Origin of the sequence: Cryobacterium roopkundense (assembly GCF_014200405.1) — a bacterium.
Taxonomy (GTDB): domain Bacteria; phylum Actinomycetota; class Actinomycetes; order Actinomycetales; family Microbacteriaceae; genus Cryobacterium; species Cryobacterium roopkundense.
Genome location: NZ_JACHBQ010000001.1, coordinates 625,989 through 855,874 on the forward strand (window position 1 = coordinate 625,989; position 229,886 = coordinate 855,874).

The 229,886-nt window shown below is 64.9% G+C and carries 210 protein-coding genes, 1 tRNA gene, 4 pseudogenes and 1 riboswitch (2 of these 216 cut by a window edge); of the genes and pseudogenes, 125 read left to right on the plus strand and 90 right to left on the minus strand.

All coding sequences use genetic code 11. The annotated features are described in order from the left end of the window. The 3 genes from BJ997_RS02950 to BJ997_RS02960 form a co-directional block, all read left to right on the plus strand. Positions 1–550: the 3' end of an ABC transporter substrate-binding protein gene (locus tag BJ997_RS02950; protein ID WP_035836645.1), read on the plus strand. It extends 776 nt beyond the left edge of the window; 550 of the gene's 1,326 nt are visible here — the last part of the coding sequence; its start codon lies beyond the left edge, outside the window; the stop codon is at positions 548–550. Between the two features lie 103 nt (positions 551–653). After that, entirely contained in the window at positions 654–2,756 is a 2,103-nt protein-coding gene (locus BJ997_RS02955) for an alpha-galactosidase (RefSeq protein ID WP_035836646.1), read from the plus strand. Between the two features lie 139 nt (positions 2,757–2,895). Beyond that, positions 2,896–3,933 (plus strand): Gfo/Idh/MocA family protein, encoded by a 1,038-nt coding sequence (locus BJ997_RS02960; RefSeq protein WP_035836647.1) that lies wholly within the window; start codon positions 2,896–2,898, stop codon positions 3,931–3,933. Positions 3,934–4,038: 105 nt separating this feature from the next. Here BJ997_RS02960 and BJ997_RS02965 read toward each other — a convergent pair whose 3' ends face one another. The 10 genes from BJ997_RS02965 to BJ997_RS03010 all read right to left on the minus strand — a co-directional run bounded on the left by BJ997_RS02965 (position 4,039) and on the right by BJ997_RS03010 (position 15,948). Beyond that, positions 4,039–4,536: a LysM peptidoglycan-binding domain-containing protein gene (locus tag BJ997_RS02965; RefSeq protein ID WP_152602182.1), complete on the minus strand. Its 498-nt coding sequence runs from the start codon at positions 4,534–4,536 to the stop codon at positions 4,039–4,041. 111 nt (positions 4,537–4,647) lie between these two features. Then, complete coding sequence (locus BJ997_RS02970) at positions 4,648–6,024, minus strand: L-serine ammonia-lyase (protein ID WP_035836649.1); 1,377 nt, start codon at positions 6,022–6,024, stop codon at positions 4,648–4,650. 106 nt (positions 6,025–6,130) lie between these two features. Next, entirely contained in the window at positions 6,131–6,718 is a 588-nt protein-coding gene (locus tag BJ997_RS02975; RefSeq protein WP_052542247.1) for a WxL domain-containing protein, read from the minus strand. Positions 6,719–7,013: 295 nt separating this feature from the next. Further along, positions 7,014–8,408: an IS1380 family transposase gene (locus BJ997_RS02980; RefSeq protein ID WP_035841044.1), complete on the minus strand. Its 1,395-nt coding sequence runs from the start codon at positions 8,406–8,408 to the stop codon at positions 7,014–7,016. Positions 8,409–8,529: 121 nt separating this feature from the next. After that, complete coding sequence (locus BJ997_RS02985; RefSeq protein ID WP_052542353.1) at positions 8,530–10,935, minus strand: ice-binding family protein; 2,406 nt, start codon at positions 10,933–10,935, stop codon at positions 8,530–8,532. Beyond that, positions 10,935–11,975, minus strand: coding sequence for a COG1470 family protein (locus BJ997_RS02990; RefSeq protein WP_236629022.1), 1,041 nt, complete (start codon positions 11,973–11,975; stop codon positions 10,935–10,937). Before BJ997_RS02990 ends, BJ997_RS02985 begins: the two co-directional genes overlap by 1 nt. A 72-nt stretch (positions 11,976–12,047) precedes the next feature. Next, entirely contained in the window at positions 12,048–13,220 is a 1,173-nt protein-coding gene (locus tag BJ997_RS02995; RefSeq protein ID WP_052542352.1) for an ice-binding family protein, read from the minus strand. 131 nt (positions 13,221–13,351) lie between these two features. Then, on the minus strand, positions 13,352–13,933 hold the full coding sequence (locus BJ997_RS03000) for a WxL domain-containing protein (RefSeq protein WP_152602226.1): 582 nt from the start codon (positions 13,931–13,933) through the stop codon (positions 13,352–13,354). Positions 13,934–14,074: 141 nt separating this feature from the next. Continuing rightward, on the minus strand, positions 14,075–14,656 hold the full coding sequence (locus tag BJ997_RS03005; protein ID WP_236629020.1) for a CoA-binding protein: 582 nt from the start codon (positions 14,654–14,656) through the stop codon (positions 14,075–14,077). Continuing rightward, positions 14,653–15,948, minus strand: a complete 1,296-nt coding sequence (locus tag BJ997_RS03010; RefSeq protein ID WP_035837158.1) for an O-acetylhomoserine aminocarboxypropyltransferase/cysteine synthase family protein — start codon at positions 15,946–15,948, stop codon at positions 14,653–14,655. Before BJ997_RS03010 ends, BJ997_RS03005 begins: the two co-directional genes overlap by 4 nt. A 96-nt stretch (positions 15,949–16,044) precedes the next feature. Further along, positions 16,045–16,109, plus strand: a riboswitch (guanidine-III (ykkC-III) riboswitch). Positions 16,110–16,121: 12 nt separating this feature from the next. Between BJ997_RS03010 and BJ997_RS03015 the strand changes: the two genes are divergently transcribed. Beyond that, positions 16,122–16,445, plus strand: a complete 324-nt coding sequence (locus BJ997_RS03015; protein ID WP_035837157.1) for a DMT family transporter — start codon at positions 16,122–16,124, stop codon at positions 16,443–16,445. A 13-nt stretch (positions 16,446–16,458) separates the two neighbouring features. Here the strand turns inward: BJ997_RS03015 and BJ997_RS03020 are convergent, their stop codons facing one another. The 3 genes from BJ997_RS03020 to BJ997_RS03030 form a co-directional block, all read right to left on the minus strand. Next, positions 16,459–17,439: a YeiH family protein gene (locus BJ997_RS03020; RefSeq protein ID WP_035837156.1), complete on the minus strand. Its 981-nt coding sequence runs from the start codon at positions 17,437–17,439 to the stop codon at positions 16,459–16,461. Positions 17,440–17,533: 94 nt separating this feature from the next. Further along, the gene (locus BJ997_RS03025; RefSeq protein ID WP_052542350.1) at positions 17,534–18,634 is read right to left on the minus strand and encodes a fatty acid desaturase family protein; all 1,101 of its coding nucleotides are present in this window, start codon (positions 18,632–18,634) and stop codon (positions 17,534–17,536) included. A 157-nt stretch (positions 18,635–18,791) separates the two neighbouring features. Beyond that, positions 18,792–20,387, minus strand: coding sequence for a dolichyl-phosphate-mannose--protein mannosyltransferase (locus tag BJ997_RS03030; protein ID WP_244962569.1), 1,596 nt, complete (start codon positions 20,385–20,387; stop codon positions 18,792–18,794). Between BJ997_RS03030 and rsmI the strand changes: the two genes are divergently transcribed. The 13 genes from rsmI to BJ997_RS03095 all read left to right on the plus strand — a co-directional run bounded on the left by rsmI (position 20,386) and on the right by BJ997_RS03095 (position 36,785). Beyond that, the gene (rsmI, locus tag BJ997_RS03035) at positions 20,386–21,249 is read left to right on the plus strand and encodes a 16S rRNA (cytidine(1402)-2'-O)-methyltransferase (protein ID WP_035837154.1); all 864 of its coding nucleotides are present in this window, start codon (positions 20,386–20,388) and stop codon (positions 21,247–21,249) included. The two genes, BJ997_RS03030 and rsmI, sit on opposite strands and share 2 nt — an antisense overlap. A 96-nt stretch (positions 21,250–21,345) precedes the next feature. After that, positions 21,346–22,332 carry an NADP-dependent oxidoreductase gene (locus tag BJ997_RS03040; protein ID WP_052542349.1) on the plus strand — a complete coding sequence of 329 codons (987 nt, stop codon included), beginning with the start codon at positions 21,346–21,348 and terminating at the stop codon, positions 22,330–22,332. 66 nt (positions 22,333–22,398) lie between these two features. Next, positions 22,399–23,961, plus strand: coding sequence for a methionine--tRNA ligase (metG, locus tag BJ997_RS03045; RefSeq protein ID WP_035837153.1), 1,563 nt, complete (start codon positions 22,399–22,401; stop codon positions 23,959–23,961). Next, positions 23,954–24,901 (plus strand): TatD family hydrolase, encoded by a 948-nt coding sequence (locus BJ997_RS03050; protein ID WP_052542348.1) that lies wholly within the window; start codon positions 23,954–23,956, stop codon positions 24,899–24,901. The genes metG and BJ997_RS03050 overlap by 8 nt, the downstream gene beginning before the upstream one ends. Further along, the gene (rsmA, locus tag BJ997_RS03055) at positions 24,898–25,776 is read left to right on the plus strand and encodes a 16S rRNA (adenine(1518)-N(6)/adenine(1519)-N(6))-dimethyltransferase RsmA (RefSeq protein ID WP_052542347.1); all 879 of its coding nucleotides are present in this window, start codon (positions 24,898–24,900) and stop codon (positions 25,774–25,776) included. The genes BJ997_RS03050 and rsmA overlap by 4 nt, the downstream gene beginning before the upstream one ends. A gap of 114 nt (positions 25,777–25,890) precedes the next feature. Then, complete coding sequence (locus BJ997_RS03060; protein ID WP_052542346.1) at positions 25,891–26,457, plus strand: hypothetical protein; 567 nt, start codon at positions 25,891–25,893, stop codon at positions 26,455–26,457. A gap of 9 nt (positions 26,458–26,466) precedes the next feature. Further along, on the plus strand, positions 26,467–27,402 hold the full coding sequence (locus BJ997_RS03065; RefSeq protein ID WP_035837152.1) for a 4-(cytidine 5'-diphospho)-2-C-methyl-D-erythritol kinase: 936 nt from the start codon (positions 26,467–26,469) through the stop codon (positions 27,400–27,402). 58 nt (positions 27,403–27,460) lie between these two features. Continuing rightward, on the plus strand, positions 27,461–29,254 hold the full coding sequence (locus BJ997_RS03070) for an ABC-F family ATP-binding cassette domain-containing protein (RefSeq protein WP_035837151.1): 1,794 nt from the start codon (positions 27,461–27,463) through the stop codon (positions 29,252–29,254). A gap of 213 nt (positions 29,255–29,467) precedes the next feature. After that, complete coding sequence (locus BJ997_RS03075; RefSeq protein ID WP_236629018.1) at positions 29,468–30,358, plus strand: MetQ/NlpA family ABC transporter substrate-binding protein; 891 nt, start codon at positions 29,468–29,470, stop codon at positions 30,356–30,358. A 54-nt stretch (positions 30,359–30,412) separates the two neighbouring features. Continuing rightward, positions 30,413–31,441, plus strand: a complete 1,029-nt coding sequence (locus BJ997_RS03080; protein ID WP_035837150.1) for a methionine ABC transporter ATP-binding protein — start codon at positions 30,413–30,415, stop codon at positions 31,439–31,441. A 2-nt stretch (positions 31,442–31,443) separates the two neighbouring features. Continuing rightward, positions 31,444–32,103: a methionine ABC transporter permease gene (locus tag BJ997_RS03085; protein WP_035837149.1), complete on the plus strand. Its 660-nt coding sequence runs from the start codon at positions 31,444–31,446 to the stop codon at positions 32,101–32,103. Positions 32,104–32,183: 80 nt separating this feature from the next. Next, the gene (locus BJ997_RS21880) at positions 32,184–34,478 is read left to right on the plus strand and encodes a putative bifunctional diguanylate cyclase/phosphodiesterase (RefSeq protein WP_152602225.1); all 2,295 of its coding nucleotides are present in this window, start codon (positions 32,184–32,186) and stop codon (positions 34,476–34,478) included. A 15-nt stretch (positions 34,479–34,493) separates the two neighbouring features. Beyond that, positions 34,494–36,785 carry a putative bifunctional diguanylate cyclase/phosphodiesterase gene (locus BJ997_RS03095; protein WP_052542344.1) on the plus strand — a complete coding sequence of 764 codons (2,292 nt, stop codon included), beginning with the start codon at positions 34,494–34,496 and terminating at the stop codon, positions 36,783–36,785. 406 nt (positions 36,786–37,191) lie between these two features. Here the strand turns inward: BJ997_RS03095 and BJ997_RS03100 are convergent, their stop codons facing one another. Continuing rightward, complete coding sequence (locus BJ997_RS03100) at positions 37,192–37,392, minus strand: hypothetical protein (RefSeq protein ID WP_221243922.1); 201 nt, start codon at positions 37,390–37,392, stop codon at positions 37,192–37,194. Positions 37,393–37,517: 125 nt separating this feature from the next. On the opposite strand from BJ997_RS03100, the gene BJ997_RS03105 reads away from it, so the two are divergent. Continuing rightward, positions 37,518–37,778 (plus strand): hypothetical protein, encoded by a 261-nt coding sequence (locus BJ997_RS03105; RefSeq protein ID WP_152602223.1) that lies wholly within the window; start codon positions 37,518–37,520, stop codon positions 37,776–37,778. Positions 37,779–37,933: 155 nt separating this feature from the next. On the opposite strand, the gene BJ997_RS03110 is transcribed toward BJ997_RS03105, so the two are convergent. Next, a complete protein-coding gene (locus tag BJ997_RS03110) occupies positions 37,934–38,632 on the minus strand; it encodes a hypothetical protein (protein ID WP_183323241.1) in 699 nt (232 codons plus the stop codon). Between the two features lie 106 nt (positions 38,633–38,738). On the opposite strand from BJ997_RS03110, the gene arr reads away from it, so the two are divergent. Further along, positions 38,739–39,167, plus strand: a complete 429-nt coding sequence (gene arr, locus BJ997_RS03115) for an NAD(+)--rifampin ADP-ribosyltransferase (RefSeq protein WP_035838358.1) — start codon at positions 38,739–38,741, stop codon at positions 39,165–39,167. A 27-nt stretch (positions 39,168–39,194) separates the two neighbouring features. Here arr and BJ997_RS03120 read toward each other — a convergent pair whose 3' ends face one another. Next, positions 39,195–39,986 carry a hypothetical protein gene (locus BJ997_RS03120; protein ID WP_035838356.1) on the minus strand — a complete coding sequence of 264 codons (792 nt, stop codon included), beginning with the start codon at positions 39,984–39,986 and terminating at the stop codon, positions 39,195–39,197. A 90-nt stretch (positions 39,987–40,076) separates the two neighbouring features. On the opposite strand from BJ997_RS03120, the gene BJ997_RS03125 reads away from it, so the two are divergent. Next, positions 40,077–41,354 carry an MFS transporter gene (locus tag BJ997_RS03125; RefSeq protein WP_035838354.1) on the plus strand — a complete coding sequence of 426 codons (1,278 nt, stop codon included), beginning with the start codon at positions 40,077–40,079 and terminating at the stop codon, positions 41,352–41,354. Positions 41,355–41,424: 70 nt separating this feature from the next. Here the strand turns inward: BJ997_RS03125 and BJ997_RS03130 are convergent, their stop codons facing one another. The 6 genes from BJ997_RS03130 to BJ997_RS03155 form a co-directional block, all read right to left on the minus strand. Further along, entirely contained in the window at positions 41,425–42,081 is a 657-nt protein-coding gene (locus tag BJ997_RS03130; protein ID WP_035838352.1) for a response regulator transcription factor, read from the minus strand. Positions 42,082–42,126: 45 nt separating this feature from the next. Next, entirely contained in the window at positions 42,127–43,392 is a 1,266-nt protein-coding gene (locus tag BJ997_RS03135) for a hypothetical protein (RefSeq protein WP_052542520.1), read from the minus strand. Next, complete coding sequence (locus tag BJ997_RS03140; protein ID WP_035838350.1) at positions 43,389–44,558, minus strand: sensor histidine kinase; 1,170 nt, start codon at positions 44,556–44,558, stop codon at positions 43,389–43,391. The genes BJ997_RS03135 and BJ997_RS03140 overlap by 4 nt, the downstream gene beginning before the upstream one ends. Positions 44,559–44,648: 90 nt before the next feature. After that, positions 44,649–45,851, minus strand: a complete 1,203-nt coding sequence (metX, locus tag BJ997_RS03145; protein ID WP_035838347.1) for a homoserine O-acetyltransferase MetX — start codon at positions 45,849–45,851, stop codon at positions 44,649–44,651. A 106-nt stretch (positions 45,852–45,957) separates the two neighbouring features. Beyond that, positions 45,958–47,289 (minus strand): bifunctional o-acetylhomoserine/o-acetylserine sulfhydrylase, encoded by a 1,332-nt coding sequence (locus BJ997_RS03150; protein WP_035838368.1) that lies wholly within the window; start codon positions 47,287–47,289, stop codon positions 45,958–45,960. A 132-nt stretch (positions 47,290–47,421) separates the two neighbouring features. After that, positions 47,422–48,522: an acyltransferase family protein gene (locus tag BJ997_RS03155; RefSeq protein WP_236629081.1), complete on the minus strand. Its 1,101-nt coding sequence runs from the start codon at positions 48,520–48,522 to the stop codon at positions 47,422–47,424. A gap of 29 nt (positions 48,523–48,551) precedes the next feature. Between BJ997_RS03155 and BJ997_RS03160 the strand changes: the two genes are divergently transcribed. Further along, positions 48,552–49,328 carry an SDR family NAD(P)-dependent oxidoreductase gene (locus tag BJ997_RS03160; protein ID WP_035838345.1) on the plus strand — a complete coding sequence of 259 codons (777 nt, stop codon included), beginning with the start codon at positions 48,552–48,554 and terminating at the stop codon, positions 49,326–49,328. Positions 49,329–49,427: 99 nt separating this feature from the next. Here the strand turns inward: BJ997_RS03160 and BJ997_RS03165 are convergent, their stop codons facing one another. The 3 genes from BJ997_RS03165 to BJ997_RS03175 form a co-directional block, all read right to left on the minus strand. Further along, positions 49,428–51,056 carry a solute symporter family protein gene (locus tag BJ997_RS03165; protein WP_052542518.1) on the minus strand — a complete coding sequence of 543 codons (1,629 nt, stop codon included), beginning with the start codon at positions 51,054–51,056 and terminating at the stop codon, positions 49,428–49,430. Beyond that, complete coding sequence (locus tag BJ997_RS03170) at positions 51,053–51,400, minus strand: DUF485 domain-containing protein (RefSeq protein WP_035838342.1); 348 nt, start codon at positions 51,398–51,400, stop codon at positions 51,053–51,055. The genes BJ997_RS03165 and BJ997_RS03170 overlap by 4 nt, the downstream gene beginning before the upstream one ends. 102 nt (positions 51,401–51,502) lie before the next feature. Continuing rightward, positions 51,503–53,479, minus strand: a complete 1,977-nt coding sequence (locus tag BJ997_RS03175; RefSeq protein ID WP_183323242.1) for an AMP-binding protein — start codon at positions 53,477–53,479, stop codon at positions 51,503–51,505. A 105-nt stretch (positions 53,480–53,584) separates the two neighbouring features. Here BJ997_RS03175 and BJ997_RS03180 point away from each other — a divergent pair, with 105 nt between their 5' ends. The 7 genes from BJ997_RS03180 (at position 53,585) to BJ997_RS03210 (ending at position 60,043) form a co-directional block, all read left to right on the plus strand. Further along, positions 53,585–54,280: a GntR family transcriptional regulator gene (locus BJ997_RS03180; protein WP_052542517.1), complete on the plus strand. Its 696-nt coding sequence runs from the start codon at positions 53,585–53,587 to the stop codon at positions 54,278–54,280. Between the two features lie 11 nt (positions 54,281–54,291). Next, a complete protein-coding gene (locus BJ997_RS03185) occupies positions 54,292–55,830 on the plus strand; it encodes an MmgE/PrpD family protein (RefSeq protein WP_152602297.1) in 1,539 nt (512 codons plus the stop codon). Beyond that, positions 55,830–56,747 carry a methylisocitrate lyase gene (gene prpB, locus BJ997_RS03190; RefSeq protein WP_183323243.1) on the plus strand — a complete coding sequence of 306 codons (918 nt, stop codon included), beginning with the start codon at positions 55,830–55,832 and terminating at the stop codon, positions 56,745–56,747. Before BJ997_RS03185 ends, prpB begins: the two co-directional genes overlap by 1 nt. A gap of 9 nt (positions 56,748–56,756) precedes the next feature. Further along, positions 56,757–57,935 (plus strand): bifunctional 2-methylcitrate synthase/citrate synthase, encoded by a 1,179-nt coding sequence (locus tag BJ997_RS03195; RefSeq protein ID WP_236629170.1) that lies wholly within the window; start codon positions 56,757–56,759, stop codon positions 57,933–57,935. Between the two features lie 113 nt (positions 57,936–58,048). Beyond that, complete coding sequence (locus tag BJ997_RS03200; protein WP_035840544.1) at positions 58,049–58,768, plus strand: Type 1 glutamine amidotransferase-like domain-containing protein; 720 nt, start codon at positions 58,049–58,051, stop codon at positions 58,766–58,768. After that, positions 58,758–59,432 carry a uracil-DNA glycosylase gene (locus BJ997_RS03205; protein ID WP_035840546.1) on the plus strand — a complete coding sequence of 225 codons (675 nt, stop codon included), beginning with the start codon at positions 58,758–58,760 and terminating at the stop codon, positions 59,430–59,432. The genes BJ997_RS03200 and BJ997_RS03205 overlap by 11 nt, the downstream gene beginning before the upstream one ends. A gap of 32 nt (positions 59,433–59,464) precedes the next feature. Next, a complete protein-coding gene (locus tag BJ997_RS03210; protein ID WP_035840549.1) occupies positions 59,465–60,043 on the plus strand; it encodes a GNAT family N-acetyltransferase in 579 nt (192 codons plus the stop codon). A 37-nt stretch (positions 60,044–60,080) separates the two neighbouring features. Here BJ997_RS03210 and BJ997_RS03215 read toward each other — a convergent pair whose 3' ends face one another. After that, positions 60,081–60,884 carry an SDR family NAD(P)-dependent oxidoreductase gene (locus tag BJ997_RS03215; RefSeq protein WP_035840551.1) on the minus strand — a complete coding sequence of 268 codons (804 nt, stop codon included), beginning with the start codon at positions 60,882–60,884 and terminating at the stop codon, positions 60,081–60,083. 34 nt (positions 60,885–60,918) lie between these two features. Here BJ997_RS03215 and BJ997_RS03220 point away from each other — a divergent pair, with 34 nt between their 5' ends. Next, positions 60,919–62,358: an amidase gene (locus BJ997_RS03220; RefSeq protein WP_183323245.1), complete on the plus strand. Its 1,440-nt coding sequence runs from the start codon at positions 60,919–60,921 to the stop codon at positions 62,356–62,358. Positions 62,359–62,546: 188 nt separating this feature from the next. Here BJ997_RS03220 and BJ997_RS03225 read toward each other — a convergent pair whose 3' ends face one another. Beyond that, positions 62,547–63,848 carry an ISL3 family transposase gene (locus BJ997_RS03225; RefSeq protein ID WP_183323247.1) on the minus strand — a complete coding sequence of 434 codons (1,302 nt, stop codon included), beginning with the start codon at positions 63,846–63,848 and terminating at the stop codon, positions 62,547–62,549. 61 nt (positions 63,849–63,909) lie between these two features. Between BJ997_RS03225 and putP the strand changes: the two genes are divergently transcribed. Continuing rightward, positions 63,910–65,436 (plus strand): sodium/proline symporter PutP, encoded by a 1,527-nt coding sequence (gene putP / locus BJ997_RS03230; RefSeq protein WP_338080917.1) that lies wholly within the window; start codon positions 63,910–63,912, stop codon positions 65,434–65,436. Positions 65,437–65,515: 79 nt separating this feature from the next. On the opposite strand, the gene BJ997_RS03235 is transcribed toward putP, so the two are convergent. Beyond that, the gene (locus BJ997_RS03235) at positions 65,516–67,582 is read right to left on the minus strand and encodes an MMPL family transporter (RefSeq protein ID WP_035836868.1); all 2,067 of its coding nucleotides are present in this window, start codon (positions 67,580–67,582) and stop codon (positions 65,516–65,518) included. A 114-nt stretch (positions 67,583–67,696) separates the two neighbouring features. On the opposite strand from BJ997_RS03235, the gene BJ997_RS03240 reads away from it, so the two are divergent. After that, the gene (locus BJ997_RS03240; protein ID WP_052542282.1) at positions 67,697–68,176 is read left to right on the plus strand and encodes a Fur family transcriptional regulator; all 480 of its coding nucleotides are present in this window, start codon (positions 67,697–67,699) and stop codon (positions 68,174–68,176) included. A gap of 65 nt (positions 68,177–68,241) precedes the next feature. Next, positions 68,242–69,717 (plus strand): catalase, encoded by a 1,476-nt coding sequence (locus tag BJ997_RS03245; protein ID WP_035836870.1) that lies wholly within the window; start codon positions 68,242–68,244, stop codon positions 69,715–69,717. A 69-nt stretch (positions 69,718–69,786) separates the two neighbouring features. On the opposite strand, the gene BJ997_RS03250 is transcribed toward BJ997_RS03245, so the two are convergent. From BJ997_RS03250 to BJ997_RS03275, 6 genes are all read right to left on the minus strand, one after another. Next, on the minus strand, positions 69,787–70,146 hold the full coding sequence (locus BJ997_RS03250) for a Fe-S oxidoreductase (RefSeq protein WP_420827172.1): 360 nt from the start codon (positions 70,144–70,146) through the stop codon (positions 69,787–69,789). A gap of 5 nt (positions 70,147–70,151) precedes the next feature. Next, the gene (locus tag BJ997_RS03255) at positions 70,152–71,657 is read right to left on the minus strand and encodes a dihydrolipoyl dehydrogenase family protein (RefSeq protein WP_236628984.1); all 1,506 of its coding nucleotides are present in this window, start codon (positions 71,655–71,657) and stop codon (positions 70,152–70,154) included. Between the two features lie 44 nt (positions 71,658–71,701). Beyond that, positions 71,702–72,496: a crotonase/enoyl-CoA hydratase family protein gene (locus BJ997_RS03260; protein ID WP_035836872.1), complete on the minus strand. Its 795-nt coding sequence runs from the start codon at positions 72,494–72,496 to the stop codon at positions 71,702–71,704. Next, on the minus strand, positions 72,493–73,272 hold the full coding sequence (locus BJ997_RS03265) for an arginase family protein (RefSeq protein WP_236628986.1): 780 nt from the start codon (positions 73,270–73,272) through the stop codon (positions 72,493–72,495). Before BJ997_RS03265 ends, BJ997_RS03260 begins: the two co-directional genes overlap by 4 nt. A gap of 107 nt (positions 73,273–73,379) precedes the next feature. After that, positions 73,380–74,027, minus strand: coding sequence for an NADPH-dependent F420 reductase (locus tag BJ997_RS03270; protein ID WP_035836874.1), 648 nt, complete (start codon positions 74,025–74,027; stop codon positions 73,380–73,382). A 38-nt stretch (positions 74,028–74,065) separates the two neighbouring features. Further along, a complete protein-coding gene (locus BJ997_RS03275) occupies positions 74,066–74,797 on the minus strand; it encodes a PspA/IM30 family protein (protein WP_035836875.1) in 732 nt (243 codons plus the stop codon). A 236-nt stretch (positions 74,798–75,033) separates the two neighbouring features. Here BJ997_RS03275 and BJ997_RS03280 point away from each other — a divergent pair, with 236 nt between their 5' ends. After that, a complete protein-coding gene (locus tag BJ997_RS03280) occupies positions 75,034–75,810 on the plus strand; it encodes a gamma-glutamyl-gamma-aminobutyrate hydrolase family protein (protein WP_236628989.1) in 777 nt (258 codons plus the stop codon). Positions 75,811–75,839: 29 nt separating this feature from the next. Here the strand turns inward: BJ997_RS03280 and BJ997_RS03285 are convergent, their stop codons facing one another. The 6 genes from BJ997_RS03285 to BJ997_RS03310 all read right to left on the minus strand — a co-directional run bounded on the left by BJ997_RS03285 (position 75,840) and on the right by BJ997_RS03310 (position 84,552). Beyond that, a complete protein-coding gene (locus BJ997_RS03285) occupies positions 75,840–77,069 on the minus strand; it encodes a trans-sulfuration enzyme family protein (RefSeq protein ID WP_035836877.1) in 1,230 nt (409 codons plus the stop codon). Between the two features lie 87 nt (positions 77,070–77,156). Beyond that, positions 77,157–78,662: an alanine/glycine:cation symporter family protein gene (locus BJ997_RS03290; RefSeq protein WP_035836878.1), complete on the minus strand. Its 1,506-nt coding sequence runs from the start codon at positions 78,660–78,662 to the stop codon at positions 77,157–77,159. Then, a complete protein-coding gene (locus BJ997_RS03295) occupies positions 78,659–79,090 on the minus strand; it encodes a universal stress protein (RefSeq protein WP_035836879.1) in 432 nt (143 codons plus the stop codon). The genes BJ997_RS03290 and BJ997_RS03295 overlap by 4 nt, the downstream gene beginning before the upstream one ends. A 118-nt stretch (positions 79,091–79,208) precedes the next feature. Continuing rightward, entirely contained in the window at positions 79,209–82,460 is a 3,252-nt protein-coding gene (locus BJ997_RS03300; protein WP_035836893.1) for a DUF4082 domain-containing protein, read from the minus strand. A 110-nt stretch (positions 82,461–82,570) separates the two neighbouring features. Then, positions 82,571–83,323 carry a PIG-L deacetylase family protein gene (locus BJ997_RS03305; RefSeq protein ID WP_035836880.1) on the minus strand — a complete coding sequence of 251 codons (753 nt, stop codon included), beginning with the start codon at positions 83,321–83,323 and terminating at the stop codon, positions 82,571–82,573. Beyond that, complete coding sequence (locus tag BJ997_RS03310) at positions 83,320–84,552, minus strand: glycosyltransferase (RefSeq protein ID WP_035836881.1); 1,233 nt, start codon at positions 84,550–84,552, stop codon at positions 83,320–83,322. The genes BJ997_RS03305 and BJ997_RS03310 overlap by 4 nt, the downstream gene beginning before the upstream one ends. A gap of 291 nt (positions 84,553–84,843) precedes the next feature. Here BJ997_RS03310 and BJ997_RS03315 point away from each other — a divergent pair, with 291 nt between their 5' ends. The 5 genes from BJ997_RS03315 to BJ997_RS03335 all read left to right on the plus strand — a co-directional run bounded on the left by BJ997_RS03315 (position 84,844) and on the right by BJ997_RS03335 (position 88,183). Then, positions 84,844–85,740, plus strand: a complete 897-nt coding sequence (locus BJ997_RS03315) for a trypsin-like serine peptidase (RefSeq protein WP_236628992.1) — start codon at positions 84,844–84,846, stop codon at positions 85,738–85,740. Next, entirely contained in the window at positions 85,721–85,897 is a 177-nt protein-coding gene (locus tag BJ997_RS03320) for a hypothetical protein (RefSeq protein WP_160175881.1), read from the plus strand. Before BJ997_RS03315 ends, BJ997_RS03320 begins: the two co-directional genes overlap by 20 nt. Positions 85,898–86,044: 147 nt before the next feature. After that, the gene (locus tag BJ997_RS03325; protein WP_338042563.1) at positions 86,045–86,587 is read left to right on the plus strand and encodes a GNAT family N-acetyltransferase; all 543 of its coding nucleotides are present in this window, start codon (positions 86,045–86,047) and stop codon (positions 86,585–86,587) included. Positions 86,588–86,634: 47 nt separating this feature from the next. Then, positions 86,635–87,153, plus strand: a complete 519-nt coding sequence (locus tag BJ997_RS03330; protein WP_052542284.1) for a GNAT family N-acetyltransferase — start codon at positions 86,635–86,637, stop codon at positions 87,151–87,153. 1 nt (position 87,154) lies between these two features. Continuing rightward, positions 87,155–88,183 (plus strand): S66 family peptidase, encoded by a 1,029-nt coding sequence (locus BJ997_RS03335; RefSeq protein WP_035836883.1) that lies wholly within the window; start codon positions 87,155–87,157, stop codon positions 88,181–88,183. A gap of 211 nt (positions 88,184–88,394) precedes the next feature. Here the strand turns inward: BJ997_RS03335 and BJ997_RS03340 are convergent, their stop codons facing one another. After that, the gene (locus BJ997_RS03340; protein ID WP_035836884.1) at positions 88,395–88,835 is read right to left on the minus strand and encodes a hypothetical protein; all 441 of its coding nucleotides are present in this window, start codon (positions 88,833–88,835) and stop codon (positions 88,395–88,397) included. A 96-nt stretch (positions 88,836–88,931) separates the two neighbouring features. On the opposite strand from BJ997_RS03340, the gene BJ997_RS03345 reads away from it, so the two are divergent. Together BJ997_RS03345 and BJ997_RS03350 are read left to right on the plus strand one after the other, a co-directional pair. Next, positions 88,932–89,540: a DinB family protein gene (locus tag BJ997_RS03345; RefSeq protein WP_035836885.1), complete on the plus strand. Its 609-nt coding sequence runs from the start codon at positions 88,932–88,934 to the stop codon at positions 89,538–89,540. Positions 89,541–89,655: 115 nt separating this feature from the next. Continuing rightward, entirely contained in the window at positions 89,656–91,083 is a 1,428-nt protein-coding gene (locus BJ997_RS03350; protein WP_052542285.1) for an HNH endonuclease signature motif containing protein, read from the plus strand. A gap of 46 nt (positions 91,084–91,129) precedes the next feature. Here the strand turns inward: BJ997_RS03350 and BJ997_RS03355 are convergent, their stop codons facing one another. The 5 genes from BJ997_RS03355 to BJ997_RS03375 form a co-directional block, all read right to left on the minus strand. Continuing rightward, positions 91,130–91,798 (minus strand): DUF4166 domain-containing protein, encoded by a 669-nt coding sequence (locus BJ997_RS03355; protein ID WP_035836886.1) that lies wholly within the window; start codon positions 91,796–91,798, stop codon positions 91,130–91,132. Further along, on the minus strand, positions 91,795–92,400 hold the full coding sequence (locus BJ997_RS03360; RefSeq protein WP_236628993.1) for an SRPBCC family protein: 606 nt from the start codon (positions 92,398–92,400) through the stop codon (positions 91,795–91,797). Before BJ997_RS03360 ends, BJ997_RS03355 begins: the two co-directional genes overlap by 4 nt. Positions 92,401–92,528: 128 nt before the next feature. Next, positions 92,529–92,969, minus strand: coding sequence for an OsmC family peroxiredoxin (locus BJ997_RS03365; protein ID WP_035836888.1), 441 nt, complete (start codon positions 92,967–92,969; stop codon positions 92,529–92,531). Between the two features lie 61 nt (positions 92,970–93,030). Continuing rightward, the gene (locus BJ997_RS03370; RefSeq protein WP_420827190.1) at positions 93,031–93,471 is read right to left on the minus strand and encodes a MarR family winged helix-turn-helix transcriptional regulator; all 441 of its coding nucleotides are present in this window, start codon (positions 93,469–93,471) and stop codon (positions 93,031–93,033) included. Positions 93,472–93,520: 49 nt separating this feature from the next. Next, positions 93,521–95,422: a putative bifunctional diguanylate cyclase/phosphodiesterase gene (locus tag BJ997_RS03375; RefSeq protein ID WP_084141236.1), complete on the minus strand. Its 1,902-nt coding sequence runs from the start codon at positions 95,420–95,422 to the stop codon at positions 93,521–93,523. Positions 95,423–95,516: 94 nt separating this feature from the next. On the opposite strand from BJ997_RS03375, the gene BJ997_RS03380 reads away from it, so the two are divergent. Next, the gene (locus BJ997_RS03380; RefSeq protein ID WP_420827191.1) at positions 95,517–96,338 is read left to right on the plus strand and encodes a Fic family protein; all 822 of its coding nucleotides are present in this window, start codon (positions 95,517–95,519) and stop codon (positions 96,336–96,338) included. Positions 96,339–96,414: 76 nt separating this feature from the next. Here the strand turns inward: BJ997_RS03380 and BJ997_RS03385 are convergent, their stop codons facing one another. After that, positions 96,415–96,885, minus strand: coding sequence for a GNAT family N-acetyltransferase (locus BJ997_RS03385; protein ID WP_183323249.1), 471 nt, complete (start codon positions 96,883–96,885; stop codon positions 96,415–96,417). A 40-nt stretch (positions 96,886–96,925) separates the two neighbouring features. Here BJ997_RS03385 and BJ997_RS03390 point away from each other — a divergent pair. From BJ997_RS03390 to BJ997_RS03405, 4 genes are all read left to right on the plus strand, one after another. Continuing rightward, positions 96,926–98,325 (plus strand): IS3 family transposase gene (locus tag BJ997_RS03390; protein ID WP_183323751.1). Its coding sequence is split into 2 segments (ribosomal slippage): positions 96,926–97,247 and positions 97,247–98,325, totalling 1,401 coding nucleotides; the frame shifts between segments, so codons are not numbered across the junction. A gap of 319 nt (positions 98,326–98,644) precedes the next feature. Further along, on the plus strand, positions 98,645–100,036 hold the full coding sequence (locus BJ997_RS03395; RefSeq protein ID WP_035841060.1) for an IS1380 family transposase: 1,392 nt from the start codon (positions 98,645–98,647) through the stop codon (positions 100,034–100,036). A gap of 398 nt (positions 100,037–100,434) precedes the next feature. Next, positions 100,435–100,677, plus strand: a complete 243-nt coding sequence (locus BJ997_RS03400; protein WP_476695897.1) for a type II toxin-antitoxin system Phd/YefM family antitoxin — start codon at positions 100,435–100,437, stop codon at positions 100,675–100,677. Then, positions 100,674–100,934 (plus strand): Txe/YoeB family addiction module toxin, encoded by a 261-nt coding sequence (locus BJ997_RS03405; protein ID WP_035840184.1) that lies wholly within the window; start codon positions 100,674–100,676, stop codon positions 100,932–100,934. Before BJ997_RS03400 ends, BJ997_RS03405 begins: the two co-directional genes overlap by 4 nt. 66 nt (positions 100,935–101,000) lie before the next feature. Here the strand turns inward: BJ997_RS03405 and soxR are convergent, their stop codons facing one another. Beyond that, positions 101,001–101,474 (minus strand): redox-sensitive transcriptional activator SoxR, encoded by a 474-nt coding sequence (gene soxR, locus BJ997_RS03410; RefSeq protein ID WP_035840183.1) that lies wholly within the window; start codon positions 101,472–101,474, stop codon positions 101,001–101,003. Between the two features lie 62 nt (positions 101,475–101,536). On the opposite strand from soxR, the gene BJ997_RS03415 reads away from it, so the two are divergent. Next, positions 101,537–102,226, plus strand: a complete 690-nt coding sequence (locus BJ997_RS03415; protein ID WP_052542744.1) for a VOC family protein — start codon at positions 101,537–101,539, stop codon at positions 102,224–102,226. Between the two features lie 278 nt (positions 102,227–102,504). Here BJ997_RS03415 and BJ997_RS03420 read toward each other — a convergent pair whose 3' ends face one another. Together BJ997_RS03420 and BJ997_RS03425 are read right to left on the minus strand one after the other, a co-directional pair. Then, the gene (locus tag BJ997_RS03420; protein WP_052542742.1) at positions 102,505–102,954 is read right to left on the minus strand and encodes a hypothetical protein; all 450 of its coding nucleotides are present in this window, start codon (positions 102,952–102,954) and stop codon (positions 102,505–102,507) included. Next, a complete protein-coding gene (locus BJ997_RS03425) occupies positions 102,947–103,366 on the minus strand; it encodes a hypothetical protein (protein ID WP_035840182.1) in 420 nt (139 codons plus the stop codon). Before BJ997_RS03425 ends, BJ997_RS03420 begins: the two co-directional genes overlap by 8 nt. A 298-nt stretch (positions 103,367–103,664) precedes the next feature. Here BJ997_RS03425 and BJ997_RS03430 point away from each other — a divergent pair, with 298 nt between their 5' ends. From BJ997_RS03430 to BJ997_RS03455, 6 genes and pseudogenes are all read left to right on the plus strand, one after another. Continuing rightward, entirely contained in the window at positions 103,665–104,114 is a 450-nt protein-coding gene (locus tag BJ997_RS03430) for an RES family NAD+ phosphorylase (RefSeq protein ID WP_201771756.1), read from the plus strand. A gap of 354 nt (positions 104,115–104,468) precedes the next feature. Beyond that, the gene (locus tag BJ997_RS03435; protein WP_035840179.1) at positions 104,469–104,873 is read left to right on the plus strand and encodes an NUDIX hydrolase; all 405 of its coding nucleotides are present in this window, start codon (positions 104,469–104,471) and stop codon (positions 104,871–104,873) included. Then, positions 104,873–105,465, plus strand: a pseudogene (locus BJ997_RS03440) (LOG family protein). The gene BJ997_RS03435 and the pseudogene BJ997_RS03440 overlap by 1 nt, the downstream one beginning before the upstream one ends. A 203-nt stretch (positions 105,466–105,668) precedes the next feature. Next, positions 105,669–106,007: an SdpI family protein gene (locus tag BJ997_RS03445; protein WP_052542740.1), complete on the plus strand. Its 339-nt coding sequence runs from the start codon at positions 105,669–105,671 to the stop codon at positions 106,005–106,007. 255 nt (positions 106,008–106,262) lie between these two features. Continuing rightward, positions 106,263–106,538, plus strand: coding sequence for a type II toxin-antitoxin system Phd/YefM family antitoxin (locus tag BJ997_RS03450; protein ID WP_035840177.1), 276 nt, complete (start codon positions 106,263–106,265; stop codon positions 106,536–106,538). Further along, entirely contained in the window at positions 106,535–106,798 is a 264-nt protein-coding gene (locus BJ997_RS03455) for a type II toxin-antitoxin system RelE family toxin (RefSeq protein WP_035840175.1), read from the plus strand. Before BJ997_RS03450 ends, BJ997_RS03455 begins: the two co-directional genes overlap by 4 nt. A gap of 33 nt (positions 106,799–106,831) precedes the next feature. Here BJ997_RS03455 and BJ997_RS03460 read toward each other — a convergent pair whose 3' ends face one another. After that, positions 106,832–107,218: a hypothetical protein gene (locus tag BJ997_RS03460; RefSeq protein WP_035840173.1), complete on the minus strand. Its 387-nt coding sequence runs from the start codon at positions 107,216–107,218 to the stop codon at positions 106,832–106,834. A gap of 543 nt (positions 107,219–107,761) precedes the next feature. On the opposite strand from BJ997_RS03460, the gene BJ997_RS03465 reads away from it, so the two are divergent. Both BJ997_RS03465 and BJ997_RS03470 read left to right on the plus strand, forming a co-directional pair. Beyond that, positions 107,762–109,161, plus strand: a protein-coding gene (locus BJ997_RS03465) for an IS3 family transposase (RefSeq protein WP_183323753.1) whose coding sequence is annotated in 2 segments (ribosomal slippage) — positions 107,762–108,083 and positions 108,083–109,161 — 1,401 coding nt in all. Because the reading frame shifts where the segments join, the coding sequence is not laid out codon by codon here. A gap of 22 nt (positions 109,162–109,183) precedes the next feature. Next, entirely contained in the window at positions 109,184–109,528 is a 345-nt protein-coding gene (locus tag BJ997_RS03470) for a hypothetical protein (RefSeq protein WP_183323251.1), read from the plus strand. Positions 109,529–109,703: 175 nt separating this feature from the next. Here the strand turns inward: BJ997_RS03470 and BJ997_RS03475 are convergent, their stop codons facing one another. The 3 genes from BJ997_RS03475 to BJ997_RS03485 all read right to left on the minus strand — a co-directional run bounded on the left by BJ997_RS03475 (position 109,704) and on the right by BJ997_RS03485 (position 112,863). Then, a complete protein-coding gene (locus BJ997_RS03475) occupies positions 109,704–110,066 on the minus strand; it encodes a GntR family transcriptional regulator (RefSeq protein ID WP_035840952.1) in 363 nt (120 codons plus the stop codon). Then, positions 110,063–111,100, minus strand: a complete 1,038-nt coding sequence (locus tag BJ997_RS03480) for a hypothetical protein (protein WP_035840955.1) — start codon at positions 111,098–111,100, stop codon at positions 110,063–110,065. The genes BJ997_RS03475 and BJ997_RS03480 overlap by 4 nt, the downstream gene beginning before the upstream one ends. 368 nt (positions 111,101–111,468) lie before the next feature. Further along, on the minus strand, positions 111,469–112,863 hold the full coding sequence (locus BJ997_RS03485) for an IS1380 family transposase (protein WP_035841044.1): 1,395 nt from the start codon (positions 112,861–112,863) through the stop codon (positions 111,469–111,471). Positions 112,864–113,063: 200 nt separating this feature from the next. Here BJ997_RS03485 and BJ997_RS03490 point away from each other — a divergent pair, with 200 nt between their 5' ends. After that, a complete protein-coding gene (locus BJ997_RS03490) occupies positions 113,064–113,384 on the plus strand; it encodes a putative quinol monooxygenase (RefSeq protein ID WP_035841025.1) in 321 nt (106 codons plus the stop codon). 93 nt (positions 113,385–113,477) lie between these two features. After that, positions 113,478–114,116, plus strand: a complete 639-nt coding sequence (locus BJ997_RS03495) for an MBL fold metallo-hydrolase (RefSeq protein WP_035841022.1) — start codon at positions 113,478–113,480, stop codon at positions 114,114–114,116. Positions 114,117–114,251: 135 nt separating this feature from the next. Here the strand turns inward: BJ997_RS03495 and BJ997_RS03500 are convergent. From BJ997_RS03500 to BJ997_RS03515, 4 genes and pseudogenes are all read right to left on the minus strand, one after another. Continuing rightward, a pseudogene (locus BJ997_RS03500) lies at positions 114,252–114,683 on the minus strand (catalase/peroxidase HPI); the annotation flags it as partial. Between the two features lie 20 nt (positions 114,684–114,703). Then, positions 114,704–115,672, minus strand: a complete 969-nt coding sequence (locus tag BJ997_RS03505) for an IS481 family transposase (protein WP_183323253.1) — start codon at positions 115,670–115,672, stop codon at positions 114,704–114,706. Positions 115,673–115,774: 102 nt separating this feature from the next. Beyond that, positions 115,775–115,942 (minus strand): hypothetical protein, encoded by a 168-nt coding sequence (locus BJ997_RS03510; RefSeq protein ID WP_160175925.1) that lies wholly within the window; start codon positions 115,940–115,942, stop codon positions 115,775–115,777. Between the two features lie 88 nt (positions 115,943–116,030). Further along, complete coding sequence (locus BJ997_RS03515) at positions 116,031–116,834, minus strand: hypothetical protein (protein WP_152602358.1); 804 nt, start codon at positions 116,832–116,834, stop codon at positions 116,031–116,033. A 462-nt stretch (positions 116,835–117,296) separates the two neighbouring features. On the opposite strand from BJ997_RS03515, the gene BJ997_RS03520 reads away from it, so the two are divergent. The 4 genes and pseudogenes from BJ997_RS03520 to BJ997_RS03535 all read left to right on the plus strand — a co-directional run bounded on the left by BJ997_RS03520 (position 117,297) and on the right by BJ997_RS03535 (position 120,643). Then, entirely contained in the window at positions 117,297–117,701 is a 405-nt protein-coding gene (locus BJ997_RS03520) for an NUDIX hydrolase (protein ID WP_035840302.1), read from the plus strand. After that, positions 117,701–118,294 (plus strand): LOG family protein, encoded by a 594-nt coding sequence (locus tag BJ997_RS03525; RefSeq protein WP_035840301.1) that lies wholly within the window; start codon positions 117,701–117,703, stop codon positions 118,292–118,294. Before BJ997_RS03520 ends, BJ997_RS03525 begins: the two co-directional genes overlap by 1 nt. 131 nt (positions 118,295–118,425) lie before the next feature. Continuing rightward, a complete protein-coding gene (locus tag BJ997_RS03530; RefSeq protein ID WP_152602357.1) occupies positions 118,426–118,827 on the plus strand; it encodes an RES domain-containing protein in 402 nt (133 codons plus the stop codon). A 94-nt stretch (positions 118,828–118,921) separates the two neighbouring features. Continuing rightward, positions 118,922–120,643 (plus strand): annotated as a pseudogene (locus BJ997_RS03535) (IS1634 family transposase). A 499-nt stretch (positions 120,644–121,142) separates the two neighbouring features. On the opposite strand, the gene BJ997_RS03540 reads toward BJ997_RS03535, so the two are convergent. The 6 genes and pseudogenes from BJ997_RS03540 to BJ997_RS03560 all read right to left on the minus strand — a co-directional run bounded on the left by BJ997_RS03540 (position 121,143) and on the right by BJ997_RS03560 (position 125,713). Next, complete coding sequence (locus BJ997_RS03540) at positions 121,143–121,991, minus strand: hypothetical protein (protein ID WP_152602356.1); 849 nt, start codon at positions 121,989–121,991, stop codon at positions 121,143–121,145. 98 nt (positions 121,992–122,089) lie between these two features. Next, positions 122,090–122,452: a PadR family transcriptional regulator gene (locus BJ997_RS03545; RefSeq protein ID WP_035840297.1), complete on the minus strand. Its 363-nt coding sequence runs from the start codon at positions 122,450–122,452 to the stop codon at positions 122,090–122,092. A 410-nt stretch (positions 122,453–122,862) separates the two neighbouring features. After that, positions 122,863–124,257 (minus strand): IS1380 family transposase, encoded by a 1,395-nt coding sequence (locus BJ997_RS03550; RefSeq protein WP_035841044.1) that lies wholly within the window; start codon positions 124,255–124,257, stop codon positions 122,863–122,865. 179 nt (positions 124,258–124,436) lie between these two features. Beyond that, positions 124,437–124,574, minus strand: a complete 138-nt coding sequence (locus BJ997_RS21885; protein WP_338042590.1) for a hypothetical protein — start codon at positions 124,572–124,574, stop codon at positions 124,437–124,439. 6 nt (positions 124,575–124,580) lie between these two features. After that, a pseudogene (locus BJ997_RS21890) lies at positions 124,581–124,889 on the minus strand (GntR family transcriptional regulator); the annotation flags it as partial. Next, positions 124,790–125,713, minus strand: a complete 924-nt coding sequence (locus BJ997_RS03560) for a hypothetical protein (RefSeq protein ID WP_035838331.1) — start codon at positions 125,711–125,713, stop codon at positions 124,790–124,792. The gene BJ997_RS03560 and the pseudogene BJ997_RS21890, both read right to left, overlap by 100 nt. Before the next feature lie 337 nt (positions 125,714–126,050). On the opposite strand from BJ997_RS03560, the gene BJ997_RS03565 reads away from it, so the two are divergent. Beyond that, on the plus strand, positions 126,051–126,602 hold the full coding sequence (locus tag BJ997_RS03565) for a recombinase family protein (protein ID WP_035838330.1): 552 nt from the start codon (positions 126,051–126,053) through the stop codon (positions 126,600–126,602). Between the two features lie 100 nt (positions 126,603–126,702). Here BJ997_RS03565 and BJ997_RS03570 read toward each other — a convergent pair whose 3' ends face one another. Further along, positions 126,703–127,137, minus strand: coding sequence for a GNAT family N-acetyltransferase (locus BJ997_RS03570; RefSeq protein WP_035838328.1), 435 nt, complete (start codon positions 127,135–127,137; stop codon positions 126,703–126,705). A gap of 158 nt (positions 127,138–127,295) precedes the next feature. Between BJ997_RS03570 and BJ997_RS03575 the strand changes: the two genes are divergently transcribed. After that, positions 127,296–127,901, plus strand: a complete 606-nt coding sequence (locus BJ997_RS03575) for a GNAT family N-acetyltransferase (protein ID WP_035838326.1) — start codon at positions 127,296–127,298, stop codon at positions 127,899–127,901. Positions 127,902–128,169: 268 nt separating this feature from the next. Here BJ997_RS03575 and BJ997_RS03580 read toward each other — a convergent pair whose 3' ends face one another. The 3 genes from BJ997_RS03580 to BJ997_RS03590 form a co-directional block, all read right to left on the minus strand. Further along, entirely contained in the window at positions 128,170–128,955 is a 786-nt protein-coding gene (locus BJ997_RS03580) for a DUF4386 family protein (RefSeq protein WP_160175902.1), read from the minus strand. A gap of 607 nt (positions 128,956–129,562) precedes the next feature. Continuing rightward, positions 129,563–129,634, minus strand: a tRNA-Arg gene (locus tag BJ997_RS03585). A 37-nt stretch (positions 129,635–129,671) separates the two neighbouring features. Continuing rightward, positions 129,672–130,310: a hypothetical protein gene (locus tag BJ997_RS03590; RefSeq protein WP_035838322.1), complete on the minus strand. Its 639-nt coding sequence runs from the start codon at positions 130,308–130,310 to the stop codon at positions 129,672–129,674. Between the two features lie 42 nt (positions 130,311–130,352). Here BJ997_RS03590 and argS point away from each other — a divergent pair, with 42 nt between their 5' ends. The 9 genes from argS to BJ997_RS03635 all read left to right on the plus strand — a co-directional run bounded on the left by argS (position 130,353) and on the right by BJ997_RS03635 (position 142,626). Next, a complete protein-coding gene (argS, locus tag BJ997_RS03595) occupies positions 130,353–132,029 on the plus strand; it encodes an arginine--tRNA ligase (protein WP_035838320.1) in 1,677 nt (558 codons plus the stop codon). Positions 132,030–132,031: 2 nt separating this feature from the next. Continuing rightward, complete coding sequence (locus BJ997_RS03600; RefSeq protein WP_035838318.1) at positions 132,032–132,784, plus strand: LmeA family phospholipid-binding protein; 753 nt, start codon at positions 132,032–132,034, stop codon at positions 132,782–132,784. A gap of 183 nt (positions 132,785–132,967) precedes the next feature. Then, positions 132,968–134,407, plus strand: a complete 1,440-nt coding sequence (lysA, locus tag BJ997_RS03605) for a diaminopimelate decarboxylase (RefSeq protein ID WP_035838316.1) — start codon at positions 132,968–132,970, stop codon at positions 134,405–134,407. Then, positions 134,404–135,738, plus strand: coding sequence for a homoserine dehydrogenase (locus tag BJ997_RS03610; RefSeq protein WP_035838314.1), 1,335 nt, complete (start codon positions 134,404–134,406; stop codon positions 135,736–135,738). Before lysA ends, BJ997_RS03610 begins: the two co-directional genes overlap by 4 nt. After that, positions 135,738–136,868: a threonine synthase gene (gene thrC, locus BJ997_RS03615; RefSeq protein WP_052542516.1), complete on the plus strand. Its 1,131-nt coding sequence runs from the start codon at positions 135,738–135,740 to the stop codon at positions 136,866–136,868. Before BJ997_RS03610 ends, thrC begins: the two co-directional genes overlap by 1 nt. Next, positions 136,865–137,815 (plus strand): homoserine kinase, encoded by a 951-nt coding sequence (thrB, locus tag BJ997_RS03620; protein ID WP_035838312.1) that lies wholly within the window; start codon positions 136,865–136,867, stop codon positions 137,813–137,815. The genes thrC and thrB overlap by 4 nt, the downstream gene beginning before the upstream one ends. Before the next feature lie 319 nt (positions 137,816–138,134). Further along, positions 138,135–140,468, plus strand: a complete 2,334-nt coding sequence (rho, locus tag BJ997_RS03625) for a transcription termination factor Rho (protein WP_035838310.1) — start codon at positions 138,135–138,137, stop codon at positions 140,466–140,468. Then, positions 140,468–141,547, plus strand: a complete 1,080-nt coding sequence (gene prfA, locus BJ997_RS03630) for a peptide chain release factor 1 (RefSeq protein WP_035838308.1) — start codon at positions 140,468–140,470, stop codon at positions 141,545–141,547. The genes rho and prfA overlap by 1 nt, the downstream gene beginning before the upstream one ends. A gap of 152 nt (positions 141,548–141,699) precedes the next feature. Further along, positions 141,700–142,626, plus strand: coding sequence for an NADP-dependent oxidoreductase (locus BJ997_RS03635; RefSeq protein ID WP_052542515.1), 927 nt, complete (start codon positions 141,700–141,702; stop codon positions 142,624–142,626). 204 nt (positions 142,627–142,830) lie between these two features. Here the strand turns inward: BJ997_RS03635 and BJ997_RS21715 are convergent, their stop codons facing one another. Beyond that, positions 142,831–142,959 carry a hypothetical protein gene (locus BJ997_RS21715; RefSeq protein ID WP_276512144.1) on the minus strand — a complete coding sequence of 43 codons (129 nt, stop codon included), beginning with the start codon at positions 142,957–142,959 and terminating at the stop codon, positions 142,831–142,833. Between the two features lie 138 nt (positions 142,960–143,097). Here BJ997_RS21715 and BJ997_RS03640 point away from each other — a divergent pair. Continuing rightward, a protein-coding gene (locus BJ997_RS03640; protein WP_183323757.1) for an IS3 family transposase occupies positions 143,098–144,497 on the plus strand; the annotation gives its coding sequence in 2 pieces (ribosomal slippage) (positions 143,098–143,419 and positions 143,419–144,497; 1,401 coding nt in all). A gap of 44 nt (positions 144,498–144,541) precedes the next feature. Then, a complete protein-coding gene (locus tag BJ997_RS03645; RefSeq protein ID WP_221243923.1) occupies positions 144,542–144,811 on the plus strand; it encodes a hypothetical protein in 270 nt (89 codons plus the stop codon). Between the two features lie 53 nt (positions 144,812–144,864). Here BJ997_RS03645 and epsC read toward each other — a convergent pair whose 3' ends face one another. Both epsC and cysK read right to left on the minus strand, forming a co-directional pair. Then, on the minus strand, positions 144,865–145,455 hold the full coding sequence (gene epsC / locus BJ997_RS03650) for a serine O-acetyltransferase EpsC (protein ID WP_035837590.1): 591 nt from the start codon (positions 145,453–145,455) through the stop codon (positions 144,865–144,867). A 44-nt stretch (positions 145,456–145,499) separates the two neighbouring features. Then, positions 145,500–146,438, minus strand: a complete 939-nt coding sequence (cysK, locus tag BJ997_RS03655; protein WP_035837592.1) for a cysteine synthase A — start codon at positions 146,436–146,438, stop codon at positions 145,500–145,502. Positions 146,439–146,567: 129 nt separating this feature from the next. Here cysK and prmC point away from each other — a divergent pair, with 129 nt between their 5' ends. From prmC to BJ997_RS03725, 14 genes are all read left to right on the plus strand, one after another. Further along, positions 146,568–147,434, plus strand: coding sequence for a peptide chain release factor N(5)-glutamine methyltransferase (gene prmC / locus BJ997_RS03660; protein WP_035837619.1), 867 nt, complete (start codon positions 146,568–146,570; stop codon positions 147,432–147,434). Positions 147,435–147,494: 60 nt separating this feature from the next. Next, entirely contained in the window at positions 147,495–148,250 is a 756-nt protein-coding gene (locus tag BJ997_RS03665; protein WP_035837594.1) for an L-threonylcarbamoyladenylate synthase, read from the plus strand. 3 nt (positions 148,251–148,253) lie between these two features. Continuing rightward, the gene (locus BJ997_RS03670; protein WP_035837621.1) at positions 148,254–149,498 is read left to right on the plus strand and encodes an MraY family glycosyltransferase; all 1,245 of its coding nucleotides are present in this window, start codon (positions 148,254–148,256) and stop codon (positions 149,496–149,498) included. Continuing rightward, positions 149,495–149,992, plus strand: coding sequence for a Cg1360 family ATP-synthase-associated protein (locus BJ997_RS03675; RefSeq protein ID WP_084141338.1), 498 nt, complete (start codon positions 149,495–149,497; stop codon positions 149,990–149,992). Before BJ997_RS03670 ends, BJ997_RS03675 begins: the two co-directional genes overlap by 4 nt. Positions 149,993–150,161: 169 nt before the next feature. Next, positions 150,162–150,953, plus strand: coding sequence for a F0F1 ATP synthase subunit A (atpB, locus tag BJ997_RS03680; RefSeq protein ID WP_420827192.1), 792 nt, complete (start codon positions 150,162–150,164; stop codon positions 150,951–150,953). 49 nt (positions 150,954–151,002) lie between these two features. Beyond that, positions 151,003–151,236: an ATP synthase F0 subunit C gene (gene atpE / locus BJ997_RS03685; RefSeq protein ID WP_035837596.1), complete on the plus strand. Its 234-nt coding sequence runs from the start codon at positions 151,003–151,005 to the stop codon at positions 151,234–151,236. 30 nt (positions 151,237–151,266) lie between these two features. Then, positions 151,267–151,833, plus strand: coding sequence for a F0F1 ATP synthase subunit B (locus BJ997_RS03690; protein ID WP_035837625.1), 567 nt, complete (start codon positions 151,267–151,269; stop codon positions 151,831–151,833). Positions 151,834–151,836: 3 nt separating this feature from the next. Continuing rightward, positions 151,837–152,634, plus strand: a complete 798-nt coding sequence (locus BJ997_RS03695) for a F0F1 ATP synthase subunit delta (RefSeq protein WP_035837598.1) — start codon at positions 151,837–151,839, stop codon at positions 152,632–152,634. Positions 152,635–152,720: 86 nt separating this feature from the next. After that, entirely contained in the window at positions 152,721–154,358 is a 1,638-nt protein-coding gene (gene atpA, locus BJ997_RS03700) for a F0F1 ATP synthase subunit alpha (RefSeq protein ID WP_035837627.1), read from the plus strand. A gap of 83 nt (positions 154,359–154,441) precedes the next feature. After that, positions 154,442–155,344, plus strand: a complete 903-nt coding sequence (locus BJ997_RS03705) for a F0F1 ATP synthase subunit gamma (protein WP_035837599.1) — start codon at positions 154,442–154,444, stop codon at positions 155,342–155,344. Positions 155,345–155,361: 17 nt separating this feature from the next. Beyond that, positions 155,362–156,825 carry a F0F1 ATP synthase subunit beta gene (gene atpD, locus BJ997_RS03710; RefSeq protein WP_035837600.1) on the plus strand — a complete coding sequence of 488 codons (1,464 nt, stop codon included), beginning with the start codon at positions 155,362–155,364 and terminating at the stop codon, positions 156,823–156,825. Positions 156,826–156,827: 2 nt separating this feature from the next. Beyond that, complete coding sequence (locus BJ997_RS03715) at positions 156,828–157,091, plus strand: F0F1 ATP synthase subunit epsilon (protein WP_035837603.1); 264 nt, start codon at positions 156,828–156,830, stop codon at positions 157,089–157,091. A gap of 5 nt (positions 157,092–157,096) precedes the next feature. Further along, the gene (locus BJ997_RS03720; protein WP_035837605.1) at positions 157,097–157,876 is read left to right on the plus strand and encodes a YaaA family protein; all 780 of its coding nucleotides are present in this window, start codon (positions 157,097–157,099) and stop codon (positions 157,874–157,876) included. A gap of 35 nt (positions 157,877–157,911) precedes the next feature. Further along, positions 157,912–158,910, plus strand: coding sequence for a malate dehydrogenase (locus BJ997_RS03725; RefSeq protein WP_152602257.1), 999 nt, complete (start codon positions 157,912–157,914; stop codon positions 158,908–158,910). Positions 158,911–158,921: 11 nt separating this feature from the next. Here BJ997_RS03725 and BJ997_RS03730 read toward each other — a convergent pair whose 3' ends face one another. The 3 genes from BJ997_RS03730 to BJ997_RS03740 all read right to left on the minus strand — a co-directional run bounded on the left by BJ997_RS03730 (position 158,922) and on the right by BJ997_RS03740 (position 161,267). Then, positions 158,922–159,527 carry a DNA-3-methyladenine glycosylase I gene (locus tag BJ997_RS03730; protein ID WP_052542410.1) on the minus strand — a complete coding sequence of 202 codons (606 nt, stop codon included), beginning with the start codon at positions 159,525–159,527 and terminating at the stop codon, positions 158,922–158,924. Beyond that, positions 159,524–160,024: a methylated-DNA--[protein]-cysteine S-methyltransferase gene (locus tag BJ997_RS03735; RefSeq protein WP_035837607.1), complete on the minus strand. Its 501-nt coding sequence runs from the start codon at positions 160,022–160,024 to the stop codon at positions 159,524–159,526. Before BJ997_RS03735 ends, BJ997_RS03730 begins: the two co-directional genes overlap by 4 nt. 94 nt (positions 160,025–160,118) lie before the next feature. Continuing rightward, a complete protein-coding gene (locus BJ997_RS03740; protein WP_152602258.1) occupies positions 160,119–161,267 on the minus strand; it encodes a N(5)-(carboxyethyl)ornithine synthase in 1,149 nt (382 codons plus the stop codon). A gap of 100 nt (positions 161,268–161,367) precedes the next feature. On the opposite strand from BJ997_RS03740, the gene BJ997_RS03745 reads away from it, so the two are divergent. From BJ997_RS03745 to BJ997_RS03765, 5 genes are all read left to right on the plus strand, one after another. Beyond that, the gene (locus BJ997_RS03745) at positions 161,368–162,333 is read left to right on the plus strand and encodes an aldo/keto reductase (protein ID WP_035837611.1); all 966 of its coding nucleotides are present in this window, start codon (positions 161,368–161,370) and stop codon (positions 162,331–162,333) included. Positions 162,334–162,396: 63 nt separating this feature from the next. Further along, positions 162,397–163,008 carry a TetR/AcrR family transcriptional regulator gene (locus BJ997_RS03750; RefSeq protein WP_052542411.1) on the plus strand — a complete coding sequence of 204 codons (612 nt, stop codon included), beginning with the start codon at positions 162,397–162,399 and terminating at the stop codon, positions 163,006–163,008. Between the two features lie 8 nt (positions 163,009–163,016). Beyond that, positions 163,017–164,750 (plus strand): ABC transporter ATP-binding protein, encoded by a 1,734-nt coding sequence (locus tag BJ997_RS03755; RefSeq protein ID WP_035837613.1) that lies wholly within the window; start codon positions 163,017–163,019, stop codon positions 164,748–164,750. Further along, positions 164,747–166,711, plus strand: coding sequence for an ABC transporter ATP-binding protein (locus BJ997_RS03760; protein ID WP_035837614.1), 1,965 nt, complete (start codon positions 164,747–164,749; stop codon positions 166,709–166,711). The genes BJ997_RS03755 and BJ997_RS03760 overlap by 4 nt, the downstream gene beginning before the upstream one ends. Positions 166,712–166,821: 110 nt before the next feature. Beyond that, positions 166,822–168,057 (plus strand): DUF4192 domain-containing protein, encoded by a 1,236-nt coding sequence (locus BJ997_RS03765; protein WP_052542412.1) that lies wholly within the window; start codon positions 166,822–166,824, stop codon positions 168,055–168,057. Here the strand turns inward: BJ997_RS03765 and BJ997_RS03770 are convergent, their stop codons facing one another. Further along, positions 168,058–168,546 carry an Lrp/AsnC family transcriptional regulator gene (locus BJ997_RS03770; RefSeq protein ID WP_035837615.1) on the minus strand — a complete coding sequence of 163 codons (489 nt, stop codon included), beginning with the start codon at positions 168,544–168,546 and terminating at the stop codon, positions 168,058–168,060. Between the two features lie 99 nt (positions 168,547–168,645). Here BJ997_RS03770 and BJ997_RS21895 point away from each other — a divergent pair, with 99 nt between their 5' ends. The 10 genes from BJ997_RS21895 to BJ997_RS03820 all read left to right on the plus strand — a co-directional run bounded on the left by BJ997_RS21895 (position 168,646) and on the right by BJ997_RS03820 (position 187,950). Beyond that, entirely contained in the window at positions 168,646–169,788 is a 1,143-nt protein-coding gene (locus tag BJ997_RS21895) for an FHA domain-containing protein (protein ID WP_052542413.1), read from the plus strand. A 51-nt stretch (positions 169,789–169,839) separates the two neighbouring features. Then, positions 169,840–170,673: a PP2C family protein-serine/threonine phosphatase gene (locus BJ997_RS03780; protein ID WP_035837617.1), complete on the plus strand. Its 834-nt coding sequence runs from the start codon at positions 169,840–169,842 to the stop codon at positions 170,671–170,673. A gap of 120 nt (positions 170,674–170,793) precedes the next feature. Beyond that, the gene (locus BJ997_RS03785; protein WP_183323255.1) at positions 170,794–172,095 is read left to right on the plus strand and encodes an ISL3 family transposase; all 1,302 of its coding nucleotides are present in this window, start codon (positions 170,794–170,796) and stop codon (positions 172,093–172,095) included. Between the two features lie 141 nt (positions 172,096–172,236). Continuing rightward, a complete protein-coding gene (locus tag BJ997_RS03790; RefSeq protein WP_035836412.1) occupies positions 172,237–173,724 on the plus strand; it encodes a serine/threonine-protein kinase in 1,488 nt (495 codons plus the stop codon). Next, positions 173,721–179,657 (plus strand): Ig-like domain-containing protein, encoded by a 5,937-nt coding sequence (locus BJ997_RS03795; RefSeq protein ID WP_035836411.1) that lies wholly within the window; start codon positions 173,721–173,723, stop codon positions 179,655–179,657. Before BJ997_RS03790 ends, BJ997_RS03795 begins: the two co-directional genes overlap by 4 nt. A gap of 16 nt (positions 179,658–179,673) precedes the next feature. Further along, the gene (locus BJ997_RS03800) at positions 179,674–180,663 is read left to right on the plus strand and encodes an AAA family ATPase (RefSeq protein ID WP_035836410.1); all 990 of its coding nucleotides are present in this window, start codon (positions 179,674–179,676) and stop codon (positions 180,661–180,663) included. Then, complete coding sequence (locus BJ997_RS03805; protein WP_035836418.1) at positions 180,656–181,981, plus strand: DUF58 domain-containing protein; 1,326 nt, start codon at positions 180,656–180,658, stop codon at positions 181,979–181,981. Before BJ997_RS03800 ends, BJ997_RS03805 begins: the two co-directional genes overlap by 8 nt. Beyond that, on the plus strand, positions 181,978–184,347 hold the full coding sequence (locus BJ997_RS03810; RefSeq protein ID WP_052542187.1) for a transglutaminase TgpA family protein: 2,370 nt from the start codon (positions 181,978–181,980) through the stop codon (positions 184,345–184,347). The genes BJ997_RS03805 and BJ997_RS03810 overlap by 4 nt, the downstream gene beginning before the upstream one ends. Next, positions 184,344–184,931: a hypothetical protein gene (locus BJ997_RS21335; RefSeq protein WP_236628929.1), complete on the plus strand. Its 588-nt coding sequence runs from the start codon at positions 184,344–184,346 to the stop codon at positions 184,929–184,931. Before BJ997_RS03810 ends, BJ997_RS21335 begins: the two co-directional genes overlap by 4 nt. A 166-nt stretch (positions 184,932–185,097) precedes the next feature. Next, a complete protein-coding gene (locus BJ997_RS03820) occupies positions 185,098–187,950 on the plus strand; it encodes an FtsK/SpoIIIE domain-containing protein (RefSeq protein ID WP_152602159.1) in 2,853 nt (950 codons plus the stop codon). A 1-nt stretch (position 187,951) separates the two neighbouring features. Here the strand turns inward: BJ997_RS03820 and ald are convergent, their stop codons facing one another. Beyond that, a complete protein-coding gene (ald, locus tag BJ997_RS03825) occupies positions 187,952–189,067 on the minus strand; it encodes an alanine dehydrogenase (RefSeq protein WP_035836408.1) in 1,116 nt (371 codons plus the stop codon). Positions 189,068–189,154: 87 nt separating this feature from the next. On the opposite strand from ald, the gene BJ997_RS03830 reads away from it, so the two are divergent. Then, positions 189,155–190,099: a diacylglycerol/lipid kinase family protein gene (locus BJ997_RS03830; protein WP_084141181.1), complete on the plus strand. Its 945-nt coding sequence runs from the start codon at positions 189,155–189,157 to the stop codon at positions 190,097–190,099. Here BJ997_RS03830 and BJ997_RS03835 read toward each other — a convergent pair. Then, complete coding sequence (locus tag BJ997_RS03835; protein WP_035836407.1) at positions 190,050–191,042, minus strand: asparaginase; 993 nt, start codon at positions 191,040–191,042, stop codon at positions 190,050–190,052. The genes BJ997_RS03830 and BJ997_RS03835 overlap by 50 nt on opposite strands. 82 nt (positions 191,043–191,124) lie before the next feature. Continuing rightward, the gene (gene gabT / locus BJ997_RS03840) at positions 191,125–192,492 is read right to left on the minus strand and encodes a 4-aminobutyrate--2-oxoglutarate transaminase (RefSeq protein ID WP_035836406.1); all 1,368 of its coding nucleotides are present in this window, start codon (positions 192,490–192,492) and stop codon (positions 191,125–191,127) included. A 78-nt stretch (positions 192,493–192,570) separates the two neighbouring features. On the opposite strand from gabT, the gene BJ997_RS03845 reads away from it, so the two are divergent. After that, complete coding sequence (locus BJ997_RS03845; RefSeq protein WP_035836405.1) at positions 192,571–193,056, plus strand: OsmC family protein; 486 nt, start codon at positions 192,571–192,573, stop codon at positions 193,054–193,056. Positions 193,057–193,382: 326 nt separating this feature from the next. Here the strand turns inward: BJ997_RS03845 and BJ997_RS03850 are convergent, their stop codons facing one another. The 3 genes from BJ997_RS03850 to BJ997_RS03860 all read right to left on the minus strand — a co-directional run bounded on the left by BJ997_RS03850 (position 193,383) and on the right by BJ997_RS03860 (position 196,132). Continuing rightward, the gene (locus tag BJ997_RS03850; RefSeq protein ID WP_035836404.1) at positions 193,383–193,850 is read right to left on the minus strand and encodes an SRPBCC family protein; all 468 of its coding nucleotides are present in this window, start codon (positions 193,848–193,850) and stop codon (positions 193,383–193,385) included. 107 nt (positions 193,851–193,957) lie between these two features. Continuing rightward, positions 193,958–195,307, minus strand: a complete 1,350-nt coding sequence (locus BJ997_RS03855) for an aminotransferase class III-fold pyridoxal phosphate-dependent enzyme (protein ID WP_035836402.1) — start codon at positions 195,305–195,307, stop codon at positions 193,958–193,960. 42 nt (positions 195,308–195,349) lie between these two features. After that, positions 195,350–196,132, minus strand: a complete 783-nt coding sequence (locus BJ997_RS03860; protein ID WP_035836401.1) for a lysophospholipid acyltransferase family protein — start codon at positions 196,130–196,132, stop codon at positions 195,350–195,352. A gap of 44 nt (positions 196,133–196,176) precedes the next feature. On the opposite strand from BJ997_RS03860, the gene dxr reads away from it, so the two are divergent. After that, positions 196,177–197,256, plus strand: coding sequence for a 1-deoxy-D-xylulose-5-phosphate reductoisomerase (gene dxr, locus BJ997_RS03865; RefSeq protein ID WP_035836400.1), 1,080 nt, complete (start codon positions 196,177–196,179; stop codon positions 197,254–197,256). Positions 197,257–197,264: 8 nt separating this feature from the next. On the opposite strand, the gene BJ997_RS03870 is transcribed toward dxr, so the two are convergent. From BJ997_RS03870 to BJ997_RS03880, 3 genes are all read right to left on the minus strand, one after another. Then, on the minus strand, positions 197,265–198,179 hold the full coding sequence (locus tag BJ997_RS03870; RefSeq protein ID WP_035836399.1) for an NAD(P)-binding domain-containing protein: 915 nt from the start codon (positions 198,177–198,179) through the stop codon (positions 197,265–197,267). 61 nt (positions 198,180–198,240) lie between these two features. After that, on the minus strand, positions 198,241–198,714 hold the full coding sequence (locus BJ997_RS03875; protein WP_052542184.1) for a hypothetical protein: 474 nt from the start codon (positions 198,712–198,714) through the stop codon (positions 198,241–198,243). Continuing rightward, the gene (locus BJ997_RS03880; RefSeq protein WP_338080937.1) at positions 198,711–199,985 is read right to left on the minus strand and encodes a serine/threonine-protein kinase; all 1,275 of its coding nucleotides are present in this window, start codon (positions 199,983–199,985) and stop codon (positions 198,711–198,713) included. The genes BJ997_RS03875 and BJ997_RS03880 overlap by 4 nt, the downstream gene beginning before the upstream one ends. A gap of 95 nt (positions 199,986–200,080) precedes the next feature. Between BJ997_RS03880 and BJ997_RS03885 the strand changes: the two genes are divergently transcribed. Beyond that, positions 200,081–201,454: a M50 family metallopeptidase gene (locus tag BJ997_RS03885; protein ID WP_035836396.1), complete on the plus strand. Its 1,374-nt coding sequence runs from the start codon at positions 200,081–200,083 to the stop codon at positions 201,452–201,454. Positions 201,455–201,737: 283 nt separating this feature from the next. Here BJ997_RS03885 and BJ997_RS03890 read toward each other — a convergent pair whose 3' ends face one another. Continuing rightward, positions 201,738–202,922 (minus strand): acetyl-CoA C-acetyltransferase, encoded by a 1,185-nt coding sequence (locus BJ997_RS03890; protein WP_035836395.1) that lies wholly within the window; start codon positions 202,920–202,922, stop codon positions 201,738–201,740. A gap of 136 nt (positions 202,923–203,058) precedes the next feature. Here BJ997_RS03890 and ispG point away from each other — a divergent pair, with 136 nt between their 5' ends. The 6 genes from ispG to rbfA all read left to right on the plus strand — a co-directional run bounded on the left by ispG (position 203,059) and on the right by rbfA (position 210,931). Next, entirely contained in the window at positions 203,059–204,219 is a 1,161-nt protein-coding gene (ispG, locus tag BJ997_RS03895) for a flavodoxin-dependent (E)-4-hydroxy-3-methylbut-2-enyl-diphosphate synthase (RefSeq protein ID WP_183323257.1), read from the plus strand. 47 nt (positions 204,220–204,266) lie between these two features. After that, positions 204,267–206,030 (plus strand): proline--tRNA ligase, encoded by a 1,764-nt coding sequence (locus BJ997_RS03900; protein ID WP_183323259.1) that lies wholly within the window; start codon positions 204,267–204,269, stop codon positions 206,028–206,030. Between the two features lie 71 nt (positions 206,031–206,101). Then, the gene (gene nusA / locus BJ997_RS03905; protein WP_035836392.1) at positions 206,102–207,112 is read left to right on the plus strand and encodes a transcription termination factor NusA; all 1,011 of its coding nucleotides are present in this window, start codon (positions 206,102–206,104) and stop codon (positions 207,110–207,112) included. 8 nt (positions 207,113–207,120) lie between these two features. Next, positions 207,121–207,378, plus strand: coding sequence for a YlxR family protein (locus BJ997_RS03910; RefSeq protein WP_052542182.1), 258 nt, complete (start codon positions 207,121–207,123; stop codon positions 207,376–207,378). A 76-nt stretch (positions 207,379–207,454) separates the two neighbouring features. Then, the gene (gene infB, locus BJ997_RS03915; RefSeq protein ID WP_035836390.1) at positions 207,455–210,340 is read left to right on the plus strand and encodes a translation initiation factor IF-2; all 2,886 of its coding nucleotides are present in this window, start codon (positions 207,455–207,457) and stop codon (positions 210,338–210,340) included. 123 nt (positions 210,341–210,463) lie between these two features. Continuing rightward, the gene (rbfA, locus tag BJ997_RS03920) at positions 210,464–210,931 is read left to right on the plus strand and encodes a 30S ribosome-binding factor RbfA (protein ID WP_035836389.1); all 468 of its coding nucleotides are present in this window, start codon (positions 210,464–210,466) and stop codon (positions 210,929–210,931) included. 90 nt (positions 210,932–211,021) lie between these two features. Here rbfA and BJ997_RS03925 read toward each other — a convergent pair whose 3' ends face one another. Next, the gene (locus BJ997_RS03925) at positions 211,022–211,906 is read right to left on the minus strand and encodes an HhH-GPD family protein (protein WP_035836413.1); all 885 of its coding nucleotides are present in this window, start codon (positions 211,904–211,906) and stop codon (positions 211,022–211,024) included. Positions 211,907–211,998: 92 nt separating this feature from the next. On the opposite strand from BJ997_RS03925, the gene BJ997_RS03930 reads away from it, so the two are divergent. After that, the gene (locus tag BJ997_RS03930; RefSeq protein ID WP_035836388.1) at positions 211,999–212,619 is read left to right on the plus strand and encodes a nucleoside/nucleotide kinase family protein; all 621 of its coding nucleotides are present in this window, start codon (positions 211,999–212,001) and stop codon (positions 212,617–212,619) included. A 173-nt stretch (positions 212,620–212,792) separates the two neighbouring features. On the opposite strand, the gene BJ997_RS03935 is transcribed toward BJ997_RS03930, so the two are convergent. Together BJ997_RS03935 and BJ997_RS03940 are read right to left on the minus strand one after the other, a co-directional pair. Continuing rightward, the gene (locus BJ997_RS03935; RefSeq protein WP_035841060.1) at positions 212,793–214,184 is read right to left on the minus strand and encodes an IS1380 family transposase; all 1,392 of its coding nucleotides are present in this window, start codon (positions 214,182–214,184) and stop codon (positions 212,793–212,795) included. A 121-nt stretch (positions 214,185–214,305) separates the two neighbouring features. Further along, positions 214,306–215,304 carry a ketopantoate reductase family protein gene (locus tag BJ997_RS03940; RefSeq protein ID WP_035835285.1) on the minus strand — a complete coding sequence of 333 codons (999 nt, stop codon included), beginning with the start codon at positions 215,302–215,304 and terminating at the stop codon, positions 214,306–214,308. A 65-nt stretch (positions 215,305–215,369) separates the two neighbouring features. Between BJ997_RS03940 and truB the strand changes: the two genes are divergently transcribed. The 7 genes from truB to BJ997_RS03975 all read left to right on the plus strand — a co-directional run bounded on the left by truB (position 215,370) and on the right by BJ997_RS03975 (position 222,724). After that, positions 215,370–216,314: a tRNA pseudouridine(55) synthase TruB gene (truB, locus tag BJ997_RS03945; protein WP_035835286.1), complete on the plus strand. Its 945-nt coding sequence runs from the start codon at positions 215,370–215,372 to the stop codon at positions 216,312–216,314. After that, positions 216,311–216,679 (plus strand): hypothetical protein, encoded by a 369-nt coding sequence (locus BJ997_RS03950; protein ID WP_035835287.1) that lies wholly within the window; start codon positions 216,311–216,313, stop codon positions 216,677–216,679. The genes truB and BJ997_RS03950 overlap by 4 nt, the downstream gene beginning before the upstream one ends. 67 nt (positions 216,680–216,746) lie before the next feature. After that, positions 216,747–217,190, plus strand: coding sequence for a hypothetical protein (locus BJ997_RS03955; RefSeq protein WP_035835288.1), 444 nt, complete (start codon positions 216,747–216,749; stop codon positions 217,188–217,190). After that, entirely contained in the window at positions 217,187–218,137 is a 951-nt protein-coding gene (locus BJ997_RS03960; RefSeq protein ID WP_035835289.1) for a bifunctional riboflavin kinase/FAD synthetase, read from the plus strand. Before BJ997_RS03955 ends, BJ997_RS03960 begins: the two co-directional genes overlap by 4 nt. Positions 218,138–218,315: 178 nt before the next feature. Further along, positions 218,316–220,778 carry a transglycosylase domain-containing protein gene (locus tag BJ997_RS03965; RefSeq protein WP_236628803.1) on the plus strand — a complete coding sequence of 821 codons (2,463 nt, stop codon included), beginning with the start codon at positions 218,316–218,318 and terminating at the stop codon, positions 220,776–220,778. 55 nt (positions 220,779–220,833) lie between these two features. Continuing rightward, the gene (locus tag BJ997_RS03970) at positions 220,834–221,481 is read left to right on the plus strand and encodes a ScbR family autoregulator-binding transcription factor (protein ID WP_035835290.1); all 648 of its coding nucleotides are present in this window, start codon (positions 220,834–220,836) and stop codon (positions 221,479–221,481) included. Between the two features lie 25 nt (positions 221,482–221,506). Continuing rightward, on the plus strand, positions 221,507–222,724 hold the full coding sequence (locus BJ997_RS03975) for an MFS transporter (RefSeq protein WP_035835291.1): 1,218 nt from the start codon (positions 221,507–221,509) through the stop codon (positions 222,722–222,724). Positions 222,725–222,737: 13 nt separating this feature from the next. On the opposite strand, the gene BJ997_RS03980 is transcribed toward BJ997_RS03975, so the two are convergent. Continuing rightward, positions 222,738–223,685 carry an ROK family protein gene (locus BJ997_RS03980; RefSeq protein WP_035835292.1) on the minus strand — a complete coding sequence of 316 codons (948 nt, stop codon included), beginning with the start codon at positions 223,683–223,685 and terminating at the stop codon, positions 222,738–222,740. A gap of 129 nt (positions 223,686–223,814) precedes the next feature. Here BJ997_RS03980 and BJ997_RS03985 point away from each other — a divergent pair, with 129 nt between their 5' ends. Genes BJ997_RS03985 through BJ997_RS04000 form a run of 4 tightly spaced genes read left to right on the plus strand, consistent with a single transcriptional unit; the run spans position 223,815 to position 228,232 of the window. Then, the gene (locus BJ997_RS03985; protein WP_035835293.1) at positions 223,815–224,765 is read left to right on the plus strand and encodes a sugar-binding transcriptional regulator; all 951 of its coding nucleotides are present in this window, start codon (positions 223,815–223,817) and stop codon (positions 224,763–224,765) included. Positions 224,766–224,818: 53 nt separating this feature from the next. After that, positions 224,819–225,832 (plus strand): deoxyribose-phosphate aldolase, encoded by a 1,014-nt coding sequence (gene deoC, locus BJ997_RS03990; RefSeq protein ID WP_035835294.1) that lies wholly within the window; start codon positions 224,819–224,821, stop codon positions 225,830–225,832. 10 nt (positions 225,833–225,842) lie between these two features. Continuing rightward, positions 225,843–227,372: an aldehyde dehydrogenase family protein gene (locus BJ997_RS03995; RefSeq protein ID WP_052541944.1), complete on the plus strand. Its 1,530-nt coding sequence runs from the start codon at positions 225,843–225,845 to the stop codon at positions 227,370–227,372. Beyond that, positions 227,369–228,232 (plus strand): aldehyde dehydrogenase family protein, encoded by an 864-nt coding sequence (locus BJ997_RS04000; protein ID WP_035835295.1) that lies wholly within the window; start codon positions 227,369–227,371, stop codon positions 228,230–228,232. Before BJ997_RS03995 ends, BJ997_RS04000 begins: the two co-directional genes overlap by 4 nt. A gap of 107 nt (positions 228,233–228,339) precedes the next feature. Here the strand turns inward: BJ997_RS04000 and BJ997_RS04005 are convergent, their stop codons facing one another. Next, the gene (locus BJ997_RS04005) at positions 228,340–228,756 is read right to left on the minus strand and encodes an SHOCT domain-containing protein (protein WP_035835296.1); all 417 of its coding nucleotides are present in this window, start codon (positions 228,754–228,756) and stop codon (positions 228,340–228,342) included. A gap of 149 nt (positions 228,757–228,905) precedes the next feature. On the opposite strand from BJ997_RS04005, the gene BJ997_RS04010 reads away from it, so the two are divergent. Continuing rightward, on the plus strand, positions 228,906–229,886 hold the 5' portion of the coding sequence (locus tag BJ997_RS04010) for an SDR family oxidoreductase (protein WP_035835298.1). Its footprint extends 513 nt past the window's final position; 981 of the gene's 1,494 nt are visible here — the first part of the coding sequence; it begins with the start codon at positions 228,906–228,908; the stop codon falls past the right edge of the window.

The window sequence follows — 229,886 nt, forward strand, 5'->3', positions numbered from 1 at the left end:
GGACAACGCTTACAACACCGGTGCCGCCTGGACGTGGAACTCGGCGGCCTGGGGTGCGAACTCCATCGCCAGTGGAGCCCCCGACACCGCCGGAAACTGGGCCGTGGCTCCGTCCCCACAGTGGGTCGCTGGTGACGCCGCTAGCGGCAACTGGGGCGGCTCGTCCACCGCAGTCTTCACAGGTTCGGAACACCCGTACGAGGCCGCGAAGTTCGCCCTGTGGCTCAACACCTCCAGCGAATCCCTCACGCTCCTCAACGAGTCAGCAAACCTGTACCCGGCCGCCAAGTCCGGTCTCGAACTGCCCGTGCTCAAAGAGGGTGTGGAGTTCTACGGTGACCAGGCGATTTATGACGTCTTTGCGACGGCATCCAGCCAGGTCTCGCCCGACTTTGTCTGGGGTCCCACGATGACCCAGACGTACAACGACGTGTCCGACGGTTTCAAGGCCGCGGTGAGCGGTAACGGTACCCTCGCAGAGGCTCTAGCGTCCGGCCAGACCGCGACCATCGATGCGCTGAAGGCACAGTCGATCCCCGTGAAGGAATAACCGTTCCTGATCCGCTGACCTGACGATACGGCCCGGTGCGCCTGCACGGGGCCGTATCGTCAGGTCACCCCTGCATCACCGCGTCCCGATTGGAAGCACACCCATGATTCACTATCTCCGGGCCGCCGGCGCTGCCCTCGTTCTGGACGCGTCGGGCCCGGGTGTGCCCGTGCTCGTGCACTGGGGAAGTGATCTCGGCCTGCTCGATCCGGCCGACCTTGGCACCCTCGCCGCCTCGAGCATGCCGCCCGTCGGCCCCAGTTCCCTCGACGTGCCCGTGCGTTTGTCCCTCCTGCCCACTGCCGCAGAGGGGTGGAGCGGTCGGCCCGGCGTCGGGGGGTTTCGCACCGGCGTCGGCCAGAACGATCTTTCATTTGAGCTTATGTGCGTGCGCGAGAGCGGTGAGAACACGCTGGCAATCGAACTCGTGGACCGCAACGCTGCCGTCTCAATTCTCATCGACCTCGAACTGAGCAGGGAAGGCGTGCTCCGGCTGCGGAACACACTCACGAATACTGGCACCGGCTCATTCGAGCTGGCAGCGCTCGACGTCATCCTGCCCGTGCCCGACCGGGCGAGAGAGATCCTCGACTTCACCGGTTTGTGGAGCCATGAACGGCGGCCGCAGAGGAGTCTGCTCGGTCAGGGCCTGTGGAGCCGTGAATCCCGACACGGTCGTCCGGGGCACGATGACTCGTTTCTCACGGTGGTCGGCACCCCCGGTTTTGGTTTCCGGCAGGGCGAGGTGTGGGCCGTCCACGAAGCGTGGAGCGGCGATAAGCGGGTCTGGGGTGAGCGCAGCGCACTCGGCTACGCCGCGCTCGGAGCGGGCGAACTGCTCGATCCCGGCGAGATCAGCCTCGCCGGAGGAGAGAGTTACAGCGGTCCGTGGACAATCGCCGTGTATTCCGATGCCGGTCTCGATGGCCTGAGCGCACGGCTTCATCCGTGGATTCGGTCTTGGTCTACGCTCTCAGGACCGCGCAAGGTCGTGCTCAACACTTGGGAGGCCGTGTACTTCGATCACGACCTCGATACGCTCGGCCGCCTCATCGACGCTGCCGCCACGGTGGGTGTGGAGCGGTTCGTGCTCGACGACGGCTGGTTCTCCGGGCGCACCGACGATCAACGTGCCCTCGGCGACTGGTTCGTCGATGCCGCCAAATGGCCGTCCGGACTGCACCCGCTCATCGAACGGGTGCACGGGGCAGGCCTGGACTTCGGCCTGTGGGTGGAACCCGAGATGGTGAGCCCTGAGTCTGACCTCGCCAGGGCTCACCCGGATTGGCTGCTGGGGTCGGCCGCAGCTCCCACTTGGCGCGGCCAGCGGGTGCTCGACCTGGCCAATCCCGATGCCTTCGCTTACATGCTCGAAAGACTTACCGCGTTGCTGCGGGAGTACCCCATTGCCTATCTGAAATGGGACCACAATCGCGACTTGCTCGGCGGATCCGTGCACCGGCAGACGGTCGCCCTCTACGCTCTTATGGACGCCGTGCGCGCCGCACAACCTGGACTCGAGATCGAGTCCTGCGCGTCCGGCGGCGGTCGGATCGACCTCGGCATTCTGTCGCGGGTGGACAGGGTGTGGCCGAGCGATACCAACGACCCTCTTGAACGTCAGCAGATCCAGCGGTATACCGGTGTGTTGATTCCGCCGGAGTATCTCGGCGGGCACCTCGGTGCGGCTCTTGCCCACACGACGGGGCGCACTTCAGCGCTCGGTTTTCGACTCGCGACGGCCCTGTTCGGCAGCGCGGGAATCGAGTGGGACCTCACCGTGGCAACTTCGGCCGAGATGAGCCAGGTTCGGGACTGGATCACGGTGTACAAGCAGCGGCGGGCGTCGCTGCACAGCGGCGTGGTCGTCCACGCTGATGCGTCCGACCCCGCACTCGAACTCCATGGCGTCGTAGCCCAGGATCGTTCCACCGCAATCTACGCGCAGGTTGCCGTGGGAGCGCCGCGTGCCGCGCTGCCGGCACCGTTGCGGTTTCCCGGGCTGGCGCCCGAACGCCGCTACAGGGTCCGACAGTTGGCCGTCGGACCCGCGGCCCAGACCGTTCAGACCTCCCCGCCGGCGTGGCTGGACTCCGCAGCACGTGAGCTGATTCTCACCGGCGCGGTGTTGGGCCGCGTCGGACTGCCGGCGCCCCTGATCACGCCAGAACAGGCTGCCGTGTTCATTCTCGAAGCGGTTTTCTAGGGGCACAAGCGCGGCCGCTCTCCACGAAATCGACGGAGATTCGTGTCCCTGCATCCCCGTTTCGGGCAAAACCGGACCACTTCGCGCGAAATCTCCGTCGATTTCGCACGACAACGTGGTGGACGGATAACGTGACCGTATGGCATCCCACTCAGCACCCATCCGCACGGCCGTGATCGGGTTCGGGCTCTCCGGCCGCACCTTCCACAGCCCGTTCATCGCGGCGAACCCAGAATTCTCGCTCGATGTGATCGTCACCGGTAACCGCGCGAGGCGAGCGGATGCGGCCAGGCTCTACCCTAAGGCCCGGATCGTGGCCACGACGGCCGAGTTGTTCGAGCATGCGGCCGAACTCGATCTCGTGGTGATCGGTTCACCGCCGGCCACCCACGCCGACCTCGCCGACCAGGCCTTGGATGCCGGGCTCGCGGTCGTGGTCGACAAGCCCTTCGCAGTCACCAGCGACGAGGGGCGCGCCCTCGTGGAGAAGGCCGACCGGCTCGGCGCCACCCTCACCGTGTTCCACAACCGTCGCTGGGACGGTGACTTTCTCACTCTGCAGGCGCTCGTCGAGGCCGGCAGTCTCGGCGAGGTGCGGCGCTTTGAGTCGAGGTTCGAGTTCTGGAAGCCCGTACCACGCCCCTCGTGGAAGCTCGAGGCCACTCCCGACGACGGCGGGGGACTGCTTTACGACCTTGGCCCGCACCTGATCGACCAGGCGCTGGTGCTCTTCGGCTCGGTCGCCGACGTGTACGCTGAGGTCCTCACCCGCCGGGAGGGTGCCCTCGCCGATGACGACGTTTTCGTGGCGCTCACCCACGAATCCGGCACCACATCGCACCTGTGGTTGAACGGGCTCGCCGCCCAGCGTGCCCCGCGCTTTCACGTGCTCGGGTCGGAATCGGCCTACACGGTCTGGGGGCTCGACGGCCAGGAGGCCGCACTCAAGCAGGGCGCCGAACCCACGGATGCCGACTTCGGCGTGGCTGACGAGGCGGACTGGGGCCTTGTCGGCATCGACGGTGACCTCACGTCGTATCCCACAGAGCGCGGACGTTACGACCTGTTCTACGCCGACCTCGCGGACGCCATCCTGCGCGACGGCCCGGTTCCCGTCGACCCCCGAGACGCCCTGCGCGTGATCGAGATCATCGAGCGCATCCACGCCGCGCGGTAAGAGCGCATAACTCCTGCAAATCGGCACGGCCGAAACTGACTTCGGCGTGATTCCGCGGCCGAGGTCTGGCCGGCCCAGAATCTGCAGGAGTTACGTCAGGGGACCCTAGCGGGTGGTGGTCCAGTCGAGGTTGATGATCTGCTGCAGGTAGATTCGCTCACCGAGGCCCGGCACTGACGGGTTCATCGTGAGCATCATCTGCACCGGGATATTGAACCGCTGGGCGATGTCGAAAAAGGCGTCACCTTCGACGACGGTATACGTCACGAGCGCGCCGGCGGCGTTCGCGACGGCGGGGCCGCGGGCACCCGGCGCGGAGCCGAGGTCAACGGCCGGTCCCTGCGGCAGGGGCACCGGTTCGGCGTTCGGCACGAGGTCGGGTACCTCGGGGTTGGGGATGAGGGCAGGCTCCTCGGTGATCACTGGCTCGGGAGTTGGCGTGGGTGTCGGCGTCGGGGACGGCGAGGGAGTGGCCGTCGGCGTGAAAGTGACCGTTACGGCCGGTGTCGGCGTTCCGGCACAGCCCGCGAGCACGACGAGCAGCACCATCGCGGCAGACGTGACGCCGGCCCGATGTGCCCAGCGGTGTGACAGTGTGCGCAAAATAGTGACCCCCCAATTACCGTCTCGAGAATCGCCGTGCGCGACAAACGTGACGTGTTCCCACCCTAGAGGGTGCTGTTCTCCCGCGAATGACCCCTGTTCGGGGGTAGTTCAGCATTCGATCACGTTGACCGCGAGGCCGCCCTCGCTGGTCTCCTTGTACTTGGTCATCATATCGAGCCCGGTCTGGCGCATCGTCTCGATCACGGTGTCGAGCGACACGAGGTGCGTCCCGTCGCCGTGCAGCGCCAGCCGTGCGGCCGAGACGGCCGTCGACGAGGCGATGGCGTTACGTTCAATGCACGGCACCTGCACGAGGCCGCCGACGGGGTCGCACGTGAGCCCGAGATGGTGTTCCATCGCGATCTCGGCCGCGTTCTCCACCTGGCGGGGCGTTCCGCCGAGCACGGCGCAGAGCGCCCCAGCGGCCATGGCGCACGCCGAGCCGACCTCGGCCTGGCAGCCGCCCTCTGCTCCCGAGATCGAGGCATTGGCCTTCACGAGGGAGCCGATGGCCACAGCAGTCAGCAGGTATCGACGGATGCCCGCTGCATCCGCACCCGGCACGAAACGCAGGTAGTAGTGTCCGACGGCGGGGATGATGCCGGCTGCGCCATTCGTGGGGGCCGTCACAACCCGGCCACCCGAGGCATTCTCCTCGTTCACGGCGAGGGCGAACGCGTGCAGCCACTCGGTCGAGGTATCGCGGTCTCGCTGCGACTGGCCGTCATATTCCTCCAGGCGCATACGAACGGACGCCGCGCGGCGCTTGACCTTGAGACCGCCCGGCAGAGTTCCGGTGGCCTGCAAACCTGCCTCGACGCACACGTGCATTGCGTCCCAAATGGCGTCGAGCCCGGCGTTGAGCGCTTCCTCGCCGTGGATGGCTTCCTCGTTGCGTCGGGCCACCTCGCAGATGCCGATGCCGTGCTCGTCGCACCGGGCGAGCAGCTCCGCGCTCGACACGTAGGGGAACGGCTGGGCGGCGGCCGGGCGGGTCGCCACCTGGTCGTCGTCCTGGCGAATGAACCCGCCACCGATCGAGTAGAAGGTGTGCTCGAACACGGGAGCGGCATCCGCTTCACCCCAGGCCGAGATCGTGAGCGCGTTCGGGTGGCCGGGGAGGCGGGTGCGTGGTTCGAACCTGACGTCTGCGCGGCTGATCGGAATGGTGTGCCCGCCGAGGAGGGTGAGAGTCGCGCCCTCCTCGAGCCCGGCCCAGGCGTTGCGCACATCGTCGGGGTCGCAGGCCTCTGGCCTGAAACCGGCCAGACCCGCGAGCACGGCGTCGGGAGTGCCGTGGCCGAGGCCGGTGGAACCGAGGGACCCGAACAGGGAGCAGCGGATGCGCGTCACCTCAGGTAACCGGCCCGAATCGCGGAGGCGTTCGGCGAAGACGAGGGCGGCCCGCATGGGTCCGACCGTATGGGAGCTGGATGGACCGATCCCAATGGAGAAGAGGTCGAGAGCCGAGACGTACGCTGTCACCCCTCCATGTTACGGGGAAAGACGGGCCGGCTTGACAGGTGCCCACATGACTCAAGCCCCCCGCGACGAATCAGCGGGGGGCTCGAGAGCGCGAGGGACTGCTTGATTACGCGATGGTGAAGGTGATCGTGGACACGTAGGGGTTGACGTCGCTTGATCCGACCGTTCCGGAAAAGTTGGAGCGGAAGGCGTTCGCCGGCACCTCGAGGCTGTACTCGGGGGACAGAGTGTAGCTGCCCTTGCCGAGACTCGGAGAGGTGACGAGCGCCTGGGCACTCGTGCTCATGGTGACGGCGGAAGTGGAGGGGGCGGCGTCTGAGCCGCTGCCGGCGGTGACCGTGCCGGGAGTGATCACGAGGTTGCCGATGGGCAGGGTGCGCACCGTGGTGTCCGCGGTGCCGGCGGCGCTCGTGAAGTTCGTCGCGCTGGCGGAGAGGCTCCAGGCGGCGTTCGTGCCGCGGGCGTTCGTGACCGTCCAGCCGGTGGCCGTGCCGGTGGAGTACTGGCTGGTGGAGCCGTTGAGCGTGACACCGGTCATGGTGTCGGGGGCCGTAGCGAAGGCGGTGAGGAATCCGGCGGAAACCGTGGAGTTGATGTCGTCGGTGTTGGGCGTGGCCTGCGCGGGGGAGAGGGCGACGCTGAGCAGAATGCCGGTCGCTGCAATGATGCCGGCGGTCTTGATGAAAGCGTGCATTGTGATGTCCTCTTGCTTGGGTGCCGAAGCGGGCTGGTTGGCCCGGTTGGGCTGCCTGGTGGCGATAAATCAATAGTCACAGCCCTATCTCAAGGGCACCCGCTTGCTGGCGCAGGGTTCGATCAGGGTTTACGCAAGACTGTGCAGGGTTTAGCCTGAATCCACCGGTTGGCCTCTGATGAATTCTTGATTTGGGCGCGATCCTTTTTCGGGGTTTTGGGCTCGGTCGAGCTGTGGGCCTTGATGCCTGGGTGTTCCACTGGGGTTCCTGGTTGCGCCCGGTCGGGCTCGATGGTTAGGTGGCGGCGCGGCCGGGCGGGTTGCAAACGCTGGTGAACAGCGCCGACCAGCCTTCTTCCCAGGGCCAGCTTTCGGGCAGGTGCAATGTGACGCGTCGTGCCGACGTGGATACTCTGGCGGCGACGTTGATGAGTTTGCGGCGAACGGTCGCGGTGACGGCTTTTCCGAGGGCGGGATTGGCGAGGGTGCCGGCGGCGCGGGTGAGATTGAACGTGATGCAGGCCAGCACCAGCCAGGCGGCGTTGGCCGTGAATACGCCGGACGGGAAGTGCGCCATCGCCGACGCTTTCATGTCGGCGTTCAAATTTTCGATGATCGCATGGTGGCGGTGGGTTTTGTCGGCGTCAACGGTGTTCAGGGTGCTGGTGGTGAAGAACGCGTGAAAGCGGAACAGGTCGAAAAGGGTGCCTTGCCCGGCGGCGACGGTCTTGTTCAGTTCCGGGATGCGGCGCACGACGAGGCGTCCAGGGATTTGTTCGCTCTTCTTCTTGGAGCCGAACGCGGTGAAGGGGATTTCGGCGACTTCCGCGTCGGAGATCCACCGCCCGGTGGCGTCGTCGAAGATCGCATTGGTGTATTTGATCGGGGTCCACGCGGTATCGGGGATGGTGCTGATACCCGCTTTCACCAATGAATTCAGGCGTGCCGTGATCGAAACCATCGCCCCGGCACGGAGGGCAGCTTGGATGACGGCGCTGACGTAGTAGGCGCTGTCGGCTCGGAGGAGAAGCATTCCTTTTGCGGTTGGGCTGCGCAGTCGTTTCACGGTCGCGAGGGTGTCGGAGACGAATTTCTTTGCGCCGCGGGCGGAGTTGGTGGGGCCTTTGCGTAGCCGGGAGCTGACGATGATCGGAGCGGCCGATCCGGTGCTGACGATGGCGAGCAGGGCGTTGAGGCCGCGAACACCGGAGTAGCCAAACCCGGCGCCTTGCTTCTTATATCCGTGCACTTCCCTGATGGTGTCGTCAATATCGACCAGGGCGAGGTCGTCGATACCGGTCACGATCGGCGTGACGGCGCCGAGGTTCTGCAGCCACCGGGACGCGGCGGCGTCGAGCTGGCGGACATGGCCAAAAGCGAACGCGCGCAGGAACGATCCCAGGGTCGAGGGCGCATAGGTTCCGGTGAACAATTTCCGGAGAGCGCCGTGCCGGAGCACGGCCATATCGTCGATGGAGTCGGCGCCGGTGAGCATTCCTGCGACCAGTGCCAGCGCTTTCAGGCCGGCATTCGCGCCGAAGTAACCGGGCAGTTTCACCCACTCATCGACCAGCGCGCCGAGGCCTGTTTTCTCGGCCAGAGCCATCGTGGGCACCAGTCCGGCCGACGACACGAGATTGGGGTCGTCGAAGGATGCAGAAAAGGACCGGTGAGTGTGAGAAAGTTGCATCTACGAGATGCCTCCTTGATCGTTGAATAGTTTGTCTAAGTAACAACTATTTTAGCTGATCAGAGGGGTATTCTCGGTTTAACGCGCCGTCAGAATCTGAGGTCGACCGGTGGATTCAGGTTTAGGAGATCGTGAAGGTCAGCACAGACACAAAGGGGTTGAGCGCGGAGTCGTCGACGACGCCGGAGAAGTTGGATCTGTAGGCGTTCGGCGGAATCGCCAGGCTGAAGGAAGGCGTGAGGAGGTAGATTCCGCGGTGCGACCCCAAGGCGGTGATGAGCGCTTGCGGCGAATTGGACAGGGCAAGCGTCGGGGCCGAAATGCCGCCGACAGGGTCGGATCCCGAGCCAGCTGAGATCGTGCCCGGCGTGATTGACAGGCTGCCCACGCTCAGGGTGCGCGGCACCAGCTCCACAGTTCCCGCGGCGCTCGTGGGGGTTGTCGCCTCCACCGAGACTGTCCACGAGGCACCCGAGCCACGGGCATCCGTAATCGTCCACTCGGTAGAGTAGCCCGTGGAGTACTGGGTTGACAGGCCGTCTAGTGTCACGGGCGACAGGGTGGCACCCGCCGTCACCACCTCAAGGGGGCCGGGGACCGGATCTGGATCGGTCGAGGTGGCAGAATCCAGCGCGATGGCACCGTTGAGGGTGAGCGCTCGACCGGTGAAAGCGCACCCCGCGCCGATTGAGATGGCGGCGAAACCGAGTACTGTTCCGCGAAAAACGGATGCCGCCCCTAGTGAGACCGCGCCCGTCACCTGCCAGAACACCCGGGAGGCTTGCGCCCCGTTCACGAGGGTGATGCTGCTGCTGGCGGCCGTATTGAAAGCGGCATTCACCTGGAAGATGAAGACGGCATTCGGGTTGCCTTGGCCGTCGAGGGTCAGCCCGGCGCTCACCGATACCGCCGCCGCGGAACGGTACACCCCGGCCGTGAGGGTTTGGCCGGCCAGATCACCGGCGATGGCCCCGGAGGGCGAGCGCGCGAGGGCGTCGCTGTACGCTACCTGAAGGGCAGACTGAGCCTGTGCAGCGGCGGTGTCCCCGGCATGCGTCTGGCCCGTGATGACTCCGGGAGGAAACCCCGTGATGGCCACGCCTGGGCTCGTGCCCACATCGCCGTTCACCGTGGAGGTGCTCGTATTCGCCACCGAGGTCGACGCGAGCAGGGTATAACTACGGGCCGCTCCGAGGGCTATCGTCGCCTCGGTGGTCAGAGTCGTCGCGTTGAGTGAAATCGCCCCGGCCGTGGAAAGCGCCCGCCCGATGAAGCCGCTACTGTTTCCCACAGTGATGTCGCCTTGGCTGAGCATGGTGCCTGTGAACGCCGAGGCCGCGCCGAGCGACACCGAACCGGCCACGCGCCAGAAGACGCGTGACACCTGGGCGCCGTTGATGACCCGCACAGTGCTTCCTGCCGCCGTCGTGAGCGTTGAATCCAGCTGCAGAATAAAAACGGCGTTCGCGTTGCCCTCGCCGTCGAGGAGCAGATCGCCCGTAAGAGAGAGCGCCGTGGTCGACGCGTAGACCCCGGCAGTGAGGGTGCGTCCGCCAAGATCTCCTGACAGGGTCGCCGTGGGAGTGCGGGCGCCGGCATCCGCGTACGCCGTGGTCAGATCGGCCTGCGCTTGTGCGGACTGGCTGTCATTGACATGGGTGCTGCCGCTGGTGATTCCCGGAGGGAAACCGGTGAGCACCGTGCCGGGGCTCACTCCCACGTTTCCGGTGAGCGTTGTGGCGCCGGAATTAGAAACGGATGTGCCGGCGAGTGCCGAGTAGGTCCCCGCCGTTCCGAGCTTGACAGCCGGTTCAGGCAGAATGACGCTCGTGTCCAGGGCGAGCGCCGCGGTGAGGGAGAGCGCCCGTCCGACCACGGTGCAGCCGGCGCCGATCGAAATCGCGGCGAGACTCATGAGCGTGCCGGCGAAGCTCGCCGATGCGCCCAGGGTGGCCGCGCCGACCACCTGCCAAAACACCCTGGAGGACTGTGCCCCGTTCATCAACACGATGCTGGAGGCGGCGGCCATCCCGAAGGCCGCGTCGATCTGGAAGATGAAGACCGCGTAGGGATCGCCCTGGGCATCGAGGGTGAGGGACGAGCTGATCGAGACGGCGGCTGCCGAGTGGTAAACCCCCGGTGTGAGGATGCTCCCGCCGAGGTCTCCGGCGATTGTGCTCGTGGGCACCTGCGCGGCCGTGGCGGTATAGGCGAGCAACGCGTCCGCCTGGGCCTGGGCGGCCGCAGAATCGCCGGGGTGCACGTCGCCGGTGACGATCCCGGGAGGGAACCCTGTCACGGCGAGCCCCGGATACGCCCCGATATCACCGCTCACTGTGGAGACCCCGGTGTTGGCCACACTCGTTCCGCCGAGGAGGGAGTACGTCGCCGCCGTGCCTAGATCCACTACGCTGCCCACCGCACGGGCAGGCGAAGTCCCTGTCGTGCCCTGGAGCAACAGGATGACAATGAGCGCGAGAATCGGGATGCCGGGCCGCCGCCCGGCGTAGGGGCCGGGAGTGTACATCAGCTGGGGGGCGCGAGCTCCTCAGCCGGTACGGAAGTGGAGACGGCCACCTGGGCGAAGGCTCTGCGGGCTCGCCGCACGAACAACAAGGCACGCCAGATGCCGAAGACGAGGGCGGCCAGCGCCAGGACCATCACGAGAATGAACCACCAAGGGGCGTACACGAAACTCGTGCCGACGAGTTCGTCGCCGGCTTCGGAGCTGAGCGCGGCCTCGGCGTTTCCGGCCTGCAGGAATGGGGCCGGCGTGAGGGTGGCTTCCAGATCGAGCGTCGCCCCCGGCAGGATGCTCTCGGGAGTCGCGAAGTCGAGCGTGGCGGTGGCACCAATCCAGCCGCTCACATCGAGTGTGGCCGTGGGATAGAGAATTGTATTGCCCGTGTTCGTGATGGGTAGCGTGAACGTCACGCTTTCACCGCCGCGCGTCCAGCCGAGATCACCGTGGGTCAAGGTGGACACGGCCGTGCCAGCCACAGTGAGGTAGATGCGCACGCCCTGGCGCTGAATGACGTCGAGCCGCAGTGCGGCATCGCCGCCCGAGCTGGTGGTTTCCCCCTGTACTGCCGCACTCTCGATGATCACGCCTCCGGCATAGTCGCCGGGGGTCGCGTTCTCGGGCACGCTCAGCCGGAACGGAACCGTGAGCTGGGAATTCGCCGGGATGGTGATGGAGTCCGCACCCAGGCTGACCCAGGCGCCGACGCCGGTTCGGGTATCGGCCTGCGCCGCGAGCGCGAAAGCGCCCTGCGGCGTGCTCTGGCCATCGACTGCGTAGTTCAGCAGTGTGACGGGTTCGGCACTGTGGTTGCTCACAATCGCGTTAGCGTCGATTGCCGCCCCCGGAGCCAGGTTGATGTGGAAGAAGTCGGATTCAAGCTCGGGACGGATGCCGAGTGTGCCGTCATCGACGGCGGCCGCCGGAACGGCGCCAAGGCTGATCAGGAAGGGGGAGAGGGCAAGTACCGCCACGAGCAAGGCCGCCCTGGGCAGTGCCAGGCGCCGGGAAGCGCGCGGTCCAGTGCGCGAGGAGCTCATGGTCATGAGAAAACCCTAACTGAGAAAGTGCGAAATACCCCCTGAATGGGAGGGTTTGGTGCCGCATCGGAATGGTGACTACGCGATCGTGATCGTGAGGACTGTGACGAAAGGGTTCAGGGAAGAGTCTGCGATGGTTCCCGCGAAGTTGGAGCGGTAGGCGTTGGCCGGAACGGCCAGGCTGAATGTGGGCGTGAAGACGAACGTTCCCGTGCTCGCCGCAGGAGCGGAGATCAGTGGCTGCGACGCCGCAGAGAGTGCCAGCGGCGCCGCACTGATGCCGGACGGCTGACCGCCGCCGGTCGTGATGCCGCCGGGCGTGATCGTCAGGTTGCCCACCGGCAGGGTCCTGGGTGCGGTGTCCACTGTTCCGGCCGCGCTCGTCGGGGTGGTCGCGCTCACGGACACCGTCCAGGGGGCGGCGTCTGCCCGGCTGTCCGTGACGCTCCACTGCGTTGACGTTCCAGTGGAAAACTGAGTGTTCGTGCCGTTCAGGGTCACGCCGGCCAGCCCGGCTCCCGCCGTCACCGCCGTGAGTGAACCCCAGTACTCCATCGGAGCCGAGAAGGTGTTGCTGTCGAGCGTGACGGCGCCATTGACTGCGATCGCGCGCCCCTCGATGGACACGCCGGTGGTGACGGTGATCGACGCGAACGCGAGAACGGTGCCTGCGAGGGCCGAATTCGTGCCCAGGGTCGCCGAGCTTCCGATGAGCCAGTAGACGTTGGCGGCTCGGGCCCCGTTCACCAGCTCAATCCGGCTGTTCGAGGCTGTCGTGAGGGTCGATCCGATCTGGAAGACGAACCTGGCGTTTGGGTCGCTCTGAGCGTCGAGGGTGAGGGTGCCGCTGAGCGCGAGGGAGCTGGCCGCGGTGTACACGCGCGGCGTGAGGGTCTGGCCGACGAGGTCTCCCGAGACCGATCCGCCCGAGGGGAGCGCCACTCCTTCCTCATACGCGAGCGACGCATCGACATGGGCCTGGGCCGCCACGCTCGGGGACACGGCCGTTCCGGTCGGGAATCCGGACACGGCGGTGCCGGGGCTCACGCCGAGTTTGCCGGCCAGGGTCGTGACTCCGGTATTGGTGACGGTCGATGCGCCGAGAACCGAGAAGTCTGCCGCCGAGCCGAGGGAAAGGGGGCTGCCTGACGCGTAGGCCGGTTCGGCGCCCCACTCAGCGGTGCCGAGGGCCGTGCCGCCGAGCAATGCCATACCGACCAGAAGCGCTGCTGCCACCGTGAATCCGCGCATGGACGTTCCTCTGGCTCGCTGTTTCGGATGGTTGACCAGCCCATTCTCACACGCGCCTTGAGACGCTTGTGTCGCCTGGCGCAGGGTTGAATCAGGGTTTGCGCAAGGTTGTGCCCTGCGGCCCACCGTCGCTAAGCGATGGTGAAGACTATCGTCGACCTGTAGGGATGCACGCCGTCATCACCGACGTTCGAGCGGAAGGCGTTGGCGGGAATCGTGAGGCTGAAGACTGGCGCGGGAACCGTGAATGAACCCTTGGCGCCGGTCGTCCCGGAGGGCGAGGAAACCAAGGCCTGGCTGCTCGTGGACATGCGTATCTCGCCCGTGTGGGGGGCGGCATCGGCGCCGTCTCCGCTGATCACGGTTCCCGGTGTGATCGTGAGGTTGTCCGCGGTGATCACCCGAACGTCGAGTTCCCCCGGAGAAGTGCCCGGGGCGCTGACAAAATTCGTAACGGATGCCGACAACGTCCAGCCGGCTCCGGTTCCGCGAGCGTCGACGACGCTCCAGGCCGTGGCCGTACCGTGTGAGACCTGACTGCCGATGCCGAGGATGACAGCGGACATTCCCCGCGGGACTGACACGGACGTCACGAGTTCTCCGGAGACGACGCTGACCTGGACGGTGTCCGTTTCCTCCGCCAGGGCGACGGCGGGGGAGATCACCAGCAGAGCGGCAAGCGGCAGGCTCGCACAGAGCATTCCGGTACGCATGAACGGCCCCCAGGCACTCGGTCGGCTTGCGTCGACTGTCGTTGCCGGCGGGCCCGCGGCCCTGACTTGTTTCGGCGTGTCAGGATCGTAGCACGGCACAACGGTGTTGCGTGACCTGAACGGGGGTCAGCACCGGATTGCCTACCGAATGGCCTTTCGCGCCGTGATTTGTCCGGTGTCAAAGCCGAGCAGGTGCAGCCCGCCGTGGAAGCGGGCGTGCTCGATCTTGATGCAGCGGTCCATCGCCACGGTGAGTCCCTTCGACTCTCCGTATTCCGCCGCCTCCTGGTTCCAGATGCCGAGCTGAACCCAGATGGTCGGGGCGCCGATGGCGAGGACCTCATCGATAACGGCGGGGATATCGCTCGCCCGGCGGAAGACGTCGACGATGTCGGGCACCTCCGGGAGCGAGGCGAGGGAAGGATAGGCCTTTTCGCCGAGGATCGTGTCGGCATTCGGATTGACGAAGTACACCCGGTAGTCGGTGGACTGCTTCAGGTAGGTGCCCACGAAGTAGCTCGACCGGGCGGGATTCGCTGAGGCGCCCACGATGGCAATGGACTTCGCGGCGCGCAGGATCTTGAGGCGAGCCTTGGCGTCGGGTCCCTCCCACGTGCGCTGGCTCTTCAGCAGCTTCGCGAGGGGCGAGTCCGCGGGCACCGAACAGCTCAGGCCGTTGACGAGGCGCACCGTCTCGGCTGCGTGTGCGATTGCCTCGGTCACAGTGCACCTCCAGTGGCTCGGGTCAGAGCCTGGTCGAGATCGTAGATGATGTCTGCCACATCTTCAATGCCTACGCTGATGCGCACGAGGCCGGGCAGCGCGCCGGCCGCCACGAGCTGCTGCTCGTTTAGCTGCGCGTGCGTCGTCGACGCCGGGTGGATGACGAGAGTCTTGGCGTCCCCGATGTTGGCGAGGTGGCTGGCCAGGTCGACCGACTCGATGAACGTGCGTCCGGTGTCGCGGCCGCCCCTCACACCGAAGCTGAAGACCGAACCGGGGTCTTTGGGTAGGTACTTCTTCGCGCGTTCGTGGTGCGGATGGCTCGGCAGGCCGGCCCAGTTCACGTAGTCGATGCGCGGATCGGCGTCGAGCCACTCAGCCACGGTGCGGGCGTTGTTGATGTGCGCCTGCATGCGATACGGCAGCGTCTCCACGCCTTGGGCGAGCAGGAAGGCGGAGTGTGGGGCAAGTGTCGGGCCGATGTCGCGCAGCTGCTCGGAACGCAGGCGCGTGAGGAAGGCGTACTCGCCGAAGTTGCCCGACCACTCCAGGCCGCCGTAGCTCGGAACCGGCTCGGTGAACAACGGGAACTTCTCGCTGTCCCAGTTGAACCGTCCGCTCTCCACGACCACGCCGCCGAGGGTCGTGCCGTGCCCGCCGAGGAATTTGGTAGCGGAGTGAATCACGATGTCGGCGCCCCATTCGAGGGGGCGGCAGAGGTACGGCGTGGCGATGGTCGAGTCGATGATGAGCGGAATGCCGGCGGCGTGGGCGACGGCGGCGAGTCCTTCGATGTCGGCGACCTCGCCCGAGGGGTTTGCCACGGTTTCGGAGAAGATGAATTTGGTCTTCTCGGTGATCGCCGCGGCGTAGTCGGCGGGGTCGGCGCTCTGCACGAAAGTCGTGTCGATTCCGAAACGACGCAGGGTGACGTCGAGCTGGGTGATCGAGCCGCCGTAGAGGTTTGCGCTCGAGACGATGTGGTCGCCCGCACCGGCGAGGCTCGAGAAGGTGATGAACTGGGCGGCGAGTCCGCTCGAGGTAGCGACGGCACCGAGTCCTCCTTCGAGGCTCGCGACGCGTTCCTCGAACGCGGCCACAGTGGGGTTGGCCACGCGGGAGTAGATGTTGCCGTACTTCTGCAGGGCGAACCGCGCGGCGGCATCCGCCGTGTCGTCGAAGACGAAGGCGCTCGTTTGGTAGATGGGCAAGGCGCGGGCGCCGGTTACCGCATCGGGGATGTTGCCCGCGTGAATTGCACGCGTTGAGAAGCCATACTCGCGATCTGCCATGAATCCACGCTATCGGGCGTGACGGCGGCGCGCGCGCCAGTGCGTAACCGGGCGAAACTCGCCCCTGCCAAGTCGGCCCGAATGTGACAGTCTTAGCTGAAGGCTCTCAGCGGGCCTCCGGACGAGGGATCAGTACCCGGCACGCGACAAGACTGGCCATTGGGAGCACTGTCATGTCCTGGTTCATCCTTATCGCGTCCGGAATTCTTGAAGCCGTCTGGGCGACCGCCCTCGGCAAGTCAGAGGGATTCACCAAACTGTGGCCGTCCGTCGTCTTCGGTGTCACCCTGCTTCTGAGCATGGGCGGCCTCGCGCTGGCCATGCGTGACATTCCCATCGGCACCGCTTACGCGATCTGGGTGGGAATCGGCGCGGCCCTCACCGTGACCTGGGCAATGGCCTTCGGCGGCGAGCCCACGTCGGTGCTTAAGGTGCTGCTCATCCTCGGCCTGATCGGCTGCGTCATCGGGCTCAAGCTCGTCGACGACAGCCACTGACGCCCGGCGTCGACTAGCCGAGGTGGACCGCGCCGTAGGCGAGGGCGGCCACGAGCACCCAGGACAGTAGGCCCACCACGAGTGCGCGCCAGCCGGTGCGCACGAGCGCGAGCAGCCGCACCGCGGAACCGAGCCCGAACAGGGCCATGGCGAGCAGGGCGGTTTGCACAGCGTCGGCCGCTTCCAGCACGGGTGTCGGCAGCGGAACGACGCTGGCCAGCACCACCGTGGCGATGAACCCGACCACGAACAGGGGCATGAGCGGGGTTTTAGCGGGGGAGTCACCCGTCGGAGTGGGGCGGCGGCGTTCCACGACCGACGCCACTGCCACGATAGGGGCGAGCATGAGCACGCGGGTGAGTTTCACGACGACGGCGATGGCCAGGGCGGCCGGGCCGGCCACCTGGGCCGTGGCCACGACCTGGCCCACGTCGTGCACCCCCGCGCCCACCCAATGCCCGAATTCTGCCGGTGACAGGCCGAGCGGATGCCACAGCGCCGGCAACACGGCGATCGCGAGGGTTCCGCACAGGGTCACGAGCGCTATGGACGTGGCCGCGTCCTCGTCCTTGGCTTTCACCACGCCGCTCATCGCTCCGATCGCCGAGGCGCCGCAGATGGAGAAGCCGCTCGCGATCAGCAACGGCTGATGCCCCGGCAGGCCGAACAGACGGCCGAGGCCCAGGGTGCCGGCGAACGTGACGAGAACGATAACCACCGTCGTGGCAATGGTGACCCAGCCGAGCCCCGCGATGTCCCCGAGGCTGAGCTTGAGCCCGAGGAGCACGATACCGAGGCGCATGAACCGTTGGCCGGCCACGGACAGGCCCGGGGCGAGCGTGCCCGCGAGCGGGCGGCGCAGCGCGGGCAGCTGGCCCGCGATGATGCCGAGAACGACGGCGATGGTCAGGAGGGGAGCCGCCGGAATGAGGGAGTGCAAGGCCCAGGAGAGCAGGGCGGCGGCGGCCGCGACGAGCACGCCAGGCAGCCACATGGGTTCAAGCCTAATACCCGGTCGGGCAGCCGCCTCGGGGCACACAAAAGCCGCTCCCCCCGGTAAGAGAGGAGCGGCTCGGTGCGTGCAGGCGCTACCGGTAACGGAACCGGGCCACCATGGGGCAGTCGAACGGGTCGCGGGCGGCGAGGCCAACCTTGTTCAGGTACTCGATGACGATGCCGTACGACTCGAAGACGCCGGTCTCGGTGTACTTGATGTTGTGCGACTCGCAGTATTCCTTGGTGATTTCCTGGGCCTTGCGCAGGTGCGGGCGGGCCATGTTCGGGAACAGGTGGTGCTCAACCTGGTAGTTCAGGCCGCCCATATACGTGTCGATGAAGGTGCCACCGCGAATGTTGCGCGAGGTGAGAACCTGGCGGCGCAGAAAGTCCACCTTGCTCTCGGCGGGCAGTTGCGGCATTCCCTTGTGGTTCGGGGCAAACGACGCCCCCATGTAGACACCGAACACGGCGAGCTGAACACCGATGAAGGCGAACGCCATGCCGAGCGGCAGAAAGAAGAAGATCACAGCGACGTACAGCACGATGCGCGTGACGAGCATGGAGATTTCGACGGCGCGGCTGTCGACCTTGTGCTTGCCGAAGACAGTCTTGAAGCCCTGCACGTGAAGGTTGAAGCCTTCGAACATCAAAAGGGGAAAGAAGAGATAGCCCTGCTTGCGTGTGACGAACGACCCGAGCCAGCTGACCTTCGCGGCGTCTTCCTCGCGGAACACAATGAAGTCGGGCTCGATGTCGGGGTCTTTGCCGATCACGTTGGGGTTCGCGTGGTGGCGGCTGTGCTTGGTCATCCACCAGGCGTAGCTGATTCCCACGAACAGGTTCGCGAGAATGCGGCCGGCCCGGTCGTTTGCTTTGCCGGACTGGAAGACAGCGCGGTGCGAGGCCTCGTGGGCCAGGAACGCGAACTGCGTGAAGATAATGCCGAGGGCCGCGGCGATGAGCAGCTGGTACCACGTGTCGCCGAGCAGGACGAAGCCGGTCACGGCTCCGCCGGTCGCGACGACCAGGATCGAAAAGACCATCCAGTAGAAGCCGGTGCGTCGTCCGAGGAGGCCCAGATTGCGCACAGTGTGCAGCAACGAGGAGTACTCGCTCGTGGGGTTCTTCTTGTCTCCACCCGGGCGGGTCCGAATAATGCGGACCGCGGGTGCGGCGGTAGCTTCCGACATGAGGCCTTTTTTAGACGTAAGACTTCTCAGTCGGGGTATGAGCAATTACTCGTAAAGCAGATACGGTCAGTCTATGGTCGGGACCCCACCCAACACCAAGTTTTCACACACTATTCTCAGTCATTATATGCCATTTTCAGAATATATCAAGCCCTATTCATCGCCAACTGGGCATCCAGGTGTGTAGCTGCCAGAAGGCGAAGGAGGTCTGCGTGCCTGTCCAGAGCGGATAGAAGAAAGCGCTGGTCAGGACGGCTAAGACGAGGAAAACTATCACGATTCGACGGCCGATAACGACTCGGCCGGGGTTCGGTATGCGCTGGGTGGGATGAGGAATCAGGCCCAGGAAGCGACCCATCACAAAGGTGAGGCCCAGAAGAAGGTATGGCTCAAAGGCGATCGTGTAGAACTGGAATACGGTGCGGTTGAGGTACATGAGCCAGGGAAGGTAGCCGGCGACCATGCCCATCATGATGAGTCCGACCTGCCATTCGCGGTACCGGGCCAGGCGATACACGAGGTAGAACAGCGCGGCCGTCGCGGCCCACCAGATGAGAGGATTGCCCACAGAGGTGATGGCGGCCGAGCAGGCGTCGCTCGCGCAACCGTCCTCGCCGCGGCTCGTGCCCACGTAGTACATGCTCGTGGGGCGAATCATGAACAGCCACGTGAGCGGGTTGGCCTGATACGGGTGCGGCGTGGACAGGCCCACGTGATAGGTGTATGCCGCCACCTGATAGTGCCAGAAGCTTTGGATGGTGTGCGGGACCCAGGCTAACGGGCCCGTCCACGCGGCGCCAAGGGAGTCGGCCCACTCGCGGTAGAAGCCCCCGCGCGTGACGAGCCACCCCGTCCACGACACGACGAAGGTGACGAGGGCGATCGGCACCAGAAGCAGGAGATTCGCGGGGGCCTGCTTGAGTATCGCGGCGCTTGCCCAGAACGACACTCCGGCACGACGCCTGGCGAGGGCATCGACGACTACCGTGTACAGGCCGAACGCGGCCAGAAAATACGCTCCGGACCACTTCACCGAACAGGCCAGCCCGAAGGCGAGCCCCGCCGCGAGCAACCACGGGCGCCACCAAAGCGTCGGGCCCCAGTGCGGATCGAGCCCGGCGGCCCGGCGGCGTTCCAGCCACGCACCGAGTCTGCGCTCATGCCAGGGTCGATCCAGCAGAATGGCGCCGAAACCGAGCAGGGCAAAGAACATCACCGAGTTGTCCAGCAGGGCCACCCGCGACATGACGATGGCGTGACCGTCGATCGCGAGGAGGAATCCGGCGATCGTGGCGAGGGTCAGCGAGCCGAACAGCCTGCGGGCCACCAACATCAGCACCACGACTGCCAGGATGCCGATCACCGCGGTGGAGAGGCGCCAGCCCCAGCTGCTCTCGGGGCCGGTGGCGGCCATTCCGAGGGCGATGAGCCACTTTCCGAGCGGTGGATGCACAACGAAGGAAGGATCCGTCGTGAACACGTCGGTCTGGCCGCCTGAGAACAGCGCATCGGCCCCGTCAGGCCAGGTGGATTCGTAGCCGTTGTTGAAAAGGGTCCAGGCATCCTTGACATAGAAGGTCTCGTCGAAGACCAGGGAGTGCGGGGTGCCGAGATTCCACAGGCGCAGCACAGCGGCCACAACGACCACAAGGATGGGGGCGGCCCACCGGACCCATCGACTAGTAGCGAGCACCTGTCCATCGTAGTGAGCGCGACTGCGTAGTGATCGGCGGGCCTGAGAGAATGAACTCATGATCATCCTCGCCGCCACACCGATCGGAAACCTCGGGGATGCCTCCAGGCGTCTGGTCGAGGCGCTCACCACCGCCACAGTCGTGGCGTCCGAAGACACCAGGGTCACCATCCACCTGCTCAAGGCGCTCGGAATCGAGAACCGTCCGCGACTGATCAGCCTTCACGACCACAACGAGCGGGGCAAGGCCGCCGAGCTGGTGGAGTTGGCCCGCGACACCGACCTGCTCGTGCTGAGCGACGCGGGCATGCCCACGGTGTCCGATCCCGGGTTCCACCTCGTGGACGCGGCCGTCTCGGCCGGCGTCGTCGTGTCGGCGTTGCCGGGGCCGTCGGCAGTGCTCACGGCCCTTGCGGTTTCCGGGCTGCCCACCGACCGATTCACGTTCGAAGGCTTCCTGCCCCGCAAGCACGGCGAACGCGTCGGAACACTGCGCGAGCTCGTCGCGGAGCGTCGCACCATGGTGTTCTTCGAATCTCCCAATCGGCTCGCGGCGAGCCTGACCGACCTCGCGACGGTGCTCGGCGCCGACCGCCGGGTCGTCGTGTGCCGGGAGCTGACCAAGTTCTACGAGGAGATCAAGCGCGGCACCGCAGCCGAGCTGGCCGAGTGGGCGGCCCTGGGCGTGCGCGGCGAGATCTGCATCGTCGTCGCCGGTGCCGAGCGTCAGGTGTTGAATCTGGAAGACGGGGTGCGCGAGGTGCTGGTGCTGGTGGCCGGCGGCATCCGCTTGAAGGAGGCGGCGGCCGATGTGTCGGCCGCGAGCGGTCTCGGCAAGCGTGAGCTGTACGAGAGCGCCCTGCAGGCGAAGACCGGAAAGGTTTCTTCGATGCCCGACAGGTCGGACTTCCCCCTGGGCTAGCCCTCGCGGGACCGGACGAACGGCGGTATTCTCACAGTGCGATTCTGCGCGGTACATTTCTGCGCAGCAGTTCTGCCGTGACGGTCGGAGGTTCCGATGCCATACCGGGTGCAGTTCTCCGAATACGGGGGACCGGACGTTCTCGAACTCGTCGATATGCTCAAGCCTGTTGCGGGGCCCGGTGACGTCGTTGTGGAGGTGCTGGCCGCCGGCCTCAACCCTGGCGAGTCGAGCATCCGTGAAGGTCGGTTTGCCCTTGAGCGGCCGGTGCGGTTTCCCCAGGGGCAGGGCAGCGACTTCGCTGGTGTCGTCGTCGGGGTCGGCGACGGTGTCGAGACGTGGCACCTCCACGACGAGGTGCTCGGGCACACAGTGCGGGCGGCGCAGGCGAGCTACGTTGCCGTGCCAGAGGGGAACGTCATCCGCAAGCCGTCCGGGTTGCCGTGGGAGATCGCCGGGAGCCTGTTCGTAGCCGCCGCGACAGCGTGGCAGGCCGTGCAGGGCGTCAACCCCGGACCGGGGCGAACTGTCCTCGTGCATGCCGCAGCGGGCGGTGTGGGAGGAATCGCCGGACAGCTGTGCAAGCTGCGCGGGGCCACGGTCATCGGCACGTGCAGCAGGACGAGCTTCGACTACCTGCGGCAGCACAGGATCATCCCCGTGGAATACGGCGCAGACCTCGATTCCGAACTCGCGCGGGTCGCACCGGGAGGAATCGATGCCGAGCTGAACCGCATGGGCGACGACGCGCTCGTCACTGTGAACTCCACCGATACCGTCGTGCTCGAGCGGATCGCGTCGATGGTCGCCAATCATCAGATTTCCATCCCACTCGCAGCGGTGTACCCACTTGAACGCGTACAGGACGCCTACCGAGAGCTTGAGGCCGGCCACGCCCACGGCAAGATCGTGTTGAGCCTGGAACCTGTCTACTACCGGCATCAGAAGGTGCAAGCCATCGACATCCGCGAGACTGAGGCCACTCGGGACGCTCCAGGCCGCACGCCCGGCCCGCCTGCCCACGAGGTGCTCCCGCCGGTATTCGGCCACCGCCGCCACAAGGCACCGTCGGCACCGAAATAGAGTGTCGAGTCGGGCTCGCGGAGTAACACGGACTGGCGCGGGTGCTCGCGCGCATAGGATGTGAGCATGTCCGACGGCTCTTCTTTCTACATCACCACGCCCATTTTCTACGTGAATGATGTCCCGCACATCGGGCACGCCTATACCGAGGTGGCAGCAGACGTGCTCGCCCGCTGGCACCGCCAGTCGGGGGACAAGGCGTGGCTGCTCACCGGAACGGACGAGCACGGGCAGAAGATCCTGCGCACCGCCACCGCGAACGGTGTGACACCGAAGGAATGGGCCGACCGCCTGGTCGAGACCGCGTGGAAGCCGCTGCTCAAGACCGTGAACATCGCCAACGACGATTTCATTCGCACCACGGACGAGCGCCACGAGGTGAACGCCCAGAAGTTCCTGCAGCACCTGCAGACCGAGGGTCACATTTACACCGGCGAGTACGAGGGCTACTACTGCGTGGGCTGTGAGGAATACAAGCCCACCACCGACCTCGTGGACGGCACCGGCGAAGACGCCGGCGTGTTGGTCTGCGCGATCCACTCCAAGCCCGTGGAGCTGCTGCACGAGAAGAACTACTTCTTCAAGATGAGCGCCTTCGCCGACAGGCTGCTGGCGCTCTACGAGGAGAACCCGAACTTCGTGCAGCCAGAGTCGGCGCGGAACGAGGTCATCTCCTTCGTCAAGCGCGGTCTGAGCGACCTGTCGATCTCGCGGTCGAGCTTCGACTGGGGCATCAAGGTGCCGTGGGACGAATCCCACGTGGTCTACGTGTGGTTTGACGCACTGCTGAACTACATCACCGCGGCCGGCTACGGCCAGGACGACGAAGCCTTCGCGAGCCGGTGGCCGGCCACGCACATCGTGGGCAAGGACATCCTGCGCTTCCACGCCGTCATTTGGCCCGCCATGCTGATGGCCGCCGGCATCGCGGTGCCCAAGCAGGTCTTCGGCCACGGCTGGTTGCTCGTGGGCGGCGAAAAGATGAGCAAATCAAAGCTCACTGGCATCGCCCCAAGCCAGATCACGGACACGTTCGGCTCCGACGCATTCCGCTACTACTTCATGCGCGCGATCAGCTTCGGCCAGGACGGGTCCTTCTCCTGGGAGGACCTCTCGGCGAGGTACCAGGCCGAACTCGCCAACGGCTTCGGTAACCTCGCGTCCAGGGTGATCGCCATGGTCGTGCGGTATTGCGACGGCGAGGTTCCGGCTGGCGGCGACCCCACCGAAGCTGACCTCGGAATTCAGGCCACTGAGAAGCGGGTGACAGACGCGGCGGCGGCGTCGATCGAGAGCCTCGCGATTCACGAGGCCGTCGCATCCGTCTGGGAGCTTGTCGACGAGCTCAACGGCTACATCACACTGCAGGAGCCGTGGGCCCTTGCCAAGGATCCCGCCAGCCGCGAACGCCTCGAGACAGTGCTGCACACCGCCGTGCGCGGACTCGGAACTCTCACTGTGCTGCTCTCGCCCGTGATCCCGGTGGCCACCGGTAAGCTCTGGAGCGCCCTCGGCGGCACCGGCGCCCTCACCGAGCAACGCATCGATCGGGCCTGGGACTGGGCGGGCGGCACGCATGTGACGCCGCTCGAACCGCTGTTCCCGCGAATCGAGTCGACAGTTGGGTAGCGACGGCGCGCCGATTCGCCAGCGGGACAAGGGCGCCGGGCGCGACCTGAGCTACCCGCCGCTACCGGAGGCGTTGTCGGTTCCGATCTACGACAACCACACCCACCTCGAGATAGCCGATGGCGAGAACCCACTCAGCTACACCGAACAGCTCGACCGCGCCTCGAGCGTAGGGGTTCGCGGGGTGATTCAGGTCGGTGGCGACCGGGAAACCTCACGCTGGTCGGCCGAGATGGCGCTCGTGGAACCGCGGATGCTCGCCGCCGTGGCGATCCATCCCAACGAGGCGCCTGTCTACGCGGCCGCGGGCACGCTCGACGACGCGATCGCCGAGATCAGCGAGCTCGCCGCGCGCCCCCGAGTGGTGGCCGTCGGCGAGACGGGACTGGACTTCTTCCGCACCGAGGAACCCGGGCACGCCACGCAGTACCGGTCGTTCGAGGCCCACATCGAGATCGCCAAGCAGAATAACCTCGCCCTGCAGATTCACGACCGCAACGCGCATGCCGAGGTGATCGCCACGCTGCTGCGGGTCGGGGCCCCCGAGCGCACGGTGTTCCACTGCTTCTCCGGCGACGCCGAAATGGCGCGTGTGTGCGCTGAGCACGGTTGGTACATGTCCTTCGCGGGTAACGTCACATTCGGAAATGCCCATGACCTGCGTGCTGCGCTCGCTGTGGCGCCCCGCAATCTGCTGCTTGTCGAGACGGATGCCCCGTTCCTCACCCCGATGCCCTACCGCGGCCGACCCAATGCTCCGTACCTGCTGCCGAACACCCTGCGTGCGATGGCCAAACACCTCGAAACGGATGTCTCACTCCTGTCTGCCCAAATCACGTCAAACACCGAGCTCGTTTATGGGCGCTGGGACGCCGAGCCTGTGACGGCGGCGCACGACGCCGACCGCTCCGACGCCGCCCCGGTCGGTGGCCTCGCATGACCGGCCAGCATGAGGCGACTGGGGACAAGGCGCCACAGAAGCTCCTCGGTCCCGCCGAGATCCGCGACCTTGCCGAGATGCTGGGAGTCAATCCCACCAAGAAGCTGGGACAGAACTTCGTCATCGACGGCAACACAGTGCGCCGGATCGTGCGCGTGGCGAGCGTCGCGGCCGGTGACGTGGTCGTCGAGGTGGGGCCAGGGCTCGGCTCCCTGACGCTCGGAATTCTCGAGACAGGCGCGAGCGTCGTGGCTGTGGAGATCGACGACCGACTCGCCGAACAGCTTCCCCTCACCGTCGAACTCATGCAGCCGGGCGCACCGCTCACCGTCATTCGTGCCGATGCGCTCAAGATCGAGGCGTTGCCCGGAGATCCGACCCGGCTCGTGGCCAACCTGCCGTACAACGTGTCGGTGCCCGTGCTGCTGTACCTGCTCGAGAACTTCGCGTCGATCCACGCCGGCGTCGTCATGGTGCAGGCCGAAGTCGGCGAGCGTCTCGCGGCGCCGCCGGGCAGCAAGGTCTATGGCAGCCCCAGCGTCAAGGCCGCCTGGTACGGTGCCTTCCGCACTGCCGGCAAGGTGAGCCGCCAGGTGTTTTGGCCGGTGCCGAACGTTGATTCGATCCTTGTCGCCTTTGAGCGCCGCGCCGAGCCGCTCGAGAGCGAGGAACTGCGCCTCGCCACCTTCGCGCTCGTGGACGCAGCATTTCAGCAGCGTCGTAAAATGTTGCGGCAGTCGCTGTCCGTTGTTCTCGGGGATTCGGCGACGGCATCCATTCTCATGCAGAGCGCCGGAATCGACCCGACGACCCGCGGGGAGCAGCTTACGGTGCACGACTTCCTCGCCGTCGCCCGCGTCTGGGTCAGTGGCTAATTCAGGAAAATCGGCAGCGGATGCCGCGGTCGCCGCGTGTTCGCGGGGTCGACATCCGTTGTGGGACTCAAACTCCTGAATTCGCCACCCGAGGATGTCGGTTAGCGTGGACCCATGTCTGATTCTCCTGTTTCCAGCCGCACCGACGGCATGAGCGATGCGGCGCTCGGCGCCGCCACCGGCAGGGGCTGGGCGCAATGGTTCGACCTGCTCGACGCCGCCGGAGGCGCGGGGTGGACGCATCAGAAGATCGCCAAGTGGCTGGCGGAAACCCACGCGGTTCCGGCCTGGTGGTGCCAGAGCGTGGCCGTGGGCTTCGAACAGGCGCGCGGCATGCGAGTGCCCGGTCAGCGCGCGGACGGCTCGTTCGAGGTGGGCGCGTCCAAGACCATTCCCTTGACGCAGCGGCTCGCACTCGATGCGGTAGTCCGGGTCGTGACCGCGGGGCTCGGCGTGCCGCCTGTGTCAGAAGGCCGTGAGGCGAAGTTCATCACGGCCCGATGGACCCTTCCCGGCCGCCAGTCCGTGCTCGCCCGGGCGAACCCCACGTCGGCAGGCGGTACGAGCGTGACACTGACCCATGAACGTCTGCCCGATGCCGTGGCGGTCGCCCCGGCGAAGGACACCCTGAAAGCCTGGCTCGTGACGGCTGCGTCGGATGGTGTGCGCGGGCTGGGCTAGGTTAAAAGCATGACGACGACGGCCGGCACCCAGGTTGTGCACGCACGAGCGCCGGGCAAGATCAACGTCTTTCTCAAGGTCGGCGCCGTGATGGAAGACGGCTACCACGACCTCGCCACGGCCTTCCAGGCCGTGTCGCTGAGCGAAGAAGTGCGCGCCTACCCCGCAACGGACTTTTCGGTTGAATTCACCGGTTCCATCGACACCTCCGGCCTCGCGACCGGCGGCAGCAACCTCGCCATCAAGGCGGCCCGTGCCCTCGCTCGGCAGGCGGGCTATCGCGGGGGAGTGCACCTCGAGATCGAGAAGAACGTTCCGATCGCCGGCGGAATGGGCGGCGGCTCTGCGGATGCCGCGGCCACGCTCCTTGCGTGCGACGCCCTCTGGGGCACGAACGCCACAAAGGAGGAACTGCTCGCCATCGGCGCGCAACTCGGTGCAGACGTACCGTTCGCCTTCACGGGCGGCACGGCCATCGGCACCGGCCGCGGCGACCAGCTGAGCCCCGCCCTCGCGAAGGGCAAGTTTCAGTGGGTGCTCGCCCTCGCGGAATTCGGCATGTCGACCCCCGCGGTATACCAGGAACTCGACCGCCACCGTGATCGTCACGCCCAGGACATCTTTCCCGCCGAGGTGCAGCCCACAGTCGATGCGAAGGTGCTGCTCGCGCTGCGCGCGGGCGACCCGCACATGCTCGCCGACGTGTTGCACAACGATCTGCAGGCTCCGGCGCTGCACCTGGCCCCCGGCCTCGGTTCGGTCATCCAGCTCGGTGAGGAGAACGGCGCCCTGGCCGGCATCATTTCGGGCTCAGGGCCCACGGTTGCATTCCTCGTAGCTGATGCCGACAGCGCGCTCGAGCTGCAGGTCGCGCTCTCCGCGTCTCGCCTCCGGGTCGTGCGGGCAACAGGTCCCGTGCACGGCGCTCGCCTCATCAACGACTGACCCCACCTCCGGAGACCCCCGCCCAGCTGACTCTCGGCGTGCCGTAAACTTGGAGGCTATGGCACATCTTCTCGGGGCTGAGTCCCTGCACCTCGAATATCCCACCCGCGTCATCTTCGACAGCGTTACCGCCGGCCTCAACGAAGGGGACCGCATCGGCGTCGTCGGTCGTAACGGCGACGGCAAGTCGACCCTCATGCGCCTGCTCGCTGGCCGTATCGAGCCCGACGAAGGTCGCGTCACGCGCCGCCGGGGCGTTACCATCGGCATGCTCGACCAGTCCGACGACCTCGCCTCCGGCATGACCGTAGGGCACACAATCGTCGGCGGCATCGATGAGCACGTTTGGGCGGGCGACGCCAAGGTTCGGGACGTGATCGCCGGACTCGTGCGTGACATCCCCTGGGACGCCCTCGTCGACGACCTCTCGGGTGGCCAGCGCCGCCGAGTCGCCCTCGCCGCGGTGCTCATCGGCGACCACGACGTGATCTTCCTGGACGAGCCCACCAACCACCTCGACGTGGAAGGCATCTCCTGGCTCGCCGGGCATCTGAAGACCCGCTGGGCAGCTCAATCCGGGGGACTCGTGGTGGTCACACACGACAGGTGGTTCCTCGACGAGGTCTGCAACATGACCTGGGAGGTGCACGACCGCCTGATCGAGCCCTTCGAGGGTGGGTACGCCGCATACATCCTGCAGCGCGTCGAGCGCGATCGCATGAGCTCGGTCGTGGAGGCAAAGCGCCAGAACCTGATGAAGAAGGAGCTGGCGTGGCTGCGTCGCGGCGCCCCGGCTCGTACCGCGAAGCCCAAGTTCCGCATCGACGCCGCGAACGTGCTCATCGAGAACGAGCCGCCGCCCCGCGACACGGTCTCGATGCAGTCGATGGCCATGCAGCGCCTCGGCAAGGACGTTGTCGACCTCATCGACATCACGGTGAAATTCGAAGACAAGACGGTGCTGAATAACATCACCTGGCGCATCGCGCCGGGCGAGCGCACGGGAATCATGGGTGTCAATGGAGCAGGTAAGTCCACGCTGCTCAATCTGGTTGCCGGATCCCTCCAGCCCACGAGCGGCACGGTCAAGCGCGGCAAGACCATCAAGGTCGCTGTGCTCACCCAGCAGCTGTTCGAACTCGACGACATCCAGAACGACAAGGTCAGCGAGGTCATCGGGCGCCAGAAGACCAGCTACATGGCTGCCGGCAAGGAGATCACGCCTGGCCAGATGCTCGAGCGCATGGGGTTCATGAGCGCCCAGCTCTCCACGAGGGTCAAGGAGCTCTCCGGTGGCCAGAAGCGCCGCCTGCAATTGCTGTTGATCGTTCTCGACGAGCCGAACGTGCTCATCCTCGACGAGCCCACCAACGACCTGGACACCGACATGCTCGCTGCCATGGAAGACCTCCTCGACTCCTTCCCCGGTACGCTCCTGGTGGTTTCGCACGACCGGTACCTGATCGAGCGCGTCACCGACAACCAGTACGCGGTCATGGACGGTGGCTTCCGTCACCTCCCCGGCGGTGTGGACCAGTACCTCGAGGTGCGTCGCAAGGCGGTTGCGGGTCCGGCTTCCGGCTCCCCAGCGGATGCCAATGGCACGATCAAGAAGAAGTCATCGCTCGGTGGTGCCGAACTGCGCAACGCGCAGAAGGAACTCGCATCGATCGACCGCAAGGTCGTGAAACTGCAGGAGCGCATCGTGCTCAAGCACGAGAAGATCGCCGCGCACGACCAGACCGATTTTGCCGGTCTGGGCGCCCTGGGCGTGAAGCTCAGCGAACTCGAGGGGTCCATCGCCACGCTGGAAACCCGTTGGGTCGAACTTTCCGAGTTGCTGGAGAGCTAATCTCGCAGGTCCTGTTACCGCGTGTGACGCACGCGGCCACAGGGCGCAGATTCTCCGGTTACGCTTGACAGGTGCCTCGCAGAGCTGCGGCACAGACCCCCACCCCCAACACGAGGGGTTGCTCTGTGCCCAAAAATAGCTGTGTCCACGAATCGTTGTGCCCATAACGCCAACGACGCTCGCGGGGAATACCCACCGCGAAAGAGACCTCCCGTGATTAAGCCCCGTTCCTTCAAGAAGTCTGTCCTGGCAGCCCTCGCGGTTGTGCCGCTCGCCGCCTTGCTGGCCGGATGCACCGGCGCCGCCGGAGCCGACGATGTCGTGAAGATCGGTGTCGTCGACGCGAGCGAGCCCTACTGGGAGGTCTACACGGAGGCGGCAGCCGAAGCCGGAATCACCGTAGAGCTCGTTAACTTCGCCACCTACGAGCAGCCGAACCCCGCGCTGACCGCCGGAGAGGTCGACCTCAACCAGTTCCAGACCATCGTCTACCTCGCAAACTACAACGTGGCCAGCAGTCAAGACCTCACCACCATCGGCGCCACCGCAATCTACCCGCTCGGCCTCTACTCCTCCCAGTACGACAGCGTGGACGAGATCCAGCAGGGCGACACCGTCGCCATTCCCAACGACCAGAGCAACATGGCCCGCGCCCTCGTCGTGCTGCAATCGGCTGGTTTGATCGAACTCACCGACGGCGGATCCATCTCATCCTCCCTCGACGACATCGACACCGACGCATCGAAGGTGACGGTGACGGCGCTTGAGGCATCACTGACAACGACGTCGCTGCCCGACGTCGCCGCCGCGATCGTCAACAACGAATTCGTCGGCAAGGCCGGACTGAGCTTCGCGGATGCCCTCGCCCAGGACGACCCGGCCGATGCCAAGTCCGTGCCGTACGCCAACGTCTTCGCGGTTCGCGCCGAGGACAAAGACAACGAGACCTACAAGAAGCTCGTCGAGATCTATCAGACCACCACGGCAGTTCAGGACGGCGTCCTGGAGGCCTCTGGCGACACTGCAGTTTTGCTGACCACGCCGGTTTCCGCGCTTGAGGCCTCCCGCGCCGAGGTCGAGGCCGACACGAAGTCCCAGCAGTAGCACGAATCGGCAGCACGAAAGTCTGTGACGAACAACGGTTTTGAGGAACAACGGATGGCGCTAGTCAGCCTGAGAAATGTCAGCAAGGTATACCCTCCCACGAGCAAGGGCGCACCCATCGTCACAGCGATCGACGGCGTCAGCCTCGACGTGGAAGCGGGAGACATCTACGGCATTATTGGATACTCGGGAGCCGGAAAGAGCACTCTTGTGCGACTGGTCAACGCCCTAGAACGCTCCACGAGCGGCGAGATCTTTGTGAACGGGCAGAACATTGCCGCCATGAAGGAGCGTGAACTGCGCCGGGTGCGTCTGGGGATCGGCATGATCTTTCAGCAGTTCAACCTGCTCGGCTCTCGGACCGTCGCGCGCAACGTGGCGTATCCCCTCGAGGTGGCCGGCCGCCCGAAGGCCGACCGCGCCGCCCGGGTTGCCGAGCTGCTCGAGTTCGTGGGGCTCTCCGACAAGGCGGGTTCCTACCCCGACCAGCTCTCCGGTGGCCAGAAGCAGCGGGTGGGAATCGCGCGTGCCCTCGCGACCCAGCCGAGCATCCTGCTCGCTGACGAGTCGACAAGCGCCCTCGACCCCGAGACCACGCACGAGGTGCTCGCCCTGCTCAAACGTGTCAATCAGGAATTCGGTGTCACGATCATCGTGATCACGCACGAAATGGACGTCATCCAGACCATAGCGACGAAGGTTGCGGTGATGGACAAAGGGCAGGTGATCGAGCGTGGGCCTGTGTTCGACGTGTTCTCGAATCCGCAGCATCCCGCGTCCGCTCGCTTCGTCTCCACCGTCGTGAAGGGAACTCCGTCCGAAGCGGAGCTGACCGTGCTGCGGCAACGACACGGCGGACGCATCGCGACGCTCGCTTTCCGGGACAGTGCAGTGAACCAGAGCGCAGTTTTCGGCGAACTCGCCCGCGCTGGGGTGGCGTTCGAGGTGATCTACGGCGGTATCAACGAGATTCAGGGTCGCCCATTCGGGCACCTCACCCTGGCGCTTGACGGCCCGGATGCGGCCATCGACACCGTGCTCGCCCACATTCGAACTCTCACCACCGTGACGGAGGTGCGCTGACCATGGACTCACTCATCAACCTGCTGCCCGAACTCTGGCAGGCTTCTTACGAAACGCTCTACATCGTCGCCCTCACCCTGTTCTTCGGCGGCCTGGGTGGGCTCATCATCGGCCTCGGGCTGTATCTCACGCGCGCGGGCAGCATCCTCGCCAACAAGGCCGTCTTCCTTGTGCTCAACCTGCTGGTGAATTTCATCCGGCCGATCCCGTTCATCATCTTCCTGGCCGCAGCGCAGCCGCTTGCTCGTGCCGTCACCGGCAGCGGCATCGGCAATAACGCGATCATTTTCACGATCGCCCTGGCAGCATCCTTTGCCATGGCCCGCATCGTGGAACAGAACCTCCTCACGGTGACGCCCGGCGTGATTGATGCTGCGCGGAGCGTGGGCGCAGGTCCGATTCGCATTATCTTCACGGTGCTGCTTCCCGAAGCCCTAGGGCCGCTCATCCTCGGCTTCACGTTCATTTTTGTCGCCCTCGTGGACATGTCGGCGGTCGCCGGTTTCGTCGGAGGAGGGGGCCTCGGAAACTTCGCGCTGCTCTACGGCTACCGGCAGTTCAACCCGGTGGTCACCTGGGCGGCGGTGCTGCTCATCATCGTGCTGGTTCAGCTGGTGCAGTTCCTCGGCAACTGGCTGGCTCGCAAAGCCTTCCGGCGGTAGGTTTCTTGGCTCCGCTCTGCCCATGTCGACCCGCCCTCGATTAGCATTGTGCACAGCAGGTGAATCAAGGGAGATACAGCGTGAGGGTGAGGACGCGTCCGGAGCGGGTCGCGACGCTGTCGGTTCCGCCGAAGCCATCTCGCTCGTGGCTCAATTGGGTTCTCGGCGGTGTTCTCGCCGGCTTTCTCGTGGGGCTGGTGCTCCGTGGCGACGGCGATTTCAATCCCCTGGTGGACGGCTGGCTGGGCCTGTCGGCCATGTGGGCCCCGGTGGTCGTGTGCTGGTGGGCGGTGTATCGCACCCGGTTCCGCGCGGTCGAAGTGCCTCTCGTCGCGGCGGCGGTGACCTGCTTCGCGGCCGGGAACTCCTATTTCGTGCTCGCGGCGCGGGGCGGGCAGGTCCTTCCTGTGCCGTCACTGGCCGACATCGGATTTCTCGGCTTCTATCCACTTATGCTTGCGGCCCTGGCCGTGCCCGCGATTCGGCAGCTTCGGCACCTGGGTTGGCCAGTCCTGCTCGATGGCGCGGTGGGTTCCCTCGGGGCCGGTGCGGTGCTCGCCGTTCTTCTGAGGCCGGTACTGACGGCGGCGGTCAGCGGGGAGTTGTCCCTCGCGACCGTTGTGGCCACCGCATACCCCATGTTCGACCTGCTCCTCGTGGCGGGATTTGTCGGGATCGGGGCCGCTCAGGGCCGAAATGTGGGGCGCCGATGGTCGGTGCTTGTGCTGGGGCTGGTGGCTTTTGCGGCCACGGACGTGTTCTATGCGCTGCTCCAACTCAATGGCCAGTACGTGGTGGGAACGCCCGTCGACGCAGGGTGGGCTGTGGGACTCGCCCTCGTGGCTTTCTGGCTCGATGGCACGTCGAGGTCCGCAACCGGTCGCGTGCTCTCCGTATGGTCGATTCCCACCCAGACCGTGCCGACGATCGCCACTGCCGCGGCTCTCGGGGTGCTGATCCTCGGCAGTCAGGTAGCGGTGTCCACCCTGGCAGTGACTTTGGCGGCCGCCACTCTCACCCTCGCAGCGGCTCCGCTGGTCTTTCGTCATCGGATACGCCTGGCCGACATGCACCTGCAGGCCAGGACAGACGAACTGACGGGGCTGCCGAACCGACGGGCGCTGTACTCGGAGATTCCGAAACGCTTGGCCGTCGACCCGCGACGCCGGAGCGCCCTGTTCTTGCTCGACCTCGACAAGTTCAAGGAGGTGAACGACAGCCTGGGGCACGATATTGGCGACCTCCTGCTCATCCAGGTGTCACAGCGCCTTGGCGGAAAGCTCGCGTCCTCCGACTTCTTGGCGCGTCTGGGCGGCGACGAATTCGCCATTCTCCTCTACGGCAGTTCAGCGGAACGGGCCGTCACGGTGGCTGAAACCCTTCGTTCGGCCCTGTCCGAACCGTTTGTGCTCGACGGCGTCACGGTGCAGGTCGGCGCGAGTATCGGTATCTCCCTCTATCCAGACCAGGGCGACGCGCTGGGGGCGCTCCTTCGGAAGGCTGACATGGCCATGTACAGGGCGAAGGCACTGCGCAGCGGGCACCACGTCTACCGCGACACCGACAACACTGACGGCGACGAGCGGATGCGGACGCTTGCGGAACTCAGAGAAGGTTTGGAGAACGATCAGTTCGTTGTGCATTATCAGCCGAAGATCGACCTGGACACGAATGATGTGAGGGGCGTGGAAGCTCTTGTTCGGTGGAATCATCCGCTGCGGGGCCTCGTCTACCCGGATGATTTCATTCCGCTCGTCGAGCAGGCCGGGCTGATGAAGACCCTCACCGGAATCGTGCTTGAGAAGGCGTTGGACCAGACGAAGGTCTGGCATGCTCAGGGCCGACCGTTGACCGTGGCCGTCAATATTTCGGCCAGCTCCCTCATCGACCTCGAACTACCCGATCGAATCCTCGGCCTGCTGACCGACCGGGGGCTGTCGCCGTCCGTGCTCATGCTGGAAATCACCGAGGATTTCCTGATGGCTGACAGGGACCGTGCCCGGGCCATCTTGGTGCGCTTGCGGGCCATGGGGACTCGAATCGCGGTTGATGATTTCGGATCCGGCTATAGCTCGCTGTCCTATCTTCGAGACCTCCCCATCGACGAGCTCAAGCTGGACAAGTCCTTCATCATGTCCATGTCCGGTAACGCGCGGGCGACGGCGCTCGTGGCATCCACGATTGATCTGGCGCACAGCCTGGGCCTCCGAATGGTGGCCGAGGGAGTTGAAAGCGGCGGCGATTACGCGTATCTAGCCAGCCGGGGCTGTGACGTGGCTCAGGGACTGTACGTCTCCGGCCCGGTCGCGGCCGAAGAACTGGACAGGTGGTTGGCGTCACGGTCGTCTCTGCTCCTCCCCGCCGGACACGATTGACCTGGCGGGAGCGCCATGAGCGTGGCCGAGGGCCCAAGCGTTATGCCGCAGGCACCGGACCGGGTACGCGCCGGAATGATCATCGTCATGGGTGTCGTCGTCCTGACCTACTTGGTCGGCCTCATGCTCAACGGGGATCAGTTCCATCCCCTTATTGACGGATTTCTGGGTATTCTGGTCGTGTGGAGTCCCGTGGTCGTGTGTTGGCTGGCCGTTGCGCGAGCCATAGTCCGGCGCGCGAATGTGCTTCTGGCTGCCGCCGCGGTGACGTCTTTCGCCGCCGGGGACACGTTTTACGTGGCGGTTACCGGGGCGGGCGTGACACTGCCGTTTCCGTCCCTCGCCGACATCGGCTACCTCGCGTTCTATCCGCTCATGCTCGCAGCCCTTGCCGTGCCGGTCATCCGGGAGTGGAAGCACGTCGCCTGGCCCGTGATTCTCGATGGCGCCGTCGGGTCCCTCGGGTCTGCCGCCATTCTGGCCGTGGTGCTCAACCCGATTCTGGGTCAGACGGTCAACGGTCAGCTCTCGGTGCCTACGGTCGTGGCGGTGGCGTATCCGATGTTCGACCTTCTGCTCGTGGCGGCCTTCGTGGGGATCGGTGCTTCGCAGGGCCGATCCGTCGGTCGTTGGTGGAGTCTGCTCGTGCTGGGACTGGTCGCCTTCGCGGCGACTGATATCACATACGCCCTGCAGCAACTAAGCGAGGGATACGACGTGGGTGGACCGGTCGACGCCGGCTGGGCAGTGGGGCTCGCCCTGATTGCCCTCTGGATCGAAGGGGTGGCGCGGCCCGGTTCCGAGCGCTCGTTCTCAGTCTGGTCGATTCCATCGCAGACCGTGCCGACCATCGCGACTGCGGCAGCCGTGGCTGTTCTGGTGCTGGGTAGTCAGATGTGGGTATCACCGCTTGCGGTGGCCCTTGCCGCTGTGACGCTCACCCTCGCCGCGGTTCCCCTCGTGTTTCGCCAGCGGATTCGGCTCGCGGCCATGCAGCTTCAGGCCAGGACCGACGAACTGACCGGTCTGCCGAATCGACGGGCACTTCACACGGATGTGCCGGTGCGGCTTGCCGGTGGCGGGCGGCGGCGCAGCGCGTTGCTCGTTCTCGATCTGGACAAATTCAAGGTGGTCTACGACAGCCTTGGGCATGACTGCGGGGACCAACTGCTCATTCTGGTGGCCGAGCGACTGCAGTCGCGCGTGCGTCCGGCTGACCTGTTGGCACGGCTGGGCGGTGACGAATTCGCGGTGCACCTCGTTGACGGGGGTCGGGACGAGGCAACCCTCGTGGCGGGCAAGCTCGCCCGCGTGCTCGCCGACCCGTTTGTCTTGGCCGACGTCACCGTGCAGATTGGCGTCAGCATCGGTATTTCGCTGTATCCGGAGCATGGCAGCAGTTTGAACGTGCTGATGCGCAAGGCTGACATGGCCATGTATCGGGCCAAGGAATCGCGCACCGGCTGCCACATCTACCGGGACACGGATGACGCAGCAAGCGACGAGCGCATTCGCGCACTTCAGGAGGTACGTGAGGCAGTGACGGGCAACGAATTGGCGCTGCATTTCCAGCCCACGATCAGCGTCGAGACGGGCGAGGTGGCGGGTGTGCAGGCACTGCTCCGGTGGAACCATCCAGTTCGGGGACACGTCTACCCCGACGAGCTCCTGCCGCTGGTCGAGGAGGCGAAACTCACGTCGGCGGTGACGCGGATCGTGCTGGGGCACGCGCTCGATCAGGCCACGGTGTGGCTGTCCCAGGGAAGGGACTGGACAGTGTCCGTCTCGGTTCCGGCGATTTCCCTGCGCGAGCCGGACTTTCCCGAGTGCCTTCGCGCGTTGGTCAGTGAGCGGGGACTTGCTCCGCACGTTCTCATCCTGGACGTGTCGGAGGACTTCTTGATGACCGACAGGGCCTGGGCGAAGGAGGTGCTTCTGCGATTGCAGGGTGTCGGTGTGCGCATCGCCCTTGACGACTTCGGCTCCGGCTACAGCTCGCTGTCCTACCTGCGGGACCTTCCCATCGACGACCTCAAACTCGGAAGTTCCTTCATCTCGCCCATGGATGAGAATCCCCGTGCCGTCGCCCTCGTCGCGTCGGCTATAGGTCTGGCCCATAGTCTGGGCCTCCGGCTGATCGCGGAGGGCGTGGAGAGCAGCACGACATACGCGTATCTCGCTCGTCACGGCTGCGACGTGGTGCAGGGCCCCTTCGTGGCAGGCCCCCTCTCGGCCGCACAAATCGACGTCTGGCTCGCCAGCCGCGCTCCCGGTGCCACCCTCCCCGCCAAGACCCCCGCAGAATAGCCCCCGCCGCGCCCCAGCCTCACGGCCTCCTCTCGCTGCGCGAGCCCCCTCTCGCTGCGCGAGCCTCCTTCCGCTGCGCGAGCCTCCTCTCGCTGCGCGAGCCTCCTCTCGCTGCGCGAGCCTCCTTCCGCTGCGCGAGCCTCCTCTCGCTGCGCGAGCCTCCTTCCGCTGCGCGAGCCTCCTCTCGCTGCGCGAGCCTCCTTCCGCTGCGCGAGCCCCCTCCCGCTGGTCGAGCAGCGCCGTCTTCGGCGCGTGTCGAGACCTCGCGGGCCGCTCTCCGGGCGCTCGCGTTTCACTGCTGCTGCGGTGTCGTTATACCTGGAGCCGGAGTGGCGACCCCAACTTCAGTGGTGATTTGCTGACTAGGTGGATGGGGGTTTGGGCGGGATCGTGGCGGGCGGTGGGATCAACCAGAAGTCTTGCCAGAGGCGGATGATCTTCCACCTGCTTGGATCGAGCCTGTCGAGATTTCGTTGTGCAGTCGCAGGTGGTGGGGGCTGCAGAGCAGGATGCCGTCCTCGAGGTTGGTGAGTCCGCCCTCTGCCTTCCACTGGTGCAGGCGGTGTGCTTCGGAGAAGCTGGGTGGTTTCAGGCAGTCCTTCCACATGCACCCGCCGTCCCGAAGCGCCAACGCCACGCGTTGCGCAGTCGTGTGTCTCGACAGGCTCGACAACCGGCCGTTGCTCGCGGCCGACGTCGAGCACCGATCCATCGCGAGCGAACAACACCGGCGTGAAGCCCGTGTTGCACACCGTCCTGTCGATCGTGGCCGTGGTCACCGCGTCCGATGTTCCTTCGATGAACCCGTCTGCACGGAGCACGAGCCCCGTGGGCGGCGTTGCGGGGGCCTGCGCGGGTGCCTCCATCACGACGAGCTTCACCGAGGGGCGGATCCGGCCGAAGATCGTGCCCGGGTCCGCTCCCGCGGCGACCTTGCTCACCTCGATCAAAGACTCTGCGGCGATCTGGTCGGTTGAGCGGGGGCGTCGATGATGAGCTGCGCTCGTTCCTTCTCTCCCTTCTCCACGAACCGGGGGCCGCCGGTGCGCGGACCGATGACCTGCTGCAGGAAATCTTTGAAGTAGGCCCCGTTCTCCGGGTCCAGTTCAAAGCTGCCGTGGAGCCTGCCGTCGGGCTTGTCACTGTACCTATCCAGTGCTGGCCCGCAGGTATTGCCGGGCCCGCATGGCGTCGGCGCGGGAGGCGATCCCGGCGGCGTCGATCGAGTCCCGGCAGTGCCGGGCCGCTTTCGCGGCCTGGTCCGCGTTGAGGATGCGGCACTGGGCGATCAGGGCGACGACCGCGTCAGCGAGCATCTCCTCGGTTACACCAATCGCGACCTCGCCCAAGCCCCGGCGAATGGCCGTGGCGGCTTCGGCGCTGAGCGTGCCGTCGGTGACGGCGTCGCCCAGTGGAGCGAACCACGGCCGGTGCACCTCCACCGGCGGGGCCTCCGGGTGCTCGAGAGCCAGCACATCGGCTTGCTCTTGCCTGTCCCTGGCGGCTTCGGCTTCGGTGGCCATGGTGCCGGCCTCGATCAGGCGGCGGGTATCCGCCTTCGTACCACCACCTCCTCCGCCGCCGAGGGCCTGTACGTAGTCTTCGGGGCAGTTGTAGCCCTTCTTTCGTGACAGTCCTTCTCTGCCGAGTGTCCAGTCGGATCGGTTGGTCATGTTCGCCGCCGATAACGCGTAGGCCGCGGTGACCTCACGCAGGTGGCGGGCGATGGCCCGGTGGGTGCTCTCCGACCCGTCGTCGGACAGCTCCGCGAACGCTCTCGCGGACGTATCTGACCGGGCTAACGCCCCGGCCAGATCAACGAAAACAGCTTCAATAGGGGTTGTCATGAGAGAAGTGTGACAGGCACCACCGACACTCGACCCGGCCGCAGTTCGCCCCTCCTTTTCTCGTCGCATAACCAGCCGAGGCGCACTTTCTGCGAGAGTGGTGAGCATGGCGAATGAACCCCAACCTTTCGAAGTCCACGGTTCCGGAGCGCTTTTCCATGGGACTAAAGCCGATCTTGCAGTGGGTGACTTGCTACTGCCGGGGCGCGGCTCGAACTTTGAGGACGGCCGAGCGTCGAATTACGTTTACGTCACGGCGACCGTGGATGCCGCAACGTGGGGCGCCGAACTGGCCGTGGGAGCGGGCCGTGCACGGATCTACATCGTCGAACCGACAGGCCCCCTCGAAGACGACCCCAACGTGACCGACAAGAAGTTCCCCGGCAATCCCACCCGGTCCTTTCGAACTCGCGAGCCGGTCGAGATCGTCAGCGAACTCCGTGATTGGACGGCACACTCGCCCGATCAGGTGCAGTCGATGCGAGACGGCCTCGCCGACCTGAAACGCCGGGGCCTCGCGGTCTTAGACGACTAGTCGCGTTGGAGCCGACCGGTGGTCGACTCAGCGGCCGCTGGTGGCCACGACGGGGATGGAGCCGCACGACGACGTCTGGGCCGCAAGCACCGCAGGGTCGCTCGCCGACAGCCCCGACGCCGTGGAGCGGATGCCGTTGGCGGCCGTTTGGCCATCAACGGCCACGTTGATCTGTGTGGACGTCACGTCGAAGGTGCCGTCGGCGCGCTCCACGGCCTTGAACCCGTTGAGTTCGACACCCGAAGCTCCCGGGACACAGCCGACGCCGGTGCCGTTGCCCCGCAGATCCTGCATGTCGAACCTGTATGGCGAGCCCGTCACGTCGAGAGGGGTCACGAACTCGCACGCGACGATCGTGTGGAGGGATGCGCCGCGGCTGTCGTCTAGTACGGTCACGATGACACCGTTGGACAGTTGCGCGGACCAGCCGCTGTGCTGTCCAGGCCCCGCGAGTCCATCGGCCACCGAAAAGGTGGCACCCGATGCCGTCGTGATGCCATATCGGAAGGGGGAAGTTTCCGCGTACCACTGGCTGTCCGCCCGACCGTCTCCGTCGACGTCGGGAATCTTGGCAGCGTAGGTGTCATCGGGGCGGTCCGTGTCATTCGAGGGACAGCCCGGCAAGTCGGCGTCGATGGGCGGGGTTCCCGTTGGTTCCGCTGCCGGGGCGCTCGCGCTGGCCGTCGCACTCGCACTCGCGCTGGCTGTGGCCGGAGGAGCGGCCGGGGCAGGCCCCTCCGGCCCCGCGGAGCATCCGCTGAGGGTCGCCACAAGTAACGAGGCAAACAGGGCCGTGACCGGCAAGAACGAGGTGCGCACACATCAACCATACGCAGGCGCGCGCCTTGCCTCGTCGGAGGGACAGCCCCCAATGTGGGGAGCCCCGCACGGGACGGCTAGCATTGTGGCATGCCCCTCACCACTGACGGGTCGACGCCGCTGTCGTCGACCCGTATTCGTCTTGCCCTCCTTGCCCTTGCCCTGGGCGGTTTCGGCATCGGTTCCACCGAGTTCGTGGCTATGGGCCTGCTGCCCAATCTCGCCCAGGATCTGCTGCCCGGCGTTTACGCCGCATCGCCCGACGCGGCGAATGCGCAGGCGGGTTGGCTTATCTCCGCCTACGCGCTCGGTGTCGTCGTCGGGGCACCGACCATCGCCGCAGCTGCAGCCCGGTGGCCGCGCAAGCAGCTGCTGCTGGCCTTGCTGACCGCTTTCACCCTCGGAACGATCGCCTCTGCCCTTCTGCCGAGCTTTGAAAGCGTGCTCGTGGCCCGGTTCCTGGCGGCGCTGCCCCATGGCGCGTACTTCGGAATCGCCTCGCTCGTCGCGGCCAACCTGATGGGGCCGGGCAAACGCGCGCGAGGAATCGCCCTCGTGCTGTCGGGGCTCACGATCGCCAACGTGATCGGCGTGCCCATCATCACCTGGATCGGTCAGACGAGCGGATGGCGAGTGGCCTACCTCGTGGTGGCGGGCATCTTCGCTCTCACGTTCGCCGCCGTAGCGATCTTCGTGCCCTTCCAATCCGGTAACCCGAAGGCGACCATGCGTGCGGAGCTGCGGGCCTTCCGCCGCCTGCAGGTGTGGATCACCCTAGGCATCGGCGCGATCGGATTCGGCGGGCTCTTCGCCGTTTACACCTACGTCGCCCCGCTCGTGATCGAAATCACCGGGTTGCCGGCTGCCGCAGTGCCCCTCGTGCTCGTGGTCGTGGGGCTCGGCATGACCGTGGGCAATTTTGCCGGCGGAGCGCTGGCCGACTGGAGCGTTCGGCGCACCATGTACATCTCATTCGCCGTGTTGATCGGCGCTTTGGTGACCCTCGGGCTGTCGGCACAGTCGCTCGCGGGACTTCTGGTGGGTGTGTTTCTCATCGGCGCTGCGGCATCCGCTCTCTCGCCCACCATTCAGGCCAGGCTGATGGACGTGGCCCACGAGAGTCAGTCCTTGGCGGCAGCGCTCAACCACTCCTCGCTCAACGTGGGCAACGCCCTCGGTGCAGCCCTCGGCGGCGTGGCAATTGCCGGTGGTCTCGGCTATCTCGCCCCGGTATGGATCGGGGTCGGGCTCAGCATCATCGGCGTGCTGCTCACGTTGGTGACCTTTTCCATCGACCGCAGGTGGCGCCGCCGCGGCGTCGACGTACCCTATGGCACCCAGCTGATCGGCGTGGTGCGCGACAAGTAGGCCTTTGGGCAAAAAAAGACCGGCTCATGTGCATGAGCCGGTCTTGTCACAGTGCGTCGAAGCGCACGTATCAGTCCGTCTGGAGCAGGATTCCGTCACGGATGGCGCGCTTGCGCAGAGCTACCTTGGTGCCCACGTCGTAGCCCGCGAGGCGATACTTCTCGCGAATGCGCTTCAGGTAGGACTTGGCGGTCTCTTCGGAAATACCAAGCTGGTAGGCCACGGCCTTCACTGGCTCGCCGGCACCGTAGAGCGCCATCACTCGGCGCTCCTGCGCGCTCAGGCGGGGTCCCTCGGTGGTCTGGCTGGAGTTGAGCGCGTAGTCGAGTTCCGCAGAGATATAGGACTTGCCTACCGCCGCTGCACGAATGGCCTCCACGATCATGCTCGCTTCCTCGCTCTTGACGAGGTAACCGAGGGCGCCCGCAGCAAGGGCCTCGCGCACGAGTGCCGGTTCGGAATAGGTGCTCATGAGCACCGTCTTCACACCGGTGGTCTTGAGCGTGGCGATCTTGAGGGACACCGGGATGTTGTCCTTGAGGTCGAGGTCGAGCAGCACGACGTCGACGGGGAACTCGGGATGCGTGAGCAGCTCGGGCCAAGTGGTCACCGCCGCCACCATCTCGATGTCATCCGCGGCGCTTCTGATCCACTCGGTGAGAGCGCCCAAGAGCATGCGGTGGTCGTCGACTAGGGCCAAACGAATGGGACTGTGTGTTGTCGTCACTATTGCCTCCTACTGACTTGCACTGTATCGTCAAAAACCGTAATTCTAAGCATCGGCGGGATTGTCCACACTGCACTCGATGTCTACTTGCAGGGTACCGTCTCTGTTGGAGTCGCTGTGTGGTCCCACTGTGCGAATTGCCTGCCACGTTTCTGGATCCACTCGGCGCCGTGGAAGGCCCGACGTTTGGAGCTCCAGGGGAAACCGCATCTGGCGACTCGCAGGGCCGCTGCCGGTCGGCAGGATGGGGCCGAAGCGTAGTGACACTGACGCCGGCCCCCGCGCATCGCCCACGAGCAACCAGATCGTGAGGAGAAGACCCTCACGCTGTAGGGGAGAGAGCAGCCCCGCGAGTCCGGACGGATCGACCAGGGTCACGGACGGCCCGAGAAATTCCGATTCCGAAATAGCGTGGTGCAACCACGTTTCCGTGCGCCCCTCGATCAGGTGCAGACGAAGCGCTGTTGCGAGCGCGGCGGCCGTCATGGCGGTCGTCGGGGCCAGCGGCAGGGCGGTGCGGCCCTGCGCTACATCATTGAGCAGAGTTTCGGCGTCGAGGTCGAGGCGGGCGAGTTGTTCGGACGCCAGCATGCCCACGGCAAAGCGTGGTTGGGAAATGGTGCTCTGGACGAGCACCAGGTCGAGCTCTCGTTGAACCATTCTGCGAAAGCCTCGGGCAACTCCTGTGCCGACAAGGGGTGGGATGGTCGCCACGGCAATGGTGAGAATTTCGGGGCCGAAGGTAAGCGTGTTCTGTCGCTCTTCCAGGAGCGCGCACACCAGAAGCAGGAGCCCGAGCCCTGTGACGGCCGCCAGAATGTTCTGGGTGCTGCGCAGGGTGATCATCGACATCAGGAGCGCGCCGACTGCGGCGGCCGCTGTCGGGTAGATGCCCTGCCCGGTGAGCCCCCAGCAGGCAGCGAGATCGAGCGCGACGACCACAGCGCCCACTCCGAGGGCGGCGAGGAACAGCCACAGGGGCATGCGGGTAGCGAGGCGCTGCACGATCAGGTTGATCACCAGCGCGCCGGAGATCAGAAGGATCCACGCCAGCACGCTCACAGCGGGGAAGGGCTGCCCATTCCATTCCACGACGAAATGTCCCAGCAGGAAGGCGGCGATGAATGCACCGCTCAGCGTGAGCCCTATCCCGAGGTGCTGGCCGCCTAGCCCGTTCGCGTCGGTGCTCGATGTTTCCTCAGGCCGCCCTATGGATCGGCGGCTCCAACGCGCTGCCGATGAGAACTCCTCCTCACGCGCGGGGTTCTTGCGCGTCGTGGCCGCATCATCGACGAGCCCGCGCAACGTCACTTGGGCACCTCTAGCACGACCGTGGTGCCAGCGCCGGGGGAGGAGAAGAGGCGCGCATTGCCGCCGACTGCTCGAAGCCGCGCAATAACCGATTCCGCGACCCCGAGACGCCCGGCGTCCACGGCGGCGAGGTCGAAGCCGACGCCAGCGTCCGTCACCATGGCGCGCACGGTTGTGGCGTCATCTGTGATGGTCACGTCAGCGTGCAGGACCCCGGAGTGGCGCCGCACATTTTCGAGACACTCCCCGAGTGCCAGCAGGAAGGAATCGAGCACATCGGTGGGGAGCCGTACCTGTCCGCTCCCATGCCACTCGACTTCCAGTCCCATGCGGCCGAAGCGCTGCCGAACTGACTCGAGGGTCGTCCCGAGGGTGGAATCCCGCACGGGCTCCAGCGTGTACACCCCGGAGCGTCGGGGGCTCGGCAGGCCGCCCAGCCTCAGTTGTCGAAGAAGGCGGGCGTCGTCTCCGGACTGCTGCCTCAGGGCGCTGGGACTCACCCCGACGCCGGAGTGCGCGAGAAGCGTCAACGTGGCCAGCACGGTGTCGTGCAGAAGGCGGGCATCGGTACGCCGTTGGGCTTCCAGTTCGCTGGCATGGCGTTCCGCTCGGTGAGCACGGCCGATGGCCGCGATGCGGTTCATGACCCGCGGAATGCTCTGCGAGATCCACCAGCCCGCCATGATGCACGATAGCCAACCGGAGAAGGCGAGTGCGAGGGGGAGAGGTGTCGCGGTCGCGGTCGACGACACCAGGGCAACCGATCCCAGCGTCATGGCGAAGATGGTCAAGAGAAGCGCAAGCCGTCTGCGACTGACCACGAGCACGACGGCAACGCAACTCATCGGCACGGCGGCCACCAGGCCGATGGTGGCTTCTTCCACGAGGTTGAGTGGAAGTGCGGGATGGCTGTCGAGTCCCACGAAATAGATGATGCCCAGTCCGCAGGCGACTACGAGCAGTACCCAGCGGATCGCCCCCGTGCGTCCGAGAAGATACTGGCCGCCTGCCATAAGGCAGACTAGCGCCAGTGAGCCCTGCCGCGCGGTCGACCCCACGCCGCCAGGCACGATCAGGCATAGCAGCACAGCGATTGAACCGGCCAGGCCGTACGCTTGAGCGCTCCTACGGAGCAGACGATCGCGCTCCTTCAGAATGCGTTGCATAGGTGCCTGTCAGGGTCGGGTGCTATCAGGTGCAAACGAATGAACTTCTCACTGCACCATATAGTGCGAAACGGCCTTTCCGGGACCCCCTCAGGGAAGTAATCGGCGCAATTGTGCGCTGACTGCAGTATTTTCGATCAGGAACCCGTCATGGCCGTATTCGGAGTGCAAAACGACCGGTTTTGGGCCGTCAATGTTGTGTGGGAGGTGTTCCGCGATGACATTCTGTCCTTGTAGCGGAAAGAGACGGTCGCTGTCAATCCCCACAATGAGAGAACGTGCGGTGACTGTCGACAGCGCTTCGGCTATGCCCCCGCGGCCGCGGCCGACATCATGGGAATTCATCGCTTCGACAAGGGTGATGTAGCTGTTCGCATCGAACCGGCGGGTGAATTTATTGCCGTGAAAGTCTAGGTACGACTCCACAGCGAACCGGCCGCCGGCCCCGAGGGGGCTGATCGGGCTCTGCCAGTCCCGGTCGAAGCGTGTGTTGAGTTCTGCCGGACTGCGGTAGTTGAGTAGCGCCATCCGGCGGGCGAGAGCGAGTCCGCGGGTGGGCCCATCGCCGTCGTCAGCGTCGTAGTACTCACCGGCATGAAAGGCGGGGTCGGTTCGCACGGCTTCGATCTGGACCGAGTTGAGAGCAATCTGATCGGCTGTCGTCACGGGCGGCGCAGCGAGAATGGCCAGTCTCTCCACCCGCTCGGGGGCACGGATGGCCCACTCCAAGGCGTGCATGCCCCCCATCGAACCGCCGACGACGGCGGCCCACACGTCGATGCCGATACGGTCGGCGAAGGCGATCTGGGCGGCGACCTGGTCACGGATGGTCACATAGGGAAAGCGGATGCCCCATTCGGCGCCGTCTGGGGCCAGCGATGCCGGGCCTGTGCTGCCCTGGCAGCCGCCGAGCATATTCGGCGCGACAACAAAGTAGCGGTCGGTGTCCAGGGCGAGTCCCGGTCCCACGATTCCGCTCCACCAGCCGGCCGTCTTGTGACCGGACCCCACGGGCCCGCGCAGATGGCTGTCGCCCGTGAGGGCATGGAGCACGAGGATGGCGTTGTCGCCGGTGGCAGACAGCCGTCCCCAGGTTTCATACGCGATGCGCACGAAGGGAAGGCTTTCCCCCGATTCGACGTGAAGTGCGCCGATGTTTTCAAAGCGACGGTTGCCCACAGGGTCGCCGTCGCGCCACGCGCCGCTCGCCGGAGGTTTGCCGAGGAGCGACCGCGCCTGGGCTTCAGTGATGAAGCTGGAGGGGACCGTGTCTGAGGGAGATTGCCATTCCATACGCTCCTATTCTGTCGGTCCTGGCGACGGCTCGGCGCACTGTTACGCTCCACACGTCATGCGACCCTGTCCGGGCCGCCGGCGAGGGCGGCCCGGTGATACGTGATCAGGCGTTGGCGCGCGACTCCGCCACGACGGCCCGCGCTGCCGCGAGTCCTGTCTCCAGGTCTGCCTTCAGGTCGGCGACGTTTTCGATTCCGACCGACAGGCGCACAAGCCCGGGGGTGACGCCCGCGGTGAGCTGTTGCTCGGGGGTGAGCTGGGCGTGGGTGGTCGATGCCGGGTGGATCACCAGGGAGCGCACATCACCGATGTTCGCGAGGTGGCTGAAGAGCTCGAGGTTGTCAACGAGCGCCCGTCCGGCATCGACGCCGCCCTTGAGCTCGAAGGAGAGCACGGCCCCGACGCCCTGGGGGGCGTACTTGTTTGCCGTCGCATACCAGGGACTCGACGGCAGGCCCGCGTAGTTGACAGAGGCGATGTCGGCGTGGCCGTCGAGCCACTCGGCGATGTCCTGCGCGTTCTGCACGTGACGTTCGATGCGCAGACTGAGGGTCTCGATGCCCTGGATAAGCTGCCAGGCGCTCGCCGGTGCGATAGACGAGCCGAGGTCGCGCAGCAGCTGCACGCGGGCCTTGATGATGTACGCGATGCCATCGCCGAGCACTGTCGTGTAGCTCGCCCCGTGGTACGAGGGATCGGGTTCGGTGAGCCCGGGAAATTTCTCAACGTTCTTCGACCACTCGAATTTTCCGCCGTCAACGATCACGCCGCCGATGATCGTTCCGTGGCCGCCGAGAAACTTGGTGGCGGAGTGCACAATGATGTCTGCACCGTGTTCGAAGGGGCGAATCAGGTACGGCGTGGCAATCGTGTTGTCGACGATGAGGGGCACGCCGGCCGCGTGCGCGACATCCGAGACGAGTGTGATGTCGAGCACGTTGATCTTGGGGTTGCCGATCGTCTCGGCGAAGAACAGCTTGGTGTTCGGCCGCACGGCACGGCGCCACTCTTCGGCGTCGTCCTGGTCTTCCACGAAGGTGGTCTCGATGCCCAGCTTGGCGAGCGTGTACTTGAAGAGGTTGTACGTGCCGCCGTAGATCGAGCTCGACGAGACGATGTGGTCTCCGGCCTGCGCAATGTTGAGTACCGAGAAGGTCGACGCTGACTGGCCTGACGCGACGAGTAGCGCGCCGGTGCCGCCCTCGAGTGCCGCGACGCGTTCTTCGACAACGGCCTGGGTCGGGTTTTGGATGCGGGTGTAGATGTTCCCGAACTCGGCCAGGGCGAAGAGGTTCTGCGCGTGCTCTGCGCTATTGAACACGTAGGAGGTGGTCTGGTAGATCGGTGTGGCCCTGGCGTTGGTCACGGGGTCCGGACGCGCCCCCGAGTGAACCTGCTTGGTCTCAAATTTCCAGTCGGCCGCGTTGTCGCTCATGAAATCTGTCTCCCTGGTGTTCTCGCCGAGCCCGGACATTCCAACGCTCTGCAGCGAGCATAGGTAAGCACCCGGAACCGCCGCAAGCACGGTGAAACACAGCGTCATCTCAGCTGTGCCGGCGACCCCGTGTCACTTTCTATCCTTGTGTGGCAGCACGATAGTGCCTGTCGGCGTGGCAGCCTCCGGCCGGAACAGCCAGCGGGCGCGCGGTTCGACGAGCGGGCGAAAGACCTTTCTGACGAACGGAAGCGACAGCACGATGGAGATCAGCACACTCAACACGATCACGGCAGGCAGCACCCAGGCCGGCTGCGGCCCGTCGAGCACGCCCGTTTCGCGCAGCGGAAACAGCACAAAGCTGTGAAGCAGGTAGATGTACATGGTGGCTGCCCCAAAGGGGGTGAACCACGTCGCGCGACGAGGCACCAGCAGCAGGAACGCCACGATGAGGGCGAAGGCGAGAATCATGAAGCCCAGACGGATGCCGCCAGCCCAGAATTCCGAATAGCCGAAGAGCGAATAGCCCTCGTCGTAGAGCAGGAACCTGCGCACCTTGAGGGCACGAAGCACCTCGATGTTGACGGCTATCACCAGGTACACCGACGCGAAGAGTGCGAGAGCTCCCGAGCGCCATTTCCAGATCGAGGCTGTGGACAGCGTCAGCCACCGTTCGGTGAGCTTCCACTGCCGCAGCTTCCAACCGAACACGAAGAAGGGCAGCAGCCCGATCGTGCGCGACAGCGTGAAGGTGCTGTCGATGTGGTCGATGTAGCCGGCACCGATGGAAAGCACGATGCTGATCAGTAACGGGTACCGCAGCATGACGAGGTACGGCAGGATGATGCGCCACACGAGGAGGGCGAGGAGGAACCAGAGCGTCCAGCTCGCGGTCGAATAGTCCAGGCTGAATCTGCCGCCGAGCAGCCACCGCACGCAGGTCCAAATCGTCTCGAAGATGACGTACGGAAAGGCGATATCCGTGAGAAGACGCTGCAGCTGACGGGTGCCGGGCGGACCAGACCGGGCGAAGTAGCCGCTCACGGCCACAAAGATCGGCACATGGAAGGCGTAGATGAACAGGTACATCGCGTAGGCCGGGTCGGACTCGCCGATGAGCTTGAGGATGGCGTGGCCCACCACCATGAGGGTGATGGCGATCCAGCGCGCGTTGTCCCAGAGAGGGACCCGTGCTGTTGGGGTGTGAGTGGGTGCGGGCTGCGGTGCGCTCATTCGCACCATTCTCCCGCGAGAATGGAGAAATGAGTACTCGAAGAGTTGTTGTGACCGGTGCAAGTTCGGGAATCGGAGCCGCCACGGTGCGTGCGTTCCGCGAGCGGGGCTGGGATGTGGTGGGTGTCGCGCGTCGCGCGGATCGCCTGGAAACACTCAGGAAAGAGACCGGCGCCGACGTTTTCACGGCTGACCTGACGAAGCAGGCCGACGTGGACGCCCTGCGGGATTACCTCGCGGCATCCGGGCCCGTCAACGCTCTTGTGAACAACGCCGGGGGAGCCAAGGGGCTCGACTCCGTTGAGAACTCCAGCATCGACGACTGGGCCTGGATGTTCGAGATCAACGTTCTCGCCGTCAAGCGCGTGACGAGCGCCCTGCTGCCGTTGCTGAGGGCGTCGATAACGGATGCCGCGGCATCCGCGGATATCGTCACCGTCACCTCGATCGCCGGCCACGTGGCCTATCTCGGAGGCGGAGGCTACAACGCCGCGAAGTTCGCCGCCCACGCTATGACGGAGGTGCTGCGGCTCGAGCTCAACGGCGAACCGATCCGCGTGATCGAGATTGCGCCGGGCATGGTCAAGACCGAAGAGTTCGGCCTCGTTCGGTTCGACGGCGACGAGGCGAAGGCCGCGGCCGCGTACGAGAATGTGCCGAACCCGCTCTCGGCCGAAGACGTGGCAGAGACCATCGTGTCGAGCGTATTGCGGCCCGCGCACGTCAACCTCGACCTGATCCTGATCAAGCCCGTGGCCCAGGCTGCACCGAGTCGCATCGCCCGCGGCCCGCTCAGGGTGCGCTGACGCCCACCGAACACACGCAGGCGGCGCCCGAGAGAAATGTGCATCTCGGGCGCCGCTGTTAGTGCGGGTGGTGCTGTGTGTCTGTACTACAGGCCTGACCTAGTGGTCGACGGCCTTTTCCGCACCGAAACCGGTGAGGGAACGCACTGACATTTCGGCGGCGAGCGTGGGGCTCTCCTTCTCAGTGCTCGTGATCGAACCGAGCCAGCCGAGGATGAACCCGAGCGGGATCGAGATGATACCCGGGTTGCTCAGCGGGAAGTAGGCGAAGTCAACGCCTTCGCCGAACATGGACGTGGGCGTGCCGGAGAAGACCGGCGAGAACACGATCAGCAGGATAGCTGAGCTGAGTCCGCCGTACATGCTCCAGACCGCGCCGCGGGTGGTGAAACCACGCCAGAACAGGGAGTAGAGAATGGTCGGCAGGTTGGCGCTCGCCGCGACGGCGAAGGCCAGGGCTACCAGGAAGGCGATGTTCTGCCCCTGCACGCCGATACCGCCGGCGATGGCGAGAACACCGATCACGATGACGGTGCGACGAGCGATCTTGACCTCGTCATCGGGGTTTCCCTTGCCCTTTTTGATGACGCTTCCGTAGATGTCATGTGCGAAGGAGGTGGCGGCGGTGATCGTGATACCGGCCACCACGGCCAGGATTGTCGCGAATGCGATGGCGGAGATGAAGCCGAGCAGCAGCGGACCACCGAGAGCGAGCGAGAGCAGCGGAGCCGCCGAGTTCACTCCGCCGGGAGCGGCGAGGATCGTTTCGCCACCCACGAGAGCCGCGGCGCCGAAGCCGAGGATGAGGGTGAAGATGTAGAAGCCACCGATCAGCCAGATGGCCCAGACCACCGAGCGACGAGCTTCCTTGGCGGTCGGGACCGTGTAGAAGCGCATCAGAACGTGAGGCAGGCCGGCCGTTCCGAGCACGAGGGCGATGGCGAGGGAGATGAAGTCAAGCGGGTTAGCGCCGTACTTCAGGCCCGGCGCGAGGATCGCATCGGCGGGAACGGAGGTTGACGTGGCGACAGCGCTCTCGAGCAGTGCCGAGAGGTCGAAGCCGTTGATGGCCATCACCCAGATGCTCATCGCGAGTGCGCCGATGATCAGCAGGAACGCCTTGATGATCTGCACCCAGGTGGTGCCCTTCATGCCACCGACCAGTACGTACACGATCATGAGCGCGCCCACGACGATGACGACGAGCGACTGGCCGAGCTTGTCGTTGATACCGAGGAGCAGCGAGACGAGTCCGCCGGCTCCCGCCATCTGTGCCAGCAGATAGAAGAAGCACACGGCGAGGGTCGTGGTGGCCGCTGCCACCCGAACCGGGCCCTGCTTGAGGCGGAACGAGAGCACATCGGCCATGGTGAACTTGCCCGTGTTGCGCATCAGCTCGGCAACGAGCAGCAGGGCGACGAGCCAGGCCACCAGGAAGCCGATGGAGTACATGAAGCCGTCGTAGCCGGTGACGGCGATGGCCCCGACGATTCCGAGGAAAGATGCCGCGGAGAGGTAGTCGCCGGCGATGGCGAAACCGTTCTGCGGGCCGGTGAAGGACCGGCCGCCCGTGTAGTAGTCGGCCGCGCTCTTGTTGTTGCGTCCGGCGCGAATGACGACGATCAGGGTCACGCCGACGAAGGCGAGGAAGATCGATATGTTCAGGACCGGGTTGTTTTCCACGGGTTTGACCGCGGTCATATATGTGTGCAGGGTGCTGGCGATCATGCCTTTTCCATCCGTTCCAGCTCAGCGCGAAGGTCTTCGGTGAGGGGGTCGATCTTGCGGTTGGCGAACGCCACATACGCCATCGTGATGCCGAAGGTAGTGACGAACTGACCGAGGCCGAGGATCAGGCCGAGGTTGATGCGGCCGAATACCGGCGTCGCCATGAACTCGGGAAAGTACCCGGCGGCGAGCACATAGGCGAAATACCAGAGCAGAAAGAAGATGGAGAGGGGCACGACGAAATTACGCCGGGTCTTCTGCAGTTCCTTGAACTTGGGTGTTTTCTCGTATGCGATGTAGTCGATTTGCGATTTCGGCGATGCATCTTTCAACTGTTCACTCATTGGAGCCTCCTTGCTTCAGTGGTGATGGTTCTTGTGGGGGGACCGGTGCGGGGATTGGTGCGGGATTTACTGCGGGATTACTGCGGGGGTGTCTAGCGTTGGTCAGTGCTGTGGTGCCGTTGTGACTGCTGTTTTCGTGCGTGCGGTCTCGGCCGATGCCTTGTGAGCGGAGGCTGTGACAGCATGTATGAGGTCATCGAGAACCGTGGGGTCCTCGATGGTGGGCGGAACCGTGTACGGTTCGCCGTCGACGATCTGCCGGATGGTCTTGCGCAGAATCTTGCCGGATCGAGTCTTGGGAAGTCGATCGAGGATCGTGACGTCACGGAAAGCGGCGACGGGGCCTACATTCTCTCGGACCAGCGCCACGAGCTCGCGAGCCAGCGTGTCGTGGTTGATGGTGGCGCCGGCCTTGAGGGTCACGAAACCGGCCGCGCGCTGACCCTTGAGGGCATCGCGCACGCCGAGCACAGCACATTCCGCGACGGCAGGGTGCAGGGTGAGGACCTCTTCCAGGGAGCCGGTCGACAGGCGGTGTCCGGCAACGTTGATCACGTCGTCCGTGCGGCCCATGATGTAGAGGTACCCGTCGTCGTCGAAGTGTCCGGAGTCTCCCGTGGCGTAGTAGCCGGGGAAGGCCGAGAGATAGGCACTCTGGAACCGTTCCGCACTGCCCCAGATTCCGAGCAGTGTGCCGGGAGGCAGGGGAAGACGAATAGCGATGTTGCCGTCTTTGCCCACGCGCTTGACCTTATGCCCCTTTGAATCCAGAATGTCAATTTCGTATCCGGGCACGGGCACCGTGGCCGAACCGGGACGTGTTTCGAGTGCTTCGATCCCGAGCGGGTTGGCGCAAATCGCCCAGCCGGTTTCGGTCTGCCACCAGTGGTCGACAACGGGGCAGTGCAAACCGTCATTGGCCCAGTGGAAGGTTTCAGGGTCGAGGCGTTCGCCGGCCAGGAACAGGCTCGTGAGGCTCGTTACGTCGTATCGGGCCAGTTCCGCGAGGTCTGGGTCCACTCGGCGGATCGCGCGCACGGCCGTGGGCGCCGTGAACAGCACCTTGACCTTGTAGTCCTCGATGACGCGCCAGAAGGCTCCGGCGTCTGGAGTGCCGATGGGCTTTCCCTCGTAGATGATCGAGGTGGCACCCGCCAGAAGTGGGGCATACACAATGTATGAATGGCCGACGACCCAGCCCACGTCCGAGGCCGCCCAATACACGTCACCCGGCGAGATGTTGTAGATGTTGCGCATGGACCAGGCCAGTGCCACGGCGTGTCCGCCGTTGTCGCGCACGATGCCCTTGGGATTGCCAGTGGTGCCGGACGTGTACAGAATGTACAGGGGGTCCTCTGACGCCATGCTCACGGGGTCGGCGGGGGCTGCGTTGTCTTCTTCGTCGGCCCAGTCCAACCACGACACGCTCTCGTCGGCATAGTCCGCGGCGGAACCGGGAATGGATTCGCGGTTGCGTACGAGCACCGTGTGCACGGAACCCGCGCTGAGGGCGAGGGCTTTCTGAACGAGTGGCAGGTATTCCACGGCTCGGCCGGGCTCGAGCCCGCCGGAGGCGGTCACGATGACGGACGGGCGGGCATCGTCGATTCGCACGGCCAGTTCGTTGGCGGCGAAGCCGCCGAAAACGACGGAGTGGATCGCGCCGATGCGGGCGCAGGCGAGCATCGCGATCACGGCCTCCGGAATCATCGGGAGGTAGATGATGACCCGGTCCCCGGTGCCGACACCGTTGGCGCGCAGGGCGCCGGCGAACTTGGCCACGCGGCCCAGCAGCTCGAGGTACGTGAGTGAAATACGAGTGCCCGTCATAGCGGAGTCGTAAATCAGCGCGGTCTGGGCACCGCGTCCGGCGATGACGTGTCGGTCGAGGGCGTTATAGCTCGTGTTGAGCCGACCGCCCGGAAACCAGGTCCAGTCGGTCTCCGACCGCTGCTCGAGAGCGGCGCGCGGTGGGGTGGTCCATTCGAGGCCCTGGGCGGCTTCCATCCAGAAGTCCTCGGGGGAGTCAATGCTGCGTCGCCAAGTGTCGGCGTAGGTGCCCAGTGGTGCGTCAGTCATGTGAACCTCTCCATTGAAGCGTCTCTGTATACAAAGAGTGGTTGAAGTATTGCATAAAACCCGGTCCGGTGGAATAGGATCACTCTTGTGTATACAGAAGCCGCAATGTTGGGGTCAACAGCACCGACCAGTGCTGCCCCCGTCCGCGCCAGCGAACGTGCCTACCAGCAGCTGCGCGGCGAGATTCTGGATGGGCTGCTGGGTCCGGGAACCGGGCTGCTCGAAGTCGAGCAGGCCGAACGCATCGGCGTTTCCCGCACGCCGCTGCGTGCCGCCGTTGCCCGGTTGATCGCCGATGGCCTCGTGGTGGGTCGAAGCGGCCGTGGTTTCGAAGTGACGGAGCTCTCCGTCGAGAGCATCACCGGCCTCTACGAGCTCAGGGAAGGGCTCGAAGTGCATGCCGTCAGCCTTGCCGCCGAACGACGCGACGTGGCCACCTTCGAGCTCCTGCGGGAGAAATTCCGCTCCGCGCCCGAACTTCTGCTGCAGGGTGATGAGGGCATCCGTCGCTACTACGACCTCATCGACGATTTCGAGACGGCCGTCGACGCTGCCGTTGCCAACCCGTTCCTGTACAGCGCCCTCGAGAATGTGCGCACCCACCTCGCACGCATCCGCCGGTTGGCCAGGGGCAACCAGGAGCGGCTGCGCGCCGCGGCCGCGGAACACACGCTCATCATCGACGCCATCATCGCCGGCGACACCCTGCTCGCCGCCCACGCAACTCATGTTCATCTCCACCAGAGCCTCACAAACGTCCTTGCGACGCTTGCCGAGGATGCGGCCACCCCGGTCGAATAACGAAGGGATCCATCGTGCAGCTCCACCACGTTCGAGTTCACCGCAGTGAAGAAAACCTCGCCCGCGAGGACCAGCTTGCCTGGAAGATCGCCGCCTGTGCGGCGGACCCGGTGGCCGTCACTGACGACGTCACCGAAATGATCATCAACCGTGTGATCGACAATGCGTCCGTCGCGGCGGCCTCGTTGACCCGGAAGCCCGTCACAGCCGCCCGCTCGCAGGCGCTGGCCCACCCGCGTTCCAACGGTGGAGAAGGCTCGACAGTCTTCGGCCTCGTTCCCGGCCGTCGCGTGTCACCGGAGTGGGCCGCCTGGGCCAATGGCGTGGCAGTGCGCGAACTGGACTACCACGACACCTTCCTCGCCGCTGAGTACTCCCACCCGGGTGACAACATCCCGCCGATCCTCGCCGTCGCGCAGCACCTCGCCACCGCGAAGGGGCTCACCGGACGTGACCTCGTGCGCGGCATCGCCACCGGCTACGAGATCCAGATCGACCTCGTGAAATCCATCAGCCTGCACGCGCACAAGATCGACCACGTGGCCCACCTCGGCCCGTCGGCCGCGGCCGGAATCGGCACACTCCTGGGTCTCGATAAAGAGATCATTTTTCAGGCCGTCGGCCAGGCGCTCCACACGACGACCGCCACGCGGCAGTCACGCAAGGGCGAAATATCCAGCTGGAAGTCCCACGCCCCGGCCTTCGCCGGCAAGATGGCCGTCGAGGCAGTCGACCGCGCCCTCCGCGGAGAGACCAGCCCGACTCCCATCTACGAGGGCGAGGACGGCGTGATCGCGTGGCTGCTCGATGGCCCCGGACACACCTACGACGTGTCTCTCCCCCAGGCGGGCAGCGCCAAGCGCGCCATTCTGGACAGCTACACCAAGGAGCATTCGGCCGAGTACCAGGCCCAGGCGTGGATCGACCTCGCGCGTCGACTGCACCGCGCGCACCCCGAGCTTGTCGACGGCACGAACATCGCCTCCGTCGTGATTCACACGAGCCACCACACCCACTACGTGATCGGTTCCGGCGCGAACGACCCGCAGAAGTACGACCCAACGGCCTCGCGCGAGACGCTCGACCACTCGATTCCGTACATCTTCACGGTCGCGCTCCAGGACGGCAGCTGGCACCACGTTGACTCGTACTCGCCGGAGCGTGCCGGTCGCGCCGATACCGTCGCCCTGTGGAACAAGGTGACCACGACCGAGGACAAGGAATGGACCCGTCGGTACCACTCCCTCGACGTGACGGAGAAGGCCTTTGGCGGCCGTGTGGTCATCACCCTGACCGACGGTCGCACCATCACCGACGAGATCGCGGTGGCCGACGCGCATCCGCTTGGCGCCAAGCCCTTCGGTCGCGCCGAATACGTGAACAAATTCCGCATGCTCGCAGCGGATGTTCTCGAAGGCTCCGAGATCGAGCGCTTTCTGACGCTTGCGGAGCGCCTTCCGGAGCTCACCGCCGTCGACCTCGGCCAGCTCACGATCACGGCTCGTCCCGGCTTGCTGCCCACGACCGGTGCACCGATGGGAATCTTCTAATGCTGTATTCCCGCACATCGGCCGCCGACAAGCGCATCGCCCTGCGGGCAGGGCTCGCGTCCGGCGTGCTGCAGCGCTACCCGGGCGCCTTCAACCCGCTCTCGGCCAAACTCATCCAGAACAAGGGCTTCGAGGGCGTGTATATCTCCGGAGCCGTGTTGTCGGCCGATCTCGGACTGCCCGACATCGGCCTGACGACGCTCACCGAGGTCGCCGGGCGCAGCCAGCAGATCGCCCGAATGACCGAACTGCCGTCGATCGTCGACGCCGACACCGGGTTCGGCGAGCCGATGAACGTGGCGCGCACCATTCAGACGCTCGAGGATGCCGGCCTGGCCGGAATGCACATCGAGGATCAGGTCAACCCGAAGCGCTGCGGCCACCTCGACGGCAAGCAGGTCGTCGACGACGACACGGCGATCAAGCGCATCCGCGCCGCCGTGGATGCCCGTCGCGACCCGAACTTCCTGATCATGGCTCGCACCGACATTCGTGCGGTCGACGGCTTGAATGCAGCGCTCGACCGGGCTAAGAAGCTCGCCGACGCGGGGGCCGATGCCATCTTCCCCGAGGCGATGGGAAGCCTCGCCGAGTTCGAGGCCATGCGCGGGGCGGTAGACGTGCCGCTCCTGGCGAACATGACCGAGTTCGGTAAGGGAGAGCTCTACACGGTGGACCAGCTCGCAAATGTGGGCATGAACATGGTCATCTTTCCGGTGTCGTTGTTGCGCCTCGCGATGGGCTCGGCCGATCGGGGGCTGGACTCGATTCTGGAGCACGGTACTCTCGAGCCGATGCTCGGTGAGATGCAGCACCGATCTGATCTCTATGAGCTGCTGGACTACTCGGAGTACAGCCACTTCGACTCCGGTATCTTCGATTTCACCCTCAATCCCCACATCACGTCCAAGGTCTGAAGGAGCGACATGACTATGACTGAGCCGCACACGACGCCCGCCGCCGCGCCGGAACCGAAAATCTTCAAGGGCCTCGCCGGGGTGGTGGTCGACACGACCGCCGTGTCCAAGGTCAACCCCGACACCAACTCGCTGCTCTATCGCGGCTATCCAGTGCAGGAACTGGCCGCGCGGTGCAATTTCGAGGAGGTCGCGTACCTGCTCTGGCACGGCGAACTGCCCACCGAGGAGCAGTTGGCCGAATTCGAAACGCTGGAGCGCAGCCTGCGTCACCTTGACCCTGCCGTACGCCGCGTCATCGACGAGCTGCCCCTGACCTCGCACCCGATGGACGTTGTTCGCACCGCCGTCAGCGTGATCGGGGCGAGCGACAGGCACACCGCCGACGAGTCCGCGGAAGCCGACCTCGCCAAGGCCATCCGCCTGTTCGCGCAGCTGCCCGCCATCGTGTCCTACGACCAGCGTCGCCGTCACGGTCTCGACCTTGTCGAGCCGCGCGACGATCTCGGCTACTCGGCTAACTTCCTGCACATGGCCTTCGGCGAAGTGCCTGAACTTGTGGTCGTCAACGCCTTCGACGTGTCGATGATCCTCTACGCCGAGCATTCCTTCAACGCCTCGACATTCACGGCGCGCGTCATCACCTCGACGCTCGCCGACCTGTATTCGGCTGTCACTGGCGCCATCGGAGCTCTCAAGGGTGCACTGCACGGCGGAGCGAACGAGGCCGTCATGCACACCTTCACCGAGATCGGTCTCGGAGCCGGTGCCGGCGAGCGCGCGAAGGCGTGGCTCGACCAGGCCCTGATCGACAAGCGAAAGATCATGGGCTTCGGCCACCGCGTCTACAAGAGCGGCGATTCCCGGGTTCCCACCATGCGCGCGGCGCTGCTCACCCTCATCGAGCACTACGACGCCCCCGAGATGCTCGACATGTATGAGTCCCTCGAGGCCGCGATGACAGCGAAGAAGGCGATCTTGCCGAACCTCGACTATCCCTCGGGGCCGGCGTATCACCTGATGGGCTTCGACACCCTGAGCTTCACTCCGCTCTTCGTCGCCGCCCGCGTGACCGGGTGGACGGCGCACATCATCGAGCAGCGCGCGGCGAACGCGCTGATTCGTCCACTGTCGGTCTACAACGGCCAGGACGAGCGTCACGTTCCCGACAGGGAACAGCTGATCTGATCGGTAGGGCCGGTGGGTGTTGCCGTGTGACGTAAAATTTGTTCCATGACTTACGACGCAGTGACTGCACCCGCCGGCCCCGCATCCGCTCGCACTGACGCGGTGGTGTGCGCATGAGTGTTCATCTGGTCGGCGGGGGCCTCGCCCCCGAACACCATGCGAGCGTCTACGGGTCGTTCTTCGCCGAGGCGGCGGCCCGCGGTGCGGCAGCTGGTCGAACCGAGCCTCGCATCGCGATCATTGCAGTGCGTCAGGGCGATGCCGAGGGGCACGCCGCGGTTCTGCGTGCAGCGCTCGAAACGACCGGCCCCATCGAGGCGGTCGTCACGGCGCTCGAGCGCGGTGACCTCGCGACGAACCTCGCCGTAGCGGATGTCGATGGCATCCTGATCGGCGGCGGTGTGACTCCGGCCTATCTCGCGGCAGTGCTCCCCATCGCCGGTGAGATCCGCCGCCAGGTGTCGGCGGGCATTCCCTACCTGGGTTTCTCGGCCGGCGCCATGATCGCTGCCGAACGTGCGATCGTGGGCGGCTGGCGCATCGGCGGCGTGGAGGTGACCCCGCAGGACGCCTCGGAAGACCTCGATGAGATCACGATAGAACAGGGCATCGGCCTGCTCGACGTGACCGTGGACGTGCACGCGGCCCAGTGGGGCACCCTCTCGCGGCTGATTTCCGCGACCGAAGCCGGCCTGATCGAAGGCGGCCTCGCGATCGACGAGAATACCGTGCTCGTGGTCGGCGAGGGCGCGCTCGGCGTCGTCGGCGCCGGCAGTGTCTGGCGAGTGAGCCAGGCCGATGGCGGCGTGCTCGTGAGTACCTTTGGCGCCTAGCCTCGTCGACCAGCTCGAGCCGGGATGGGCGGCGGCTCTCGCTCCCGTGGCGCCCGAGCTATGGGAGATCGAGAACTTTCTGGCGGCGGAGACCCGCGAGGGCCGCACCTGGCTGCCGACGGCCGAGAACGTCATGCGGGTCTGTCGTGAGCCCTTCGACGCAGTTCGGGTGCTGATCGTGGGGCAGGATCCTTACCCCACGCCCGGGCACCCGATCGGGCTGGCTTTCGCGGTCGCCCCGGAGGTGCGACCCGTGCCGCGAAGCCTGGCCAATGTCTACCGGGAACTCGCCTCGGACCTCGCCATGCCGCCGCCGGACCACGGCGACCTCACTGCGTGGTCGCGCGCCGGGGTGCTGCTGCTCAACCGGGTGCTCACGGTGCAGGCGGGCGCGGCGGGCTCGCACCGCCGCCACGGCTGGGAAGCCGTGACGGACCAGGCGATTCGGGCGCTCGTGGCCCGGGACCGCCCGCTCGTGGCCATTCTCTGGGGCAGGGATGCGGCCAAACTCAAGCCGCTGCTCGGCGACACGCCCGTGATCGAGTCGCCTCACCCGAGCCCCCTGTCGGCGCGGCGCGGATTTTTCGGATCCCGCCCGTTCAGTCGGGCAAACGAGCTGCTCGCGGAACAGGGAGCGCCCACGGTGGACTGGGCGCTCGGGTAATCTGGTAAAGATTACGTGAAAGGGCGTGCGCGGTGCTGGAGGAAGAATACGAACAGCGAAGGCGGCTGCCCAGGCACCTGCGGCCGGAAGCGACGCCGGAAAACCCATTCACGTATTCCATGCGCGAGGCACGGGTCACCGACCTGCCCGATATTCGCGAGATCTACAACTACTACGTCGCCAACAGCACCGTCACCTTCGATGAAGACGCCATGACGTTGCCCGAGTGGCGCGACAAGTTCTACTACTTGGGCAAGCACGGCATGCCGTTCATCGTGGCCGAATCACCCGCCGGGCAGATCCTGGGCTACGCGCTCGTGGCACCGTGGAAACAGAAACGCGCCTTTCGGTTCACCGTGGAGAACTCCATTTACCTGGGCGCGGCGTCGACAGGCAAGGGACTGGGCCGTCAGCTGCTAGCGGAACTCATCGCCCGGTCGAAAACGGCCGGGCTGAAAGAGATCATCGCGGTCATCGCCGACCAGGGAGCGGATGCCTCCATCAAGCTGCACCGCGACTTCGGCTTCGAAGAAATCGGCCGCATGGGCAAGGTGGGGTTCAAGTTCGAACGCTGGCTCGGCACAGTTCTGATGCAGAAAAGCCTGAAGTAGCCCCTGACCCGCGACCCGGGTTCGACGCGCACGACGGTTAGCGGGGACGCCCCGCGACCTTCAGCACGGCGCGGCGAGGCGACAGGATAGCTGCTCGGGCGAGCACGGCATTGCGCTTGCCCACGATCACCTGGGGTGGGGTCGACGTCCGATCAAGTGCGGCACACGTGCTCCTCATCACCCTCTCCACGGTGAGGTGGCGATCCGTCGGCTGGTGGTTTCCCGCCACTGCCGAGAATTCAGTGTCGACGTAGCCGGGGCACACCGCGGTGACCTTGAGTCCGCTGGCCCGCGTCTCGTACCAGAGCGCCTCGGTGAAACTCAGAACGTAGGCCTTGCTCGCGGCGTACACCGACATCTGCGGCACCGGCTGGAACGCCGCCGTGCTGGCCAGGTTCACGAGTGCTGCTGTATTCGGGCGCAGGGTCGCCGCGGAGATGAGATCCGGGAGCAGGGCGTGGGTGAGCTGCGTCAGGGCGAGAACATTGAGGGTGATTTGCTCCGCCTGTCGGTCGGCATCCGCGTCGACGAAGCTGCCGAGGGTTCCGAACCCGGCACTGTTCACCAGAGTGCCGACGTTGACGTCCCGGGAGGTGAGATCCGCCATCAATTCGGGCACGGCCTCCGGTGCGGTCAGGTCGAGCGGTATGACTGTCGAGACGGTGCCGTACTTCTCTGCCAGGTCCACCGCAAGTGCTTCGAGCCGGTCCTGTCGCCTGGCCACGAGCACCAGGTCGGCGCCGCGTTGGGCGAGTTCGTGCGCGTAGCCGACGCCGAGGCCGCTCGAGGCGCCGGTGACGAGGGCCGTCGTTCCCATGGGATTGTAAAGTGCGCGTGCCATGGGTTAACGCTACTCGCAAAGCTAGGCTCGCAGCATGGCCGAACCACATGAATTGTCCGCGCTCGAGCAATGGCAGGCACTGCAAACCGGTGAGTTGAGTCCTTCCGAGCTCGCGGAACACTACCTGGACCGCATCGAGGCACTCAACCCGGCGCTCGGCGCGTTCGTCACGATCACAGCGGAGCGGGCCTGGGCCCGTGCCCGGGACGTGGAACAGAACGTGCCCCGCACCGCGCCGCTGTGGGGGCTGCCCTTCGCCGACAAGGACCTACAGCTTCGGGCCGGCGTTCCGGCACGGTTCGGCTCGCGGCTGATGCGCGACTTCGTGCCCGAGCAGTCCGACGATCTCGTGCTCGCCCTCGACGAGGCCGGGGGAGTGAGCCTGGGTAAGACGAGTACCCCGGAGTTCGGCCTTCCCTCCTATACCGAGGGGCTGGCCGGCCCACCGGCGCGCAATCCGTGGAATGTCGCTCTCGGGGCCGGCGGGTCCAGCGGCGGGGCCGCTGTCGCTGTCGCCGCACGCCTCCTGCCCTTCGCGCCGGGGTCTGACGGCGGAGGGTCCGTGCGCATCCCCGCCGCGGCGTGCGGTCTTGTGGGCGTGAAGCCGTCCCGAGGGCGTGTGCCCTCTGCCTCCGGAATCGACAAGCTCGGCGGGCTGCCGGTGGCCGGTCCGCTCGCCCGCACCGTAGCGGATGCCGCCCTCCTGCTCGACGCGATGGTGACGCCGGGAGGCAATCACCCCGACCACCATTTCGCCCTACGGGCGCCGCACGACGACGGACCGTTGCTCGGGCATGCGGTGCGTGGGGAGGGCCGTTTTCAGCTCGGGGTGATGACCTCCTCCGCATGGGACGAGGACTACGACGTCGTCCTCGCGCCGGAGGCCCTGGCTGCCCTCGACGCCGCTCGAACCCAACTCGATGTTCTCGGCCACGGTCTCGACGACCTGGCGCTTGAGCCGGACCCGAGCTACGTTCCGGCCTTTCGCACCATCTGGCAGGCGGGCGCGGCGAGCATCCCTGCCGAGGGCGACGAGCAGGAAGCGCTGCTCGACCCCCTCACCCGCTGGTTGATGCGTCGCGGGCGCGCCCTGTCTGCCCGCGCGCTCGCCGAGGCTCTCGCGGCCCTCAGCGCCTTCGAACGCTCGTTCATCCGACAGCTCTCGCACGTGGACGCGGTGCTGACACCGGCGCTTGCGCTCACGCCGCGGCCGGTCGGCTGGTACGACCAGGTCGACCCCGAACGCAACTTCGCCCAGCAGGTGCAATACACGCCCTTCACGTCGATGGTCAATGTGAGCGGGCTGCCTGCCATCGTGTTGCCGGTGTTGCAGACCGCCGACGGTCTGCCGATGGGGGTTCAGCTGATCGGTCGTCCCGGCGGCGAGGCGACACTGCTTGCCATCGGGGCCCAGCTGGAGCGTCATTTCCGGTGGCAGGAGCGGGTGCCGCCGGAGCCGTGGCGCGGCTTATAACACACCCCCAGGCAGGGGTGCTGTATCAGGACCCCGATGAATGTGCGAATTCCCAGAAACCCCGGAATTCTGCGATACTGGTGGACTGAAATCGCCTGTACGCAGGGCATCCAACTAAAGGAAACCAATGACGGATCAGTCTTTCCAGTTAATGGCGATTATTTTGGCTCTCCTGACTCTTCCGTGGGTTAATCCCGGCCCGGAAGTACGGGTTTGTGTCCGCCGAGGCTGAGCATCGCGAGGGCGATGAGGGCGTCGGGTGCTTTGAAGCCGAACGCGATGCGAGTCATGAGGCGGATCTTGGTGTTCATGGATTCGACCCGCCCGTTTGAGAGGCCGTGCTCGATGGAAGCCAGGATCGCGGTGCGGTGTTTGACGATGCTTCTCTGTAGTTTCACGAAGGATGGGATTCGGCAGCGGCGGGCCCAGCTGACCCATTTGTCCAGCGCTTCAGTCGCTTCGTCGAGAGGCAGTTTGAAGATGACACGGAGGCCTTCCTTCAGGTAGTAAGCGCGGGCCAGCCGCGGGTCGGTCTGCACGATGCAGGCGAGCTTCGCTTGTTGCTTCTCGGTGAGGTTCTCCGGGTTCTTCCAGAGCGCGTATCGGCAGTTCTTGATGCCCATGGCCCGGGCGCTATCCGGGCGGGCCGGCGCTCCGGTTGGAGGTCGGCCACGGCCTCGTCCGGCCTCGTTGTGCCGGGCGGCTTTGCGGGCGTCGTTCCACGCGGCTCGGCGGACCTCATCGAGGGCCTCCGTGGCCCATTTCACGACATGGAACGGGTCGGCGCAACGAACGGCGTTAGGGGCTCGTTCCTTGACGACAGTGGCGATCCAGGCTGCGCCGTCCGCGGAAACATGCGTGATCATCGCCGAGCGCTCCGGCCCCAGCGCGTCGAAGAACGTCGCGAGGGTGGCCTTGTCCTGGCCCGGTGCTGCCCAGATAAGGCGGCCGGAATCGTGGTCCACGACACACGTCAAATACTTGTGGCCGCGTTTGTAGCTGATTTCGTCGATACCGATCCGGGTGAGGTCGGCGAACTGGTCGAATTGCTTCTCCGTGTCTGCCCAGACCCGGGTGATGATCGCGCCGACGGTGCGCCACGCGATGCGCATCAACACCGTGAGCGCCGTTTTGGATGTTTGCGTGGCCAGCCACGCGACTTGGTCGTCGAAGAACAGCGTGTGTCCGCTTTGATGCCGAGCCCACGGCACGGCGGCGACGGTCACGCCGTGAACACCGCACCTCACCCGCGGCGCCGCAGCTTCCAACTGGACCTGCACCGAGCCAGCATCCAGTGATCGCCAGCGCCGCCGACCCTCACCAGCGTCGTAGCGGGGGCAGCGCTTCCGGCAGGACCCGCAACGGTTCCGCATCGACGCCGTCGGACGCACCGACGCGACCAGAATGCCCGTCTCCATGTCGAGATCCACTGCCTCGACAACTGTCTTGTCGACTCCGAGCAGAGTTCGCCATAGTGTTAAGTTTTGCACGCCGTTTTCTCGTCCCTGTGTTTCTTACCTTTGTCAGTTAGAAACCTAGGCGGAGAGCGGCGTGCACTCGTTAAGGCGCTCGGAAACGACCCACGGTTATGTCAGGAGAGCCATTATTTTGTACCTCGCTGCCATGGTCGCGATCGGGTGGTTTGCCTTTCGGCAGACCAAGGATCTCGACGATTATATGCTCGCAGGCCGCGGCCTGAAGCCCGGCACGGCGGCGCTCAGCGCCGGCGCTTCCGACATGTCCGGCTGGCTGCTGCTCGGCCTTCCCGGCGCCATCTATGTATCAGGTTTGGTCGAGGCCTGGATTGCCATCGGCCTCACCATCGGAGCCTGGCTGAACTGGAAGTTCGTGGCCCCGCGGCTGCGTTCTTACACCCAGGTCTCGCAGAACTCCATCACCATCCCGAGCTTCTTCGAAAACAGGCTCAAAGACAAGACGCGCTTGTTGCGCGTCGTATCCGGCCTCATCATCCTCGTTTTCTTCACGTTCTATGTGTCGTCCGGCATGGTCGCCGGCGGTGTGTTCTTTGAGGAATCCTTCGGCTCCACATTCCTCCTGGGCATGCTCATAGTGGCCGGCGTCACCCTGCTCTATACGGTCTTCGGCGGCTTCCTGGGAGCCACCCTCACCGACGTCGCCCAAGGCATCCTCATGCTCGTCGCGCTCGTAGCTGTTCCGCTGATGGCCCTGAGCGCCACCGGCGGCGTCACGGCCACCCTCGACTCCATCCGCGAGGTGGACCCGAACCTGCTGTCCCTCACCGCGGGCGGAACCGTGCTGGGGATCATCTCGGCGGCGGCCTGGGGTCTCGGCTATGTCGGCCAGCCGCACATCATCGTGCGTTTCATGGCTATGCGCACGCCGCAGGACGCCAAGGCAGGACGCCGCATCGGCATCGGCTGGATGGTCGCGACGGCCCTCGGTGCCATTGCCACGGCGCTTATCGGTATCGCGTACTTCCAACAGAACCCCGAGTTGACCCTCGCGAACCCGGAAACTGTCTTCTTGCTGCTGTCGCAGACGCTGTTCCACCCGTTCATCGCCGGGCTCGTGCTGGCGGCGGTGCTGGCTGCGATCATGAGCACGATCTCCTCCCAGCTCATCGTGTGTTCCTCCGCGCTCGTGGAGGACCTCTACAAGATCGTCGGAAAGAAAGATGCCACCCCCAAGCAGTTGGTCATGCTCGGCCGTCTCGGTGTGCTGCTCGTTGCTGTTGTCGCCGGCCTCATCGCGCTCAACCGCGATACGACCATCCTCGCGTTGGTCGGATTCGCCTGGGCCGGATTCGGTGCGGCCTTCGGCCCCGTGGTCCTTCTCTCGCTGTATTGGAAGAAGCTCTCCACCGCGGGAACGTTGGCCTCTATGATCACCGGCGCCGTCGTTGTCTTCATCTGGGGCAACTCCCCGTTGAGCGGCGTGCTCTACGAGATCGTGCCCGGTTTCGCCGCGAGCCTCATTGTGGCCGTGGTGGTCTCTCTCGCGACGTACAAGCCGTCCGCTGAGATCGACGCCGAATTCGACGCCGCAGCGGAACAGGCTCATGCCAAGTACCAGGCACCGAAGAAGGTTTCGGTGTAGCGCAAACAGGTACAACGACGACGGCACCCGAGCCGGCCACCCTGGCCGGTTCGGGTGCCGTCGTCGTGTGGTCTGCGCCCTACCGCGTGAGTGACGAGGCGGGGCGGGAGGGCCACCAGAACCTGTCGCCGGTGATGAAGACCAAGGCAGGCACCAGCACGGTGCGAACGACGAGTGTGTCGAGAAGAACACCGATGCACACGATCACTCCGATCTGGGTCAGGGCCACGACCGGGAGCACGCCGAGCACGGCGAAGACTGCCGCGATCAGGATCCCGGCGCTCGTGATCACCGCTCCGGTCGAACTCAGGCCACGGACCATCCCGTCTGCCGTGCCGTGCCGGATGCTCTCCTGCCGTGCGCGGGTGGTGAGAAAGATGTTGTAATCGACGCCGAGAGCGACCAGGAACAAGAAAGCGAACAGGATCACGTTGGTGTTGAAAGCGGGGAATCCCAGCAGGTTCTGAAAGATCCAGTTTGAGGCTCCGAGGCTCGCGAAGAAGGTGCCGAGCACGGTGATGATCAGCAGCACGGGCGCCACCAGGGACCGCAGAAGCAGGGCGAGAATGGTGAAGACGATGGCGAGGATCAGGGGAATGATCAGATCCTGGTCGCGTTGGGCAAGTGTCTTGGTGTCGAAGGCGGTCGCGTCGTTTCCGCCCACGAGGCTCTCCGAAACCGGACCGGCGGTATCCGCGTACGCCGTTCGGAGCGCCGCGATCGTGAGGAAAGTGTCGTCGCTGCCGGGTTCGCTCTGAAGCGACACGTTCAATCGTGTGAGCCCGTTGGCGCTTTCGCTCGGCTGCACGGCGCCGACTCCGTCGACGGACGACGCGACGGCTGCCGCGTCGTCCGCTGCCGAATCGGGCGTGAGAACCACGGTCTGGCCGGTAAGACCGGCGGAGAAGGATTCGTCGACGATTTTCTGTGCCACCACGGACTCGGGCTTGCCCAACAGCTGGTCGGCCTGGGACAACCCCACTGATGCCCCGACCAGTCCGAGGCTGAGGGCGGCGATGCCGACCGAGGAGATGATCGCGATGCGGATCGGGCGTCGGCGCACGCCGTGGCCAAGCCGGGCCCAGGCACCGGTCGGTTCGGCGTTCGGGTCGACGTCCGGTCGCACGCGCGGGATGAACGGCCAGAACAGGCCACGACCGCAGACGACCAGCGCGGCGGGTAGAACGAGGAGCGCGAAGAGGATGGCGATGACAACCCCGATCGCGCAGGCGATGCCCAGGGCTCGGTTGCCGGAGAGCTCGGCGAAGACGAGGGTGAGCAGGCTCAGGGCCACGGTGCCGCCGCTTGCGGCTATCGCGGGGCCGGCGCTGCGCACCGCCGTGTACATCGCTTCGTTTCGGCTTTCGGTGTGTAGGAGCTCCTCGCGGTAGCGAGCTACCAGAAGCAGTGCGTAGTTGGTGCCGGCTCCGAAGACGAGCACGGACAGGATGCCTGATATGGACGCGTCGAGCCTGAAACCGAGTGGTTCGGCGAGGGCGCCCGCCACGACGCCGGCGAGGGCATCCGCCGCGCCCACGACAGCGAGGGGAACGATCCACAGCACGGGGCTTCGATAGGTCACGATCAGCAAAACGGCCACCACGATCACCGTCACGAGCAACAGCCGGAAGTCGGCGCCAGCAAACGCGTTGGTGATGTCTGCCTGAAACCCGACGGGCCCCGTGACATACGCCGTGAGACTGGCCGGAAGATCCGTGGACGCTGCAGAGCGGATCTCGGTGGCCGTGCGGGTGATGTCGTCGGAGACGCCGCTCGACTCGAGCGGAACCACACTGAGGGCGGCCTGGCCATCGTCGCTGAACCGGGGGATCGTTGCGGGGGGAGCCGTTGATTGCTCGCCGAGAGCCTCGGCACGCGCCGCGATCGCCGCGGAATCGGCTTCGGTCAGCGGCGAGCCGTCACGACTCCACACCACGATTGCCGACGTCGCCTTCGCCGATGGGAAATCCGCAAGGAGGGCGTCTACCTGCGCGGCTTGGCTCGAATCGGGAAGCCCGGAACTGGGAAAATCGTCGCCGGAGGCGCTTGGCAGCAGGGCAAAGAGCAGGCCCACGGCGATTGCCGTGGCTGCAAGAACCAGCCAGGCGGTGCCGCGCCCTGACACGAATCGAGCAATTGCTCTCACGGTTTCTCCACTCAGTCGCTAATAGTACTGAATGATCATATTGCTAACTCGGCTAGCAATATCACACCCCTTCACTTGTTTTGAGTAATTCAAGACAAGTGCTAACCTTGACTCATGTCCGAAAGCGCTCTCCCCGTTTCCCCTGGCAGAGCACTCGGGTTATCATCGCCCAGCGAGGTGGCCGACAGCATCCGTTCCGCGGCCCTCAAGGTGACGGAGCCCAGACTCGCTGTGCTCGCCGCGCTGACGAGCACACCGCACGTAAGCGCTGAACAGCTCTTCACCCTCGTCAAGGCACAGCTGCCGAGCACCTCCCTGCAGGCCGTGTACGGAGTTCTGGCGGCATTCGGAAACGCCGGCCTCGTGCGCAAGGTCGAACCGGCCGGTTCCCCCGCCCTATTTGAACGTCGGGTCGGCGACAACCACCATCACCTCGTCTGCACACGCTGCAGCGTCGTGCATGATGTGGACTGCGCCGTCGGCTCTGCTCCCTGCCTTGTTCCGGAGAACGATTCGGGGTTTGCCGTTCATGCAGCGGAGGTAACCTACTGGGGTCTCTGCCCGGCCTGTCAGGTCGACCTCGCCGCCCTCTGACGTTCCACGTCTCTTCCTCTCACCTTCCTCTCCAGCACGTCTTTCCCACAACACAAAGGAGTCTCATGACCATCGAGCCCACCACCACCCAGTCGGGAACCCCCGTCGCGAGCGACGAGCATTCGCTCACCGTCGGCCCGAACGGCGTCACCGCCCTGCACGACCGCTACCTGGTCGAGAAGCTCGCGCAGTTCAACCGCGAACGTATCCCGGAGCGCATCGTGCACGCCAAGGGCGGCGGAGCCCACGGGCAGTTTGTTGTCACCGGAGACGTGTCGAAGTACACCCGTGCGGCCGTCTTTCAGCCGGGCACGACCACCGACACCCTGCAGCGCTTCTCGAGCGTTGCCGGCGAGCAGGGCAGCCCTGACACCTGGCGCGATGTGCGTGGCTTCTCCGTGAAGTTCTATACGTCAGAGGGCAACTACGACATCGTCGGAAACAACACCCCGGTGTTCTTCATCCGCGACGGGATCAAGTTCCCCGACTTCATCCACTCCCAGAAGCGTCTTCCCGGCTCCGGCCTTCGCGACGCCACCATGCAGTGGGATTTCTGGACCCTCTCCCCGGAGTCGGCACACCAGGTGACCTACCTCATGGGTGACCGCGGCCTGCCCGTGTCCTGGCGCACGATGCCCGGCTTCGGCTCGCACACCTACCAGTGGATCAACGCCGCCGGCGAGCGCTTCTGGGTGAAGTACCACTTCACGTCCAACCAGGGCAACGCCGAAATGGACGGCCCAGAGGCCGAGCTCATTGCCGGCGCCGACGCCGACTACTACCGTCGCGATCTGCACGACGCCATCGAAGAGGGCAACTTCCCGTCCTGGAACGTGTCTGTACAGGTCATGCCCTACGAGCAGGGCAAGACGTACCGCTTCAACCCCTTCGACGTGACCAAGGTGTGGCCGCACGCCGACTTCCCGCTCATCCCGGTGGGAACGCACACGCTCAACCGCAACCCGGAGAACTTCTTCGCCGAGATAGAGCAGGCCGCCTTCTCCCCGGCGAACATGGTTCCCGGAATCGCCGCGAGCCCAGACAAGATGCTGATGGCGCGCATCTTCTCCTATCCGGACGCGCAGCGCTACCGCATCGGAACCAACTTCAACCAGATTCCGATCAACGCCCCGCAGGCGCCCGTGAACAACTACTCGCAGGATGGCGCGGCCCGCCACGGGTTCAACCCGCCGTCGGCACCGAACTACGCACCGAACTCGCTCGGCGGGCCGGTGGCTGACGCCGCCGCAGCTGGCGAAGGCAGCTGGGAGAACGACGGTTCGTTGCTGAACTCCGCCGCGACGCTGCGCAGCGAGGACAGCGACTTCGGACAGGCCGGAACCCTCTACCGTGAGGTGTACGACGACGCGGCCAAGGCACGCTTCCTCGCCACCATCACCGGTGCCGTCAGCGGAGTGACCCGCCCAGAGGTCACCGAGCGCGCCATCTGGTACTGGACGAGCGTGGACGCTGAGCTCGGCGCGAGCCTGCGCAGCAACCTCGAGGCCCTAGCCGCCGCCGAGCTCGCGAGCTCGAAGTAGTCACCGAATAAAGGCACGACGGCAACGCCCGGTCTTCTCGGAGACCGGGCGTTCCCGCGTTCCGCAGGCTCAGCGCAGGTAGCCGCCCTTTTCGAGGCCCGCTTCGATCTCGTAGCGATTGGTGAGCGGGTTACGACCGGCCAGACCGTACAGCACGGGAAAGAGCATGCCGTAGCGCTGCCATTGGCGCTTGTGTACGGCCTCGTGCTCGAGCACATCCGCTGATACATTCTGCTTGGTCAGGTAGCAGCCGCCCACGCAGGACCCACCGCGGCCGAATGTCCACGACGGCATGCCGCGAAAGACGAGGAGGCCGTTTCGGCGTTCCACCCGGCCCGTGCTCCACAGGGAACCCCACACAGTGCCCACCAGGGTGGCATAGGCATAACCCGCCCGGCTGAGGGGGGAATCGAAAAGAAAACCGCGCACACCCACTACGGTAGCTCGATGCCCGGGCGTCCGTACTGCTCGAGCAGACGTAGCCACACCTCGCTCAGGGTCGGGTAGCTCGGCACGGCGTGCCAGAGGCGGCCGATCGACACCTCGCCCACAATGGCGATCGTGGCGGAGTGCAGCAGCTCGGCCACGTCTTGGCCGACGAATGTCGCGCCGATGATCACCTCACGGTCGAGATCGACGATCATGCGAGCCTTGCCCGTATAGCCGTCGGCCAGCGTGCTCGCGCCCCCGAGCGCGGCGAGGTCGTGATCGAGGATGCGAACACGGTAGCCGGCCTTGACCGCGCCGGCGGCGGTGAGTCCCACCGAGGCGACCTCCGGGTCGGTGAAGGTGACCTGCGGAACGGCCGCGTGGTCGGCGGTCGCCACATGGGCTCCCCACGGACCATCGTCGACAACGGCTCCCGCGGACCTCGCCACGATCGCGTCCCCAGCGCCACGGGCCTGATACTTGCCCTGGTGGGTGAGCAGCGCTCTTTTGTTCACATCGCCCGTGGCGTACAGCCAGCTTCCAGACAGCATAGGTGAGTCTCCCTGCACGAGTAGGGTGTCGTCCACGTTCAGCCACTCACCGGGTGTCAGGCCCACGGTCTCCACGCCGAGATCGTTCGTGACCGCCACCCTGCCCACGGCCACCAGCACCTCGGCCGCCGTCACAGTGCGTCCGTCGTGGAGGGTCAGCTCCACCTCACCGGAGGCTGTGCGGTGCGCTCGGGTGGTGGCAGTTTCGAGCAAGACAGTCGCGCCGCTCTCCTCGAGTGCGCTGGCGACGAGCGATCCGGCAAAGGGTTCTTGGGCACCCAGAATGGAGCTGCGGGCAATCATCGTGACCTTCGCGCCGAGCGAGACGAAGGCGGTGGCCATTTCGGTGGCCACGGTTCCGCCGCCGATGATGGCCAGGCTTGGCGGCACGACCTGCACGGATGTCGCCTCGCGGCTCGTCCAGGGGCTCACGTCGTTGAGGCCGGGGATATCGGGCAGGAGAGCCGCGGAGCCGGTACTCAGCACGACGGCATGCCGGGCGGTGAGCACGGTGACGGCACCGTCGGCGGCTGTGACAGTCACCTCTCGTTTTCCGGTGAGGCGGCCGTGGCCGCGTTCAAGAGAAATTCCGGCGCTGTCCAGCCAGCGCACCTGCCCCTCGTCCGACCAGTTGCTGGCAATCGCATCCCGCCGCTTCAGAACGGCCGACACGTCGACGACGGCAGTGCCCGCTCCGGCCGCGGGGGTCATTAGCCGCTCTGCGGCACCCGGCACCCGGCGAGCCGCGGCGAGGGCAGCACCGCTGCGCAGCAGCACCTTGGACGGCATACACGCCCAGTAGGAGCATTCCCCACCGACCAGGTCGTTTTCGACGATTACGGTGCTCAGGCCACCCTGGCTCGTGCGGTCAGCCACGTTTTCGCCGACCGCACCGCCCCCGACCACGATCACGTCGTAGAGGGCTGTGGTCTGGGTGCTCGGGGAGGGCTGCGTCATCATGGCAGAATCATACCTGCGTCGGCTTCGTACGACCCCGCTTGAGGCTAGCGGCCTTCGAAAACTGCTGGCGTGCGGCTGAGGAACGATTCCATGCCGATGCGGGCATCTTTCGTGGCGGCGAGCCGAGCCAGGGCCGGCTGCAGTTCGGCTTCGGCGGCGGCATCGCCGTGGCGCACGGCCGTGCGCGCGCTCGCGAGCGTGGCCTGCACGGCGAGGGGTGCCTGAGCGGCGATCCGCTCGGCGAGGGCGAGCGCATGCTCGAATTGGGTCCCGTCGGGCACGATCTCCTGCACAAGGCCGATTCGGAGTGCTTCCGCCGCATCGAACGTGTCACCGGTGAGGAGCCAGCGCATGGCGTTGCCCCAGCCGATCGCACGAGGAAGTCGGATGGTGGCACCGCCGAACGGGAGAATTCCCCGCGACACCTCGATCTGGCCGAACACCGTTGACTCGGCAGCCACGGCGATGTCGCTGGCCAGGATGAGCTCGATCCCCAGCGTGAGGCAGGTGCCCTGAACGGCCATGACGACGGGCTTCGACAGGGACGTGCCGTCGACCTGCCACGGATTGATCCCGCTGTCGGGCACCATGTCCAGACCATCGGGGCCGAGTCGGGGCCCCACATCGGCGAGGTCAAGCCCTGCGGTGAAGTGGTCGCCGAGCGCGTGCACCAGACCGACGCGCAACTGCGGGTCTCGGTCGAGTTCGCCGTAGGCGAGGGAGAGCTGCTGCAAGAGTGCGAAGTCCGCGGCATTGCGTTTCTCCGGGCGGTTGAAGCCGATGAGCAGCACATGGCCGCGCCGTTCGGTGACAATCCGGTTGACAGTCGGCTCGGTCATGGGCGCGTCAACGATCCGATGATGCGCAGGATACTCGGCAGGTCGTCTGTCGCAGCGGCAGGGGAGCTGGGGGAGAACCCCACGATGCTCGCGCCGACCACACTGAACTCCGCGCGCAGAGCGACGACGGCGTTCGTGAGCGCGGCCACGCTCAGGCCGAACGGAACGAGATCGGCGAGCCCGGTCACGGCGGAGGGATCGAGCACGTCCAGGGCGATGTGCACGTAGACGCTGGTGGCGCCGGTGGCGCGGACAGCGGCGAGGAGAGCGTCCGGGGCGTTGAGCTCCTCCACCGTGAAACCGCGAATCGACCGATTCGTGATGATCTCGGCCTCGGCGGGATCGATGTCGCGTGCGCCCACGAGCACGATCTTGTCGAAGGGAATGTGACTGGCGTCGTCCAGGGCGACGTTGGGGTGCCCTTCGCCAGCGATCGCCCGCAGCACCATGCCGCAGAAACCGCCGGACGGTGACGTCTCCGGCGTATGGAGTTCGGGGTGGGCCCCGAACCAGAGGAGCGCGACATCTCCCGGATGCTGCCGGCTGGCGTGCTCGACGGACGCGAGAGAGACGCCGCAGTCGCCGCCGATCGTGAGCGCCCAGTCCTTCGTGAGACGCAGCACGGCTGCTTGCCGCTCCCGCACGATTTGAATGGAGGAGAAACGATGGATGCCGGTGTCGAGGGCGTCTCCGGCCTCGACCGGCACGTCGACCTCCCGTGTCGCCGACGCGGGCAGATCGCCTTGAATGGCCACGGCCCCGTCGACGAGGCGCATGGCGCGTGGAGAAACAGAACCCTGCCATTGTGGAACTACAACGAAAGTGGGAGCCATACTTCAGTATGGCCCGCCGGGTGGCCCGGCGCGAAACGGCGGTCCGTCGGTCACATATCCCGGTAGCGGATCGCCGCTGCGAGGGCGTTGCGCAGGGCGAAGAGATCCAGGCTTGCGCCGAAGCCGGGCGTGTCGCGCTGGATGCGCCATCCTTCCTCGAGCGGCCCGATGTCCAGGCTGTCAAAGCCGAAGACATCGATGAGCGACGCCACGACTTCCCGTGCCGACGGGTCGTGGCCGGCGACGATCAGTGCGCGACGCTCGGGTGATCCAGCGGGGCGACTCTCGGTCGTCAGGCTGACGGCGTCGACGTGATTGAATGCCTTGACCACCCGGGAGTCAGGCAGGTGCGCTTGCACGAGCTCGGACACCGTCGTCGTCTCGGTGTCGAGCGGCTCGATGGCCCCGTCACGCTTTGGCTCATAATTGTTGGTGTCGATGACGATCTTGCCGGCCAATTCCTCCACGGGAATGCTGGCGAGGGCCGCGAGTGGCACTGACACGATGACGATATCGCCGGCGAGGGCGGCCTCCGTCGGGGTCGCTGCTCGCGCGCCCTGGCCGAGCTCCGTCACGAGCCAGGCCAGGGATTGCGGGCCGTGGGCGTTGCTCACCACGACCTTGTAACCATTGCGCACCGCAAGGCGGGCTAACTGGCTGCCCATGTGGCCGGCACCGATGAGTCCAAGAGTTGTCATAGGGGCATCAAAGCACGGTTTCGGCCACGGCAGCCCGATCAGCTTCCGAGCGCGGGGTTCGATCCTGCCTTCAGGGCCGCCAAGCGGGCGTCCACCTCGGAGAGTTCCCCGAGGTCTTCGAGGCTCTCGAACTGGGCGTCGAGGCTCGAGGCTGCCAGCTCACTGGCGCCACGCACTCGTGCCTCTTCGCGACGAATCTTGTCCTCGAACCGGCTGACCTCGCTCGTGGGATCCATCAGGTCAATGCTCTTCACGGCATCCATCACCTGCTGCTGTGCCTGGGCTGTCTTGGCGCGGGCGATGAGTTCGTCGCGCTTGGAGGAAAGCTGGTTCAGCTTGTCCTTCATGGCGTTGAGGCCGCTCTTGAGCTGCTCGACCACGGCCGTCTGCGCCACGATCTGCGGTTCGGCCTGTTTCGCTTCCTTCTCGCTCGCGAGTTGGCGACCGAGAGCGACCTTCGCGAGGTTGTCGAATTTGTCAGCATCCGCGGGATTGCCGCTCGTGCGCAGCTGGTCGGCCTTGCGACTCGCGGCAAGTGCCTTGTTGCCCCACTCGCCGGCGGCTTCCACGTCTTCCCGATAATCGTCTTCAAGCAGGCGGAGGTTGCCGATCGTCTCAGCGATGGCGCTCTCCGCGTCGGCGATGCTGTTGGTGAAGTCCCGCACCATCTGGTCGAGCATCAGCTTCGGGTCTTCCGCCGAGTCCAGCAGGGAGTTGATGTTGGCCTTGGCCAGCTGGGAAATACGGCCAAAGATGGACTGTTTCACCACGTTGTGGTCCTTTCGAAAGCCTCAGTGAGGGCGGCGAGTCTTGAACAGATGAGGGCCGTGCTCGGTCGAGCATACGACCCGTCTGGGTTCTAAGTCTAGGAACCGCGTCTGAACAGGGACTGAGGTCTGGCGTGCGGCCCAGGTTGCACTGTGTTACGCACGCCCTCGCTCCCGGCGCCGTGCGCATCCAGAATAGGGATAACGACTACACCCCAACGGATGCGGAGGCGACCGAAATGACACAGCTCACTACTTCGATGTTCGCCCCCCGTCTCGTGGTCATCGAGGTCACCGGGACCCGACCAGACCGCCCGGAGTATCACGCCAAGGTGCAGGTGCTCAACGGCCGTGTCGTCACCGACGGAGTGAGCGACGGCTGGAACGTCATGCGTATCGCCGCGGCGGACGTCACCCCCGACGAACTCCTCTGGGATACCCGGCATGCTGACGCCATCGTGATCGTGGGCGGCGAAGACATCACTCCGAGTTTCTATGGGGAAACAACGGGCTACGAGGGCGAAACCGCGCACTTCGCGGCGGCCGACGAAGGCCAGATCGCGGTCGTGCGGCGTGCTCTGGCCGCAGGCACCCCGCTTCTCGGCATTTGCCGCGGCTTGCAGATCATCAATGTGGCCCTCGGAGGATCGATCGTTCAGCACATCGACGAGGGAATCCACAAGAACGAGGGCGTACCAATCGACGAGATCCTCTCGACGCATACTGTCACCCTCACTACGACGAGCGGGCTGGCCCGTGGCCTGGGCGGCACCGACATTGTCGTGCAAAGCGCCCACCACCAGAGCGTCGGTCGGCTCGGCGCCGGGCTGGTGGCTGCCGCGGTCGCGCCGGACGGACTCATCGAGGCGCTCGAACACCACACCGCGCCGATCACCGGCGTGCAGTGGCACCCCGAAGCGCCCGACGCTCCGGCCGACCAGCTGCCCCGGCTGCTCGCCTCCCTACGGGGCCACGTCGAGTCGAGCCGACGGGAGCGGGAGCTCGTAGCCGCCTGAGTCGGGCAGCACAGGCGGGGTGCCGCCGGTCAGGCCGGGCCGAAGGTCTCGTCGAGGGCGGCGGAGAGGTCCGCCACCAGATCCGCGGTGTCTTCGATGCCGACCGAGAGACGCAGATGTCCGAACTGCCGAAAGTGCGGCGGATAGCCCGCAACGCGCGGTCCTGAACCGTCCACGTGCACAATCAGGGTCTCATCGTGGCCGAGTGAGACGGCGGAGGTGATCACGCGCAGAGCGGCCACAAAACAGTTCTGGGTATCAGCGTCACCGTCCACGGCGAAGGCCATCATGCCGCCGAAACCGTTCGGGAGCTGGCGTATCGCCAGTTCGTGTTGCGGATGCGAGGCGAGCCCGGGGTAGGCGACGTACGCCACGCGCGGATCGGCTTCGAGGAACTCGGCAACGGAGAGTGCTGACGCGCAGTGCTGACGGATGCGCAGGGGCAACGTGACCGAGCCGCGCATGATCAACCAGGCGTTGAAGGGGCTGATCACTCCGCCCACGTCGACCATGGCATCCAGTTTGATCTCTCGAATCAGGTCGGCGCTGCCGACCACGACGCCACCCATCGCGTCACCGTGCCCGTTGATGTACTTCGTCAACGAGTGAACGACGAGGTCGGCGCCGTGATCCAACGGCCGGAACAACGGAGGCGGCGTGAAGGTGTTGTCTACCGACAGGAGTGCGCCGGCGGCATGGGCGATCTCGGCAACGGCCGCGACATCCGTCACCGTGGTCGTGGGGTTGCCCACGGTCTCCACATGGACGAGGCGGGTTTCGGGGCGGATGGCGGCGCGCACGGCGTTGAGATCTGTCGAATCCACGAAGGTGGCCAGGATGCCGTATTTTTTGGTCAGCAGGTCGGTGAACAGGCGATAGACGGCCTCGTAAGTCACGTTGGCGACAACAACGTGGTCGCCGGATTGCAGCAGCGTGAAGAACACCGCATGCAGGGCGGCCACTCCGCTGCCGAGCACCACGGCCTCTTCGCCGTGTTCGAGCGCGGCGAGCTTCTGCTGCAGGCCGAGTTGGTTGACGCCGGTGTTGCGCGTGTACAGACCGGTGCCGGTGCCCGACCAGCTGAGGGTGGACGGGTCCTCCGGCAGGGCAAAGGAATTCGCCATCACGATGGGCGTGCGCAGCGCACCGGAACCGACATCGATCTCGTTGCCTGTGTGCACCGACTGGGTTCCAAACCCCAGGGTCGCGGGCTCATGCTTGTCGGGGCGGCCGGTGGTGGTCGAGGTCGGCGTAGTCATGCCTACACGCTATTGCGATTGCCGAAGGTGTGGGCGCACGTTACGTCGCAGACTCACGTGCGGCCCACTTTTGCTGGTCGACAACTGCTACTTCTCCACCATGGCGAATTCGCCGGACTCAACCTTCGCACGGTAGCTGAAGATCTCCTTCTTGATGACGCGGGCCATCAGGTAGAGGCCGATCACGTTGGGGATCGCCATGGCGAAAATCATCGCGTCGGAGAACGCGATCACGGGGCCGAGCGACAGCGACGCGCCCACGACCGTGAACATGCAGAACGCCACCTTGAAGCCGAGCTCGGCGCGCGGGCTGTCCTTGAACAGGTAGCCCGTGGCCTTCATGCCATAGTACGACCACGAGATCATGGTCGAGAAGGCGAAGAGCACAACGGCGACGGCGAGCAGGATCGGGAACCACGGTGCCACGGTTTTGAACGCGGCCGACGTGGTCTCGACTCCCGCGGCGCTCGACGTGTCGCGCCAGGTGCCGGTGATCACGATCGCCAGCGCGGTCATGGTGCAGATCACGACGGTGTCGATGAAGGGCTCGAGCAGGGCGACGAAACCTTCGGTCGCTGGCTCCTTGGTCTTGACCGCGGAGTGGGCGATGGACGCGGAACCCACACCGGCCTCGTTGGAAAACGCGGCGCGTTGGAAGCCCTGGATGAGCACACCGACGAAGCCGCCGGCGATGCCCTCCGGGTTGAAGGCGCCGACGAAGATCTGGCTGATCGCGTCCGGGATGGCGGTGAAGTTGGTGAAGATCACCGCGAGGCAGCCGATGATGTAGAGAACGGCCATGAACGGCACGATCTTCTCCGTGACCTTGGCGATCGACTTGATGCCGCCGATGATGACCGCCGCCACGGCGAGCGCGAAGACGAGGCCGATCACGAAGCGCCACGGTCCGAGGGGCCCGTCGGCACCGCCGGTCACGTTGATGATCTGGCTCGTGGCTTGGTTGGCCTGGAACATGTTGCCGCCGCCGATGGCGCCGCCGATGCAGAACAGGGCGAACAGCACGGCGAGGAACTTGCCAAGCCTGCGCTTGCCGAGGGCGGCGAGGCCATCGCGCAGGTAGTACATCGGTCCGCCGGAGACCGACCCGTCGGCCCGTTCGATGCGGTACTTCACACCGAGCGTGCATTCGGCCATCTTGGTGCTCATGCTGAGGAACCCGACCACGATCATCCAGAACGTCGCGCCGGGGCCACCGATCGATACGGCGACGGCCACACCGGCGATATTGCCGAGCCCGACAGTGCCGGAGATGGCTGTCGTCAGCGCCTGAAAATGAGAGACCTCTCCAGCATCGGCGGGCTCGGAATAGCGCCCGCGCACGAGGTTGATCGCGTGCTTGATTCCGCGCACGTTTTGAAATTTGAGGTAGATCGTGAAGAACAGCGCCGCGACGACGAGCCACGTCACAATGACGGGAATCTCCATATAGGAGAGCGACTCCGGGTCGCCGATCTTGACGGAGTAGAAGATGATGCCGCTGATGAAATCGGCGATCGGAGTGAAGGCGGTGCTGATCGTCTCGTCGATGGTGGCCGTGTGCACGATCGCGGCCGAGGCCGTCTGGCCGATCACGGAACCACCGTGACGGGCGTCTTCGACATCTGGATCAGTCGAACCGGGGTGCTGCCGAAGAGCACCTGCTTGAGCCTGGAATCACCAGTGCGCCCCACGATGATCTGAGTTGCGGTGTGGCGCGTGGCCAGAGAGACCAACTGATCTGCTGGGCTGCCGTGAACGACACTCGTGGTGGGTGTCACCAAGAATTCCGCGGTGACGTCCACGGCCGGCTGTATGATCTGCTTCTCGGCGGCGGCGATCTCCTGGGCCTTGCTCGCCGAACGGTGGGCGTTTTCATCGGGGCTGTTGAACGAATAGGGAGACCACGGGATCACATGCACGATGTGGAGCGCCGCCCCCGATTCGTCGGCGAGCCGACAGGCGAATGCCACGGCCCTTCTGCTCGATTCACTTCGATCAATTCCCACAAGTAATGACGTCATTGTCTCTCCTTCGTTGGCTTATCGGGATCGCCGATAACACCGCGTGAGGACCAACACTATGTTGAAGATGTGGCAGACGCCCAAACGAGGGGTGGCCGTGGGCGTTCGCTGATTCGGGTCAACCGAGTGAGAAGACCACGTCAACCCAGTAGTTGCTACTGGCGAAACTCTGCGTCGGAAAGCCCGTCGAACCATAGCGATAGACGCCGTTCGCCCCGTCCGTGCCGCTCGCGAGGCCGTGCAGTGGGGCGTTGTCGGCCGCCGAACCGAAGAACCCGGGGGTTGCGGCGTACCGGCCCTGCGGTGCGTAGTACGACACCGTGTACGTGGTGTTGGCCGCGATAGTCACGGGGGTGGCCAGGTTGGCCTGTTGCCACCCTGAAGCGGTCTCCCCGGTGAAGGTCACCGTGGCCAGCCTGGTCCCCGTTGCTGACCAGAGATATCCGGTGTGGGTGCCGGTGTTCAGGCTCCCCTTGTAGAAGCGGATGCCCGTGACCTTACCGGCCGTATCGGAGCGGAACTTCATGCCCAGGCCCACGGCCGCGGTGTCTGCCGCGCTCGCCGTGGCGGGAACGGAGCCTACGGCGAAGACGCTGCACGGACACGTCGGCGGTAGCACGGCTCCCGCCGTGGTGAATGACCAGGTGTAGGGCGACATAGCCTGGCCTGACGCGTTGGTGGCGCCGCTGACGCTGGCCGTGTACGTCGCGCTGGCGGCTAGTGCAGCGGTGGGCGTGAACGTGGCGGTGTTGGTCGCCGCACCGTAGCCGGTCGCGCCGGAGACAGCCGTGCCGGCCGCGTCCCTGAGGCCGAACACGATCGACGAGGCGATGACGGCCTGATTGAACGTTGTCGTCGCGGTGGAGGTCACGGCCACTCCGGTCGCACCGTTCGCGGGAGCGGCCGATACTATCGTGGGCGGTGTGGTGCTCACAGTTCCCGTCGTGAAGACGAGGTCCACCCAGTAGTTGGCGCCCTTGTACGTGTTCGTGGGAAAAACGCTCGACGCCGAGTACGCGTATAGGCCGTTTCCCGACGCGGACGTGCTGCGAAGCGCGCGCAGCGGCGCGCTCTCGGTGTAATCAAGGCCGCCGGGCAGTGCTGACGGATTGGGGTAGAAGAAACCGGACGCAGAGGCGTAGTGCCCGCGTGGAGCGAAGTAGGACACGACATAGGTGGTGTTCGCCGCAACGGCGACCGGGCTGGAGAAGGTCACTGTTTGCCAGCCTGACGCGCTCTCACCCGTGAACGTCGCCGTGGCCAGGCGCGTTCCTGTGGCAGACCACAGGCTTCCCGTGTGCGTTCCGGTGTTCGTCGCCGACTTGTAGAAGCGCACTCCGGTCACAGCTCCCGCGCTCGATGACGTGAACTTGAGTCCCAGCTCGACGCTGCCGCCATCGCCGGAATCTGCGACATCCGGTGTCACGGTATTGCCCCAGATGGAGCACGGACACACCACGCCAACGCTCGCACCCGCCCCCGGCGACTCGAGGTTTCCGCTGTCGTCGGCGGCTCGGGTTCTCACCAACGAGGTCGGGCTGCCGTGCGCGATCCACGTGTAGGTCCACGCGGCTTGTCCGGTTGCCGGGTGCCACGTCGCCCCGGCGTCGGTTGAGATTTCGACGCCGGCGACCACGCCGTCGGTGTCAGTCGCAGTGCCGGAGATCGTGACCCTTGTCCCGTCGGCGAGGGTCTGCCCGTTCAGCCCCGAGGTGATCGCCGAGGTCGGGCTGGTCGTGTCCGTCGTGCGGCTCGCGGCGACGAGGCCCGACATCAGGGTCGCCGGCTGCGCGCCCATGTCGGCGAAGACGTTCACCGTGGCCTGCTGCATGTTGCGGTCAGCCGCCCGACCCGTGGTGTACCCGTCGAGGCCGTAGGACCACTGGATGGTGCCCGCGCCGAAAACGAGGGCGCCGCTCGGCGCGCGGTACATGGTGAGGTTGTGCGTCGCGGTGGCCGGCGCGACGGTCGATCCGTAGTCGGTGAACACCTCTGGGGCCGCGACAGTGGTCGACGACATCCGGAAGGCTCCGGCAGGTCTGAAGCCGTTGTCGGCGTCGACGTCCCACTCGTAGCCGAGAGTGTTCAGCCCGGGGCCGAGGGTGAGTGATTGGGAACCAGTGAGGGCCGCGGCCGCGGTGTTGCGCCATATTCTCAGAGGGGCATATTCGGCGGGCACGCGGATGTCCGAGGAGCCCGAGACGACGACGAAGTACTGTCCGGTGAGGGCGTTCTCGGGATTACCGCCACCCGTCGCCGTGCCGAATCGAGGGTCGCGCCAGGTTCCAGTCCAGGACACCGGATCGGTGGGGGCGTCGAAGTGAGTGTCCTTGTAGCTCACGAGCGTGCGGTTGGCCGTCGTGGTGCCGGCGGCGCTGGGCTCCCAGCGCGTCCTCCAGAAGATTTCATTGCCGCTCAGGAAAGCCAGATTGACCCCGGCGTCTCGAGCCGCCTCCACGTTGGTTCGCTGGGACCCGGACCAATACTCGTCATGCCCGGTCGAGAGGAAGGTCTCGTGGTTGAGCAGCTGGGCTCCCCGGATGGATGTGTCCAAGCCGCTCTGGTAGCTCACGTCATAGGCATTTGCCTCCAGAAAACGGATCATGGGGTATTCGGTGTCCATGAGCCAGTTCGACCCCTGGCTGCCGGGCGTGAATGGCCGGTTGTACGAGACCTTGAACGCGGCCTTGTACGTGAGGGGTTCGCCCGGAGGGCAGGCCACCGAGCAGGAATAGAGGCTGTTGCCGCCGTAGCTGTTGTAGGCCTGCCACGTGGTGTCGGAGGTTTGGAAGACCATCTCGCTTGTGCTCGCGTCGTCGCGCACGACGAAGGGAATCACACTCTCACCGCCGGTGTCGTTGCGCACGAGGTGCGCTATGTAGACGCCGGAAACGGAGGCCGCCGGCACGGCCCAGGATGCCGACGTTGCCCAGTTGCCGCAGTCGATCAGGCCCGTGGCGGGGAAGGTCTGGCAGACGGGCTGCGCCTGCGGTAGGGACGCAGACGGCAGCAGCCCGGCCACGACCTTTCGCGCGCCGTTGCCCTGGTAGTACCCGAGTCTCAGAATGTCGATGCGGTATGAACTCGCCGGCGTGAGGATCTTGAAACTCACCGTCTGGCCCACGTTCACGCTCATAGCGGTGGCGTAGCCCTGGATGCTGGTGTCACCCGTGCCGGATACCTGCCAATCGCTCGGGGGCGTTCCGGGGAGCGAGTTTTCGCAGGCGATCGGGTTGACCACCGGCGCGGTACATGCGGCGGTGGCGGCCGTGGCCATCGATCCTGGAGCGACGAGTGCGGTGCAGAGCAGAGCAGAGCCGAGAAGTGCGATCAGTAGGGGTCGGCGGCGACGCGGGTCGGTTCGGGACATGGACTTCTCCATCGACGGGGGTGGCATTCGTCCGATCGGGCCCGATCCCGAGCGGAACAGCGCAAACATGAGATTTCCTCATGCACCTTATGTCGACATGGCTGCCCTGGCTAGGGCAGGTGTGGCCGTCCCGCCTGGGCGCGGAGCCCGACTGACGTGATGACATCCTCGCGCTGACCACCGGAATGCACGATCTGGGTGCCGTCGACGGTCAGCTGGCTGGCGTGGCAGCGAAGGGCGGCCAGCACGGTCTCTTCATGCCGATCGAGCGTGAACCACTCACTCGCGTCGGCTCGCACGTGGACGATTTCGGCGAAGGGTGTGCCGGCCGCGCGGCTGGCAGCCACGGTGGCGTCGTGCACGCGAACGTGGTCGGGATGACCGTAGCCGCCGCCGTGGTCGTAGCTGATCACAAGGGACGGCCGAAGTGCGTCGAGGAGGGACTCGATGTCCTGCGTCACGTCGCCGAGGGGCGCGCGCACGAGTGCTTCGTCGCTGACGTCGTTCGCCGGGCCGGCGAGCCCCGGGCTGATCCAGCTCATTCCGGAGTCCCTGTAGTGGCGCGGCTCGAGTGTGTTCCGCCGAGCCGGTGGCTCGCCGAGCCAGAATCGTTCGGCCACTCCGAGAGTCCGAACTGCTCGCTCCAGCTCCAGCTCGCGCTCGTCGCTCAGCGCCTGCGTGCCCTCGAGTTGCGAGAGCGGGCCTGCCACAACTTCGCCGCGTTCACCGCGGGTGGCGGTGAGCAGGGTGACCCGGATGCCGCGGCTCACCAACTCCGCGATCAGCGCGCCGGTGCTGATGGTCTCATCGTCGGGGTGTGCATGCACGAAAAGGACTGACGACAGACCGTCGAGCACACTCATGCGATGGCGAGTTCCTGTCGGCAGCCCGCAGAGCCGGGAAGGACGAGTGACCGGTAGACAGTGAGCAGTCGCTGTGCGGAGAGTGGCCAATCCAACCGCTCCGCGCGTTCGCGTGCGGCGAGGGACAGCGCGTGGGCGAACTCTCCATCGGCAAGCACCTGGGCGATGGCCGAACCCCAGGCGGCCGGCTCGCGCGACTCCACGATGATGCCGGTGCTGCCATGCACCACGGCCTCACGCAGGCCACCGGACCCTGCGGCCACAACGGGAACACCGCTCGCGGCCGCCTCGAGTGCCACGAGACCGTACGTTTCCGAGTGCGACGGCACGAGCACGACGCGTGCCTCGCGAAGCAGGTTGGCGAGCTTGATGCGAGACTGCGGTCCGATGAAGCGAACGTCGCCCTCGATCCCGTGGCGGGCGGCGAGGGCGCGCAGCTCGTCGACGTAGCCGTCGAAGTCGCTCGACGCGTCGCCGGCGATGATCAGTTCGGGACGAATCGGCTCCGGCACGGCCGCGAGTGACTCGATCGCGAGGTCGAGTCCTTTGAGGGGCTGCAGGCGGGCTGCGACGATGGCGTAGCCGCGGCCGGCACGCGGTGCGTGTTTCGTGGGCCGAAAGAGGGTGCCGTCTACCCCGGGAGGCACTATCGCGATGCGGTCGCTCGCGCCGCCGAGGCGGTGGCGTACGGTGTCGGCTTCGGCTTCGCTGATCGCCACGATCGCATCGGACTCGCGAGCGAGCCAGGCTTCGCCGGTCATCCGGCCGGCGGATTCCGGTCGTTCGCCGGCGGACAGCGGCGTCGATTCGTCGGCCGCGATGCTGTGGAAGCTTTGCACGTGGGGCGTGCCGAGTTCCCGGGCCAGGGGGAGGGCCGCCATGCCGGAAAACCAGTGGTGGGAGTGGATGACATCATAGTGGCCGAGCGCGGACATCCGCTGTCGAAAGGCATCGACGTAGTCTTCGTGGTCGCCCTTGGGAACGGGGGAGGCGGGACCGGCGTCAAGAAAACGCAGGGTGACGCGCGGGCCGAGCTGAATCTTCCTGGCGATCTCGGGGGAAGAGCGACGGGTGAGGATTTCGACGCAGTGGCCGGCCGCAGCCAGGGCTTCGGCCTGGTGGCGCACGACCACGTTCATGCCGCCGGCGTCGCCCGAGCCCGGCTCGGCACCGGGGGAGGTGTGGAGGGAGACCAGGGCGATGTGAAGGGAGGTCGATTGGGAAGGCACCCCAAAATCTTAACGCACCGCGACTCGCGGGCGCCCGGGATAGCAGCATTCGGGCCCGCTGTCCCAGTTCTCTCGTTTCCCACAGCGTTGTTGGTGAAAACCACAGACTGGGGTAGACGACGTGATTTACCCCCCAAGATCGACTTACTACTACCGGCGCTTCGGGTCCGGTAGGGGGCTATCGATACTGGAGTGAAACCAATGAAGACGACCAAATTGGGGTCAGGCAAATTGAGGTCAGGCACTTTCAGGTCAGGGGCCCTCGCGGCCCTGGCCGTGGGTGCCCTATGCGTGACCGGCCTCGTGTCCGCCGGGGCAGCGAACGCAACCTCTGGCGCGGACTCGTCCGACGTCACCCGCTGGATCGTTCCGCAGACGCAACAGGCCGGAGAGTCCTACTGGACGTCGGAGCGCATGATGAATGCCACACCCGGCGACGTGCTGGTGGCCGACAACGTTGCATCCGCTCACCCGAGCGACGTCAAGGTGGGGCCGAAGAAGACCGTCGGAAAGCAAAAGGCCGACCCGCAGGTGGCGGCGGCGCAGGTGGCGCCGATCGACAACATCGGCAAGGTCTTCTTCACGCTCGGCGGCAGCGACTACGTGTGCTCCGGCAACGCCATTGCCTCCGGCAACGAGAACACAGTGGTGACCGCCGGTCACTGCCTGAACTCGGGCCCCGGTGCGTTCGCCTCGAAGTTCACCTTCGTTCCGGCTTACGAGAACGGCTCGGCCCCCTTCGGCCAGTGGAACGCAACCGAGCTGTACGCGCCCACCCAGTGGACCTCGGGTGGCGACATCACCTACGACACCGGCTTCGCGATCGTCGCGTCACCGACCGGCACGAGCCTCAGCGACACTGTGGGCGCATCGGGAGTGTCGTTCAACGACAGCCGCGGTCTCACCTACTCTGCCTACGGCTACCCGGCAGCGGCACCGTTCACCGGACAGACACTGCAGTCGTGCTACGGCTCCGCGACCGATGACCCGTACGGCCAGTCCGAGTCGCAGGGCATCCCGTGCAACATGACCGGCGGTTCGTCGGGCGGACCGTGGTTCATCGGCAGTGGCTCGAACGGCTATCAGAACTCTGTGAACAGCTTCGGCTACAACAACATTTCCAACACCATGTTCGGCCCGTACTGGGGCTCGGTCATCGCGAGCACCTATGACGCAGCATCCGCCTAAGCCGGCCGATGATACGGCCGACGCCACGGGCGTGGACAGCCAACGGCTGACTCCCGACGACGAAGGCTGGTCCGAGGAGCGGATGCGCGCGGCAAAACCGCGCGAGATCCGGCTCAATCCGGACGGAACGCGCCACACCGACGCACCGCAACCGTAAGGAACGAGATCGCCGGATGCCCACGCATCCGGCGATCTCGTCGTGTGAGGGCCCGTACGGAGTCGCCTCAGTGGCCGTACACTGCCGGACGGCACGCTGATCGCCTGACCGGGGTGTGCTCGATGAAACCCGGTTAGGCTCTCTGGGGTGATCGAACCCATTGAGCTCTCCCACGGTGTCGAACTCCGGGTCCTTGCCCGCCAAGACGCCGAGTTTCTCGCCACCACATACACGAAGAATCGTGCTCATCTCGCACCTTGGGATGCCGAGCGGCACGAGGACTTCTTCACGACAGCCTGGCACGAGGGCGAGACGGCGCAGCAGCTCGCCGCCTATGCTTCGGGGGCGGCAGTGCCCCTGGTTCTCGCCACGCCGACCGCCATCGTGGGACGGGTCACCCTCTCCGGAATCACCCGCGGCGCGTTCGAAAGCGCGAGTCTCGGGTACTGGGTGGACGAAGAGTTCAGCGGTCACGGGCTTATTTCTGCCGCCGTGGGCCATGTTGTCGGCATAGCTCGCGACAGTGTCGGCCTCCACCGGCTGCAAGCCGGCACTCTGCTGCACAACCACGCCTCGCAGCGCGTGCTGCAAAAGGCCGGATTCGAGTCCTTCGGCATGGCGCCTCGCTACCTGCGCATCGCCGGCGAATGGCAGGACCACAGGCTGTTTCAGAAGATCCTGCACGACTGAGCGGGCCGGAAACGCCTTCGTACGGTCAGGTCTGTATCGTGGAAGACATGCCACATTTGCTTCGCCCCATCGAGCCGCTCGATCTCGCCCAAATCCTCACGCTCAACAATGCGGCGGTGCCTGCCGTCAACGACCTCGATACGGCCAGTCTCGCGGCGCTCGTGGCCACTGCGGCACACACTGCCGTGATCACGACGGATGCCGCACCGCACGTGGTCCTGGGATTCGTCATCGCCTTCGCCCCCAACGCCGACTACGCGAGTGAGAACTACCGCTGGTTCTCGGCGCGGTCGGGCAGCTTTCTCTACGTGGACCGTATCGTGGTGGCCCCCGAATCCAGGAGCCAAAAACTCGGTGCATTGCTCTACGACTCCGTCTTCGACGCGGCCCGCAAATCCGCAGTTGCAGAAGTATTCTGCGAAGTGAATACCTCCCCGCCGAACCCGCGGTCGCTCGTGTTCCACTCCCGCCTCGGGTTCGCCGAGATCGGGCAGCAGACAACGAAGAATGACACAGTCGTCGTGGCGCTGCTGTCGGCATCCATTACTGCGGCAACTTCGAGCTGACATGCAGATTCGCTACCCACGTCCGCTCCGCGCCGGTGACCTGATCGGCGTGACCTCGCCGTCGAGTGGCGTGGGCGCGAAGGAACAGGGGCGGCTCGAGTATGCGCTGGGAGGTCTGGGCGAGCGAGGCTTCGACGTGACGATCGGCGAGTGCATGGACGGGAAGACTCACGTGAGCGCCCCGGCGGAGCAGCGCGCCGCGGAGCTCATGGGGATGCTGCTCGACCCGCGAATTCGAGCCATTGTTCCGCCGTGGGGCGGCGAAACGGCGATCGATCTATTGCCGCACCTCGACTTCGACGCGATTGCCCAGGCCGAACCCACGTGGTTCGTCGGCTACTCCGACATCTCGACGCTGCTGACGCCCCTGACGTTACTGACCGGTCTGGCCACAGTGCACGGCAGCAACCTGATGGACACCCCCTATGATCTGCCGGCTCCGCTGCTGCCGTGGACAGACGTGGTGGCCCTGCCAGCCGGTTCGACGTTTCGCCAGGCCTCTCCTGGAGTGCACAGGCTGGGCGAGTGGGACGACTGGGAGGCCCATCCCGAGGTGTCACAGCGCGCGTGGAACGGCGAGGGCACCTGGACCCGTCTCGATGCAGGCACCCGGCCCGTGGACGTGTCGGGTCGGTTGATCGGCGGCTGCATCGAGACGCTGGCGAACCTCGCCGGGAGCCGGTATGGCGATACGAACCGGTTGCGCACCGGTTCGGAGACCGGCGTCATCGTATACGTGGAGGCATCCGGCGATGAGGCTCTCTCCATATGCCGCAACCTGCATGGGATGCGTCTGGCCGGGTTCTTCGAGGGCGCGCGTGCCATCCTCGTGGGGCGAACGGGGGCCCCAGACTCTCCGACGCTGACCCAGGCCGAGGCGGTGCTCGACGCCCTGGCCGTTCTCGGCGTGCCCATCATTTCCGACGTGGAATGTGGCCACGTTCCCCCGCAGCTCCCGATTGTGAACGGCGCCCTGGGTCGCCTCGTCTTCACCGACTCCGAGCAATATCTCGAGCAGTCGCTCGTCTAGCCGCGTCGGCCGTCCCCTCGTCTCGTATCGCCGCCGACGGAATGCCGTCTGCGGTGTCCTCCTTCGCTGATCGAGGAACGCCGTCTACGGCGTGTCTCGAGATCCCGCGAGTCAATCTCCGAACGGCGGGAGAGGGCGTCCAAGGCTTCTCTAGAGAAGAACGAAGAAACTCTCCTCTGCAGTAGGCACGTACCCTGACGTCGCATCGCTTCTAGCGTTGGGAGCCGGGACGGCCGGTGATCAGAATCACCAGCTGCACAAGGATTCCGATGACCGAGCCGATGAGTGACAGGACGAGCACAATTCGGGCGATCAGGTTCCAGTCGAAGCCGATCGGAAACGCGAAGGGAAACACCTGCCAGACGGAAACCAGCACGGCGATCCCGATTCCGAGCGTCACGAGATCGCCGAGCGCCTTGAGCCGGGGGTAATCGACGATGAGATAGATAGCGTTCGTGAACATGCCCGCGATCAAGGAAAGGTTCACGAGGCCGAGCAGCTGGCCGGCTTCGTCTGTGAGGTACGGTACGGCCTGCCAGCCGGGCCAGACGTTGACGGCGTACAGCACGGCTCCGTTGATCAGGAGGCCGAGGGCATAACCCGTTCGACGTGCGCCGGCACGCTGACGTCGCTTCTCTGTCGCGTCGGTCATGATTTCCCCTGAGCTCGTCGTACCGGATGGCGTTGAGGCCGGCTATCGCCGCGCGCGCATCTATCCTCGCAGGGTGTTGTCTGCAAGAGTTTCATCATGAGCGAATCAGACGTGAAAGCAGATCTTCAGCGCTATCTTCAAGGCGGTCGAGAAGCATTGCTCTGGAAACTCGACGGGCTCTCCGAGTACGACATTCGTAGGCCTCTCGTGCCGACGGGCACGAACCTCCTCGGGGTGATCAAGCATGTCGCGAGCGTAGAGGCCGGCTACCTCGGCGACACCTTTGATCGTCCGTCCGGCGAAGAGATGCCGTGGATGGCGGATGACGCGGAGTCGAATGCGGACATGTGGGCCACCGCCGCGGAATCCCGAGCGCACATCGTCGACTTCTACCACCGGGTGTGGGCGCATTCCGACGCCACGATCGAGGCGCTGCCGCTCGACGCGACCGGTACCGTGGCTTGGTGGCCGGCGGACCGCAGCACGACGACTCTGCACCGGATTCTGATTCACATGATCGCGGAAACCCACCGCCATGCCGGGCACACAGATCTCGTGCGCGAGCTCATCGATGGCTCCGTGGGACTGCGCGCGGGCAACGACAATCTCCCGGCCGGCGACGAGATCTGGTGGGCAACTTATCGGGATCGCATAGAAGAGGCGGCGCGCGCCGCCGGTGCGGCCGCCGCGTCTGGCAGCCTCTGACTCGGCCCGGGGTTTCTCCTCCACAGGTAAGAATCTTGGGGAGTTTTCCACAGAATGCCCCGATCAGGGCTGTTTAGGGCCCGTGAATGTCGGTGGTCGCTGGGAAAATTAGGCCATGACCACCTCAACGGACCTCCTCGTCGAGAGTACGGCGGCACTCGCCGACACGTACTCTCACTCCCTGGGGGGTGGAGTCTGTTCGGAGGAGGAACCCAACGCAGGGTTGGACATGCAGCGGATGACTAACGCAGGCCTCATGGCCGTCGCGGCGGCGAACTTCACTGTTGTGCGACAGGCGCAGGCACTTCTAGTTCAGGCCGCGGGCGAACTCAATGACAGGTTCGAACACGACACCGGCATCGCCGCTCAAACGGGTAACCGAAACGCCGCCGCCGCCCTGACCGATATCGGTCACATCTCGATGGCGGAGGCCGGGCGGTTGGTGAGGGTGGGGAAGGCGACGAAGCCCCGGATGAGCCTGATCGGTGAGCACCTGCCACCGGAGTATTCGGAGGTCGCGAACGCCGTCAATGCCGGGGCGCTCACCGCGGATTCGGCGCTGTACATCACCGCGAACCTCGAGCAGGCCGCCCCACGGGCCACGACCGAAGACCTCGACGCGGCGGAGAAAGAGCTGGTGGAGTTCGCGGTAACCAACCCGGTCGACTCGGTGCGGAAGCTCTCCATTCGCTACCGAGACGCCCTCGACGTGGACGGGGTGGAACCCCGTGAAGAGGTACTCGTGTCGCGGCGAGGGTTGAAGCGGATGGTGCTGCCCAACGGCATGAAACGCTACATTCTCGACGCCGACCCGGTGTCAGCGGCGTACCTGGACACCGCGATCGACGGGATGACCAGCGCGGAACTGCGCAAACCCCGCTTCGAAGCCATGGACGACCCGGACGGGTGCGGCGACAACCACGAGATCATCGGCGACGGGCGCACGATGCCGCAACTGAACTTCGATGCCTTCATCGACATCGTGCGCCACGCCCTCTCCTGCAAAGAGGGACTCGGGGCGCTCGATCACACCACGATCATCGTACGGATGAGTCTCGAATCCCTGCAATCAGGGCTCGGTGAAGCCCAACTCGACGGGATCGAACAACCGATCTCCGCCGGAACGGCCCGAAAGATGGCGGCGGAGGCGAGTTTGATCCCGATGATCCTCGGCGGCAAGAGCGAGGTTCTCGACTTCGGCCTCCGAAAACGGCTCTTTACGACGGCGCAGAAGCTCGCGGCCATCGAGAGGGACGGCGGGTGCGCCACGGCTGGCTGTAACAGGCCGCCGAGCTATGCGGAGGGGCATCACATTCGTTGGTACAAAGCGCATGACGGGCCCACGAACCAAGCCAACTGCGTGATGCTCTGTAGTGCGTGCCATCATCGGATCCACCGCGAAGGCTGGGACGTGGTGGTCAGAGACAACGTGGTGTACTTCATCCCTCCCGCAGCGGTCGATTCCAGGAGAACTCCGCGACGAGGCGGGCGACCGCTGGTCCCGACACCGAAAGGCCACGACGGCCCCCACTACAAGCGGTGAGGGCCGCTCGGCGGCGACCGAATAGGCCGGTCGTCGCCGGGCGTCCCTACTCCCGTGACTCGTGACGAACGGGTTTAAGGCGAGTCGGGGCATCCGTGGCGGAGGGGAAGTCGCAGGTGAACGCACCCTCATAGCCAAAGAGAAAGCCAAAGAACCGGTTGTGCACCTGCATGCTGATGCGGAAGCATCCCGCCTCATCGTCGAAGCTTTCATGCAGGTCGGCCCGGCCGCTGAACAACATCGGGAAGCGGAAAGCCACCGGGCCTTCGTAGAACCGCTGCGCGCCAGAACGGAGGTGCAGGCTGCCGTCTGGCTGCACAGCGAGGTCGAGGTCGACAGCGAGATGCTGGTGCGTGCCGAGGTAATCAACTATCCGCCCGCCGGCAAAAACCATTGTCGCGTCGAAGCGACTCTGCCGGGATCCGATCTGATATTCCCGCACGAATGTCACCGTCTCGCGTCCCATCGGGTCACGGTACGGGTAGTTCGACACCGTGAAGGGAATGTCCTCGCCGTGATCAGGGATCAGGATGTTGCGGAACTTTCCGATGTGCAGAAAGGGAACCGTCCACCAGGGGCCGCGACTGATGCGCGACATCATGCCGGTGCCGACGCAGGCGTAGCCTTCGTCGATGCCCACGCCGAAACGGCGCTGCAGCTGGGGGTGCAGGCGCGCAAAGTCGTCTCCCAGAGCGCGTTCAAAGACCGAGGTCACGGTGTCTCCAAAGTGTCTAGTGTGGCCGGGGCGTCATCCATTGCGCGTCCGCGCAGAGGCGTACGACTGCACCGCGTCGCCGTCGGTCGGTCGTTCCTCCAGAACATCAGAACGGATGCGGCCGGCCACTTCTCTGGTTCGACTCCCGTTTCCGCCCAGATGCGCAACCGGTCGAAGCTCCACGCCGTCATCCATCCGACGAGCGGACGCACCATCCGATCGAGAAGGCGGCCCCAGGCGGGGTGATAGTCGTAGCCGGTGGTGAACCGCATGCCCGTTGGAGTCCGCGCGTAGCGCCAGTATCCCCGCCCGTCGCCGAGAGGCGAGACCGGATCGGTAGTGGTGAATTTGAGCGCTGACGTTCGAGCGCCGTCGTCGCGGTGGCGTTCACCGAGAGAGGTGCCGGTTCCGCGGATGGTGTGGAAGGGCAGGCGCGTCTCGTAGGCAAAGCGGTAGCCGCCGCCGGGCAGGTCATGGAGGCGTGCAATTCGAGAGAAGCGCAGATCCCAGCGAGCGTGTTGCGCGGGGTTTTGGGTGAGTTCCCAGACGCGGTCCATCGGCGCATCGATGAGAATCTCGACATAGATCGCGGGAGTGGACACAACCCAAGCATGTCGCATCCGCTGTCGAGGCCGAACGAGGAAAACTCGACGACGTGAAAACGACGGTGGGCTCCGGAGCTGAGTCCGAAACCACACCGCCGCAGTTGGAGCGTGGGAAAACGGGGGAGCTACACCTCGAGCTGGGCGTCGAGGGTGATCTCCACGCCGGTGAGAGCCTTGCTCAGCGGGCAGCCGCCCTTGGCTTCGGTCGCGGCGGCGAGGAAGGCGTCGCTGTCGAGGTCGGTCACTTCGCCGCGCACGGTGAGAAGGATACCGGTGAGCTGGAACCCTCCGGCGGGGTCAGCGCCGATCGTGACGTCGGCTTTTACATCGAGGGCCTCGACGGTTCCGCCTGCGGCGGTCAGTACGGCGGAGAGCTGCATGGCGTAGCAGGCAGAGTGTGCGGCGGCGAGGAGTTCCTCGGGGCTCGTGAAACCGTTCGCGGTGTCGGACGTGCGCTTCGGAAAGGATACGTCGTACGTTCCGATCTGCGAGCTGGTCAGCTCGACCTGGCCCTCTCCGGTCTCAAGGCTGCCGTTCCATGCGGTGCGTGCGGTACGAGTGGGCATAGTTGTGTTTCCTATCTGTGGTGTGAGCCGGGAAGTCCGGCCTCTGGAGAAAGAGTGAGGGTTATTTGGAGGCGCGCACATGCTCAGCTAGCAGAGTGATCTGCTCGCGCAAGGACTGCAGGTCGTCGAGCTCGACACCAGTGGCGGCGCAGACCACATCGTTGATGTTTGTCGCATAGTGGCGAAGGGCGCTTCCGCTCTCGGTGAGGGACACCCGCACCCGGCGCTCGTCCTGGGTCAGGCGGTTCCGGCTGACCAGACCAGCCGTCTCCATGCGGCGAAGCAGTGGGGAGAGAGTGCCAGAGTCGAGATTGAGGCGGTCTCCGAGCCCGGTCACGCTGACGGGCCCTGATTCCCAGAGCACGAGGAGCACGAGGTATTGCGGATAGGTGAGCCCGAGCGGATCGAGCAGGTCGCGATAGCGCGCCGTGATAGCACGCGAGGCGCTGTACAGCGCGAAGCAGATCTGCTCATCGAGCACGGGGATGCGGGGGGCTGCGATGGTCACAAAATGAGCATAACACGGTTGTGCACGATTAGGTTGAGCGCAACTAGAGTGATCTGGGGTTGCTCGCGAACCACCACGTGGAATCAGGTTCGATGTTCACCCAGTCGCGCACGAAGTCATCGAGGGGGAGCGGTCGCGCGTACAGGTACCCCTGAGCGAGAAAGCATCCGCGCGCGATCAGCCAATCGGCCTGCTCGCGCGTCTCAACCCCCTCGGCGATGATGCCGAGCGACATGGCCGTACCGAGCCGGATGGCGAGGTCGGCGATCGGGGCGTCGGCAGTGGCAGAACCGATGGTGCCGATGAATGCGCGATCGATCTTCATGATGTCGAGGCGCATTCTGGTGAGCCGTTCCAGACTGGAGAAGCCGGTGCCGAAGTCATCCATCGAGATCACGACGCCTGCGGCACGCAACTTCTCGGTGTTCACCATTACATTGTCCGACGCCGTGCCGAAGTCGGTCTCGGTGGCCTCGATGCCCAGGTTCGCCACGGAAAGTCCGGCCGCCTGACAGAGGGCGACGGCCCGGTCGGCATAGTCCGGGGTCATCAGCTCTCGGGCGGAAGCATTGACGGCCACTCCGACCGGCTCGTATCCCGGCGGTTGTGCGGCGTTCCAGTGTGCTGCCGCACTCACGGCTTGTTCGAGCACCCAGTGGCCCAACGCGTGGATCGATCCGCTGGCCTCGCAGAGCGGGATAAATTCTACCGGCGAGATCGGGCCGCGGGTGGGATGGTTCCAGCGCACGAGGGCTTCCGCGCCGACCGCGCGACCTGAACGCATGTCAACGCACGGCTGGTACAGGATGTGGAACTCCCCATTCATGATGCCCTGGCGCACGGCGGAGATGGATGCGTAGTAGCCATCGTGGATGCTCATGCCCCCAAAGCCCACGCGCTTGGCGTCGTAGAGGGCGACTCCGGCTCGGCCGAATAGTTCTGACGCAGACTCGTCAGCGTCGTGGGTGGCGATCCCCGTCGAGAAACCCATCACGGCCGATCGTAGGCCCGCTAGCAAGGTCTGCGCCTGACTGGAGGATCGCCCGGGAAGGAGAAAGGCGAACGCGTCCCCCTCGATCCGACCGAGAACCGCCGAGGTCGGCAGGCGCTTGCGTAGTTGCGCCGTGAATTCTACGAGGGCCTGATCACCGGCTTCGTGGCCATGCCGCTCGTTGACAAGGGCGAATCCATCGAGGTCGATGCGACACAGGGTGATGGGAATTCCGGGATGCGTGTCGCGCAGCAGCACGCTCGTGGCGCGCTCGAAGCCGGCAAAATTCAGCACGCCTGTCAGCCAATCCGTGTCGGCGGTGATGGCGCTGCGGGCGAACCACGTAAGTCCCGCACCGGTTCCGAGAGCGAGCAGGGCGCTCATGGCGACATTGTCCAATTTCGCTCCCGGCTGGAGCGCCAGCGAGAGAACAGCGGCGGGAATCAGAACCGCCGGATACCACAGGGCAATCCGCGAGGGAATGATCGCGAATGCAAGCAGCACCACAGCGGACACCGTAGCGGCGAAGGTGTGTGTGATTGCGTCCCCGCTGGTGGCCCAGACGCAGATCAGCGTTCCGGCACCGAACCAGCACAGTACGAGGTGGCGCACGGGAACGGTCACCTGGCGGCGCCAGACCAACACCCCGGCCCCGCTGCAAATCAAGGCAAGGGCGAGGGATCCGAGAGTCACATCTGCGGGGTGGTGTTCAAAGTTCAGTGCGTAGACGAGGAGGGGAATTCCGAAGGCGAGCATGGCGGAGCCGAGCAGAATTCCCACGCTCGAAGCGGAGTTGAACATTCCCGGCCGAAAGCTGAAGTCCCGACCGCGTCCCGGGCGACGGGAATGCGTCGGCGTGCGGGAGACATCGTCGGGCTGTGGCGTCCCTGTGCTCACTGAGGGCACCTGGCGCCCTCCGGGCGAGCCATCGTCAACGGGGGAGCTCGCGGGCATACTCGCAGTCTATGCGTTCCTCCCCCAAACAGGGGCGGGCTCCCTGGCGTTTCCAGTGGCAGATCCAGTCCCCCTGGATGGCTCGTTATTTCACATGGCGTCGCACGAGGAACAAGCAAATGCGGCAGCAACAGAAACCGCTCCGACGCCCTTGTACCCTGGCTGGCCTTCCACAACACTGAACGAATCCACACCGGAATCGGACAGACACCGCTCAGCCGAGTGTCACCAACCTCATGACTCAGTACACCTAGGGCCCCACACTGCACAGTTTCTGCCGCCGCATCACGACCGAGTCTCCGAGCTCATGGACGATCTTGTCGCCTTCGCCAGCCGCGACGACCTTCCTTTGTTCGCTCAGACCGCGATCGCTCACGCTCAATTCGAAACAATTCACCCGTTCCCTGACGGCAACGGAAGGGTCGGTCGCGCTCTTTTTCAGGCGATGCTGCGCGCAGGGAAGCTCACTCACAATGTGGCCGTTCCGGTTTCCGCGGGGCTCCTCCACGACACCAGTCAGTATTTCGAGTCCCTCAACGCATACCGGTCCGGGGATATTGCCCCGATAATCCGCTCCATCGCGGAGGCATCGTTCGCCGCTGTGCACAACGGACGCATCCTCGTATTGGATCTAGAAACTGTGCAGGTCGACTGGCGCGGGCGCATCAACGCAAGACGAGACTCGGCGGTCCATCGACTCGTAGGCGTTCTGCTGCGTCAACCCGTGATCGGAGCGGCCGCAGCCGCGGCTGAGCTTGGAGTCTCGACCGTCAACGCTCAGGTCGCCATTGACCGACTCGTTAACGCTGATGTCCTCACTCAAATTACCGACGGACGGCGAAATCGAATCTGGCTCGCCAAAGACGTCGTTCGGGTCCTTGACGAATTTGGCGCCCGGGCGAAGAGGCGCCGATAGCCGGTGTTTCGCGTCGCCGGTTGGGGACAACATGCAGAGCCGGGGGTCGGGGCGCGCCATGCCTCATGGGGAACCCTCAGCGGGATTCCGCTGAGAACAGAATGCCTTCTCCGCCGGTGAAGGTTGTGGTGTGGAACCGATCGCTCCTTGCCACTTCGCAGAACCCCCATTTACGGTGAAGGTCGATGGAGGCCAGGTTGAGTGCGTTGACGACGAACCAAGCATTCCTGGCGCGCTTCCAGATCCAATCGAGACGCGCAGAAGTAAGCGCGTCCCCGATTCCCTGCCGTCGAAATTCAGAAGTGACCGTCACTCCGCCTAGATAGTGTCCGGCGGCAGCGGATCCGTCGCTGTGATCCCAGAAGTGAGTTTTCGCCCAGCCCACGACTGTGTCGTCCATCATGGCGAGGACGACATACCGCTGAAGATCAGCAATGGCGACTTCCAAAGACGACGTGGACGCCCTACGTGTCAGGGTTGGGTGAGGCCAGTACCTCAGAGCAAGTCCGCCGTTTGACGTAGGGCGAGAATCAGGAATCATCACCATGTCCAGTCCGTCTTTGAGCGCAGTGCGCGACGATAGTCATATGAGTAGTCCCGGACCCCGAGCTGGTGGTCCGACCTCGAGAAGGTCGTTCACCCCAGCGCAGAAGCTTGCGTACCTCGCCGCGTATGACACGGCCATCAAGAACAACGAGGGCGGCACTTATCTGCGCACCGAAGGGCTCTACTCCTCGCAGATCACCGAATGGCGAAAACTGCGCGACGCGGGCGTCCTCGCAGGCAAGAAGCCCGGTGAAAAGATTGGCCGGTTAACTCCGGAGCAGGCTGAAATCGCCCGGCTGCGCCGCCAGTTGAGCAAGACCGAGCAGCGGTTGGAAACGACGGGGGTGGCGTTGGAGATCATGTCAAAAATGCACGAGCTACTCGAAAGTCTTTCGAAGAGCTCGCGGGACGAAACACCGTGCGCGTTGCCGTAATGACCGCGTACCGCGAACTGGCCAGTCGAGGGATCTCGACTCGCGTCGCGGCCGACCTGGTCGGGATCCCTCGAGCGACAGCCACAAGGAAACGACGCATTCCCGTGGCCCGGCCGGCGCTGATTCCGGCGAACAAGATCGGCGATGAAGGCCGCCGCGAGATCCTTGACGTCGTCAATTCACAGCCGTTCGTTGACCTGCCACCGATCCAGATCTACGCCCAACTGCTCGACGCGGACACGTACTTGTGCTCCATATCAACGATGTATCGGGTGTTGAACGAGAATCAGCAGGTCAAGGACCGCCGCCGCCAGGCGCGCCATCCTGCCCGGGCGATCCCGGAACTGACGGCGACGGGACCCGGCCAGGTACTCAGCTGGGATATTACGAAACTCGCCGGCCCGATCAAGGGCAAGTACTTCGATGCTTACGTGATGATCGATATTTACTCCCGCTACATCGTCGGCGCCTATGTTCACGCGTCGGAATCCGGCGAGCTGGCGGTGGAGATGATGAAGGAGATCTTCGGCATTCACGGCGTCCCTCAGGTCGTTCACGCCGACCGCGGCACGTCGATGACGTCCAAGACCGTCGCGGCGCTGTTGTCTGACTTGGAGGTCACCAAATCGCACTCGAGGCCTCGGGTGAGTAACGATAATCCCTACAGCGAGGCCTGGTTCAAGACCCTGAAGTTCGCTCCGACGTTCCCCGAACGCTTCGGCTCCCTTGCCGACGCGAAGACGTTCATGGCCTCGTTCGTCGACGGCTACAACCACGAGCATCGCCATTCCGGGATCGGCCTCAACACGCCAGCAGACGTTCATTACGGCCTCGCCGAGGCGAAGGCCATCGAACGGGCAGCGACGCTGGACGCGGCACGCGCACGCTTCCCAGAGCGATTCAGCACCAACAAGGCGCCGCAGATCCTGTCCATTCCCAAGACGGCATGGATCAATAAACCAGCCCCCAAACCTATCGAGAATGAAGGGCTCGAACTAGCCGCCTAAACTCCCACTGGCCTCATCCACCTTGACAAATTCCGACGCGCCGGGGCCTCCACTGTTGGCAACGAGTTGCTCAAGACTAGGGACGTCCAAGATGGTTGCACTGCGCACGCACACCCTACGGGCCGGGAGAGGCCGTGCCACTCGCGGAACGTAGTCAGCATATCCCCCTTACGATTTCAGTGAGATGCCCATATCTAAGCCTGAATCCACCGATCGGGATCGAGATCTGACGGCGCGTTAAACCGAGAATGCCCATCTGATCAGGTAAATTAGGACTTGTCAAGAGTTCAGATTTACCAACCAGAGGAGCATCTCGTAGATGCAAGTTTCCCACACCAACCGCGCCGTTTCTGCATCATTCACCGACCCGAATCTCGTGTCGTCGGCGGGCTTGGTCCCGATCATGAAATTAGCCGCCCGTGCGGGGTTGGCGACCTTGGCCGATCAGTGGCTGAGCGTCCCCACCGACAAGGGCGCCAACGCCGGTCTGAAAGTCACGTCTCTGGTCGGCGGCATGGTCGCCGGCGCGGACTCCATCGACGACCTCGCCATTCTTCGTCACGGCGGCATGCGGAAAATCTTCAGCAACTGCTACGCGCCGTCAACGTTGGGGTCGTTTCTGCGCGCGTTCACGTTCGGTCACGTCCGGCAGCTCGACGCCGTCGCTTCCCGCTTCGTGCGGGGCCTGGCCGCGGAAACTCCGTTGCTCGTGCACGACACCGACGGCTACATGTTCCTCGACGTCGACGACACCATCATCGAAGTTCACGGCCACCAGAAGGAAGGCTCCGGCTACGGGTACTCCGGGGTGCGCGGCCTCAACGCGATCCTCGCGACAGTCAAGACGGACGTATCGGCGCCGATCATCATCGGCCAGCGACTCCGGCGCGGTGCCTGCGGATCACCGCGCGGCGCGGCCCGTCTGATCCGTGACGCCCTCGCCACGATCAAACGGCTCCGCGGAGCGGGAAAAGCACGCGTGCTCTTTCGTGCCGACTCAGCGTTCTACGGGCACGCCTCCATCAGCGCAGCCCTCAAAGCCGGCGCCGACGTTTCGGTCACTGCCCGGATGGACCCCGCCATCAAACGAGCGATCGGAACGATCCCCGGCGCTGCCTGGACCGCAATTGAATACACCAACGCCATCTATGACGAAGGCAGCAAAACATGGATCAGTAACGCCGAAGTCGCCGAGGTCCCGTTCACCGCGTTCACCTCGCGCAAGAAGAGCGAGCACATCACCGGGCGCTTGGCCGTGCGGCGGATCCCGGAACTGAACAAGAAAAACCTCGACCAGCCAACCCTGTTCGACACCCACCGATTCCACGCCTTTTTCACCACCAGCACCCTCGACACCGTCACCGCCGACAAAACCCACCGCGCCCACGCGGCGATCGAGCTCGTGAATTCCGACCTCAAAAGCAGCGCCCTGGCGCACCTACCCTCCGGTGTATTCACCGCCAACGCCGCCTGGCTGGTCATGGCCGTCATGGCGTTTAACCTCACCCGCGCCGCCGCGACGATCGCGGGAAACGGTCTCAGCCGATCGACCACCGCAACGATCCGCCGGAAACTTGTCAGCGTCCCCGCACGAATCTCAACCTCGGCGCGGCGCGTGACATTGCACCTGCCCGAACACTGGCCTTGGGAGAAACCCTGGACGGCCCTGTTCACAAAGAACTTCCGGCCCCAACAACCCGCCCCCACCTGACCAACCAGCCGACACCGACATCAACAGGAGCACCAGTGGAACACCCGGGCCGCGAGACCCGGACCACAACCACGCCCGAAACTCCGAAAGCTCGCCGAAACAAAATCAGGATCCGATCAGAGGTCGACCGGTGGATTCAGGCTAAGTGGCGCATGACCGTCTGCAATGGAGCAATCGCTATCTCACTGAAATCGTAAAGGGGCAGCATATCCGAGAGATCTCGCTTCGGATGGCGCTATATCGTCCATTCCTAGACGATAGGGCCTCGGTTGAATACGCCAGCAAGGCGGCCCAAAGGGGACGGTTTACGAGACGACGGTGGAGCTGTGGGTGCATCTTGCAGTCCGAACCAACGTGACGTACAATTTTCTGTACGTGAAAGGATGCCAATGCGCACCATGACATATTCAGAATCCCGGGCGAAGTACGCCGAGACTCTCTCAGCGGTGGTGGATGACCGAGAAGAAGTTGTTATCACTCGTGCAGGACACGAACCCGTGGTCATTGTCTCGCTCGACGACTATCAGTCGCTCAAGGAAACCGCCTATCTGCTGAAGAACCCCGCGAACGCGCGCCGACTCCTCGGATCGATCGATCGACTCGAGGCCGGCCACGGCTCGCAGCACGACCTTGACGAATGAAGTTGATCTGGGACGAGGATGCCTGGGACGACTACTGCTGGTGGCAGACGCAAGACCGCAAGATCCTCAAACGCATCAATACGCTCCTGAGGGATGTTATTCGCAACGGCAATGAAGGTATCGGAAAACCCGAACCCCTCAAGCACGGCTTCCATGGGTATTGGTCACGTCGGATTACGGACGAACATCGCCTGATCTACAAGGTCGAGAACGACGAAGTCCGAATCGCCGGATGTAGGTACCGCTACGGGCGCTAACGCAGGCCCGTAGGCTGAACCCCCAACGGCCGCCGGGACTACTCGGCGACGGTAGAGCCGCCGCAGTCAATCGGTGATTGCCGCGGCGTCGGCCTTGCGCAGCCATCGCGAGCCTGCACCTTCACCTGCGGCCTCATCGTCCGGATTAAACAGGGTGCATTTGCCCAAGGACAGGCAGCCGCAGCCGATGCACCCGTCGAGAGAGGTTTGCAGTGCTTCGAGTTGCCGGATGCGACGGGCCACTGTTACTGCCCATTGATGGCTCATGTGTCGCCATTCGCGCTGGGTCGGCGCGCGATCGAATGGCAACGCAGCTAGCGCGGTGGCGATTTCGTGAAGGGTGAGCCCCACGCGCTGACCCGCGGCAACAACGGCGAGCCGTCGGAGGGTGTGGCGAGGGAACTGGCGCTTGTTGCCTGCTGTCCTGGTGGACTGGATCAGGCCGCGCTCCTCGTAGTAACGAACGGTCGGCACGCTCACACCCGCGCGTCGAGCGAGGTCGCCGATCGACAGAAGCTCAATTGGGGCAATATGTGACATGGCAGAAGCTTCGCACGCAGCCCGTTTGACCTCAAGTTAGCTTGAGCATCTTGACTAGGAACATGCAGATCACCAACGTGTCAGTGCGTGTCCGAAACGCTCCTGAAGCCGGGGAATTCTATGCCGGTGTGCTCGGCCTAGACATCGCCCAACGACCCAACGGCGTGGTCGTGACGCTAGGGACGACTCGGCTCGAGCTTGTCGAGGACCCCGCTGCCGCCGGAGACCACCACTTCGCGATTACGATTCCGTCCAACAAATTCAACGAGGCAAAAGCATGGATCCAACAGAGGACAGTGCTGCTCGGAACGCCCGAAACGGACGAATTCGAATGCTCGCCGGCGTGGAACGCTCACAGTCTCTACTTCGCGGGACCCGAACGGTCGGTCTGGGAGTTCATCATTCGCCGCGACCTCGACAACTCAACGGCCGGTCCATTCACCAGCGCGGACCTCCTCGGCATCAGCGAAGTGGGAGTCGCGGTGGCCGACGTCCCGGCCGTGGTCGCAACGCTTACCGATGACGCCAGGATTGCTCCGTACGGCGATGCGCAGGGCGGCACCTTTGCGCCCGTCGGGGACGCCGAGGGCATGCTCGTTCTGGTCGCGCCAGGCCGAACATGGTTTCCCAGAGTCGAATGCACGGCGGAGGAGAGCCCTGTCAACATCACAGCCATCGGTGGACGACCAGGTACCTATCCGCTCGGAGCCCTCGGCTCACTTCATGTCCTCTTGCAGGAATCGCCGTGCTAGAGCTCCCGGTAAATCCCTTCAAGCGTGGGGCGAGTCCAAAGGCTAGACCGCCTTCAGAAGGGGAACCCCGTGCGGGACACATGCTTGACGGGCGCAATTATCCTGGCTTTGGGTTCTTGAGTCCTCCTGGCGTACTGAAGTGGCTACAGGCAAAGTTACGTGTAAACATTTTGATACGCGGGAGCGAGAGGTTGTTGATGTACGAGCTAGAGAGAATCGCTGCCACGAGCACGGCGACCATTTCCGAAGCGTCATCGGTCCAATAGCTGTCGCATCATTCACGAACGGCGTTGGTGGCCGTAGCGCTCGGCCGTCTTCTCGGACAACAGCTGCGCTGCTTCCGCAGCGGTGAGTTCCAGGCTCTCGCTTTCGTCAACGCCGAGTTCGCTGAGCGCGCGAACGAGATATAGCGGTAATGGTTCCCTCTGAGTCACGGTTTCGGGCGCCCCTCGGTCCGGCAACTTCTTGTCACGAACACATGCCCAGAACGCCTCAGCGTCAACGGCGAGCTGCATTCGCAGGATGTGGGTCCACATCCCGGCAGAGTACGTCGACCTGTCGAGGGGCCTGGAGATTCTCGTGCGGAGGATTTGCCCGTCCCAGAGCGCCAACTCATAGTTGCGGTCATGCCGGACAGGCTGTCCTGATGCGCCTCGTACGAGCTGCCACTTCTCCGCCACGCAGAAATCGTCGTGGTCCTCGCGGGTCGCGGCCGGGTAGTTACTCACCGCCGCGCTCAAGCCATTCGAGGAGCTCCTCGTCGGTTGACAGTTTGATGAGCTGCACAAGTGCCCAATTACCGGCGTGATTCGGAGCACGCTCCAGCCGGTCGTCCCAGTCTTCGGCGTACTCACGAAGCGAAAGGGCGAGGTCAGCGAGCGCGCCGTCAACATCCGTACCCTCGGACACGAAGGGGCGACCATCCATCAACGCAATAGTGCGGCCATCTTCCCGAGTGACGCGAATGCGCGGCGATACAGTTCGAGAGAAGTACGTACGGAGCCGATCCACCGGTATGACCGCAGAGAGCTGACCATCGCGCTGCACGGTGACGGTTCGCCCGCGCGCGGTTGCATCGAACACCTCCTTGAGATGTGAGCGCGCGTCTGTAAAGGTCTTGTAATCGGCGACAAGTGGCATTTCAACCTTCCTGCGCAGGTGAACCCGCGCGCACGTGCAAACGTACGTTGAGTACGTCATGTACATGCTACCGCGGGTGTCACCTCCACTGGCCACCTCGGTCAAAGACTCACCGCAACTGCACACCCGCCCACATTGAGCCAACGGCTGCACACGTGCCCGCAAGCCGAACGTCAACGGGACGGTCTCTGGCGATCGGTGCGTCCGGTAGCGTCGGAGGGACCGGTCGAGACGTTCTGGGGAGTGATGAGTGTCGGGTGAACCCTTGGTGGAACAGGTGGGTGAGGTCTGGTCCCGCGTGTCCGGATCGTTCTATCGCGCCGTAAACCCTGCCCATCAAGACGCGGCGCTTCGTGGTTCGCGTCTGGCCGGCAGGTACTCGAAACCGAATCAACGGACTCTGTACCTGAGCTCATCTCCTGAAGGAGTCGACGCGGCAATGATCGCCCATGCTCAGGGTCGTGTCGACGAGCTGGTCTTGCTCAAATTTCACGTGGAGGCCCATAACATTGTCGATCTCCGAGACCCGGCCGTACTCCTTGTGGCCGGTGTCAACCTTGCAGAAGCAGTCGCGCCTTGGCAGGACATTGTGAAGAACGGCGGCGAGCCCGCGTCGTGGAAGGTTCGGCGGCTAGAGGGTCTCGGAGCGACTGGCCTCATCGATCCTTCTCGCAAGCGCCCTGGCCGGTGGCATCTCACGCTATTCAGGTGGAATTCTGCGGATGCGCCACGCGTGGCTCTCGACTGACCTCCTCGAGTTCCACCTCGACGCCGAGCGTTAGGGGAACGATCGGCGCGCCAGAAATTTTCTCCGCTCAGAGGGATTGTGCTGACCGCGCCGTCGTGGCACTTGTTTGGGAAGTTGGCACTGGTTTGAACGCGTGCCAACTTCCCAAACAGGTGCCACGAGACCCGCGCAGTCGCCTGGCGGGGTGCCCAACCTGTGAAGGCAACTCCGAGTCGTGGAGTGTCCGTTAGCCGGAGGGCTACTGCGACAGATCTAGGGCTGATCTACGTATCTGCCCAACACCCTGAGGCCGTGTCAGAAGGGAACCTCCTGCGGGACGCGCCTTGGGCGATCGAGGGTTGGTAGCGTGACCGGATGACTACTCAAACGCTCGTTGTCGCTGCGGTCTGCTTTCGCGACGCCGCAGACAGGATACTCACCGTCCGAAAGCGCGGCACCAGCTATTTCATGCTGCCCGGCGGCAAATTCGAGCCCGGGGAAGGTTCTGGGGCAGCCGCTCTCCGGGAAGTTCACGAAGAGCTGGGAGTGACGATCAGGTCCGAAGACCTCGCCTTGCTGGGTAGCTGGACGGGAGCAGCCGCAAACGAGCTGGACACACTCGTCGACGCGACCATCTACCTCAGCATTGTTGTCATCACGCCGATATCGTCAGCAGAAATTGTTGAACTGCGATGGATAGATCCCACCGCCACAGCCGAACCGGAGTTTCCACTTGCACCGTTGTTAACGGACTTCGTGTTTCCCGCTCTGGCCGCATAATGCAGATCGCAATCTTCACCGGATCTGCATCCGGTCACAGCCCCGTGTTCGCTGAAGGGGTTGCCACACTCGCTCGCACGTTGGCTGAACAAGGGATTGGGATCGTTTATGGCGGTGGAAATGTTGGCTTGATGGGCATCATCGCGACCGAGGCACTCAGCCACGGTGGTGCCGTCATCGGCGTCATCCCGGGATCTCTCGTCGACCGAGAACTGGCCCACCCGGACCTCACCAGGTTGGAAATCGTGGAGACCATGCACGAACGTAAGGCGCGTATGGCCGAGTTGTCCGACGCCTTCATCGCTCTTCCGGCGGGACCGGAACCTTGGAGGAGTTCTTTGAAGTCTGGACCTGGCAGCAGTTGGGAATCCACAACAAGCCCGTCGCCCTGTACAACGTCGACGGTTTCTGGGATCCCCTCATCGCGATGATCTATGCCAGCGTAGACGCAGGATTTCTCCGAGCCGTCTACCGGGACGCGCTGATCATTTCTGACAACGCACAAGACCTGCTCAACCAGCTCTCGATCTGGAAGCCGGCACCGCAAAAATGGCATGCAAAAATCTCAACTGACGTGGTCCCGCTCCCGTAGGGTCTCGTCATCGCGCCTAACGACAGCCTGGTCGATAGAGCACGTACGCGGATGTTCCACATCGACTTCGACCGCCCGCAAGCCGAACGGCCTACGGGATGATAGGGCTGGACAGAAGAAGACCACGGTCGGCGATGTCAAAGAGTGGGGCGTGATGTTGGCTGCGATCGCTTCGTTTCGGTCGGCCTCGCTACCCTGAGGTTATGAGCTACACATACGGCACGAATAGTGTCGCCTACGTCCTCGCCGCCGCTATGCTCCTTGTCGTTGTCGTGACACAGCTGGCAGCCTCCGGCAGAATTAGTCGGAACGGTTTCATCGGAATCAGAATCCCGCCGACAATGACCAGTGATGCCGCATGGACAGCTGGCCACAAGGCCGCCCGTTTGCCGTCGTGGATTGGCTTCGCACTTGTTGCTATCACTGCGGGAGTGGCACAATTCATCCCGGAAGCCAACGCTATCCTCATCGCAATTCTGTTGCTCTTCCTGGCATGGTCAGTCGTGGCTGCTTGGCGCGGCGCACGATCGGCGATCAGCTAACTTTTCGAATGAACCTAAAGAGTCGATTCGGAAAGCCATGCAGACGACTTATCGCCACCCGACCGGGGAACGGTCCGAGCGACGTCGGTTAGTTTTCCGCAAGAACCCAAGGGACCTCCAACGGGACCGAATCGCGTTGAGTCAACCCTGTTGACGTCTGCACTGAGGTGCCCGTAAACCGAACCCTGAGCGGGAGGCCAGTTGTACATTTGAAGATCTCTTGTACATCAGGTAGGTGAAATGTACGATTGATGCATGTCGACCACAGTCCCTGTCAGCGTCTCCGATGCACGCGACCAGCTCGCATCGATCATCGACCGCGCTCGCACCGAGCACCAGCCGGTCTTCTTGTCTCGCCGCGGGCGGCGAGTCGCGGCTGTTATCGACGTCGACGATTTAGAGCGCCTCATTGAATTGGCCGAAGACATGGCCGATATTCGTGCCGCTGAGGAATCGCGTGAAGAGATGCGTCGCACGAAAAGCGAACCGACACCTTGGGAACAGGTGAAGGCGGACCTCGGCCTCGTATGACTTACTCGGTGACGATCGCACCAGCCGCCGAACGGCAACTGCGCAAGTTCGATCCGCAGGTCCGCCGGAGAGTTCAAGCAGCGATCGACCTCTTGGCCGACGATCCGCGGCCGCCCAAAGCACTCCAACTCGTCGGAGGCTCTGGCGAATGGCGGGTTCGAACGGGTGACTACCGCATCATTTACGAGATTCACGACGACCTGTTGATCGTGCTCGTCCTCCGACTCGGACATCGTCGCGAGATATATGAATCCCGATAAGTGATCCCACAACAGGAACGTCTTGCGGGACGCCTAGCCGGGAATGCCTTGGCGTCCCGCTGCGGCCAAGGAGCGCGTCCGCGCATTTCCGATGGCGATGAGGACTCCACCAACGGATGCAACGGCGGCACACACCAGGAATGTGATCGTGGTGGTCCAGCCGGGGCCGGCCGTCACAAAGCCTTGACCGTCTGCACGCTGCCAGTTACAGGTTCGCCCTAACGGCCACCAGGAGAAAGATCCATGCACCCGCACGGCTTCCGACGTGACCGCGAAAGGGGCGGACACCCGCCGTGGTCCTTCCACGAGGCACTTGTAATCGAGTCCGCCGTACGTGGCCGACAACCAAGCCAAGGCGACTACGCAGAGAGCAGCGATAACACCGACCACGATCAGAGAAATGCTGATAGACCGCGTCATTGCCATCCTGCTTTTCATCCTGCGTCGACTCTATTGCAGTTCCTGCCCGCCTTCGCCTTGTCATGGATCCGCAAGGCGAACGGCTTATGGGACAGGAAGACGATTCATCCGCACCAACGTCCTCGAGCGATCGGAGTGCGCCGCTCGCTGGATCACTCCTACCGCCGCTATTCGTCCCACGACCTCCGCTCCCGATGGCTCTGCGGAGTCATTCTTGAAGCTCGGTAGTCTCTCAATCGAGTCGGGCGCTCCTTCGCCCTGATCTACTCGGGGGTAATCATCCGCACTTCAATAGCTTTAGTGGCCACTGCGATCGTTCTCGCTGCTCTCTCTGGCTACACGTCCTCTTCAGCGCCTGAATCCTCGGAAGCGGCAGTCGCAACACCAACGGCCGAAGTGATGACGCCGTCCGCAGCACCCCTACGTGTCAGGGTTGGGTGAGGCCAGTACCTCAGAGCAAGTCCGCCGTTTGACGTAGGGCGAGAATCAGGAATCATCACCATGTCCAGTCCGTCTTTGAGCGCAGTGCGCGACGATAGTCATATGAGTAGTCCCGGACCCCGAGCTGGTGGCCCGACCTCGAGAAGGTCATTCACCCCAGCGCAGAAGCTTGCCTACCTCGCCGCGTATGACACGGCCATCAAGAACAACGAGGGCGGCACTTATCTGCGCACCGAAGGGCTCTACTCCTCGCAGATCACCGAATGGCGAAAACTGCGCGACGCGGGCGTCCTCGCAGGCAAGAAGCCCGGTGAAAAGATTGGCCGGTTAACTCCGGAGCAAGCCGAAATCGCCCGGCTGCGCCGCCAGTTGAGCAAGACCGAGCAGCGGTTGGAAACGACGGGGGTGGCGTTGGAGATCATGTCAAAAATGCACGAGCTACTCGAAAGTCTTTCGAAGAGCTCGCGGGACGAAACACCGTGCGCGTTGCCGTAATGACCGCCTACCGCGAACTGGCCAGCCGAGGAATCAACACTCGCGTCGCGGCCGACCTGGTCGGAATCCCTCGAGCGACAGCCACAAGGAAACGACGCATTCCCGTGGCCCGGCCGGCGCTGATTCCGGCGAACAAGATCGGCGACACCGGCCGCCGCGAGATCCTTGACGTCGTCAATTCACAGCCGTTCGTTGACCTGCCGCCGATCCAGATCTACGCCCAACTGCTCGACGCAGACACGTACTTGTGCTCCATATCAACGATGTATCGGGTGTTGAACGAGAATCAGCAGGTCAAGGACCGCCGCCGCCAGGCGCGCCATCCTGCCCGGGCGATCCCGGAACTGACGGCGACGGGACCCGGCCAGGTACTCAGCTGGGATATTACGAAACTCGCCGGCCCGATCAAGGGCAAGTACTTCGATGCTTACGTGATGATCGATATTTACTCCCGCTACATCGTCGGCGCCTATGTTCACGCGTCGGAATCCGGCGAGCTGGCGGTGGAGATGATGAAGGAGATCTTCGGCATTCACGGCGTCCCTCAGGTCGTTCACGCCGACCGCGGCACGTCGATGACGTCCAAGACCGTCGCGGCGCTGTTGTCTGACTTGGAGGTCACCAAATCGCACTCGAGGCCTCGGGTGAGTAACGATAATCCCTACAGCGAGGCCTGGTTCAAGACCCTGAAGTTCGCTCCGACGTTCCCCGAACGCTTCGGCTCCCTTGCCGACGCGAAGACGTTCATGGCCTCGTTCGTCGACGGCTACAACCACGAGCATCGCCATTCCGGGATCGGCCTCAACACGCCAGCAGACGTTCATTACGGCCTCGCCGAGGCGAAGGCCATCGAACGGGCAGCGACGCTGGACGCGGCACGCGCACGCTTCCCAGAGCGATTCAGCACCAACAAGGCGCCGCAGATCCTGTCCATTCCCAAGACGGCATGGATCAATAAACCAGCCCCCAAACCTATCGAGAATGAAGGGCTCGAACTAGCCGCCTAAACTCCCACTGGCCTCATCCACCTTGACAAATTCCGCACCGCCGTCGACGCTGACCTTGGACGAACTTCACGAGGCCTACATCGCCACGGGACTGCCCTGTGAATGGGTAATCACAGAGAACGTCATGTCTGGTTCGTTTGAATCGGGCGCCTGCCGCGACACCGAAAACGGTCTCAATACCTTCGCCACTCAGGCTGACCTGGACGGCCTCTTGCAACTGAACGAAGCCAGTCCCGAGACTGGCCTCTTCCTCGTGGGTGATCTGTGGGTTGTTGGAAGCGAAAACCCCGAAGACCTAATGACCGCCCAGACAGGTATGGGCGGAGAGCTTTGGCCGGCAGATTCACCGTTCTTCGAAACTGAATAGCCCTGCAATATCTCCACCCTCAAGGTCAAGTGGTGGGCGTGACTGCCACATTCCTCAGCCGCGTGGCATTCCTATGGCCACGTCGTCGGCACGCTAGTCCCTCCCAGCAAGTCTGCCTCCTCTAACGCTCCGGGACGTTGACCAGACGGCTGCGTAAGCGCCCGCAAGGCGAACGTCATACGGGCGGGGGCGTCCCCTCGACTGGCCAGACTGAGCGGAGGATCGCGATGGTGTCGTCGAGGGAGACGTGGGTGTCCTCGCTAGCTTCCGCGAGTGAACGGGCGTGCTCGATCACGACCTGTGGCGCTCGGGACGCGCCGGGCGCAACGCGCGTGCCTGCGGCTGTGCGGGTGACGATAAGTCCGTCACGCTCGAGAGACTTATACGCCTTGGCTGCGGTGGCTTGTGCCACACTGAAATCGTGAGCAGTCTGTCGGACTGTGGGCAGGCGTTCGCCGTCGCCTAACTGTCCGGAGCGGATTGCTCCGCGGAACAGTGCGTCGATCTCGTCCGCCGAGCTTGGCGTAGTCCGGGTCATCGGCGCGGTCCGGAAGCGGATACTTCAGGTTCGGACGCGGCAGAAGACGCGAGACGGTTCGCACGCGCGGCTCGGACCGTGTCCACGGCAAGCCGGAGCAAGAAGGCCACTCCGCCTGCCTGGAGCGCATATCCGAGAAGGTTCATCGGCCGGGCAATCATGTCGTATCCCCCCGAAACGAAGATGCGAGGGAAGGACGCGTTCGCGGAAACCCATTCCTCGTCCAGCCCGACCATTGCGGTACCCATAGAACCGGTGTGCATCCACACGGCTCCGAGGGTAGTGATGAGCCCTCCGAGCAGGATGAACGTGAACAATCGCGCCGTCAGCTCTCGTTCCGACCGAACGCTGGCGGCTGTCGATCGAGCAAAAAGGGGGCGGTTGGCGTCGGCCTGCAGCACAGCGAAGAACACGGCGCAAGCCAAAGCCAACGCCAGAAGCGTCGCGAGCTGATTTGGCCACCCTGCGCCGGACAAGTATCCATACCCGCTGTTGAAGCGCATGTAGATCGGCAGCTCGGTGTAGTTGGGAACGTGACCAAAGAACTCAGCGTCTTCAGGCGCCGTCGTCGCAATCGCAATCTGCCACGCGGCAGTCAGCGCGAGTAGCGCTGCGGCGATGCCGGAGATCCAGAGAAGAGTTCGAGAGGCGAACGCGTGCCACAGTCGGCGTGGAACAACCAGACGTTCCCCCGGCGCAGGAAGTGGAATCCGTCTCAGCGCGATGGCAGAAAAAGCGACCACCGCCGTCGCCGCAGCGAGGGGGGCAGGGCGTCGCCACCAACCGTCAAATCCTGACGCGTCATTGAGAGCGACGTTGAGAGCGCTAAGCACGGTGGCGACAACGACCACGAGTAGAGAACCCGCCACGCCCGCCCAGATCAAAGTGGTCGTGCGGTGCCCTGGCTGCGGAAGTGAGACGATCCTTCGCGGGCTTACCCACGACAACGCAAACAAAATAAGGCCAAAGGTGATCGCCACCTCCAGCGGCAGCAGGTCTTGAACGGCGTGGACGAAGAGAAAGAGATAGTTCATCTAACGAAGCCCCCAGAAAATTGAACCAAGTCCGCGAACTGCGTACTTGTGCTGTAAAGATAGCACAATCTTGTGCTATCGAAACAGTGCAAGCTTGAGTTGAGACTCGTGGTGGATCAGTGACGACCGCCCTGAGAGTCGAGAACCGCCGTCATCATCGATCTGTATGACCGTGCGCACAGGAACACGTCCGTTACTGGGACCCTCGTGCCGGTCATTCAGCTGAACCTGAATCCACCGGTTGGCCTCTGATGAATTCTTGATTTGGGCGCGATCCTTTTTCGGGGTTTTGGGCTCGGTCGAGCTGTGGGCCTTGATGCCTGGGTGTTCCACTGGGGTTCCTGGTTGCGCCCGGTCGGGCTCGATGGTTAGGTGGCGGCGCGGCCGGGCGGGTTGCAAACGCTGGTGAACAGCGCCGACCAGCCTTCTTCCCAGGGCCAGCTTTCGGGCAGGTGCAATGTGACGCGTCGTGCCGACGTGGATACTCTGGCGGCGACGTTGATGAGTTTGCGGCGAACGGTCGCGGTGACGGCTTTTCCGAGGGCGGGATTGGCGAGGGTGCCGGCGGCGCGGGTGAGATTGAACGTGATGCAGGCCAGCACCAGCCAGGCGGCGTTGGCCGTGAATACGCCGGACGGGAAGTGCGCCATCGCCGACGCTTTCATGTCGGCGTTCAAATTTTCGATGATCGCATGGTGGCGGTGGGTTTTGTCGGCGTCAACGGTGTTCAGGGTGCTGGTGGTGAAGAACGCGTGAAAGCGGAACAGGTCGAAAAGGGTGCCTTGCCCGGCGGCGACGGTCTTGTTCAGTTCCGGGATGCGGCGCACGACGAGGCGTCCAGGGATTTGTTCGCTCTTCTTCTTGGAGCCGAACGCGGTGAAGGGGATTTCGGCGACTTCCGCGTCGGAGATCCACCGCCCGGTGGCGTCGTCGAAGATCGCATTGGTGTATTTGATCGGGGTCCACGCGGTATCGGGGATGGTGCTGATACCCGCTTTCACCAATGAATTCAGGCGTGCCGTGATCGAAACCATCGCCCCGGCACGGAGGGCAGCTTGGATGACGGCGCTGACGTAGTAGGCGCTGTCGGCTCGGAGGAGAAGCATTCCTTTTGCGGTTGGGCTGCGCAGTCGTTTCACGGTCGCGAGGGTGTCGGAGACGAATTTCTTTGCGCCGCGGGCGGAGTTGGTGGGGCCTTTGCGTAGCCGGGAGCTGACGATGATCGGAGCGGCCGATCCGGTGCTGACGATGGCGAGCAGGGCGTTGAGGCCGCGAACACCGGAGTAGCCAAACCCGGCGCCTTGCTTCTTATATCCGTGCACTTCCCTGATGGTGTCGTCAATATCGACCAGGGCGAGGTCGTCGATACCGGTCACGATCGGCGTGACGGCGCCGAGGTTCTGCAGCCACCGGGACGCGGCGGCGTCGAGCTGGCGGACATGGCCAAAAGCGAACGCGCGCAGGAACGATCCCAGGGTCGAGGGCGCATAGGTTCCGGTGAACAATTTCCGGAGAGCGCCGTGCCGGAGCACGGCCATATCGTCGATGGAGTCGGCGCCGGTGAGCATTCCTGCGACCAGTGCCAGCGCTTTCAGGCCGGCATTCGCGCCGAAGTAACCGGGCAGTTTCACCCACTCATCGACCAGCGCGCCGAGGCCTGTTTTCTCGGCCAGAGCCATCGTGGGCACCAGTCCGGCCGACGACACGAGATTGGGGTCGTCGAAGGATGCAGAAAAGGACCGGTGAGTGTGAGAAAGTTGCATCTACGAGATGCCTCCTTGATCGTTGAATAGTTTGTCTAAGTAACAACTATTTTAGCTGATCAGAGGGGTATTCTCGGTTTAACGCGCCGTCAGAATCTGAGGTCGACCGGTGGATTCAGGCTAAACTAGACAGGCTGACCGGTTGGTGTTGAGCACACTCCACCAGGCACCGGGCAGCAACCTATGAAAGGGACCCTCGCATGATTTTTATCGTCGTCAAGTTCACCGTTAAGCCCGACTGGAGCGATCGCTGGATCGACCTCACGCGTAGCTTCACGGAGGCCACGCGCCAGGAAAGCGGCAACCTCTGGTTTGACTGGTCACAAAGCGTGGAGAACCCGCACGAGTTCGTCCTCATTGAGGCATTTAAGGATGACGCTGCGGAATCTCACGTGACAAGCGCTCACTTTGCTGCAGCCATGGCCACCATGCCGCAGGCTCTGGTGAAGACCCCGGAAATCATCAGCGAGCGCATCGCTGCTGACGGTTGGGGCCTGATGGGAGAAATGACCGTCTCGTAGCAGGTTCACGGAGGTGATCGCCCCACTGTGCGGGGGCTCCCCATGCTGCATCGATCATGAATGAGCCCCGCCACCGATAACAGGAGAAGGACTATGTACGATCTCACCAACCTCACGGTGCGCAGCATCGCCGTATCCGAGATGAGCAATAACGTCTACCTGCTCACCTCGAAAACCACCGGCGCGCAGGTTCTTATCGACGCGGCAGACGACGCCCCTGCCATCCTCGCGCTCCTCGCCGGGGCCCAGAGCGACACGAGCGCTGACGCCAAGCTGGGCCTCATTGTCACCACGCACTCGCACTGGGACCATGTGCGGGCGCTGGCTGAGCTCAGGGAGGCCACACAGGCACCAACCGCTGCCGGTCTCGACGACGTCGCGGACATTGCCGTGCCGACCGACGTTCCCCTGCACCACAGGGACGTGCGGTCAATTGATGACATTGACCTTGAGGTCATCCACCTGCGCGGACACACTCCCGGATCAATTGCTCTGCTTTACCGCGATCCTCAGGGTCCCGCGCATCTGTTCACGGGTGATTCGCTCTTTCCCGGCGGGTTGGGAAACACCAACGACGACGCGGCGCGATTCTCAGCGCTTTACACCGACGTGGTCACTCGCATTTTCGACCGACTCCCCGATGACACGCTCGTGCACCCCGGCCATGGTGACGGCACTACGCTGGGAGCCCAGCGCGGCAGCCTCGCGGAGTGGAAAGAGCGCGGCTGGTGATAGCGGCTGGCGCGGAGCGCACAAAAAACGCTTTTGACAATCTCAGGAGCGTTTCTTTGTGTGCGTGTCTCTGAACGGATGCAGTCCCGCACGACCCCGGACACCGCTGTTGTCAGGGCGTCCGGGGGCATGGAATTACTTCAGGTCGAAGCGGTCCAGTTCCACGACCTTGACCCACGCTGCAGGGAAGTCCTGCACGAACTTCGTCTTCGCGTCGTCGCTGGCATACACCTCGGCAACGGCTCGCAGCTCGGAGTTCGAGCCGAGGAGCAGGTCGACGCGCGTACCGGTGACGGTGGCCGCGCCGGTGGCGTAGTCGCTGCTCTGGTAGGCGTGCTTGCCCGGATCAAGAGCGGTCCACTTCGTGCCGGTGTCAAGCAACGTCACAAAGAAGTCGTTGCTGAGCACGCCAGGCCTGTCCGTGAAGACGCCATAGTTCGACTGGTCGTAGTTCGTGCCGAGCACGCGCAGCCCACCAATGAGTACGGTCAGCTCCGGCGCACTGACGGTGAGCAGGTTTGCCTTGTCGAGGAGGTGATGTTCGGCAGGGATCGATGCGAGGGGACCGTACTAGTTGTACCGAGCCATCAGGTTGGTGACACTCGTTTGATCGGGGTGGTTCCGATGCCGGTGTGGATGCGTTCAGTGTTGTAGTAGTTGAGCCAGGGGTCAAGGGCTTGGGTGCGTTGGGCGCTGCTGGTGAACACCTGGCGGTAGGCCCACTCGGTTTGCAGGGTGCGGTTGAAGCGTTCGACCTTGCCGTTGGTCCAGGGGCAGTGCGGTTTGATGAAGCGTTGCTGCGCACCGAGGGTCGCGACGGCGTCTTTGAACGCTTGGGAGTTTCGGTAGGCGAAGGCGTTGTCGGAGAGGACTCGTTCGATTTTGGGGATGCCGCAGCTGGCGAAGAATGCCGCAGCGCGCAGGAGAACGCCGGCCGCGGTGGTGCCCTTTTCGTCGGGGTGCACTTCGGCGTAGGCGAGGCGGGTGTGATCGTCGATGACGGCGTGCACGTAGTCGTAGCCGACGCGCACGTGACCGGCTGTGTGGTTGGCCCTGGTCTGTCCGGGTTGGGCCCGCCAGCCGCCGCCTTCGGCGATACGCCCGAGCTTCTTCACGTCGATATGGAGCATTTCGCCGGGGCGGGCGCGTTCATACCGGTTGGCTGTGGCGCGGGTAGCGCGGATCCGTTCGCCGGTCAGCGGGTCGCATTCCCAGAGCGCGGGGACGTTATGACGAGCGAGGACTCTCGAGACGGTCCGCGCGGGAACGCCCGTATCGGCGGCGATGCGGACCGGGCCCGTGCGCAGCCGGCCGCGGGCCTCGAGGACCGCTGCCTCACGTTCGGGGCTCGTCTGGGTGGGCATCGAGTGCGGCCGTGAGGACCGGTCTCTGAGGCCGGCTTCACCCTCCGAACAGTACCGGCGCACCCACCGATACGCGCACTGGCGGGAGATGCCGAGCTCTTTGGCGACGTGCGCGGCCGGACGACCACCGAGCACCCTTTCGACCAAAAGAGCCCTTCCGCGAACGGTCAACTTGGCGTTAATGTGTGACACGAGGACCTCCGTTGTGAAGTGAGACGTTGAACATCTCCACTAAGCACCGGAGGTCCTTCCTTTTTCAACCCCTTAAGTCACCAACGTCATGGCTGGGTACAACTAGTTGCGGAACCCATCTGCAGCCGGTTCCAGCCACGCGAACGACTCCACGTCGGTTTCTTCCTCCAGCGCATCAACGCGGCCCGGGGTGAACGGAACGTCGATAGCAACGCCGCCGTCCTGGGCCGCCCTTCTCTCGCGGTTTCTGACCGGGGGGGGCACGCGCATTTAGTCTCCGATCGAGCGGGCTGGAGCAAGGCAAGCGAGAACCTCCGCATCAAGGACCAGTAGGTCCAGCGTCGCCGAAAGGGAACCCCTACAGGGCGATGGAAGGTGTCCAACCCTCGTTGTCATCGTTCCGCCACGTTTGGTGGGTCGATTCGTCTTGAGTGATTTCGGTGAGCCAATATGTTTGATCGGGGTCCCACCCTGCGAGGACGGTCATCAGGTCGTCGTTGACGGGAATAGCCCGTCCTGCGGTGGCGAGGTAGCCGGTCACGGTCAGGTGAATCGCATCAATATCCTGTCCGACTTGCGCCCAGTCGGGGATGACCCAGCGACCGGTGCGGGCGGTGGTGCGGTACCAGTCGTGTCTGCGCGAAGCTGTCGCTTCCAACGGGTATCGCCTGCACAATTCAGCCCATGCTTGAGGGCTGTCGATCTCGTAGACTCGCGCGTCACGGGGAACGTGGATCTGATGCACGGCGGCCTTTGTCCACCCCATGCTGTCCTCGATCAGCTGCAGGCCTGCTGGGCCAACCAAGCCCAAGGCGCGTGTGCTGCGAGTCACGCCGTTTGGTGGCTTGGACCACCAAGTACCGCTCCAAGCGGCTCCAGGATCAGCCGGCCGATTGCGGCTCGCGTCATCCTCTTCGTCGACCTGCGCCTTGTGCCATCGCTCGAGAATCTCTGAGAGAGTCTTCTGGGCCGCAGGGCCAGCTGGAGTCTCCAAGAAGTCCACTACCCATTGCGCGTCGGGGGCAAGCGGCGCAGTCCACCAGTCGCAGTGCAGCGAGTTTGAAAGAAGCGTGGCGACGCGGGCCAATGGCACGTCAAGCTCCGGAGTTGCAGCGAGAACATCCTCCCCATCGGGCTCCTGCCAGTAGCGGGCATTATCCACTGCGGCGCCAAGGGCCTGCAGGATGGCACGTTCACCCGGCTCAGAGAGCGGGACAACTGCCAGCAGTCGCGCTACGTCCTCGGGTGAGTGACTTGGCTGCGAGGACTGCTCAGCACCTGGCCCGAAGAGGACTCTCGAGTTGCCACGGCCTGGGTCGAGCTCGTGTGCAGCGTAGAAAAGCGCTTGGCGCAACTGGTCCGCTTCTTGCGTGTCATCGAGGAGTTCTCGCGCAAGTTCGAGGCACAGCCGCCTCCCGCGAGGACCAGCGAGCAACGTAACCGGATCTAGGGCCATGTCTCACCCTAACTAGAACGAGTCGACCCCACGGAGCGCCGCAAGCCGGACGTTGAGCGACACGGATTTGGGCCAGTCGCAGAGTCAGGGCCGGCCTCGCTCTTCGTTGCACAGGGGAACCTCCTGCTGGACGCGCCTTGGGTGATGGAGGGTTGGTAGCGTGGCCGGATGGCTACTCAAACGCTCGTTGTCGCTGCGGTGTGCTTTCGCGACGCCGCCGACAGGATACTCACCGTCCGAAAGCGTGCCACCAGCTATTTCATGCTGCCCGGCGGCAAATTCGAGCCCGGGGAAGGCTCGGGGGCAGCCGCTCTCCGGCAAGTTCACGAAGAGCTGGGCGTGACGGTCAGGTCGGAAGACCTCGCCTTGCTGGGTAGCTGGACGGGAGCAGCCGCAAACGAGCTGGACACGCTCGTCGACGCGACCGTCTACCTCAGCACTGTTGTCATCACGCCGATATCGTCAGCAGAAATTGTTGAACTGCGATGGATAGATCCCACCGCCACGGCCGAACCGGAGTTTCCACTTGCACCGTTGTTAACGGACTTCGTGTTTCCCGCTCTGGCCGCATAATGCAGATCGCAATCTTCACTGGATCTGCATCCGGTCACAGCCCCGTGTTCGCTGAAGGGGTTGCCACACTCGCTCGCACGTTGGCTGAACAAGGGATTGGGATCGTTTATGGCGGTGGAAATGTTGGCTTGATGGGCATCATCGCGACCGAGGCACTCAGCCACGGTGGTGCCGTCATCGGCGTCATCCCGGGATCTCTCGTCGACCGAGAATTGGCCCACCCGGACCTCACCAGGTTGGAAATCGTGGAGACCATGCACGAACGTAAGGCGCGTATGGCCGAGTTGTCCGACGCCTTCATCGCTCTTCCGGGCGGGACCGGAACCTTGGAGGAGTTCTTTGAAGTCTGGACCTGGCAGCAGTTGGGAATCCACAACAAGCCCGTCGCCCTGTACAACGTCGACGGTTTCTGGGATCCCCTCATCGCGATGATCTATGCCAGCGTAGACGCAGGATTTCTCCGAGGCGTCTACCGGGACGCGCTGATCATTTCTGACAACGCACAAGACCTGCTCAACCAGCTCTCGATCTGGAAGCCGGCACCGCAAAAATGGCATGCAGAAATCTCAACTGACGTGGTCCCGCTCCCGTAAAGTCTCGTCATGGCGCCTCACGACAGCCTGGTCGATAGAGCACGTACGCGGATGTTCCACATCGACTTCGACCGCCCGCAAGCCGAACCTCCACTGGAAGTGAGCGGTCGAGATGTCGTTGGGAGAAATCAGTGTCGAGTGAACCCTCGGTGGAAAAAGTCGGTGATGTCTGGTCCCGCATTTCCGGCTTGTTCTATCGCGCCGTGGATCCCGCACACCAGTACAGGGCCCTTCTGGGTTCGCGCCTCGCTGGCAGGTACTCAGAACCGTCGCAACCGACTTTGTACCTGAGCTCATCTCCCCAAGGAGTCGACGCGGCGATGATCGCCCATACCCGGGGTCGTGTCGCTGAGCTCATCCTGCTGGAATTTCACGTGGAGGCCCATAACATCGTCGATCTGCGCGACCCGGCAGTCCTCCTTGCAACCGGCATCGACCTTGCAGACGCAGTCGCGCCATGGCAAGAAATCGTGAAGGCTGGAGGCGAACCCTCTTCGTGGCATGTCCGCCGGCGGCTAGCGGGAGTTTCCTAGCTATTTCCGGAACGCCAGACTGCACTGAGGTCAATTCCTGTGCTGGTCTGGCGTTCTTCGGCGTGGTGGCGTGACTTTTGGTCCTTGAGAGCGTATGATCGAAAGTTTGGCTAGTTTGTATAAGAAGACCATCAACGGGAAGCCGTATTGGTACCTGCGGGAGATGGCCCGTGTCGACGGCAAGCCCAAGATGGTCTCGGAGCGCTATCTGGGGTCAGCGGCCGATATTGAGGCGTTGCATGATGCCCGTGAGGCTGAATCGGTGCCGTCGAAGACGTAGCACCTCGGCTTCGGAGACACGGCCGCGGTCTGGGAAATCCTGAACCGACTCGACGTGGCCGGGATCATCGACGATGTCGTCGGCGCGCGCCGCAGCGACGCGGGCGCGTCGGTCGGCACCTATCTGGCGTTGGCTGCGCTGAATCGGGTCGTCGCCCCGACGTCAAAACTGGGCTTCGCGGACTGGTGGAAAAGCACCGCCGCAGACCGATTCACGAAGGTCCCGGCGAGCGTGTTGGATCACCGCCGGTTCTGGGACGCGATGCACAAAGTCACCGATGACCAGCTCGCCGAGATTGAGCAGCGACTCGCGGTCGCGATGATCACCACGTTCAACCTGAACATCTCAGCGTTGGCGTTGGATATGACCAACTTCGCGACCTATATCGATTCCGCCAACGACAAGGCCCCCATCGCTCAGCGCGGCAAAGCGAAGCAGAAGCGCACCGACCTGCGCCTGGTGGGGCTGGGTCTGGTCGTCACCAGTGACGGCGGCGTGCCTCTGGTCGCTCACGCCTACCCCGGAAACCGGCCTGACGTGACCCAGTTCCCGCTGATGATCGACCTCCTCAGTGCCCGCCACACGGCCCTGGCCTCGAAGGCTGGCCGGGCGGCGCCAGCGGAGATGACGGTCGTCTTCGACGCCGGCCAGAACTCCCTGAGCAACTTCGCTCACGTCACCGCCACCGGCCTCTCCTTCGTGGGTTCCATCCCACCATCCGTCGTTGCTGATCTGCTTACCCTGCCCGCGAGCGAGCGCCGCATCGTCGATCAGGACCGATTCGGCGGGCTGAGCGCGGTCGAGACCCGCCGAACCGTTTACGGCTCTGAACGCCGGGTGATTCTCACGCACTCCCCGACCCTGCACGACAAACAAGCCGTCGGATTCGTGCAAACCCTCAGCAAAGCCGAGGCGCTCCTGACCGAACTCGCCGCGACGCTGGCGCGCGGGAAAACCCGGCGCAGCACCGAGCACGTCGCCGAGGAGATCCGGTCGATCACCCACGACTCCTGGGTGCGCCGCGTCCTGACCTGGGAGCTAACCGGCACCACGCCGGCCACGCATCACCTCACATTCACCGTCGATGATGACGCCCGCCGCGCGTTGGAGACCGAGGTGTTTGGCAAGCGCGTCCTCGTCACCGACCAGGACGATTGGCCAATCGCGGATGTCGTGGCTGCCTACCGATCACAATCTGACGCGGAGTTCAGCTTCCGCCAGCTCAAAGACCCCCACGTGGTGTCGTTCTCGCCCATGCATCACTGGACCGAGCACAACATTCGCGTGCACACCTTCACCTGTGTCCTGGCGCTACAAATCGCGCACCTCATGCGCCGCCAGGCCGAGCACGCCGGCCTGCACCTCTCGGTCCGGGAGCTCCTCGACCAGCTCGAAAAGGTCCAGGAAACCGTCCTGATCTTCTCCTCGACCGGCGGGCGCCCCAAAGCCCGCCGAATGCTCACCACAACCACCCCCACCCAGGACCAACTGGCCGAGATCTTCAACCTCGCCCAGTGGGCCCCGAAGAAAAGTTAGGTCATACAAAACCCAGCCACCAAAACCAGAGTTGACCAGCACTTCTGGAACTCTGACCGAGGCTAGCTAGGAAACTCCCGCTAGAGGCCCTTGGAGCGAATGGCCTCGTCGATCCTTCGCGAAAACGCCCAGAGCTTTGGCATCTGACCCTATTCAGTTGGAATTCTGCGGATGCGCCACGAGTCGTTCTCCAAAGACCTGACGAGTTTGCTCATCGCCCCTGAGCCGTAGTCGGACCTTGAGAGACACGGATCTTGACCAAGTCACAGAGCCAGGGTTGGGGTCGTTCGGTGTTCCAGAGTGGAACCCTGAACGGGCCGGTTAAGCAATTTCCTGTGTCGAGAGTTCGAGGGGGCACCCTCCGGCGTCAGACAAGGGCTGCCAAATCGGCGTTTCTATTCGGCCGCGCAAGCCTCGCTGAGGCAGTGGGTGATGTCGACGGAGAGAGTGGGTGGTAAGTCCGGCCGTCCGGGGTCGATGGGCTGGAGACCAAGGTCCATTACTTGTCCTCGGCGTTCACCTTGTGGTCCAGAACACCGCTGCGCCGGAGGGCGAATGCTCCCGCGACAAGAGTCGGGACAACCGCTACCACGATCGCCGCGATGACCAGCGCGGTGAGGGGATCGTCATTCATGATGCCGACACCCCACACGGCAATCCACGGCGGGAGCGAGCCAAGCACCACAACTGCGGCAGTGCGGCGCCTCAAAGCCAGGAATACGACGGTTAGCATCACCGCAGCGAGTCCGGCGAGTAGAAGGTTGGTGGGGCTGGCGATCCGGGTCCAGAACGACCGGTCTCCACCACCGTTGAGCAGACCATTGGCGGCGTAGAGGCCCACGAAGGCGACGAGCCAGACGCTACTCGCGAAGGCGAGACGCGGCCGACTTCTCGGAGTTCCCGCGACCGCGAGAAGGCCCAGAATCACAAAGAACCCAAGGTTCGTGGACGACGGGCCGTCCCACGCCGGCACGAGGAGATTTGTCCAGGGGATCGCGATCGCGATGAGAATGGAACCGGTCAGGACGATCTTTGCTGTCCGGCTCCAGGCCAGCAAGGCGCACACGAACGCAAACAACCACAGCGCACACAGAATGACGCCCGGGTTCACGAACGGGCCAAATGAAAACAGCTCGCGGGATGCGTCCCTGCCGCGCATTAGCGGGGCCCAGCCGCTAAACCAGAAGTAGACAAGCGCGAACGCGGTACCGGTTGCAAGCGCGACAGCGGCGACGCCGTCGCGAACCGCTACCGGCAGAAATAGGCCCACTCGCGTGAATAGTCCGTGCGCGGCCAGATCAACCCGTTCGGCCATCGTGGGAGTCGTGCGTCCCTCGGCTGATGCCATGTCCAACAGAGTCCCGACAACAACCTGTCCGTGTTCTTCACGCCAGGCGCGAGGGTACAGACCGAGCGCCCGTTCGTAGCTGCGCTCCAGTGCGGTACTCAATGCGCGAGACCCCGCGCGGGTGCCAGCATCGTGAATGCAATGGCTGGTCTGATTCGAAGTCGCGCTTCCCGGGCGTACTGCTCCATGCGGGTGATCTCTGCCTCGAGTTGACTGCTTCCTTCTTCCAAAATGCAAAAGTAGCGGCGTCGGCGACCGTCCACGATTTCCTCGCCAGATATGGCGACCAGGCCTTCGGTTTGAAGCCGTTCGAGTGCTGCGTACAGGGTTCCCACCTTGAGTTGAACTCGACCGTGAGAGAGCTCGTCTGCTTCTTTGATGAGCGCATAGCCGTGTTTCGGTCCGTTTGCTAGCGCTGCCAGCACCATAAAGGTGGGCTCGCGCATCTCCTTGTTTGCCATGCCCCAATCATACTCAACCAAACGATATATTCAAACAAATTAAGTGTATTGCGCATCAACGAACGGTAGGCGCGACATCCATCCAGTTGTGTCTATTGGGGAACCTCAAGCGGGACGCCTCATCCACTAGGAAAAAGAAAAATTCAGGGCGGCGCGATTGTGGCTCTCGGGTCATCGGGCGGGCAGCCAGTGCTTCTTTGATGATGCTCGGACCTGCATTGCGCTTCTTCGGTCCGATCTGCCCATCGATATCGTGCCACACGCCTTAGCCTGAATCCACCGGTTGGCCTCTGATGAATTCTTGATTTGGGCGCGATCCTTTTTCGGGGTTTTGGGCTCGGTCGAGCTGTGGGCCTTGATGCCTGGGTGTTCCACTGGGGTTCCTGGTTGCGCCCGGTCGGGCTCGATGGTTAGGTGGCGGCGCGGCCGGGCGGGTTGCAAACGCTGGTGAACAGCGCCGACCAGCCTTCTTCCCAGGGCCAGCTTTCGGGCAGGTGCAATGTGACGCGTCGTGCCGACGTGGATACTCTGGCGGCGACGTTGATGAGTTTGCGGCGAACGGTCGCGGTGACGGCTTTTCCGAGGGCGGGATTGGCGAGGGTGCCGGCGGCGCGGGTGAGATTGAACGTGATGCAGGCCAGCACCAGCCAGGCGGCGTTGGCCGTGAATACGCCGGACGGGAAGTGCGCCATCGCCGACGCTTTCATGTCGGCGTTCAAATTTTCGATGATCGCATGGTGGCGGTGGGTTTTGTCGGCGTCAACGGTGTTCAGGGTGCTGGTGGTGAAGAACGCGTGAAAGCGGAACAGGTCGAAAAGGGTGCCTTGCCCGGCGGCGACGGTCTTGTTCAGTTCCGGGATGCGGCGCACGACGAGGCGTCCAGGGATTTGTTCGCTCTTCTTCTTGGAGCCGAACGCGGTGAAGGGGATTTCGGCGACTTCCGCGTCGGAGATCCACCGCCCGGTGGCGTCGTCGAAGATCGCATTGGTGTATTTGATCGGGGTCCACGCGGTATCGGGGATGGTGCTGATACCCGCTTTCACCAATGAATTCAGGCGTGCCGTGATCGAAACCATCGCCCCGGCACGGAGGGCAGCTTGGATGACGGCGCTGACGTAGTAGGCGCTGTCGGCTCGGAGGAGAAGCATTCCTTTTGCGGTTGGGCTGCGCAGTCGTTTCACGGTCGCGAGGGTGTCGGAGACGAATTTCTTTGCGCCGCGGGCGGAGTTGGTGGGGCCTTTGCGTAGCCGGGAGCTGACGATGATCGGAGCGGCCGATCCGGTGCTGACGATGGCGAGCAGGGCGTTGAGGCCGCGAACACCGGAGTAGCCAAACCCGGCGCCTTGCTTCTTATATCCGTGCACTTCCCTGATGGTGTCGTCAATATCGACCAGGGCGAGGTCGTCGATACCGGTCACGATCGGCGTGACGGCGCCGAGGTTCTGCAGCCACCGGGACGCGGCGGCGTCGAGCTGGCGGACATGGCCAAAAGCGAACGCGCGCAGGAACGATCCCAGGGTCGAGGGCGCATAGGTTCCGGTGAACAATTTCCGGAGAGCGCCGTGCCGGAGCACGGCCATATCGTCGATGGAGTCGGCGCCGGTGAGCATTCCTGCGACCAGTGCCAGCGCTTTCAGGCCGGCATTCGCGCCGAAGTAACCGGGCAGTTTCACCCACTCATCGACCAGCGCGCCGAGGCCTGTTTTCTCGGCCAGAGCCATCGTGGGCACCAGTCCGGCCGACGACACGAGATTGGGGTCGTCGAAGGATGCAGAAAAGGACCGGTGAGTGTGAGAAAGTTGCATCTACGAGATGCCTCCTTGATCGTTGAATAGTTTGTCTAAGTAACAACTATTTTAGCTGATCAGAGGGGTATTCTCGGTTTAACGCGCCGTTAGAATCTGAGGTCGACCGGTGGATTCAGGCTAAGTCGACAAGCGGCGGCGAGGGCCGCGATTTGGATTAGCGATCGGAAACATCGCCCCTACGCGTTCGCGTACGCGGCGGCTGCGAGACTGATGGCGTCGTCCCATGCGATGTCGAGCGTCTTCATGCTGAGCGCAAAAGTCAGCGCTGCCGCGTGTGCCTGGCGACGGACGGCGTCGCCGTTAGCCGCGACCATGGTTCCTGCGCGTCCCCGAGCAACCACGAACCCGGCGACCTCGAGCTCCTTGTACGCACGAGCGACCGTATTCGTGGCGACTCCAAGATCCGCCGCCAGTCTCCGGACCGTTGGGAGGCGGGTCCCCGCTATGAGTTCGCCAGCTAGAATTTGCTGACGGAGTTGAAGTCTGATTTGTTCGAACGGCGCCGTGGAGGTCTCAGTGTCGATGACAATCACGACGCCTGCCCCACGTTCTGCAGTCGCCGGGGCGGTGTCTCCAGGGGGGGACGGATGCGCGCCGGGCCGAATATTGCGATGGAAGCCCCGATACACGCCAGAACAGCGACGGCGATCGTGAAGCCTTGCACATTGTCGGGGGTGGGCAGGCTGGAATCGACGGCGAGAGCTAAGCCGGGGAGGGCAAAGAGTGACGAGACAACTCCGACCAACGCTGCCGCCTGTGCTAGATCACGCACGGCTAGGCACCGAAGAATACTGTCATTTGCCAGGTCGCCCTCTGAGTGGGCGGATGTGGATCGCTGCACGATTCGTCGGCCGCATATTTCGAATCGGACCAGCGCCGCCAGGCCCAGGATTGCCAAGATAGAGGACGGTGACAGGAACAGGTTAATCGACAGGCCGCCGCCGCGGGGAAAGATCATGGCGGCCATCATGGTCGCAAAGGTCATCAGCACGGCAAGAACGACCGCACTTCTGGCGAAATAGCGGAGCCACGCCGGAGTGAAATCCGAGAGCCGTAGCATTCGGGATCGAGCCATATTCTCACTGTGGGGTCCCTGTCGGGCGACAGGGACCCCCTGCGCTGCTGCGCCGACGATACCGCCGGCAATCGCGCCCACGACGATCAGGTCGACCACAGGGCCGCCACGGTTCATGCCAAACCACCACACAAGCCCCGTTGACACGGCCGTCCCAATGAGCACACCGCTGGCTAATCCGAGCAGTCTTCGACGCCACCACCTCACGGTGGAGGCCAGGAGGTGGGCGTCGGGAACGTGAACCACGAGCCGCAAAATTCCGTGTGCCAGCCGGGTCAACAATCGATCACTCACGGTCACAGTGGCCATGATCATGGCGATCGTGACCAGGGTCAACGTCGTCACGTTGGTTGGGTCTGTCAGCGAAGAAGTGTCCATACGCAAAGTATATGTATGAAGTTATGTTGCGTCTAGATGATACGAAATTCAATACGCATACGCACACGGTCAAAACACACCGACAATCCGGTGTGCCGTCAGAGTAGGCCCTAAACCACACCGAATGAATTCCAGTTGGAACGCTTGAAGAGTGCGGGAGCAATCATGAGGCTGCGACCTCGACCCGCTGCTACCGCGCCGTGGATCTCCTCGAGCGAGGATTACAGGCGGTCGCCGGCCCTGCCTTGAGCGGACTGCGGAAGGCGTGGGGCACCGGAATGGAGCGTTTATCGACGCGGTTCTTGAGTATTTGGGAAGCGAACTTCACTCTGCGTTTATGACTGAATTACTCATTGGCTACGCCTGCCTATCCACAAACGAACAAGACCTGACCGCTCAACAGAATGCCCTCGAACGCCTCGGAGTCAGACCGAACCTGATCTACACCGACCACGGCTTGACGGGAACGAATCGTGCACGTCCTGGCCTCCGAGAAGCTCTGGCTGCGTGCCGTGGCGGTGACACGTTGGTCGTTGCCAAGCTCGACCGGCTGGCGCGCTCTCTTCGAGATGCCAAGGACATCATCGACGAACTCACCGCGAAGGACGTCAAGCTCAGCATCGGCGGATCCGTTCACGACCCCAACGACCCCGTCGGACGACTCCTCTTCAACGTGCTCGCCATGGTTGCCGAATTCGAATCCGACCTCATCAGAACCCGAACCAAAGAAGGCATGCAGGTCGCCAAAGCGAAAGGACGACTACTGGGCAAGCAACCCAAACTCTCACACACCCAACAACGACACCTGATAGAACTCCACGATGCGGGAACGCACTCCGCCGGCGAGATCGCTGAACTCTTCAACGTCGCCCGCTCAACTGTTTACTGAACGATCGAACGACACCGAACAGTAAAAACCTAAATTGACAGAGATCCGGTGCGACGGAACCAAGACCGAAAAGGGAACGCTCTACGGGATTGCTCTCGGTTCAGGTTTCTGGAATGGCTGCAGTCCTTGCCATCCATTTTTCAGGCTGAGCGAGAGGTTTGAAACCGAACTTCTCGTAGAGACCGTGGGCGTCCCCGGTGGAAAGTAGGACCCGCTTCAGGTGCAGATCGTCAAGCAGCGCGCAGACGTTCTCCATGAGTGCGACCCCCACGCCGTGTCCGCGGACCTTTGGGTCCACGAAGACGTCACAGAGCCACGCGAATGTTACCGAGTCAGTCACGACTCGGGCATAAGCCACCTGCCGTCCGCTGGCTGAGTCGAACATGCCGAAATTGGTGGATGCGTCGATTGCGGCATCCTGAAGGGCCCGGGTTCGCCCCTTCGCCCAGTATGCCTCGAGGCTCAACCAGGCGTGGATCTGCTCCCTATCCATATCACCGGCGCGCGCAGAGAACCGATAGGGAGCATTCGTCATAACTCCACTGAACCGGAGCTGAAGACGAGACCCAAGCCGAGTCACCGCCGCTCCGGTGACGATCGAGACTCAGGAGGCAACCTCCTCCGGGTTCAGCCCCTGGTGCGGCGCATGCCTACCGAAACGCACTAGGTTTCCGGGTGCCATAGTGTCGGACCATGGATCTGTCAGAATCGCCCACGCTCTCAGGATCGCTCGTAACCCTTGAACCCCTGTCATTCGATCACGTAGACGAGCTCCGTGAAGCTGCGAATGAAGGCGAACTTTGGCGTGCGTGGTACACCTCCATCCCGCACCCCGACGCGATGGCCGCGGAGGTTGAACGCCGACTCAGTCTCCACGAGCAGGGAAAAATGCTGCCGTGGGCCACTCGGCTCGCGTCAACAGGGCGGATCGTCGGCATGACGACCTTTATGAATCCGAGCACCAACGCCCCGCGATTAGAAATCGGCTCCACCTGGCTGGCGAAAAGCGCTCAAGGTACGGGCGCAAACCGAGAGGCCAAGCTACTCCAGCTGACGTACGCCTTCGACGTTTTGGGCTGCATTGCCGTCGAGTTTCGCACTCACTGGCACAACCGCCAATCACGAGAGGCAATAGCCGCTTTGGGCGCAAAGGAAGATGGAGTGCTGCGCAGTCACTCAGTTGGACCGGACGGCGCTCTCCGCGACACCGTCGTGTTCTCCGTTACTGCAAGTGAATGGCCAGCCGTGCGCCTGGGCCTTCGGCATTCCTTGACCACGAGGGAATTCTCCCTTCAGTAATTGCGTCGCATCGACGGCTTGGCCGCCCGATTTCACAACGACCTCACTCCGTAAGACGAACCTCATCCGGGCGGCAGCGCTGTGTGCGGCAGGGTCTGCAACGACACTGTGACGGATCGCTCCTAACAGCACCTCGAGTGTGCTCTCGTTTGGCGTGTTCGATGAGGGAGAACGACGAGTCAGCGATCCAAGAACGAATCGCGATTTCGCTTTGGCCGAGGTCGGCGTCCTTGCGGAAGTTCGAGTCAGGTTCAAGACTCGGCGGAGCCTACCTTGCCGGACTGACAGGTCTCTGCTCGTGATTTCGACGAGACTTGACCAGCAGCGCAACGCCGAGGCACAGCCACCACAGCATCCCAAATGGGATCAGTGCTATAGACAGAATCCACAAATACCCGGGCAGGTCGATCTCTGCAGCCGTCATGAATGAACCAACGATAAGCAGTACGAGTCGAAGGCCAGCGACCAATCCCAAGACGCATAACCACATGGGAAGGGCGTGGGAGCGAGCCCCCGCGGCGCTGATGCCGACGCCCCAGGCACAGAGCGCAAGGAGGCCAGCCTGGGCGAAACCATGGAGTCCCACCATCTGAATAGCGAGATAGGCGGACTCGCCCCATCCGCTATTGACCGAGTCGATGTACAGCAACGGCCCCACCGAATCACGCAAGACCCCGTGCATGAAGAAAAACGCAGCCGAGAAAAGACCGAGCGCACTCAGGCTCCGGCGAGTGATGCTGCTTGTGCGTGGTGCCAGCGCGTCTGAGACGGCGAAACTCGCCACGATGTACGCGATTGCCATGATGAAGAGTGTGATCCCGGCAAGGGCGTAGAACTGCGGATGCTGGCGCAGATAATCGAGGCTCACCCCGGGGTTGTCGGTGTCGTCGAAGCCGAGAACAGGGGGCATTAGCTCGAGCGTGAACCACGCGATGCCTGCGAGCCCGGCAACGATGACCGCCATTCCACCGGCACGCAATGCTGGCCGATTGATGCTCCCGGCCACCGTCTTCCCCGGAGGGGGACTGCTGTTGTGCTCGCTGGTTGCACGCATGGTGCACTCCCTTGGGTAGCTCCGCGCCGGCAGGTATGGCGAGCCGGTCACGGTCTCGCGATGCATTGAATCGTACGCGCACGGGCGGCCGCGCGGAATGGCCGGACGCCTCCCAGTGCCGTGGGCGTATGACGAGCGACTCGTGGAAGGCGCCGGGGCCATCGGCGGTCGGATCATCGCCCCACCTGCGGTGACTTCACTATCGAAGCGGCTTCTCGAGTTGCCCGCCGCGTTGCTAGCGCCTCCTGGTTATTTAGACTTCCGCAGGCCTTCAGGCAACCGCGCAGGCGCCTGTATTTCCAGGCCTGCCTGTCTGATGCTTTCCGCGGTGTTCCTTCAATGGACCCGCTGTGTCGACAGACCCGCAGGGGGACCTCATACCGGATTGGCCACGCGAAGACTGGACCGCGCACCCCGTCTGAGCGCACTTGTCCCGTTTGACCTGTCGCGTAAGGGAATCCCGCCAAGGAACGTCAACTGCGACAGGCGGAGGACCTCGTTCGGGTCACGTCTGCTCAAGACTACGACATGACTTTCAACGAACGTGATAGCCGGATTGTCCGAAGTGCGTGGTAACAGCCCGAACTGGACTGTCACTCCACAAGTGTGCCCCCAGGCAGATTCGAACTGCCGCCCCTGCCTCCGGAGGGCAGTGCTCTATCCCCTGAGCTATGGGGGCCAGGGTGTTCTCAAGGTTAGCACCCCGCAGAGCGCAGCTAGCCCAGGTGCGCGAGTACCGCCGCTACGAGCGTCTGGGCGTCACCCGGTTCGTAGAAGGCGGGGGAGCTCAGGGTGAGCCAGTAGGTATCGGTGAAGACTTGTACCTGACCTGAGGCCGCCTCCATCGTGAAGTAGCCCTTGATCTCGGGGGAGCTGCTGTAGGTGGGCACGACCTGGCTGTCGGCGATCGCCTTGTCCTCGAGCGTCGTCATCAGAGCGGCCTCTGGCTGCGCCACGGCGATCTCGATGAGTTCACCGCTGGTCTGGTTTGACCAGGCGCACGCGAGTCCGCTGTACTTCACCGCAGTGGCGGCGAGGCTGCCCGAAGACGGCTCGTAGGCGGGCGCGGTGCCGTAGTTCGGGTTGAAGTCGTAGGCCTCCTGCGCGGTGAGCAGCTGGTCGCAGGTCAGTGCGATCGGAGTGCCCGTGGGTTCCGGTGTGGGCGTCGGAGTCGGGGTGGCGCTCGCGGGGGCGGACGCAGTGGCCGACGGTGTTGCGGAACCCGTGGGTGTGCCGGTGGCAGCCGGTGAGCATCCGGTCAGAACCAGCAGCGCCATCACGCTGCCGGCCAGCAGGGCACCGGCCTGACGGCGGCGAAGACGAACGGAAGCGGGGGCGAAACGAGAGTCAGTCACGTTTGGAACCTTACCAAGTGAGGCGGGCCGTAAGATTGACAAGTGACTCCTGCCGAACTTTCCCAGACCCTTTTCGACCTCATTACCCAGGTCGGTGAGCGTCGGCGTGACGCCGGCAGCGACACGACAGACCTCGGTCTGGCCGTTTCCGACGTCACCCTCGAGCGCCCGCGCAACCGCGACCACGGTGACTGGGCATCGAGCATCGCACTCAAAATCGCCAAGCCGCTCGGCACGACGCCGCGTGAAATTGCCGCAGAACTGGCCGCCGGGCTTGAGAAGCTGCCCGAGGTGGCGTCCGTTGAGGTGGCCGGCCCCGGCTTCATCAACATCCGCCTCGAGGCCGCCGCCGCCGGCGCGCTCGCCCAGAAGATCGTTGACGCCGGCCCCGCGTACGGCACCGGTGACCTGTACACGGGCATCAAGATCAACCTCGAGTTTGTTTCCGCCAACCCTACCGGCCCCATCCACATGGGCGGCGTGCGCTGGGCCGCGGTGGGCGACAGCCTCGCCCGCGTGCTCAAGGCGCAGGGAGCGGATGTCACGCGCGAGTACTACTTCAACGATCACGGCTCGCAGATCGACCGCTTCGCTCGCAGCGTGCTCGCCAGCTACCTCGGCGAGCCCACGCCCGAAGACGGCTACGGCGGCGCCTACATCGGCGAGATCGCCAACACCGTAGTGGGCCTCTACGACGGTGACATCGCCGGTCTCGCCCGCGACGACCAGCAGGAGATCTTCCGCTCCATCGGAGTCGACCTGATGTTCACGGAGATCAAAGACAAGCTGCACGGCTTCGGCGTGGACTTCGACGTGTTTTTCCACGAAGACTCGCTGCACGAGTCCGGCGCCGTCGACCGCGCCATCGCCCGCCTGCGCGAGCAGGGGCACATCTTCGAAGCGGATGGCGCCATCTGGCTGCGCACCACGACCTTCGGCGACGACCGTGACCGTGTCATCATCCGCTCGAACGGCGAACCCGCCTACATCTCGGGCGACCTTGGCTACTACCTCGACAAGCGCGAACGCGGTTTCGACCAGTGCCTGATCATGCTCGGCGCCGACCACCACGGCTACATCGGCCGCATGATGGCCATGGTGTCGGCGTTCGGCGACGAGCCCGGCGTGAACCTGCAGATCCTGATCGGCCAGATGGTCAACCTGCTCAAGGACGGCGAACCCGTGCGCATGTCCAAGCGCAACGGCACCATCGTGACCCTTGACGACCTCGTCGACGCCGTGGGCGTCGACGCCGGCCGGTACTCCCTCGTGCGCTCCAGCAGCGACTCGCAGCTCGACATCGACCTCGACCTGCTCGGCAAGCGCACCAACGAGAACCCTGTGTTCTACGTGCAGTACGCGCACGCCCGCACGTGCTCGGTCGCCCGCAACGCGGCAGCTTCCGGGGTCGATCGCACGGTCTTCGCGCCCGAGCTGCTCACTCACGACAGCGAATCCGCCCTGCTCGGCGTGCTGCAGGAATTCCCCCGCGTGGTAGCCCAGGCCGCCGAACTGCGCGAGCCGCACCGTGTGGCCCGTTACATCGAAGAGGTCGCGGGCTACTACCACCGCTGGTACGACAACTGTCGGGTGATTCCGCTCGGTGAGGAGCCCGTCACCGATGTTCATCGCACCCGGCTGTGGCTCAACGACGCCACCGGCCAGGTGATCCGCAACGGCCTCGGCCTGCTCGGCGTTGCGGCCCCGGAGAAGATGTAAGCATGGCCGGCAAGCGCCGCGGCCCCGGCTGCCTCATCCTCTGCGTGGTGCTGGTGGGCCTGCTCGTCGGCGCCTATTTTCTCGCCGACAACGGGTTGCGCGCGTTTGCCGAGGGTCAGGCGGAGCAACAGATAGCGGATGCGCTCCCGGCCTCGGTCACCGGGGATATGGCTGTGTCCATCGGTGGGGTCTCGGTGATCGCACAGTACTTCTCCGGTAGTTTCGACCACGTCGAGCTGACCGCGCCGCAGCTCACTGTCGACGGAGTGCCGGCATCCGTTCGAATCGTGGCAACGGATGTCGAGCCCAAACTCGGGGGTACGATCGGCCACGTCGACGCGACACTCGATCTCACGCCCGAGACCCTCAACTCGCTGGCGCACGAAGCGGGAACGCCCCCCGAGACGCAGCTCGTTCTCGGCCGCGACGTTGTCACCTATGCAGGCACGCTCTCGGTGGCCGGCTTCCCGATCGGCTACCAGGCTAGCGCAACCCCGTCCGTCACCGAGAACGCCCTCGTCTTCACGCCGACGGCAGCCGAGGTGACGACGGATCTCGGCTCGCTCGACGTGAGTGCCATCCTGCCGACAGTGCTTGGCCAGGCTCCGATCAGCGTGTGCGTGGCGAAATACCTGCCCGCAGAAGTCGCCCTGAGTACCGTGGATGTCACGCCGGACCGCGCACGCATTACGCTGGAGTCGAGCACCATGGTGCTTACCAAGCAGTCACTCGCCACCCTGGGTACCTGTTCCTAGCTCGGATCCTCCGAGCGCACCGGCGCCCGCATCCAGGTTGCTACTATTTCATCCAGCACGCGCTACACCAGCTCGCCCGCCCACCGCGGCTGCGATCTCGCCTCGCTTCAGGGACCAATCCGGGTTCGCTCGCTCGGCACAAACAGTTCGCGCCCCCATTCGATCCCCGTGAGGTTTTCACCCGTGGCACCGAACCCGCTCGCCCCCGCATGGCTCGCCCTGCCCGCCGACGCCAATGACCTGGCCCCTGGGCTCTGGCCCGTGAACGCCGAGCGCACCGAGGCCGGCGAACTGTCCCTCGGCGGTGTCAGCGCGTCCGAGCTCGTGGCCCGTTTCGGTACTCCTCTTTATGTAGTCGATGAAGCGGATGCCCGCGCCCGCGCGGCCGAACTCCGAGAGGTCTTTGAGACCGCATTCGCCCGCATCGGTGCCGCCGTGCACGTGTACTACGCCGGGAAGGCGTTTCTGTCCACCGATGTGGTGCGCTGGATGCTCGAAGCCGGCCTCAACATCGACGTGTGTACGACGGGGGAACTCGCCGTTGCCCTCGCCGGGGGTGCCGACCCGGCCCGACTGGGTTACCACGGCAACAACAAGTCCCTCGCGGAACTCGACGAGGCCGCGCGCCTGCGCATCGGCTCGCTCGTGATCGACAGCGAGATTGAGATCGCACGGGCCGCCGCCGCCGCGACGCGCCACGGCATCGTGCTCAACGTGCGGCTGCGTGTCAACAGCGGCGTGCACGCGTCCACCCACGATTTCCTCGCCACCTCGCACGAAGACCAGAAATTCGGCGTGGTGCTCGACGATGCCGCGCGCCTCGTGGCCCTGATCCGCTCGGAGAAGTCCCTGCGTTTCATTGGCCTGCACTGTCACATCGGCTCGCAGATCTTCGGCGCTGACGGCTTTGCAGAGAGCGCCTCGCGGCTGCTTGCCGTGCACGCGGAGCTGCTGGCTGGCGGCCCGGTGCCGGAACTCAACCTCGGCGGCGGTTTCGGTATTGCCTATACGAGCGCAGACATACCCACGCCGATCGGCGAACTGGCGACTCGGCTTGCAGAAATCGTCGAGACTGAATGCTCCCGCCGAGGAATCCCGGTTCCCGACGTGGCCTTCGAGCCCGGACGCGTGATCATCGGCCCGGCTGGCGTGACGCTCTACGAGGTCGGAACCATCAAACCTGTCGAAATTTCGGGCTCGACCCGCCTCTACGTGAGCGTTGACGGCGGCATGAGCGACAACATCCGCCCGGCCTTGTACGGCGCCGATTTCTCGGTGCGGCTCGCCAATCGGGTGTCACCCGCGGCGCCCGGGCTCGTTCGCGTGGCCGGCAAACACTGCGAAAGCGGCGATGTGGTCGTGAACGCGGCCTACCTGCCCGCAGACGTGACCCCCGGCGACCTCGCTGCTGTGCCCGCCACCGGCGCCTACTGCTGGTCACTCGCCAACAACTACAACTATCTGGGCCGTGCGCCGGTCGTCGCCGTGAACGGCGGCGAGGCGCGCGTGCTCGTTCGCGGCGAAACTGTCGACGACCTGCTCGCGCGCGATGCCGGGTTTATGCATGGTGCTGGGGCTGTTTCGACAGGCTCCACCACCGATACTGGAGGAACCACCCGATGATCGAATACCGCAACCTGCGCGTCGCCCTTCTCGGCGGTGGATCCGTGGGCGCCCAGGTGGCCCGCCTGCTGCTCGAGCAGAGCGAAGAGCTCGCCAGCCGCGTGGGCGCGAGCCTTGAACTGGTCGGCATCGCGGTGCGCAACGTCGACGCCGAACGCACGGTTGACCTGCCCAAGGAACTCTTCACCACGGATGCCGAATCCCTCATTCTGGGTGCGGACGTCGTGATCGAGCTGATGGGTGGCATCGAACCGGCGCGCAGCTACATCCTGCTTGCCATCAATTCCGGAGCGGATGTCGTCACCGCGAACAAGGCTCTGCTCGCCGAGCATGGGGCAGAGCTCTTCGCCGCGGCCGACCAGGTGGGCGCGCAGCTGAATTACGAGGCTGCCGTTGCGGGCGCGATTCCCATTCTTCGTCCGCTGCGCGAAAGCCTGGCCGGCGACAGGGTCGTGCGCATCCTCGGCATCGTCAACGGCACGACGAACTACATTCTCGATCGCATGGACGAGGCCGGAGACTCCCTGGAGGACGCGCTCGCGTCCGCCACGGCGCTCGGTTACGCCGAAGCCGACCCGACCGCCGACATCGGTGGCTACGACGCGGCGCAGAAGGCAGCCATTCTGGCGAGCCTGGCGTTCCACACCACGGTGCCGCTCGCATCCGTTTATCGGGAGGGCATCACCTCGGTCACGCCCGCGCAGATCGAATCGGCTCGAAAGGCCGGCTACGTGGTGAAGCTTCTCGCCATCTGCGAACGCTTCACCGACGAGCACGGCGTGGACGGCGTCTCCGCCCGCGTGTACCCGGCCATGGTTCCGCGCAGCCACCCGCTCGCGGCCGTGCACGGCGCGAACAACGCTGTGTTCGTGGAGGCGGAGGCCGCCGGAAGCCTCATGTTCTACGGAGCAGGGGCCGGGGGAGTTGAGACTGCCTCTGCCGTGCTCGGCGACCTGGTGTCCCTCGCCCGCCGCCACGTTGCGGGCGGCCCTGGGGTGGCCGCCTCGAGCCACGCTGGCCTGCCCGTCTTCGACATCGGCAGCGTCACCACGCGCTACGCGGTGACCCTCGAAGTCACCGACGAGCCCGGCGTGCTCGCCGAAGTGGCGAGCGTGTTCAGCAGGCACCATGTGTCGCTCGCCCTCGTGGAACAGTCCATGACCCCCGCCGTGGCCAAAACCGTGAGTCGCGCCGCCGTCTCCGCCACGGCTACCCTTGTGATCGGAACGCACGAAGCCACGGAGGCCGCCCTGGCCGCCACCGTGAGCGACCTCGCGGCCAACCGATTTGTCACCACCATCGCATCCGTTTTGAGAGTTGAAGGAGTCTGATGTCCGTTCAGTCCAGCCTGAATGAGTCCGTGGTCAACGCCGTCAAGGCGCCCACGTCCCGGCAGTGGCGCGGTGTGCTGCGTGAGTACGCTGACCGCCTTAACATTTCGGATGCCACGCCCATCATCACGCTCGGCGAGGGCGGCACGCCGCTCATTCCCGCACCGGCGCTCTCCGCCCGCACCGGCGCGAAGGTCTGGATCAAGTTCGAGGGCATGAACCCGACGGGCTCGTTCAAAGACCGCGGCATGACGATGGCGATCTCGAAGGCGATGGAAGACGGCGCGAAGGCCGTTATCTGTGCCTCGACAGGGAACACCTCCGCCTCGGCGGCCGCCTACGCCACCCACGCCGGAATCACGGCCGCGGTGCTCGTGCCGGAAGGCAAGATCGCCATGGGCAAGCTCAGCCAGGCCGTGGCGCACAACGCCCAGCTGCTGCAGGTGCAGGGCAACTTCGACGACTGCCTCGACATCGCCCGCGACCTCGCCGCGAACTATCCTGTGCACCTCGTGAACTCGGTCAACCCCGACCGCATCGAGGGCCAGAAGACCGCGGCGTTCGAGGTCGTCGAAGTGCTCGGCGACGCCCCAGACTTCCACTTTGTTCCGGTCGGAAACGCCGGCAATTACACCGCCTACTTCCGCGGCTACAGCGAAGAGGTGGCCCGCGGCGCCACCACGAAGCTTCCGCGCATGTTTGGCTTCCAGGCCTCCGGCAGCGCACCCATCGTGCTCGGCCACCGCGTCGAGAACCCCGACACGATCGCGAGCGCCATCCGCATCGGAAACCCGGCCTCGTGGGACCTCGCCCTGAACGCACGTGAGGTGAGCGACGGCTACTTCGGTGCCATCACCGACCCGAAGATCCTCGAAGCCCACCGCATCCTGTCGGCCGAGGTGGGTATCTTCGTCGAGCCCGCCTCCGCGATCGGTGTCGCAGGATTGCTCGAACGCTCCGAGGCCGGACTCATCCCGGCCGGAGCCACCGTGGTCATCACCGTGACCGGCCACGGCCTGAAAGACCCTCAGTGGGCCCTTCGCACCGCAGACGGCTCGGACGTCTTGCCCACCATCGTTCCCGTCGACACCGCCGAAATCGCCAGCGTGCTCGGACTGGGCAAGGCATGACCGAAACGACGGTCTCGCTTGCCGGGCGAGCGGTAGCGGTTCAGGTTCCGGCCACCACGGCTAACCTAGGCCCCGGCTTCGACACCCTGGGCCTCGCCCTGGCCAAGTACGACCACCTCGAGGTTCGCGTTCGCGACGAGCCCGGGGTGACCGTCGAGGTGCACGGCGTCGGCGAGGGTGAAGTGCCTACCGACGAAAGCAACCTCGTCGTGAAGGCGATCGCGCACACCTTCGCGGCATACGGCCTGCCGATGCCGGGCTTGAACCTGGTTGCCCAGAACGTCATTCCGCACGGACGAGGCCTCGGTTCCTCAGGTGCAGCCATCGTCTCGGGCATTCTCGCGGCGAAGGGGCTGCTCGAGGGAATCGTCGACATCGACGCCGAAGCGCTCCTTGCCCTGGCAACGGAGATGGAAGGCCACCCCGACAACGTGGCACCCGCGCTGTTCGGCGGTTTGACAATCGCCTGGATGACTCCGGAGGGCCCCAAGCACAAGAAGCTCATGGTGCACCGCGGCGTCAAACCGCTGGTCTTCGTTCCGGAACACGTTATGTCGACGGCCCTCGCCAGAAGCCTGCAGCCCGAATCTGTTCCTCACGAGGATGCCGTCTTCAACCTCTCCCGTTCGGCGCTGCTCATTGCGGCCCTCATCCAGAGCCCGGAGCTGCTGCTGACTGCGACAGAGGACAAGTTGCACCAGAGCTACCGTGCCGCTGCCATGCCGGAGACCAACCGCCTGATCACCCTCCTGCGAGAGAAGGGCTTCGCCGCCGTTGTCTCGGGAGCCGGGCCGTCGATCCTGGTGCTCGCGAGCGATCCCGGCCAGCGCCTGGTGGCCGCCGAACTCGTGGCCGAGGCCTCCGACACTCCCTGGCGTGCGCTCATGCTCGCGGTGGATTTTCAGGGCGCCACGGTGACGCCGCTGGTCGACGAGGTCGCTGCGTAAGGATCTGAAATGAATCCAGGGCGCATAGTGCACGGCTGTGGCCGAGCACTATGCGCCCTGTTCTCGTGACGCCGCTCGTTCTTGTCGCGGCGGGAGAAGTGCTAGAGTGATTGCGCACCCGATAGAAACCGCGCAATCTGCGAACTCGTCTCCGGTGCATTCCCTGTAACTCACTGCTATTGCGTCGTTAGACCGTGGCTGTGTGTGTTCATACCAATCCCCTCAATTTGTCGGATTGGTTCACTCGCAGCGCGTTCAGTCGCTGCACACATCTCTCCTGGCACGTTTTGTATGGCGTCAGGGGAAAGGAACCCCCTTCGTGACCGATGTCAACCTCCGTTCCACTGGTACGGAAATTTCTCGCCTGAACTCCCTCCGCGTCGCCGAGCTGCAAGCTCTGGCCGTCGGGCTGGGTATTCAGGGCGCATCCAAACTTCGTAAAGGAGAGCTCGTGGAAGCTATTGCTGCGCAACAGTCAGTGGTCGGCGGCGGCGACGCGCCGACAGCTACCAGCGCCGTCGATGCCGCTCGTGCTGCCGCCGCACCGGTGGCCGAGGCCGCCCCGCGCAAGCGCGCGCCGCGCCGCGCCAGCTCCGCAACGGCTGCCCCAGCGGTGGCGCACGTCAATGCCGACGGCAGTGCCATCGACAAGTTGGGCTCACTCGGCATCATCCTGCCGGAGGCCAAGCCCACCGTCGTTTCTTCCGTCGCACCAGTCGAGACCGCTGTCGACGCTGCCGCCGATGAGAAGCCGGCTCGCCAGACGCGCAAGCGTGCTGTGCGCGTGGCACCTGTCGACGTGAGCGAGGCCGCCGATGTCGTGTCCGACACCGCCGCCGCCGCTGACGCCGCTGACTCTGAAAAGACTGCAACCGATGCGCCCGCCACCGGGTCGCGCCGCAACTCGCGCCGTGCTTCATCGCTTCGCCCCCGTGTGATTCACGAAGAGGCTCCCGTTGTCTCCGAGCCTTACGACGAAGCCGCTGCCGTTTCCGACGGGTCCTCTGAAGAATCGGCTGACGCCGCTGAGGAGCAGGTCGAGCAGCCCCGTCAGGGTCGCAGCCGCAACCGCAGCCGCGGCGATCGCACGCAGAATGCCGATCGCGCGAACGACCGCGCCCCCCAAGACCGTAACCAGGCCCAGGACCGCAACCAGACGCAGAACGAGCGCGGCCAGGGTGCACAGGACGACGGCAATCGCCAGCAGAACCAGCGTCAGGCCGGACGCAACCAGGACCGCAACCAGGGTCAGAACGACCGTGCGCAGAACCAGGATCGCGGCCAGGACCGTAACCAGGGCGACCGTAACCAGAACCAGGACCGTAACCAGGACCGGGCCCAGCAGGACCGCAACCAGAATCAGGATCGCAACCAGGGGCCGGATCGCGCCGGACTGGATGAGGACCTGAACGGTCGCGGAAATCGCAACCGTTACCGTGACCGCAAGCGCCGCGGCCCGAACACGGGTGAAGAATTCGAGCCAGAGGTCAACGACGATGACGTGCTCATCCCCGTCGCTGGAATCCTCGACGTGCTCGACAACTACGCCTTCGTGCGCACCTCCGGCTACCTGCCCGGTGCCAGCGACGTGTACGTGTCGCTCGGCCAGGTCAAGAAGTACAACCTGCGCAAGGGTGACGCCGTCGTCGGTTCCATCCGCCAGCCGCACGAGGGCGACCAGAGCGGTCGCCAGAAGTACAACGCCATCGTCAAGGTCGACTCGATCAACGGTCTCACCGTTGAGGAGGCGGCAACCCGCGTCGAATTCCAGAAGCTCACACCGCTCTACCCCCAGGAGCGTTTGCGCCTGGAGACCGAGCCCGGCAAGGTCACGCAGCGCATCATCGACCTGGTCGCCCCGATCGGAAAGGGTCAGCGCGGCCTCATCGTCGCACCGCCGAAGGCCGGCAAAACCATCGTCATGCAGCAGATCGCCAACGCGATCGCCACGAACAACCCCGAGGTCCACCTCATGGTTGTTCTCGTCGACGAGCGTCCTGAAGAAGTCACCGACATGCAGCGCACCGTCAAGGGTGAGGTCATCGCCTCTACCTTTGACCGTCCGGCCGAGGACCACACGACGGTCGCCGAGCTCGCCATCGAGCGCGCCAAGCGCCTCGTGGAGCTGGGCCACGACGTCGTCGTGCTGCTCGACTCCATCACCCGTCTGGGCCGTGCCTACAACCTCGTGGCCCCGCCGTCGGGTCGCATTCTCTCCGGTGGCGTCGACGCATCCGCTCTGTACCCGCCGAAGCGTTTCTTCGGTGCCGCGCGCAACATCGAGAACGGTGGATCGCTCACCATCCTCGCGTCGGCGCTCGTCGAGACCGGTTCCAAGATGGACGAGGTCATCTTCGAGGAGTTCAAGGGAACCGGCAACATGGAGCTCCGCCTGTCACGCCACCTGGCCGACAAGCGCATCTTCCCCGCGGTCGACGTGAACGCATCGGGAACCCGCCGCGAAGAAATGCTGATGAGCGCGGATGAAGTGAAGGTCACCTGGAAGCTGCGTCGCGCCCTCGCCGGACTCGAGCAGCAGCAGGCACTCGAGCTCATCCTCGGCCGCCTCAAGGAGACGTCCTCGAACGTGGAGTTCCTCGCCCAGGTGCAGAAGTCGATGCCGACCCTGAGCGGGTCGGAAAAGGACCGCTAATGTTCGAATCCGTCCTCACGCTGCTGGCCGAGCACGACGACCTCCAGTCGCAGTTGGCGGATCCGGAGCTGCACGCGAATCCGGCCCGTTCCAAGAAGGTCAACCGACGCTACGCCGAGCTGAGCCGCATCATCGCGGCGTACCACGAGTGGAAGGCCGTGAGCGACAATCTCGACGCCGCTCGCGAACTGGCGGACGAGGACCCCTCCTTTGCGGAAGAGATCCCCGAGCTCACGGAACAGCTCGACGTCACGGCCGAAAAGCTGCGACGCCTGCTCATTCCGCGGGACCCGCTCGATGCCCGTGACGTGATCATGGAGATCAAGATGGGGGAGGGCGGCGCGGAATCCGCGCTGTTCGCCGCCGACCTGCTCCGAATGTACCTGCACTACGCGGAATCCAATCGCTGGAAGACCGAGATCATCGAGCAGACCACGAGCGACCTCGGCGGTATCAAGGACATCCAGCTGGCCATCAAGGGATCTTCGAGCGATCCCGCCGATGGCGTCTGGGCGCACCTCAAATACGAGGGCGGCGTGCACCGTGTTCAGCGGGTGCCCGCCACCGAGTCCCAGGGACGGATCCATACGTCCGCCGCCGGCGTGCTCGTCTTCCCCGAAGTCGACGAGCCTGAAGAGGTCGAGATCAGCGCCAACGACCTCAAGATCGACGTGTACCGCTCGAGTGGCCCCGGTGGCCAGTCGGTGAACACGACGGACTCCGCCGTGCGTATCACCCACTTGCCCACCGGCATCGTGGTGGCAATGCAGAACGAGAAGAGCCAGCTACAGAACAAGGAAGCGGGCATGCGCGTTCTGCGGGCCCGGGTTCTCGCCCGGCAGCAGGAAGAGATCGATGCGGCCGCGAGCCTCGTGCGCAAGGGTCAGATCCGCACCATGGATCGCTCCGAGCGCATTCGCACGTACAACTTCCCTGAAAACCGCATTGCCGACCACCGTACCGGCTACAAGGCGTACAACCTTGACGCCGTCATGAACGGTGCCCTGCACGCCGTGATCGAGTCGTGCATCACGGCCGACGAAGAAACGCGTCTGGCCGAGCTGGGCGATCCGGAGTAACCCCCGGTTCCTCCCGAAGCGGTCCCCTGGTCAGCAGGGGGCCGCTTTTTTTCTCCCTCCGGAGTCGTCCGGTACTACTATGAATGCTGTCAATTCCGGGTTCCCCAGCCCCACCGCTGCACCGAACCCCTTCGTGAATCGGGAGCGGAACCATGAAAGCGGTGCAGATTCGTCACTTCGGCAGTCCGGACGACCTCGTCATCAGCGAGGCACCGGCTCCACCCACGCCCGGCGAGGGACAACTCCTGGTCAGGGTTGCGGCAGCGAGCGTCAACCCTCTCGACGAACTGACCGTCGTGGGAGGCCTCGAATCGATTGTTCCCCTGAAGCTACCCGTCATCGTGGGCGGCGACTTCGCCGGAATCGTGCAGGACATTGGGCCCGGTGTCGACAACGTGCAGGTCGGTGATGCCGTCATCGGCCAGGCCCACCCCGCCCTCGGCGGGAACGGAACCTTCGCGGAATTCATTCTGGCCCCAGCCGCCCTCACCAGTCGGGCGCCGGAGGTGATCGACCTCGTGGAGGCGGCCGGGCTGCCCCTCGCGGGGTCAAGTGCCCTGCAGGCGCTGCGCACGCTCGAGGTGGGACCCGACAGCACGATCGTCGTTCTCGGCGCCGGGGGGGCTGTGGGAAGTATCGGCGTGCAGGCCGCCAAACACCTGGGAGCCACGGTGATTGCGGATGCTGCGGCTGACGACACAGAGTATGTGCGCAGCATCGGTGCGGACCAGGTCTACAACTACGCCGACCAGTCGTGGGTGAGCCGCGTGCACGACGTCGACGGGATCCTCGACGCGTCCACAGGCGTCGACGCAACCATCTACTATCCGATGCTCAAGCCCGCGGCGCGCTTCGTGTCGCTCGCAACCCGGCACGACCCTGAGGCCGCGGAAGCGGCGGGAATCGAAGCCATCAACCAGTTCACCTATCCTGCGACGGAGCTGCTGGCGGAGGTCGCGAGTCTCGTCGACGCCGGCGTGATCCATCAAAGAATTGCGGCAGTTTTCCCAGCGGCCCACACCAGGGCGGCATTTGCGGCAGCCGGAATCGCCCACGGAAAATGTCTCGTCACGTTCTGACGATCAGGCGGAATTCGTCGTGAACAGTACCTTGATGTGTTGACACGTAGCGCGGGACGCTGGAGTCTGAGAGGGAGACAGACTCGAAACCCAAGTGAAAGTGTTGGCATTTGTCATGAAAAAACTTGCAAAGAAAAAAGCAGCATCGCTCATTCTCACATTCTTCGCCGTAGCAGTCGCAGTTTTCGGCGTGAGCGCACCGGCTTATGCGGCCACAAAGATCTCCCATTCCTCGGCCACCTCGCAGTTGAGTGCGGCCGGCGTGACCTGGAGTTCCAGCGGCAATTGCTCCACGCGATCGAACTCCACTTGCACGTCGTTCGACCAGGTCAACCAGGAGTCGATCCCCTACGTGTCAGGGTTGGGTGAGGCCAGTACCTCAGAGCAAGTCCGCCGTTTGACGTAGGGCGAGAATCAGGAATCATCACCATGTCCAGTCCGTCTTTGAGCGCAGTGCGCGACGATAGTCATATGAGTAGTCCCGGACCCCGAGCTGGTGGTCCGACCTCGAGAAGGTCGTTCACCCCAGCGCAGAAGCTTGCGTACCTCGCCGCGTATGACACGGCCATCAAGAACAACGAGGGCGGCACTTATCTGCGCACCGAAGGGCTCTACTCCTCGCAGATCACCGAATGGCGAAAACTGCGCGACGCGGGCGTCCTCGCAGGCAAGAAGCCCGGTGAAAAGATTGGCCGGTTAACTCCGGAGCAGGCTGAAATCGCCCGGCTGCGCCGCCAGTTGAGCAAGACCGAGCAGCGGTTGGAAACGACGGGGGTGGCGTTGGAGATCATGTCAAAAATGCACGAGCTACTCGAAAGTCTTTCGAAGAGCTCGCGGGACGAAACACCGTGCGCGTTGCCGTAATGACCGCGTACCGCGAACTGGCCAGTCGAGGGATCTCGACTCGCGTCGCGGCCGACCTGGTCGGGATCCCTCGAGCGACAGCCACAAGGAAACGACGCATTCCCGTGGCCCGGCCGGCGCTGATTCCGGCGAACAAGATCGGCGACACCGGCCGCCGCGAGATCCTTGACGTCGTCAATTCACAGCCGTTCGTTGACCTGCCACCGATCCAGATCTACGCCCAACTGCTCGACGCGGACACGTACTTGTGCTCCATATCAACGATGTATCGGGTGTTGAACGAGAATCAGCAGGTCAAGGACCGCCGCCGCCAGGCGCGCCATCCTGCCCGGGCGATCCCGGAACTGACGGCGACGGGACCCGGCCAGGTACTCAGCTGGGATATTACGAAACTCGCCGGCCCGATCAAGGGCAAGTACTTCGATGCTTACGTGATGATCGATATTTACTCCCGCTACATCGTCGGCGCCTATGTTCACGCGTCGGAATCCGGCGAGCTGGCGGTGGAGATGATGAAGGAGATCTTCGGCATTCACGGCGTCCCTCAGGTCGTTCACGCCGACCGCGGCACGTCGATGACATCCAAGACCGTCGCGGCGCTGTTGTCTGACTTGGAGGTCACCAAATCGCACTCGAGGCCTCGGGTGAGTAACGATAATCCCTACAGCGAGGCCTGGTTCAAGACCCTGAAGTTCGCTCCGACGTTCCCCGAACGCTTCGGCTCCCTTGCCGACGCGAAGACGTTCATGGCCTCGTTCGTCGACGGCTACAACCACGAGCATCGCCACTCCGGGATCGGCCTCAACACGCCAGCAGACGTTCATTACGGCCTCGCCGAGGCGAAGGCCATCGAACGGGCAGCGACGCTGGACGCGGCACGCGCACGCTTCCCAGAGCGATTCAGCACCAACAAGGCGCCGCAGATCCTGTCCATTCCCAAGACGGCATGGATCAATAAACCAGCCCCCAAACCTATCGAGAATGAAGGGCTCGAACTAGCCGCCTAAACTCCCACTGGCCTCATCCACCTTGACAAATTCCGATCTCCGGCGTGGTCACCCTCAAGAACGCAAGCGGCTGCGCTATCAACGTGACAGGCGGCACAGAGGTCGGGCATGCGGCCGGTACGTACAGCCACTACAACGGATACAAGATTGACGTGTCCGATTACACATGCATCAGCAGTTACATCACGAACTCGTTCACCTACATCGGTGTTCGGGGCGATGGCGCCCCGCAGTACCAGTCGGGGGCTGGCAACGTGTACGCCAACGAGGGTAGCCACTGGGACATCACGTTCTACAACTGTGGTGGGTGCTGACGCTTGAGGTATGACAAGAACCCCGCCGAGATCGACGGGGTTCTTGTGCGTCGCTAGATGTAATAATCCTCGGGCCAGGGGACCCCACCACGCGCGGACTCGCTCGTCTCCGGTTTGACGGGGCGCACCTTCGCCGGAAGGCCTACGAGCAGCGAATGCGGCGGCGCGTCCTTGGTCACCACGGAGTTCGCACCGATCGTGCTGCGCGCGCCGATGGTGATGGGGCCGAGCACCTTGGCGCCCGCACCGACGGTGACGCCGTCTTCGAGCGTGGGGTGACGCTTGTCGCCACGGTTCACGCCGTGGCGGCTCTTGCCGCCGAGAGTGACGCCGTGATACAGCATCACGTCGTCGCCCAGCTCGGCTGTCTCGCCGATCACGACGCCCATGCCGTGATCGATGAACAGACGCCGACCGATCGTGGCCCCCGGGTGGATCTCGATCCCGGTGAGGAACCGGGCAAACTGTGACACCAGGCGTGCGGGGAGATAGAACCGGCGGCGCCACAGAATATGGGCGACACGGTAGCTCCACACCGCATGCAGCCCGCTATAAGCGAGAAAGATTTCGGCGTTGCTCCGCGCAGCGGGATCATGCTTGTGCGCGTTCGCCACATCCTCGCGAATGCGAGCCACAATTGTCATCGAAGGAGTCTGTCCCTGTTCCGTCCGTGCCTGTTCCCGGCGTCCTAGTCCAGTAGATCTTCGTAGAGCACTGTCGAAATGTAGCGCTCCCCGAATCCCGGAACGATCACGACGATGGTCTTGCCGGCGTTCTCGGGCAGCTTGGCCTGCTCGAGGGCGGCCCACACTGCGGCTCCACCGGAGATTCCGCCGAGGATGCCTTCCTGAGTGCCGAGCGCGCGGGCCGTGGCAAGCGAATCGGCCAGGGTGACGTCGGTGACCGAGTCGTAGACAGTGCGGTCGAGCGTTTCCGGCACGAAGTTGGCGCCGAGGCCCTGAATCTTGTGGGGGCCGGGCTTGCCACCGCTAAGGATGGGGGAGTCGATGGGTTCGACACCGACGACCACGACTGACGGTTTGCGCTCCTTGAGCAGCTGACCAGCTCCGCTGATGGTGCCGCCTGTGCCAATGCCGGCGACGAGGATGTCGACCGTGCCCTCGGTGTCGTCCCAGATCTCGACGCCTGTGGTTGCGCGGTGGATGGCAGGGTTGGCCGGGTTCTTGAACTGGTTAGCCAGGATCGCTCCGGGCGTGGCAGCAACGATGCTGTTCGCTGTCTCGACCGCGCCGCGCATGCCGTCGGCCCCGCTGGTCAGCACGATTTCGGCGCCGTAGGCGCGCATCATGACGCGACGTTCCTTACTCATGGTCTCGGGCATCGCGAGAACCACCTTGTAGCCCCGGGCCGCGCCCACCATTGCGAGGGCGATTCCGGTGTTGCCGCTCGTGGCCTCCACAATCGTGCCGCCCGGGAGCAGACTTCCGTCCGCTTCGGCGGCGTCGACGATGGCGACTCCGATGCGGTCCTTCACGCTGCTGGAGGGGTTGTAGAACTCGAGCTTGACCAGCACTGTCGCGTCGAGGCCGGACGTCAGGCGGTTGAGCTTGACGAGAGGGGTGCCTCCGACGGCTTTGGTGATGTCGGAATAGATAGGTCTGGGCATTCGGAGTCAACTTTCACTCGGGGGACAAGGCCAACTTCAGCCTACGGGCAGTGACGCGTTCAGGGGAGTGAGATAGATTCCACTGTGACCTTTCGCGTAACAGAGCCAACCAATCCCGACCGCCCGAGTATTCCGGGAGACGTCGATTCCCTTCGTGAACTGGTCATTGACCAGCTTGCCCTAGCCGGAATCGCTGACGCTGAGGTCGACGCCGACCTGCTGATCGGGCACGTGCTCGGCCAGAGCCGAGGCGAGGTTCAAGCCGCCGGAATCCTCCGTAAGCCGGTGAGCGAAACGGATGCCACTGCAGTACTCGTGCTCTCTGAGCGTCGCGCCCGTCGCGAACCGCTGCAGCACATTACGGGCCGCGCACCGTTCCGTGCGCTCAACCTCCTCGTCGGCCCCGGCGTCTTCGTGCCGCGACCCGAGACCGAACAGGTCGCCCAATTCGCGATCGACGCCCTGCGGTCGATGCCCGACCCGGCGCCGATCGGCATCGATCTTGGCACCGGGAGCGGTGCTATCGCCCTCTCCCTCGCTACCGAAGTCCCGCACGCGCGGGTCTTCGCGGTCGAGAATTCGCCGGAAGCCTTCGAGTGGACCAGCCGCAACTTCGCCGAGGTGGCTGCCCCGAACGCCACCCTCGCATTCGGTGATCTCGCCGACGCCTTCACCGAGCTCGATGGCACCGTCGCCGTCGTCATCTCGAATCCGCCGTACATTCCAGCGGATGCCATTCCCCGTGACCCGGAGGTGCGCCTGTTTGATCCCGCCCATGCATTGTTCGGCGGCGCCGATGGACTTGACGTGGTGCGACACGTCTCCACGACGGCGCTGCGGCTCCTTCGTGCCGGTGGAGTGCTGGTGATCGAGCACGGCGAACTGCAGGGCGGCGCCATCCGTGCCATCCTCACGGCGGACGGCTGGCGCGCGCCAGCCACGCACCGCGACTTCACGAGTCGCGACCGTGCCACGACGGCCATTCGGAACGTCTAGAAGGGTTCCGTCGCGTGCCGCCCGTCGGCTCACAGGGGGGCTCCGCTACAATTGTCGGAAATGACACGCATCTATAATTGCTCGGTCGAAGCGGATTACGCTGCCGGCATGAGAATGGCCCTCTCGGCGATCGGCCGCAGCGCTCTCGTCGTCATACCCACTGACACCGTCTACGGCATCGCCGCGGACGCCTTCAGCCCAGGGGCAGTCCAGAATCTTCTGGATGCGAAGGGGCGCGACCGCACCTCGCCGCCGCCTGTGCTCATTCCCGGCGTCTCCACGATGGATGCCCTCGCCATCGATATCCCGCAACCGGTGCGGGACCTGGTTGCCGAGTTCTGGCCAGGCGGACTGACCGTCATTCTGAACGCGCAGCCGTCACTCGTCTGGGATCTGGGTGAGACCCGCGGCACCGTGGCGCTTCGCATGCCGAGCAACCCCGTTGCCCTGGACATTCTGAAGGAGACCGGCCCCCTGGCCGTGTCTTCGGCCAACCTGAGCGGCCAGCCTGCCGCCGTCGACGCCCAGGCGGCCGAGGCCGCTCTCGGCGATAAGGTCGCCGTCTACCTCGACGGCGGAGTATCAGGAGAGGGCGCTGCCTCGACGATCGTCGACGCTACGGCCTTCGAGTCCAACGGCGGCATGCTGCACATCGTTCGCCACGGCGTGATTTCCCGGGCGGCCATCGAAGCCGTGATCGGCGAGGCGCTCGAGCCCGAGCCCGGGCCGCCAGCCGCGCCCTCGCCTGAGCCGTCGCTGGACGCAGAGACGGCTGCCGCACCGGCGCCCGACGTCGACTCCAATGGGCGCGACTGATCCATGACTCTCTTCATGCTGATCGCCCTTGTCTCGGCGCTGGTGACCTTCGGGCTGTCGATCGTGGTCTACAAGCTCAGCCATCGTTACCAGCTGTATCCGAAGATTCGGGACAGAGACGTGCACACACGTCCGACCCCCCGCCTCGGCGGTATTGCGATGTTCCTCGGCATCATGGTGGCCTTCGGGGTGGCCTACCTCGCATCTTCACAGTTCCCGCCCCTACAGCTCGTCTTCGCCGACCCGCAACAGATCCTCGCCATTCTCGGTGCCGCCCTCTTGATCGTGCTGGTCGGAGTCGCCGATGACGTCTGGGACCTCGACTGGATGACGAAACTCGCCGGTCAGTTCATCGCCGCCGGCCTCGTAGCGTGGCAGGGCGTGCAGATATACTCCCTGCCGATCGGCGGGCTGACGGTCGGTTCCGGCTGGATGTCCATAGTCTTCACAGTCGTGGCGATCGTGGTCGTGATGAACATGATCAACTTCATCGACGGGCTCGACGGGCTTGTCACGGGCGTGGCGCTGATCGCCAACGGGGTGTTCTTCTTTTACAGCTATCTGCTGGTGCGCGACACCTCTCCCACCAACTACTTCAACCTCGCGTCGCTTATCGCCGCCATTCTCGTGGGAGCCTGCGTGGGCTTCCTTCCGCTCAACTGGCACCCAGCGAAGATGTTCATGGGAGACGCCGGAGCGCTGCTCGTGGGGTTGCTGATGGCCACCTCCGCAATTGCCATCACCGGACAGATCGACCCGACTGCGGTGAACCGCTCACAGCTCTTTCCGGCGTTCATCCCGATTCTGCTGCCGGTCGCCATCCTGATCATCCCGCTGCTCGACTTCGGACTGGCCGTCTTCCGCCGGGTGCGGGCCGGAAAGTCTCCGTTCAGCGCGGACCGCAAGCATCTGCACCACCGTCTGCTCGACATGGGCCACTCCCACCTGCATGCCGTCCTCATCTTCTACGGCTGGACGGCCGCGGCATCCGTGGGCTGCCTGCTCTACTTCGTGCTGCCGGTCTATCTGGGCCTGCCCACCTGGTACGCCACCGTCTTCCTCGTGGTCTCGCTCCTCACCTGCACGCTCGTGACCCTGGCCCCGCTCAGCCGCCGTAAGGCCGAGGAGATGGCCAGCCAGCTGTCGCCGAACACCGCCCCCCATACCGAAGAAATAGCCCAACTCGACCCTCTCGATGAGGCCGCGCAGGCGCAACAGACCCCACAGACCGCCGAGGAGATCGCATGACACTGCCAGCCACCCCCACACCGCCCACCCAATTTGTGCCGCCTGCCCAGCCGACGTCCATCCCCATCCTCAAGCGGATCCTCGTGTACGGGGGCTTCCTCGCCCTGGCCATCGCCCTCGTGGGCGCGACCGTCGGCGGACTCGTCGACGGCTGGATCGGCATCGTGAGCGCCCTGGTGGGTACGGCCATGGCCGTCGTTTTCATGGGCATCACAGCCGGCAGTATCCTCCTCGCCAATCGCTATGCCGGGCGAGAGGCCGCCATCGGCGCATTCTTCGGTATCGTGATGGGCGGCTGGCTGCTGAAATTCGTGGTCTTTCTGGTGCTCATGGTGCTGCTGCGTGACCAGCCGTGGATCTCGCCGGTGGTGCTTTTCCTGAGCATCATCGCTGGCGTCGTCGGCTCGCTCGTGGTCGATGCCGTCGTGGTGATGAAGAGCCGCATGAGCTACGTGAGCGATGTCACGCTTCCACCTGCCCCCGCAGACGAGTGACAGCCCGCTCTCGATTCGGTTCAGAGCCGGATTTCCGCTAGAGTAGGCAGCGATCCCCCCGGTTTGCAGCTCTTCTACAGCGTCGTAAACCTGTCCCACATTCGTCGATGCGCGAGCAGAGCTCACCGCCCCGAAACAGGAGAAAGCGCTGCTAAAAATCGCCGTAAACCTGCTGGTCCCGTCTGCAACTGACGACGGCGGCTTCAATGGTCCAACCATCAATGAGTTCTTCCCTGATGTGATCTTCTTCGCGGATACTCCGTTCGAGATGAACCGAATCATCCTCATCCGCTTTCTTGCGGTAGCGGTCTTGATTCTGTTGTTCTGGCTCGGTACCCGCCGCATGAAGATCATTCCGACCCGTATGCAGAGCTTGGCCGAAATGGGCCTGGACTTCGTGCGAGTCAACATCGCGGAGGATCTCCTCGGAAAGAAAGACGGCAGGCGTTTCCTGCCGCTGCTCACGACCATTTTCTTCATGGTCCTGTTCATGAACATCACGGGAATCATTCCGTTCCTGAATATCGCCGGAACCTCGGTGATTGGAGTGCCGCTGCTTCTCGGTGTCATCTCCTACGGAACGTTCATCTACGCCGGCGTCAAAAAGAGCCCGGCGAAGTTCTTCCGTAACTCGCTCTTCCCGCCCGGTGTTCCGCCGGCGCTGTACATCATCGTGACGCCGATTGAGTTCATCTCCACGTTCCTCATTCGTCCGGTCACCCTGACGCTTCGACTCATGATGAACATGATCGTCGGACACTTGCTGTTGGTGCTGTTCTTCAGCGCAACGCAGTTCTTCTTCTTCACGGCAGACGGAGGCTTCAAACTCTTCGGAGCGGGAACCCTCGTCTTCGGTTTCGCGTTCACTCTCTTCGAGATCCTGATCGCTGTGCTGCAGGCCTACATTTTTGCCCTACTTACCGCCGTCTACATCCAGCTAGCGCTGGCTGAGGAACACTAGACATCGAATCCGGCACTCGCCGCATTCACCCCTACGGAAGGAAACAAACGTGGACGCAACTACCGTTCTCGCGGAAATCAACGGCAACATCGCGACTGTCGGTTATGGCCTCGCAGCCATCGGCCCGGCAATCGGCGTGGGTATCGTCGTCGGAAAGACCATTGAGGGTGTTGCTCGTCAGCCCGAGCTGGCCGGCCGTCTCCAGGTTCTGATGTACATCGGTATCGCTTTCACCGAGGCGCTCGCCTTCATCGGTATCGCAACCTACTTCATCTTCGTTTAGTCCTCTTTACTACTTGAGTTAGGAGGCATGATGCTTCACGCAGTAATTGCAGCCGCCGCCGAGGGGGAGGCGCAGAACCCGCTCATCCCGGCCGTCTACGACATCATCTGGTCAGCGGTCTGCTTTGTCGTGATTTTGTTCTTCTTCTGGAAGTACGCACTTCCGAAGATGCAGACGCTTCTTGACGACCGTGCAGAGGCCATCGAGGGCAATATCGCCAAGGCAGACGACGCCCAGCGCAAGGCCGAAGCTGCTCTCGAGCAGTACACGGCCCAGCTTGCTGATGCTCGTGCAGAGGCAGGACACATCCGTGAACAGGCACGTTCCGATGGCCAGCGCATAGTCGCTGAGCACAAGGACCAGGCCGTCTCTGAGGCAGCTCGCGTCACCGCAAGCGCCAAGGCTCAGATTGAAGCCGAACGTCAGGCAGCAGTCGTTTCGCTTCGCAGCGAGGTCGGCACGCTGGCCATCGACTTGGCCTCAGGAGTCATCGGCGAGAGCCTGACCGACGACGCCAAGGCAAGTGCCATCGTTGATCGCTTCCTCGCTGAACTTGAAGCCTCGGAGAACACTGCTGTGCCGGCAGGGAAGAAGTAATCAATGGGAAGCGCCACCAGAGAAGCATTGGCATCATCGAGAACGGCTTTGGCCGGCTCGATAGGCACGATCGATCTGGCGACGGGCGAGAGCCTGTTCAAGGCCGGTCGCGTCGTGGGTGCCTCGTCGCAGCTGCTGTCCGCGCTGGCTGACCCGGCCGCATCCGCTGCGGCCAAGGTCACGCTCGTAAAGGCGGTCTTCGGCCAGGCCACTACACCGTTGGCACTAGACCTCCTGGGGTCTGTCGTTGCTGAGCGGTGGTCCAACCACGGTGACCTGCTGGCTGGAATTGAAGACCTGGGGCTGCGGGCAACCGCGATTTCAGCTCCGTCTTCTGTATCCATTGAAGCCGAACTGTTTGCCTTCGGCACTGCGGTGTCGTCCGATGCCGAGCTGGAGTTGGCTCTGGCCAGCAAGCTGGGCCTTCCGACGGCTAAGGCCGGACTGGTCGAAAAGCTTCTCGCTGGCAAGGTATCGCCGCAGACGCTGACGATCGTTCGTCACCTGGTCCAGCAGCCTCGCGGCCGCCGGATCGGTGAGCTCCTGCGTCACGCTGCGGCCGTCGTCGCAGACCAGGCCGGAACGTCCATCGCCACCATTACGTCCGCCGGTGCCTTGGCGCCGGCTCAGCTCGATCGGCTCACGAAGAGCCTCTCCGACCGGTACGGACGCCGCCTCAGCATCAACCTGGTCGTTGACCCGGCTGTTGTCGGTGGCGTGCGCGTACAGATCGGCGATGACGTCATTGACGGCAGCATCGCTACCCGTCTCGCGGACCTGAGACTCCAGCTCGCCCGCTGACCGTCAGGTCGGCACCACACAAACCTCGAGACGGCAGCGTTTCACACAGCTAACACCTGTACAACCAGTACAGAAAAGGGAAGATGATGGCAGAACTAACGATCAGCCCCGATGAGATCCGCGACGCTCTCCAGGACTTCGTCAAGTCCTATGAGCCGAACAAGACCTCCACCACCGAGGTCGGCTACGTCACCACCGCAGGCGATGGCATCGCCCACGTAGAGGGACTGCCTGGCGTGATGGCCAACGAGCTCATCAAATTCGCAGACGGCACCTTGGGCCTCGCCCAGAACCTCGATGAAGATGAGATCGGCGTCGTCGTACTCGGCGAGTTCGCCGGCATCGTTGAGGGCATGGAGGTGCACCGCACCGGCGAGGTCCTCTCCGTTCCCGTTGGAGATGGCTACCTCGGACGTGTCGTCGACCCGCTCGGCGCACCCATCGACGGACTCGGCGAGATCGCAACCGAGGGTCGTCGTGCACTCGAACTGCAGGCTCCCGGCGTCATGGACCGCAAGAGCGTGCACGAGCCGATGCAGACCGGCATCAAGGCCATTGACGCCATGATCCCGATCGGCCGCGGCCAGCGCCAGCTCATCATCGGTGACCGCCAGACCGGCAAGACGGCCATTGCGATCGACACCATCATCAACCAGAAGGCCAACTGGGAGTCCGGCGACACGAACAAGCAGGTTCGCTGCATCTACGTCGCCATCGGCCAAAAGGGCTCCACCATCGCTTCGGTGAAGGGTGCGCTCGAGGATGCCGGAGCGATGGAGTACACGACCATCGTCGCCGCTCCGGCGTCTGACCCTGCCGGCTTCAAGTACCTCGCCCCGTACACCGGTTCGGCCATTGGCCAGCACTGGATGTACGCCGGCAAGCACGTACTCATCGTCTTCGATGACCTGTCCAAGCAGGCAGAGGCCTACCGCGCCGTTTCGCTGCTTCTTCGTCGTCCGCCGGGACGCGAGGCATACCCCGGCGACGTGTTCTACCTGCACTCCCGCCTGCTCGAGCGTTGCGCCAAGCTGTCCGACGCCCTCGGCGCCGGTTCGATGACCGGCCTTCCGATCATCGAGACCAAGGCCAACGACGTTGCAGCGTACATTCCGACCAACGTGATCTCGATCACCGACGGCCAGATCTTCCTGCAGTCCGACCTCTTCAACGCCAACCAGCGTCCTGCTGTCGACGTGGGAATCTCGGTTTCACGAGTCGGTGGAGACGCCCAGGTCAAGTCGATCAAGAAGGTTTCCGGAACGCTCAAGCTTGAGCTCGCACAGTACCGTTCTCTAGAGGCCTTCGCGATGTTCGCATCTGACCTCGACGCGACGAGCCGTCGCCAGCTCGCACGTGGTGCCCGCCTCACCGAGCTGCTGCGTCAGCCGCAGTACTCGCCGTATCCGGTCGAAGACCAGGTCGTGTCGATCTGGGCCGGCATCAACGGCAAGCTCGATGAGGTTCCGGTTCCCGACGTGTTGCGTTTCGAACGCGAACTGCTGGACTTCCTCGGTCGTAACACGACCGTGCTGTCGACCCTGCGCGAGACGAACGTTCTCACCGACGACACCGTCGCCAGCCTGTCGAGTGAAATCGACAAGTTCAAGCTTGAATTCCAGACGGGCGAGGGCAAGCCCCTCGCATCCGTGGGCAGCGAAAAGTTCGAGGCCATCGGCGTCGAGGAAGTCACCCAGGAAAAGATCGTCAAGCACCGCCGCTAAAGCGCGCCGCCCGATTAGTCGACGGGCTCGACCTTGACGTCGAGCCCGTCGAGACACGATCACCGAAAGGAAAGCTGAGACACATGGGAGCGCAACTTCGCGTCTACCGGCAGAAAATCAAGTCTGCCCAGACGACTAAGAAGATCACTCGGGCCATGGAGCTGATCTCCGCCTCGCGCATTCAAAAGGCGCAGGCGCGGGTCGCTGCGTCAACCCCGTATTCACGCGCGGTCACCCGCGCCGTATCCGCGGTGGCTACGTACTCGAACGTGGAGCACGTACTCACCACCGAACCGGAGAAGATCGAGCGCGCCGCGGTCGTCATCTTCGCCTCTGACCGCGGCCTGGCCGGCGCGTTCAGCTCCCAGGTGCTGCGCGAGGCGGAGTCGCTGAGCGAACTGCTGCGCTCCCAGGGCAAGGAAATCTCCTACTTCCTCATCGGTCGTAAGGCGATTGCTTACTTCGCATTCCGCAACCGCGCTTCCGAGCGTGTGTGGACCGGCGGAACCGACCAGCCGCAGTTCGAAACGGCGAAGGAAATCGGCGAAGCACTGCTCGAGACCTTCCTGCGTGACTACAGCGACGGCGGCGTCGACGAGATCCACATCGTGTACAACCGCTTCGTGAGCATGGTCACCCAGGTTCCCGAGGTTGTTCGCCTGCTTCCCCTCGAGGTCGTCGAGGGTGTGGAGGAACCGGGCGACAGCAAGGTTCTGCCCCTGTACGAGTTCGAGCCTGATGTCGAAACCGTGCTTGACAGCCTGCTGCCGGTGTACATCGAGAGTCGCCTGTTCAACGCCATGTTGCAGTCGGCCGCTTCGGAGCACGCCAGCCGTCAGAAGGCCATGAAGTCGGCCAGCGACAACGCCGACAAGCTCATCACGGACTACACGCGCCTGTCCAACAACGCTCGCCAGTCCGAGATCACCCAGCAGATTTCCGAGATCGTGGGTGGAGCCGATGCGCTCTCATCCGCCAAGAAGTAACCAGAGAAGAGAGAGCAATGACTGACACCGCAACCGCGCCAGTCCGCGCGGAGGATACGGCCGGCTCTGTTGGCCGTATCGCACGCGTCACCGGCCCCGTTGTCGACATCGAGTTTCCGCACGACTCGATCCCCGGCATGTACAACGCCCTGAAGACCACGATCACCGTCGGTGGTGAGACCACCGAGATCACCCTCGAGGTCGCACTGCACCTCGGTGACGACCTGATTCGCGCCATCGCGCTGAACCCGACCGACGGACTCGTTCGCGGCCAGGAAGTTCGCGACACCGGCACGCCCATCACGGTTCCGGTCGGAAACGTCACCAAGGGCAAGGTCTTCAACGTCATCGGAGATGTGCTCAATGCTGCTCCCGGCGAGAAGATCGAGATCACGGAGCGCTGGCCCATCCACCGCAAGCCGCCGCCCTTCGACCAGCTGGAGTCCAAGACCCAGCTGTTCGAGACCGGCATCAAGGTCATCGACCTTCTCACGCCGTATGTTCTCGGTGGAAAGATCGGCCTCTTCGGCGGAGCGGGCGTCGGCAAGACCGTTTTGATCCAGGAAATGATCCAGCGTGTTGCGCAGGACCACGGTGGAGTATCGGTGTTCGCCGGTGTTGGTGAGCGTACCCGTGAGGGCAACGACCTCATCGCCGAGATGGAGGAAGCGGGTGTCTTCGACAAGACGGCCCTAGTCTTCGGCCAGATGGACGAGCCGCCGGGAACGCGTCTTCGCGTTGCACTCTCCGCCCTCACGATGGCTGAGTACTTCCGCGACGTGGAGAAGCAGGACGTGTTGCTCTTCATCGACAACATCTTCCGCTTCACCCAGGCCGGTTCAGAGGTCTCCACGCTGCTCGGCCGTATGCCGTCCGCAGTGGGATACCAGCCGAACCTCGCCGACGAGATGGGCATCCTGCAGGAGCGCATCACCTCGACCCGTGGACACTCGATCACCTCCCTCCAGGCGATCTACGTCCCCGCCGACGACTACACCGACCCGGCACCGGCGACCACGTTCGCCCACCTCGACGCCACGACCGAGCTGTCGCGTGAGATCGCGTCGAAGGGCCTGTACCCGGCCGTCGACCCGTTGACCTCGACCAGCCGTATCCTCGACCCCCGCTACCTGGGTGCCGATCACTACAACACGGCCGTTCGTGTCAAGGCGATTCTGCAGAAGAACAAGGAACTCCAGGAGATCATCGCGATCCTCGGTGTTGACGAGCTCTCTGAAGAGGACAAGGTCACGGTATCCCGTGCACGTCGTATCCAGCAGTTCCTGAGCCAGAACACGTACATGGCCAAGAAGTTCACCGGTGTCGAGGGCTCCACGGTTCCGCTCAAGGACACCATCGAGTCGTTCACGGCAATCGCCAACGGTGACTTCGACCACGTGGCTGAGCAGGCCTTCTTCAACGTCGGTGGCATCAACGACGTGGAAGAGAAGTGGGCTCAGATTCAGAAGGAGAACGGCTAAGAATGGCTTCTCCGTTGAGCGTCAGCGTTGTCTCGGCCGACCAGCAGGTCTGGACCGGTGAGGCGACCATGGTCGTCGCGCGCACTGTGGAAGGCCAGATCGGTATTCTGGCCGGCCACGAGCCCATGCTGGCGATCCTCGCCGAGGGTGAAGTTCGCGTCACCCTCGCCGACGGATCGAAGGTAGTGGCCGAAGCTGCCGACGGATTCCTGTCCGTCGACAACGACATCGTCACCATCGTCGCCCGCCAGGCGGCACTCGTTTAGTTCGCATGCTGGTACTGCTTCCGCCGTCGGAGACGAAACGCTCCGGCGGCGAAGCTGTACCCCTGGACTGGGATACTCTGGCTTATTCCTCGCTGGGCCCGGCCCGGCGTAAGCTCTCTCGTGCTCTGGTCAGCCTGAGCAGGCATCCGGATGCCGCCATGACCGCCCTCAAACTCGGCCGTACGCAGTCTGCGGAGGTCGACAGGAACCGGGTACTGCTCGCGTCGGAAACGATGCCGGCACTCGACCGTTACACTGGGGTCGTCTACGACGCCGTGGACGCCGCGTCCCTGTCTCAGGCTGAGCGCCAGTTCGCCCATGAGCACGTCGCGATCCATTCAGCCCTGTTCGGCCCCGTTGCCGCGCTCGATGCGATTCCCGCCTATCGGTTGTCTCACGATTCCCGTGTGCCGGAGTTGGCGCTCAAGACGCACTGGGCGCTTCCCGTGACTGCAGTGTTGAAAAAGACTCCAGGGCTGGTCCTCGATCTGCGCTCAGAGGCCTACGTGGCTCTAGGGGCGGCACCCGCGCGCGCAGAGTCAGTTTTCCTGCGCGTCGTGACCGATGTCGACGGACGTACCCGCGCCCTCAACCACTTCAACAAGAAGTCCAAGGGCCAGTTCGTGCGCGCGCTCCTGCAGAACGGCCAGAGCTTTGCGAGCGTCGATGAGCTGACGGGCTGGGCTCGATCCATTGGGGTCACGCTGCGGCCGGGAGCAGCCGGGGAGCTTGAACTCGTCGTGGACGCGAGCGTTCCGGCGCCCCTGTTCACGATCTTCTCCTGAAGTTTCTCATCGGGCGGTCCGAATTTCGCTAGGGTGTGAGCGTGCCCACACCAGCCAGAAATGTCACCGTAACCGGCGCAGGCGGACAGATCGGTTACGCGCTGCTCTTTCGCATCGCGTCCGGTCAGCTCCTCGGCCCCGATGTTCCGATCACCCTTCGTCTCCTGGAGATTCCGCAGGGACTCAACGCCGCTGAGGGCGCGGCGCTTGAGCTGCATGATGGGGCGTTCCCGCTGTTGAGGTCCGTTGAGGTGACCGATGACGCGACACGCGCCTTTGAGGGCGTCAACGTGGCGCTGCTCGTGGGTTCCCGACCGCGCGGCCCCGGTATGGAGCGCGCCGACCTGCTCGAAGCAAATGGGCGGATCTTCGGCCCGCAGGGCCGAGCGCTGAATGCCGGAGCCGCGGACGACGTTCGTGTTCTCGTCGTGGGCAACCCCGCGAACACGAACGCGCTGATCGCCGCAGCCCATGCCCCCGACGTGCCACGCGAACGGTTCACGGCGATGACACGGCTCGACCACAACCGCGGAGTCGCCCAGTTGGCGGCGCACCTTGAGACGCCGGTTTCCTCGGTGGCCGGCCTGACAATCTGGGGCAACCACTCCGCCACGCAGTACCCTGACGTGTTCCACGCCACCGTCGATGGAAGGCCGGTGAACGACCTCGTCGACGAGACCTGGCTCACCCAGACGTTCATCCCGAGGGTGGCGAACCGGGGCTCCGAGATCATCCGCGTGCGCGGCGGCTCCTCCGTGGCATCCGCTGCCAACGCCGCTCTCGACCACGTCTTCGACTGGGTCAACGGCACCGGAGACGCCTGGACGAGCGCCGCGGTGGCTTCGGACGGGTCCTACGGAGTACCGGACGGGCTGGTGTGCTCGTTTCCCGTTCGGTCCGTCGACGGGCACTGGCGCATCGTCCAGGGACTCGAGATCGATTCGTTCTCCCGTGCCCGCATCGACGCATCCGTTGCCGAGCTCATCGACGAGCGAGATGCCGTGCGCACGCTGGGGCTGGTGCCGCAGCCATAGCGGTGGGCGAGCTAGAACGCGCGGTGGCACCCGGCGAGGTGATCGTCGACGAGTCCGGCGGACTGCATGAGTGCGTACATCGTGGTGGGACCTACGAAGCTGTAACCGCGGCGGCGGAGCTCTGTGCTCAACGCGGTCGATTCCGCAGTGATCGCCGGGATGTCCGCGTAGGTGAGCGGGCGAGCGTGGGGCGTCGTCGGTGCGAAGCCCCAGATCAGTTCGGAGAGGCTCTCGCCGTTCGCCTGGATTTCCAGGGTTGCCCTGGCGTTGCCGAGCGTCGCCAGGATTTTGCCGCGGTGACGGATGATGCGGGCATCGCTCACGAGGCGTTCGACGTCTGCCGCGGTCATATCGGCCACCCGTTGCACGGCGAAGCCGTGGAACACCTCGCGGAAGACCGGGCGCCGGCGCAGGATGGTGATCCAGGAGAGCCCGGCCTGGAACCCTTCGAGGCAAACCTTTTCGAACAGGCGCTCCTCGTCGTGGAGGGGACGACCCCATTCCTCGTCGTGGTATCGCTGGTACTCCGGGTCGGTGCCCACCCACCCACAGCGCGTCACACCGTCGTCGCCCACGGCGAGGAAGGGATTGGGGACCGCCGGTGTCGGTTGTGTCATACGCGATGCTCGATTCCTTCGTGGTCGAGAAGCCAGGCCTTGGTGGGAATACCGGCCCCGCCGCTGTACCCCGTGATGCGGCCGTTCGTGGCGAGCACGCGGTGGCACCCCACGATGATGGGCACCGGGTTCGCACCGACAGCACCGCCGATAGCGCGACCGGAACCGGGCCGGCCAATCGCTGAGCCGAGGTCACCGTACGAGATAACCTCGCCGAACGCGAGGCCCTCGAGCCCGTGCCAGACGCTCTGCTGAAACTCTGTTCCTGCCCCGAGATGCACGGGAAGGTCGAAGGACGTGCGCGATCCGGCGAAATACTCGCCGAGCTGCTGTGCGGCCTTCCGCAGCACGGGGGAGGGGTGTTCGGGAGTCTCCTCGAGCGGCAGGTGGCCGTTGTTCTCGATGGACAGGGACAGGATGCCGGCGGCGTCGGCGGTGATCTCCAACCGGCCGATGGGGCTGGCCAGACGGATCAGCGAGGTTTCTGAAGTGGTCATATTCCGACTTTAGCTTCGACTTTCACGGGCCACTGGCGGAATTCGGACATCGGTGCGCTAGCCGCTCGGGTCGGGGCTGTGGAGGAGGAGAGCCTCAGGCGATGGCGTGCGGGAAGGCGGCTGTGCGGCCCTGAAACTCGAGGATGGCCGTGTTCTGGATGACGCCGCCCTGGATCTCGATGGCTCGACGCACGGTCTCGTTGCCGGCCCAGGTATCCGCGCCACCGAGCACGTCCTCGAGGTACGGCAGGAGTGCCTCGCTGATCACCCAGCTGGCTGAGTTCCACAGGTACGACGGGCTGTGGTCCACGGCGTAGTACGTCACGTTGTCTCCCACGATGAATGTCGGGTTCGTGAACGTGGTCGGCCTGGCCCAGCTGAAGCCCATGCCCTCGTCGCAGGACACGTCGACGATGAGCGACCCGGACCTGAGGTGGGACACGTCGGCCTCGTCGAGATAGGTGAGCGGCGCATTCGGGTCCTGCAGCACGCAGTTGACGATCACGTCGCGCTCGGCGAGGAACGGGGCGAGGGGCATCGCGCCGGAGTCGGTCAGCACCGAACTTCGACCCGGGTTCGCGGCGTCGTGTTCGATCCGAGCGATTTGCACGATGTGCGCGGAGTGGATGGGGGAGCTAACCGCCGCCACGTCGCGGTTGGTCAGCACGCTCACGTCGTGCACGCCCTGGGCGTTGAGCGCAGTGACGGCGCCACGCGCCGTCGCGCCGAAGCCGATCACCACGGCGCTGAGCCGACGGCCGTAGTCGCCGGTCACGCCCATGAGCGAGAAGGAGTGCAGAATCGAGGAGTAGCCGGCGAGTTCGTTGTTCTGGTGGAACACGTGCAGGTCGTAGTCGCCGGAAGCGGTCCAGTGATTCATCGCCTCGAACGCGATGAGCGTGAGCTTCTTGTTGATCGCGACCTGCGTGAGTGCCGGGTCCTGCACGCAGTGCGGCCAGCCCCACAAGACCTGGCCGTCGCGAAGCTGCTGCACATCGGCGAGCAGCGGCTTGGCGAGCAGAATCACGTCGCACTCGGCGATGAGCTCGTCGCGCGTGCGCAGCCCGCCAATGAGCGTGGCGAGGCGCTCGTCGCTCACGCCGAACGGCTCGCCGTAGCCGTGTTCGAGGAAGATGCCGGACCGGGCCTCCGCAGAGATTCGGTCCAAATGCAGCGGATGTATCGGCAACCGACGTTCGTTCGGCTTGCCCGATCGTGCCATCACACCCAGCGTCAAACGCATCCGCGATTCCTCTTTTCCCATGCCCGGTTGGTACCCATCCTGTCTAGCACACGGCCAGTGGGGAAATCGCGTTGGGCGGAGTGCCGCTTAGTGTGGTCACATGGCTCAGATTGAATATCGCAGACTCGGCAACTCAGGACTCACCGTCTCCACGATCGGACTCGGGTGCAACAACTTTGGGCGTGCGGGCACCGCTACCCAGACTCAGGAAGGCACGAATGCCGTGATCGACGCGGCCATCGGCGCGGGTGTGACCCTGTTCGACACTGCCGACATCTACGGGGCCGAACGCGGCCAGAGCGAAACCCTGATGGGCCATGCACTTCAGGGCAAGCGCGACCAGATCGTGCTGGCGACGAAGTTCGGCATGGACATGGGCGGTGCGAACGGGCCCGACTGGGGCGCGCGTGGATCGCGTCGTTACATCCGGCTGGCCGTCGAGGCGTCGCTGCGCCGCCTGCAGACGGACTGGATCGACCTGTACCAGCTGCACGTGCCCGATGCCTCGACTCCCATCGAGGAGACCCTCTCGACCCTCGACGACCTGATCGCAGAGGGAAAGATTCGCTACATCGGACACTCCAATCTGGCCGGCTGGCAGATCGCCGAAGCCGAATTCACCGCGCGGCTGCACGGGCACCCCCGATTCATCTCGAGCCAGAACGAGTACAGCCTGCTGGTGCGCGACGCGGAGGACGAGGTTCTGCCGGCCGTGAACGCCTATGGGCTCGGATTCCTGCCGTTCTTCCCGCTCTACAACGGCCTGTTCACGGGCAAATTCTCCCGGTCGGGCGGCCCGGCGGACAGTCGGATCATGATGATCCGCCCGCACCTGGTCGAGAACGCTCCCTGGGACACGATCGAGCGCTACCAGGCCTGGTGTGACGAACGAGGCGTCACCATGTTGGCGGCGACCATGGCCTGGCTGCTCGCCCAGCCCAGCCTCACGAGCGTGATCGCCGGCGCGACCCGGCCCGAACAGATCGAACAGAACGCGACGGCAGCCACGAGCTGGAAGCCTTCGGCCGAGGAAGTCGCCTTTATCTCGGAACTCTTCGCCGCATAATTCCCGGCTCGGGGCACTGCGTACACCCTTGTGAGTGAGCGCTCACTCAGTTAGAGTTCTCGAGTGATCGAGAAATCCCTGCGCGCCCCGGCTCTGTCTGTCGAAGACCGCCAGTCCATGCTGATCGACGCCGTGACGCCGTTGCTGGCCGAACACGGCCAGTCCGTGACGACGCGCCAAATCGCCGAGTGCGCGGGGGTGGCCGAGGGCACCATCTTTCGCGCCTTCGGCAGCAAGGACGAACTCATCCAGGCTGCCGTCGACCGGCAGCTGGACCCTGAACCGTTTCGCGTCAAACTGCGGGCCATCGACGCCTCCCAGTCGCTCGAGGTGAAGGTGCGCGCCATTGTCGTGCTCATGCGCGAGCGGTTCACGACTGTCTTCACGTTGATGACGGCACTTGGCCGCATGGGAGCGCCCCATCGCCACGACCCGCGCCATGATTTCACCGAGATTCTTGGTCAGGCACTCGCACCCGACTTCGAGCGGCTGAACTTCGGTCCCGAGCGGGCCGCCCAGATCATACGCATGGTCGCGCTCGCGGCATCCGTTCCCCAGATCCGGGTCGGAGCCGAATTCGATGCCGACGAGCTGACCACGCTGCTGCTCTACGGATTGATCGGCGTCGCGACCGACACCTCGGCATCACCCGTTCACAGCTCCGTCAGCGCCTAGAAGGCCACATGTTGTGGAAATTGCTCATGCGGTACCTGCGACCCTACGGCCGGTTGCTGCTCTTGGTCGTCCTGTTCCAGTTGGCGCAGTCGATCGCGTCGTTGTTCTTGCCCACCCTGAACGCCGACATCATCGACGAAGGAGTCGCGACCGGCGACACCGCGTACATACTCCGGGTGGGAGGCCTCATGCTGCTGATAACGTTCGCGCAGATCCTCTGCGCCATAGCGGCGGTCTACGTCGGGGCCAAGGTCGCCATGAAGGTGGGCCGCGACCTGCGCGGTGCCGTGTTCACGCGCGTCGGCGAATTCTCCGAGCAGGAGGTGACGCACTTCGGAGCGCCGTCGCTGATCACGCGCTCCACGAACGATGTGCAGCAGGTGCAGATGCTGGTGCTCACGACGTGCACGATGCTCGTCTCCGCGCCGATCCTGTGCATCGGCGGCGTGATCATGGCCATCCGTCAGGACGTGCAGCTGTCCTGGCTCATCGCCGTGAGCGTGCCGATTCTGCTTGTGGCAGTCGGCCTCATCATCATGCGCATGATTCCACTGTTTCGCAAAATGCAGACCCGCATCGATACCGTCAACCGTGTGCTGCGGGAACAGCTCACCGGCATTCGCGTGGTTCGCGCATTCGTGCGAGAAGACGTCGAGACCGAACGATTCGGCGTCGCAAACCAAGAGGTGACGGATGTCGCGCTGAGCTCCGGACGACTGATGGCGCTCATGTTCCCGATCGTGATGCTCGTGCTGAACGTGTCGAGTGTTGCCGTGATCTGGTTCGGTTCCTTCCGCATCCAGGACGGTTCGATGCAGGTCGGTACCCTGATCGCGTTCCTGAGCTATCTCATGCAGATTCTGATGGCCGTCATGATGGCCACGTTCATGGCGATCATGATTCCGCGTGCCGCCGTATCGGGGGACCGCATCAGTGAAGTTCTCGACAGGCATTCGAGCGTCGTGCCGCCGGTCAACCCGGTGAACGAGACGACGGGACGCGGTGAGATCGAGTTGCTCGATGTGAGCTTCGCCTACCCCGGCGCCGAACAGCCCGTGCTCAGCAACGTGAGTTTCATTGCCCGTGCCGGGCAAACCACTGCCATCATCGGCAGCACGGGTTCCGGCAAGACTACCCTGGTTAACCTGTTGCCGCGCCTCTTCGACGTGACGAGCGGCTCGGTTCTCGTGGACGGGATTAACGTGCGTGACCTGAACCCCGACCTGCTGTGGGGCAATGTCGGCCTCGTGCCGCAGAAGCCGTACCTGTTTTCGGGAACCGTGCGCAGCAATCTGCTTTACGGCAAACCGGATGCGAGCGAGGCGGAACTGTGGCAGTCGCTGACGACAGCTCAGGCCGCCGGCTTCGTGCGCGACATGGACGGCGGGCTCGACGCGCCCATTTCGCAGGGCGGCACCAACGTGTCAGGTGGCCAGCGGCAGCGCCTCGCCATCGCCCGCGCGCTCGTCCGACGTCCTCAGCTCTACATCTTCGACGATTCCTTCTCCGCCCTCGACTTGGCAACGGATGCCCGCCTGCGCGCGGCCCTCACACAGAACGTCGCCGGAGCAACCATGATCTTCGTTGCCCAACGCGTGTCGAGCATCATCGAAGCCGACCAGATCCTCGTGCTCGAGGGCGGACGCATCGTGGGCAGGGGAACGCATTCCGAACTGCTCGACACCAATGCGACCTATCAGGAAATCGTCGCGTCCCAGTTGACTGCGGAGGAAGCAACATGAGCGACTCGAGCACGAAAGACACTCCGCCGCCTCGTCCCCCACGCGGGCACGGCCCCTTCGGGGGCATGAACCTGCCCGCCGAAAAGTCACAGAATTTCACCGCATCAGGCAAACGACTGCTCGGCAAGCTGCGCCCAGAGCGGCTCTGGCTCGGCCTCGTTTTCGTGCTCGCGATCATCAGCGTGACGTTCGCCGTTCTCGGGCCGCGGCTGCTCGGCGAAGGAACCAACCTCATCTTCTCCGGCGTGGTGTCAAAGTCGTTGCCCGCTGGGGAGACCCAGGCGCAGGTGACAGACCAACTGCGGGCTGCTGGAAACTCCAGCCAGGCCAACATGCTCAGCGGAATGACGCTGACCCCCGGGCTCGGGATCGACTTCGCGATGCTGTCGACGGTGCTGTTCTGGGCGCTGGCGCTCTACGTGCTGTCGTCCGTTTTCAGTTGGCTGCAGGCGTTCGTGCTCAACGGAATCGTGCAGCGCACGATCTACCGCCTGCGCGAAGAGATCGAAGCGAAGATCAACCGCCTGCCGCTGAACTACTTTGACTCGAGGCAGCGCGGCGACCTGTTGAGCCGTGTGACGAATGACGTGGACAACATCTCGCAGAGCCTGCAGCAGACCCTCAGCCAGGCGGTGACCAGCCTGCTGACCGTTGTGGGTGTCATCGTGATGATGGTGCTGCTGTCGCCGCTGCTCGCGCTCATCGCCCTCGTCACCGTGCCTCTGACTCTGGTGATCACGATGGTCATCGCCAAACGCTCGCAGAAGCTGTTTGTGGCGCAGTGGAAGCACACCGGAGAACTCAACGGCCACATCGAAGAAACCTTCACGGGACACGCTCTGGTCAAGGTGTTCGGTCGTCAGCGAGAGGTCGAGCAGCGCTTCGCCTCCAAAAACGACGAGCTTTACAGCGCGAGCTTCGGTGCACAATTCATCACCGGCCTGATTATGCCGGCGATGACGTTTATCGGCAATCTCGTGTACGTGGCGATTGCGGTTGTCGGCGGTCTGCAGGTGGCGTCTGGTGCCATGCAGCTCGGCGATGTGCAGGCGTTCATCCAATACTCCCGGCAGTTCACGCAGCCCCTCGCTCAACTGGGCTCGATGGCGAATCTGCTGCAGTCCGGTGTCGCGTCGGCCGAGCGGGTGTTCGAACTGCTCGATGCCGATGAGCAAAGCGCCGACCCGGAACCGGCGGAGTCACCGTCCGAGGTTCAGGGTCGCCTCATCTTCGAAAACGTGTCGTTCAGCTATACCGAAGACAACCCGCTCATCCAGGACCTCAGCCTCGTGGCGGAACCCGGCCAGACCGTGGCGATCGTGGGCCCGACGGGTGCCGGCAAGACCACACTTGTGAACCTGATGATGCGCTTCTACGAGATCGATTCGGGGCGCATCCTGCTCGATGGCATCGACGTGGCTCGGATGACCAGGGATGATCTGCGTGGCCGGATGGGTATGGTGCTTCAGGACACCTGGCTGTTCGGCGGTACGATCCGGGAGAACATCGCCTATGGCCGTCCGGGCGCCACGGAAGAGGAGATCCTCGCTGCCGCCACGGCTACGTATGTCGACCGGTTCGTGCACAGCCTGCCCGACGGCTACGACACCGTGCTCGCTGACGACGGCAGCAATGTCAGCGCCGGCGAGATGCAGTTGCTCACGATCGCACGGGCGTTCCTCGCCAGGCCGAGCGTGCTCATCCTCGACGAGGCGACCAGCTCCGTCGACACGCGCACAGAAGTGCTCGTACAACAGGCGATGAGCGCGCTGCGCGCCGAGCGCACGAGCTTTGTGATCGCGCATCGGCTCTCGACGATTCGCGACGCCGACCTGATCCTTGTGATGGACTCCGGCCGCATCGTCGAACAGGGAACCCACGCGGCGCTGCTCGCTGCGGGCGGGGCGTACCACGCCCTGTACGCTGCGCAGTTTGCTGCTCCGGTCTCGGACGAGGTCTAAGGCTCTCCGGCTCGGTCGGCTCGTTGTCCACAGGCCGCCCTCCGGCTGAGTTCTGCACAGATTGGCCGTCAGGCACCCACAGACCGGGGCAGGGCGGCCACAGTGTTCGCATGCAGCCGACAATCGTCAAGACCAGGAAAGCCCATGACTTCCTGGCACTCGTTCCCCAGCTCGTCGGGTTTCGTCCCGAACGGAGCATGGTTCTCGTTGCCTTCCGGGGCAATCGCACCTGTGGTGCGCTCCGATTCAACCTTCCAGACCCCGACGCGCCCACACAGGTGTACAAGCGCATTGCCACCACGTTGGTGGGTGTTCTCTGCAAGATCCCGGGCGTAGACGCTGTGGTTCCGGTCGCCTATACTGACGAGTCGTTCTCGGCCGTCAGGGGACTACCCCACGAGAATTTCGTGGACTGTCTCGTGAAGCGTGCTGAGATGAGCGGTTTTCTCGTTCGCGACGCCCTCTGCGTTGCCGCGGATGCCTGGGGCTCCTACCTCGACCCGAACTGCCCCGCACGTGGGCGCACGCTGGACGAGATCACATCGTCCCCGGTGTGTGAGGAGATTCCCGCCGCGCATCGGCTCGGGCTGGCCACCGTGCAGAGCGGAGCCGAACTCCCGCGCGTCGCGCCGGTCGTGCGAAACCACGTGCTGCAGGCCTATCGGCGGTACCAGCGATTGGATCTTAGGGATGCTCGGCAGGAGGCGCTCGTTCAGGCGGTGGGCGAGGTTCTCGACCCCGTCGACATCGCCGAGGAGGCGCTCACGTGGAGCGCGACTGAGCCGGACCCAGCGGACGTGGCCCGCTTGCTGTTCGTCGTGCAGAGCCCGGCGTACCGCGACCAGGTGATGGTGCAATTCGCGTTCGGTCGGGAAGTCGGGCGTCAGGCCTATCAGGTGAATCAGGCGTACCTTCACCGTCGGCGGTCGACAGGCCGGAGCCTCGATGACCTCGTTGCGGAGGAATTCGAGTCCGGGGAGAATCCCGAGGCGTGGCGGATCAGCGACCTGTTGCTCGGGCAAAACGAGGACCGGCCGGATCCGCTCCGCATCGAACGGGCCATTTCTCTTCTCAAGTATGTCGCCGCGAGCGCACCGCGTCGGAACCGACCAGCCCCGCTCTGCATGCTGTCGTGGCTGTCGTGGACGCTCGGTCGTGGCTCGGTGGCGGGCCTCCTCGTGGAACAGGCCCTGGCGATTGATTCGACCTACCCAATGGCCACCCTGCTCAATACCCTCCTGGGCACAGGCACGTTGCCGGACTGGGCATTCTCGGTGCCGACTGACGATGTGCAGCATGAGGTCGTGCAGTCGGACGAGCACCCGCCCGGGGTGCCGGAGAAGTGATCACTGCTCGCCGAGGGCCCAAGCATGGAACTGCGAACGCATCTTGAGGTACACGAACGTCTCGGTAGACACGACTCCGGTCAGGGTGCGTATCTGCGAGTTGAGCACCTCCAGCAGTGCTTCGTCGTCCTCGCAGATCACCTCGGCGAGAATATCGAACGAGCCCGCTGTGAGCACGACGGCGCCGACCGCTGACAGGTGGGCCAGTTGATCGGCGATCACTCGAGTGTCACCGCTCGCCGTGATGCCGATCATGGCCCGCCGGTCAAAGCCCAGTTGGTCGGGATTGATCACGGCCACGACCTGCACGACCCCTGCCTCGGTGAGTTTCTGCACGCGCTGCCGAACGGCGGCCTCACTCAGGCCGACGGCCTTGCCGATCTCGGCGTAGGAGCGGCGTCCGTCGATCTGTAACTGCTCGATGATACGTCGCGATAGTCCGTCGAGCTGCGTGGGTTGGTCAGAGTGCGCGCTCGCGGCAGATGTCATGGTCCGAGTCTGGCAAGGTAGTCGCCGGGCGACAAGGGGCGGGCGGCACGGTGCTGGTAAATCTCGCCGAGGAGAGCACATACTGGAAGGGTGAGTGCTGTGACGGAAAAGACAACGCCGAACGGAACCGGCGGCCGTGTGGGCTGTGTGCTCTGGCCGGGCTCCGCGCCGGAGTGGACGTTCGTGGTGGGGCGGCGGTTCGTCGCCGCGGTACCCGTCGAGGCGGGCGCATCCGTGCTGGAAGCTTTGCACCAACTCGACGATTCTTCTGCTCCATTCTGCATCGACGATGTGCTGGCTCTTCCTGAACTCGGGCACGGGGCCCGCCTCGCGAGCCTGGTCGTCGCGGTTCCTGAGGACTCGGCGGCGCCCGACGGCGCTCCCGTGTCGGTTTTCGTGCGAGGACCCATCGTGATCGATCTCTTTTCGGTCGGCGGATCTCGCCGCATTTCCGACGGTGGTCTGGAGCAGGGGCTCCGCGCCGACTTCCAAGCCGTCACCGGATTCGTCATCGGGTCGGCGCTCGTGGCGCGGGTGCATCCCGATGAACTTGAATCGGGCCAGGCCATCGGGCTCGGTGCTATCTCCGGGAGCGCCCTGTTCTGGTCGGAAGAGCACACGTTTCAAGCGCACGCGCCAGTCCAGGCAGCGGCTTCCCCCGGCCCGCTGGCGGTGCTCGGCGACATCCGCTCGCCCGCACCCGCACCCGCACCCGCACCCGCACCCGCGCCCGATATCGAGTTCGGGTTCGGGTTCGGCGACACTGTGCTGCGGCCACCGCTCTCGCCCGGTCGGGACCGTGCACAGGGGGAACGTCACCGGGACGCCGACACCGTCATGCGTCCCTCGGCCCGCACGTCACGGCCGGGACAGCCGATGACTCCGGCCGACGCACCGAAACCCCTCGCACGATACGGGTTTCGACTTCCCGATGGATCGGAACGGCGGTTGGATGCCGTCTACCGACTAGGGCGGCGCCCGGTGCCCTCGCGGGTCGATGACGGGAGCCCGTCGCGGTTGATCACCATCTCCTCACAGACCTCGGCGGTCTCGGGCACCCACCTCGAAATTCGTCAGGACGGCGATTCAGTCGTGGTCACTGACGTAGGCTCGACGAACGGCACACTGGTACTTCCTCCACGCGGACGTCGGCAGCGTCTGCGCGCCGGACAGTCGCTCGCGGTGCGTCCCGGTACCCGGGTCGACATTGGGGACGGTAATATCATCGAAGTCACCCGATGAACCTGGAGCACCGCTCATTCTCCGCAGATTCGACGTTGGAAGGCATCACCCGTGACCCAGATTGGTCAAAGCTCAACCGAATTCACGGTTGAGATGCCCGCCACACGCGCCACTGTCACCCTCGCCTGGGCGGCGCTCACAGATGTGGGCCACCGTCGCGAAGTGAATGAAGACAGCGTTCTCGTCGGAGCTCCCATTTTTGCGGTTGCCGATGGCATGGGCGGTCACTCCGCCGGAGACGTAGCGAGTGCTGCAGTGGTCACGCGCCTCGCCGAGCATGTCGGAAAACCCGGGCTCGATGCGCAGTCCATCGACGCGGCACTCGGCCAAGCCGTTGAAGACATGAAGACCGGCCCCGGAGTCACCGACCAGGGAACGGGCACGACCGTCACGGGTGTCGCGCTCGCCGCGGTGTCGGGCAAGCCCAGCTGGATCGTGTTCAATATCGGCGACTCTCGCGTTTACCAACTCAACGCCGGTGTTCTCGAACAAGTCACGACCGACCATTCAGTGGTGCAGGAACTCTTCGATGCCGGACGCATCACCCGGGAGGAAGCCGAGGTGCACCCGCACGGCAACATCATCACCCGCGCGGTGGGCTTCCACGAACCGCCCATTCCCGACTACCGCATACTTCCCCTGCAGGCGGGGATGCGCATCCTGGTGTGCTCAGACGGACTGTCGAAGGAAATCACGTCGTACGGTATCCGGCATTTTCTGATGTCGCACCCCAAGGTCGCGGACGCTGCCGACGCGCTCGTGGAGGCCGCGCTGGACAACGGCGGCCGTGACAATGTGACCGTGATCGTGTTGGACGTTCTCAGCGTCGCAGAAGCGCCCGCGACCATCGACGATCTCCTGAACGCAAGCGGCGGCAAAAACTAAGTTTTACCGGCTCTCCTGACGTAACCGTGGGTCGTTTCCGAGCGCCTTAACGAGTGCACGCCGCTCTCCGCCTAGGTTTCTAACTGACAAAGGTAAGAAACACAGGGACGAGAAAACGGCGTGCAAAACTTAACACTATGGCGAACTCTGCTCGGAGTCGACAAGACAGTTGTCGAGGCAGTGGATCTCGACATGGAGACGGGCATTCTGGTCGCGTCGGTGCGTCCGACGGCGTCGATGCGGAACCGTTGCGGGTCCTGCCGGAAGCGCTGCCCCCGCTACGACGCTGGTGAGGGTCGGCGGCGCTGGCGATCACTGGATGCTGGCTCGGTGCAGGTCCAGTTGGAAGCTGCGGCGCCGCGGGTGAGGTGCGGTGTTCACGGCGTGACCGTCGCCGCCGTGCCGTGGGCTCGGCATCAAAGCGGACACACGCTGTTCTTCGACGACCAAGTCGCGTGGCTGGCCACGCAAACATCCAAAACGGCGATCACGGTGTTGATGCGCATCGCGTGGCGCACCGTCGGCGCGATCATCACCCGGGTCTGGGCAGACACGGAGAAGCAATTCGACCAGTTCGCCGACCTCACCCGGATCGGTATCGACGAAATCAGCTACAAACGCGGCCACAAGTATTTGACGTGTGTCGTGGACCACGATTCCGGCCGCCTCATCTGGGCAGCACCGGGCCAGGACAAGGCCACCCTCGCGACGTTCTTCGACGCGCTGGGGCCGGAGCGCTCGGCGATGATCACGCATGTTTCCGCGGACGGCGCAGCCTGGATCGCCACTGTCGTCAAGGAACGAGCCCCTAACGCCGTTCGTTGCGCCGACCCGTTCCATGTCGTGAAATGGGCCACGGAGGCCCTCGATGAGGTCCGCCGAGCCGCGTGGAACGACGCCCGCAAAGCCGCCCGGCACAACGAGGCCGGACGAGGCCGTGGCCGACCTCCAACCGGAGCGCCGGCCCGCCCGGATAGCGCCCGGGCCATGGGCATCAAGAACTGCCGATACGCGCTCTGGAAGAACCCGGAGAACCTCACCGAGAAGCAACAAGCGAAGCTCGCCTGGATCGTGCAGACCGACCCGCGGCTGGCCCGCGCTTACTACCTGAAGGAAGGCCTCCGTGTCATCTTCAAACTGCCTCTCGACGAAGCGACTGAAGCGCTGGACAAATGGGTCAGCTGGGCCCGCCGCTGCCGAATCCCATCCTTCGTGAAACTACAGAGAAGCATCGTCAAACACCGCACCGCGATCCTGGCTTCCATCGAGCACGGCCTCTCAAACGGGCGGGTCGAATCCATGAACACCAAGATCCGCCTCATGACTCGCATCGCGTTCGGCTTCAAAGCACCCGACGCCCGCGTCGCCCTCGCGATGCTCAGCCTCGGCGGACACAAACCCGTACTTCCGGGCCGGGATTAACCCACGGAAGAGTCAGGAGAGCCGTTTTACCGGCGTAAATACTGCCAAGGTCTGCTTACAATAAAGGTAACGTTGCCGTTTTTGTAGCGGTACGGGGCCGGTGAATCGTGACTGGTCCACAGGACCAGCACGGAGGCGAACATGTCACGACGGCTACCGTCGACGGCGCCGTCGCTGCCTGGTTTCACGTACGTGCGGGCGCTCGGGTCGGGCGGGTTTGCGGACGTCTTCCTATTCGAGCAGAATCTGCCGCGACGCCCTGTCGCTGTCAAAGTGCTGCTTGCCGGAGTCGTCACCGACGAGGTACGCCAGCTGTTTCGCGCCGAGGCGAACGTGATGGCTCAACTGGGGTCACATCCGTCGATTCTCACCGTCTTCCAATCCAGTGTGTCCGCCGACGGCCGACCGTACCTGGTGATGGAATACTGCACGGCGAACCTGAGCCAGCGATACCGCTCTGAACAGCTCGCTGTGCCCGACGTACTTCGGATCGGAATCAAGATAGCCGGGGCGGTTGAAAGTGCGCACCGCACCGGGGTGCTCCATCGCGACATCAAGCCGTCCAACATTCTCATTACCGCATACGGGCATCCGGTACTCTCTGATTTTGGCATCGCCGCCACCCTGGCAGACGCTACAGGCGATAGCGCGTGTGCAGCCGGGGAGTCCGGTGCGGCAGGAGTGGGCATGTCGATTCCCTGGTCTGCGCCCGAGGTGCTGCGCGGTGAGGTGTCTGGTTCCATCGCCACGGAAGTGTGGGCGCTCGGAGCCACCCTGTACTCCCTGCTCGCCGGACGATCGCCGTTCGAGGTGCCCGGCGGTGACAACGAATCCGCAGCACTAATGGCTCGAATCTCGCGGGCCAGGGTGCCCCGCATCGACCGAGCGGACGTGCCGGCCCGACTCGACGAGATCCTGGCCAGGGCGATGCACCGCCGTTCGGACCATCGCCAGCTCAGCGTGCTGGAACTCATCCGAGAGCTGCAGTCGGTGGAGGCCGAGCTGGGCCTCGCACAGACGCCGCTCGAGGTGTCTGTCGACGATTGGGCGGCTGCCATTCCCGCCGATGCCAACGACCACACCCGGATCACCGGAACGGCCCTGTCCGCACGGGCGCCCGGCCGCCGCCGCGAGTCTCGCTCGGGTGCGCCCGCGACTCGAACCCGGGACAGCACCCGCGGCCGAACCGATCATTCTCGTCGCACCCCTGGAAACAATCGAAGTCAGACGTCCCTGACCGGCCGTCGTTCCGGCATCCACGATGGTCGTCGGCGGAGGACGACTATCGCGGTCCTCGTCGCGGCGCTTGTTCTGGTCGTGGGCATTGCAGGTGTGGCCGTCACACTCCTCGTGGGAAACGAATCCACGGGAATTCCGCGCGTGAGCGATGTCTCGGGGGCTTCCGAAGGGGGCACGATCGTGTTCCGTTGGACGGACCCCGGAGTGGAATCGAGTGACAACTACGTCGTGCAGCTGCGAAGCGGCGAGAAGAGCATCCAGCGCGGCACGGAGTTCGGTGTTGATCCGGGCGGAAGCGGCGCAGTGTGCGTCACCGTCACGGTCAACCGTTCGGGTGCGAGTGGGCAGCCGAGCGCCGAGAAATGCGTCGATCCCGTGGTGAACAGATGACGCGCTGGATTCGAGCCCATCGCTCCCTTCTCGCGGCCGTCCTGAGTTCCACGGTGATAGCGGCACTCGTTGCGACGGTGGCAATCGTCTCCGGCGGTTACCCGGCCCAGCGGCTGGATCTCGGTGACGCGGCAGTGTGGGTGACCAACGAGACCCGCCAGTCGATCGGTCGGGCGAACACTGCCGTGATGGAACTGAACACTGTGGTTGCCGCGGGCAGCGGCAGTCTCGATGTACTGCAGCAGGGGTCAACAGTTCTCGTGGTGGATCGGGGAAACAGCGCTGTCGACATCGTGGATTCGGCGACCGCGGAAATCGCGGGAAGTGTGCCGCTGCCCCCTGACTCCCCGACTGTGCTTCTCGGTGGCGACCGGGCGGTAGTGGAATCGAATGGTGATGTGTGGGTTATGCCGACGACCGAAGTCGACGGCTTCGATGCGCTCTCGACACCTACGGTCTCCTTTGGCGCCGGCACCGTGGTTTCCCTCGACGGTTCAGGTCTGTTGACGGCCTTCACCCCCGCCACCGGAGACCTCGTGCAGGTGGATACCCACACCGGCGTTCCGGTCGGAGAGACCGTTGCCCTCGGAACGGTCGCTCCAAGTACCCCGGGGGCCGGTCCGGTGGCCGAAACCGACCCGGGTGTGGGCGCAACTGATGACGCGTACCAACTGGCCAGCGTGGCGGGCCGCTGGACCCTGCTGAACGCGACCACTGGTCATCTGTTCCTGGCCGGGCGGGAGGAAGACCTGAACAGCGTGTCTGCCGATCTGGTCAATCCAGTGCTTCAGCAGGCCTCCGCGGCCGGGGACCGCGTGCTCGTGGCGGCCGAGTCAGGGCTTCTGCAGGTGCCGCTCGCCGGTGGGTCGTCCGTCTACCTCGTGACCGGACGAAACGCGCCGGCGGCGGCACCGGTATCCGTCGGCTCGTGCTCGTACGCGGCGTGGGCAGACGGAACGGCCTGGCGGGACTGTGGCCGGGACGGCGCCGACGAGGTCACTCTGACGGGCGTCGCGGCCTCTGCTCGGATGGAATTTCGGGTGAATGGCACAGGCGTCCTGCTCAATGACGCCCACAACGGAGCCGCCTGGGCTGTGCAGCAGGACAACGAGCTCATCGACAACTGGGCCGAACTGATTGACACAGAGCAGAGCGAGCAACGGGTCGAGGACAACACCCACGACACTCCGCCCACCTTCGAAGAGGTTCAGGTTGCCCCGGTGGCCATGGACGACGAATTCGGCGCACGACCGGGACGCTCGACCGTGCTGCCGGTGCTGCTCAACGACTACGACGCCAACGACGATGTGCTGATGATCTCCGAACTCAGCCCGGTTGAGGCGGCCCAGGGCCGCCTCGAGCTCATTGCCAACAACCAACAGGTGCAGCTCACTCTTCCCAGCGACGCGACGCCGGATTCCGGCCCGGTCACCTTCACGTATTCGATCACCGACGGCCGGGGCGGCACCGCCTCTGCCACCGTGACGGTGACGCCGCGCGGAGAGGACGAGAACTCACCGCCGGTGCAGACGCGCGCCACCCGGGCAACAGCCGAGGTCTCCGGTCAGGTCACCAGCCACGTACTGGGGGATTGGATGGACCCCGACGGAGATCCGTTCTACCTCGCCTCCGCGACCACGGCCGAGCCCGATCACGTGGGGTTCACGCCGGCGGGCGCCGTTACCTACACGGATTCAGGCGCCAGTGGCGCGGAGAGCCGTAACGTGGCGCTCTCGGTCTCCGACGGTCGCGGCCTCGGCACCGGAACCCTCGCCGTCTTCGTGCGTGCGGCGGGTACGGTGCCGGTCCTGACGGACTCCTTCTCCCTGTTGGCCACCGCAGGGGCTGAGCTCACAGTGCTTCCCCTCGAGCACGCGCGGGGCGGCTCCGGCCCGTTGCGCCTGAGCAGCGTGCCGGCCAAACCCGGTGTCACCATCACGCCGAACTGGGACGACGGCAGTTTCACCTTCTCGAGCAACGAGGTGGGCACCCACTACCTGCAATACGCCGTGACAGATGGCACCCAGACCGCCACCGGACAGGTGCGGGTCGAGGTTGCCGCCGCTGCCGACGTGGACAGCAAGCCGGTGACGGTGCCGCACAGCGCGTTCATCCGTGGCAGCCAGGCCACCCTTGTCGACGTGCTCGCGACCGATTTCGATCCGGCCGGCGGCGTGCTCCTCGTGACCGGAGTGACCGCGCCCGCCGACAGCGGTTTGCGAGTGGAGATACTCGAACAGCGGCTGCTGCGGGTGACGCTCACCCAACCGCTGGCCACGGGGTCCGTATCGTTCGGCTACCGCGTGAGCAATGGGCTCTTCGAAGCCGACGGCAGCGTCACGGTAATCGAGCTGCCCGCGGTGCTGCAAAAGCAGGCGCCGCGGGCACTGCCGGACACCGCCTCGGTGCGTGTGGGCGATGCCATCGACATCCCGGTTCTCGCCAACGACGAGCACCCGGATGGCGACGCGCTCACGCTGGATCCCGTGCTCACCACCGCCCTCCAGCCAGGGGCTGGGCTGCTCTTCACGTCTGGAAATACCCTCCGGTACCTCGCGCCGGACACGGCCGGCAACTACACCGCCGTGTACCGCGTCACGGCGCCGGACGGGCAATTCGCCAACGCCGAGGTGCGCATTCTGGTGCGAGAAGCGGATGCCGCCACCAACACTGCGCCGAAACCCGAGACCGTCACCGCGCGGGTCCTCGCCGGCGGCACGGTTCGTATCCCGATTCCCCTGAACGGGATCGACCCTGACGGCGACTCCGTGCAACTGCTCGGCCAAGAGACGAACCCCGGCAAGGGCGCCGTCACCGGCAACGACTCGGATTCGTTCGAGTACGTGGCCGGCGAGTACTCCGCCGGCACCGACACCTTCACCTACTCCGTCGTCGATGCGCTCGGCGCCCGCGCCACCGGAACGGTTCGGGTCGGAATCAGCGCCCGCCTCGACGGGGCACGCAACCCGATCGCCGCACCAGACGAGGCCTATGTGCGCCCGGGCAAGACGGTGTCCGTCCAGGTGCTCGCCAACGACTCTGACCCCGATGGCGGGGCCCTGAGCCTCGTGGCAGTGGAACAGAGCAATCCCGGAATAGACTCGGGCTCGGCCATGATCGCCGACCTCGTGATCGACGTGACGGCCCCGGACGCCGAGGGTCGGTTCGGTTTCATCTATGAGATCCAGAACGAGCGCGGCGGCACCAGTTCCAACTTCCTCACAGTCGTCGTGAGCACAGACGCTCCACGGTCGGTTCCGATCGCACGCGACACCCGGCTTACCCTCGGCGACATCCTCGATCGCCGCACCGTCGACGTGGACGTACTCGCCCAGGTCTTCTTCGCAGACGGACCCTCGACCGACCTCGACCTCGCCGTGCTGCCCGGATTCACGGAGCGTGCACTCGTCACGGCCGAGCAGCACCTTGAGGTGACGGTGACCGAGCGCAGCCAGATCATCCCGTTCTCAGTCACCCACCCGGACGACGCGGACATCACGTCTTTCGCGTTCGTCTGGGTGCCGGGTTTCAGGGACGCCCTTCCGCAACTGCGCGCATCCGCTCGGGCACTCACGGTGGCGAGCGAATCGACCCTCGCGATCGATATCAACGACTATGTCGTCGCCGTCGGAGGCAAACTCGTTCGCCTCGCCGACACCGGCACCGTGCGGGCCACGCACGCCGACGGGGCACCCCTCGCGACGACCGCCACCACCCTGGCCTTCACGAGTGTCGACCAGTACTACGGTCCGGCTTCGATCTCCTTCGAGGTAACGGACGGCACCAGCGCGAGCGATCCCGACGGGCGCAAGAACACTGTAGTGCTGCCCATCACGGTGACACCGCGCGACAACCAGCCACCAGCCTTTGATGGCGCCGTGATCGACTTCGAGCCGGAACAGACCAAGGTCATCGACTTGACCAAGCTCACGTCCTACCCCTATCCCGATGATCTCGGCGAACTGGCCTTCACTGTCTTGGAGCCCAAGCCGACGGGTTTCACCTGGTCGCTGACGGGTCACGAGCTCTCGCTCACCGCGCAGAATTCCACCCTGAAGGGAACCTCGAGCCCGATCCTGATCGGCGTGCGGGACAGCCTCGCCGGGGGGCAGTCCGGTCGTATCGACATGCGCGTCGTCGCGTCGACTCGCCCGAGGGCGCTTCCGGCAGCGGATGCCGCGATCGCGCCCCGGGGACAGACGACTGTTGTGGACGTGCTTGCCAATGATGAGGCCGCCAACCCGTTCCCCTCGGTTCCGCTGCGTGTGGTGGATGTGCGCGGGCTCGATGGCACAACCGTCCCGCCCGGGGTGAGCATCACGCCGAGCGCCGACTCGAGCCGGCTCAGCATCCGGGTTGCCGCCGATGCCGCGCCCACTGACACCACCCTGCAATACCAGGTGGCGGATGCCACGGGGGATCCGGACCGTTATGCCTGGGGGACCGTGCGCATCTCGGTCCAGGACGTTCCTCAGCCGGTGACCAACCTGAACGTCGCCGGTTTCGGCGATGGTTCCCTGGCCGTGACGTTCAACGCGGGCGCCGCCAACAACTCGGCGATCACCGGGTACGAGATCACCCTGCGCGACGCCGGTTCCGGTGCCGTCGTGGCTACGTCAGTGTGCGAGGCGACCTCCTGTCAGGTGTTCACGAGAGGCAACGGCCGGGGCAACGCCGTGCGCGTGTCGGTGGCAGCCCAGAACGCGAGAGGGGTATCCGTTGCCACCACCCTGCGCGGCGCCGTGTGGTCCGACGTCGTGCCGGCCGCACCGACCGGCCTGGCGGCGCTGCCCCTCGACGGCGGTCTGCGCATCAGCTGGGCGACAGTGGTCTCGGGCGGCGGCGGCACGGCTGTGCGGGGGTACGTCGTGACAGCCAACGGCCAGGCCCAGACCGAGGTGAGCGCCACCGGCGCGCGCTGCGGCGCGGGGCGCTGCAGCCTGGACGTCACGGGACTGACCAATGGCGCGAGCGTGGAGTACACGGTGAGCGCGCGCAACGATTCCCTGCCGGAGCTGTCGAATTGGGCCGAGTCGCGCTCTCAAGGCATTCCCTACGGGCCGCCCGCCGCCGGGGGAATCAGCGCGAGCGGCAGTGATGCGGACGGCACGGTGACGGTCAGTTGGAACGCCTTCGCCGATTCCGGCAGCCCCCTCGACGGGTACTTCGTTCAGCGGCTCGATCGTAACCAGCGGCCGTCCGGTGCCCAGGCCTGCTCAGTGTCCGCGCCGGCGCCCGGCACCGTCGAGGCCCCCGTGGCGGGCGGGATCGTCTCGGAGCAGCAGTCCACCTCAGGCACGACCACCTCCGCGTCCTTCGATGGCTTGGCCGGCGCGAACGGCCGCTACTTCTTCGTGGTCTGGGGCTACAACCGAGCCGGCTGCGTGGCGACCGATGTCGCGTCGGTGAGCCTGCGCGCCGATCCAGCCACTGCCCCGATCGTGCAGGGTGCGATGGGGTGGCGCGGGGACGCGTGGGACTACCAGATCACCGGTGTGAGCGCCGTACCCGGGGCCGATCGGTTCGACATCACCGTCGCCGGTGCCGACGCCCCGGTCGCCTTCGGCGGTGCCGGCTGGCCCAGAGAACTGCTCGGTGGAGCCTTTGGTTCCACTGTTGCCGTGCAGGTTCGAGGCTGCAACCAGTGGGGTGGCTGCGGGCCGTGGTCAGCGCCGACGACCGCGCCGGAGGCATCCGTTTCCCTCGCGGTGGGCGGGGTCGTCTACGACCACGCCCTCGGCCAGTTCTCGTGGACGAGCGACCCGGCCAACAACGGCGCCGCCGTGACCTACACGTGCGAGGTTCGCGACGCCGCCGAAACCGCCACGGCCGCCGATTCTCCCCGCACCTGCACACTCTCCGGCGTTCCACCCGCCGGCACGGTTCGGCTGACGGCCACCGTCAACTCTCACAGCTACGACTACGACAAGTGAACGAAAGAGAGCAGCAATGACTCTGACCATCGAGCAGGCCACTCAGTTTGCCGACGCGTTCGAGCGCCTCGTGCGCGGTGTCGAGCGCGTGGTGCTCGGCAAGAACCACGTGATCCGCCTCGCCTTCACCGCGCTGCTGAGCGAGGGGCATCTGCTGCTCGAAGACGTCCCGGGCACCGGCAAGACGTCGCTCGCCCGCGCCATCGCGCAGAGCGTGCGCGGCACGAGCAACAGGGTGCAGTTCACGCCCGACCTGTTGCCCGGCGATATCACCGGTGTGAGCGTCTACGATCAGCGGCACGGCACCTTCGAATTCCACCGCGGACCGATCTTCGCCAACATTGTGCTCGCCGACGAGATTAACCGTGCGAGCCCGAAGACGCAATCCGCCCTCCTCGAGGTGATGGAGGAGGGGCAGGTCACAACGGATGGCGTCACCCACCAGGTGGGCACGCCCTTCATGGTGATCGCCACGCAGAATCCGATCGAACAGGCCGGAACCTACCGGCTGCCCGAGGCGCAGCTCGACCGCTTCATCATGAAGTCGTCGATCGGCTACCCCGACCATGCGTCGATGATCCGCATCCTGGACGGGGCTGGCCATCGCGCCCACGAGGTGACCGTCGCCCCCGTGCTGTCTGCCGAGACGGTCGTCGAGCTCGCGGCCCTGGCCCGCACGGTTTTTGTGGACGCAAGCATCACCGACTATGTGTCCCGGCTGGTCGACGCCACCCGCACGGCGCCGGAAGTGCGCCTCGGAGTGAGCGTTCGAGGCGCACTCGCGCTGATTCGAACGGCGAAGACACGTGCTGCCGCGAACGGGCGGCACTATGTGATTCCCGACGACGTCAAGGTGCTTGCGGAACCCGTGCTCGCCCACCGCCTGCTGCTCGACCCTGAAAGCGAATTCGACGGCGTCACACCCTCGCAGGTTATTGCGCAGATCGTGGTCGAAACTGCGCCGCCGAGTGAACGGCAGCATACGCCCGACGCTGCTCATGTCTGATACCGTCACGCGCACTCGCGGCGTCGAGTCGTTCGCGCGGAGCGAGGGACGGATGGCCGCTGCTCTCGGCGCGGTGCTGGAGCACTCCAGACTCGCTCGCTCGGGCGTCGCCCGTGCGCTGCGGATCACGGCTTCGGTCGTCACCCCCCTCGGCTGGAGCATGGCAGCGACAGTTCTAGCAGCGTTCCTCGGAGGGTACGTCGGCGGTTGGACAGAGCTCGTGGCCATCGCCTGGGCCGGAGTCGTGTTACTCGGTGCGGCACTCCTGTTCCTGATCGGCCGCGCGCCCTATTCGATCGGGCTGGAGATGAGCGTGCACAGAGTCGTGGTCGGCGAACGAGCCACCGCTATCGTGCGCGTGCACAATTCCTCCCGGCGCCGGTTACCGGGCGTGAGCGTCGAGGTACCCGTCGGTGCCGGGTTGGTGGCCGTCGACATGCCGGGCCTGCGCCGGTCGGCGAGCTTCGTGGATGACCTTGGGGTGCCCACCCGCCGCCGCGGCGTGGTGGTCGTCGGCCCGGTGCGTACAGTCCGCGGCGACCCGATCGGTCTCGTTCGCAAGGAACGCGTGTGGGCCGACCGAACCGAACTCTTCGTGCACCCGCGCACCATCTCGATTCCCAGCATGAGCACGGGACTGATCCGTGATCTCGAGGGCAACCCCACCCGGGACCTCACCACCAATGACGTGTCCTTCAACTCGCTGCGCGAGTATGTTCCCGGCGACGAGCGCCGCAGCATCCACTGGAAGAGCACGGCCAAGACCGGCACCCTCATGGTGCGCCAGTTCGAGGAAACCCGGCGCAGCCACCTGATGGTCGTGTTAAGTCTTCGCACTGGGGATTTCGAAACGGATGACGAATTCGAGTTGGCCGTGAGCGTTGCCGGTTCCCTCGGGGTGCGGGCCATCCGCGACGGTCGCACCGTCTCCGTCGTGGTGAGCGCCCTCACGCCCACCGTCGCGCGGCGTCGGACGCCGGCGCTGCGGTCATTGAACACCGTGACGCGCCCCCGGCTGCTCGACGACCTGAGCACTATAGAACCGGTCGACCACGCGTTGGGCCTCGCCGACTTGGCGGGGTTGGCATCGGACAGCGTGACGGGAATCTCGGTTGCCTTCCTCGTCTGCGGCTCGACTCCGACGTCACGGGAGCTCAGGGCGGCCGCGAGTCGTTTCTCGACCGGGGTGGAGGTCGTTGCTGTCATCTGCGAGCCCGACGCGGCGCCGAGCCTGCGCCGCGTCGGCGAGCTGAGCGTTCTCACCGTCGGCTTTCTTGACGACCTGCAGAAGAGCCTCGCACGATCGAAGGCCGCATGAGCGGTTCAGTGCAGAGCCGACGGGAGGCCAGAACCCGCCCCCGCCCCCGGTTGTCGCTCGGTGCCGGGCACACCGTCGCGCTTCTCTTCGCGACGATCGCGGCATGCGTCACGCTGTGGCCCGTCTACCAGAGCCGCGAATTCATCGTGCTCGTGGGGGCGGCCTTCGCACTCGGTGCCGTGATCGCGGTGGGCGGCGCGCTGTTCCGCTGGCCGGCGTGGCTCGTTATCCTCGTCACCCTTGCGGGGTTCTTGGTCACGGGTGTGCCGCTCGCCGTTCCCGGTCGCGCGGTCGACGGACTCTGGCCGTCAGTACCGGGACTGGTTGACCTGCTGGCAGCAAGTGCCCTGAGTTGGAAGCAGCTCGTCACAATCGTGCTTCCCGTCGGTTCGTACCAGACTTTGCTTGTGCCGGCCCTCATTCTCGTGCTCGCGTCGACCGTGATCGGTCTCTCGACGGCGCTGCGGGCGCGCACTCCCGAACTTGCCGTCATCGCTCCAGGGATGCTTTTCGTGGCGGGCATCGCACTCGGGCCGGCCGTGGACTTCTTTCCCCTCCTCAGCGGGCTGGGCTTCTTCCTCACCGTGCTCGTGTGGCTGCTGTGGATGAGGCACGAGCGCAGGGACTCGGCCCTGCGCCTCGCGGCCGGGGTCCTGGATGCGCCGTCGCGTCCGGCACAGGCTGCGCGCGGCGATTCACTCCACGCGACGGCTCCCGCCGTGCTGAGTGCCACCGCGATTCTCCTGACGGCCGCGTCGATCGGCGCACTGGCAGCCGTTGCCGTGCCGGCGCAGGCGGATCGTGACGTGCTTCGAACCCGGGTGCAGCAGCCCTTCGACCCGCTGGACTACTCCAGCCCCCTCAGCGAATTCCGCAGTTACCTGCAACCGGCCCGTGCCGACGAGCCACTTCTTGAGGTGGAGGGGCTGCCGCGTGGCGGGCGACTGCGTCTTGCGGCTCTCGACACCTATGACGGGATCGTCTACTCCGTGGGCGATTCAGGCACCCGGAGTGTGTCGGGGGCGTTCACCCGCCTGCCGTACCGGCTGGACCAGAGTGTCGTGGCGGGGGAGCAGACCACGCTTTCTGTCACCGTCGAGGGCTATACGGGCGTGTGGGTTCCGGGGTCCGGACAGCTCGAACAGATCGACTTCCGAGGTTCAACCTCCGTCGCTCGCTCGGATTCCTTTTACTACAACGACGCCGGGGCATCCGCTGCGGTGATATCCGGCCTCACCCGCGGCGACCGTTACGTGAGCGAGTCGGTCACTCCGCTGCCCGTCGCCGACCTCGAAGCGCTGCGTCCGGGTTCGGCAGTTCAGCCGCCTCTCGGCCTGGTGCCCGATCGCCTGGTGCAGGCCCTGGACGGATACGCGCGCGGGGACGACGCCCCAGGAGTTCGGCTGCGAGACGCCCTCGACGGGCTGGCGCGCGACGGCTACGTCAGTCACGGAATCGCCTCGGATGAACCGATCAGCCGGTCCGGACATGGCGCCGACCGCATCACGCAGCTGTTCACCGACGTGCCAATGATCGGCGATCAGGAGCAGTACGCGGTTGCGGCGGCTCTGATGGCCCGGCAGATCGGCTTCCCTGCTCGGGTCGTGGTGGGCTTCGCGCCCGACCCGGGCCGTACGGGTGCCGTGCAGGTGACCGGTGCGGACATGTCGGCCTGGATCGAGGTGCAGTCGAGCGAGGGCGCCTGGGTCACGATCGACCCGACACCGATACGTCGAGACATACCGCGGAACCAACCCGACGAGCCCACCATTGTGTCGCGCCCGCAGTCAGTGCTGCCCCCGCCCGCTGTTGATACCCCGCAACAGCGCGACCCCGAGCCGGCGGAACGCACGGTCGAAGAACCGGCCGTTGGGCTGAGCCCACTGCTTGCCTTCCTGCTCGCGGCGGCGACCGTAGCCGGGTGGACGCTGCTCGGACTCGCTGTGGCCCTGTCGCCCTTCCTTTTCGTGGTCGCGGCCAAGGCGCGCCGCCGCCGTCTGCGGCGTACCCGGCCCGACCCTCGTGACAGGATGAGTGGGGGATGGCATGAATTCGTCGATGCGGCGGCCGACAGCGGCATCGAATTGCCGGTGCGCGCGACGCGGTTAGAGCTGGCCGGCACGGTGTCCGGCTCGATCCGTGGCACGCACGCCCACGTCCTCGCCGTGGCCGTGGACCGCGCCCTGTTCTCGCCCGATACGACGTCACGTGCCGATTCTGATGCCGCCTGGGGCGCGGTCGATCACCTCCGTCGTCAGCTCATGGAGGGAAAGAGTCGCTGGGAACGCCTGCGAGCGTTCCTCTCGGTGCGGTCGTTCGGTCGGTATTCTGGAGGCAGACGCACAAAGGAGGGCCAGCGCTCGTGAAGTGTCAGATTTGTGGGGCGATGCTCCCCACGGGAGCCATGTTCTGCGGCGAATGCGGAAGCTCCAGCACCGCGACCCCACTCACTCGCAAGCGTCCCGACCCGCGACCGAGCGACACGACGATCATCGAGCCGCTGCTGCCCCGGCGGCCCGCCGTGATCTCGGTTCCCATCCAGACGGGGCCGCCCGCCGCGCCGCCCGCCGTCTCGGTGCCCGCCGTGCCGATGTCCGCCGTTACGGAGGGCCCGCCCTTCGCGCCGGCCGGTTTTGTGCTGCAATTCAGCACCGGCGAGACTGTCTCCGTTCGTGGGACCGGGCTCATCGGTCGCCGCCCGATGCCGCAACCCGGGGAAACGTTCGACCAGCTGCTGACCGTAGCGGATGTCGGCCTGTCGGTTTCCAAGACGCACCTCGAATTCGGCCAATACGACGGCGAATTCTGGGTGAGTGACCGATTTTCGGGCAATGGCACTGTGCTCCGGCGTCCGAACGAGGGTCCGGTGCGTTGTGAGCCCGGTCGTCGCTACATGGTGGCCCGTCGCTCCCGCATCGAGATCGCCGATCAGTACCTCACGGTGAACTGAGCCACTCCTCCACCGGGATTGCCGCAGGAACGTGCTGCACAGTTCGGCAGACGCCGAACACGGAAGCGCCCCGGCGTGGTGTGCTGGTCGGGTGATTCTCACCGATGAACCCCTCAGCCTGCCGATCAGGGCGGTGCCACCGCCACCGGCGGCCTTTCCATTGCTCGTGACACTCGCGCCACTCGTGGCGGCGGCGGCGATCTGGTTCGTCACGGGCTCGGCCTTTGCGCTGATCTTCGCGGTGCTGAGCCCCGTGATCGCCGTCGCGAGCATGTGTGACACGCGGCGTAGCCAGAGAAAGCGCGGCGCGGCAGAGCGTGCGACATATGACGAGGGCATCCGGGTGCTGCGGTCGAGCGTGACCGAACGCCATGACCTGCTGCGCAGAACGCTCAGAACGCGCACCCCGTCGGTCAAGACAATCCTGGCCGAACCGACCGGTGCCGGTCGCTGGCGGGATACCGCGCCGACGGTTATCACCCTGGGTCTCGGATGCGTGCGCAGCGATCTGCGCATCGCTGGCCCCGCCGAGTCGGCTGAGCATCGGGAGCTTCGACTCTGGGCGGGCACCCTGACGGACGCCCCCATCGCCGTGGACGCTCGTGCCGGCGTCGGAATCGTTGGACCGGAAGCGTTGACGAGGGCGCTTGCGCGAGGAATCGTCGTGCAACTGTGCTTCGCATCGCCGCCAACCGATGTCGCGATCCGGAGCGTGCCTGAGAGCTGGGCGTGGAGTGCGGGCCTGCCACATACTCTCAGCGGCCGGTGCGAGGCCATCGTGGTCCGGGAATGCGGGCGGCCTTCTGTCGGTGCCGTCCAGTCACCAGCTCGGCTTGATCATCGCGAAACGAGCACGACCATGACGATCACGACCGCCGAGCGGTTGGAAGACCTTCCCCCGGGGTGCGGCACGGTCGTGCGTGTAGACGGCCCGCATCGCGCCACCGTACTGGCGTCAGCGGTGCACGCGGGCGGGCTTGAATTTCAACCGGAACTCGTGTCGGCCGAGGAGGCTGCCCGCTTCGCCGCCGAGGCCCGGCAACAGGCGCGTGGCGCCGGCCTGCTCGCAAGCGGCCCGTCTCTGCCACGCTCGCTCGCCTTCTCCGAACTGACGTTCCCCGCCGCAGGTGACGCGAGTGGGGGAGCACCCGCCGGGCTCTCGTGCGTGCTCGGGCGTGGTGAGAGCGGGGACGTGCACGTCGACCTCGTGCGGGCGGGACCGCACGCAGTCATAGGCGGCACGACAGGCAGTGGAAAGAGTGAGCTGCTCATCACCTGGGTGACCTCGATCGCCGGCGCGTACTCGCCGGCCCAGGTCACCTTTCTCCTCGTGGATTTCAAAGGCGGCGTCGCCTTCCGACCGTTGTCGGCCCTGCCGCACTGTGTGGGGCTGATCACCGACCTCGACGCCGAGGCGGCGGCCCGAACGCTGGCGAGCCTGTCGGCCGAGCTGCGGTATCGAGAGCGTATCCTGCGGGCTGCGCAAGCCACCGACGTGGCGGACCCGCGAGTGGCCTCAGGGCCAACCCCGCTGCCGCGTCTAGTCATCGTGGTGGACGAGTTCGCCACCATGATCAACGTATTCCCCCAGCTGCATGCGCTCTTCGTCGACGTCGCGGCGCGGGGCCGATCTTTGGGCATGCACCTGATTCTCTGCACCCAACGGCCGGCTGGCGTGGTGCGCGACGCACTACTGGCAAATTGCAGCCTGCGGGTTTCGCTCCGGGTGAACAATGCCGCCGACAGCCAGGCCGTGATCGGAACGGATGCCGCGGCCCAGTTGAGTGCAGAGATCCCCGGGCGCTGCCTGATCGCCGCCGCCTCGGAAGAGCCCCGGCTGTGCCAGGTTGCCACCGCCGAAGAGGTCGACATTCGGGCCGCCAGCGACAGGGCCGAACCGGCGATGACCGGGAGCAGCTCACACGTCAGGCGCCCGTGGCTGGATCCGCTCCCGCCGCTCGTGACGGGCAGCGACCTAGCCGGGATCGATGACGAGAACGGTGACGGCTTATTGCTTGGGCTGCTCGATGAGCCGGAACGGCAACGCTACAGGGTGGCACGTTGGAACCCGGCCACAGACGGTCACCTGCTCGTGGTGGGCGGTGCCCGCTCCGGCAAGTCGACTCTGCTCCAGAGCCTCGCGACTGATACGCGGTGCACTCTCATCCCGGCGGACGTGGAAGGAACGTGGGATGCCCTCGCACGGGCTTGCCGCCGACTCGAGTCCGTCGGCCCGGTCGTGGGCGACCCCGTGCCCGCGCAACCGCGTGTCCTCCTGCTCGACGACCTGGATGCGGTCTGTGCGCGCTGGGATCCCGAGCATCGCATGGACGCCCTGGACATGCTCACCACCCTGCTGCGCGACGGCCCCGCGGCACAGCTGTTCGTCGTCGTGTGCGTCCAACGCCTTGTCGGGGCTCTGCAACACCTCACCGCCACCTGCGAGAACGTGCTGATTCTGCGTGTGCCGAACGCGGCGGAGCACCAGGCGGCGGGTGGCACCGCTGCCCAGTTCGATGCCACACTGCCACCCGGCGGCGGCCGCTGGCGGGGGCTGCGCGTGCAACTACTCTGCCCGGACGTCAGGGCTGCGGTGCCCACAAGGCAAGCGCCGCCCGCGGCGGGTCCGGAACCGCTGCATCCGCTGTTGGTGGTCACCCGTGCGTCTGCCGGAGCCGCCGCGCGGTGGCGCTCGGCCGGCGGGGGCAACAACCAGATCGTCGATCTCACCGGAAAACCGGTGCTCTCCGGTGGAGAACGGCTGGAGGTAACGGCTGGCGGCGGCGCCGTCATCGTCCTGGGGGACGCCGAGGCCTGGCAGACTCAGTGGGCCGTTCTGGCCGCCCTGCGCACGCGGGCCACGCTCGTGTTCGAGGGCAGCAGCCTCGCAGACTTTCGGGTCGTTTCACGTCGCAGGGAACTGCCCCCTCCTCTTGCGCCTGGTCGGGGGCACGTGTGGGCCCTGCACCCGGACGGCACGGTCACCCGGGCTTCGCTGCCGGGCGGGCCGGTCGTCTGAGCTAGGTCAGGACGTCCGCCACCGCCCGATGTTCGAGGCCGTGCGCGCTCGCCACCGGGGCGCTCACGAGCATGCCCGCGTGCGTATTGAGCCCCTCGGCCAGTGGAGCATTCGAGCGCAGCGCGTCCCTCCAGCCGAGGGTCGCGATGGATCGAACGTAGGGGAGCGTCGCGTTTGTCAACGCGTACGTGGAGGTGTTGGGAACGGCTCCGGGCATGTTCGCAACGCAGTAGAACAGCGACTGGTGCACGGTGAAGGTGGGGTCGGCGTGGGTCGTCGGACGGGAGTCGGCGAAACATCCGCCTTGGTCAACCGCGATGTCCACGAGCACGCTGCCGGCTCGCATGCGCGAAACCAGGTCGTTGCTCACGAGTTTGGGCGCGCGGGCCCCGGGGATGAGCACCGAACCGATCACCATATCGGCTTCCATCACGGCCTTGGCGATTTCGAAACTGTTCGAGGCGATCGTCTTCACCCGGCCGAAGTACAGGGCATCGAGCTCGCGCAGGCGAAACAGGTTGGTGTCCAGCACGGTCACGTCGGCACCGAGTCCGAGGGAGACCTGCATGGCGGCCGTGCCGGCGACCCCGCCGCCGAGAATCGTGATCCTGGCCGGGTGGGTGCCCGGAACGCCGGGTACGAGCAGGCCGGGACCGCCGTTTGGCTTGAGCATGACGTTGGCGCCCACGATGGGAGCGAGTCGGCCCGCGACCTCGCTCATGGGAGCGAGCAACGGGAGTGCCCGGGACGGAAGCTGCACTGTCTCGTAGGCGATCGCGGTGACGCCGGCCGCGAGCAGGGCGTGGGTGAGTTCGGGTTCCGCGGCCAGGTGCAGGTAGGTGAAGAGCACGAGGTCGGAGCGAAAGTAGGAATACTCGCTCTGCACAGGTTCCTTCACCTTGAGCAGCAGGTCGGCCGCGGCCCAGGTGCTCGCGGCGTCCGGCATGATCGTGGCACCCGCGGCAATGTAGGCCTCGTCGGGGATCGTCGATCCGACTCCGGCGCCGGCCTGGATGAGTACCTCGTGTCCGTTCGAGATGAGTTCGTGCACGCCGGCGGGTGTGATGGCCACCCGAAACTCGTTGTTCTTGACCTCGGTGGGAATCGCGACCTTCATGGTGCTCCTTGTGGGCCCGGCATCGCCGTGGAACAACGCTGTTCCTGCCTATGACAAGGCTAGCCCTGCCGCCGGTATTCTCGGAGTATGAGGTCGTTCCACGTTCTGGTCAACGCGGCCGCTGGCGGCTCCTCAACCCGCCAGGCCGGGGCCTCGGTCGTGAGGCTGCTGCGGGAGGCGGGCGCCGATGCGGTGCTCAGCGTCACGGAAAGCGCCGCCAACGCGTGCCGGTTGGCTGCGCACGCCGCCCGGCTGAATGCCGTGATCGTGGCCGTCGGCGGCGATGGCACTGTCGGGTCCCTCGCGGGCATGGTCGTTCGCGAAGGAGGCACGCTCGGTCTCGTTCCGATCGGCCGCGGCAACGACTTCGCCCGCCAGTTGGGGGTGCCGTCCGGTGTGCCAGAGGTCGTGCGTGTGCTTCTGGACGGTCAGGTGAAGCCTGTCGACGTGATCGACGTCAACGGGCAGATCGTGGTCGGCAGCGTCTACGCGGGAATCGACTCACTCACATCCGAGCTCGTGAACAGGGCGCACTGGCTTCCGTCGAGACTGCAGTACCCGTTTGCGGCCATCCGCGCCATCGCGACTCATCGATCGACGCGGTACTGGATCTGTGTCGACGGGGTCGATCGCGTTGTCGAAGCCCACACCGTCGTCGTGGCCAATTCGGGATATTACGGTTCCGGCATGCACGTTGCGCCCACGGCTCGGGCCGACGACGGGCTGCTCAACGTGGTGATCATCGGGGAAGCCGGGCGACTACGGCTGCTGAAGGCTTTGCGCATGGCCTATGACGGGTCGCACGTCACCCTCGACGAGGTTACAGAGGCCACCGGGCGGGAGATCACGATCGCGTCGGTGGGAGCGCTCGCCGCCTATGCCGACGGCGATCGGATCGGCGCGCTACCCGTGACCGCGCGCATGCTCGCGGGGCCCTCAAGGTGCTCGTTCCCTAACGCCGTGCGTGTAGGGCTCGGGCTGCCTACGTGTAGCTCGGGCGGATCGAGCCCACCGGCTGGCCGCCACCGGTGACGACGAGGCCGAGTTCGGGGAGCAGAGCGTCGACATCCGCTCGGGCGATCGCGCCGGCGTCGGCGAGGAGGCTCAGGGCCACGATGGCGGCGGCTCGCAGGTTGCCGTCGAGGATCTTGAGGGCCACGGTCACGCCGTTCTCGGCCGAGGCCACCATGATGCCTTCGGCGCCGCCCTTCATGAAGAGGCCGAGCCTGTCGATCACGATGCTGTCGGACAGACCGGGGCCGGCGATGACCCAGCCGTTTTCGCGCACGGCCTCGGCGAGGAAGCCGGCCTCGCGGTAGATGGCGAACGGGGAGTTCGACTTGGACGTGGCGATGCGGGCGATGCCGCGAGCCAGCCCGGTGAGCGAGAGCGCGTGCACAGGGGCGCCGCAGCCGTCGATCCCCGAGGCTGTGGGGCGTTCACCGGTGAAGCGCTCGACGACGTCGAGGATACGCTTCTGCAGCGGATGCTCAGGCTCAAGGTAGCCCGTGAGAGCCCAGCCGTTCTGCACGCACGCTACGAGCATTGCGGCGTGCTTTCCTGAGCACTCCATGTTCACCTGGGACTTGCCGGCGCCGAGACGCACGAGCGCGTCGCGGGAGGCCGAGTCGATCGGCCAGGCGGTCGGGCAGCCCAGGGCGGCCTCCGTGATGCCGGCCCGCGCGAGCAGCCCGCGCACGAGGTCGGTGTGCTTCTGGGTGCCGCTGTGACTCGCGGTGGCGATCGCCGCGTCCTCGCCGCGCAGGGTCACGCCGCTCGACATGACGGCGATGGCCTGGAACGGCTTCATGGCCGAACGCGGAAAGATGGGGGTTTCGATGTCGCCGAGCGCACGGAGCACCTCGCCGTTGGCGCCGAGCACCACGGCAGACCCGGAGTGGCGGGATTCGATGAAGCCGCTGCGTTCGACGACAGCGAGCTCGACCGCATCGGTCGTGGTGAAGGTTTCTGACACGGTCGTGCTCCCTGTGATTATCAATGCGTACTCCGTGGTGCGTGCTCGGCACATGTGGTCGCGCCGCGGTTGTGGCCAGGAACTACAGTGCTGCCATGGCGTCGTCGATGACCGAGAGGGCGTCCGCGATGAGCGCGTCGGTCAGCGCGAGGCTCGGTAGGAAACGCAGCACGTTGCCGTAGGTGCCCGCGGTGAGCAGCAGGACGCCGTGTGCGGCGGCGTAGGCCGAAATGGCGGAGACAGCGGCGGCGTTCGGTACCTTCGTGGTGGCACCGGTGCCAGACGCCACGAGCTCGATCGCGATCATCGCCCCGCGGCCGCGGATTTCTCCGATGATGTCGTACTTGTTCTTCAAGGTGGTGAGGGCCGAGATCAGGCTCTCGCCGATGCGCAAGCCCTCGGCGAGCAGGTTGTTTGCCTCGATTGCTTCGAACACGGCGACGGCAGCCGCACACGAGACCGGGTTTCCACCGAAGGTGCCGCCGAGGCCGCCGGGCTGGGAGGCGTCCAGAATTTCAGCGCGGCCGGTGACGGCGGCGAGTGGGAAACCGCCCGCGATTCCCTTGGCCGAGAGCACGAGGTCGGGGATCCAGCCGAAGTGCTCGCTCGCGAAGTACTTTCCGGTGCGGCCCATGCCGCTCTGAATTTCGTCGGCGATCATGACGACGCCGTTCTCGGTGCACCAGACCTGCAGGGCGGGCAGGAAGCCGTCGGCCGGCACCATGAAGCCACCCTCGCCCTGGATGGGCTCGACCACGAGGCAGGCCAGGTCTGACGCGCCGATGACCTTCTCGAGGTACGCGATGGTGCGAGCCGCGGCATCCGCTCCACTGAGGCCGTCGTGATACGGGTACGAGCTCGGAGCGTGGTACACATCGCTCGCGAGGGGGCCGTAGCCGGTGGCGTAGGGGGCGGCCTTGTAGTTCATGGCCATGGTCAGCACGGTGCGGCCGTGGTAGGCGTGGTCGAGCACGGCGACGGCACGGCGGCCGGTGTACTTGCGGGCGATCTTCACGCCGTTCTCCACGGCCTCTGCACCGGAGTTGATGAGGACCGACTTCTTGGGGAAGTCACCGGGGGTGTGCTCGGCGAGGAGTTCGGCGACGCGCACGTACTCCTCGTACGGGGTCACGGTGAAGAGGGTGTGAATGAATTCCTCGGTCTGTGCCACGGCGGCGGCGACGACGCTCGACTGCGTGTGCCCGATTGTGGTCACGCCGATGCCGGCTCCGAGGTCGATGAACTGGTTGCCGTCGACGTCGACGACGATCGCCCCGTTCGCCTTCGCAATGTAGACGGGCAGCATGGAGTTGACGCCGCTCGACACCACGGCCAGACGTCGCGCATGCAGCTCGGCCGACTTCGGACCGGGAATCGCGGTCACGATCTTGCGCTCCTGGGGAACGGTGTAGGCGGGCGAAACGGAGGCAGGCGTAAGGATGTCAGTCATGATGCTTCCACTTTACCGACCGAGTGTGGGCTGCACCTGAGTTCGGCTGCAAGAATCTTGTAGAGGCAAGGGAGAAGCATGAACGGAGTGCACGATTATGCGGTGCGGGTCGACTGGACCGGCAACCGTGGCACCGGAACGAGCCACTACAAGGCCTATGGGCGCGAGCATGTGATTTCGCCGGCGGGGCGGGCATCCGCTGAGAAGGAACCGATCAGGGGTTCGTCGGACCCGACATTCCACGGCGACAATGACCGCTGGAATCCCGAGGAGCTGCTGCTCGCGGCGCTCAGCCAGTGCCACCTCTTGTCGTACCTGCACGTGGCCGCCCGCAACGGGGTCACCGTGACGGCCTACACGGATGCTCCGATCGGCACCATGAAACAGGTCGCCGGGGGTGGTGGCCACTTCACCTCGGTCACGCTGCGACCGCGCGTGACGATCGCTGACCCTGACCAGGTCGATTTCGCGCAGTCACTGCACGCCGAGGCCGCCCGCGAATGTTTCATCGCGTCGTCCGTCAACTTTCCCGTGGGACACGAGCCCGTCACTGTCGCGGGCTGACGGCACGCTCGGTGGTTGGTCACAGTCGCAGCAGGGTGCGGCCTTCGGCAGCTCGGGGATGGGGAACGCGCCGTGGTTTCGCCCCTTTCGCTGGTCGAGGAACGCCGTCTACGGCGTGTCTCGAGACCCGGTGAGCCGAGTCTCGAGAGTCGGGTCGCGCGGTCTCGATCGGTCCTTCGTCGCGCCTCGACCAGCGGGTCCCGCGCGCCGCTGATCCACTCCGGCGCAAAAGGCCGCACTAGCTAGAGATGCTCGCTCCTCGACCGGGGGGAGGGGCGGCTTGTCGCGATCAATGGGCGCGTCAGGACGCCGCGACCCGCCAGAGGCTAAGACGTGAGCTCGGCGAGGTCTTTGAGGCGGGCGAGGGCCAGCAGCCACAGTTCCGTGAACATCGAGGCGAGTTCGTCGAGACTATCCACGTTCACCGTGACCCTCGTGCCGGAGTTGATCTCTGTGAACGAGTAGAGCTCGTGCGTTCCGGTAATGGCCCGGGCAATCTCGCTCGTGGTGTCGTCGACGCCGTCGAGCACCTGGCCGACGTACTCCAGCGAGACGAATTCACCTGGGCGGTTGTCGACAACCGTGGCGATCATGCCCCCGACGGAACCCGTGCTATCGAGACCGACGAAGCGGATCGTGTCGCCCACCTCCCACGTGCCCTCAAAGTGCGAATCCGAGTTGGAATCGGAGTTGAACGCTCCTGTCCACTCGCGATACGTGGTCTCGTCGAGCATCGTTGCCCACACGTGGCGGGCCGGGGCGTCGACGTCTACAGTGAAGTGCAGCTTCTTCATGGTGCTGTTCTACTCCTGGATCGTGCCAGCGGCCAGTGCAGATCTGAACGAAAGCGCCCCGCCTCGAGTCGCCCGATTGGGCGACTCGAGGCGGGGCTTGGCGCCTACTACGCGGTCGGGTACGCAGCCACCAGGGCCGCGAGGGCCTCTTCGATCACAGTGGCGGCGTCGTCGATCAGCTCGTCGGAGATGACGACCGACGGCATGATGCGCAGCACGGAGTCCCAGCTGCCGGCGTCGAGCACGATCACTCCGTTGCTGGTCGCGTGTTTGATCACCGCCGTGAGTGCCTCGGGGTAGGGCTTCTTCGTGCCGGGGTGCACCAGCTCCACACCGAACATCGCGCCCTTGCCGCGAACATCTCCGACCACGGAATACTTTTCTGCCCAGCCGCCGATGCGCGCCTGCAGCGTCTTTTCCACCCGCTGTGCTTCGGCGAGGAGGTTGTCGCGCTCGATCAGGTTGAACACGGCGAGGGCCGCGGCAGTCGACACCGGGTTGCCGCCGAAGGTGCCGCCGACGCCGCCGGGCTGCACGGAATCCATGATGTCGGCGCGGCCGGTGACGGCGGCGAGCGGGAAGCCGCCGGCGATGCCCTTAGCCGTGGTTACCAAGTCGGGAACAACGTCGTGGTGTTCGATCGAGTACCAGACGCCAGTGCGGGCGATACCCGCCTGGATCTCGTCGGCGACGAACACGATGCCGTTCTCGGTGCAGAATTCGCGCAGGCGCGCGAAGTAGCCGGGTGCGGGAATGACGATGCCGCCATCGCCCTGGATCGGCTCGACAAAGAACGCGGCGATCTCGGTGGCGCCGATGTGAGTCGTAATGTAATCGATCGTCTTCTCGGCGGCCTCGAGGCCTGAGAGCCCATCGTGGTAAGGGTAGCTCGTGGGCACGCTGTAGATCTCGCCCGGGAACGGTCCCATCCCGGCGCGTTCCGGCCACGGCCGGTAGGTCATGGCCATGGTGAGGTTGGTGCGACCGTGGAACGCGTGGTCGAGGGCCACGATGGCGCGACGGCCGGTGAACTTGCGGGCGATCTTCACCGCGTTCTCCACGGCCTCTGCGCCGGTGTTCACGAGGATCGAGCGCTTCTCAAAGTCGCCGGGGGTGATCTCGGCGAGCTTTTCGGCGACCTTCACGTAGTTTTCGTACGGGGTGACGGTGAAGAGCGTGTGCGTGAGCTTGGCGGCCTGAGCGGATGCCGCGGCGGCGACATCCGGGTGGGCGTGGCCGACTGTCGTGACACCGATGCCGCAGCCGAGGTCGATGATCTGATTGCCATCGACGTCGACGAGTATCGCGCCGGCGCCGTGATCCATGTAGATGTTGGCGAGTGTTCCGGCGCCGCGGGCGACGGTTCGCTCCCGGCGCTTCTGGAGCTCAACCGACCGGGGGCCGGGAAGAGCGGTGACGAGTTTGCGTTGCTGGGGGACCGAATAGGAGGCAGTCATCTCTCCAGCCTATGACCGTCGGCTGAGTCCGATGACCGTGCGCTACACCCGTTCGCGGGGAAAGACCTTGTCGGCGAGCCGATGCAGGGTGCCGGCCGGCGGGGATTCGTTGTAGGTCTTGGCCAGCTCCTGACCAGAGAGTCCGTGAATGGCTGCCATGATCTCATCCGTTGCCTGTCGGCGGGCCTTGCCCGAGTCGGCGGAGCCGTGGCCGCTCAGATCGAGCGGTTCCCCGAATGCCACGGTGAACTTACGGATGCGTGGGCGTTTGGAGCCCACCGGCATGATCTCCTGAGTGCCGATGAGGCCCACGGGTACCACGACAGCACCCGTGGTGAGAGCGAGCCAGGCCACACCCGTGCGACCCCGATACAGGCGACCGTCGAGCGAGCGGGTGCCCTCGGGGTAGATGGCAAAGGCGCTCTCGGCTTCGAGGATGCCCCGGCCCGCGTCGAGCGCGACCTGCGCGGCCTGCCCGGCCCCGCGTTCCACGCCCACGGCCCCAATCGAGGTGAAGAATGTGCGCGACACCCAACCCTTAAAGCCGGTGCCCGTGAAATAGGTTGATTTGGCGAGGAACTGCACGTGCCGCGGCGACATCAGCGGAATGACGATGCTGTCGATGAACGACAGGTGGTTGCTCGCGAAGATGACCGGACCGGTCTTGGGAACGTTCTCGCGCCCGGTGAGCGTCGGCCGAAAGACCAATCGCGCGATCGGCGCCATGATCCCGTAGCCGAGAAAGTACACAAATCCGGGACGTTTGGTTCGCTGGGGGGAGACGACTGCAGCGTCGTCCTGGGGTTCTTCATCGGCACCGGTCACTGGTCGACCATACTCTGCCCGGCACCTGCACCTAGCATGGAGGCGTGCGCAGAGTAATTATCCTCGGGTCCACCGGTTCCATCGGTACGCAGGCCCTCGACGTGATCAAGGCCAATCCGACCAGGTTTGAGGTGGTCGGCCTGTCTGCCGGACGCAACCGTGAACTGCTTGATCAACAGGCGGCTGACTTCCACGTTGATGACACCGCGCTCGGTGCCGACGAGGCCGAGCAACTGGTGCGCGACGTCGACGCCGATGTCGTGCTCAACGGCATCACCGGCTCGGTCGGCCTCGGCCCGACCCTCGCGGCGCTCAAGGCCGGGCGCACCCTCGCCCTGGCCAACAAGGAGTCACTCATCGTGGGCGGCGACCTCGTGAAGAACCTGGCGGCACCCGGGCAGATCGTGCCGGTCGACTCGGAGCACTCCGCGATCGCCCAGGCGCTGCGATCCGGTACAGCGGATGAGGTGCGGCGCCTTGTGCTCACGGCATCCGGCGGTCCGTTCCGCGGGCGCACTCGTGAGCAGCTCACCGCGGTGACGCCCAGGGAAGCGCTCAACCATCCCACCTGGGACATGGGCCTCGTGATCACTACCAACTCGGCGACGCTCGTGAACAAGGGGCTCGAGATCATCGAGGCGCACCTGCTCTTCGACGTGCCGTACGACCGCATCGACGTGGTCGTGCACCCGCAGTCGCTCGTGCATTCCATGGTGGAATTCATCGACGGATCGACAATCGCCCAGGCCTCACCACCGGACATGCGCCTCCCCATCTCGCTGGGCCTGGACTGGCCGAACCGGGTGGCCTCGGTAGGCACGCCGATGGACTGGTCGGTGGCCCACACCTGGACCTTCGAGCCCCTCGACGACTCGGCATTCCCCGCCGTTGACCTCGCCAAACGCGTGGGACGCGCCGGCGGCAGCTACCCGGCCGTCTTCAACGCCGCGAACGAGCAGGCGGTCGCGGCATTCCACGCCGGACAGATCGGCTTCCTCGCCATCGTCGACACGGTGTTGCGTGTGGTGGAATCCCACGAGCAAGACGGTCCACTCACCCGCGAATCACTCGCGAGCGCTGAGACCTGGGCGCGCGCCGCTGCCGACAAGATCATCGCGGGGTAGGGCGCGAGTCACATCCGGTAGCTGTCGGCGGTCGTAAACAGAGCCTCTGGCCACGGAGTCGCGGAAGCTCCGAGCATCTGCTCCGTCTCGGCGGAGTCAATCACGAACGGCATCCGGAACTGGTAACTCGACGCCCAAATCTCGCGCATCATCGGGTTGAGCGCCCCCACTCCCCGCAGCATCCACTGCGGGTAGGCGGCGATCGTTCCGCGGGTGCCGTCATGCTCGTTGAGCTGCGCAGCGATCTCATCGCGGCTGAAGGTGGCGCTTGGCACATGCCAGACGCGTCCCCACGCATCCGGGTAGTCGGCGGCCAGAATCAGGGTCGACACGATGTCGGGCAGGTAGCTCCAGCTGTGCGCGACGCCCGGTTTGCCCACCACGTGTGCCGACTTCGACCGAAGGATGGCGTGGAAGTACGTGTCGCCGAGGTGTGCGGTGCCGGCCACGCCAGGCCCGAAATAGTCGCTCGCGCGCACCTCGACCGCTCGGATATCGCCGCGATCGTTCGCAGCACGCAGCTTCGCCCAGCCGTCGCGGCGAATCATGCCCTTCTTCTCCGTCGTCAGCTCGGGGGAACGCTCCGTCATGGGTCGGGTCGGGGGCCCGTAGGGATAGAGGTTTCCCATTACGACGAGACCGGCGCCCGAAACGGATGCCGCGTGCATCGCCGCGTCGAAAATTGGCGGCCACTGCGCGGCCCAGTCCGTATACGGCGGATTCGTGCACAGAAATATCGTGTCGGCGCCGAAGGCCGCCCTGGCGAAGGCCTCCGGGTCACTCGCGTTGAACACGAGGGAGGTGGCCCCGGCTGCCGGCGAACCCGACCGTGTTGCGATCGTGACGGTATCGCCGCGAGAGGCGAGGCGTTCTGCCAGGGGACGGCCGATATGGCCGGCTCCTACCACGAGGTGCTGGGTCACTGGTTCCTTTCACGACGGTGAGGGGGCGTGCCGTCAGTGTGCCCGGTCTTCGCTGTGAGCGCTAGTCGTCGCAGTCTTTCCCCTTGCAATCCTTGTTTTGATTGTCTTTGGCGTCTTCCTCGGCCTGCTTGGCGTCTTCAGCCGCCTGCTTGGCGTCAGCGTCGGCTTGCGCGGCCTCTGCTTCCGCCAGGTCCCGGGCAGCGGACGCCGCCTGGGCTTCGGCGGCATCGATTGCGGTCGACAAATCGGCCGATACCAGGTTGATTGCCGCCTGAATCTCGGCGGATCGCTCCGGTGCCACCTGGCCCGATGCGGCTGCCGTGCGGAGGTTGGCCTCGGCGTGCGAGAGTTCTGATCGTGCCTGGACCAGGTCACCGGCGGCGGCCGCCTCGGTCACCCCGAGCACGTCTGCCTGCAACTGCTCGGCGGTGGTCGGCTCCAGTGCCGGGGGCTTGCCGGCGCATCCCGCGAGCAGGAGCGCGGTCATCGCGCAGGCGGCGACGGCGACGGCCAGGCGTGAGCAGATGCGCATCATGGGTTCACACTTTCCTGGAGCTGCTGCAGATGTGTGCCGAGGGTGCCGTCCACGGCGGGGTATGTGGGGGGAACAGCCTCCGGCGCGCTCGGCCGGTTGAGCAGCACGATCGCGAGCACGATAAGGGACGCGGCAATGACAACGGATGCCAGGAGTGCCCGCTTTGCCCGTGGCGTGCGCCCCCGGCGTTCGGGTTGCTCCTGCGGCCCCAGACCCCCGAGGGGCAGAACCGTCGTGGCCTCGTCGCCCGTCACCCGCGGTGCTGCTCCGGCCACGGTGGGCTCGGCGAGTGCGTCGGTGGGCATCAGCCGGGTGGCGGCATCCGCTTGCTCGGGAAGCAGCGCCGTTGCGAGGGCGGTTTCGGCGGCCAGATCAACGAGCAGCGCGGCGGTCGGCACGGCTTCGCCAGCGTTTTCCGCCACCAGGGTGCGCAGAACGACCGCGGCCGCCGACGCGGTGGGGCGGTCTGCGGGCTCGCGGCTGGTCATGGCCGTCAGCAGGCCAGACCAGCCCTCGCTCACGGCGGCGGGAATTTCGGGCTGGCGCTGCAGCCGGGCCATCGCCGATTCGATGGCGGTTCCGGGGTAGGCGCGCTCGCCGGTGAGGCACTCCAGCAGCACGAGACCGAGCGAGTAGACATCCGTCGGCGGTCCGAGCGCGGTGCCGAGGGCCTGTTCCGGGCTGAGATAACTCGCGGTGCCGAGGGTTGCCCCGGTGGCGGTGAGCCGGGTTTCATCGAGCAGCCGGGCGATACCGAAGTCGGCGAGCTTGGCGTGCATGGCTCGGCCGGGGAATCCGGAGGGTGAGAGCAGCACATTTGCGGGTTTGATGTCCCGGTGAATGATGCCTTTCTCGTGCACGTAGTGCAGCGCCTCCGCGAGGTCTGCACCCATGTCGGCGAGGTCACGCGTGTCGATCGGGCCCTCGGCGAGGCGGGTGCGCAGATCGGCTCCGTCCACGAACTCCATCACGATGAATGTGCGCGGCATGCCGTTGACCTGGGCGGATCCGGCATCGAAGAGCGTCACGAGCCCGAAGTGGTTGAGGCTCGCGAGCAGGGCGATCTCTCCGCTCTGCCGCTCGGGGTCCGCGGTGTCCATGCTGTCGGAGCGAAAGAGTTTGACGGCCACGGTTCGGCCGAGCGACATGTCGGTGGCCTGGTAGACCGACGCCATGCCCCCGGTGCCCACGAGGCGGTCGAGGCGGAAGCGGTCGGCGAGGAGCAGGCCAAGCGGACCGACGGTGTGTTGCGTAGACAGGTGAACCCCCAGTGACTGCCATTAAGCAAACCATACGAGCAGGGAAGCGGCGAGACGCGCAGTAAACGACCAGCCGCTTTGCAGCTTGGGACAGTTATTCTACTACAGTGGAACCTGTACTGCTCTTCATACTCGGCGTAGCCATCATCGTCGTCGGCCTCGCGCTGTCTATTGGCCTGCACGAAATCGGCCACCTGGTGCCGGCCAAGCTCTTCGGCGTCAAGGTCACGCAGTACATGATCGGCTTCGGACCGACCCTCTGGTCCAAGAAGAAGGGCGAAACCGAGTACGGTTTCAAGGCCCTGCCCCTCGGCGGTTACATCTCCATGATCGGCATGTTTCCGCCGAAGAAGGACGGTGTCGTGCACAGTGCGAGCACCGGATTCTTCGACACGCTCGTGCAGGAGGGCGCTCCCGAGAAAGACGCGACGAGCAAGCGCTCCAACGCGATGTCCACCATGGCGGACGATGCCCGCCAGGCGAGCGCCGACACCATCGGCGAGGGCGAAGACCACCGCGCGTTCTACAGGCTTCCCGTTTACAAGCGCATCATCATCATGCTCGGCGGACCCACGATGAACCTTCTCATCGCCATTGTCATGTTTTCCATTCTGCTGATGGGATTCGGCAGTCCCCAGACGAGCACCACAGTCGGAAGCGTCTCTGCCTGTGCGCTGCCTGCGACAAGTGATCGCCAGACGTGCCAGCCCGGCGACGAGGCCGCGCCCGGCGCAGCGGCCGGACTCCAGCCCGGTGACCGCCTCGTGAGCATCGACGGCACCGCGATCACGAGTTGGAGCCAGTCCACACAGATCATCCGCGAGGCTCCGGGCACGGTACTTCAGCTCGTCGTAGACCGTGACGGTACCGAGCAGAGCCTGACCCTCACACCGAAGCTCACCGAGCGCTTCGTCCTGGGTGCCGACGGCCAGCCGACGACCCAGACCGAGCAGGTCGGCTTCGTCGGAATCGGCGCCGCGAGCGAAATGGTGCGCCAGCCCGCCACCGCTGTGATGCCGGCCGTCGGCGAGACCATCGCCTCCACCGCGGCTATCATCATCCACCTGCCGCAACGTCTCGTCGACGTGGCCAACGCCGCCTTCGGACCGGGCGAGCGCGACCCCAACGGGCCCATGAGCATGGTCGGAGTCGGCCGGGTCGCGGGGGAGATCGCAAGCATCGACACCATCCCGGTCGAGAGCAAGATCGCGAGCATGCTCGGCATCCTCGGTTCGGTCAACATCGCGCTGTTCGTGTTCAACCTGGTGCCGCTGCTGCCGCTTGACGGCGGCCATATCGCCGGCGCGCTCTGGGAAGGCATCCGTCGGGCCTTCTCGAAGTTGTTCAAACGGCCGGAACCGGGCCCCGTCGACATGGCCAAGCTGATGCCGCTTACCCTCGCGGTGGTTGTCCTGCTCGGCGGCATGAGCCTGCTGCTCATGTATGCCGACATCGTGAAGCCCGTCAACCTCTTCGGCTAGCACGTTCGGGTGAATTGGCCACTGCTCGGCATCGGGGTGGTCGCTCTGACCCTGGGCGCACTCGCCTACCGCCGCATGTGGGTCAACTGGATCGCTCCAGTGACCCCCGGGCAGCATGGCTGGCCCTCGCAAGCGTCCCCGCCGGTGCTTTTCGACCCACTATCGTGCCACTCCGGAGAAATCAGCGCCAGGACCCGCCGTCTGAGGGCCTGCCGCGCCGTTGCCGCGCCTCGCTGCCGCTGTAGCTGCCGCGCCACGCGGTAGCGGCGCGCCAGCCCGCGACCTATCGGGACAGCAGCAGCGCCTCACCCTGGCCGCCGCCGCCGCAGAGCGCCACGGCGGCCTTGCCGCCGGCACGGCGGGATAGCTCGAGGGCCGCGTGCAGGGCTACCCGGGCGCCCGAAGCGCCGATCGGGTGTCCGATCGCGATGCCGCCACCGTGAATGTTCACCTTGTCCTCGGAGACCCCGAGTTCCTTCGACGACTGCACCACAACGGATGCGAAAGCCTCGTTGATCTCGACGACGTCGAGATCCGCGGCGGTCCAGCCCTGCTTCGTGAGCGCGCTCGCAATGGCGTTCGCCGGCTGGGAGTGCAGAGAGTTGTCGGGACCGGCCACCTGGCCTGAGGCCTCGATCACGGCGAGCCAGCTGAGACCGTGCTCTTCGGCCCAGGCGCGGCTGGTGACCACGATGGCGCTCGCGCCGTCGCTCAGTGGCGCCGCGTTGCCGGCGGTGATGTTGCCGTCTTTCGAGAATGCGGGACGAAGTTTGCCAAGAGTGTCGGTGGTGCTCTCCGCCCGCACTCCCTCATCGGTTGTCAGCATGAGAGGGTCGCCCTTGCGCTGCGGCACGCTCAAGGGGGTGATCTCGCCCTCGAAGATTCCGGCGGCAACTGCGGCGGCCGTTCGCTGGTGCGATTTGGCGGCCACATCGTCCTGCTCGAGGCGGTTCAAGCCGAGTTTTTCGTTGGCGAGTTCGGTTGAGAGCCCCATCGAGAGACCGTCGAAGGCATCTGTCAGCCCGTCGTGCGCGGCGTGGTCGAGCGCGGAAACCGTGCCATATGCCCAGCCCTGGCGTGACCCGGCAAGAATGTGCGGTGCCCGTGACATCGATTCCTGGCCGCCGGCGATCACGACATCCGCTTCACCGAGACGGATCAAACGGGCCGCGTCAATGATTGCGGCGAGACCGGAGAGGCACACCTTGTTGAGCGTCATAGCCGGAACGTTCCATGGAATGCCCGCGGCTATCGAACTCTGGCGGGCTGGGTTCTGGCCGCAGCCAGCCTGAAGCACCTGCCCCATGAGGACGAAGTCGACCTGTTCCGGGGCCACGCCGGCGCGTTCGAGGGCGCCCGCAATCGCAGCGGCACCCAGCTCCACGGCGGTGAGTGAGGAAAGCTGGCCGTTTACGCGGCCCTGAGGGGTGCGCGATCCGGCAAGAATAACGACGTCTGGTGCGGTCATAAGGACTCCTTCGTCTGCGGCTGTCCTTCGACAGTAGCGGTCGTCCGTGTCACCGTCCTGACGCGCCATTGAACGTGCGGCCATCTTGGGGCCGCGCGTTCAGGTGAACTGCGGCCCCGGCGCGTAAGCTAACGGCGTGGCTGCAATCAATTTGGGAATGCCCAAAATACCCGAGATACTCGCTCCGAGACGCAAGTCCCGGCAGATCAAAGTCGGCAAGGTGCTCGTCGGCGGCGACGCCCGCGTGAGCGTTCAGTCGATGACGACGACCCAGACGACGAACATAAACGGCACTCTCCAGCAGATCGCCGAGCTCACGGCGAGCGGATGCGACATCGTGCGTGTGGCCGTGCCCACCCGCGACGACGCCGAGGTGTTGTCGATCATCGCGAAGAAGAGCCAGATTCCGGTCATCGCCGACATCCACTTCCAGCCCAACTACGTGTACGCCGCGATCGACGCCGGCTGCGCCGCTGTACGGGTGAACCCGGGCAACATCCGCAAGTTCGACGACCAAGTGGGCAAGATCGCCGCCGCCGCGAAGGCAGCGGGCGTGAGCCTGCGCATCGGCGTGAACGCCGGTTCCCTCGAGCCGAGCCTCATGCAGAAGTACGGCAAGGCCACGGCGGAGGCCCTCGTGGAGAGCGCCGTCTGGGAAGCCAGCCTCTTCGAAGAGCACGACTTCCACGACTTCAAGATCTCGGTCAAGCACAACGACCCCGTCATCATGGTCAAGGCATACCGGCTGCTCGCTGAACGCGGCGATTGGCCCCTTCACCTCGGCGTGACAGAGGCAGGCCCGTCGTTCCAGGGCACCATCAAGAGCGCCACGGCGTTCGGTATCCTGCTCGGCGAAGGAATCGGCGACACCATTCGCGTGTCGCTCAGCGCCCCGCCGGCCGAGGAGATCAAGGTGGGCCTGCAGATCCTGCAGTCACTCAACCTGCGTGAACGCAAGCTCGAGATTGTCTCCTGCCCGAGCTGCGGGCGAGCCCAGGTCGACGTGTACAAGCTCGCCAATGACGTCACCGACGGCCTCGAGGGCATGACAGTGCCGCTGCGTGTCGCCGTGATGGGCTGTGTCGTCAACGGACCCGGCGAGGCCCGCGATGCCGACCTGGGTGTGGCCTCGGGAAACGGCAAGGGGCAGATCTTCGTGCGCGGCGAGGTCATCAAGACCGTGCCGGAGTCCGAAATCGTCGCCACTCTCATCGAGGAGGCCAACCGGCTCGCCGCTGAGATGCCCGCCGCGGAGTCAGGACTCGGCGTCCCCGTCGTCACGGTCGGCTCCAACTAGTCGTTCCCCGGAACCCGGCCGGGCCGGGACGCGCGTAAGGTGGGTCAGTGCCTACACGTTTGTCTAACTACTTCCTCCGTACACTCCGCGAAGATCCCTCCGACGCCGAGGTAACCAGCCACCGTCTCCTCGTGCGTGCCGGGTACATCCGTCGCCAGGCTCCCGGCATCTTCGCCTGGCTGCCCCTCGGGCTGCGGGTGAAGGCAAAGGTCGAGCGGATCGTGCGTGAGGAAATGGCCGCGGCCGGCGCTTTCGAGGTGCACTTCCCTGCCCTGTTACCGCGCGAACCGTACGAGCTCACCGGGCGCTGGGACGAGTACGGCGACGGACTTTTCCGCCTGCAAGACCGCAAGGGCTCCGACATGCTGCTTGCCCCCACCCATGAAGAGGTGTTCACACTGCTGGTGAAAGACCTATACAGCAGCTACAAGGATCTTCCCCTGTCGATCTACCAGATCCAGGACAAGTACCGCGACGAGGCACGCTCCCGCGGCGGGCTGCTTCGCGGCCGTGAATTCACCATGAAAGACGCGTACTCCTTCGACCACACCGACGCCGGGCTCGACGTGAGCTATCAGGCGCAGCGCGACGCGTACGAGCGCATCTTCACCCGCTTCGGCCTCGAATACGTGATCGTGCAAGCGGATGCCGGCGCGATGGGCGGCTCAAAGAGCGAAGAGTTCCTGCACCCCACCCCCGTCGGCGAAGACACGTTCGTGCGCTCGGCCGGCGGGTACGCCGCCAACGTGGAGGCCTTCAAAACCCTCGTGCCGCCGTCCTTCGACTGGGCCGCTCTGCCCGCCGCCGAGGTGTTCGACACTCCAGACACCCCCACCATCCAGACCCTCGTAGACAAGGCGAACAGCGAGCACCCCCGCCCTGACGGCCGCGAGTGGACCGCCGCCGACACGCTCAAGAACGTGGTCCTGGCCCTCGTCTTCCCGGACGGCACCCGCGAGATCGTCGCGATCGGCGTTCCGGGCGACCGCGACGTCGACCTCAAGCGCGTCGAGGTGGCGTTCGCTCCCGCCGAGGTCGAGGCCGCCAACGAGGCGGACTTCGTCAAGAACCCCGGCCTGGTCAAGGGCTACATCGGCCCGTGGAGCGCAGCCGGCGCGGTCCTCGGCGAGAAGTCGGCCACCGGCATCCGCTTCCTGGTCGATCCCCGGATCGTTGCGGGCACCGAATGGATCACCGGCGCGAACGAGTCAGGACGTCACGTCTTCGGCCTCGTGGCCGGGCGTGACTTCGCCGTGGACTCGGTCGTAGAGGCCTCGGACGTGCGCGCCGGAGACCCGGCACCCGACGGCTCCGGGCCCGTGGAGCTCATTCGCGGTATGGAGGTCGGGCACGTCTTCCAGCTCGGTCGTAAGTATGCGGAGGTGCTCGGGCTCAAGGTTCTCGACGAGAACGGCAAGCTCGTCACCGTCACGATGGGTTCCTACGGCATCGGTATCACCCGCATCCTCGCGGTCATCGCCGAACTCAACAACGACGCTAAGGGTCTGATCTGGCCCGAGGCCGTCGCCCCGTTCGACGTTCACGTGATTGCGACCGGACGCGACGAGATCGTCTTCGAGACCTCCGAGCAGGTCGTCGCCGCACTTGAGGCCACCGGCCGCGAAGTGCTCTACGACGACCGCAAAAAGGTGTCGCCCGGAGTGAAATTCGGCGACGCCGAACTGATCGGTGTGCCGTGGATCGTCATCGTGGGCCGTGGAGCAGCCGACGGGATCGTCGAGCTGTGGAACCGCAGCACCGGGGAACGCGAACAGGTTGCCGCGGCAGACGTGGCCGCACACTTCGCCTGAGTCGGGTACCTTTAGAGGTGAGCCCGCTGCGCAGTTTCGCGGCGGCAAGATCTGAATAGAGGAGGCCGGCCATGGACATCGACCTCAGTGTTTTGCGGCAATTGGAGCGCGAGAAAGAGATTCCCTTCGAGGAACTCGTGCAGATTATTGAGCAGGCAATCCTGACGGCCTATCTGAAGCACACCCACCCGGATGAGCCCACGAAGCAGGCAGCCTTGGAAGAGGCGGGAGTACGTGTTGTACTCGACCGCAAGAATGGGCACGTAGACATCTACGTACCCGAGCACGACGAAGAAGACAATGTCATCGGCGAAGCCATCGACAACCCGACCGACTTCGGTCGCATCGCGGCTTTCGCGGCAAAACAGGTCATCAACCAGCGGCTCCGCGATCTTGCGGACGACGCTGTGCTGGGCGAATTCAAGGGACGCGAGGGCGACATCGTCGCCGGGATCATCCAGCAGGGTCCCAACCCGCGCATGATCCACGTCGACCTGGGGTCCATCGAGGCCATCATGCCGCCCGAGGAGCAGGTGCCAAGCGAGACGTACGTGCACGGCGCACGCATCCGCGTGTTCGTCACGGCGGTGGGACGTGGCCTCAAAGGCCCGCAGATCACCGTGTCGCGCACACACCCCTCGCTCGTGCGCAAGCTCTTCGCACTCGAGGTTCCGGAGATTGCGAGCGGCGTCGTGGAGATCGTGTCACTCGCCCGTGAAGCCGGGCACCGCACCAAGATCGCCGTGCGCGCGACCGAACCCGGGGTCAACGCCAAGGGCGCCTGCATCGGCGAGCTCGGCCAGCGCGTTCGCGCTGTCACCGCTGAGTTGAACAACGAAAAGATCGACATCGTCGATTTCTCGCCAGATCTGGCCACGTTTGTGGCCAGCGCGCTGTCGCCAGCCAAGGTGACGAGCGCGTACGTCATTGACGAGTCGATCAAGGCCGTTCGCGCCCTCGTTCCCGACTACCAGCTCTCTCTCGCCATCGGCAAAGAGGGCCAGAATGCACGCCTTGCGGCGAAGCTGACGGGTGCCAAAATCGACATTCAGCCGGATAGCATTCTGGAGGACGCCGAATAGGGGGTACGATGGACTCCGTTAGAACGTGCATTGGATGCCGTTCTCGCGCCTCACGTTCCTCACTCATGAGGATCGTCGCCCGGGAATCAGAAATTGTGGTGGATGAAACCGCTACTCTCCCCGGGAGGGGTGCGTGGTTGCATCCGACCGTCTCGTGCTTCCAAGACGCACAGAGGCGACGCGCTTTCGGGCGTGCCCTTCGCGTGACCAGCCAGCTGGACGCGAAACAACTAGAGAACAGGCTGACTTGGCTTATGGATAACTAATGAGCGGCTCGAAATGAGACCCGTCCGTTATTAACGGCCTGCCCCTTTCCGGGTGCAGGCCCGGAACAGGAGAATTGTGGCTGCGAAACCACGCGTACACGAGATCGCAAGCGAGCTCGGAGTCGACAGCAAGGTTGCCCTTGCAAAATTGAAAGAGATGGGCGAGTTCGTCAAGGGACCGTCCAGTAGCGTCGAGCCCCCGGTTGCCAGGCGGCTTCGTGCTGCCCTGGAAGCCGAGAGCGCGAGCGCCAAGGCCGCTAACCCGGCCGCCGCAGCGGCATCCGCTACGACAACCACAGCCCCGGCTCCCGGCCCGCGCCCGAGCACGGGCATCAAGCCTGGTGCCATGAAGCCTGGCGTCAAGCCTGGTGCGCGGCCTACCCCTGGGCAGCCCGCCGCTCAGCAGGTCGCCACCGCTTCCGAGCCGGCTGAGGCTGCCGAGGCTGCTCCGGTTCCCGTGGCCCCGCTGACCGTAGCGGAGCGTCAGGCGCAGGCGGCAGAGAAGGCCGCCGCAGCAGAAAAGGCAGCCGCAGCCGAGAAGGCAGCGGATGTCACCGAGGCAACCGACGGTACCGTCGCACCCGCCGCGAAGACCACGGGTGGTTCAGCCACTCCGGTCAAGCCGGGCATGCCCCGTCCGGGAGCGGCACGTCCGGGTAACAACCCGTTTGCCAGCAACCAGGGCATGGGCCAGCGTCCCGCCCAGCCGCCGCGTCCGGGTAATAACCCGTTCGCCAGCGCGCAGGGCATGGGCCAGCGTCCAGCCACGCCGACCCCCAGCAACATTCCGCGTCCGGCGGCACCTCGTCCCGGCGCACCCCGCCCCGGCGGACCCGGCCAGGCCGCGCGCCCGACCGGTTTTGGCCAGCGTCCGGGCGCCTTCCAGCGTCCCGGCGGTGCCCCGGGTGGAGCCGGTGGCGCACGCCCCGGCTTCGCTCGCCCGGGTGGAGCACCGGCCGGCGCACCCGGCTTCGGCCCGCCCCGCCCTGCAGGTGGCGGCGCAGGTCGTGGCCGTGGACCCGGCGGTGGAACCGCCGGTGCCTTCGGTCGCGGTGGTGGCAAGAACAAGGCTCGCAAGTCGAAGCGTACGAAGAGGGCCGAGTTCGAACTGCGCGAAGCCCCGTCGCTGGGTGGCGTGAGCGTACCCCGTGGGGACGGCGGAACCGTTGTGCGACTGCGCCGTGGTGCCTCCATCACAGACTTTGCCGACAAGATTGACGCGAGCCCCGGAAACCTCGTCACCGTGCTGTTCCACCTCGGTGAGATGGCTACGGCGACCGAGTCCCTCGATGAGGCCACGTTCGACGTACTGGGTGAAGAGCTCGGCTACAAGATCCAGATGGTCTCTCCTGACGATGAGGATCGCGAGCTCCTGCTCGCCTTCGACATCGACATCGACCAGGAACTCGAAGACGAAACGGACGACCAGCTCGAGATTCGTCCTCCCGTCGTCACGGTCATGGGCCACGTCGATCACGGTAAGACCGCGCTGCTCGATGCGATCCGTAACGCCAAGGTTGCAGCGGGCGAAGCCGGCGGCATCACGCAGCACATCGGTGCGTACCAGGTCGTCACCGAGCACGAGGGCATCGACCGCGCCATCACGTTCATTGATACACCGGGCCACGAGGCGTTCACCGCCATGCGTGCTCGTGGTGCTCAGGTAACTGACATCGCGATCCTCGTTGTCGCAGCGGATGACGGCATCATGCCGCAGACGATTGAGGCGCTCAACCACGCACAGGCCGCCAACGTGCCGATCGTGGTCGCAGTGAACAAGGTAGACAAGCCCGGCGCCAACCCCCAGAAGGTTCGTCAGCAGCTCACCGAGTTCGGCCTCGTCGCCGAAGAATACGGTGGAGACGTCATGTTCGTCGATGTGTCAGCGCGCAACAAGACGGGTATCCAGGAAATTCTGGACGCCGTGCTGCTCGTGGCCGACGCCGGTCTCGACATGCGCGCCAACCCCAACAAGGATGCTCGTGGTGTGGCCATCGAGGCCAAGCTCGACAAGGGCCGCGGTGCGGTTGCAACCGTGCTCATCCAGTCGGGAACGCTGCACGTCGGAGACTCGATCGTCGCCGGAACGGCCTACGGCCGCGTTCGTGCGATGGCCGACGAGAACGGCCAAGCGGTCACCGCAGCAACCCCGTCGCGCGCCGTTCAGGTGCAGGGCCTCTCAAGCGTTCCCCGCGCCGGTGATACCTTCCTCGTCATCGAGGAAGACCGCACCGCGCGTCAGATCGCCGAGAAGCGTGAAGCCGCCGAGCGCAACGCACTGCTGGCCAAGGCCCGCAAGCGCATCAGCCTGGAAGACTTCACCCGTGCACTCGAAGAGGGCAAGGTCGAGTCGCTCAACCTCATCATCAAGGGTGACGTGTCCGGTGCCGTCGAGGCATTGGAGGAGTCGCTCCTCAAGATCGAGGTCGACGATTCCGTTCAGCTGCGGATCATCCACCGTGGTGTCGGTGCGGTCACGGAGAGCGACGTCAACCTCGCCACCGTCGACAACGCCATCATCATCGGGTTCAACGTTCGCCCCGACACGAAGGCACGCGAACGTGCCGCCCGTGAAGGCGTCGACGTGCGCTTCTACTCCGTCATCTACTCCGCCCTCGAGGACATCGAGAATTCCCTCACCGGAATGCTCAAGCCCGAGTACGAAGAGGTCCAGAGTGGTATCGCCGAGATCCGCGAGGTCTTCAGCTCGTCCAAGTTCGGAAACGTCGCTGGTGTCATCGTTCGCTCCGGTACCATCACCCGAAACGCCAAGGCTCGCGTTATCCGCGACGGCGTCGTGGTGGGGGACAACCTGGGCATCGAGTCGCTGCGCCGCTTCAAGGACGATGTCACCGAGGTCCGCACGGACTTCGAGTGTGGTATCGGCCTGGGCAAGTTCAACGACATCCAGATCGGCGACGAGATCGAGACGATCGAAATGAAGGAAAAGCCGCGCGTCTAACTCACGCGGAATAGCTCGATAGCTTCACACTCTGGGTCCTTGCTCGATTGTCCACCGGGCAATCGGGCGAGGACCCGCAGTACTTAAGAACCGCAGCACCAGCAATCGATAAGGGAGTAAGTCATGGCAGATCCGGAACGCGCGAGAAAAATGGCGGACCGCATCAAGGTCATCATCGCCAAGCGCCTTGAACGCGGTCTTCGTGACCCGCGCCTCGGCTTCGTGACGATCACCGACGTGAAGGTGACCGGCGACCTGCAACACGCCTCGGTCTTCTACACTGTCTACGGTTCCATCGAGGAGCGCACCGACAGTGCGGCGGCGCTCAAGGCAGCGACCGGCATGATGCGCAGCGAGGTGGGCAAGAACATCACCGCGCGGCTGACACCGTCGATCGAGTTCATCGCCGACGGGATTCCCGAGAACGCGGCGCTGATCGATGACCTGCTCCGTGAGGCGCACGAACGCGACACTGCGACCGATAACAGCAAGGGCACCGCAACGTACGCCGGCGATGCTGACCCGTACAAGAAGCCGCGTGAGTACGAGGAAGACGACGCCCTCGAAGACGACGCCGAAGCTGCACGGTAGCTCGCGGCGCCGAGCGTCCTCGCGAGGGCGGGTGGATCGTCGGCTGGACTCGTTCCAGGCCACGCACCACCCGCCCTCGCGTCGTTCCTGCTAGCCAGGAAGGGTGTACCCGCCGGACGGAGCGTTGACGGCGAGACCGTCGACGATGAGGCCAGCGAGGGCTCGTTCGCGCTGGGCGGCATCCGGCCAGAGCCCCTCGATTTCCGCAACGGTGACGGGGCGGTGCGTGGACCGGAGTTCGGCCATGATGAGACCGCGAACCTGCCGGTCACTGCCCTCGAATTTCTTCTGCACGACCTTGCGGGGACCGTCGTACGGGGGATAGCCCCTGGCTCGCCACTGGCAGGCGTCACGAATGGGACAGTCGTCGCAACGCGGATTGCGGCTCGTGCACACGACGGCGCCCAGCTCCATCGTGGCGGCGTTGAACACGGCCGCGTCCGCGCGGTCCTGCGGAAGCAGGGCCGCCATCGCATCGAGGTCGCGCGTACGGTTCGGCGGGCCAGCCTCGCCGTTTCCGTCGACCGCGCGGGCGATCACCCGTCGGGTGTTCGTGTCGACGACCGGATGCCGATGGCCATAGGCAAAGGCGGCCACGGCTCTGGCTGTGTAATCGCCGACGCCGGTGAGTGCCAGCAGGGTGTCGACGTCGTCGGGCACTCTGCCCCCGTGGAGGTCGACGATCTGTACTGCGGCCGTGTGCAACCACAGGGCGCGGCGCGGATACCCGAGGCTGGCCCAGGCACGCACGGCCTCGCTCGGCGGCACTGCGGCCAGGTGCGCCGGTGTCGGCCAGCGCTCAAGCCATTCCTCCAACCGGGGGATGACTCGGGCCACGGGGGTCTGCTGCAGCATGAACTCGCTCACCAGCACACCCCAGGCCGAGAAGCCGGCACGGCGCCACGGCAGGTCCCTGGCGTGGCCGCGGAACCACTCGGTGAGGTCGCCGCTCAGGGTGCCGTCGGTGTTGGTCATCATCGTGTTCGTCGTCACCGTGTTGGTCGTCACGGCGAGGGTCGTCAATGTGGGGGCTTCAACGTTCATCGGTTCTAACCTAGGCTCGTTTCATGAGGCTTCCCTCCACACCCCGCGTCGAGTTTCTGCGCTCACTCGCGAATGAAATCCTGCACAACTACGGCCGGGGACGCACGATCGTTGCCGTCGACGGCACGGACGCGACCGGGCGTGCTCGATTTGCCGACGACCTCGGAGCCGTACTGCGCGAAGACGACGAGCGTGCGGTCTTTCGGGCGTCCCTCGACTTCTTCCAGCGTTCCTCCGCGGAGAAGAACCGTTTCGGGCCCGGCTCGGCGGAGCGAGACTATCGCTACGGCTATGACTACTCGGCCCTTCGCAGAGTGCTCCTCGAGCCCTTCCGCATGGACGGCAGCGCGGGCTTCGTCACGGAGCACTTCGATGCCCAGAGGGACACCTGGATCGAACCGACCTGGCTGACCGCACCGGCCGATGCCATCCTCGTGCTCGACGGCAGGTTTGTACACCGCCCTGAGCTTCACGGCCTCTGGTCGTTCAGTGTCTTCCTCGAGAGCGATACCCGCGCGAGCGAGTCGCAGGCCGCAGCCGACCGCCTCTATGTCGCCGATGCGTCGCCACGGGGAAGGGCCGACGCCGTGGTCGACACGACAAATCCCGCGCTACCGAGCCGCGTTTTCTCGGACAGCTGCTAATCCCCGGTCTCTTCGTCGTGGCGGGGCCTTAGCCTGAATCCACCGGTCGACCTCTGATCGGATCCTGATTTCGTTTCGGCGAGCTTTCGGAGTTTCGGGCGTGGTTGTGGTCCGGGTCTCGCGGCCCGGGTGTTCCACTGGTGCTCCTGTTGATGTCGGTGTCGGCTGGTTGGTCAGGTGGGGGCGGGTTGTTGGGGCCGGAAGTTCTTTGTGAACAGGGCCGTCCAGGGTTTCTCCCAAGGCCAGTGTTCGGGCAGGTGCAATGTCACGCGCCGCGCCGAGGTTGAGATTCGTGCGGGGACGCTGACAAGTTTCCGGCGGATCGTTGCGGTGGTCGATCGGCTGAGACCGTTTCCCGCGATCGTCGCGGCGGCGCGGGTGAGGTTAAACGCCATGACGGCCATGACCAGCCAGGCGGCGTTGGCGGTGAATACACCGGAGGGTAGGTGCGCCAGGGCGCTGCTTTTGAGGTCGGAATTCACGAGCTCGATCGCCGCGTGGGCGCGGTGGGTTTTGTCGGCGGTGACGGTGTCGAGGGTGCTGGTGGTGAAAAAGGCGTGGAATCGGTGGGTGTCGAACAGGGTTGGCTGGTCGAGGTTTTTCTTGTTCAGTTCCGGGATCCGCCGCACGGCCAAGCGCCCGGTGATGTGCTCGCTCTTCTTGCGCGAGGTGAACGCGGTGAACGGGACCTCGGCGACTTCGGCGTTACTGATCCATGTTTTGCTGCCTTCGTCATAGATGGCGTTGGTGTATTCAATTGCGGTCCAGGCAGCGCCGGGGATCGTTCCGATCGCTCGTTTGATGGCGGGGTCCATCCGGGCAGTGACCGAAACGTCGGCGCCGGCTTTGAGGGCTGCGCTGATGGAGGCGTGCCCGTAGAACGCTGAGTCGGCACGAAAGAGCACGCGTGCTTTTCCCGCTCCGCGGAGCCGTTTGATCGTGGCGAGGGCGTCACGGATCAGACGGGCCGCGCCGCGCGGTGATCCGCAGGCACCGCGCCGGAGTCGCTGGCCGATGATGATCGGCGCCGATACGTCCGTCTTGACTGTCGCGAGGATCGCGTTGAGGCCGCGCACCCCGGAGTACCCGTAGCCGGAGCCTTCCTTCTGGTGGCCGTGAACTTCGATGATGGTGTCGTCGACGTCGAGGAACATGTAGCCGTCGGTGTCGTGCACGAGCAACGGAGTTTCCGCGGCCAGGCCCCGCACGAAGCGGGAAGCGACGGCGTCGAGCTGCCGGACGTGACCGAACGTGAACGCGCGCAGAAACGACCCCAACGTTGACGGCGCGTAGCAGTTGCTGAAGATTTTCCGCATGCCGCCGTGACGAAGAATGGCGAGGTCGTCGATGGAGTCCGCGCCGGCGACCATGCCGCCGACCAGAGACGTGACTTTCAGACCGGCGTTGGCGCCCTTGTCGGTGGGGACGCTCAGCCACTGATCGGCCAAGGTCGCCAACCCCGCACGGGCGGCTAATTTCATGATCGGGACCAAGCCCGCCGACGACACGAGATTCGGGTCGGTGAATGATGCAGAAACGGCGCGGTTGGTGTGGGAAACTTGCATCTACGAGATGCTCCTCTGGTTGGTAAATCTGAACTCTTGACAAGTCCTAATTTACCTGATCAGATGGGCATTCTCGGTTTAACGCGCCGTCAGATCTCGATCCCGATCGGTGGATTCAGGCTTAGAGAGCAGCGAATCGGGCCAGAACTTGGGCGGGGGTGAGGTGCGTGCCGCTCGCTTCGACTTCGTGCACGAGAGCCGTGAGCAAGGCGTTGATCGGCGCCGGCAGGCCGGCGAGAGCGGCCTCGCGCACGACTGCACCGTTGAGGTAGTCGATCTCGGTGCGCTGCCCGCGGTTGAGGCTCTGCAGTGTGGAGCCGAGGTTGGGCACGCCTCCCATCCGGGCGCGCATGCGCAGGGGCAGGACCTGGCCGGCCCAGAGCGGCAGATGGGAGAACAGGCGCAGGCGTCGGTTGGAGAGCTTCTGCAGCGACCCGAAGCGCACGCCTCGCTTCACGGCACTCTGCACGGTCTCGCGCATGCTGGCCGTCAGTACGCGTCGGAGCGGCGCGCTGCCGACGACATCCTGAACGCTCAGACCCGTGATCGCGGGCAGGGCGTTGAGCATGTTGACCACGAGCTTTGTCCACTGCGCGCCAACGAAATTATCCAGTGAGCGGGTGTGAAGCGCTGGGCCGAGAATGGCCTGCCAACGCAGGGTCGTGCCGTCGACGGCACCCGTGCCGCGCCCCAGATAGCTCGGGGCGACGGTGGTTACCGTCACGTGCCCCGGTTCCGTGTAATTCGCGGCCACAATCACGAGCAGTCCGAAGCAGTCAGAGTTGGGGAGGATCCGTTCGGCGGTGCGCACTCCGTCGAGGCCGTTCTGCACGACGATCACGGGGCATCCGTTGAGCAACTCGGCATTGTCGGTAATGGCCCGCTCGGCGTCCTGGGCCTTGGTGCACACGAGCGCCAGCTCCGGAGTCTCCGTGAGTCGTTCGAGGGCGCGCGGATGCGCGTGTGAATCACCGAAACCGCCCGTCAAACGGATGCCGTCGGCCCGTATCGCGGAGAGCGCGGCACCTCTGGCGGTCACGGTGACGTCATGTCCCGCGCCCTCAAGCAGGGTCGCGAAGAGCCCGCCCAGGGCGCCCGCGCCGATCACCGCTATCCTCACGGCTCACATACTACGGCCCGAGACGCTGGCCCGAGACCCACGGTCGGCGCTGGTAAACTCGAAAGGTGACCAGCGGCCTTCTCCTCATTGACAAGGCGCAGGGCTGGACCAGCCATGACGCCGTAGCCCGAACGCGCCGACTTGCCGGTACGCGCAAGGTCGGCCATGCCGGCACCCTCGATCCGATGGCGACGGGCCTGCTCGTGCTCGGCGTCAACAGCTCCACCCGGCTGCTCACATTCGTGGTCGGCCTCGACAAGGAATATCTGGCCACGATCCGCCTGGGCGCCGCAACGACCACTGATGACGCTGAGGGTGAGGAAATCACCCGCTCCCCGGCCGAGGCCGTTGCCGCCATCCATGCGGAGGCGATCGCGGCGGGCATCGCCGCCCTGACCGGCGATATCAGTCAGCAGCCCAGCGCCGTGAGCGCCATCAAGGTCGACGGCAAGCGTGCCTACGCCAGGGTTCGTGCGGGCGAAGACGTGCAACTGGCCGAGCGGCCCGTCACGGTGAGTTCCTTCGAGCTTCTCTCGAGCACGTCGGTCGACGGTTTCCTCGACCTTGACGTTCGCGTCACCTGCGGGTCCGGTACGTACATTCGCGCCCTGGCACGCGACCTCGGCGCAGGACTCGGCGTGGGCGCCCACCTCACTCGCCTGCGTCGCACGCGCATCGGCCCGTTTCGCATTGAAGACGCGTGCCTGCTCGACGATCTGGATGTGGCCACCGCCATCATCTCTCCCACGGATGCCGCCACTCGCGTGCTCGACCGGCTCGACCTCAGCGCGCAGCAGGCCATCGATCTCGGTCACGGGAAGCGCATCGCGGTCACTGTGGTGCCGGGTCACAGCGGCCCCATCGCCGCCATCGCCCCGGACGGACGCCTCGTGGGACTCGTCGAGGTGCGGGGCACGACGGCCAAGTCCATCCTCAATTTTCCGGCGGACGAGCCCGCCGTTCCTGCAACGCCCGTCACGCCCGCCGACGCTTCGGGGGAGTCGGCATGATCGAGTGGCTCACCTGGCTGCAACTGGCCGTCGCCGTACCGGCCGGGCTGCTCTGCGTGGCCCTCGGCCTGGCCGGCCGCAAGCCGAGCGACCTCACGATGGGAGCAACGGCGCTCGTCGAGTTGCTCCTGCTCGTGCAGCTCGTGACCGCGATAGTCGCGCCGCTCGTGGGCAACGAGCCCACCGGAAGCGTGCTCGAGTTCTACACCTACCTGATCAGCGCCATCCTCCTTCCGGTCGCCGCGGGGTTCTGGGCTCTCATCGAGCGCAGCCGCTGGAGCACGGTTATTCTGGGCGTCGCCTGCCTGTCCGTCGCCGTAATGCTTTATCGCATGCTGCAGATCTGGACGGTGCAGGGGCTATGAGCCGGGCCGCGAACCGGTATCTGAAGCGGTGTCGGCGCGGCGCGGAAACTGCGATAATTACCAAGCGATGACAGAACAGCAGACCGAATCGACGGCCCGAACCAGACGAGTGACCGGCATCGGGCGACTCCTGATTGCCGTCTACGGGCTGCTCGCCCTCGCCGCTACCGGCCGTTCATTCGTGCAGATCGTGGAGACCTTCGACGACGCGCCGCTCTCGTACTCGCTGTCTGCCGCGGCCGCCGTCGTCTACATCGTGGCGACCATCGCGCTGACCCAGCGCAGCGCGGCCTGGTACCGCGTGGCCTGGATCACGATCAGCTTCGAACTTCTCGGCGTGCTCGTGGTGGGTGCGCTCAGCCTGCTCTATCCGGAGCTCTTCCAGCACAAGACTGTGTGGTCGGTGTTTGGCCGCGGCTACGGATTCGTGCCTCTTGTGCTGCCGATCCTCGGCATGTGGTGGCTCTCGAGGCACCCCGTTCGTGCCGCTAGCCGCGAGAGTGCCTCGTGAAGACCCTCTACGGCGTCGCGTCAGTGCCGGCCGAATGGCCCGCCTCCGCGGTGTGCATCGGCAAATTCGACGGGGTGCACGCCGGGCACCGCGCCGTCATAGGCGGGCTGAAGACCCTCGCCCAGGAGCACGGCCTGGCGGCGGTCGTCGTGACCTTCGATCGGCATCCGCTCGCGTTGCTGGCCCCGGAGGCGTGCCCCGAAGCGCTCGTGAGCACCGAGCAGAAGCTCGGACTCCTGGCCGACACCGGGGTGGACGCCACCGTCGTGCTCGAGTTCACGCGAGCGCTCGCAGCCCTGCCCCCCGAGGAATTCGTCGACAGCATTCTCGTGCGCGCCCTGCGCACCCGATTCGTGCTGGTCGGGCGAGATTTTCGCTTCGGTGCCGGCGGTGCAGGCGACGTCGATCTGCTGCGACGCCTCGGTCTGAAGTTCGGCTTCGACGTGCGCCTGATCGACGATGTCAAACCCCACCACGATCGTCGAGTGTCGTCGACCTGGATTCGAGACCTGCTGAGGAGCGGTGACGTGCAAACAGCAACAGACCTACTCGGGCACGTGCCCACAGTGCGCGGACTTGTGGTGCACGGCGCCGCCCGCGGCCGCGAACTCGGCTTTCCGACGGCGAATCTGGCAGCGGATGCCGAGGGCTTCACCCCCGCGGACGGGGTCTACGCCGGGTGGCTGACCGACGCCGGAATCCGGTATCCGGCCGCCATCTCCGTGGGCAACAACCCGACCTTCGAGGGGATCGAGAGGCGCCAGGTCGAGGCCTACGTGCTGGATGAGACCGACCTCGACCTCTACGACCATGTCGTCGATGTGGCCTTCGTCGAGCGGATTCGCGGCATGGTGGCATATTCGGGCATCGAGCCGCTGATCGAGCAGATCCGTGACGATGTGCAGCGCGTGCGCGGCATCCTGACCGATCCGCAGCGAACCGTTTAGCGTCCACCGAGAGACCAACCGACCGGTTACCCCAGTTCGGGGGTGAGTGTGGCGTTCTCCACCGGCATGGAGGCGGCTCCATGGTCGGGTGCGTAGAGTGGGGCGTGGCCAGGGGGGCAGGGGTCACGCTTCTGTGTCGCCCGGACGGGCAAGACCGAGGATCACAGGGGTAGTGACCATGAACGACGATTACGACGCAACGCCCGGACGGGCTCGACGGCTCGGGGGAGCCCTCGGAGCATTCTTCGGGCTGATCACGATGAGCTCGGTTGCCGCCCTGCTCGTGACGGTCGCCGTCACACCCGCACTGGCTCTTTCCGGCATGACGGCCACGAACACCATCAACATGTTCGAGAACCTGCCCAGCTATCTCGCCCTCCAACAGCTCTCCCAGAAGAGCAATATCTATGCCCGCCAGGCCGACGGAACTCCCGTGCTGATGGCCTCGTTCTACGAGCAGAATCGCGTTGAGGTGGCAACTGACGCCATCAGCCCCTTCGTCAAGGACGCCGTCGTCTCCAGTGAGGACCCGCGCTTTCTCGAGCACGGTGGCATCGACCTGCAGGGGACCGTAAATGGAGCGATCACCACCTTCGCCGGCGGCGACACGCGAGGCGGGTCCTCCATCACCCAGCAGTATGTGAAGAACGTTCTCGTACAGAAATGCGAGGCGATGGCCGACGCCGAAGAAAGCGGCACCTGCTACGCGAGCGCCATCGAGATCTCGGCCAATCGTAAGCTGAAGGAAATGCGAATGGCTATCGGAATGGAGAAGGAATACTCCAAGGACGACATCCTGCGCGGGTACCTCAACATCACGGGGTTCGGTGGCACCGTCTACGGCATCGAGGCCGCAGCAAACTACTACTACGCCACGAGCGCAGCCGGCCTGACCCTGCCGCAGGCCGCAAGCCTCGTCGCCATCGTGAACAACCCGGTGCGGTATCAGCTCGACCGCCCGGCGAGTGAAACGAATGGCGCAGCTAACGGCTACGCCGACAATAAGGAGCGCCGCGACTACATCCTCGGCGAGATGCTCCAGTACGAGAAGATCACCCTCGCCGACCACGACGCCGCGGTCGCCGCCCCGATCGAGCCGGTCATCACGCCGCCGAGCACGGGCTGTCAGACCGCCGGAGACAACGCCTTCTTCTGCGACTATGTCACGCACATACTCAAGTCTGATCCAACGTTCGGCGAGGACGAGGACGCCCGCATGGCGAACTTCCGTCTCGGCGGCTACAACGTGTACACGAGCCTCGACCTTGAACTGCAGGCGGCTGCCGTCGACACGATGAACCGGAACGTGCCCAAGACCTATTCACGCGGCAACATCGGTGCCGTCATCTCGAGCGTGCAGGTCGGCACCGGTCGCGTGCTCGCCATGACGCAGAACAAGGACTACAGCCAGGATCCCGAGGTGCAGGCGACCGGCGCCAACTACACAGGTATCAACTACAACACCGACTTCGACGAGGGCGGATCCCTCGGATTCCAGCCGGGATCGACGTACAAGGTGTTCACCCTCGCGGAATGGCTCAGTGAGGGCCATGCACTCGGGGAGCGGGTTGATTCGGCGCGAAAGGCCAACTGGGGCAACTTTCGGGACAGCTGCCTCGGCACCCAGAATTACGACCGTCAGGACTTCAACCCGCGTAACGACGCGAACGAGCCCGGCACGAACTACACAGCGCTCGAGTCCACCAGGAGATCGATCAACACCGGCTTCATTGGTATGGCCAAGCAGCTCGACCTCTGCGGTATCAAGGAGACGGCTGAGGCCTTCGGTGTGCACCGTGCCGACGGCGCTCTCTTGGGCCAGAACGCCGCGGCCGTGATCGGAACGAATGAGATCGCCCCCCTCACGATGGCCGTGGCCTTCGCCGGCATCGCCAACAACGGTGTGACCTGCAGCGCCGTCGCGATTGACCAGATCATCGGAGCCGACGGGGCCGAGCTTCCGGTTCCGCAGTCGGCCTGTGAGACCTCGGTCGAGCCGTTCGTCGCGGCCGGAATGACCTATGCCATGCAGCAGGTCATGACAGCCGGTACGGCCAATGAGTCCTATCGCAACACCTCGCCGCGCGTTCCGATGATCGGCAAGACCGGAACCACCGACTCCGGCGCCGACACCTGGATGACCGGCGCGAGCAGCAAGGTTGCCACCGTGGCCGGCGTCGTGAGCGTGACGGGAAAGCTGAGCCAGCGCAGACTGGAGTTCGCCAGCGGCGATGTGCAGACCGCGCGGCACCGGATGTGGCCCGACGTGATGAGTGTCGCCAACGCGAAGTACGGCGGTGACGGCTTTGCGGAGGCCACATCGGCTGTGATCAACGGCGTTCCGGTGTCGGTTCCCGACGTGCGCGGCATGCAGCTCGCCCAGGCCCAGTCCACTATCGAGGGTGCCGGATTCGGCTTTGCCGACGGCGGCGTCACTGACTCCGACATGCCTGTGGGCACGGTGGTTCGGTCGGATCCGACCGGCAGCAGCTTCCGGGGCACCACGATTACCGTCTTTACGAGCAGCGGAACCCCGGAAGTGGTGGAAGAGCCGAGCCCTGCCCCCGAAGATCCGCCGGCGGATGACGGGGGTGGCGTCGTGCCGGAGGTGCCGCCCACCGAGCGTGGCCGGCGAGGCTGACGGCCAGCACCCGCGGGCGACTACTCTGGCACAAGGCGATTGAATGAGGAGCGGCATGGCACAGCAGGAACGGGCGATCGAAACGCGCGCCGCAATCATCAGGGGAGCCGCGGCGGCCTTTCAGGAACGCGGCTACGGCAGCACTTCCCTCGCCCAGGTCAGTGCCGCAGCCGGCGTCACCAAGGGCGCGCTGTACTTTCACTTCGATTCCAAGGAAGCACTCGCGATCGCCATCATCGAGGCGCAGCACGAGGCATCCGCTGCAATCGGTCGCACGCTCCTCGACGAGAACGTGCCGGGACTGCGCGCCATCCTCATCATGTCCCTCGAGCTCGCCCGCCAGCTGCACCAGGACCCAATCGTCAGTGCCGGCGTGCGCCTCACCATTGAGGCTGCGAACTTTGAGACGCCCGTTGCTGGCCCTTACCTCGACTGGATGGCCGCTTGCGAGGAGTATCTGCGCCGCGGGATCGCCGAGGGCGACATCTCGCCCTCCATCGACGTGTGTGCGATGGGCCACTTCATCATCTCCGCCTTCACCGGCGTGCAGGTTGTCTCCGACGTGCTTACCGGGCGGGACGACATCGAAGACCGCCTGATTGAGATGTGGGCCGTCATCATGCCCTCCCTCGTTCCGGCCGACCGGTGGGACGAGTTGAAAGACCTGCCGACCCGTATCCGCCAGGAACGCGCCGCGGCGTGAGGATCTCTCCCCGCAGAGTGCGGGTATGAGCGCGGCCCGGAGCCTCGTCTTTGGTCGAGGTCTGGCGCTTGTGGGCATTCTGCTCGTGGCCGCGAACATGCGCACCGCAGTCGCGGCGCTCTCGCCGATTGCGACTCGAATCGACGCGGACATCCCGCTGGACGTCGTGACCCTCGGCGTGCTCGGCATGCTACCGCCGGTCTGCTTCGCTGTTTTTGGCATCTTTGCGCCCGTGTTCGCCCGCAGTCTCGGGCTCGAACGGCTGCTGGTCGTCGCCCTCCTCGCCCTCCTCGTCGGACACCTGGCTCGAGGATTGTCGGTGTCCCTTACCGGCCTGTTGCTGGGAAGTGCGATCACCTTTGCCGGACTCGGCATCGGAAACGTGCTCCTGCCGCCCCTCGTCAAGAAGTATTTCCCCGACCGGGTCGGACTGATGACCTCGTTGTACGTTCTCGTGGTGTCGTTGAGTGCGCTAATTCCGCCGCTCGTCGCCGTACCCGTAGCGGATGCCTTCGGCTGGCGGATGTCGCTCGGCATGTGGATGGTGCTGTCCCTGCTCGCCCTCGTGCCGTGGATCACCATGATCGTGCGCCATCGCACGGAAAAACTGCCGAATCCTGTGGTGGAGGAGGCCGACTCGGCCGTGCTCGGTCGCATCTGGGGATCATCCATCGCTTGGGCCATCGCGCTCGTCTTCGCCATGAGTTCGCTCAATGCCTATGCCTTCTTCGCCTGGCTGCCGCAACTGCTCATCGATACGGCGGGGGTGAGCGCCGCCCAGGCGGGCACTCTGCTGGCCGTCTACGCCGGCATGGGGATTCCGTGCGCGCTCGTGATCCCCGTGCTCACGGCCCGCATGAAGAACGTTGGCGTGCTGATCTACGTGGGGGTCGCCCTCTTCATCGCCGGTGACCTGGGACTGCTGCTGGCGCCGGGCACGCTTACGTGGCTCTGGGTGGTCTGTGCCGGGCTCGGGCCGCTCTTCTTCCCCCTCGCTCTCGTGCTGATCAACCTGCGCACCCGCACGCACACGGGCTCGGTGGCGCTCAGCGGATTCGTTCAGAGCATCGGCTACACGATCGGCGCCTTCGGCCCACTCGTTTTCGGTTTGCTGCACGAGGCGAGCGGTGGCTGGACCTGGCCGTTGCTGTTCCTGCTCGCCACGGCGTGTGCCGTGCCGATTGCTGCCGCGGTAATCTCCCGCCCGCATATGCTCGAGGACGATCTGAACCGGCCCCGTTAGTCGGCTGGCCGGCTTAGGCTTCTGGCACGAGCGACGCGCGGTGCACCAGGGCCGCCGCCCCGATGAGCGGGCCGTCGCCCGAGAGGGCTGACGGCACGACGCGTACCCGCCGGGCGTAGTCGAACTCGGTGCGAAGCGCGATTGACGCGCGCGCGAAAGAGAAGAGATCTGGTGTGACCTGGGCGAATCCGCCACCGATGGTGACGATATCGAGGTCGAGCAGCGTCGTGGCGGATGCAATGGCCTGCCCGAGTGCCCGACCACTGCGTGCGATCGCCCGCGCGGCCACGGGGTCGCCGGCGGAATACGCCGCGCCGAGGTCTTCACCGCTGTGCCCGGTCCAGCCTTGGGCGCGCGCCCAAGCCACCGTGCGGGGACCCGATGCCACGGCCTCGAGGCAGCCGGTGCCGCCGCAGGCGCAGGGATCGTCGAAGCCGCCGACCTCTATGTGGCCGATGTGCCCGGCATTGCCGGTGGGCCCGCTGACAGTGTTACCGCCCAGGATGAGTCCGCCCCCGACGCCCGTCGACACGACCATGCCCATCACGTTGTCGAATCCGCGCGCCGCCCCCACCCAGTGTTCGGCAAGCGTGATGCACAGCCCGTCCATGCGCAGGCGTACCGGTACTCCTGGCATGAGGGAGTGCACGAGGTCCCTCAGGGGAAAACCCCGCCAGACCGGAAGGTTGAGCGGCGAGACCGCGCCGTCCAGCAGGCTGATCGGGCCTGCGCAGCCGATGCCGACACCGAGCAGCACGGATTCGTACGGCAGGGCGGCGAGGGTGAGCGCCACCACCTGGGTGACCGCATCGGCGAGATTGGCGCTCGTCGCGAGCGGTCCAGTGCCGGCCCGATGGCGGGAATTCGGTACGACCACACCGAGGGTGTCGACGAGGGCGGCTTCGACCTTGGTCCCGCCGATATCGATGGCGAGCACTGGAGTCAGTGGTGGGTTGCGCATGCTGAGAGCCTAGGCTGTGCCCACAGGCTCATCAGGTGCTCATGTGAGCAATATCTACAACACCTGTTGTTTCAGTGCGTGCGGCAATCTAGGCTGGAATTCCACGCGGAACCCGGAAGGCACGCACACATGAGTGACATCGATGAGCTACTTTCCATTCGGGCGGCCGAGCTCTACTACGAGGAAAACCAGACCCAGGACGAAATCGGTGTCATCCTGCGGATCACCCGGTGGAAGGTCGGCCGTCTTCTCGCCCAGGCAAAGGCAAACGGATTCATTCGGATCGAGATCGTGCACCCGCGGGCCCGCCGGCTGCCCATCGAGCGGCGTCTGCGCGAGGCCACCAGCCTGACCGACGTCATCGTCGTATCGTCTGCCGGTGTGTCGAGCGACGAAGAGTTGCAGTCCCGAACGGCCCAGGCCGCGGCGGACTATCTCACCGGCCTGCGACCGATTCCGCGGACCCTCGGTATCAGTTGGGGACGCACCCTCCACGACGTGTCCGTGAACCTCAAGCCAGGATGGGCTCCTGGCGTCAACGTCGTGCAGATCAACGGCGGTGTCAGCCTCAATCAGCGCACCGGAACGGCGGCGGCCACCGCGGTTACGATCGCCCAGAAGGCCAACGGTTCAGCCACGCTTCTGCCGAGCCCCGCCATATTCGAACGTCGGGAAACCAAGCGTGCCATCGAGGCGGACCGCACGGTGGCCGCCGTTCTCGACCTCGGCGCAAACGCCTCCGCCTACCTGTACAGCGCCGGTCAGGCCGACGAGAACTCCGCTCTTGTAGACAGCGGCTACCTCACCGTCGACCAGATCACTGAGCTCGTGCGAAAGGGAGCCGTCGGCGACATCGTCGGTCGGTACATCGACAAGAACGGCCGGATCGTCGATCGCGACCTCGACGAGCGTACGGTCGGTATTCAGCTCGAGCAGCTGCGGCGTGCCCGCACGGCGATCGCGGTCATCTCCGGACGAGCAAAACATGAAATCGCCCGCGCCGTCGTTGGCAGCGGCCTGTGCACGGTCCTCGTGACGGACGAGGACACGGCCCACGCCCTTCTCGGCGACCACGACTAGGTGCAACGCCCCCTGATTTCACCTGCCCACGATCTTTACAGTTAGGACAACTCATGACGGAAAGTAACCTGGTGCCCGCCGAGCTGGCACGCAGAGCGCACTCGCTGATCGGTGGCGAGACAACCGACGCGAACCTGCGCCGGTACCTGCACGGAATTCCCGGAATCGATGCCGTCGGCCTCGAAGCGCGGGCGGCCGACCTCGGCAGTCGCTCCATCAAGACAAGCTCAAAAAGATGGGCCATCGACACGATCATCGGACTGATCGACCTCACGACCCTCGAGGGCGCCGATACCCCAGGCAAGGTGCGTTCCCTTGTCAGCAAAGCCCTGATCCCCGACCCCGGAGACCCCGGTTGCCCCCGCGTTGCCGCGGTCTGCGTCTACGGCGACATGGTGGGCACGGCCGTTGCTGCCCTCGGTTCCGCCCACGCCGCCGGCACCTCGGAGGGCGTTCAGGTCGCCGCCGTCGCGACGGCCTTTCCGAGCGGCCGCGCTTCGCTCGCGATCAAGCTGCTCGACGTCGTGGATGCGGTGGCTTCCGGCGCCGACGAAATCGACATGGTCATCGACCGTGGCGCTTTCCTGTCCGGTCGATTCGGCCAGGTCTACGACGAGATCGTCGCCGTGAAAGACGCCTGTCGGCGCCCCAACGGCACGTCCGCGCACCTCAAGGTGATTTTGGAGACCGGGGAGCTGAACACGTACGACAACGTGCGTCGCGCCAGCTGGCTCGCCATCCTCGCCGGGGGAGACTTCATCAAAACATCCACCGGCAAGGTCGCGCCCGCCGCCACACTTCCGGTGACCCTGTCGATGCTCGAAGTCGTGCGCGACTGGCACCGACTCACGGGCGAAAAGATCGGCGTGAAGCCGGCAGGCGGTATCCGCACCTCCAAGGACGCGATCAAGTACCTCGTGACCGTGGCCGAGACGGTCGGCGAGGAATGGCTCCAGCCCCACCTGTTCAGATTCGGCGCTTCGAGCCTGCTGAACGACGTGCTGCTTCAGCGCCAGAAGATGACGACCGGGCACTACTCCGGCCCCGACTACGTGACGATTGACTAAGGACCATCCGATGAGCTTTCTCAACTACGCCCCCGCACCGGAATCCACGGCACTCCTCAACCTGAAGAGCGACTACGGTCTCTTCATCGATGGGGACTTCACACCCGGACGCGGCACCCCGTTCCAGACGATTTCGCCAGCCACCGAAAAGCAGATCGCCATGATCTCCTCGGCCAATGCAGCGGATGTCGACCTTGCCGTTGCCGCCGCGCGCCGCGCGTATGACCGTACCTGGTCGCGCCTCTCCGGCAGCGACCGTGGCAAGTACCTCTTCCGCATCGCTCGCCTCGTGCAGGAGCGCGCCCGAGAACTCGCCGTAGCGGAGAGTCTGGACAACGGCAAGCCGATCAAGGAAAGCCGCGATGTCGACGTGCCCCTCGTCGCCGCCTGGTTCTTCTACTACGCCGGCTGGGCCGACAAACTCGATCACGCCGGAGTCGGACCGAACCCCGCGGCACTCGGAGTCGCCGCCCAGGTGATCCCGTGGAACTTTCCCCTGCTCATGCTCGCGTGGAAGATCGCACCGGCCCTCGCTGCAGGCAACACCGTGGTGCTCAAGCCTGCCGAAACCACGTCGCTCACGGCAATGTTGTTCGCCGAGATCCTGCAACAGGCCGACCTGCCCGCCGGTGTCGTCAACATCATTACGGGAGCGGGGGACACGGGCCAGGCCCTCGTGAACCACCCTGACGTCAACAAGGTCGCCTTCACAGGGTCGACCGCGGTCGGCAGGGCCATCGCCCGGTCGCTGGCCGGCACCGACAAGAAGCTCACCCTCGAGCTCGGCGGCAAGGGAGCGAACATCGTTTTCGACGATGCCCCCATCGATCAGGCCGTCGAGGGGATTATCCGTGGCGTGTTCTTCAACCAGGGGCACGTGTGCTGCGCCGGAAGCCGTCTCCTCGTACAGGAGAGCATCCACGACGAGGTCATCGACCGGCTCAAGACACGCCTTCAGACGCTGCGCCTCGGCGACCCGCTCGACAAGAACACCGACATCGGCGCCATCAACAGTGCCGAGCAGCTCGCTCGCATCCGCGAGCTGTCCGACATCGGTGAGCAGGAGGGTGCCGAGCGGTGGAGCCCCGACTGCGCCATTCCTGAGAACGGCTTCTGGTTCGCGCCCACAATCTTCACCAACGTGTCGACGAGCCACCGCATCGCCCGCGACGAGGTCTTCGGCCCCGTGCTGTCGGTGCTCACGTTCCGCACGCCGGCCGAGGCGATTGCCAAGGCCAACAACACGCCTCACGGCCTGTCGGCCGGAATCTGGAGCGACAAGGGGAGCCGAATTCTCGCCGTCGCCGACAAGCTGCGTGCCGGAGTGATCTGGGCGAACACGTTCAACCAGTTCGACCCTGCCAGCCCGTTCGGCGGCTTCAAAGAGTCCGGCTATGGCCGGGAGGGCGGCCGTCACGGCCTGGCCGCCTACCTCAAGCCGTCCTCCCGCCCGTCCGCGCGCGCGGCGCTGGCCGGATCCGCCGCGCCCGCCGTGGCTGCAAACAAGAAGCCCGCTGCCGGAAAGAAGGCCACCAAGTGACCCGCCTCGCCATACCCAAGACCTACAAGCTCTACATCGGTGGAAAATTTCCGCGCAGCGAATCCGGACGGGTCTACGACGTGACGAACCACAAGGGGGAATTCCTCGCCAACGCCGCCCAGGCCAGTCGCAAGGACGCCCGCGATGCTGTTGTGGCCGCCCGCTCCGCCCTGGCCGGCTGGTCGGGTGCCACCGGGTACAACCGTGGCCAGGTGCTGTACCGCATCGCGGAACTCCTGGAGGGGCGCCGCGTGCAGTTCATCGACGAGATCATCCAGTCCGAAGGCGTCAGTGCCCCCGCGGCGGCCGCGCAGGTCGACGAGGCCATCGACCGGTGGGTGTGGTACGCAGGTTGGGCGGACAAGTACGTGCAGGTCGCCGGCAACGCAAACGCGGTGTCTGGTCCGTTCTTCAACATTTCGGTGCCGGAACCAACCGGCGTCGTGGCGATCATCGCGCCTCAGACGCACGGGTCCCTGCTCGGCCTGATCAGCGCCATCGCGCCGGCCCTGGTCGCGGGAAATACCGTGGTCGTTGTCGCTCACGAAGCCTCGCCGCTCTCGGCGATCAGCCTCAGCGAGGTGCTCGCCACGAGTGACGTCCCGGGCGGTGTGGTCAACATCCTCACCGGTTCGCCCGCGGAAATAGCACCCTGGCTCGCGAGCCACTCCGACGTGAATGCCCTCGATCTCGTCGGTGCCGGAGAGCTGGAGTGGGTCGACCTGCAGATTGCGGCGGCGGAGACTCTCAAGCGAGTTCTCCCGCCGGAATCGGGCGTGGATGCCGCTTCCCCCGCCCTGGCCCGTGTTGTGGCCTTCACCGAGATCAAAACTGTCTGGCACACCAAAGCGCTGCTATAGAGCCTGTTCAGCGCCGCGGACCTGCTCGCCGAATCCGCCGACGCGGCGCACCAAACGGGCCGTTCGACTGCTAGGTCGGACGGCCCGTTTGATGGGCCCGGAGCATGTCAGGCCGTGTCGCGGCTCGAGTACTGCGTGCCCATGGCCTTGGCCTTGATGGCAGCGAACTCGCTCTGCGTGATCGTGCCTGCATCAAGCAGTTGCTTGGCCTGCGTGATCTCCTGGCTGGGAGAGGACGTGGTGGCGACAGTGCGGATGTAGTTGTCCGTCATTTCCCGATTCTGAGTGGCGCTCTGAACCTGGCGCTCCGCCATGCCGTTGCCCCTCGCAATCACGTAGATCAGAACGGTGAGGAAGGGCACGAAGATCAGGAAGATTAGCCAGAGCGCCTTCAACCAGCCATTCAACTTGTGGTCCCTGAAGATGTCGGCCGCCACGGAAAACAAAACAATCAGATAGGCGACGAAGACAAACGACCAGAACAGGAACGAAATGAAATTCCAGAAACTTCCCAGGATGTCCATGACAATAACCTCTCGAAATCGATGTTGTGGTCTCGAACCGAGCGGTGCGGACCTCGATCGCCGACGACTGTACCCCGATCACGCCTGATTTGCTGAATCTTTGCTTGCGCATTGTGTCGGCTTGCAGTTTTGGGTCCTATGCTCATCGCATGACATCGCGCAGAGTCCTCGTTACGGGTGCCACCGGCTACATCGGTGGTCGTTTGGTGCCCAAACTCCTCGAAGCCGGCTACGAGGTTCGCGTCATCGTGCGCACGCCCCTAAAACTCCGTGACGTGCCTTGGGCAGACCAGGTCGAGATCGTACAGGGCGACCTTGCCAATCTCTCCTCCCTTGAGGCTGCCTGCGAGGGCATCGACGTGCTGTATTACCTCGTGCACTCCATGGGGGCGGCCGGGGATTTTGAGAAGGCAGAGCACCTCGCGGCCGAAAACGCGGCCGCCGCCGCCGCATCCGCTCACGTGTCGCGTATCGTCTACCTCGGTGGGCTGCACCCCGACACCGACTCTCTCTCTGCTCATCTGCGCTCCCGCATGGAGGTCGGCCGTATCCTCCTCGGTTCTGGCATCCCCACCGTGGCTTTCCAGGCGGGAGTCGTGATTGGTTCCGGATCCACCTCGTTCGAGATGATCCGCCACCTCACCGACGTTCTGCCCTACATGCCCGCGCCCAAGTGGGTGCGCAACAAGATCCAGCCCATCGCGGTGCGCGACGTGCTCTATTACCTGGTTGAGGCCGCCGAGCTTCCGTCCGACGTCAACCGCACCTTCGATATCGGTGGTCCCGATGTGTTGCGGTACGGGCAGATGATGAACGGCTACGCCCTCGAGGCAGGGCTGCACCAGCGCGCCATCGCGGCGCTGCCTGTGCTCACACCCTGGCTGGCCTCTCAATGGGTCAATCTCGTCACGCCGATACCGCGCAACCTCGCCATCCCCATCATCGCGTCGCTGCAATACGACTGTGTGGCCGCTGAGCACGACATAGACGAGTACATTCCGCAGCCGCCCGGTGGCCTCACGAGCTACCGAAGGGCAGTTCGGCTCGCCCTGGGGCGGATGCGAGATGGAGACGTTGAAACGAGCTGGCGCAATTCCTCCATCGAGGGAGCATCGAGCAACCCCCTGCCG

Excerpts from the sequence above, each read along its gene's own strand:
- BJ997_RS02955 (WP_035836646.1), top strand. The coding sequence starts at position 654 with ATGATTCACTATCTCCGGGCCGCCGGCGCTGCCCTCGTTCTGGACGCG.
- BJ997_RS02960 (WP_035836647.1), top strand. The coding sequence starts at position 2,896 with ATGGCATCCCACTCAGCACCCATCCGCACGGCCGTGATCGGGTTCGGG.
- BJ997_RS02975 (WP_052542247.1), bottom strand. The coding sequence starts at position 6,718 with ATGCACGCTTTCATCAAGACCGCCGGCATCATTGCAGCGACCGGCATT.
- BJ997_RS02980 (WP_035841044.1), bottom strand. The coding sequence starts at position 8,408 with ATGCAACTTTCTCACACTCACCGGTCCTTTTCTGCATCCTTCGACGAC.
- BJ997_RS02985 (WP_052542353.1), bottom strand. The coding sequence starts at position 10,935 with ATGTACACTCCCGGCCCCTACGCCGGGCGGCGGCCCGGCATCCCGATT.
- BJ997_RS02990 (WP_236629022.1), bottom strand. The coding sequence starts at position 11,975 with ATGACCATGAGCTCCTCGCGCACTGGACCGCGCGCTTCCCGGCGCCTG.
- BJ997_RS02995 (WP_052542352.1), bottom strand. The coding sequence starts at position 13,220 with ATGCGCGGATTCACGGTGGCAGCAGCGCTTCTGGTCGGTATGGCATTG.
- BJ997_RS03000 (WP_152602226.1), bottom strand. The coding sequence starts at position 13,933 with ATGCGTACCGGAATGCTCTGTGCGAGCCTGCCGCTTGCCGCTCTGCTG.
- BJ997_RS03010 (WP_035837158.1), bottom strand. The coding sequence starts at position 15,948 with ATGGCAGATCGCGAGTATGGCTTCTCAACGCGTGCAATTCACGCGGGC.
- BJ997_RS03015 (WP_035837157.1), top strand. The coding sequence starts at position 16,122 with ATGTCCTGGTTCATCCTTATCGCGTCCGGAATTCTTGAAGCCGTCTGG.
- BJ997_RS03020 (WP_035837156.1), bottom strand. The coding sequence starts at position 17,439 with ATGTGGCTGCCTGGCGTGCTCGTCGCGGCCGCCGCCGCCCTGCTCTCC.
- BJ997_RS03025 (WP_052542350.1), bottom strand. The coding sequence starts at position 18,634 with ATGTCGGAAGCTACCGCCGCACCCGCGGTCCGCATTATTCGGACCCGC.
- rsmI (WP_035837154.1), top strand. The coding sequence starts at position 20,386 with ATGATCATCCTCGCCGCCACACCGATCGGAAACCTCGGGGATGCCTCC.
- BJ997_RS03030 (WP_244962569.1), bottom strand. The coding sequence starts at position 20,387 with ATGAGTTCATTCTCTCAGGCCCGCCGATCACTACGCAGTCGCGCTCAC.
- BJ997_RS03040 (WP_052542349.1), top strand. The coding sequence starts at position 21,346 with ATGCCATACCGGGTGCAGTTCTCCGAATACGGGGGACCGGACGTTCTC.
- metG (WP_035837153.1), top strand. The coding sequence starts at position 22,399 with ATGTCCGACGGCTCTTCTTTCTACATCACCACGCCCATTTTCTACGTG.
- rsmA (WP_052542347.1), top strand. The coding sequence starts at position 24,898 with ATGACCGGCCAGCATGAGGCGACTGGGGACAAGGCGCCACAGAAGCTC.
- BJ997_RS03060 (WP_052542346.1), top strand. The coding sequence starts at position 25,891 with ATGTCTGATTCTCCTGTTTCCAGCCGCACCGACGGCATGAGCGATGCG.
- BJ997_RS03065 (WP_035837152.1), top strand. The coding sequence starts at position 26,467 with ATGACGACGACGGCCGGCACCCAGGTTGTGCACGCACGAGCGCCGGGC.
- BJ997_RS03070 (WP_035837151.1), top strand. The coding sequence starts at position 27,461 with ATGGCACATCTTCTCGGGGCTGAGTCCCTGCACCTCGAATATCCCACC.
- BJ997_RS03080 (WP_035837150.1), top strand. The coding sequence starts at position 30,413 with ATGGCGCTAGTCAGCCTGAGAAATGTCAGCAAGGTATACCCTCCCACG.
- BJ997_RS03085 (WP_035837149.1), top strand. The coding sequence starts at position 31,444 with ATGGACTCACTCATCAACCTGCTGCCCGAACTCTGGCAGGCTTCTTAC.
- BJ997_RS03095 (WP_052542344.1), top strand. The coding sequence starts at position 34,494 with ATGAGCGTGGCCGAGGGCCCAAGCGTTATGCCGCAGGCACCGGACCGG.
- BJ997_RS03100 (WP_221243922.1), bottom strand. The coding sequence starts at position 37,392 with ATGTGGAAGGACTGCCTGAAACCACCCAGCTTCTCCGAAGCACACCGC.
- BJ997_RS03110 (WP_183323241.1), bottom strand. The coding sequence starts at position 38,632 with ATGACAACCCCTATTGAAGCTGTTTTCGTTGATCTGGCCGGGGCGTTA.
- arr (WP_035838358.1), top strand. The coding sequence starts at position 38,739 with ATGGCGAATGAACCCCAACCTTTCGAAGTCCACGGTTCCGGAGCGCTT.
- BJ997_RS03125 (WP_035838354.1), top strand. The coding sequence starts at position 40,077 with ATGCCCCTCACCACTGACGGGTCGACGCCGCTGTCGTCGACCCGTATT.
- BJ997_RS03140 (WP_035838350.1), bottom strand. The coding sequence starts at position 44,558 with ATGCAACGCATTCTGAAGGAGCGCGATCGTCTGCTCCGTAGGAGCGCT.
- metX (WP_035838347.1), bottom strand. The coding sequence starts at position 45,851 with ATGGAATGGCAATCTCCCTCAGACACGGTCCCCTCCAGCTTCATCACT.
- BJ997_RS03150 (WP_035838368.1), bottom strand. The coding sequence starts at position 47,289 with ATGAGCGACAACGCGGCCGACTGGAAATTTGAGACCAAGCAGGTTCAC.
- BJ997_RS03155 (WP_236629081.1), bottom strand. The coding sequence starts at position 48,522 with ATGAGCGCACCGCAGCCCGCACCCACTCACACCCCAACAGCACGGGTC.
- BJ997_RS03160 (WP_035838345.1), top strand. The coding sequence starts at position 48,552 with ATGAGTACTCGAAGAGTTGTTGTGACCGGTGCAAGTTCGGGAATCGGA.
- BJ997_RS03165 (WP_052542518.1), bottom strand. The coding sequence starts at position 51,056 with ATGATCGCCAGCACCCTGCACACATATATGACCGCGGTCAAACCCGTG.
- BJ997_RS03170 (WP_035838342.1), bottom strand. The coding sequence starts at position 51,400 with ATGAGTGAACAGTTGAAAGATGCATCGCCGAAATCGCAAATCGACTAC.
- BJ997_RS03175 (WP_183323242.1), bottom strand. The coding sequence starts at position 53,479 with ATGACTGACGCACCACTGGGCACCTACGCCGACACTTGGCGACGCAGC.
- BJ997_RS03180 (WP_052542517.1), top strand. The coding sequence starts at position 53,585 with ATGTTGGGGTCAACAGCACCGACCAGTGCTGCCCCCGTCCGCGCCAGC.
- prpB (WP_183323243.1), top strand. The coding sequence starts at position 55,830 with ATGCTGTATTCCCGCACATCGGCCGCCGACAAGCGCATCGCCCTGCGG.
- BJ997_RS03195 (WP_236629170.1), top strand. The coding sequence starts at position 56,757 with ATGACTATGACTGAGCCGCACACGACGCCCGCCGCCGCGCCGGAACCG.
- BJ997_RS03200 (WP_035840544.1), top strand. The coding sequence starts at position 58,049 with ATGAGTGTTCATCTGGTCGGCGGGGGCCTCGCCCCCGAACACCATGCG.
- BJ997_RS03215 (WP_035840551.1), bottom strand. The coding sequence starts at position 60,884 with ATGGCACGCGCACTTTACAATCCCATGGGAACGACGGCCCTCGTCACC.
- BJ997_RS03220 (WP_183323245.1), top strand. The coding sequence starts at position 60,919 with ATGGCCGAACCACATGAATTGTCCGCGCTCGAGCAATGGCAGGCACTG.
- BJ997_RS03240 (WP_052542282.1), top strand. The coding sequence starts at position 67,697 with ATGTCCGAAAGCGCTCTCCCCGTTTCCCCTGGCAGAGCACTCGGGTTA.
- BJ997_RS03245 (WP_035836870.1), top strand. The coding sequence starts at position 68,242 with ATGACCATCGAGCCCACCACCACCCAGTCGGGAACCCCCGTCGCGAGC.
- BJ997_RS03255 (WP_236628984.1), bottom strand. The coding sequence starts at position 71,657 with ATGATGACGCAGCCCTCCCCGAGCACCCAGACCACAGCCCTCTACGAC.
- BJ997_RS03260 (WP_035836872.1), bottom strand. The coding sequence starts at position 72,496 with ATGACCGAGCCGACTGTCAACCGGATTGTCACCGAACGGCGCGGCCAT.
- BJ997_RS03265 (WP_236628986.1), bottom strand. The coding sequence starts at position 73,272 with ATGCGCCTCGTCGACGGGGCCGTGGCCATTCAAGGCGATCTGCCCGCG.
- BJ997_RS03270 (WP_035836874.1), bottom strand. The coding sequence starts at position 74,027 with ATGACAACTCTTGGACTCATCGGTGCCGGCCACATGGGCAGCCAGTTA.
- BJ997_RS03280 (WP_236628989.1), top strand. The coding sequence starts at position 75,034 with ATGACACAGCTCACTACTTCGATGTTCGCCCCCCGTCTCGTGGTCATC.
- BJ997_RS03285 (WP_035836877.1), bottom strand. The coding sequence starts at position 77,069 with ATGACTACGCCGACCTCGACCACCACCGGCCGCCCCGACAAGCATGAG.
- BJ997_RS03295 (WP_035836879.1), bottom strand. The coding sequence starts at position 79,090 with ATGACGTCATTACTTGTGGGAATTGATCGAAGTGAATCGAGCAGAAGG.
- BJ997_RS03300 (WP_035836893.1), bottom strand. The coding sequence starts at position 82,460 with ATGTCCCGAACCGACCCGCGTCGCCGCCGACCCCTACTGATCGCACTT.
- BJ997_RS03305 (WP_035836880.1), bottom strand. The coding sequence starts at position 83,323 with ATGAGTGTGCTCGACGGTCTGTCGTCAGTCCTTTTCGTGCATGCACAC.
- BJ997_RS03320 (WP_160175881.1), top strand. The coding sequence starts at position 85,721 with ATGACGCAGCATCCGCCTAAGCCGGCCGATGATACGGCCGACGCCACG.
- BJ997_RS03330 (WP_052542284.1), top strand. The coding sequence starts at position 86,635 with ATGCCACATTTGCTTCGCCCCATCGAGCCGCTCGATCTCGCCCAAATC.
- BJ997_RS03335 (WP_035836883.1), top strand. The coding sequence starts at position 87,155 with ATGCAGATTCGCTACCCACGTCCGCTCCGCGCCGGTGACCTGATCGGC.
- BJ997_RS03340 (WP_035836884.1), bottom strand. The coding sequence starts at position 88,835 with ATGACCGACGCGACAGAGAAGCGACGTCAGCGTGCCGGCGCACGTCGA.
- BJ997_RS03345 (WP_035836885.1), top strand. The coding sequence starts at position 88,932 with ATGAGCGAATCAGACGTGAAAGCAGATCTTCAGCGCTATCTTCAAGGC.
- BJ997_RS03350 (WP_052542285.1), top strand. The coding sequence starts at position 89,656 with ATGACCACCTCAACGGACCTCCTCGTCGAGAGTACGGCGGCACTCGCC.
- BJ997_RS03365 (WP_035836888.1), bottom strand. The coding sequence starts at position 92,969 with ATGCCCACTCGTACCGCACGCACCGCATGGAACGGCAGCCTTGAGACC.
- BJ997_RS03375 (WP_084141236.1), bottom strand. The coding sequence starts at position 95,422 with ATGCCCGCGAGCTCCCCCGTTGACGATGGCTCGCCCGGAGGGCGCCAG.
- BJ997_RS03380 (WP_420827191.1), top strand. The coding sequence starts at position 95,517 with ATGGCGTCGCACGAGGAACAAGCAAATGCGGCAGCAACAGAAACCGCT.
- BJ997_RS03385 (WP_183323249.1), bottom strand. The coding sequence starts at position 96,885 with ATGGTGATGATTCCTGATTCTCGCCCTACGTCAAACGGCGGACTTGCT.
- BJ997_RS03395 (WP_035841060.1), top strand. The coding sequence starts at position 98,645 with ATGCAAGTTTCCCACACCAACCGCGCCGTTTCTGCATCATTCACCGAC.
- BJ997_RS03400 (WP_476695897.1), top strand. The coding sequence starts at position 100,435 with ATGACATATTCAGAATCCCGGGCGAAGTACGCCGAGACTCTCTCAGCG.
- BJ997_RS03405 (WP_035840184.1), top strand. The coding sequence starts at position 100,674 with ATGAAGTTGATCTGGGACGAGGATGCCTGGGACGACTACTGCTGGTGG.
- soxR (WP_035840183.1), bottom strand. The coding sequence starts at position 101,474 with ATGTCACATATTGCCCCAATTGAGCTTCTGTCGATCGGCGACCTCGCT.
- BJ997_RS03415 (WP_052542744.1), top strand. The coding sequence starts at position 101,537 with ATGCAGATCACCAACGTGTCAGTGCGTGTCCGAAACGCTCCTGAAGCC.
- BJ997_RS03425 (WP_035840182.1), bottom strand. The coding sequence starts at position 103,366 with ATGCCACTTGTCGCCGATTACAAGACCTTTACAGACGCGCGCTCACAT.
- BJ997_RS03435 (WP_035840179.1), top strand. The coding sequence starts at position 104,469 with ATGACTACTCAAACGCTCGTTGTCGCTGCGGTCTGCTTTCGCGACGCC.
- BJ997_RS03445 (WP_052542740.1), top strand. The coding sequence starts at position 105,669 with ATGAGCTACACATACGGCACGAATAGTGTCGCCTACGTCCTCGCCGCC.
- BJ997_RS03450 (WP_035840177.1), top strand. The coding sequence starts at position 106,263 with ATGTCGACCACAGTCCCTGTCAGCGTCTCCGATGCACGCGACCAGCTC.
- BJ997_RS03455 (WP_035840175.1), top strand. The coding sequence starts at position 106,535 with ATGACTTACTCGGTGACGATCGCACCAGCCGCCGAACGGCAACTGCGC.
- BJ997_RS03460 (WP_035840173.1), bottom strand. The coding sequence starts at position 107,218 with ATGACGCGGTCTATCAGCATTTCTCTGATCGTGGTCGGTGTTATCGCT.
- BJ997_RS03475 (WP_035840952.1), bottom strand. The coding sequence starts at position 110,066 with ATGACCCGGACTACGCCAAGCTCGGCGGACGAGATCGACGCACTGTTC.
- BJ997_RS03480 (WP_035840955.1), bottom strand. The coding sequence starts at position 111,100 with ATGAACTATCTCTTTCTCTTCGTCCACGCCGTTCAAGACCTGCTGCCG.
- BJ997_RS03485 (WP_035841044.1), bottom strand. The coding sequence starts at position 112,863 with ATGCAACTTTCTCACACTCACCGGTCCTTTTCTGCATCCTTCGACGAC.
- BJ997_RS03490 (WP_035841025.1), top strand. The coding sequence starts at position 113,064 with ATGATTTTTATCGTCGTCAAGTTCACCGTTAAGCCCGACTGGAGCGAT.
- BJ997_RS03495 (WP_035841022.1), top strand. The coding sequence starts at position 113,478 with ATGTACGATCTCACCAACCTCACGGTGCGCAGCATCGCCGTATCCGAG.
- BJ997_RS03510 (WP_160175925.1), bottom strand. The coding sequence starts at position 115,942 with ATGCGCGTGCCCCCCCCGGTCAGAAACCGCGAGAGAAGGGCGGCCCAG.
- BJ997_RS03520 (WP_035840302.1), top strand. The coding sequence starts at position 117,297 with ATGGCTACTCAAACGCTCGTTGTCGCTGCGGTGTGCTTTCGCGACGCC.
- BJ997_RS03525 (WP_035840301.1), top strand. The coding sequence starts at position 117,701 with ATGCAGATCGCAATCTTCACTGGATCTGCATCCGGTCACAGCCCCGTG.
- BJ997_RS03540 (WP_152602356.1), bottom strand. The coding sequence starts at position 121,991 with ATGGCATCAGCCGAGGGACGCACGACTCCCACGATGGCCGAACGGGTT.
- BJ997_RS03545 (WP_035840297.1), bottom strand. The coding sequence starts at position 122,452 with ATGGCAAACAAGGAGATGCGCGAGCCCACCTTTATGGTGCTGGCAGCG.
- BJ997_RS03550 (WP_035841044.1), bottom strand. The coding sequence starts at position 124,257 with ATGCAACTTTCTCACACTCACCGGTCCTTTTCTGCATCCTTCGACGAC.
- BJ997_RS21885 (WP_338042590.1), bottom strand. The coding sequence starts at position 124,574 with ATGGTCGCGGCTAACGGCGACGCCGTCCGTCGCCAGGCACACGCGGCA.
- BJ997_RS03560 (WP_035838331.1), bottom strand. The coding sequence starts at position 125,713 with ATGGACACTTCTTCGCTGACAGACCCAACCAACGTGACGACGTTGACC.
- BJ997_RS03565 (WP_035838330.1), top strand. The coding sequence starts at position 126,051 with ATGACTGAATTACTCATTGGCTACGCCTGCCTATCCACAAACGAACAA.
- BJ997_RS03570 (WP_035838328.1), bottom strand. The coding sequence starts at position 127,137 with ATGACGAATGCTCCCTATCGGTTCTCTGCGCGCGCCGGTGATATGGAT.
- BJ997_RS03575 (WP_035838326.1), top strand. The coding sequence starts at position 127,296 with ATGGATCTGTCAGAATCGCCCACGCTCTCAGGATCGCTCGTAACCCTT.
- BJ997_RS03580 (WP_160175902.1), bottom strand. The coding sequence starts at position 128,955 with ATGCGTGCAACCAGCGAGCACAACAGCAGTCCCCCTCCGGGGAAGACG.
- BJ997_RS03600 (WP_035838318.1), top strand. The coding sequence starts at position 132,032 with ATGGCCGGCAAGCGCCGCGGCCCCGGCTGCCTCATCCTCTGCGTGGTG.
- BJ997_RS03610 (WP_035838314.1), top strand. The coding sequence starts at position 134,404 with ATGATCGAATACCGCAACCTGCGCGTCGCCCTTCTCGGCGGTGGATCC.
- thrC (WP_052542516.1), top strand. The coding sequence starts at position 135,738 with ATGTCCGTTCAGTCCAGCCTGAATGAGTCCGTGGTCAACGCCGTCAAG.
- thrB (WP_035838312.1), top strand. The coding sequence starts at position 136,865 with ATGACCGAAACGACGGTCTCGCTTGCCGGGCGAGCGGTAGCGGTTCAG.
- prfA (WP_035838308.1), top strand. The coding sequence starts at position 140,468 with ATGTTCGAATCCGTCCTCACGCTGCTGGCCGAGCACGACGACCTCCAG.
- BJ997_RS03635 (WP_052542515.1), top strand. The coding sequence starts at position 141,700 with ATGAAAGCGGTGCAGATTCGTCACTTCGGCAGTCCGGACGACCTCGTC.
- epsC (WP_035837590.1), bottom strand. The coding sequence starts at position 145,455 with ATGACAATTGTGGCTCGCATTCGCGAGGATGTGGCGAACGCGCACAAG.
- cysK (WP_035837592.1), bottom strand. The coding sequence starts at position 146,438 with ATGCCCAGACCTATCTATTCCGACATCACCAAAGCCGTCGGAGGCACC.
- BJ997_RS03665 (WP_035837594.1), top strand. The coding sequence starts at position 147,495 with ATGACACGCATCTATAATTGCTCGGTCGAAGCGGATTACGCTGCCGGC.
- BJ997_RS03670 (WP_035837621.1), top strand. The coding sequence starts at position 148,254 with ATGACTCTCTTCATGCTGATCGCCCTTGTCTCGGCGCTGGTGACCTTC.
- BJ997_RS03675 (WP_084141338.1), top strand. The coding sequence starts at position 149,495 with ATGACACTGCCAGCCACCCCCACACCGCCCACCCAATTTGTGCCGCCT.
- BJ997_RS03690 (WP_035837625.1), top strand. The coding sequence starts at position 151,267 with ATGCTTCACGCAGTAATTGCAGCCGCCGCCGAGGGGGAGGCGCAGAAC.
- BJ997_RS03695 (WP_035837598.1), top strand. The coding sequence starts at position 151,837 with ATGGGAAGCGCCACCAGAGAAGCATTGGCATCATCGAGAACGGCTTTG.
- atpA (WP_035837627.1), top strand. The coding sequence starts at position 152,721 with ATGGCAGAACTAACGATCAGCCCCGATGAGATCCGCGACGCTCTCCAG.
- BJ997_RS03705 (WP_035837599.1), top strand. The coding sequence starts at position 154,442 with ATGGGAGCGCAACTTCGCGTCTACCGGCAGAAAATCAAGTCTGCCCAG.
- atpD (WP_035837600.1), top strand. The coding sequence starts at position 155,362 with ATGACTGACACCGCAACCGCGCCAGTCCGCGCGGAGGATACGGCCGGC.
- BJ997_RS03715 (WP_035837603.1), top strand. The coding sequence starts at position 156,828 with ATGGCTTCTCCGTTGAGCGTCAGCGTTGTCTCGGCCGACCAGCAGGTC.
- BJ997_RS03720 (WP_035837605.1), top strand. The coding sequence starts at position 157,097 with ATGCTGGTACTGCTTCCGCCGTCGGAGACGAAACGCTCCGGCGGCGAA.
- BJ997_RS03730 (WP_052542410.1), bottom strand. The coding sequence starts at position 159,527 with ATGACACAACCGACACCGGCGGTCCCCAATCCCTTCCTCGCCGTGGGC.
- BJ997_RS03735 (WP_035837607.1), bottom strand. The coding sequence starts at position 160,024 with ATGACCACTTCAGAAACCTCGCTGATCCGTCTGGCCAGCCCCATCGGC.
- BJ997_RS03740 (WP_152602258.1), bottom strand. The coding sequence starts at position 161,267 with ATGCGTTTGACGCTGGGTGTGATGGCACGATCGGGCAAGCCGAACGAA.
- BJ997_RS03745 (WP_035837611.1), top strand. The coding sequence starts at position 161,368 with ATGGCTCAGATTGAATATCGCAGACTCGGCAACTCAGGACTCACCGTC.
- BJ997_RS03755 (WP_035837613.1), top strand. The coding sequence starts at position 163,017 with ATGTTGTGGAAATTGCTCATGCGGTACCTGCGACCCTACGGCCGGTTG.
- BJ997_RS03760 (WP_035837614.1), top strand. The coding sequence starts at position 164,747 with ATGAGCGACTCGAGCACGAAAGACACTCCGCCGCCTCGTCCCCCACGC.
- BJ997_RS03765 (WP_052542412.1), top strand. The coding sequence starts at position 166,822 with ATGCAGCCGACAATCGTCAAGACCAGGAAAGCCCATGACTTCCTGGCA.
- BJ997_RS03770 (WP_035837615.1), bottom strand. The coding sequence starts at position 168,546 with ATGACATCTGCCGCGAGCGCGCACTCTGACCAACCCACGCAGCTCGAC.
- BJ997_RS03790 (WP_035836412.1), top strand. The coding sequence starts at position 172,237 with ATGTCACGACGGCTACCGTCGACGGCGCCGTCGCTGCCTGGTTTCACG.
- BJ997_RS03795 (WP_035836411.1), top strand. The coding sequence starts at position 173,721 with ATGACGCGCTGGATTCGAGCCCATCGCTCCCTTCTCGCGGCCGTCCTG.
- BJ997_RS03800 (WP_035836410.1), top strand. The coding sequence starts at position 179,674 with ATGACTCTGACCATCGAGCAGGCCACTCAGTTTGCCGACGCGTTCGAG.
- BJ997_RS03805 (WP_035836418.1), top strand. The coding sequence starts at position 180,656 with ATGTCTGATACCGTCACGCGCACTCGCGGCGTCGAGTCGTTCGCGCGG.
- BJ997_RS03810 (WP_052542187.1), top strand. The coding sequence starts at position 181,978 with ATGAGCGGTTCAGTGCAGAGCCGACGGGAGGCCAGAACCCGCCCCCGC.
- ald (WP_035836408.1), bottom strand. The coding sequence starts at position 189,067 with ATGAAGGTCGCGATTCCCACCGAGGTCAAGAACAACGAGTTTCGGGTG.
- BJ997_RS03830 (WP_084141181.1), top strand. The coding sequence starts at position 189,155 with ATGAGGTCGTTCCACGTTCTGGTCAACGCGGCCGCTGGCGGCTCCTCA.
- gabT (WP_035836406.1), bottom strand. The coding sequence starts at position 192,492 with ATGACTGACATCCTTACGCCTGCCTCCGTTTCGCCCGCCTACACCGTT.
- BJ997_RS03845 (WP_035836405.1), top strand. The coding sequence starts at position 192,571 with ATGAACGGAGTGCACGATTATGCGGTGCGGGTCGACTGGACCGGCAAC.
- BJ997_RS03850 (WP_035836404.1), bottom strand. The coding sequence starts at position 193,850 with ATGAAGAAGCTGCACTTCACTGTAGACGTCGACGCCCCGGCCCGCCAC.
- BJ997_RS03855 (WP_035836402.1), bottom strand. The coding sequence starts at position 195,307 with ATGACTGCCTCCTATTCGGTCCCCCAGCAACGCAAACTCGTCACCGCT.
- BJ997_RS03875 (WP_052542184.1), bottom strand. The coding sequence starts at position 198,714 with ATGATGCGCATCTGCTCACGCCTGGCCGTCGCCGTCGCCGCCTGCGCG.
- BJ997_RS03890 (WP_035836395.1), bottom strand. The coding sequence starts at position 202,922 with ATGACCGCACCAGACGTCGTTATTCTTGCCGGATCGCGCACCCCTCAG.
- nusA (WP_035836392.1), top strand. The coding sequence starts at position 206,102 with ATGGACATCGACCTCAGTGTTTTGCGGCAATTGGAGCGCGAGAAAGAG.
- BJ997_RS03910 (WP_052542182.1), top strand. The coding sequence starts at position 207,121 with ATGGACTCCGTTAGAACGTGCATTGGATGCCGTTCTCGCGCCTCACGT.
- rbfA (WP_035836389.1), top strand. The coding sequence starts at position 210,464 with ATGGCAGATCCGGAACGCGCGAGAAAAATGGCGGACCGCATCAAGGTC.
- BJ997_RS03925 (WP_035836413.1), bottom strand. The coding sequence starts at position 211,906 with ATGACCAACACCGACGGCACCCTGAGCGGCGACCTCACCGAGTGGTTC.
- BJ997_RS03930 (WP_035836388.1), top strand. The coding sequence starts at position 211,999 with ATGAGGCTTCCCTCCACACCCCGCGTCGAGTTTCTGCGCTCACTCGCG.
- BJ997_RS03935 (WP_035841060.1), bottom strand. The coding sequence starts at position 214,184 with ATGCAAGTTTCCCACACCAACCGCGCCGTTTCTGCATCATTCACCGAC.
- BJ997_RS03950 (WP_035835287.1), top strand. The coding sequence starts at position 216,311 with ATGATCGAGTGGCTCACCTGGCTGCAACTGGCCGTCGCCGTACCGGCC.
- BJ997_RS03955 (WP_035835288.1), top strand. The coding sequence starts at position 216,747 with ATGACAGAACAGCAGACCGAATCGACGGCCCGAACCAGACGAGTGACC.
- BJ997_RS03965 (WP_236628803.1), top strand. The coding sequence starts at position 218,316 with ATGAACGACGATTACGACGCAACGCCCGGACGGGCTCGACGGCTCGGG.
- BJ997_RS03970 (WP_035835290.1), top strand. The coding sequence starts at position 220,834 with ATGGCACAGCAGGAACGGGCGATCGAAACGCGCGCCGCAATCATCAGG.
- BJ997_RS03975 (WP_035835291.1), top strand. The coding sequence starts at position 221,507 with ATGAGCGCGGCCCGGAGCCTCGTCTTTGGTCGAGGTCTGGCGCTTGTG.
- BJ997_RS03980 (WP_035835292.1), bottom strand. The coding sequence starts at position 223,685 with ATGCGCAACCCACCACTGACTCCAGTGCTCGCCATCGATATCGGCGGG.
- BJ997_RS03985 (WP_035835293.1), top strand. The coding sequence starts at position 223,815 with ATGAGTGACATCGATGAGCTACTTTCCATTCGGGCGGCCGAGCTCTAC.
- deoC (WP_035835294.1), top strand. The coding sequence starts at position 224,819 with ATGACGGAAAGTAACCTGGTGCCCGCCGAGCTGGCACGCAGAGCGCAC.
- BJ997_RS03995 (WP_052541944.1), top strand. The coding sequence starts at position 225,843 with ATGAGCTTTCTCAACTACGCCCCCGCACCGGAATCCACGGCACTCCTC.
- BJ997_RS04005 (WP_035835296.1), bottom strand. The coding sequence starts at position 228,756 with ATGGACATCCTGGGAAGTTTCTGGAATTTCATTTCGTTCCTGTTCTGG.